General features: G+C 45.1%; 190 protein-coding genes and 2 pseudogenes (1 of these 192 running past the window's edge). 29 read left to right on the top strand and 163 right to left on the bottom strand.

All coding sequences use genetic code 11. From position 1 onward, the window contains the following. From AC787_RS02185 to AC787_RS02135, 11 genes are all read right to left on the bottom strand, one after another. Positions 1-1786, bottom strand: the 5' portion of a protein-coding gene (locus AC787_RS02185; protein WP_054023298.1) for a GxGYxYP domain-containing protein. 1337 nt of this gene lie to the left of the window's left edge; 1786 of the gene's 3123 nt are visible here — the first part of the coding sequence; it begins with the start codon at positions 1784-1786; its stop codon lies beyond the left edge, outside the window. An 81-nt stretch (positions 1787-1867) separates the two neighbouring features. After that, on the bottom strand, positions 1868-4054 hold the full coding sequence (locus AC787_RS02180) for a hypothetical protein (RefSeq protein ID WP_054023297.1): 2187 nt from the start codon (positions 4052-4054) through the stop codon (positions 1868-1870). A 15-nt stretch (positions 4055-4069) separates the two neighbouring features. After that, on the bottom strand, positions 4070-5749 hold the full coding sequence (locus AC787_RS02175; protein ID WP_235560881.1) for an extracellular solute-binding protein: 1680 nt from the start codon (positions 5747-5749) through the stop codon (positions 4070-4072). 59 nt (positions 5750-5808) lie between these two features. Further along, positions 5809-6705, bottom strand: a complete 897-nt coding sequence (locus tag AC787_RS02170) for a carbohydrate ABC transporter permease (protein WP_054023296.1) — start codon at positions 6703-6705, stop codon at positions 5809-5811. Between the two features lie 13 nt (positions 6706-6718). Then, positions 6719-7630 carry an ABC transporter permease gene (locus tag AC787_RS02165; protein ID WP_054023295.1) on the bottom strand — a complete coding sequence of 304 codons (912 nt, stop codon included), beginning with the start codon at positions 7628-7630 and terminating at the stop codon, positions 6719-6721. A gap of 5 nt (positions 7631-7635) precedes the next feature. After that, positions 7636-10725, bottom strand: coding sequence for an alpha-mannosidase (locus tag AC787_RS02160; RefSeq protein WP_054023294.1), 3090 nt, complete (start codon positions 10723-10725; stop codon positions 7636-7638). 255 nt (positions 10726-10980) lie between these two features. Continuing rightward, positions 10981-12138, bottom strand: coding sequence for a LacI family DNA-binding transcriptional regulator (locus AC787_RS02155; RefSeq protein WP_054023293.1), 1158 nt, complete (start codon positions 12136-12138; stop codon positions 10981-10983). A gap of 305 nt (positions 12139-12443) precedes the next feature. Further along, the gene (locus tag AC787_RS02150) at positions 12444-13517 is read right to left on the bottom strand and encodes a LacI family DNA-binding transcriptional regulator (RefSeq protein ID WP_054023292.1); all 1074 of its coding nucleotides are present in this window, start codon (positions 13515-13517) and stop codon (positions 12444-12446) included. Positions 13518-13529: 12 nt separating this feature from the next. Continuing rightward, positions 13530-14819: an ABC transporter substrate-binding protein gene (locus tag AC787_RS02145; protein ID WP_054023291.1), complete on the bottom strand. Its 1290-nt coding sequence runs from the start codon at positions 14817-14819 to the stop codon at positions 13530-13532. A gap of 17 nt (positions 14820-14836) precedes the next feature. Further along, positions 14837-16681, bottom strand: a complete 1845-nt coding sequence (locus AC787_RS02140) for a sensor histidine kinase (RefSeq protein ID WP_235560880.1) — start codon at positions 16679-16681, stop codon at positions 14837-14839. Between the two features lie 34 nt (positions 16682-16715). Beyond that, positions 16716-17477 carry an SDR family NAD(P)-dependent oxidoreductase gene (locus AC787_RS02135; RefSeq protein ID WP_054023289.1) on the bottom strand — a complete coding sequence of 254 codons (762 nt, stop codon included), beginning with the start codon at positions 17475-17477 and terminating at the stop codon, positions 16716-16718. Positions 17478-17768: 291 nt separating this feature from the next. On the opposite strand from AC787_RS02135, the gene AC787_RS02130 reads away from it, so the two are divergent. Further along, positions 17769-18701, top strand: a complete 933-nt coding sequence (locus AC787_RS02130; RefSeq protein WP_054023288.1) for an ArsR/SmtB family transcription factor — start codon at positions 17769-17771, stop codon at positions 18699-18701. Between the two features lie 93 nt (positions 18702-18794). Here AC787_RS02130 and AC787_RS02125 read toward each other — a convergent pair whose 3' ends face one another. From AC787_RS02125 to AC787_RS02095, 7 genes and pseudogenes are all read right to left on the bottom strand, one after another. Then, positions 18795-23489, bottom strand: coding sequence for a DUF4855 domain-containing protein (locus AC787_RS02125; protein ID WP_054023287.1), 4695 nt, complete (start codon positions 23487-23489; stop codon positions 18795-18797). Between the two features lie 318 nt (positions 23490-23807). After that, positions 23808-25081: pseudogene (locus tag AC787_RS02120) on the bottom strand (Gfo/Idh/MocA family protein). Positions 25082-25173: 92 nt separating this feature from the next. Further along, positions 25174-26856, bottom strand: a complete 1683-nt coding sequence (locus tag AC787_RS02115) for a response regulator transcription factor (protein WP_054023286.1) — start codon at positions 26854-26856, stop codon at positions 25174-25176. Positions 26857-26869: 13 nt separating this feature from the next. After that, a complete protein-coding gene (locus tag AC787_RS02110) occupies positions 26870-28603 on the bottom strand; it encodes a sensor histidine kinase (RefSeq protein ID WP_054023285.1) in 1734 nt (577 codons plus the stop codon). 39 nt (positions 28604-28642) lie between these two features. Continuing rightward, the gene (locus AC787_RS02105; protein ID WP_054023284.1) at positions 28643-29527 is read right to left on the bottom strand and encodes a carbohydrate ABC transporter permease; all 885 of its coding nucleotides are present in this window, start codon (positions 29525-29527) and stop codon (positions 28643-28645) included. A gap of 33 nt (positions 29528-29560) precedes the next feature. Continuing rightward, positions 29561-30466, bottom strand: coding sequence for an ABC transporter permease (locus AC787_RS02100; RefSeq protein WP_200930691.1), 906 nt, complete (start codon positions 30464-30466; stop codon positions 29561-29563). A gap of 76 nt (positions 30467-30542) precedes the next feature. Continuing rightward, entirely contained in the window at positions 30543-32186 is a 1644-nt protein-coding gene (locus tag AC787_RS02095; protein ID WP_082360596.1) for an extracellular solute-binding protein, read from the bottom strand. A gap of 342 nt (positions 32187-32528) precedes the next feature. On the opposite strand from AC787_RS02095, the gene argH reads away from it, so the two are divergent. The 7 genes from argH to AC787_RS02060 all read left to right on the top strand — a co-directional run bounded on the left by argH (position 32529) and on the right by AC787_RS02060 (position 40511). After that, entirely contained in the window at positions 32529-34049 is a 1521-nt protein-coding gene (argH, locus tag AC787_RS02090; RefSeq protein WP_054023283.1) for an argininosuccinate lyase, read from the top strand. A 4-nt stretch (positions 34050-34053) separates the two neighbouring features. Next, entirely contained in the window at positions 34054-35022 is a 969-nt protein-coding gene (locus AC787_RS02085) for an amidohydrolase family protein (protein ID WP_054023282.1), read from the top strand. Positions 35023-35060: 38 nt separating this feature from the next. Continuing rightward, positions 35061-36410, top strand: a complete 1350-nt coding sequence (locus tag AC787_RS02080) for an extracellular solute-binding protein (RefSeq protein WP_054023281.1) — start codon at positions 35061-35063, stop codon at positions 36408-36410. Between the two features lie 70 nt (positions 36411-36480). Further along, a complete protein-coding gene (locus AC787_RS02075) occupies positions 36481-37413 on the top strand; it encodes a carbohydrate ABC transporter permease (RefSeq protein ID WP_054023280.1) in 933 nt (310 codons plus the stop codon). Between the two features lie 15 nt (positions 37414-37428). After that, positions 37429-38292, top strand: coding sequence for a carbohydrate ABC transporter permease (locus AC787_RS02070; RefSeq protein ID WP_054023279.1), 864 nt, complete (start codon positions 37429-37431; stop codon positions 38290-38292). Between the two features lie 15 nt (positions 38293-38307). Beyond that, a complete protein-coding gene (locus AC787_RS02065) occupies positions 38308-39618 on the top strand; it encodes an LLM class flavin-dependent oxidoreductase (protein ID WP_054023278.1) in 1311 nt (436 codons plus the stop codon). A gap of 26 nt (positions 39619-39644) precedes the next feature. Next, complete coding sequence (locus AC787_RS02060) at positions 39645-40511, top strand: sulfurtransferase (RefSeq protein WP_054023277.1); 867 nt, start codon at positions 39645-39647, stop codon at positions 40509-40511. 75 nt (positions 40512-40586) lie between these two features. Here the strand turns inward: AC787_RS02060 and AC787_RS02055 are convergent, their stop codons facing one another. The 13 genes from AC787_RS02055 to nfsA form a co-directional block, all read right to left on the bottom strand. Continuing rightward, on the bottom strand, positions 40587-41468 hold the full coding sequence (locus AC787_RS02055; protein WP_054023276.1) for an ABC transporter ATP-binding protein: 882 nt from the start codon (positions 41466-41468) through the stop codon (positions 40587-40589). Between the two features lie 3 nt (positions 41469-41471). After that, the gene (locus AC787_RS02050) at positions 41472-44357 is read right to left on the bottom strand and encodes an ABC transporter permease (protein ID WP_054023275.1); all 2886 of its coding nucleotides are present in this window, start codon (positions 44355-44357) and stop codon (positions 41472-41474) included. An 89-nt stretch (positions 44358-44446) separates the two neighbouring features. Beyond that, on the bottom strand, positions 44447-45472 hold the full coding sequence (locus AC787_RS02045) for an efflux RND transporter periplasmic adaptor subunit (RefSeq protein ID WP_054023274.1): 1026 nt from the start codon (positions 45470-45472) through the stop codon (positions 44447-44449). Next, positions 45456-46148: an ABC transporter ATP-binding protein gene (locus AC787_RS02040; RefSeq protein WP_054023273.1), complete on the bottom strand. Its 693-nt coding sequence runs from the start codon at positions 46146-46148 to the stop codon at positions 45456-45458. Before AC787_RS02040 ends, AC787_RS02045 begins: the two co-directional genes overlap by 17 nt. A 135-nt stretch (positions 46149-46283) precedes the next feature. Next, positions 46284-47216, bottom strand: a complete 933-nt coding sequence (locus tag AC787_RS02035) for an AEC family transporter (RefSeq protein WP_054023272.1) — start codon at positions 47214-47216, stop codon at positions 46284-46286. A 213-nt stretch (positions 47217-47429) separates the two neighbouring features. Next, positions 47430-48374, bottom strand: a complete 945-nt coding sequence (gene cysK / locus AC787_RS02030; RefSeq protein ID WP_054023271.1) for a cysteine synthase A — start codon at positions 48372-48374, stop codon at positions 47430-47432. A gap of 73 nt (positions 48375-48447) precedes the next feature. Next, complete coding sequence (locus AC787_RS02025) at positions 48448-50331, bottom strand: ABC transporter ATP-binding protein (RefSeq protein WP_054023270.1); 1884 nt, start codon at positions 50329-50331, stop codon at positions 48448-48450. Then, positions 50306-52069: an ABC transporter ATP-binding protein gene (locus AC787_RS02020; protein WP_054023269.1), complete on the bottom strand. Its 1764-nt coding sequence runs from the start codon at positions 52067-52069 to the stop codon at positions 50306-50308. The genes AC787_RS02025 and AC787_RS02020 overlap by 26 nt, the downstream gene beginning before the upstream one ends. 27 nt (positions 52070-52096) lie before the next feature. Next, positions 52097-53938: an ABC transporter ATP-binding protein gene (locus tag AC787_RS02015; RefSeq protein WP_082360595.1), complete on the bottom strand. Its 1842-nt coding sequence runs from the start codon at positions 53936-53938 to the stop codon at positions 52097-52099. Next, a complete protein-coding gene (locus tag AC787_RS02010) occupies positions 53935-54525 on the bottom strand; it encodes a PadR family transcriptional regulator (protein WP_054023268.1) in 591 nt (196 codons plus the stop codon). Before AC787_RS02010 ends, AC787_RS02015 begins: the two co-directional genes overlap by 4 nt. A gap of 149 nt (positions 54526-54674) precedes the next feature. Then, positions 54675-55649: an aldo/keto reductase family protein gene (locus AC787_RS02005; RefSeq protein ID WP_054023267.1), complete on the bottom strand. Its 975-nt coding sequence runs from the start codon at positions 55647-55649 to the stop codon at positions 54675-54677. Positions 55650-55731: 82 nt separating this feature from the next. After that, positions 55732-57090 carry an LLM class flavin-dependent oxidoreductase gene (locus tag AC787_RS02000; RefSeq protein WP_054023266.1) on the bottom strand — a complete coding sequence of 453 codons (1359 nt, stop codon included), beginning with the start codon at positions 57088-57090 and terminating at the stop codon, positions 55732-55734. Between the two features lie 404 nt (positions 57091-57494). Then, on the bottom strand, positions 57495-58235 hold the full coding sequence (nfsA, locus tag AC787_RS01995; protein ID WP_054023265.1) for an oxygen-insensitive NADPH nitroreductase: 741 nt from the start codon (positions 58233-58235) through the stop codon (positions 57495-57497). 310 nt (positions 58236-58545) lie between these two features. Here nfsA and AC787_RS01990 point away from each other — a divergent pair, with 310 nt between their 5' ends. After that, on the top strand, positions 58546-59670 hold the full coding sequence (locus tag AC787_RS01990; RefSeq protein ID WP_054023264.1) for an NAD(P)-binding domain-containing protein: 1125 nt from the start codon (positions 58546-58548) through the stop codon (positions 59668-59670). A 137-nt stretch (positions 59671-59807) separates the two neighbouring features. Here AC787_RS01990 and AC787_RS01985 read toward each other — a convergent pair whose 3' ends face one another. From AC787_RS01985 to AC787_RS01875, 23 genes are all read right to left on the bottom strand, one after another. Next, positions 59808-61196: an ABC transporter substrate-binding protein gene (locus AC787_RS01985; protein WP_054023263.1), complete on the bottom strand. Its 1389-nt coding sequence runs from the start codon at positions 61194-61196 to the stop codon at positions 59808-59810. A 70-nt stretch (positions 61197-61266) separates the two neighbouring features. Then, positions 61267-62589 carry an LLM class flavin-dependent oxidoreductase gene (locus AC787_RS01980; protein ID WP_054023262.1) on the bottom strand — a complete coding sequence of 441 codons (1323 nt, stop codon included), beginning with the start codon at positions 62587-62589 and terminating at the stop codon, positions 61267-61269. A 23-nt stretch (positions 62590-62612) separates the two neighbouring features. After that, positions 62613-63983, bottom strand: a complete 1371-nt coding sequence (locus AC787_RS01975) for an ABC transporter substrate-binding protein (RefSeq protein ID WP_054023261.1) — start codon at positions 63981-63983, stop codon at positions 62613-62615. A 28-nt stretch (positions 63984-64011) separates the two neighbouring features. Beyond that, positions 64012-65328, bottom strand: coding sequence for an LLM class flavin-dependent oxidoreductase (locus AC787_RS01970; RefSeq protein WP_054023260.1), 1317 nt, complete (start codon positions 65326-65328; stop codon positions 64012-64014). Beyond that, the gene (locus AC787_RS01965) at positions 65328-66662 is read right to left on the bottom strand and encodes an LLM class flavin-dependent oxidoreductase (protein ID WP_054023259.1); all 1335 of its coding nucleotides are present in this window, start codon (positions 66660-66662) and stop codon (positions 65328-65330) included. Before AC787_RS01965 ends, AC787_RS01970 begins: the two co-directional genes overlap by 1 nt. Before the next feature lie 193 nt (positions 66663-66855). Continuing rightward, positions 66856-67830 (bottom strand): carbohydrate ABC transporter permease, encoded by a 975-nt coding sequence (locus AC787_RS01960; protein WP_054023258.1) that lies wholly within the window; start codon positions 67828-67830, stop codon positions 66856-66858. 23 nt (positions 67831-67853) lie between these two features. Continuing rightward, positions 67854-68720 carry a carbohydrate ABC transporter permease gene (locus AC787_RS01955; RefSeq protein ID WP_054023257.1) on the bottom strand — a complete coding sequence of 289 codons (867 nt, stop codon included), beginning with the start codon at positions 68718-68720 and terminating at the stop codon, positions 67854-67856. Next, positions 68717-70987 carry a DUF5696 domain-containing protein gene (locus AC787_RS01950; RefSeq protein ID WP_054023256.1) on the bottom strand — a complete coding sequence of 757 codons (2271 nt, stop codon included), beginning with the start codon at positions 70985-70987 and terminating at the stop codon, positions 68717-68719. The genes AC787_RS01955 and AC787_RS01950 overlap by 4 nt, the downstream gene beginning before the upstream one ends. Continuing rightward, positions 70984-73137, bottom strand: coding sequence for a YIP1 family protein (locus tag AC787_RS01945; protein WP_152970564.1), 2154 nt, complete (start codon positions 73135-73137; stop codon positions 70984-70986). The genes AC787_RS01950 and AC787_RS01945 overlap by 4 nt, the downstream gene beginning before the upstream one ends. 12 nt (positions 73138-73149) lie before the next feature. Continuing rightward, the gene (locus AC787_RS01940) at positions 73150-73953 is read right to left on the bottom strand and encodes a carbohydrate ABC transporter permease (RefSeq protein WP_082360593.1); all 804 of its coding nucleotides are present in this window, start codon (positions 73951-73953) and stop codon (positions 73150-73152) included. 48 nt (positions 73954-74001) lie between these two features. Next, positions 74002-74898 (bottom strand): carbohydrate ABC transporter permease, encoded by an 897-nt coding sequence (locus tag AC787_RS01935; RefSeq protein WP_082360592.1) that lies wholly within the window; start codon positions 74896-74898, stop codon positions 74002-74004. Beyond that, the gene (locus tag AC787_RS01930) at positions 74888-77842 is read right to left on the bottom strand and encodes an extracellular solute-binding protein (protein ID WP_082360918.1); all 2955 of its coding nucleotides are present in this window, start codon (positions 77840-77842) and stop codon (positions 74888-74890) included. Before AC787_RS01930 ends, AC787_RS01935 begins: the two co-directional genes overlap by 11 nt. 37 nt (positions 77843-77879) lie before the next feature. Continuing rightward, complete coding sequence (locus AC787_RS01925) at positions 77880-78989, bottom strand: ABC transporter ATP-binding protein (protein WP_054023252.1); 1110 nt, start codon at positions 78987-78989, stop codon at positions 77880-77882. A gap of 98 nt (positions 78990-79087) precedes the next feature. Further along, positions 79088-80056 carry an aldo/keto reductase gene (locus AC787_RS01920; protein ID WP_054023251.1) on the bottom strand — a complete coding sequence of 323 codons (969 nt, stop codon included), beginning with the start codon at positions 80054-80056 and terminating at the stop codon, positions 79088-79090. A gap of 100 nt (positions 80057-80156) precedes the next feature. Further along, the gene (locus tag AC787_RS01915) at positions 80157-80465 is read right to left on the bottom strand and encodes a hypothetical protein (RefSeq protein ID WP_054023250.1); all 309 of its coding nucleotides are present in this window, start codon (positions 80463-80465) and stop codon (positions 80157-80159) included. 25 nt (positions 80466-80490) lie between these two features. Further along, positions 80491-80673 (bottom strand): YezD family protein, encoded by a 183-nt coding sequence (locus AC787_RS01910; RefSeq protein WP_054023249.1) that lies wholly within the window; start codon positions 80671-80673, stop codon positions 80491-80493. A gap of 103 nt (positions 80674-80776) precedes the next feature. Further along, on the bottom strand, positions 80777-81406 hold the full coding sequence (locus AC787_RS01905) for a nitroreductase family protein (protein ID WP_235560879.1): 630 nt from the start codon (positions 81404-81406) through the stop codon (positions 80777-80779). A 608-nt stretch (positions 81407-82014) separates the two neighbouring features. Then, positions 82015-82542, bottom strand: coding sequence for a nucleoside-triphosphatase (locus tag AC787_RS01900; RefSeq protein ID WP_054023248.1), 528 nt, complete (start codon positions 82540-82542; stop codon positions 82015-82017). Between the two features lies 1 nt (position 82543). Then, positions 82544-82963 (bottom strand): hypothetical protein, encoded by a 420-nt coding sequence (locus AC787_RS01895; protein WP_054023247.1) that lies wholly within the window; start codon positions 82961-82963, stop codon positions 82544-82546. A 126-nt stretch (positions 82964-83089) separates the two neighbouring features. Then, on the bottom strand, positions 83090-83461 hold the full coding sequence (locus AC787_RS01890; protein WP_054023246.1) for a DUF4440 domain-containing protein: 372 nt from the start codon (positions 83459-83461) through the stop codon (positions 83090-83092). Beyond that, positions 83451-84506, bottom strand: a complete 1056-nt coding sequence (locus AC787_RS01885) for a phosphotransferase enzyme family protein (RefSeq protein ID WP_054023245.1) — start codon at positions 84504-84506, stop codon at positions 83451-83453. Before AC787_RS01885 ends, AC787_RS01890 begins: the two co-directional genes overlap by 11 nt. A gap of 203 nt (positions 84507-84709) precedes the next feature. Next, complete coding sequence (locus AC787_RS35260; protein WP_414730962.1) at positions 84710-85354, bottom strand: methyl-accepting chemotaxis protein; 645 nt, start codon at positions 85352-85354, stop codon at positions 84710-84712. Positions 85355-86233: 879 nt separating this feature from the next. Beyond that, positions 86234-86815, bottom strand: coding sequence for a hypothetical protein (locus AC787_RS01875; RefSeq protein WP_054023243.1), 582 nt, complete (start codon positions 86813-86815; stop codon positions 86234-86236). A gap of 420 nt (positions 86816-87235) precedes the next feature. Here AC787_RS01875 and AC787_RS01870 point away from each other — a divergent pair, with 420 nt between their 5' ends. Together AC787_RS01870 and AC787_RS34020 are read left to right on the top strand one after the other, a co-directional pair. Further along, positions 87236-87592: a YtxH domain-containing protein gene (locus AC787_RS01870; RefSeq protein ID WP_054023242.1), complete on the top strand. Its 357-nt coding sequence runs from the start codon at positions 87236-87238 to the stop codon at positions 87590-87592. 4 nt (positions 87593-87596) lie between these two features. Beyond that, complete coding sequence (locus tag AC787_RS34020; protein ID WP_161807506.1) at positions 87597-87737, top strand: hypothetical protein; 141 nt, start codon at positions 87597-87599, stop codon at positions 87735-87737. A 97-nt stretch (positions 87738-87834) separates the two neighbouring features. Here AC787_RS34020 and AC787_RS01865 read toward each other — a convergent pair whose 3' ends face one another. The 3 genes from AC787_RS01865 to AC787_RS01855 are packed head-to-tail and all read right to left on the bottom strand — an operon-like array spanning position 87835 to position 89521. Continuing rightward, positions 87835-88617 (bottom strand): sigma-70 family RNA polymerase sigma factor, encoded by a 783-nt coding sequence (locus AC787_RS01865; RefSeq protein ID WP_054023241.1) that lies wholly within the window; start codon positions 88615-88617, stop codon positions 87835-87837. Beyond that, positions 88614-89054 carry an anti-sigma B factor RsbW gene (rsbW, locus tag AC787_RS01860; protein WP_054023240.1) on the bottom strand — a complete coding sequence of 147 codons (441 nt, stop codon included), beginning with the start codon at positions 89052-89054 and terminating at the stop codon, positions 88614-88616. Before rsbW ends, AC787_RS01865 begins: the two co-directional genes overlap by 4 nt. A 38-nt stretch (positions 89055-89092) precedes the next feature. Continuing rightward, positions 89093-89521, bottom strand: a complete 429-nt coding sequence (locus AC787_RS01855) for a DUF948 domain-containing protein (protein ID WP_054023239.1) — start codon at positions 89519-89521, stop codon at positions 89093-89095. A gap of 167 nt (positions 89522-89688) precedes the next feature. On the opposite strand from AC787_RS01855, the gene AC787_RS01850 reads away from it, so the two are divergent. Together AC787_RS01850 and AC787_RS01845 are read left to right on the top strand one after the other, a co-directional pair. Further along, positions 89689-92442, top strand: coding sequence for a response regulator (locus AC787_RS01850; protein WP_054023238.1), 2754 nt, complete (start codon positions 89689-89691; stop codon positions 92440-92442). Then, on the top strand, positions 92439-93305 hold the full coding sequence (locus AC787_RS01845) for a CheR family methyltransferase (RefSeq protein ID WP_414730928.1): 867 nt from the start codon (positions 92439-92441) through the stop codon (positions 93303-93305). The genes AC787_RS01850 and AC787_RS01845 overlap by 4 nt, the downstream gene beginning before the upstream one ends. 95 nt (positions 93306-93400) lie before the next feature. Here AC787_RS01845 and AC787_RS01840 read toward each other — a convergent pair whose 3' ends face one another. The 11 genes from AC787_RS01840 to AC787_RS33025 form a co-directional block, all read right to left on the bottom strand. Further along, a complete protein-coding gene (locus AC787_RS01840; RefSeq protein ID WP_054023236.1) occupies positions 93401-93652 on the bottom strand; it encodes a hypothetical protein in 252 nt (83 codons plus the stop codon). A gap of 21 nt (positions 93653-93673) precedes the next feature. Then, complete coding sequence (locus tag AC787_RS01835; RefSeq protein WP_152970563.1) at positions 93674-94951, bottom strand: hypothetical protein; 1278 nt, start codon at positions 94949-94951, stop codon at positions 93674-93676. Positions 94952-94962: 11 nt separating this feature from the next. Beyond that, positions 94963-95805 (bottom strand): hypothetical protein, encoded by an 843-nt coding sequence (locus tag AC787_RS01830; RefSeq protein ID WP_054023234.1) that lies wholly within the window; start codon positions 95803-95805, stop codon positions 94963-94965. Continuing rightward, positions 95802-96491, bottom strand: coding sequence for an ABC transporter ATP-binding protein (locus tag AC787_RS01825; protein WP_054023233.1), 690 nt, complete (start codon positions 96489-96491; stop codon positions 95802-95804). The genes AC787_RS01830 and AC787_RS01825 overlap by 4 nt, the downstream gene beginning before the upstream one ends. Further along, positions 96484-96885 carry a GntR family transcriptional regulator gene (locus tag AC787_RS01820; RefSeq protein ID WP_054023232.1) on the bottom strand — a complete coding sequence of 134 codons (402 nt, stop codon included), beginning with the start codon at positions 96883-96885 and terminating at the stop codon, positions 96484-96486. Before AC787_RS01820 ends, AC787_RS01825 begins: the two co-directional genes overlap by 8 nt. Before the next feature lie 171 nt (positions 96886-97056). Next, the gene (locus AC787_RS01815; protein WP_054023231.1) at positions 97057-97494 is read right to left on the bottom strand and encodes an ATP-binding protein; all 438 of its coding nucleotides are present in this window, start codon (positions 97492-97494) and stop codon (positions 97057-97059) included. Then, the gene (locus AC787_RS01810) at positions 97491-97823 is read right to left on the bottom strand and encodes an STAS domain-containing protein (protein WP_152970562.1); all 333 of its coding nucleotides are present in this window, start codon (positions 97821-97823) and stop codon (positions 97491-97493) included. The genes AC787_RS01815 and AC787_RS01810 overlap by 4 nt, the downstream gene beginning before the upstream one ends. Before the next feature lie 77 nt (positions 97824-97900). Continuing rightward, on the bottom strand, positions 97901-98515 hold the full coding sequence (locus tag AC787_RS01805; protein ID WP_054023230.1) for a hypothetical protein: 615 nt from the start codon (positions 98513-98515) through the stop codon (positions 97901-97903). A 137-nt stretch (positions 98516-98652) separates the two neighbouring features. Further along, entirely contained in the window at positions 98653-99789 is a 1137-nt protein-coding gene (locus tag AC787_RS01800; protein WP_054023229.1) for a SpoIIE family protein phosphatase, read from the bottom strand. Positions 99790-99994: 205 nt separating this feature from the next. Further along, entirely contained in the window at positions 99995-100390 is a 396-nt protein-coding gene (locus tag AC787_RS01795; RefSeq protein WP_054023228.1) for a general stress protein, read from the bottom strand. A 57-nt stretch (positions 100391-100447) separates the two neighbouring features. Continuing rightward, a complete protein-coding gene (locus AC787_RS33025) occupies positions 100448-100612 on the bottom strand; it encodes a DUF1328 domain-containing protein (RefSeq protein ID WP_065385664.1) in 165 nt (54 codons plus the stop codon). A 231-nt stretch (positions 100613-100843) separates the two neighbouring features. Here AC787_RS33025 and AC787_RS01790 point away from each other — a divergent pair, with 231 nt between their 5' ends. The 5 genes from AC787_RS01790 to AC787_RS01775 all read left to right on the top strand — a co-directional run bounded on the left by AC787_RS01790 (position 100844) and on the right by AC787_RS01775 (position 104790). Further along, positions 100844-101725, top strand: coding sequence for an alpha/beta fold hydrolase (locus tag AC787_RS01790; RefSeq protein ID WP_054023227.1), 882 nt, complete (start codon positions 100844-100846; stop codon positions 101723-101725). A gap of 111 nt (positions 101726-101836) precedes the next feature. Continuing rightward, a complete protein-coding gene (locus AC787_RS34015) occupies positions 101837-101995 on the top strand; it encodes a hypothetical protein (RefSeq protein WP_161807505.1) in 159 nt (52 codons plus the stop codon). Between the two features lie 155 nt (positions 101996-102150). Further along, positions 102151-102828 carry a GntR family transcriptional regulator gene (locus tag AC787_RS01785; protein WP_054026840.1) on the top strand — a complete coding sequence of 226 codons (678 nt, stop codon included), beginning with the start codon at positions 102151-102153 and terminating at the stop codon, positions 102826-102828. A gap of 19 nt (positions 102829-102847) precedes the next feature. Then, the gene (gene uxuA / locus AC787_RS01780) at positions 102848-103939 is read left to right on the top strand and encodes a mannonate dehydratase (protein WP_054023226.1); all 1092 of its coding nucleotides are present in this window, start codon (positions 102848-102850) and stop codon (positions 103937-103939) included. Further along, on the top strand, positions 103936-104790 hold the full coding sequence (locus AC787_RS01775; RefSeq protein ID WP_054023225.1) for an SDR family oxidoreductase: 855 nt from the start codon (positions 103936-103938) through the stop codon (positions 104788-104790). Before uxuA ends, AC787_RS01775 begins: the two co-directional genes overlap by 4 nt. Before the next feature lie 111 nt (positions 104791-104901). Here the strand turns inward: AC787_RS01775 and AC787_RS01770 are convergent, their stop codons facing one another. Then, positions 104902-105189 (bottom strand): 4a-hydroxytetrahydrobiopterin dehydratase, encoded by a 288-nt coding sequence (locus AC787_RS01770; RefSeq protein ID WP_054023224.1) that lies wholly within the window; start codon positions 105187-105189, stop codon positions 104902-104904. Between the two features lie 119 nt (positions 105190-105308). Between AC787_RS01770 and AC787_RS01765 the strand changes: the two genes are divergently transcribed. Continuing rightward, positions 105309-105794, top strand: coding sequence for a YfbM family protein (locus AC787_RS01765; protein ID WP_054023223.1), 486 nt, complete (start codon positions 105309-105311; stop codon positions 105792-105794). A 78-nt stretch (positions 105795-105872) separates the two neighbouring features. Here the strand turns inward: AC787_RS01765 and AC787_RS01760 are convergent, their stop codons facing one another. The 15 genes from AC787_RS01760 to AC787_RS01690 form a co-directional block, all read right to left on the bottom strand. Next, entirely contained in the window at positions 105873-106088 is a 216-nt protein-coding gene (locus AC787_RS01760; RefSeq protein ID WP_054023222.1) for a helix-turn-helix domain-containing protein, read from the bottom strand. Between the two features lie 123 nt (positions 106089-106211). Continuing rightward, positions 106212-107540: an LLM class flavin-dependent oxidoreductase gene (locus AC787_RS01755; protein WP_054023221.1), complete on the bottom strand. Its 1329-nt coding sequence runs from the start codon at positions 107538-107540 to the stop codon at positions 106212-106214. Positions 107541-107882: 342 nt separating this feature from the next. Next, positions 107883-108419, bottom strand: coding sequence for a GNAT family N-acetyltransferase (locus AC787_RS01750; RefSeq protein WP_054023220.1), 537 nt, complete (start codon positions 108417-108419; stop codon positions 107883-107885). Between the two features lie 46 nt (positions 108420-108465). Next, complete coding sequence (locus AC787_RS01745; protein WP_054023219.1) at positions 108466-108960, bottom strand: DinB family protein; 495 nt, start codon at positions 108958-108960, stop codon at positions 108466-108468. Between the two features lie 37 nt (positions 108961-108997). Continuing rightward, positions 108998-110134 (bottom strand): N-methyl-L-tryptophan oxidase, encoded by a 1137-nt coding sequence (solA, locus tag AC787_RS01740; RefSeq protein WP_152970561.1) that lies wholly within the window; start codon positions 110132-110134, stop codon positions 108998-109000. Then, positions 110118-111308: an amidohydrolase gene (locus AC787_RS01735; protein WP_054023218.1), complete on the bottom strand. Its 1191-nt coding sequence runs from the start codon at positions 111306-111308 to the stop codon at positions 110118-110120. The genes solA and AC787_RS01735 overlap by 17 nt, the downstream gene beginning before the upstream one ends. Then, complete coding sequence (locus tag AC787_RS01730) at positions 111305-112315, bottom strand: LLM class flavin-dependent oxidoreductase (RefSeq protein WP_054023217.1); 1011 nt, start codon at positions 112313-112315, stop codon at positions 111305-111307. Before AC787_RS01730 ends, AC787_RS01735 begins: the two co-directional genes overlap by 4 nt. 21 nt (positions 112316-112336) lie before the next feature. Beyond that, positions 112337-113089, bottom strand: a complete 753-nt coding sequence (locus AC787_RS01725; RefSeq protein ID WP_054023216.1) for an amino acid ABC transporter ATP-binding protein — start codon at positions 113087-113089, stop codon at positions 112337-112339. Next, a complete protein-coding gene (locus AC787_RS01720; RefSeq protein WP_054023215.1) occupies positions 113086-113796 on the bottom strand; it encodes an amino acid ABC transporter permease in 711 nt (236 codons plus the stop codon). Before AC787_RS01720 ends, AC787_RS01725 begins: the two co-directional genes overlap by 4 nt. Next, positions 113786-114574, bottom strand: coding sequence for an amino acid ABC transporter permease (locus AC787_RS01715; RefSeq protein WP_054023214.1), 789 nt, complete (start codon positions 114572-114574; stop codon positions 113786-113788). The genes AC787_RS01720 and AC787_RS01715 overlap by 11 nt, the downstream gene beginning before the upstream one ends. Positions 114575-114601: 27 nt before the next feature. After that, complete coding sequence (locus AC787_RS01710) at positions 114602-115432, bottom strand: transporter substrate-binding domain-containing protein (protein WP_054023213.1); 831 nt, start codon at positions 115430-115432, stop codon at positions 114602-114604. A 293-nt stretch (positions 115433-115725) separates the two neighbouring features. Further along, positions 115726-116637 carry a LysR family transcriptional regulator gene (locus tag AC787_RS01705; protein ID WP_054026838.1) on the bottom strand — a complete coding sequence of 304 codons (912 nt, stop codon included), beginning with the start codon at positions 116635-116637 and terminating at the stop codon, positions 115726-115728. Between the two features lie 217 nt (positions 116638-116854). Further along, on the bottom strand, positions 116855-117388 hold the full coding sequence (locus AC787_RS01700) for a DoxX family protein (protein ID WP_054023212.1): 534 nt from the start codon (positions 117386-117388) through the stop codon (positions 116855-116857). Between the two features lie 25 nt (positions 117389-117413). Then, positions 117414-118328, bottom strand: coding sequence for an L-lactate dehydrogenase (locus tag AC787_RS01695; protein ID WP_054023211.1), 915 nt, complete (start codon positions 118326-118328; stop codon positions 117414-117416). A 2-nt stretch (positions 118329-118330) separates the two neighbouring features. Continuing rightward, the gene (locus AC787_RS01690) at positions 118331-119113 is read right to left on the bottom strand and encodes a formate/nitrite transporter family protein (RefSeq protein WP_054023210.1); all 783 of its coding nucleotides are present in this window, start codon (positions 119111-119113) and stop codon (positions 118331-118333) included. Between the two features lie 233 nt (positions 119114-119346). Between AC787_RS01690 and AC787_RS34010 the strand changes: the two genes are divergently transcribed. Further along, complete coding sequence (locus AC787_RS34010; RefSeq protein ID WP_161807504.1) at positions 119347-119523, top strand: hypothetical protein; 177 nt, start codon at positions 119347-119349, stop codon at positions 119521-119523. Between the two features lie 106 nt (positions 119524-119629). Here the strand turns inward: AC787_RS34010 and AC787_RS01685 are convergent, their stop codons facing one another. From AC787_RS01685 to AC787_RS01675, 3 genes are all read right to left on the bottom strand, one after another. Next, positions 119630-119917, bottom strand: a complete 288-nt coding sequence (locus tag AC787_RS01685; RefSeq protein ID WP_054023209.1) for a HesB/YadR/YfhF family protein — start codon at positions 119915-119917, stop codon at positions 119630-119632. A gap of 121 nt (positions 119918-120038) precedes the next feature. Next, a complete protein-coding gene (locus tag AC787_RS01680; RefSeq protein WP_054023208.1) occupies positions 120039-120812 on the bottom strand; it encodes a Cof-type HAD-IIB family hydrolase in 774 nt (257 codons plus the stop codon). 102 nt (positions 120813-120914) lie between these two features. Further along, complete coding sequence (locus AC787_RS01675; protein WP_054023207.1) at positions 120915-121865, bottom strand: VanW family protein; 951 nt, start codon at positions 121863-121865, stop codon at positions 120915-120917. Between the two features lie 141 nt (positions 121866-122006). Here AC787_RS01675 and AC787_RS01670 point away from each other — a divergent pair, with 141 nt between their 5' ends. Both AC787_RS01670 and AC787_RS01665 read left to right on the top strand, forming a co-directional pair. Next, positions 122007-123179: a hypothetical protein gene (locus AC787_RS01670; protein WP_054023206.1), complete on the top strand. Its 1173-nt coding sequence runs from the start codon at positions 122007-122009 to the stop codon at positions 123177-123179. Between the two features lie 1192 nt (positions 123180-124371). After that, positions 124372-124731 carry a helix-turn-helix domain-containing protein gene (locus tag AC787_RS01665; protein WP_235560878.1) on the top strand — a complete coding sequence of 120 codons (360 nt, stop codon included), beginning with the start codon at positions 124372-124374 and terminating at the stop codon, positions 124729-124731. Between the two features lie 33 nt (positions 124732-124764). Here AC787_RS01665 and AC787_RS01660 read toward each other — a convergent pair whose 3' ends face one another. The 20 genes from AC787_RS01660 to AC787_RS01565 form a co-directional block, all read right to left on the bottom strand. Then, positions 124765-125607, bottom strand: a complete 843-nt coding sequence (locus tag AC787_RS01660) for a hypothetical protein (protein WP_054023204.1) — start codon at positions 125605-125607, stop codon at positions 124765-124767. A gap of 85 nt (positions 125608-125692) precedes the next feature. Beyond that, the gene (locus AC787_RS01655) at positions 125693-128935 is read right to left on the bottom strand and encodes a hypothetical protein (RefSeq protein WP_054023203.1); all 3243 of its coding nucleotides are present in this window, start codon (positions 128933-128935) and stop codon (positions 125693-125695) included. A gap of 28 nt (positions 128936-128963) precedes the next feature. Further along, complete coding sequence (locus tag AC787_RS01650; RefSeq protein WP_054026837.1) at positions 128964-130304, bottom strand: UDP-glucose dehydrogenase family protein; 1341 nt, start codon at positions 130302-130304, stop codon at positions 128964-128966. 29 nt (positions 130305-130333) lie between these two features. Continuing rightward, the gene (locus tag AC787_RS01645) at positions 130334-131701 is read right to left on the bottom strand and encodes a sugar phosphate nucleotidyltransferase (protein ID WP_054023202.1); all 1368 of its coding nucleotides are present in this window, start codon (positions 131699-131701) and stop codon (positions 130334-130336) included. Positions 131702-131747: 46 nt separating this feature from the next. Next, positions 131748-132701, bottom strand: coding sequence for a polysaccharide pyruvyl transferase family protein (locus AC787_RS01640; protein WP_054023201.1), 954 nt, complete (start codon positions 132699-132701; stop codon positions 131748-131750). A gap of 1 nt (position 132702) precedes the next feature. Continuing rightward, a complete protein-coding gene (locus AC787_RS01635) occupies positions 132703-134055 on the bottom strand; it encodes a lipopolysaccharide biosynthesis protein (protein ID WP_054023200.1) in 1353 nt (450 codons plus the stop codon). Between the two features lie 9 nt (positions 134056-134064). Next, positions 134065-134964 carry a glycosyltransferase gene (locus AC787_RS01630; protein WP_054023199.1) on the bottom strand — a complete coding sequence of 300 codons (900 nt, stop codon included), beginning with the start codon at positions 134962-134964 and terminating at the stop codon, positions 134065-134067. Between the two features lie 10 nt (positions 134965-134974). Next, positions 134975-136000 (bottom strand): glycosyltransferase family 4 protein, encoded by a 1026-nt coding sequence (locus AC787_RS01625; RefSeq protein ID WP_054023198.1) that lies wholly within the window; start codon positions 135998-136000, stop codon positions 134975-134977. A 15-nt stretch (positions 136001-136015) separates the two neighbouring features. Beyond that, complete coding sequence (locus AC787_RS01620) at positions 136016-136585, bottom strand: DapH/DapD/GlmU-related protein (protein WP_054023197.1); 570 nt, start codon at positions 136583-136585, stop codon at positions 136016-136018. After that, complete coding sequence (locus tag AC787_RS01615) at positions 136582-137715, bottom strand: glycosyltransferase (RefSeq protein WP_054023196.1); 1134 nt, start codon at positions 137713-137715, stop codon at positions 136582-136584. The genes AC787_RS01620 and AC787_RS01615 overlap by 4 nt, the downstream gene beginning before the upstream one ends. Before the next feature lies 1 nt (position 137716). Further along, positions 137717-138886 carry a glycosyltransferase family 4 protein gene (locus AC787_RS01610; RefSeq protein WP_054023195.1) on the bottom strand — a complete coding sequence of 390 codons (1170 nt, stop codon included), beginning with the start codon at positions 138884-138886 and terminating at the stop codon, positions 137717-137719. Further along, the gene (locus AC787_RS01605) at positions 138883-140268 is read right to left on the bottom strand and encodes a hypothetical protein (protein WP_054023194.1); all 1386 of its coding nucleotides are present in this window, start codon (positions 140266-140268) and stop codon (positions 138883-138885) included. Before AC787_RS01605 ends, AC787_RS01610 begins: the two co-directional genes overlap by 4 nt. Before the next feature lie 21 nt (positions 140269-140289). Beyond that, the gene (locus AC787_RS01600) at positions 140290-141405 is read right to left on the bottom strand and encodes a glycosyltransferase (RefSeq protein WP_054023193.1); all 1116 of its coding nucleotides are present in this window, start codon (positions 141403-141405) and stop codon (positions 140290-140292) included. Between the two features lie 95 nt (positions 141406-141500). Next, positions 141501-142190 (bottom strand): sugar transferase, encoded by a 690-nt coding sequence (locus AC787_RS01595; protein ID WP_082360589.1) that lies wholly within the window; start codon positions 142188-142190, stop codon positions 141501-141503. Beyond that, positions 142187-143095, bottom strand: a complete 909-nt coding sequence (galU, locus tag AC787_RS01590; RefSeq protein ID WP_054023192.1) for a UTP--glucose-1-phosphate uridylyltransferase GalU — start codon at positions 143093-143095, stop codon at positions 142187-142189. Before galU ends, AC787_RS01595 begins: the two co-directional genes overlap by 4 nt. Positions 143096-143281: 186 nt before the next feature. Next, positions 143282-143974: a CpsD/CapB family tyrosine-protein kinase gene (locus AC787_RS01585; protein ID WP_054023191.1), complete on the bottom strand. Its 693-nt coding sequence runs from the start codon at positions 143972-143974 to the stop codon at positions 143282-143284. After that, the gene (locus AC787_RS01580) at positions 143955-144710 is read right to left on the bottom strand and encodes a YveK family protein (RefSeq protein WP_054023190.1); all 756 of its coding nucleotides are present in this window, start codon (positions 144708-144710) and stop codon (positions 143955-143957) included. The genes AC787_RS01585 and AC787_RS01580 overlap by 20 nt, the downstream gene beginning before the upstream one ends. Positions 144711-144874: 164 nt before the next feature. Then, positions 144875-145159 carry a hypothetical protein gene (locus AC787_RS01575; protein WP_054023189.1) on the bottom strand — a complete coding sequence of 95 codons (285 nt, stop codon included), beginning with the start codon at positions 145157-145159 and terminating at the stop codon, positions 144875-144877. 903 nt (positions 145160-146062) lie between these two features. Beyond that, the gene (locus tag AC787_RS01570) at positions 146063-147112 is read right to left on the bottom strand and encodes a M42 family metallopeptidase (protein ID WP_054023188.1); all 1050 of its coding nucleotides are present in this window, start codon (positions 147110-147112) and stop codon (positions 146063-146065) included. A gap of 18 nt (positions 147113-147130) precedes the next feature. Then, positions 147131-147607: a GyrI-like domain-containing protein gene (locus AC787_RS01565; protein ID WP_054023187.1), complete on the bottom strand. Its 477-nt coding sequence runs from the start codon at positions 147605-147607 to the stop codon at positions 147131-147133. A gap of 164 nt (positions 147608-147771) precedes the next feature. On the opposite strand from AC787_RS01565, the gene AC787_RS01560 reads away from it, so the two are divergent. From AC787_RS01560 to AC787_RS01550, 3 genes are read left to right on the top strand one after another with little or no spacing between them, the layout of a single operon-like run. Next, positions 147772-148374 (top strand): bifunctional transcriptional activator/DNA repair enzyme AdaA, encoded by a 603-nt coding sequence (locus AC787_RS01560; protein WP_054023186.1) that lies wholly within the window; start codon positions 147772-147774, stop codon positions 148372-148374. Continuing rightward, on the top strand, positions 148358-148873 hold the full coding sequence (locus AC787_RS01555; RefSeq protein WP_054023185.1) for a methylated-DNA--[protein]-cysteine S-methyltransferase: 516 nt from the start codon (positions 148358-148360) through the stop codon (positions 148871-148873). The genes AC787_RS01560 and AC787_RS01555 overlap by 17 nt, the downstream gene beginning before the upstream one ends. 1 nt (position 148874) lies before the next feature. Then, positions 148875-149693, top strand: a complete 819-nt coding sequence (locus AC787_RS01550; RefSeq protein WP_054023184.1) for an SPL family radical SAM protein — start codon at positions 148875-148877, stop codon at positions 149691-149693. Here AC787_RS01550 and AC787_RS01545 read toward each other — a convergent pair. The 3 genes from AC787_RS01545 to pgsA form a co-directional block, all read right to left on the bottom strand. Further along, entirely contained in the window at positions 149690-150385 is a 696-nt protein-coding gene (locus AC787_RS01545) for a DNA alkylation repair protein (protein ID WP_054023183.1), read from the bottom strand. The genes AC787_RS01550 and AC787_RS01545 overlap by 4 nt on opposite strands. 18 nt (positions 150386-150403) lie before the next feature. Beyond that, complete coding sequence (locus tag AC787_RS01540) at positions 150404-151021, bottom strand: DNA-3-methyladenine glycosylase family protein (protein ID WP_054023182.1); 618 nt, start codon at positions 151019-151021, stop codon at positions 150404-150406. Positions 151022-151161: 140 nt separating this feature from the next. Then, entirely contained in the window at positions 151162-151749 is a 588-nt protein-coding gene (pgsA, locus tag AC787_RS01535) for a CDP-diacylglycerol--glycerol-3-phosphate 3-phosphatidyltransferase (protein WP_054023181.1), read from the bottom strand. 170 nt (positions 151750-151919) lie between these two features. Between pgsA and AC787_RS01530 the strand changes: the two genes are divergently transcribed. After that, a complete protein-coding gene (locus AC787_RS01530) occupies positions 151920-153179 on the top strand; it encodes a phospholipid carrier-dependent glycosyltransferase (protein WP_054023180.1) in 1260 nt (419 codons plus the stop codon). Between the two features lie 118 nt (positions 153180-153297). Here AC787_RS01530 and AC787_RS01525 read toward each other — a convergent pair whose 3' ends face one another. The 20 genes from AC787_RS01525 to AC787_RS01430 all read right to left on the bottom strand — a co-directional run bounded on the left by AC787_RS01525 (position 153298) and on the right by AC787_RS01430 (position 175493). Continuing rightward, positions 153298-154281: a LacI family DNA-binding transcriptional regulator gene (locus AC787_RS01525; protein WP_054023179.1), complete on the bottom strand. Its 984-nt coding sequence runs from the start codon at positions 154279-154281 to the stop codon at positions 153298-153300. A gap of 125 nt (positions 154282-154406) precedes the next feature. Continuing rightward, positions 154407-155360, bottom strand: a complete 954-nt coding sequence (rbsB, locus tag AC787_RS01520; protein ID WP_054023178.1) for a ribose ABC transporter substrate-binding protein RbsB — start codon at positions 155358-155360, stop codon at positions 154407-154409. A 36-nt stretch (positions 155361-155396) separates the two neighbouring features. After that, on the bottom strand, positions 155397-156344 hold the full coding sequence (locus tag AC787_RS01515) for an ABC transporter permease subunit (RefSeq protein WP_054023177.1): 948 nt from the start codon (positions 156342-156344) through the stop codon (positions 155397-155399). After that, positions 156334-157836, bottom strand: a complete 1503-nt coding sequence (locus AC787_RS01510; protein WP_054023176.1) for a sugar ABC transporter ATP-binding protein — start codon at positions 157834-157836, stop codon at positions 156334-156336. Before AC787_RS01510 ends, AC787_RS01515 begins: the two co-directional genes overlap by 11 nt. 31 nt (positions 157837-157867) lie before the next feature. Next, a complete protein-coding gene (gene rbsD / locus AC787_RS01505) occupies positions 157868-158266 on the bottom strand; it encodes a D-ribose pyranase (protein WP_054023175.1) in 399 nt (132 codons plus the stop codon). 30 nt (positions 158267-158296) lie between these two features. Beyond that, positions 158297-159205: a ribokinase gene (gene rbsK, locus AC787_RS01500; RefSeq protein ID WP_054023174.1), complete on the bottom strand. Its 909-nt coding sequence runs from the start codon at positions 159203-159205 to the stop codon at positions 158297-158299. Between the two features lie 194 nt (positions 159206-159399). After that, positions 159400-159768 carry a DMT family transporter gene (locus AC787_RS01495; protein WP_054023173.1) on the bottom strand — a complete coding sequence of 123 codons (369 nt, stop codon included), beginning with the start codon at positions 159766-159768 and terminating at the stop codon, positions 159400-159402. Beyond that, positions 159768-160325: a TetR/AcrR family transcriptional regulator gene (locus AC787_RS01490; RefSeq protein WP_054023172.1), complete on the bottom strand. Its 558-nt coding sequence runs from the start codon at positions 160323-160325 to the stop codon at positions 159768-159770. Before AC787_RS01490 ends, AC787_RS01495 begins: the two co-directional genes overlap by 1 nt. Before the next feature lie 190 nt (positions 160326-160515). After that, a complete protein-coding gene (locus tag AC787_RS01485; protein ID WP_054023171.1) occupies positions 160516-162063 on the bottom strand; it encodes an ABC transporter substrate-binding protein in 1548 nt (515 codons plus the stop codon). A gap of 85 nt (positions 162064-162148) precedes the next feature. Then, positions 162149-163039 carry a carbohydrate ABC transporter permease gene (locus AC787_RS01480; protein ID WP_054023170.1) on the bottom strand — a complete coding sequence of 297 codons (891 nt, stop codon included), beginning with the start codon at positions 163037-163039 and terminating at the stop codon, positions 162149-162151. A 15-nt stretch (positions 163040-163054) separates the two neighbouring features. After that, the gene (locus AC787_RS01475) at positions 163055-163990 is read right to left on the bottom strand and encodes an ABC transporter permease (protein WP_152970668.1); all 936 of its coding nucleotides are present in this window, start codon (positions 163988-163990) and stop codon (positions 163055-163057) included. A 222-nt stretch (positions 163991-164212) separates the two neighbouring features. Then, complete coding sequence (locus AC787_RS01470) at positions 164213-165784, bottom strand: response regulator (RefSeq protein WP_054023169.1); 1572 nt, start codon at positions 165782-165784, stop codon at positions 164213-164215. Between the two features lie 5 nt (positions 165785-165789). Then, on the bottom strand, positions 165790-167532 hold the full coding sequence (locus tag AC787_RS01465; protein WP_235560877.1) for a sensor histidine kinase: 1743 nt from the start codon (positions 167530-167532) through the stop codon (positions 165790-165792). A 91-nt stretch (positions 167533-167623) separates the two neighbouring features. Next, positions 167624-169924: a glycoside hydrolase family 3 N-terminal domain-containing protein gene (locus AC787_RS01460; RefSeq protein WP_082360588.1), complete on the bottom strand. Its 2301-nt coding sequence runs from the start codon at positions 169922-169924 to the stop codon at positions 167624-167626. Positions 169925-170023: 99 nt separating this feature from the next. After that, the gene (locus AC787_RS01455; RefSeq protein WP_054023167.1) at positions 170024-171127 is read right to left on the bottom strand and encodes a Gfo/Idh/MocA family protein; all 1104 of its coding nucleotides are present in this window, start codon (positions 171125-171127) and stop codon (positions 170024-170026) included. A 21-nt stretch (positions 171128-171148) separates the two neighbouring features. Continuing rightward, positions 171149-172018 (bottom strand): sugar phosphate isomerase/epimerase family protein, encoded by an 870-nt coding sequence (locus tag AC787_RS01450; RefSeq protein WP_054023166.1) that lies wholly within the window; start codon positions 172016-172018, stop codon positions 171149-171151. Between the two features lie 200 nt (positions 172019-172218). After that, the gene (locus tag AC787_RS01445) at positions 172219-173127 is read right to left on the bottom strand and encodes a fumarylacetoacetate hydrolase family protein (RefSeq protein ID WP_054023165.1); all 909 of its coding nucleotides are present in this window, start codon (positions 173125-173127) and stop codon (positions 172219-172221) included. 44 nt (positions 173128-173171) lie between these two features. Then, entirely contained in the window at positions 173172-173945 is a 774-nt protein-coding gene (locus AC787_RS01440) for an SDR family NAD(P)-dependent oxidoreductase (RefSeq protein ID WP_054023164.1), read from the bottom strand. A gap of 67 nt (positions 173946-174012) precedes the next feature. Beyond that, positions 174013-175173: a UxaA family hydrolase gene (locus AC787_RS01435; protein WP_054023163.1), complete on the bottom strand. Its 1161-nt coding sequence runs from the start codon at positions 175171-175173 to the stop codon at positions 174013-174015. Next, positions 175170-175493: a UxaA family hydrolase gene (locus AC787_RS01430; protein ID WP_054023162.1), complete on the bottom strand. Its 324-nt coding sequence runs from the start codon at positions 175491-175493 to the stop codon at positions 175170-175172. Before AC787_RS01430 ends, AC787_RS01435 begins: the two co-directional genes overlap by 4 nt. Positions 175494-175704: 211 nt before the next feature. Between AC787_RS01430 and AC787_RS01425 the strand changes: the two genes are divergently transcribed. Together AC787_RS01425 and AC787_RS01420 are read left to right on the top strand one after the other, a co-directional pair. Further along, positions 175705-176583 (top strand): AraC family transcriptional regulator, encoded by an 879-nt coding sequence (locus AC787_RS01425; protein WP_054023161.1) that lies wholly within the window; start codon positions 175705-175707, stop codon positions 176581-176583. Positions 176584-176722: 139 nt separating this feature from the next. Continuing rightward, positions 176723-177589, top strand: a complete 867-nt coding sequence (locus AC787_RS01420; RefSeq protein WP_054023160.1) for a phytanoyl-CoA dioxygenase family protein — start codon at positions 176723-176725, stop codon at positions 177587-177589. A 119-nt stretch (positions 177590-177708) separates the two neighbouring features. Here AC787_RS01420 and AC787_RS01415 read toward each other — a convergent pair whose 3' ends face one another. The 24 genes and pseudogenes from AC787_RS01415 to AC787_RS01305 all read right to left on the bottom strand — a co-directional run bounded on the left by AC787_RS01415 (position 177709) and on the right by AC787_RS01305 (position 215137). Then, positions 177709-178506: a polysaccharide deacetylase family protein gene (locus tag AC787_RS01415; protein ID WP_054023159.1), complete on the bottom strand. Its 798-nt coding sequence runs from the start codon at positions 178504-178506 to the stop codon at positions 177709-177711. A 90-nt stretch (positions 178507-178596) separates the two neighbouring features. Further along, positions 178597-180303, bottom strand: a complete 1707-nt coding sequence (locus tag AC787_RS01410) for a hypothetical protein (protein WP_054023158.1) — start codon at positions 180301-180303, stop codon at positions 178597-178599. A 25-nt stretch (positions 180304-180328) separates the two neighbouring features. Further along, positions 180329-181393 carry a glycoside hydrolase family 105 protein gene (locus tag AC787_RS01405; RefSeq protein ID WP_235560876.1) on the bottom strand — a complete coding sequence of 355 codons (1065 nt, stop codon included), beginning with the start codon at positions 181391-181393 and terminating at the stop codon, positions 180329-180331. 1 nt (position 181394) lies between these two features. Further along, the gene (locus AC787_RS01400; RefSeq protein WP_054023157.1) at positions 181395-182465 is read right to left on the bottom strand and encodes a TolB family protein; all 1071 of its coding nucleotides are present in this window, start codon (positions 182463-182465) and stop codon (positions 181395-181397) included. A gap of 19 nt (positions 182466-182484) precedes the next feature. Continuing rightward, positions 182485-184839 carry a helix-turn-helix domain-containing protein gene (locus AC787_RS01395; RefSeq protein WP_054023156.1) on the bottom strand — a complete coding sequence of 785 codons (2355 nt, stop codon included), beginning with the start codon at positions 184837-184839 and terminating at the stop codon, positions 182485-182487. A 45-nt stretch (positions 184840-184884) separates the two neighbouring features. Next, positions 184885-186498 (bottom strand): extracellular solute-binding protein, encoded by a 1614-nt coding sequence (locus AC787_RS01390; RefSeq protein WP_054023155.1) that lies wholly within the window; start codon positions 186496-186498, stop codon positions 184885-184887. A gap of 87 nt (positions 186499-186585) precedes the next feature. Beyond that, a complete protein-coding gene (locus AC787_RS01385) occupies positions 186586-187413 on the bottom strand; it encodes a carbohydrate ABC transporter permease (RefSeq protein ID WP_235560875.1) in 828 nt (275 codons plus the stop codon). A 79-nt stretch (positions 187414-187492) separates the two neighbouring features. After that, positions 187493-188473: an ABC transporter permease gene (locus AC787_RS01380; RefSeq protein ID WP_235560874.1), complete on the bottom strand. Its 981-nt coding sequence runs from the start codon at positions 188471-188473 to the stop codon at positions 187493-187495. Positions 188474-189051: 578 nt separating this feature from the next. Continuing rightward, positions 189052-194025, bottom strand: a complete 4974-nt coding sequence (locus AC787_RS01375; RefSeq protein ID WP_054023153.1) for an FN3 associated domain-containing protein — start codon at positions 194023-194025, stop codon at positions 189052-189054. A 5-nt stretch (positions 194026-194030) separates the two neighbouring features. Then, complete coding sequence (locus tag AC787_RS01370) at positions 194031-196295, bottom strand: helix-turn-helix domain-containing protein (protein WP_054023152.1); 2265 nt, start codon at positions 196293-196295, stop codon at positions 194031-194033. 114 nt (positions 196296-196409) lie between these two features. Next, complete coding sequence (locus tag AC787_RS01365) at positions 196410-197966, bottom strand: extracellular solute-binding protein (RefSeq protein ID WP_054023151.1); 1557 nt, start codon at positions 197964-197966, stop codon at positions 196410-196412. A 56-nt stretch (positions 197967-198022) separates the two neighbouring features. Beyond that, positions 198023-198898, bottom strand: coding sequence for a carbohydrate ABC transporter permease (locus AC787_RS01360; RefSeq protein ID WP_054023150.1), 876 nt, complete (start codon positions 198896-198898; stop codon positions 198023-198025). A 19-nt stretch (positions 198899-198917) separates the two neighbouring features. Then, the gene (locus tag AC787_RS01355) at positions 198918-199811 is read right to left on the bottom strand and encodes an ABC transporter permease (RefSeq protein WP_082360585.1); all 894 of its coding nucleotides are present in this window, start codon (positions 199809-199811) and stop codon (positions 198918-198920) included. Continuing rightward, positions 199808-200869, bottom strand: coding sequence for an alpha/beta hydrolase family protein (locus tag AC787_RS01350; RefSeq protein ID WP_054023148.1), 1062 nt, complete (start codon positions 200867-200869; stop codon positions 199808-199810). The genes AC787_RS01355 and AC787_RS01350 overlap by 4 nt, the downstream gene beginning before the upstream one ends. A 314-nt stretch (positions 200870-201183) precedes the next feature. After that, positions 201184-201336 (bottom strand): annotated as a pseudogene (locus AC787_RS34005) (hypothetical protein); the annotation flags it as partial. A gap of 108 nt (positions 201337-201444) precedes the next feature. After that, positions 201445-202329, bottom strand: a complete 885-nt coding sequence (locus tag AC787_RS01345; protein WP_054023147.1) for a carbohydrate ABC transporter permease — start codon at positions 202327-202329, stop codon at positions 201445-201447. 22 nt (positions 202330-202351) lie between these two features. Then, positions 202352-203254: an ABC transporter permease gene (locus AC787_RS01340; RefSeq protein ID WP_054023146.1), complete on the bottom strand. Its 903-nt coding sequence runs from the start codon at positions 203252-203254 to the stop codon at positions 202352-202354. Positions 203255-203347: 93 nt separating this feature from the next. Further along, positions 203348-205054: an extracellular solute-binding protein gene (locus AC787_RS01335; protein WP_054023145.1), complete on the bottom strand. Its 1707-nt coding sequence runs from the start codon at positions 205052-205054 to the stop codon at positions 203348-203350. 308 nt (positions 205055-205362) lie between these two features. Continuing rightward, the gene (locus AC787_RS01330; protein WP_054023144.1) at positions 205363-207018 is read right to left on the bottom strand and encodes a response regulator; all 1656 of its coding nucleotides are present in this window, start codon (positions 207016-207018) and stop codon (positions 205363-205365) included. Continuing rightward, complete coding sequence (locus tag AC787_RS01325; RefSeq protein WP_054023143.1) at positions 206987-208807, bottom strand: sensor histidine kinase; 1821 nt, start codon at positions 208805-208807, stop codon at positions 206987-206989. Before AC787_RS01325 ends, AC787_RS01330 begins: the two co-directional genes overlap by 32 nt. 411 nt (positions 208808-209218) lie before the next feature. Further along, positions 209219-211498, bottom strand: coding sequence for a glycosyl hydrolase family 95 catalytic domain-containing protein (locus AC787_RS01320; RefSeq protein ID WP_054023142.1), 2280 nt, complete (start codon positions 211496-211498; stop codon positions 209219-209221). A 49-nt stretch (positions 211499-211547) separates the two neighbouring features. Next, a complete protein-coding gene (fdhA, locus tag AC787_RS01315) occupies positions 211548-212762 on the bottom strand; it encodes a formaldehyde dehydrogenase, glutathione-independent (protein ID WP_054023141.1) in 1215 nt (404 codons plus the stop codon). A gap of 92 nt (positions 212763-212854) precedes the next feature. Then, the gene (locus tag AC787_RS01310; RefSeq protein ID WP_054023140.1) at positions 212855-213787 is read right to left on the bottom strand and encodes a hypothetical protein; all 933 of its coding nucleotides are present in this window, start codon (positions 213785-213787) and stop codon (positions 212855-212857) included. Positions 213788-214102: 315 nt separating this feature from the next. Continuing rightward, positions 214103-215137 carry an S-layer homology domain-containing protein gene (locus AC787_RS01305; RefSeq protein WP_054023139.1) on the bottom strand — a complete coding sequence of 345 codons (1035 nt, stop codon included), beginning with the start codon at positions 215135-215137 and terminating at the stop codon, positions 214103-214105. A 181-nt stretch (positions 215138-215318) separates the two neighbouring features. Here AC787_RS01305 and AC787_RS35255 point away from each other — a divergent pair, with 181 nt between their 5' ends. Further along, the gene (locus tag AC787_RS35255; protein ID WP_082360581.1) at positions 215319-215417 is read left to right on the top strand and encodes an IS3 family transposase; all 99 of its coding nucleotides are present in this window, start codon (positions 215319-215321) and stop codon (positions 215415-215417) included. A 103-nt stretch (positions 215418-215520) separates the two neighbouring features. Here AC787_RS35255 and AC787_RS01300 read toward each other — a convergent pair whose 3' ends face one another. The 9 genes from AC787_RS01300 to AC787_RS01250 form a co-directional block, all read right to left on the bottom strand. Next, the gene (locus AC787_RS01300) at positions 215521-216708 is read right to left on the bottom strand and encodes a Gfo/Idh/MocA family protein (protein ID WP_054023138.1); all 1188 of its coding nucleotides are present in this window, start codon (positions 216706-216708) and stop codon (positions 215521-215523) included. 13 nt (positions 216709-216721) lie between these two features. Beyond that, positions 216722-219106 (bottom strand): glycosyl hydrolase family 95 catalytic domain-containing protein, encoded by a 2385-nt coding sequence (locus tag AC787_RS01295; protein ID WP_054023137.1) that lies wholly within the window; start codon positions 219104-219106, stop codon positions 216722-216724. After that, positions 219103-220977 (bottom strand): right-handed parallel beta-helix repeat-containing protein, encoded by a 1875-nt coding sequence (locus tag AC787_RS01290; protein WP_054023136.1) that lies wholly within the window; start codon positions 220975-220977, stop codon positions 219103-219105. The genes AC787_RS01295 and AC787_RS01290 overlap by 4 nt, the downstream gene beginning before the upstream one ends. Positions 220978-221064: 87 nt before the next feature. Next, positions 221065-222591, bottom strand: coding sequence for an extracellular solute-binding protein (locus AC787_RS01285; protein WP_161807502.1), 1527 nt, complete (start codon positions 222589-222591; stop codon positions 221065-221067). Positions 222592-222761: 170 nt separating this feature from the next. Beyond that, positions 222762-223676: a carbohydrate ABC transporter permease gene (locus tag AC787_RS01280; RefSeq protein ID WP_054023134.1), complete on the bottom strand. Its 915-nt coding sequence runs from the start codon at positions 223674-223676 to the stop codon at positions 222762-222764. Positions 223677-223696: 20 nt separating this feature from the next. Continuing rightward, on the bottom strand, positions 223697-224668 hold the full coding sequence (locus AC787_RS01275) for an ABC transporter permease (RefSeq protein ID WP_054023133.1): 972 nt from the start codon (positions 224666-224668) through the stop codon (positions 223697-223699). A 320-nt stretch (positions 224669-224988) separates the two neighbouring features. Beyond that, positions 224989-227295 carry a helix-turn-helix domain-containing protein gene (locus AC787_RS01265; RefSeq protein ID WP_054023131.1) on the bottom strand — a complete coding sequence of 769 codons (2307 nt, stop codon included), beginning with the start codon at positions 227293-227295 and terminating at the stop codon, positions 224989-224991. 779 nt (positions 227296-228074) lie between these two features. Beyond that, positions 228075-228881, bottom strand: a complete 807-nt coding sequence (locus tag AC787_RS01255) for an acyltransferase domain-containing protein (RefSeq protein ID WP_054023129.1) — start codon at positions 228879-228881, stop codon at positions 228075-228077. 419 nt (positions 228882-229300) lie between these two features. Then, a partial coding sequence (locus AC787_RS01250) for an Ig-like domain-containing protein (RefSeq protein WP_200930689.1) occupies positions 229301-230686 on the bottom strand: 1386 nt, incomplete at its 5' end.

The following is a 230686-nucleotide window of genomic DNA, read 5'->3' as shown; positions in this document are numbered from 1 at the left end:
GATTATTGTCCGCATCACGGTTGTCGATCATCGCTTTGATCTTTACCTGATGGCGTCCGGTCTGAATATCCGCAGCGCCCGGGCCGAACAGCATATGTCCTGCCGTATGCTCCGCTCTATTAGCCAGCCAGCCGTCTCCGTCCTGCTTGCCGGTTTGATGCCCAAAATCAGTCTCCGCCTGATACACCTTGTTCGGCGTTTCAGCACTGGTCTGCGGTACTTGCTCCTTAATAAGCTCCGCCATCTCCACCGGTGTAACCACTCTAACATCGTCACCCAGTTGATCGATAACCTCCTTTACGTCGTCCATCGATTTAGACCAAGCATGTACGAGAACGAGCGAGTAGCCTGCTGCACTCTTCGGATTGCGAGGCGCTGCATTGATATGATTAACTACGGATGCATTATCGCTGCCTGCGTTGCCTTCCCACAACATTTCTCTTGGCGTAATAATTGGTTTGCCATTCGACCATTTAAGCGCGCCATTCAGCGCCTTATGATTGCTGTATTCCAAATAAACAACGCCGTCCACATTCGGTTGCGCTGTATATTTGTCCCAAAGCTCAGCATTGTTAAACGCGTTAAAATCGATAACCTCTACAAGTCCCAAATCCATCCTGCCCATATAATCGTTAAGACTGTTCAAATGCTGATCAAGCTCAGCCGCAGGATATCGACTCGGATACATATAACCACCGCCTGATGGTCCTACTACAAAGGCATCTCTTTCGGTCGCATCCTTGTAGTAACGTTCTGCGACGGTGGGAGCCAGATCGATCATGCTTGGCGATATCGCCCAGCCCATATCAAAGCTTCCTCGATTTGCATTGCCGAACCACGGCTTGTCCTTCTCAGCAAGATCGTTCAGCATCCATTGAATATTGTCACCGTCAGACATAACGAATGATACATAATGAACATTGTCCTCCACCGCTGGCAGTGTAGAAGCTTTCTGCTTGAGATCATTTAGCTTAAAGCCGCTGAGCACCGACAAGTTAAAGGCATGATCAGCTGGCAGTGTGAAGATCCCCGCTTCCGAGCTTGGCATAATAAAGCGTTCTTCCCCATTCGAGGCATCGCCCCAGCCGAGTACGACCGAGTCCGGATCAGCGTCAGCCATCACCGTTTTACGGAACTCGCTGTTGCCATCATAAAACGTAAATGCTCCTGTCATTGCAGCATAATCTCTAAGCTTTGGCCCCATTTCTTCCTTCTGCTCGATGAAGAGATTATGTTTGACCTTATCCCAATAATTGGACTTCACCCATGCTTCATCTTTGCCAGAGAGATCCATCACTCGCTTGTAGTCCTTCGCCTTCTTCACATCGCTCTGCTCAACCAGCACAGCGTCCTTGAAATGAGCAAGTGAGGAAGCTGCGTTAATGGAGCTGTCCCCCTTTTTCCAAAGCAAATAACCGTTGAACTCCTTTTTATATTTTTTCAAAAGCTTCCATGGATCATCAAATTCTTTTGTTTTAACGCCATAATGTTGTTTGAGATCCTTCAACCACAGCCCATAGTTTCCTGACTCCGGCAAAATATAGATTTGTTCATCCGTTTTATTTGCAATCAATCCTTGGAGTGTTGCGATCATTACACTTTCCGACTCCGTCATGTCAGCGAGCTTGATCACGTTTAGCTTTTTTGCCTTGTATGCCGCTTTCTCGTAATATGTATCCTTTGGACCCGTATCAGGACGGGGCTTGGCTGCTATAGAGGTTAGACCTGTCAGCATGGAGCCGATCAAGCAAAACGATAACGCTAAAGATAATATACTTTTTCTCATCGTGATCCTCCTTTAATAGGTTCAAAATATAGAAATGCCGGCAACAATTGTATGCTGCCGGCATTTCTTGAATAAGTCGTATTATAATTCCACGTTGACAGCAATTCCTTCAGGTACGCCTGGATAACGAATAAGTACCGTACCTGAATCCACGTCATACTCGAATGAAGCAGTACTCGAACCAGCTGTGACGCTGCGCGGCTCGCCCGGTACACGAAGGCGCGTACTGACGGTGATGTCGGACGGTGACTCTGATACGAACGAGATTTGATTTGCGTTCATCACCTCATCGCGAATACGAGATGAGCTAACGAGAATACTCGATTCCTCTTGCGCCTTGTTCGAGTAATTCAAATCAAACAGCAAGCTGTCCTCGCCCGCTTTGATTTCCACCGAATGCATCACCGGCAAGCTGGGTTCAAATAAATCAACGAACAAGCCCTGAAGGGTAACTGATCCCTCCGCATCCGTCTCGTCGAGCACATGAGTAATGACATAGGGTCCGCGTCTAATATGAAGAGAGGCGCTTTCCTTGTACTCAACCGATTCTCCGCGGATTTCAAGCGACCGTCTTACGGCACGCTTGACGAGTCCAGCCCCAGCATCGGTACGAGACAATACTGCTGGACTTTCTTTGAAGAATAACACAGCACCACTGCCTACCTGATATTCGCCTTCCTCCGGATTGCGGTTCAAGCCTAGTGCTTCAAATAAATGCTCTTCAGGACGAGCGTAGGAACGACGGCTATTCTCGCGGTTCCACCATTCTCGTACGGAGTGATATGGATCCATACCATCACCGACATAGATGAGAATGCCGCCCTCCCTCACCCATTGTCCGATCGCTTGATGAATGCCAGGATGCTCCGGCTTCATAAACTCATAGCTGAGCAGCAGCACCCTGTATCCATCCAAATACCCCGGAAAGGTTAAAATATTGTCGAGCTGCACCGGCCTAAGTGGAATGCCTGACTTGACGAGCGGAAGCGCTAATCCATAAAAAGCGGACCAATCAAGAAGCTCCTTTTGCTCATCACTCAACGCTTCGGTCGTGGTGGTTCCATCATATTTAACGACTTCGCCTTCTTGCTCTCCTTCACTAACAACGTCTCCTCGTTGATACATCGCAGAGTTGGATAAGCAAAGACCAATTCCAGAAGTATAGTCGTCTTCTCCAACAACTTCTTCATGATTGTGCATGTCACGCAGTACATTCATTACCGTCAGTAGCACGGTCGCGTAGTCACCCGGAATCATTTCTTTACCTTTCCCGTCCTCAGTTGGATAGCTGCCCTCAAATACACGGCGCGGCCATGGACATACCTCATACTGCTTAACCTCAGGATGCAGCAGGGAAGCAACCACGGTAGAACGATAGTTTTTGCGATAATCGCTCCAGCTGTATCTAGGGTTATCTTCAATCGGGTCGTGAAGAAACCACATTTCACGCCCTGTTCCCCTCGTAAGCTCCTGCATGATTCCGTATTCCAGATATGCGGTCTCGAAGGTTCGCTCTCGGCGCAGTCCCTTATACACGTTAGGTGTACGCGCTGTTCCCGTCCATATTTGGGCGATGAAGCCGTCACAGCCCGGCATAGAAACAAGCAGCGCCTCGGGACTGATAATTCTCCATTGCGTATAATTGATCAAGCTATGGGTCGGAACATAGAAACGTACAGTTCTGCCGTAGGTTACAAGTGAATACTCCTTCATTTGGCTGCAAAGTCGATCAAGCGCCCGGTAATACATGGCCGCCTTCAACTTAGAAGCCCGATACTGCGCGTCCGGCGAGGAGTGGGGAGGAATCCAATCCTCCCCGTAATAATTCAACCACTCGCGCTTGAACGCCTCCGAGTAACCGGATGCCGCCCAAAACTCTGGCTCCTCCAAATGAATTGCTTCTGCTCCGAAATCGATCGCTCGTTTAATGTGAGACGCCAAATACTCAGCGAAAGCAATGGTCGGAACCATATAAGGAACATCTTTACCATGAAGCAGATGATTGCCGCTGCGGTCCATCTGAGCTTCATCCCAGTGCTCTCGTCCGTCGAAGCGACCGTACAAGTAGTCCTGATACTCCCCCCAGGATACACCCGTCATCAGATGGATTGTATAACCGGCCTTTCTCCAGCCCTCAATTCGCTCAGGCAGATCATTAGAAATTCCGTATACCATGACGAAGTCGGTTCGCAGATCATACTTCGGGCCATATGGCCTCGATTCCTGGAAGCCGGTCCATTCCGACCTCCCTTGCAACTCCTTGCTCAAATCGAGAAACCTCCCTTAGTTAGGCATTCCAAATAGAACAACTTCCTTGCCTTTCAGGTTTTCATTTGTATACTTCATTGCTTCCTCATATCCTGTTTTATTCATCTGTCCGCGAAGATCATTAATGATCTTGAGTGCTGCTTCATCCGATTTCGCGTAGATTGCTTCCTTCCAAACGTCGCCGATTTTGTCCATAGACGGTTTCAGCATTTCCCATTGTGGAGACTTCATCAAGACATCGCCTGGGTTATAAGCTGAAATTACGCTTATGCCATTAGGGCGGAGAATTTTGCGGGCATTTTCCATAGCAGCCAGACGAGACTGATCTGCCCAAATGTCGCCGCCGCCATACGAATTGATACGGTCTTGGCCTGACATGCTTTCGAGGCCGATGCCCATGCCTTCTTTTTTCTTCAACTTGCCTGTTGTATCTTCTGTGAATTTATCAAACCATTCTTTCTTAGCTACTGGTTTGCCGTTTTCCATATCCCAATGAACGCCTTGAACGCCGTATCTTACCAGTAGGAATCCTTCATCAGAAGCAAGATAATCCAGCAAACGAAGCGCTGCGTCCACATTTTTCGATTTTTTCGGGATAACAGTTACGTTATTTCCTTGAATCGAAAGGTCAGCTGGACGGTCTGCAGCAGCACCCGCACGCTCCAATGGACCTAATGGTACATACTCAGAACCTGGATGTGCTTTCACATAATCCTTAGAGGCATCCAGAATTGCTGGATAATGAGCGGCTAGCACGGCAATGCGGCCTTGCTTAATTTTCTCATTTGCAATTGGATCCGTCTGTGTGAACGCTTCAAGATCCAGTAGACCATCAGCAATCAGATTACGATAATAGAGCGTGTAGTCCTCGTATGCTTTGTTAAAGAAGCTGTTCTCCAGCGTTCCGTCTTCTTTTTGCATATAACCGGAGCCATAAAACATCGTGTTGCCGATACCAACAGCCCAGCCGTTATGGAATCCTCCAAGCGGGATCATTGGCAAGCCGCTCTCCTTAAGGTCAGCGTCTTTGATTTTTTGCAGGAAGCTGCGCAGTTCTTCCTTCGTACGAACGGATTGCGGATCTACACCGATCTTCTCGGCAATATCCTTGCGGACGTAGAAGCCATAAAGCCAATCTGTTGCATCTTCAGGCGTTGCCGGGTGGTTCTGGTAAAGCAAAAATTTCTTGCCGTCGTAAGCATCAAAGGCTTTCTCGTAAAGCGCAGGAGGAACGTTGTCCTTCTCAATTGCTTTGGCAAGATTCGGATATTTGTCGAGCTTATCGGACAAATCGACCAATTGATCCTCTTTAGCAGCTTTTATGATGCCATCTAGCTCTCCGCCCCAAGCTGGGCCTGTATAAATATCCGGCAAATCCTGTGTCGCGAAGATAGTATTTAACTTCTCGACCTCGCTGCCTTTCGTATATTCCCATTTAACCGTAACTCCTGTTTTCTCTTTAATTACTTTCTCGATAGCCGTCGTATCTTGATCACTGCCGCTGGAGCCGTTCCAGTTGTGAAGAACTTTGAGTGTCACCTCTTTTTGTTCTTTACCGCTGTCTGGAGTTTCTGTGTTGTTCGACGGCTTATTGACGGCGCCGCCGTTGTTGTTACCGCTACAGCCAAACAGTGTAACCGCCATCAGAGTTACTGCGATCAATGTCGAAGCGCTTTTCCCTCTTTTGTTCTTCATAAAAACCCTCCCGTGAACTGTAATAAAATGAAATATGATAAAGTCCTGATTTCGGACGATTACCCTTTGACCGAGCCAATCATAACGCCTTTGACGAAATAACGCTGCAAAAACGGATAGATACATAAGATCGGAAATACCGTGATAACGAGCAGTGCCATTCGAAGTGATTCCGGCGTTGCCCCTGCCATGTTCATATTGACCGTCTGTCCGCCTTGCTCCGCCGCCCTTTGCATAGAGGAGGAAAGAGCTTCCGCTTCACTCAACAACTCTTGAAGCAGTGTTTGAACGGGAATCATATCTTTATCCGACACATAATAGGTGCCGGTGAACCAATCGTTCCAGTGTGAAACCCCGATAAACAACGAAATTGTAGCAAGAACCGGTCCCGATAACGGCAAAATGATTTTAATAAAAATTTGAAGGTCACCGTATCCGTCTATACGAGCTGATTCCTCCAGTTCCTCCGGAATACCTTGCAGGAACGTTCGTAGAATGACGATATGCATGAAGCTGAACAGCATTGGAATAACGTACACCCAAAAAGTATTTATTAGATGCAGCTTCTGCAACGTGATGAAATACGGAATGAACCCAGCGCTGAAGATCGTCGGTAAAAAAATGTAATACGTAAAAAATGTTCGACCAGGCAGCGATTTTTTGGAAAGCGCGTAAGCCATAAGCGTGCAAAGCAATACGTGCGCTAACGTACCGATTAAGGTGCGGAGCAGCGTAATTTTGTACGCCTGCCAAATCCGGGCATTTTCAAAAACCTCGACATAGTTTTCAAATGTAAATTTACGTGGAAAGAAATAAAGCGCACCCATCATCGAGTCTTTCCCATCGTTAAGCGAGTAGACCAGAATGTAAATAAACGGATAGATCATCGACAAGCCGAATAACGTCAAGAAGATATAATTGAAAAAATTAAATATAGAAAATTGGCGCTTCGCCATATCAAACCTCTCCTTAAAACAGGGATACGTCGCTAACTTTGCGAGCAATTCGGTTGACAGTTACGATAAGAATGAATGCAATAACACTTTGGAATAACCCTACTGCAGCCGCATAACTTAATCGGCCCTCGCCTATTCCGGCACTAATGACATGTACGTCGAGAACACTTCCGATTGCTGCGGTAGCCGGACCACTAAGCAAGAGCAGTTGCTCGTAGCCAGCGCTCATTAAGCTGCCTACCGAGAGTATGAACAAAATTACGGCGATGTTGCGGATACCAGGTAGCGTCACATGCCACATTTGCCGTCTACGTCCTGCGCCGTCGATCTTGGCCGCTTCATAAAGCTGCTGGTCAATACCGGCGATTGCGGCCATATAAATGATAGAGTTCCAACCAATGTTTTTCCAAATGTCAGAGCCTATAATAATTTGATAAAACCACGTCGTGTTATTCATGAACTGAATGGGCTCTACTCCGAAGACACCAAGCAATTCGTTGATTGGACCTCCAGATGGAGTCAGAAGCCGCTGCATCAGCGTGACAACGACGATCCACGAAACGAAATACGGTAAATACGAAAGCGTTTGCACTGTTTTCTTGAATTTTACGTTGCGAACCTCATTTAATAGGATAGCCAATAGGATTGGCATCATAAATCCAATAAGAAGCTTCGAGAGACTGATAATAATAGTATTGCGGATAATTTCGAATGACTGATAATAGGAGAAAAACTGCTCAAAGTATTTAAATCCTGCCCAGGGGCTTCCAGTGAAGCCCCCGGAGAACATGAAATCACGAAAAGCAACTTGTATACCAAAGAGAGGAACGTAGGAGAAAAGGAAAAACCAGATGATGCCCGGCAGCATGAACAAATAAAATACTTTGTGCCGCCATATTCGTTTCCACAATACTGATTCGGTCATATGTTTTACCTCCTTGCCAAACGGATCGTTTTTATTTCAAATGGAGTAAAGGCTAGGTGGAAAGCCCCTTCCTCCGCATAGATTCTATCGATGGGAACTTCCATCAAATCAGTAAGCCATGCTTCCGTTGGATTTATATCTGCAATGAGTCGTGCTTTTAGGTGAGTTCCTGCTGTCTCGTATAAACGGATAATTAGTTCGTCGCTGTCTTCAGCTTGTTTGACCGTTTCAACCATAACGTTTGAATGATCCACACTGAAAAATGATTTTGCTGCTGGCAGATTCCTTGCCGTGTCGTTTGTGGTCATGCGAACCGAACGCAGCGGAACGTTAAGCTCATATCCACGCTTATAAACCTCCGCCTGAACATGATCCCCTTTATGCGGATACAAGGAGTAAGTAAAGAGATGTTCTGCTAGGTCGGCTTCCGGATCTGGATAAGACGTACTGCGCAAAAGATTTAAATCCAGAACATTTTGCCAAGCACGATGTCCGTATTTGCAATCATTAAGCAGCGCGACCCCATAATCTGACTCCGAAAGATCAATCCATTGATGTGCGCATATTTCATCCTTCGCATAATCCCACAGCGTATTGCGATGTGTAGGCCGTTTCAAGTAGCCGAACTGAATTTCGCAGCTCGCGCTGTCCGTACGAATATTGACTGGGAAAGATGTGCGCAGCATTTTGGCAGATTCCTTCCAATCGACTACCGTAGCGAAATCAATGCGGCGGCTGCCATGAGTCAGGATGACCTTCTGTGTCATTGTTGACTGACCGAATTTATAAACGAGCAGCAATCCTACCGTTGGTCCATCTTGAAATGCTGATGATTCGGAAGGCTGAAGCGGCACTCCCCCCGAGAGGCGGTAATCTTGTTTAATATCCCATGCGTCGCCCTCATCATGATACAGGCTCATTTCATTCGCCTTCTGACCCTGCGGAATGATTTCCCTGCCAAGCTCCTTATCGATGATTGAAACAATGGTAAAGTCGTCCGCGAACGTAACAGATAACAAATCATTTTCCATTATCCGGTCGATAGCCGATGCCCTCATATCGGGAAAAAGGTTGTACGCTGCATCTAACTCTTGTGTCGCGATAACTTCTATTTCAACTTCCGCTTCAGCAGCTGCCGTCTCAGCAAGCACAAGTGCATGCGTATCAGCATTTGCCACAGCATATCCCATAGCAGGAACACGAACCAGCTGCCAACTGCCATTCTGCTGAGTCCATTCCTCACGCTCCCATGACAGGGAGTTAAAGATAACATCGGAGCCTTTCTCTCCCGGTACGGATTCCGCAACCGCTTCGTATGCCTCTGCAATTAATTGCTCGACACGACCTAGCAGTATAGCGTATCGCTCCAACGACTCGTCGTATACGCGCTTGATAGAGGAGCCCGGTAAAATATCATGGAATTGATAGAGCAGCACTTCTTTCCATATCGTTTCCAACTCCTGCGAAGGATAAGGTTTGCCCTTCGTCGTTTCTGCCAATATGGCCGCGTATTCGAGCTCGCGCAGTGCTTTCTCAAGCTTTCGGTTATATCGTTTGTTGCGCGCCTGACTCGTAAGCGTTCCTTGATGCCGCTCCAGATAAAGCTCTCCGGACCATACTTGGTAACGATCAGAGCCGACTGCGAGCTTCTCGAAAAACCGTGAAGAAGGCTCTTGAATGACTGGGCTAAGGCCGAGTAAATCTTTCTCTCGCTGCAATCTCTCGAGATGCTCCTCGCCAGGACCGCCTCCACCATCGCCGATTCCGAACAACATGAGACAATTCTCCGATACGTTTTTGTCCATATATTCATTCTCTGCTTTCACAATTGAACGAGGCGCGGCCGGACTGTTATAAGTATCCTCAGGCGGCATATGGGTCAGAACGCGCGAGCCATCGATTCCTTCCCAGTGGAAAGTATGATGAGGATGGCGGTTGTAAACGCTCCAAGACAGCTTCTGCGTCATCATGTAATCCACGCCTGATTTCTTCAAAATTTGAGGCAAGCTAGCTGTGTACCCAAATACGTCCGGCATCCATAGCGACTTCATCTCCTGACCGAACTCTGCTTGGAAATACCGTTTTCCGTAAAGGATTTGACGGATCAGCGCTTCTCCGCTTGGCACATTCGTATCCGATTCAACCCACATCGCGCCTTGCAGCTCCCAACGGCCTTCTTGCACACGCTCTTTGATGCTCGCATACAGCTTCGGATAATGAATTTTCATCCAATCATAAAGCTGAGGCTGACTTGCTCCGAAGATGTAGTCAGGGTAACGCTCCATCATCCGCAGCACCGTTGAAAAAGTGCGAGCTCCTTTGCGAATCGTTTCACGGATAGGCCACAGCCAAGCCAAATCCATATGCGCGTGGCCGACAGCGCTAATCGTAAGTACCGGATCGCCGCCGCGTTTATCGAGCTGCTCCCGCAGCAATTGTGATGCTTGGGCAACTCTTTCGTCGCTTAAAGATGTCAGTATGTGGGATGCCTCATACAAGGATTGAAATATGCGTGCTCTGCGCGCTGATCCTTCAGGCAAACGATCAGCCGTCTCCAGCAATACTTCAGCGTCATAATAAAGCTGATGAATATTTTCGCGGCAGATCGCGACTTGGGCTTCTTTTAACGTACCGCTTCGGAACCGGCCAAACAGGTCATTGCAGCCTGCGTCGCCCCACAAATCAATTTCTTCATCCCCTTGCGAGTTTTCACTGATGTGCACAACTCTCTTGCCAGGAAGGCCAAGACTATAATCAAACTCGGAATTGATATTCGTAAGCCCCTGAGTAGGGGTTCCCTCTTCATTTACCAGACAAAGCTCGCCATTTACATCGATAAGCAGCACGATCTTAGAACCCTTCGCCTCCGGCGGTACTTTCCCGCTAAAGTGAAACCAAGCACAGTCCCAAAGATTGCCCCAGCGGTCTCCCGCAGCTAGTTCGATTTTTCGGCCTGATTCCCTATTCTCGTAAGAAACTGGTTCCTCAGTGACCCAAGCGGTTACTTTCAATTCCGTGAGCGGCTTGTAGATTTGTTCCTTCAATCGGTCCAGCAAAGACTTCAATTGCTCCGTTCTCACTTTTTCGTATGGCATTTGTAGGTCTCCTTTTTCATCCAGTTCTATATTTCATACAGGTTTTCTCCCATACATGCCTACCGACTTCGCTATGTTAGCGTTTTCAAATCGTCCTTGTGAATCTATTCAAAACTTCGATATATGACCTTTGCAACCGAGCTTTGTAACGATCGGCTTACTCCTAATATAATATATAGATTGAATATATTCAATATATAAATAAAAAAATCTTTTCCTTTTCGGAAAAGATCCTCTATTTATACGTTTATTCGATTATTGGATCGGTTTCGGTCCCGTTGTTTGGCTGATAACCAACTCAGGGTTTAGCAGCGTTTTGCTATATCTGTTGTTTGGGTCCACTCCATTTTCAATAATGTTAATCAATGTGCTTGCCGCACGATAACCCATCTCATGCTCAAACTGATTAATATGGGTAAACATGCTGAACTCGTCTACGATGGACGTCGGATCATCAAAGCTTATAATCGATAAATCCTCAGGAACACGCAAACCTGCTTGCCGCGCCATTTGATAAATTCGAACGGCCAGCCTACCATTAAGTGTAATATACGCCGTAGCCATTCGATTGCGAATATAGCGGTATAACGGGTGCTTCTCCGCATCCTTTAGGCTGGTTACAAGAAAGTCAGTAATGATATGAGCAGGGTTAATGAGCGCACCTTTGTTTTTTAAGGCGTCCATATAGCCCTCAATTCGCTCCTGCACCGTGATCGTCTGCAAAGGAGAATCCGAACAAATCGCAATTTCCCGATGACCAAGATCCCACAAATATTCGACTGCAAGACTTGTTCCAAGCCTACCGTCCGCAGCGATATAATTGGTTTCTACACCTGGCAGAAAACGATCGATAAGTACAAAGGGGTATCCATTGAACTTCATATTTAATATTTCTTCGTTATAATTTTCTTCATCTACCGGAAACACAAGCAAGCCGTCCGTTCCCATTTCCTTAAGTGTTTTAAACGCTTCTTTTTCTTTATCGACATCGCCATCAGACAGCAAAATCATAGTTCGATAGCCTTTTTCTCGAAGTGCCTTTTGTACTCCCTCAACTAAACGAATGGCAAAATAATCATAAATAGATGGCATAACAAGACCGATAATGCGCGTCCTATTCTCGATTACCACCCTCTCTAAGCCGATAGCCTGCGCAGTCGGCGCCACTTCTTCTACTTCTATCGGTTCGTCGCTGCTGACGAAACTACCTTTGCCTGGCACTCGGGAAATAATTCCATCGTTCGCAAGTCCGACCATCGCATTCACAACAGTAATTTTACTGACGTTAAACAGCTTCATTAGATCTTTTTCGGTCGGAATGCGGTCCCCCGCTTTCAAACCCTCCGTAGCAATCAACTCGCGGATATAATCCTGAATTTTCTGGTAAAGCGGAGTACGGACTGTTGAATTCATTTGCTATCACCAAGCTCCATATTAATATTTGTAATATATAATATATGCTTGCATCTTTTTAGGCAATACCTACATCTTTGTCGAAATAAGCGAATTCCCCTTCTTTGGAACCAAAGAAAACGCCTATTTAATACTATATCCCTATAAATCAGACGAAATTAACCACTTTTCTTGTCGAATACCGCGAAATTTGTATATATAATATATACAATATATATTTTTAATTGTATTCAAAATCCCCGCTGATATGACGAATGGTACACAATTAATCAAGTTGAGCCTCATTCAGCAAAATATGCCCTACGTTATGCTTTTACTTGCGCTGTTGACTCTCGGTATAAGATCTCACCAGCTACAAGCAGCTTCTCCATTGGCTCTTGCTTATTCGTTATTCGGCTAATCAGTCTCTCTACTGCACGCTTACCAAGCGCTTCCTTAGGTACATGTACCGTCGATAAAGCAGGTGTCATGCGATAGGAATCTTCAATGTTGTCGTAGCCTGTAACTGACACTTCTTCCGGCACCGCGATACCAAGCTCCTTCAAAGCGTCAATCGCACCGATACCGATCATATCATTTGCGCAGAGTAGCGCCGTTGGCATCGTTTTTGCTTTAAGTCTTTTGACTGCCCACTGCTTTATCGGCTCTTGGAACTGCTCATGCTCAAAGCCTTCAACTGGAAGATAACAATCATTGTTCATTGAAAAGCGAGGCTCTACTAAAACTTGCTCCTCCAGTGCGCTGCGGAAGCCAAGAAAACGATCCTTAAAGCTTCGCGAATAGTTCATATCACCGATAAAGCACAGCTGTGTATGTCCCTTGCCAATCAAATGTTTGGTCAAGCGGTACATTGAATCATAATTGTTCGTAAACACCGTATCACTAGGAATCAGCATATCCTCATGATCTACGAGCACCATCGGCAATCCGATGCGATGCACCTCAAGCAGCAGCGGAGTCGAAATTTCTCCAACGCCGATGAGTCCCAATATACCGTTCGGGTTCAAGAAATGTAGAAAGTGATCGACGCTTTGCTCTGACACAATGACCATGCCATAACCATACTCTTCTAATCTCGAGGCAATCCCATCGAGGATTCTTCCCCAATACAGCGAATCCTTCGTTTGGAAGCGGATATTTGGCATTAGCACGAGCACCGATTGTTTGCCCGCGGCAGGCGTTTTGGGAAGCTGCTCGAGCTTCATCGTTTTCACATAGGCATTCTTTTGCGTAAAATAACCTAACTGCGATGCCGCTTGAATAACCCGCTCCTGTGTTGCCTCACTGACGCCGCCTTTGCCGGAGAGCGCCTTCGAGACAACAAACTTTGATACACTTAAATAATCAGCTATTTGCTGCATCGTAACCTTTTTTGACATGGGTAGTTCACCTTAGCTTTCGGTAATGGTTCGCGCTTCTTTCCAGCGCCTATTGTATTCGGTAAACACCTTCTGCAAATCAGGAGAGGCAATCCACTCTTGAATGTAATCGCCAGACCAAAATGCAATTTGAGCGGTATTCGCAATTTCAAGCAAGAGGTCGTTTGGCATCCTTCGTTCCAAAAACTCGATGTTGAACGATAAAAACTGTTGAAACTGCGGCAAGGAAGGCTGCTTATTCTCAATCACAGGCAAAAAGCCGGAATCATCAACATAACCAGACTCGTTTACAAAAAATTTGACCCACGCCTCGGCGAGTTCCTTGTTCTCGCTGAATTTGCTTACGCCAACAAACCAATCTGGACTTAGCGGCGCGAAACGCTTCTCACTGTTATCATAAGGGAATGGAAAAAAACCGATATCTTCCGATTTTGCGCCCGCAGCGATGACCTGATTGATTACCCAATTTCCCATTAAATACATGGCGGCTCTACCGTCGGCAAGCTCCTTTTTTGACGTTTCCCATTGATTTGTGAGCAGCTGATTTTCCACATAACCTTTTGAAATTAATGTTTTGACAATGGAAATCGCCTGTCCCCAAGCGTTGTCTATCGTCCATGGCTCGTCCATAATAACCATATTATTCAAATAATCAGCATTACCCGTCATATAGCTCACTAAATCCTCGCCCCAAGTCATGAGCGGCCACTGAGCACCATAGTTCAGGTAGACAGGCACGATACCCGCTTTCTTCAACTTCTCGCATGCTGCGTAAAACTGCTCCAAGGTCGTTGGAATTTGTGTAATTCCCGCCTTTTTGAAAGCTTGCTTATTGTATACAATCCCTGTCGTTGAAGCGCCGGTAGCAATGCCAAAGCGTTCACCACCATAAGCTTTAAAGTCTGCAAAATGAATATGCTCGAACAAATTGTCACTTAGCGGCTCAAAATAATCAGGCAGGTTTTCATTTTTAATATTGTTTGGCAGCAGCAGCACATCGCCTAAGCTGCGCGTCGATAGGCGCAGCATAATATCGCTGGCGTAATTCGATAAACCTTCGAATTTCACCGTTACGCCAGGATTAAGCTGTGCAAATTGATCGGCATATTTTTGAAATTCGCCATTCTCAATCAGATCGACGCGATTGGTCATCACATTAATAGTCACATTTTGGCCAACTTGCTCCTCTTTCTTAGCGGACGCCTTTTCCATAGTGCTGTTGCCTCGGCCCTTCTGACACCCCGTCAAGCTTATGCCGCACAAAAGAACAATGAGCAGTAGCACACACATGTATTTGTTCATTCAGCGTCTCTCCCTCTTTATAGTGGAAACTGTAAAATAACCTCGGTGCCTTTATCCCGTTCACTGGCCACCTTCAATCCATACGCGTTTCCGTAGGAGAGCTTGATACGCTCATTTACATTTTTCAAGCCAATTCCGCCTGATTTGCGCTTTACGATCGCTTCCTCCGATCCTGCGAGCGAACCGTTTAGACGATCTAATGTATCCTCATCCATGCCAAGCCCATCGTCTTTTATGCGAAGCAATACACCATGCGGCGTGCGCTCGCTGCTCATATCAATTCTCATCGAGGCCTTATTGTCATCCATGCCGTGATAAATCGCATTTTCGACAATTGGCTGCAGCACTAGCTTGATCATGGGATACTTCCACATGTCATCCGTTATACTAATTTCTAAATGGAATCGGTTCGGGTAACGATAATTAAGCATTTCCACATAGTTGCGCATATGCAGAACTTCGTTCTCAAGCGTTACTTCCTCATGCAAATCGCTTATGCTGTACCGCAGCAGCTTCCCGAGTATGGCGATCATATCCGCCGCGATCTGATCGTCGTTAAGCTCAGCAGCCATTCGTATAGACTCGAGCGTATTATACATGAAATGCGGATTAATCTGGCTTTGCAGCGCATGCAGCTCAGCTTCCTTCTTCTTCGTTTCCATCAAATAAATGTCCTGAATAAGGTGGTCGATTCGGACAATCATCCGGTTGAACTGATTGCCAAGCTGACCCACCTCATCTCGGTATTTAACTTGGAATTGAACGTTAAAGTCACCCTCCTGCACGTTTTTCATCAATCGCATCATTTTGCGGAGCGGATTCGTTAGGGCAAATGAAAAAACTACCGATATGAAAAGCGCGACTATAATCGTAATAATCGTAGCAATCCAGGTTACGTTGCGAATGACAACGGCATCCTTCGTTAACTCACTGTCCGGAATGGCGGTCATAACCTTCCATTTCGTATTTGGCGAGGTTGTATAAATATATAACCGATTAACGCCGTCACGTTCAAAATAAAAGCTTCCTTTGGTGCCCTTTGCTTGGGCTACCGTAGGATCATTCATAATGTTCGTCGCCATTCGCTGCTTGTCGCTGTCATAAACAACATTGCCAAGCTCATCGATGATCACCGATTTTCCATTTGTCACCTTATCCAGCTCACTCATTTGATCCTCGATGACGCTAATATTCGCATCCACCGCAATCATGCCGATAGGCTTAAGCGATTTATCAATTACCTTGCGAACGACTGTAAACGCATACTTAATACTCTGCAAATTGCTCGTGTATTTTTGCGTGCTAAACAGTCTTGCTTCACCGCCAGAAGTATTAATGAGCTCTCGCCATTTCTCATAGCTCTCCTTCACGTTAAGCCGAATGCCGCCGCCTGCCGTTGAATAATACCCATTGTCGAACTGATCAAAAATATAAACCGAGTTGGCGCCTCGTTTTATCGTATTGATGAACGAAATATTGCCCTCGATGCCTCGCTGGATTAAGAGCAGCAGATCAAAATCATCAGGTACTTGATTGCTGTTATCGATCGACGTTTGCTGCCTTTTCTCGTAATAGCTGTTCGAGAGAATCAAATTTTGTTTAATATCATTCTGGTACGCAGGAATGGAAGATATACGAATCATATCCTCGATGTAATCGTCTACTCGAATCATCATGTTTTCAAGCATTTTGGTCGAATAAACAATCGTTTTCTCCTCAATTGAACGCGAGTAATTGCTATATGAGATGTAGCCTATAAACGATAACGGCAGCGTGATTAGAAGCAGGAAAACGATAAACAGCTTTCCCTCCATTCTCATGCCGCCTAAAGCTGCCCATATGCGCCACAATCGTTTTCTCAAGCTCAAGCTCATCCTTCCTCATAACTCCCTAATCCTAAATGGCAGGCATGACATTTCCGCCGTTCACAGGAATATAGGCACCCGTAATGAAGCTAGCCAAGTCCGATGCCAGAAACGCGACCGTATTGGCAATTTCTTGATCCGTTCCTCTACGCTTAAGCGGCACGTTTTGTGCGTATGCAAGGTTTTCCTCAGTACCGCTTGCACGATCGCGATCACTGATGGTCCATCCCGGTGCAACCTGATTTACCGTAATTTGATGCTCCCCAGCTTCTTTGGCTAATACGCGATAGACGCCATCCATCCCGCGTTTGCCAGCTGTATAAGCAGATTGACCTGCAAAATTTTGCATCGAGCACTCGGTGTTGATGCCAATTACTCTACCGCTGCCCCGCTCGATCATTGACGGCACAAAAGCTTTGGCTAGAAAGACGCTTTGCAAAACGCAGGATTCAAATTGACTAACATAATCAGCAATAGGCTGTTCAAGAATACTTGTCCACTGATACTGGATGACCGCGTTAGCGACAACGATGTCTACGTGGCCAAGCTTTTCTGTCACCTTAGCCTTCATCTCATTAATATGCTGCTCATTTGTTACATCGGCCTGCACGATCATAGCTTTTCTTCCCATAGCCGTAATTTCCATCTGCAATTCTTTTGCCTTAGCCTCGTTATTATTGTAATGCAGCACGATGTTAGCGCCGCAGCTTGCGAGCGTACGTGCCATAACCCGTCCCAAATCGCCAGTAGCTCCTGTAATTAACGCCGTTTTATTAGAAAGATCAATTTGCATGAATAAGGTCACCTTTCTTTATCGAAACTGATTTGTTATATCATTTACTAATAATTATGCTACCAAAAAATAAACATTTTATAAAGCTTATCCCCAAAAAAATGAATTTGCACACACAAGTAAACGATACAGCGAATTAATTTACATTTTAGTTATCTTCTTCATAACATACATCGGCTATATTAAGCAATATTCCTTGTGATTTCGACTTTTTTCATGTATATTACAGTCTATAGCCTACACTAAACATTCACATATGTATTAATAATAACTCTAATTCGGAGGTAACCCTTGAAAATCGAGCTATCAGAGCAAAGCCTGCCTATATTTGAGGCTATATCAAGTAATGTACGTATCCAGATGATTCACCTACTCTCCAAAAAATCAATGAACATTCGTGAGCTTGCAGAGGCTTTGGGCTTAAGCAGCGCCATCATGACGATGCACGTGAAGAAGCTGGAGAAGGCCGGAATTATCAAATCGGAAATGACGCCTGGCAAAGGCGGTGCCGCTCAGAAGGTATGCTCGCTTAGCATGGATGGACTTGAAATCGCTTTTCCACGCAAGGACGTCGTTCAACGCGAATCAAGAAGAACTGAAGTTTCTATCGGACACTATACCGATCTCAACATCGTTCCTACTTGCGGCATTTGCACGACGGAAAAGGTTATCGGTATTTTCGATGATCCGCGCTATTTTCTTGATCCAGATCGCGTCAACGCCAAAATTTTATGGTTTTCGCAAGGCTATATCGAATACAAAATTCCTAACTTCCTTTTAACGAGCGAAAGTCCGGACGAGCTTGAAATTTCGATGGAAATTTCGTCGGAAGCCCCACTCACCAACATGAACTGGCCTTCGGATCTTACGTTCTTCTTTAATGGTGTAAAAGTTGGAATGTGGACGAGCCCTGCCGATTATGGCGGAAAAGGCAAGCTTAATCCACCGTGGTGGTTTGATGATGTCAACCAATTCGGTTTGTTGAAGCGACTGATTATTAAGAAGGATGGCACATACATGGATGGCATTAGGCTCTCAGACGTGAGTCTCGACCAGATTGATATTAGCAACAGTCACTGGACGTTCCGTATTGCAATTTTGGAGGATGCTGAGCATATCGGCGGCTTTACTTTATTCGGCTCTGGATTCGGAAACTATAATCAAGATCTCATTTTCAAACTGTACTATACGAAGCTCGCACAAGAAGATCGCGCACCTGTTTAACCCAGTATATAGGAAGAAGAGGAGCCCTAGCTTGGGGCTCCTCTTCTTTAACTCGATTGCGCTGATTTATTCCAGACATCCTTCATTCATAGACTATCCTTTGTCTGATAGAAAATTCAGAAGTCGGTATAGGAACACGGCAGTTTCCGCACGGGTAGTATGGTTGCGTGGTTTGATCATGCCTCCATCGCCTTGAATCAGCCCCTGCTCGATCATTCCCGCTATACTGCTGGCTGCATAATCAGTCACTTTATCTGCATCCTTAAAGCTATCAAGCGCTTTGATATCTCCCGTGATCTCTGCCGCTCCCGCTGCCTTCAGCGCCCGCGCTGCCATCACCATCATATCTTGCCTTGTGATCTTTGCTTTCGGCGCAAATCGCTCGCCTTCCATGCCGGTAACGATACCTAGTTTCTTAGCAATGGCTACAGCGTCGTAATAATAATCTTGCGGCTGAACATCTGTGAATGCACCGCTTGCCTCCGTTTTCAAACCTAGCGCTCTAACAAGCATTAAGATAAAGTCTGCTCTGCTTACCTGCTCAGCTGGGCTGAACGTTGTATTTGAGGTTCCCTTCACGATACCTAAAGCAGCTAACTTCTCAACAGCTTCCTGCGCCCATGAATACTTGCCGAGATCTGTAAATGGCACTGCTGGCTGTTTATAAAATACTGCATATGTGCCCGTTCGGTCTGTTTGGAATCTGATGTGCTTGTCAGAAGCGGAATAAGCTGCTCCTGCAATGACTGAAGCTGTGCCTTGATCGTTAATGAATAGCATACCGATTTTTGACGCTGTCTCATGATCTGCAAGCAAATACGGAACAGTAACGGTAATCGGTGCCTTTGCATTTGTCCAGGTATAAGGCTTGCCATCCATTAACACCGACAGCTCGACAATCGTTCTTTCACCTACTTGTGCCTGCACGTCTTGACTCAATGATTTCTTATCCCGCTCCCCCATTACAAAACGTATGTCCTTGCCAAGCTCCGCTGACTTCACGAGCATCTGTCCAGAGAGTAAGACAGTTGCTTTAGGAGAAATCACTTCAATAAGCAAATTAGGATACTCAGACAAGAAAGCTGTAGGAAGATCCACAGCATATTTCGCTGCCTCACCGCTTTTCTTAAGCACGATAGCAGCCTTTAGCTTCCCATCTTTATCTGCCTTCGCCCTAGCAATCGCCTTCTTCAGGTCTTGTTCACTGACTACACCAACAGCCATCGTTCCATTCGGATCAAGTTTTGCGTTGATTTCTGCTTTAACCGAACCATCCGATTGCAGCTGGAACAAGTCAGGAGTGGATATTACCGGACTTTCGCCCCCTCCTCCGCCAGTCGTTTCTTTCTTGTACTCGAAATTAATCTTTTTGGGCTCGCTCATATCGTCTAGTGATAGATACGCCTCATAGATTCCCTCTAATTCACCTGTAAGTGTAAATGCGAATTGGAAGTTTCCAGCATCTCCACTCGTCGTTTCCGCTGTGTAATGCACCTTGCCTTGTGGATCAAGCACCTTCAAACTCACTTTTGAATGGTCCCCATTCACCACTAGCCCATCAATCGTTACTTTTTTTGTTGCTGCATCTAGTCCGGCTTTAACACCTTCAATCGTCTTAATAACCTCAATTTCTTTCTTGTACTCAAAAGTAATCTTTTTTGGCTCGCCAATATCGTCTAATGATAGATACGCCTCATAGATTCCCTCTAATTCACCTGTCAGTGTAAATGCGAATTGGAAGTTTCCAGCATCTCCACTCGTCGTCTCCGCTGTATAATGAACCTTGCCTTGCGGATCAAGCACCTTCAAACTTACGTTTGCTTGGTCCCCATTCACTACTAACCCATCAATCGTTACTTTTTTTGTTGCTGTATCTAGTCCGGCTTTAACACCTTCAATCGTCTTAATAACCTCAATTTCTTTCTTGTACTCAAAAGTAATCTTTTCCGGTTCGCTCATATCGTCTAGTGATAGATACGCCTCATAGGTCCCCTCTAATTCACCTGTAAGCGTAAATGCGAATTGGAAGTTTCCAGCTTCTGTACCCGTCGTCTGAGCTTCGTTATGAACCTTGCCTTGTGGATCGATGACTTTCAAACTTACGTTTGCAAGATCGCCGTTCATCACCAGACCATCTAAAGTTACTTTTTTCGATGCCGCATCTACCGTTGTTTTAATGCCTTCAATGGACTTGACTGGCTCTGCTCCCGATAAGTGATATACACCAAATTCATAGAACGAATATCCGTAAAATGTCGCTCTGTCAATCCCTTCAAATTTAATGTATCTAGCCTTGATTGGATCAAAATGAACCGTTTCTTTGCCGTCTACCGCCGTAATCACACCGTTATTTTCCTTTACCGCATTGGTCCAATTTTGCTTATCATCAGAAACGAGTAATTTGTACGTTTTTGCGCGAGCATATTCCCAATCAATCCTTATCGTATCCATCTCCGTCACTTCACCGAGATCGATCTGGAACCACGTCTTATCTAGCAATTCACTTGCCCATCTTGTTGCTGGGAATCCGTCAACAGCTTTTCCAGCGGCATAATTAGGACTCGAAGCTTCCACCGTTGATGCTTCCGCAGCCTTATTCATCGCCAAATTTCCAAGCAGATAATAAACGTCCTCCTTCAGCGTGCTGTAAGCCCCATCAGTAATAATATGATCTTTTTTCAGAAGGTCCAGCTTCGCATTAAAGCCTTTTAAGTACTTAGTAAACTTCGCTTCATCGCTGCCTTCGAACCGGTTCATCATCTCTAAATAATTGTTCAGGGAACGAGCCGCTTCATCATTTGTAATTTGTTTGGTTTCCTTATAGCTCTCAATTAAAGTTTTCAAATCGGAAGCATTAGTTCCAGCTTCAATCACATAAGCTGTTTTCTCCGATTTGCCTGCTGATACGGTGATGACAAGCTCATGTTTTCCTGGCTTGCCAGCCAGATTAATGACGGTTCCTTCTGTGTAAGGCTTGCCGTTAAAGGTAGCCGTTACTTTATTAAGTCCGCTTCCATCATCATCGATTAATTTCCACGTAAAGGAAACGGGCTCTCTTTCAAGAACGACTGCTCCGCTTTGAAGGATTTGGCCATTCATTTGTACTTCTGCCTTTGGAGGGGCAGCGTTGTTCGTCTGATACGTTCCATTCACAAACTGATAGAGCCAATCGTACAAAATACGTGTTGCAGGATCAGAACTTACCGCAGTATCAAACACGGCATTATTACCTTGGTAGTAGGCTTTAAAACCTGCTTGCATAAAACCGGTTTGGACACCGCTGTTTAAATAATCAACAAACCGCTCCCTAAACACACCATCTGTCACCATACGATCATCAAATTCAAGCTCAACGCCCATCCCATACTGCTTAGCTATGTTCGTGGCGTCTTCCAGACGATCCTCATCCAATTCCTCGAAAAAATAGTTTGGTTGGAAGGTTACTGCATCTATCCCAACATCCTTCCACATATGGCTTTTATAAGCTAAGAAGTGCGGTATCCAGAAAAGCTTCAAGTTCTGATCATGCACTTTATTACTCGTCGAACGAATTAAATCCGGCCCTGTCGCACTTGTACTGATTTGTTCCTCCAGCCAGTACATGCCGGCAAGCTCAAGATGTGAGTAATTTTTCGATGCCCATTTTTGTTCCGCTTCATTCAACCACCACTGTATCGCTTTCTCTCTGTTTGCATACGCTTTCAATTCTCCGACCTCAGAAGCATTGAAGCTTTCAGATACACCATCACCGTCAATATCTCCGAAATCGTTCACATACTCACCTGGATCTGGAATCATTAAAACGACCTTCACCTTATGATCAGGCTGATTCAGCTTGCCTCCAACTTCCATGGCCGCTTCGTTTAGCTGCTGCATATCGCCTGTTTCCGCAAATGTTTTATCCAGATACCATTTCCAGTCCGCGAGTGTAGCTCCTCCGCCAAACGCATTTCCGGCCGGCGATGTAAGTCCAAGATAAAGAACTCCGTCAAAAAGCCAATCCACGGGTTCTCCGGCAAGGTCTACGTAACTGATATTAGGAATAATCCGATCCTTCGTCCAAGTTCCCTTGTCATTCGCATATTGTCCGTTATAGAGCAATCCAAGATGACGAATGCCGCCCGTTGCTTCTCCCGGCTCTAAGTAGCTCGGCTGCTCAGCGGCAACTTCTTCCGCTCCTTCCACTTTTCCATCTGCGCCCCAAATTTCGATTTCATCAATGAAAGTCCAAGCTCTCGTATGCATCGAAAAGGTTACTTTGACATAGCGGGCATAAGCAATCTCCGCATCAGAATTCCCGCTTTTGATGCCATCTCTGCTTCCATCCCAGTCATACACCTCATCTCTTGGCGGCCCGTCTCCCCAAAGCAGCTTGGTGGAATTATGTGAAAGCGTTCCCCAATTTTCTTTGTCGTCAGAGACGTACATCGAGACCGTCAATGGCACAAGCATGGTGTTAGTTGGCCAATCCTGCAAAAACCGCGCCTTAATGTTCGAGATAGACTTCTTCTCGCCTAAATCAAATACAACCTCTCGCGTCATCTTTCTCACATGCCCTACCCATGCTGGGTCCGACATATCCAATTTGCCATATATGCCATCTGTCAGCTTATTATGATCATCTGGGTACTTGGCTTCCGGCGCTTCCGACCATTCATAACCGAGCCCCGCAGCAAGATTCCGGAACGCCGACTGTCCCTGTCCCTCTTCTGCTTGCACTGCCGGAACTAGTGTCAACAACATGATAGCAACCAATGCGATAGCAATCCATCTTTTATTCGATCTCATAAATGATAGCTCCCTTTCTATTTTTGACTAAAGAAACAGCTAAACATGAAATAGGATGTGCTTCTCTTCAATCCTATTGCGAGATTCTTTCCTCCTTCCTAAGATTCCATCACAATCGATGTAGAAGCTTGTAACAATGTCCTTACTGTAACTTTAAGAAACTTCACCCTTGTTTCAAAGAGACAACTTATTACTTTGATATACATTTGTTTACCTGCCCCATTTCACAATGATTCCTTCCTGCATTGAATGAGCAAAAAAAGATCCCCAAAGCAGCCAGCATCTGCTTTGGGGACATTTCAACATGTTTCTTTACCTTTATGCGGGCAGCTCTTGCTTCTTATGCATATCCGAAATTTTTATTGCAAGACCCTCATGCAGTCTCGAATGCTCCGCTGCAAATGCCATCAGATGGCTTTGCAGAGACGCCGTTGCTGACGTCAAACCATGGGAAGGATTGCTGTCAAACTGGCAAACATTTCGCAAGAACGAGCTCACCATTCGTTCATCGCCGCCTCCGTGACCATCCCCTTGAACGCTGCAACGAATCTCAAGCTGCTCTCCAGTCGTATAACGATATAAAGTAAAAGCACCCTTCTCCATATCGCCAATAATTTCACCCTTTGTCCCCATAATTTGAACCCGCCGTGTACCACTCTGTGTCAGTCCAGACATAATGAACGATGCGTTCGCTCCATTCACGAATTCCATATTAACAACCTGATGGTCAACGACATTGTTATCGCAGCGATATACACAACGTCCAAACGGTCCTTCCTTCAGCGCTTTCAAGATACCCTCTTGTGACAAATCATTCGTCATATATCGCGCCCAAGCGTGATCCGGCGCCTGCAAATACATCTTTATCGCTGAGAAAGCACATTCCTTCTCGACTGCGCAGCCATCAATGCAGCGTTCCGCTGAGCCATCTGGAGCATTCTCCAATCTGAAATGAAGCAAAGAACCGTACGAGCTAACGCTTGTACAAGACTGATCCATAGCCAGGAGATGATATCCAGATCGTGACAGGATTTGGCCAAAATCATTGGACTCGTCTCCTCTGAATTACGCCAATTGCCGCGCACATAACTATGCGTCATATGGTGATAACCGACATTCTCGGTTAATTGAATCGTACCTACCGTGCCGAGCTCGCCATCCTCGATACATTTTTTGATCCCAGACCAGAATGGTGAATACCGAAGAACATGTGTAACAACAAGCTGCCTTTTATATCGTAGTGATGCTTGCTCGAGCTGGATGCATTCCTCCAAGGAAGGAGACATCGGCTTCTCAAGCATAACGTGATAACCGAGCTCCATCGCCTTCATCGCCGGTATATAATGCATCCGATCGAGTGTACAGATGATCATGACATCTGCTATACGCCCTTGCTCAAATACTTTCTCCCAACTATCATAAACATGCTCTTGGTCGATTTGATGAATCTCTGCAAACTTTCTTCTACGCTCTTCATTCGGTTCAGCTACGGCAACAATTTTTAATTCATTCGGAAATTTCTCTGCATATGGTCCATAAATGTATCTCCCTCTGCTGCCAGCGCCTAGTAATACGGCTGTTAATGTCCTCAAAACTTTTCCTCCTCTTGTAAACCTTCAATACCTCAATTGTAAGGGGAAGGTTTGGGAGGAAACAGAGATCGTTGTTTACTATTCGTATACACTTATTGACCTTGTATTTGCGACTGGCACCTTGCCATACGGAAATCCTGAGGCGTCGTTTCGTTCTGCTTTTTAAAAAAGCGAATAAAGGCAAGCGCTGAATTGTATCCTAGCGCAGTAGCAATTTCATTTACTTTCATTGACGTGTTCAAAAGCATGTCTTTGGCAACCAAATTCCTGTAGTCATTTACATATTTCGACAATCCTATGCCCGTCATTTGCTTATAAAGTCTGGACAAATACGATGGATTCAAGCTTACGTAATCTGCAAGAGCCGTTAAGGAAATATCGGTGGATAAATGCTCCTCGATATAGCGATGTACTTTGTTAACAACCTCTGTCGGCAATTGCGTGCCTCGCAGCGTATTCCATTCGAAAAAACAGTCGGCCATTTGTCTATAATACTGAATCAATTCCGTCCATGAAGTCGAATCGCCATACCGATATAACTTATCCAAATCGAGCTGAGTATTCATGTAATCCCGAATGTCACGGTTTTTATGAATATAGTACAGAAACACCGCTGAAAGGGAATGATACATTTCAATTTTTCGCTCATTGGGCGTTCCCGGAACATTCCATATCGCTGTAAGCTCAACATATAATTTATTGAATTGCTCCCGATGGTTATTTTCTAGACAGCTCATAAGCAATTGTACCCGAGCATGGTAAAAGCTATCATGAGTGCTGCCGGCTTTATCGTCTGTCTCTTCTTTCTGAATATCTTTATCAGTCAGGATGACCTCATTAAATAATCCATGTCCCTGCACCAAACCGTATTTGCTCGCATGAAAACGATCCGAAAGATTATTCCATGTGGTCACCTCACTTCCAAGAAGGAAAGAAACCGTGGTTCCCAGCAACCTCTTGCATGTTCCTTGAATCGTTTCCAATATACCGCTCGTATAACGATGGGCTCTAAGAAAGTCCATGCTGCTGGAATCAAAAGAAAACTCATCAGAGGTTTTTGGTTGAATCATCCAGACGACTTTGGACAGCTCAAATACAACGGAATAGCTTTTTACCTGTGCCGACAAATACTCGTCACAAATATTTTGCAGCGCATAGGTGAGCAATGCTTTATCCGGCGTGGTAAACATCTCTTTCCAGGCATCTATCCTTGCAATGAGTAAATAAACCGGCTTTGCAGCATCGAGCCGAATATCTAATTCTTTGAATGCCCGCTCTAACTGCTCCTCCGTTACTTGCTTGCCCTGAAGGAGTCCCCACATATACTCTTTTTGCAGCGAGGGCAATGCCAATCTCATACTGGTTTGCGCTCTCGTGATCATCTGTACTTGATCCTGTTCCTCTTCAATTTTTTCGATGGCTCGTTCTACAGACTGAACGATTTTCTCGTCGCTTTCTACTTTCAGAATATAATCAAAACCACCGTAAGTAATGGCGTTCCTTGCATATTGGAAATCGTTATAGCCGGTTAGAAAAATAACTTTGCAGGCAGGCCACTGCGCCCTTATTTCCTGCAATAGCTCGATCCCTTCTATTCCCGGCATCTTAATGTCGGAAACGACGATATCAATGCGATGCTCGGATAAAACCTCCAAAGCTTCTTCCCCTGAATAAGCTTTCATTACTTCGAGCTGCAAATGCTCTGTCTGCTCGAACAGCTCAAATAAACCATCGACAATAATTGGAAGATCATCAACAACAAGCAGTCTGTACATGGTGTTTCCCCCTCTAGCTTGCACTTATTTTAATTCTCACCTGTAATCCGCCTAAGTCAGATCGTGACAGCGAAATGCCGTATTCCTCTCCGTAACGCAGTTGAATTCTCCGATGCACATTGATAATGCCTGTCGTTTCCTCGATATGATTCGTTGAATGCCGCAGCTTCATCTGAAGAAGCTCAATCTCTTTATCCGTAATGCTTTGCCCATTATCTTCAACGTATATGACGAATACATTTTCCTTTTGGTCGCTATGAACCTTTAGCTCGCCGCGCTTCACCATATTGCCTAAAGCATGCTTATAGGCATTCTCGATAATGGGCTGCAGAATCAGCCTTGGAACGTGAATGGCTGGAACATCTCCTGCAAAAGAGACCTGTATCTTTTCCCCGTAACAGATCGATTGCATGTCAACATAAGTGCGAGAATGCTCCACCTCAAGCTCGAGCGGAATCTCATCCTCATCATTACGAGTAATGAACTGAAAGTATTGCCCAATGTATAAACAAAATTGATAGGCTTTCTCCTTCTGACTATCCGATTTAATCAATCGGCACAGCACAAAAAAACAATTATATAAAAAATGAGGATTAATTTGCGATTGCAGTCGTTTCAGCTCTGAGCGCTGATTCCGAATTTGCTGCTCGTAATTTTCCTTAATTAACGTATTGAGCGATCGCACTGTATCATTAAAAGCTTTGTATAAATAACCGAATTCATCAGCTCCTCGGTCATTCACGATCGGCTCCAGCCTGTTCTGCTGAACACGACGGAAGGCTTGCACCAGCTTCATCAGAGGTCTGTAAATAAAGCGCAATAGAAAATAAGTAAAAAACAAGATGATACAAACAGAAAGTGCGCAAGCCCACAAAAATAAAGTTCGATACATCTGCAATGAGCCAAGAACCATCTCTTCGGGTATACAAGTAATCGAATAAGAATTCCAAAGAGTAGAATATTTATACACCGTAAGAAAGCGCTTACTATTATAAACAATCGTTTCATAACCTTCATTCGACTTCAATTGCTGCTTTTCCAAAGCAAGAGCTTTCATTTGACCCAGCAAATCCGGGTCCACTCCACTTTCAATTTCCCAGCCGCGTTCCAAATTAAGCAGCACGCTGCGTCCGCCGCGTGTGCCGCCAATTTGCGATAATGTTTCCTTGATCTTGGTTGTAGACAGCTCAACCCCTACAATATATAACGGGTTTTTGACTGTGTTAATAGGATATTGCATCGTAATAAACAGTCGATTTTCCCAGTAAATGAACGGTTCGTCATACAATTTCACATTAACCTGCATCGCTTTATACTCCGATTCATTCAAAGAGGTCTCAAAATCATTGCTCAGAATCGTGCGCTCAATCAATGGGATATAGGCTTTTGCTTCTTTAATAAACGGGCTTGAATTTTTCATAAGCTCGAGCCGCCGCTGAATATCCAATATTTTGCGTGAACGCTCATAAGAGCTCATATCCTTACCGGTTGTTGCAATTTCCATCAAATCTTTGTCCATCACATAATTGGGCAAATAACGGCTAATTCGATCCGCTTCCTTGTCGAGCGAGTCCATATAAAATCTTGTCGTATTCAGAATCGATTCTGAGATTTCGCTGCGAATATTGTCCGAGCCTTTCTCAATAATCATCCAAGTAATCGCCATCAGCGGCAACAAGGCCGCCAGAAAGGCAGCCATTATTTTTTTGAATATAGAGGAATCTTGCAAAAAGAATAGGTTTTTCATCATTTTTTCTCCTGCATGCAGTAGTAGAGCATCCCCGTACTATTCTTTTACGCTCCCCATTACGATTCCTTTAATGAAAAATCTTTGTAAAAAAGGATACACAATAAGAATCGGAAATGCTGCAACAAAAATTTGTGCCGCTCGGCTTGTGCGATCAGACAGCTTGAGCATCAATTCGGCATTCTCAGCTTTAATAAAGCGGAAATCCATCTTGATAATGACTGTCTGCAGAAACGTCTGCAGCGGATAATTCTCAGTATGATTCATATACAGCATGCCGTCAAACCAACTATTCCAATGTCCCACCATCGTAAGCAGTCCCGTCGTTGCCAAAGCTGGCAAGGATAGCGGTACATATATTTTCCATAATGTAGTGAAATGACCTGCACCATCTATACGCGAGGATTCCTCGAGTTCTTTAGGCAAATTACGATAGAAGTTAAGCAGTAGAATGACATTAAACACCGGAATAGCTGTTGGCAATACAAGCGCCCACATCGTATCAATTAAGCCAAGCGATTTGACAGTTAGATAGGATGGGATAAGACCGCCGCTGAACAAAATCGTAAATACGAATAACCATGCATAAAAGGTTCTGAGCCGAAATTGACGTGGATCTTTGGATAACGGATAGGCCGTTATAATCATCAAAAACATACTAATGGATGTTCCTAGAATAACACGCTGAATGGATACCCAGAAAGCACGCAAATATTCCGGTTTTCCAAATACGTTATCATAAGCAGCAGTCGTGAATTCAACCGGCCATAAGAAAACCTTGCCCGCTGCCGCCGCAGCTCCAGAGCTGAATGAGATCGCCAATATATGAATGATAGGCATGAGACATAAGAAGGAGGTAAGCAATAGAAAAATAAAGTTGCACGCTACAAATAGTTGTCTGCTGAATGATCGGTTTGTAACCACGTAATGACTCCCTTCTGAATTACGAACGCATCGTTAGAAAATGCGGTAATTCGCTACACGATAGGCTAATAGATAAGAAAGAGAAATGAATATAAAAGAGACGATAGATTTCAATAGGCCAACCGCTGTGGCGAATCCGAATTGCGCTTGCTGCACTCCCATGCGATAGACAAAGGTATCGATAATATCCGCGCTTTCATAGACCGGGGGACTATACAGATTAAAGATTTGTTCAAATCCTGCATTGAGTACATTCCCGATATTAAGCGTAAACATAAGCACGATAATCGGCATCATGCCAGGCAGCGTTACATGAAAGGTCTGTTTAATACGTCCTGCGCCGTCAATTTCTGCTGCCTCATAAAGCGATGGATTAATGCCCGTTAGCGCAGCCAGATAAACGATTGTACCAAATCCAAACTCCTTCCATACATCCGATGCGACCATTACATAGGGAAACCAATCATTGCTCCCTAAGAAAAAAATAGGCTTTATACCGAATAAGCCAAGCATTTGATTGAAAACGCCTGAGGATGGAGAGAAAACATCAACGATAATCCCGCTTAGCAGAACCCACGATAGAAAGTGCGGCAAGTAAACGAGCGTCTGGAACGTTCGTTTAATCCATTCTCTCCGCAGCTCATTAAGCAATATCGCAATCGTGATTGGCACAATCAGACCTGCTACGATTTTCATCACGGCAATATAGACGGTATTGAAGAAAATTCGCCCGATATCAGGATAATCGAGCAATAATTTAAAGTTTTTCAGTCCAATAAAGGGTGAGCCGAACAAGCCTTTGTTCGGTATATATTTCTGAAAAGCCATGATGATGCCTACCATTGGGACATAGCTAAAAATCAAAACCAAAACGATTCCCGGTATCAGCATCAGATGAAGAGGCCATTCCCGCTTCCACATCCGAGTTAATACATTCATGCCATTCACCTCGTTGTTTAAGGTTAATAAAAAGAGGGATTGTTTCGACCAATCCCTCCATTCATCCGCTTTGCGATTATTTCAGAGCCGCGTAAAATTCGTTCACTTCTTTAGTGATTTCATCGCCGCCAAGCTTTTTCCATTCTTCTACGAATTTATCAAATTCATCAACCGAAACTTGATTCATTATAATTTTGAAATAGACTTCGTCCCGCTTCTTGAGTAGAATTTCTTGTCTGTCTACCATGGTCGGAGTTGGCGCACCGTAAAATTTATTTTGCAAATATTGCTTATTTTTCTGGATGGTCGGCACATGTGAGAACGCGCCACCCGGACCTGAAATCAAATATTCCCACCACATGCTCGTGTCACCGTCAACATATTTCATTGCCCGCTCATACCGTGTTTTATGATCCTTCGTTACCAAAATGCTAGTATCTTTATTTGCAATCGCTTTTGGCAGTATTTCGCCGTTGTTATCCAATTGTTTACCTACGCGAAGCGGACTAAGCAGCCAGTAATTGTTGCCTTTCTCTTTCAAGTCTTTACCGAATTCATAAACCTTTTGCTCAGCAGTTGGATGATTGTCGACGGCAATCCAATGGTTCAACAATTTGATGACGCCTTCTGGATGCTTCGCTTTCTTCGAGATCACATAATATTCATCAACACCCAGACCGATTTGCGATAATGCCGGGTTGCTATCCACTGTAGGAATCGGGAATGCACCCCACTCCTGTACCACTTTTCCGTCCTTCACAGCACCTTTTACAAGCTGAGCTGGTGTCCATGATGCGCCATATACCATACCGATGCTATTGTTATAAATGAGTTCAGCAGCTTTCTCGACATCTTTCACAGCGAATTCTGGATCAAGCAGTCCTTTTTTGAACATATCCTGAAGAGCAGCGAGCGCTTCCTTTACTTGCGGCTGAATATCGCTATTAACCAAGCCGCCTTTGCCATCTTCGATCCAAATATTTTCATACGCATGATAGCCATTAAGGAATGCACGTAATCCGGTTACCCCTGTATCCAAAGTGAATGGATTTTTGCTCACGGCAAGACCATACGATGTACCTGTACCGCCAGGATCTTTGGCTTTAAAAGCCTCAGCTATAGCCATAAAATCTGCCATCGTCTTCGGTTCAGGCAAATTCAGCTCCTTCAACCAGTCCGTACGCACATACAAAAACTGATATTGGTACGGATTGTATGAGCTAGGAATACCCATCAGCTTATTGTCGAACATCGCTGTTTTCATCTGCATGCCGCCATCCATCGTCAAAAACTTCTTCGTTTCATCTGTGGCATGCTCGTCGTACACTTCCGTCAGATCCATGATCATATCCGCTTCGGTCAGCTCTTTCAATTGTGTTGCATTAACCAAAAGGAAATCGGGCAGGTCATTAGATGCGATCGTAATTTTTACCTTTTCCTTGAATTGACTCGTATCCGCTATCCACTTGTTCGTAATCTTAACGCCAATATCTTTCTCATATGCATCATAAACAGCGTTTTTCTCGAAGCTCTCGCCTTCATCAAACTTCAAATATTGATCGCTTGGCGAAACCGTTGAAACTTCAATCACTTCATTTCCTTTTTCAACGGCGGGTGTGTCTGTCGGTTTTTCTGGTTCATTCGTGTTTTTACCGCAACCGGTAACGGCCAAGCTAAGAACCAATGCGATGCTCAAGAGCGCCTTTCTTTTCTTCTTCATACTACCCCTCCACATGATCTTCATATTGATATTGCGGCTGCTTTCATGCAGCTTTCCTTCCTATTTCCAGTATAGAAAGATGAACAATCTTCATCCATATACTAGTCTTTACTTTCGTATACACCTCTTGACTCGAGCGAGCTCCAGCTTGTACCAAGCGATGCTGCGTCAATGATCTACTATAGAATAAAAAGGGTTGCGCTCCAAATAAAACCGTGATACTATTCTAATCATACAATTCCACTAGGAATAATATGGAAAACGACCGGACAGCCGGAGACATCGCTTAGCGATAGCTCCGGCTGTTTTTTTATACTCATTCAAGAAAGGAGAGCATCAACGATGGCAATTACAAGGAACACCCCCTCTGAAGGCGACACTTTCCCTGGCAGAACCTATGCTGAGGCGGTACTTGCGCCTGCCTATGAACAAGCCAAGAAAGAGCTTTTGCAACCGATGATTACGGTGCATAAAGCACATCTCATCATGCTGCTTGAGCAAGGTCTGCTCTCGAAAGAAGATGGCCATAAAATTGCAAAATCATTATTTACGATTGATTTGGAGCAGCTAAGCAGCGGAACCTATACCGGTCAATTTGAAGATTTGTTTTTTGAGGTGGAACACCAGCTGCTGGAATTATCAGGCGAAGCGTCAGGCAGCCTGCATCTGGCTCGCAGTCGCAATGACATGGGCATCGCCATATACCGGATAACTTTGCGAGAAAAACTGCTAAAAACGATCTCGTCTGCACTGGAGCTGCACGCTGACCTGCTCGCTTTTGCCAATAAACACACAGAAACGATTTTTATTGCCCATACGCATACCCAGCAAGCACAGCCGACGACAATCGCCCACTACATTGCGGCGGTAACGGACTCACTCGCAAGGGATATACGCAGACTACAGGCCGCGTATGCAAATTGTAATTTAAGCAGCATGGGAGCTGCCGCTCTGACAACGTCGGGTTTTGCTATCAGTCGCGAGCGCGTTGCGGAGCTGCTCGCTTTCGATGGACTGATTGAAAACTCTTATGACGCTGTAAGCGGCGCAGACTATGTAGGTGAGATCGCCGCTGTCATTTCGCTAGCCGCCATTAATCTCGGACGGTTTGCACAGGAGCTGCTGTTATGGTGCACACAGGAATTTGCGGTTGTCCAAATAGCTGCCCCATACGTCCAAATAAGTTCCATTATGCCGCAAAAAAGAAATCCCGTCTCTGTTGAACATATTCGTTCTCTCTTATCCAGCATTGCGGGTAACGCTCAGACTGTCATTACGATGATCCACAATACGCCTTTTGGCGATATTGTCGACACGGAGGACGATATGCAGCCCTACGCCTGGAAAAGCTTAGATACGCTTGAAGTCGTATATCGATTGTTGTCCAAGGTCATCTCAACCTTGCAATTAAACAAAGATGTCCTGCGGCAGCGCGCTGCTGCGAGCTTCGCAACCGTTACCGAGCTTGCGGACACAATCGTCAGAGATGAGGGATTATCCTTTCGCAAAGCGCATTCGATTGTAAGCAGACTCGTCACGCACGCCGCTGGGCAAGGAAATAAAGTAGGCGATCTGAACCTGCAAGCGCTAAACGAAGCTGCGATTCAAACCATTGGCATCCCTCTTGAGCTAAGTGACGAGCAGTTGAAGCAAGCACTGGATCCTGCCCATTTTGTAAACATTCGCAGTCTGCGCGGCGGGCCTAGTCCGGCTGAGATGCATCGGGCGCTTAATGTTCAGCAGAATAGGCTGTCTGAGCTAGAGCTATGGCTGGAGGAACGACAGTCTCGATTGGAAGCTGCTGCTAAGGACATTGATTTATTATTGACCGATTGGATTATCAAAGAATTAGGAATGGAGTGAGGTTATGTTTCGCAACCAATTTAAAGTGTTTGATGTTCACGGACATCTTCCTTACCGACTGCTGCTTGGCAATAACAAGCGACATGAATCCGTTTCTCGCTATGGTGCAGAAAGAAGTGAGCGAATGCGGCTCACTTGGGATTTTCCTGATGCAACGACTGCTGACAATACTAGTGAGGATGAAAACACTCCGTTAATTGACCGATGGGTGAAGGAGCTTGATAAGTACGGGATTGGGGGTCTCAACTTTCTCACCGCGCTTGATAATGACAATTTGGCCGATCATCTCGCCAGTCATCCGGATCGCTTTACCGGCTTTGCCCATCACTCCATCGAGGATGCCCAAGCGGAGGAAGAACTCCGAAGAGCAATCAATGAGCTTGGACTGAAGGGATATAAACTATTCGGACCGCTGACTTCTATCCCCTTTGATGATCCGTCCCTCACTCCCATATGGACTTTTCTCGCAGAGAAGAAGCTTCCTGTATTGATTCACTTCGGCTTGCTTGGCCATGCGGGAGGTATCGCACATCATCCGAATATAAGTCCGCTATCCATCTTCAATACCGCAAGAGAATATCCTGATATTCCGTTCATCATTCCTCACTTTGGAGCAGGTTATTTCCAGGAGCTGCTTCATCTGTGCTGGAGCTGTCCGAATGTATATGTCGATACTTCCGGCTCCAATCAGTGGATGCGCTGGATGCCCTATGAGCTAACCTTGGAATTCGCGCTGCGCAAAACCTATGAGCTGATCGGACCAGAACGAATTATTTTTGGAACGGATGCCAGCGGGTTCCCTCGAGGTTACCCTTATCGCTACCTGCAGGATCAGGTTCGCGCATGTCGCGAACTGCGATTCGGAGAGGACGATATCGAGAATATATTCGGCAATAATGCAAGGCGCCTGCTGGGCCTGGAGCTTCCTCTAAGCACAATATCGAAGAAGTCGGACATAGCGAGCCAAACATAAGCAGCACTTTTTTATAAAAAAAGGAGTGGATATGATTGATGAAAAAAAGTTGGATTTTTACAGTTACAGGCTCACTCATTCTCGCGCTTGCTGTTTCCGGCTGCGGCAGCAACAATCAAACGTCTGGCAACAAAGTAGCAAACAAAGAAACAGACAAAGCAACTGAAAAAGCAACAGATAACGAAACGGATAAAAAGGTAACGATTGAATATTGGCAATATGAATTCCCAGCCAAGGTTGAGCTGATCAATGAGCTGATAACGGAATTCCAAACGCTGCATCCGAACATTACCGTAAAACAAACCAACTTCCCTTATGACCAATACAATCAGAAGGTAGCAACGCTAGTGCCAGCTGGCAAAGGTCCAGATGTTATAAACCTTTATTATGGCTGGCTGCCTAAGTACGTCTCATCCGGTTATTTGCAGCCGCTGCCTGAGGATCATTTTCCAACCGCGGAAATTGAAAGCAACTTTTATCCGTTAGTTAGCGCCGCAAAAATCAACGGCTCCTATTACGCGATTCCTACCGCCGTACGCACACTCGCCTTGTTCTACAATAAAGATCTATTGTCCAAAGCCCAAATTACTGAGCTTCCTACAACGTGGGAGCAGCTCGTCGACGTATCCAAGAAGCTGACAGAAACAGATGCCAAAGGGCAGTTTGTCACTGAAGGGCTCGCATGGGAGCCTGGCGCGCAGCTGCACCACTGGTACCGAGATGGTCTGCTGCATCAAGCGGGTGGTCAGGACTTAAGCGATGATCGCCGTAAAATATTGTGGGCAGAAACACCGGCAGGTTTGGAGGCATTCCAATATTTAATCGATTTTGCAGTTAAGCATAAGGTTGGGATTAACGGATTTTATGAGAATGACAGCAATGCCTTCATGACCGGTCATGCGGCGATTAATATCGACGGTTCATTCCGACTCGGCTCCATTAAGAAAGACTTTCCAGATTTAAACTATGGTGTTGCACCTCTTCCATCCTACAAAACCAAGTCAGCGCCATCCTCCTTCTGGGCGAACGCGATTCCCAAAAATGTAGAAGGCGACAAGCTGAAGGCTGCTTCCGAATTTTTGGAGTTTCTAACGAGCAAAGAGGTTCAAGAAAAATGGGTTGAACAGATTGGTGAGCTTCCTGCGCAGAAAGCGGTTGCGACACAGGATAAATACGTAAACGATGAGAAGCTCGGACCTTTTATATCCCAATTGAACGATAGCCGGGCGCATTTCTTCATTGACGAAACACAGGAAAAAACATTGTTTGTTGATGCGACAAATGAAGTGCTGCTGAATAAAGTTCCTGTCGAGAAAGCCTTTCAAGACCTCGTAGCGAAAACGCAAAAGCTTTACGACGAATATTGGGCAGCTGTAGATAAAAAGTAATAGGGTAAGTACGGGTGCTCGACCTAGAGAGCGAGCACCCTTCTTGGATGAAATGGAGGTGAATTCCATTATGATCGCACATGCATTTAAGTTAACCGTACGCAAAAGCCGCGAGCTGCTTCTCACACGTTTATCCTACCGCACGCAGCGTAATTTGTTTATTTATATCACCCTCGGAATTCCTCTGCTTTATTTTTTGAGCACACGTTTGCTGCCAATCCTGTATGCCTTCAACGTGAGTTTGCGTGAATGGGATTTATTGTCCTCTAGCAAACCTTACGTTGGACTGGCGAATTTCAAAGCGCTATTTGTGGATCAAATCTTCCTCAAGTCGATCGTCAATACGTTCAAATTTGTTCTTATTGGTGTGCCGGGACAGCTGATCGTCGGGCTAATCGTCGCATTACTGCTCCACAATATACAACGTTTGCGCGGCCTGTTCCGCACCGTATACTTCATCCCTTACGTAACCAGCATCATCGCTGTCAGCTGGGTATTTCGCTGGATTCTTATGCGCAATGGCTGGCTAAACGAGATGCTTTTAAATCTAGGATTAGAACCGCAATTGTTTCTTCAATCGCCGCGCCAGGCGCTTTTTCTAATTACTTTAACGATGATTTGGCAAAGCACCGGCTTTCAAATGCTCATCTTTATGACAGGACTTGAAGCGATACCACGCATGTACTATGAGGCGGCAGCTATCGATGGCGCCAGTGCGTGGCGGAAATTTCGTCATATTACTCTTCCGCTGCTTAATCCGGTAATCGTATTTTCCGCAGTCATTGGAGTCATTTCTTATTTGCAATCGTTCGGACAGGTGCTGAGCATGACGAATGGAGGACCGTTAAACGCTACAACGACGATGGTGCTCCATATTTATAATTTGGCATTTCAGCAGTTTAAGATGGGCAGCGCCGCTGCTGCTACCGTTGTTTTATTCGTCGTCATTTTGGCGCTTACTCTGCTGCAATTAAAAGTGCTGAACAAAAAAGTAGAATATTGATGGGAGGACGAATAGATGAGCATACAAAACATTTACAAGAAACACAAAAACGCGAAGTCCCCCGCAGAGAGGCTGCGCTCACTTGTCATTTACTTGCTGCTAGCGCTCGGCGTCGGCATCATGTTGTTTCCGTTTTTATGGATGGTCGCTACATCCTTCAAGCTTCCTCAAGACGTCTACAATCTCCGCTTAATTCCTGAGACGATAACGTTTGACAACTACGCTTCTATTTTCAAGAAGGCACCCTTCGCAGAATGGATCAAAAATACGCTCATCATCTCTCTTATTGCAACATCCACTGTTCTAATCTTCGATACGGCGGCGGGCTACGTGCTCGCCAAATTTTCGTTCGCTGGCAAACAGCTTATCTTCCTGCTTATTATAAGCACCTTGATGGTTCCAACGGAAATGCTCATCATCCCATGGTATTTAATTGCGAATGATTTGGGTTGGTCCGACACTTATTGGGGCGTGCTTTTTCCCGGTATTATTACAGCCTTCGGCATCTTTCTCATGCGGCAATTTATGGACTCGATTCCTTCGGATTTACTGGATGCGGCTCGAATCGATGGACTTAATGAATGGCGTATTCTACTGCACATAGCGATTCCGCTAGTGAAGCCAGCTATTATAACCTTGATCATCCTTACGTTTATCGGGAACTGGAACCAGTTCATCTGGCCGCTCATCGTGCTGCAAACGGAGGAGAAATTTACGCTTCCAGTCGGGATCGTCTATTTTTCAAGCGAGCTGAAGGATACGAGCAATTGGATCTTAATTATGGCAGGAACAACGATCTCGATTGCACCGCTTATCATTATATTTCTTATTTTCCAGAAGCAAATCATCCGTGGCATAGCACTTAGCGGCATGAAATAAAGGGAGGTGATTCATATGGGCGAACCTAATCGCAGAATGATTTTAAACTTGTTTTTGCACAATGCGGGCGCTCACAAAGGGGCATGGCGCCATTCGAGTACGAAGCTGGATGAGATTCATGACGTCAGTCATTTCCTGCGGATGGCCAAAAAAGCAGAAGCCGCCCGAATTGACTCCCTATTTATCGCGGATGGTCTGTCTATTGAGGCAAAGGCCGTGCAGCATGGCCCGATCTTCGGCTTTGAGCCGCTGACTTTGTTATCTGCAATTGCGACCGTAACCGAGCGAATCGGCCTCATTGCTACCGTTTCTACGAGCTTCAACGAGCCCTATAACACAGCCAGAATATTCGCTTCTCTTGATCATATTAGCGGCGGTCGAGCTGGCTGGAACATTGTAACCACTGGAGTAGAACGCACTGCCTTCAACTTTGGACTGCAGCAATTGCCAGCTCATGCAGAACGTTATGAGCGAGCGCGGGAATTCACGGAAGTCGTCCTCAAATTATGGAGCAGCTGGGAAGAAGATGCGCTCGTTCAAGACAAAGCTTCAGGCGTGTATGCCGATGTCAACAAGGTTCATGATATACAGCACCAAGGGAATTATTATTCAGTTCGCGGCGCCCTCAACATTATGCGTCCCCCGCAAGGAAGGCCTCTGCTTATTCAAGCCGGAGCTTCAGAGGATGGCAGAAATTTAGCTGCTCAATATGCCGAGCTTATATTCACCGTCCAGAACTCCTTTGAAGATGCGCAGCTGTTTTATCAAGACATCAAAGCAAGAACAGCCGAAGCTGGACGATCCCCGCATGATATTAAAGTATTGCCGGGCATTCATGTTATTGTTGCTGAAACGGAGGCTGAAGCTCGTGAAATTGCGAGAGAACTCCAGCAGCTCGGCTCAATTGAACGTGCCGTCATGTCTCTTTCCAATCTGCTTGGCATCGATTTTTCGAGTTATGCACTGGATGATCCCTTCCCAAAGCTGCCTGATCCGGGTCAAATCAATGCGTATCAAACCTTCTATCAGATGGTGAAAAAGATTGTCGATAATGAACAGCTTACGCTCCGAGAGCTGCTCGAAAAATATTGGGTAGGCAACGGTCAGCTAAGCATTGCTGGTACACCTAACCAAGTAGCTGATATCATGGAGCATTGGTTCATAAACGGCGCTGCGGATGGCTTTAGCGTCATGCCCCAGCTCGCCTTCGGCGGCGTCGACGCCTTTCTTGATCTTGTCGTCCCCGAGCTTCAGCGCAGAGGTTTGTTTCCTACTCGCTATGCTGGTCAAAATCTGCGTGAAAACCTAGGGTTCAGCCCTTTATAACAAAAAGCGATTTGGAGGCTTCGCGCATGACGGAAACCATAGAATTACAATACCCCAATGAGCATCTACTGGTAGATGCTCATTGGCTTGAAATGCATCGACAAGAGCCGCACATCGTCCTATTAGATGTCAGAGCCACAGGCTATGAGATCGGTCACATTTCAGGCGCTTACTGGCTGGACGCCAAAGCATTAAAGGATAGTTCGCGTTACACTTTTGCTTCCGTGGATGCTCTTGAATACTTGCTTAAAAATGCTGGTGTAAGCAATGGTTCAACAATCGTTGTCTATGATGATGGAAGCGGTGTGTTAGCGACGCGCGTCTTTTATGTGCTGGAGTATTATGGTCTTAAGGATCGAGTGAAAATATTGAATGGCGGTTATGCAGCATGGGCTGCAGCCAGCCATGAGACAACAATTGAAGTGCCTCTTGCGGCAAAAGGAACGCTCACCCTATCTGCTGATGCTAAGCTGGTTGTTACGAAGGAAGCCATTCAAGCAGGGCTGGACAACTGCATTCTTGTCGATACGCGTTCAGCCTTGGAGTATTCCGGAGCAGAACAGCGCTCGAATCGTAAGGGCGGACATATATCTGGCGCGATTCATAAAGAATGGAATGATTCCCTTGGAAGGGCAGATCAAGAGGGTGTTGTGCGATTCAAGGCTTATCCAGACTTAAAGCAGCAATTTGAAACTCTTGGCATTGACCCTGCAAAAACAATCATGCCTTATTGCCAGACGAATCAACGCGGTGCGCATACTTATTTCACTTTACGATTAATGGGATATCATCATATTCGCCCCTATGAAGGCTCTTGGGATGAATGGGGAAACGATGAGCATACAGTAGTTATCCAATCGAGCTCCTCATTGCCTAGCCTATCTAACTCGTAAGCTTGCCTAAATAGAATGAAAGGGCTGTGCCTAAGTCATCACTGACCATGCACAGCCCTTTTTGGTTTGAATAGCTTACTCCGCTTTCTCCTCAGGAGGCAGCAGGATGATCTTGCCTTCTCCAAGCTCTACGCGCAGCTTATTGGAGTTTTTTACGCCTATTGATTCCAAATAGTTGGAAGGCACCTGCAATCGACCCGCTTTATCGAGCACCGCATACTCTACATGCGTGCCATCCTCATCCTCCTGCTCAAGCTCCGCCAGCTCTTCGGCATATGAGCGTTTGCGCAGCATTTCGGATGAAATTTTGCCGTCTCGGATTGCCGCTACACGATCAACCTTCTTGGCAAGCTCTGGATCATGCGTAACGATAACAACAGTAATGCCGATCGTTCGATTCAGTTCACGGAATAAGTCCAAAATCTGATTGGCCATTCGTGAGTCTACCGAACCCGTCGGCTCATCGGCAAGAAGCAGCTTAGGATGATTTGCAAGGGCAATAGCGATTGCTACGCGCTGCTGTTCTCCCCCTGACAATTCGTAAAGCTTATTTGAAGCACGGTGGCTTAAGCCAACTGCATCCAGCAGCTCCTTCGCTCTCCAGCGCTTGCGACTGCCTGTTAGCAAAATCGGAAGCTCCACATTTTCAAGAGCTGTTAAATAAGGAATCAAGTTTCTCGCATTATTTTGCCAGACGAAGCCTACGCTCTCGCGCTTGTAACGAACGAAGTCACGCTCCTTAAACTTCAGCATATCTCTTCCGTCAACGGTCAGCTTGCCTGCTGTTGGACGGTCCAAGCCGCCAAGCATATTCAGCAGCGTTGATTTGCCGCTACCGCTGTTGCCAATGATGGCCATCAGCTCGCCGCTTTCAATTTGAAGATCGAGGCCTTGCAGGGCGAATACCTCTAGGTCGGCTGTTTTGTATATTTTGACAAGCCCTTCGCAATGAATCATCCGTCAATCCTCCCCTAGCTTGATCGCTTGATGAATACGCAGTCGCGACAGCATGTAGGCTAATATGCCAAGTCCAACGACTAACATGAAGCCGACTAGCACGTAGATGCGTACCAAATCCGTCGCATCAAACATGACTTTGAATGGCGGTACAAGGCTGCTTGGATTAAAAGCAATTTGGAAGTTAGGCACATATAATCGACTTGCGATATTGCCGACACCTATTCCGATTAGAACAGCAACACCTGATGTCAGCAGCTGTTCAACCCCAAGCATTCCAATGAGCTGCCTTAGCGATAAGCCAATGGCACGCAAAATACCATTTTGCAAGGTTCGGCCTCGCAATGATAATACCCAATACAATAGAAACCCGATAAAGCTAACAAGAATCGACAATACAAAACCTAACGTCAAAATACCGTTTAAAGCCATAAGGAACGGATCATTTTTGGCATTCACCAGTTCCTCTCTCGTATTGACGATATTCGTAATCGGAAGCTTCGATTCCTTAAGCGCTTCGTAAAACTCAGAAGTACTGACCTCCGGCTTCAGTTTAAGCCAGACATCGTACGGCTCAAGCGCAAGCTGAACCTGAATGCGCGGCAAATGGCCGACGATCAGCATTGGAGCTCTGCCCCCTGAAGATTCTTCACTGACATCCACGCTGCCTACGGCAGGATTCGGATTGAAGGTTGGGAAATAATCAATGATGCCATACACCTTGAACGGCTGCTGCGGCACGTCGCTCCAGCCTACCCAAATCGTGTCGCCTGGTTTTACTTTATTCTGATCCGCTAACGTTCTTGAGATGAGAACCGCCTGCGGATCACCTGCGAGCAGGTTTAAATAATCATTAAGCGGATAGTTAAGCAAGCTGTCACGGAACCAGGTTGTTTCACCGAATTCATCCGAATCAATACCAATTAAAGTTGCAGGACCATTACTTTCATTTACGCTAAAGGATACTTCTTTCTTGAATACTTTAGCCGCTTGCTCTACACCTTTAATCGCTTTGAAGGGCTCGAATGCCGGCTCCAAGTAATGGACAGGCGCCAACATAGCTAAATCCTGTGTCGGAGAAGTCGGCGCTCCCGGAGGCGGAGGCGGCGGTGCATCGTTCATCCACTCTGTGGTCAATACAACCTCTGCGCCATTGCTATACCTGATTCGATCCTCTGTGTTATTGTTGATCGTTCTTGCTGCTGATGCACTAAATACGCCAGTAGCTATCGTCATAATAAGAAAAATCATCAAAAATTGATACTGCGAGCTGGAACGTCCAACCTGTATTAATGTTGCATATATGGAAGGCGGCCACCATTTCTTGCCGATCCAATATACGAGTCTAAGAATCCATGGATACAAACGAAGCAAGAGCAGACCCGCACCCATAATAAACAAAGCAGGTACAACAAACTGCAACGGATCAATGTTTAGATCATCGGCATTTAGTCCCAAGCTTTGCAAATCAGCCAGCCTTTTTCGGAACGTGTATAAACCATAGATAGCTAGCGCTAATGCAATCACATCAAGAAACATTTTGTGCCATAACGGTGATTTCAAAAGTCTTGCCAACTGCTGCTTATGACCTACAATGGAGACGCGAGTAGCCATAATGATAGGAATCATCATAATGACAAAACAGACGCCAGAAGCAATCGCTCCATAACGATAGGACTCTTCCGTAAGTCTGACTGGCAACCGAACGCGCTGTACAAATTCAAGGAAACCATTTGATGCACCAAGCATCTCGGTCAGTATGACGCCAAGCAAGGGGCCAACACCAAATGCGATGCCGCATAAAATAATGCCTTCTACCGCATAAGAGCTGATGACCTGCCAACGCGCAGCTCCTCTGCTTCGCAGGACAGCAATCTCATTTTTTTGCCGATCTGCGATAAGATTCGATACCATGAACATGTAAAAACCGAGCATAATCAATACAGGAACATTAAGCGACCACATGAGCGTCTTCAGCTGTTCTGCCCGTACTAAATATTTCGAAATCGTTTCAAGAGCAGGTGTCTCTGACACCGCCTGATACATCGTTACACTATTCAACATGACGTTGCGAATTTTATTGGTTGTCTGAATGAAGTCATCCACCAAGCTCAGTTCAAGCTTAGAATAGTCCAATACAAAAAACCAACCTACGGACGCAACCGGAATTCGGCTTTCCTGCATGAGCTGCTGTTTAGCGATTTTCTCACTAATGATAAAGCTTGTGCTTAGCTCGCTCAGATCCGTATCTCTGAAATAAGGATCATCGTCCTGCTTTTTCTTGAACACACCTACTGGCTTAAACGTTATTTCCCCGGCAATTTTATCGTCGTTGACAAAAAACTTCGTGTCCAGAACCGTTTTGAACTGTACAAGACTTCGTTCTGTAACAAGTACTTCATAAACGCCATCCACCGGCTGCTCCTCTGCCGGCATTCTGCCGTCCGTCAGCGTAATATGCTCTTCAAGATCAGAGAAGGAGCGCAGTGACATCGTCTTGAGATTTTTTTTGGTATCTGGCTCTGGATCATTCTCCGGCCTGATCTTCATCGATTTGGATTGCAAATCAACGATAAGCTCCTGAACCGGTATGCCAAAGTTTATTTGTGCTTGCTCACGTATATAGCGGTCCACTTTTGTATAAATCTTATTTATTTGCTCCGGCGTTTCTTTCGTGTAAAAAAGTTTATTGTATTGATTGCCCGGATATATACCCCGCTCGCTCTGCATGGTCTCTAAATCTTTGACCAGCATCCTCGATAAAATGGCCTCCGAATAAATCGGCATGCTGCTTACTAAGGCTACGGACATGACCAAGCCAATAAATAAGCTCCCGACCAACCATTTGTTTTGCACCATTTTGCGAATAATCATAATAAACAAAGCCACTTCAAAACCTCCCAAGCGTAAACGATTGATAACCTTCCTAATGGAACTAGATGATGTCATCATTCGTTCTATACAGGCTCATACCTTAATTATTGAAGTACAACAATCGCGCCTTCTTCCAAGCCCTTCGTAATTTCAATTTCCGTCGAGCCTTTAATTCCGGTTTCAATATCGATCTCACGAATTTTATTGCCGTCCTCAAGCGTTCTTACAAATGTTCTGCCTAGGAAGCTGCGCACGCCGCTGCGTGGAATCTTGAGTATGTCATCACGCTGCTGCAAAATAATTTTGACATCAGCAAACGCTCCGATTGTTGCGTCTCCAGGCACTTTCGGTACTTCAATGAACAAAGTCTTTGAGTAACGCTCTTGAAGCTGTTGGTTCAAAGTAGCAGGAGCGGATGATGGTGTCTGAACAACTTTACCTTTTATTTCTTCGGATCCAAAGGTAACCATCGCCGGAAAGCCAACGTCAACGCTGCTAATTTCCGCACCTGATTCAACCCGGAGCGCCAAACGCAGCTTTGATGGATCGGATATAACAACAAGTGTCTGGTAGGGCTCGACAAAATCGCCTTCATCCAGATCCTCAACGAAAGTCACTTGGCCGTTCATTTCGGCAACAAGCTGCTTGCTGTTGAATGTCGCCGTCAAACGATCCAGTTTTAATTGCTCAATCTCCATTTGGAGCTTTGCTATATCAATAACATCATTGTCACCGCCTAGTTTGGCTTGTTTAAATGCAAGCTTAGCTTTGGCAAATGCAAGCTGCTGTTCCTTTAATTGAACGTCCAGTCCATCTACATTAAGCTGAACTAAGACATCACCTTTTTTCACTTGCGCTCCTGAAGCAACCATCATCTTCGCAATGCGGCCGCCTTGACCTTTAAACTGTGCGATCTCCGACTGCGTTGACTCCAGGCTTCCGCTTCCTTTGATTTCTTGTGTGATTGTCCCCTTCTCGACCGTTACCGTCCGGTAATTTTCTTGCGCCGGCTTAACAAGAGGCGGCTTTAAGGCGGCCTCCTCAGCAGGAAGCAAGGAGCACCCTGTTAGTGAAGCGCTAAGAAGCAGCGCGAATGACCAGCCGAGTATCGGCTTAAGCTTTTGCGACAATTTGTCCATCCTCCAATTCATAAACATGGTCAACAATTTCCATTATTGCAGGATCATGTGTCGTCATGATGATCGTCATTCCTGCCATTTCTACTAGATCGCGAAACACTTTCATGATTTGCAATCCTGTCCGGCTATCCAGTTCAGCAGTAGGCTCATCTGCCAGCAGCAGCTTCGGCTTATGGGCTATTGCCCGCGCAATTGCCGTTCGCTGCTGCTCCCCGCCCGATAGCTCGAACGGCCGATGATGCATGCGGCTTTTTAAACCGACCTGCTCCAAAGCGTCAACAGCTGCTTCCTTGCGGCCGTTAGCTGGCATACCAGAAACTCTTAATATAAACTCCACGTTCTCATAGGCAGACATAAGTGGAATGAGTGCAAATGATTGAAAAATAAGTCCCATTTCCTTGCGGCGTACCATATCTCTCTCCTGATTCGACATCGCCGTCAAATCGCGTCCAGCAAAAGTAATATTCCCTTCGGTTGGACGGTCCAGTGCGCTTAGCAAGTTAATAAGCGTCGTTTTACCAGAACCCGATCTTCCTTTAAAAGCAATAAGCTTGCCGGACGGTATCGACAAATCAACACCCTTTAATACGTTAACTGCACCGCTTCCACGTCCAAAAGTCCTTTTTAAAGCGCTTGCATGAATAATATCATTTGTGATTGGCAGCATCTAGTAGTAGACCTCCATTTCCAATAAATCAATTACCCTTGTATCTTTTTCCATTTTAACCTTGTCCATCTTGTTGCACAAGAAATAAAAAACCTAACAAACTCTAATGTAAGAGTTTGATAGGTTTACTTGTTTCTATATATCAAGTTTTAAGAAAAAAATGACTGCGGTAACCGTGACTATACTTAAAATGGTAGAAATAAAAACAGATTGCGAGGCAAACTCTGGCTCGTTGTCGAACTCTACAGCCAGCAGCACACTGCTGAGCGAGGTGGGGACAGACGATGACACGATTAGTGCTGCTGCCGTCAGCTTGTCGAGTCCCATTAGCCAGACGATCAGCCACGCGAGCAAAGGACCGGCGATTAGTCGGAGTATGCCCGATATACTTACATCTATGAGGAGTGATCGCTTTATTTTCCATTCCATATTGCCAAGCTGTACACCAAGCGTAATAAGCGCAGTTCCGATAAACGCTGCCGATAAATAACCGATCGGCGTAGCTATCGGCTGCGGGATGGTAACATCCAGCCCCCTAAGTAGGAAGGCAAGCGGAATGACATAAATAATCGGCATAGAAATGATTGTCCGCCAAATCGCCCGCATATCGGCTTTGTGTGCATTGACGTTATAAATGCCATAGGTATTTGGTATAAGCGATTGCATCATCATAATCAGTACTTGAATCGCGAGCGTTTTCTCGTTGCCGGCAAAAGCAAGCTGATTGAGCGGTATGCCGTAATTTGCGCTGTTATAGAACAAGACGCTGTTGCGCATCGCACTTTTCATGCTTGGTTGATACCCTCTAATTCTGATAACCATTTCAACGATTAAATATTGAGTAACCATAAACAGCACAAAAAACAATAAAATTCTCCCGACTACTTGGGCAGAGATATCCGTTTTATATAGAAGGTCGAACATAACAGCAGGAGAAAATAAATAAAAATTCAGCTTGGACAACGTTTTAATATCCAGCTTGAATGCTCTTTGAATCATAATGCCAAGCCCAATCATGATGGCCATCGGAAGCACGTTTGTCATTAAAATGTGAAAGAAAATACTCATTACTGCATCTGCTTCTTTCTATTATATAGTGTGAGATATGGCCATGACTGCGACTAGGATCGCTTCACTCATTTTAATAGGTTCCTGCAAGATTAGGCAAGCATTCATATGGAGCTCGTTGTTGCAATCATTCGCTGCGCGTCTACACATAAACAAGAGAGGACAGCTACTGGCTGCTAAGCCATTAGTTGTCCTCTCTAAACGCTCACGTTTCTAAAGCTGCTGCTCCTGTTGATACAGCACCGTTGACAAGTACCGCTCCCCGTTGCTTGGAATGACCGCAACCACTCGCTTGCCGGTGCCTAACTTCTGAGCCAGCTGAATAGCCGCATAAATAGCCGCACCTGAGGAAATACCGCCTAAAATGCCTTCCTCCTTAGCTACTCTCCTCGCAGTCTCGAATGCATCATCATTGCTCACTTGAATAATTTCGTTATAAATATTGGAGTCCAAAATCGAAGGGACAAAACCTGCGCCAATCCCTTGGATTTTGTGCAAACCCGGAGAGCCGCCAGATAGAACCGGCGATGAGGACGGCTCTACAGCCACAATCTGAATTTGAGGGAAACGTTCTCGCAATACTTCGCCAGCGCCCGTAATCGTACCTCCCGTCCCTACTCCCGCCACGAAGCCGTCCAGCTTGCCATCAAGCGACTCCACGGCTCTGACAATTTCAGGGCCAGTCGTTTCCCGATGAATTTTCACATTTGCTGGATTATCGAACTGTAGCGCCGGAAAATAATTGGGGTGTTTCTCTTGCAGCTCCTTCGCTGTACGAATCGCTCCCTTCATGCCCTCAGCTCCGGGTGTAAGCACCAATTCCGCACCGTATGCCCGCAGCAAGGTCCGTCGCTCCAAGCTCATCGTCTCCGGCATAACAAGAACCGCTTTATAGCCTCTAGCCGCTGCTACCAATGCGATTCCAATGCCCGTATTGCCGCTTGTCGCTTCAATGATCGTATCGCCCGGCTTCAGCTTCCCTTCACGCTCCGCCTCTTCAATGATGCTGATTGCAATTCGATCCTTTACACTGCTGCCCGGATTAAAAAATTCCAGCTTCAAGTAAATTTCCGCACTTCCAGCCGGCACGACTCTGTTCAATCGAACCAGAGGCGTATTTCCTATCAAATCCGTAATATGATTGACGACGTGACTCATTTTATCAACCTCCTATATGATGAATGGCCTAGCGGCTTGTGCCGAAATGAGTAAGGGTGACACGAAAAAGGATTTATACTGCAATATTGCCCTGCGAATGCTCATACAACTCTTTATAATGTCCATCATGCTCGAGCAGCTCTTGATGATTGCCCTGCTCTACGATTTCACCATGGCTCATAACAATGATCCGATCAGCCTGCATGATAGTCGACAGTCGATGCGCGATAACAATTGTCGTCCTATCCTGCGATACGATCTGAAGTGCATTTTGGATCAATTGTTCCGTATGAGAATCCAAATTCGCACTCGCCTCATCCAAAATAAGCACCTTAGGCTTGAATACAATAATTCTCGCAAAAGAAATCAGCTGCCGCTCGCCTGCCGATAAACCGCTGCCACGTTCTGACAACTTTGTATCGTACCCGTCCTTCAGCTTATGAATAATCGTATCCGCACCTACAAATTCGCAGGCGCGAATAACCTCCTCGCGAGAAATCGTCTCATCAAACATTCTTATATTTTCGATGATGCTTCCCGAATAAAGATAAGGCTCCTGCTGTACCAGACCGACTAGGCGATGAAGGATCGCTTGCGGTATATCTCTTACGTCTGTCTCATCGATCCTTATGTTGCCTTCCTTCACATCATAGAATCTGCATAATAAGCTGATCAGCGAGCTTTTGCCCGCTCCCGTCGTACCCACGACGCCAATCATCTCGCCCGAATGGATATGCAAATCCAAATCTTTGATGATCGGTATTCCTTCCTCATAAGAGAAGGAGATCCGATTAAAATCGATCTGCCCCTTCACCTGCTCTAAGCTCAAAGTAGATAGGGACGCCTGACGTTCATCTGCCTCTTCATCACTATCCGCCTTTAACATTTCAAGCGAATCATGCTCACGATCTGTAATGTCCGGCTTATTCGCAAATACGCTCCAAATCCTCGTAACTGCGACAGTCGCAGACTGCAATGTATTCCATTGCTGTGTGATCGTATTAATGGGCTGAAAAAACTGGCGGATATACGTAATAAACGCATACAAAACGCCGAATTCCAGCTGCTGACCAAGCACCGCATTTCCGCCGATCCATGTAACAAATGCAATCGATAAATTGCTCAAAATATCAAAGGTTCGGCCAAATACGACATTCGTCCGAATTTCTCGAAGATTCGCCCGGAAATATAAGCTGTTTCGTTCATTGAACTGCTTCTCTTGCTCCTTCTGCTGATGAAACACTTGTACAAGGTTCATGCCCGACAGGTTCTCAGCAACAAACGCCACGAGCCGTGATAATCTCGTTCTGGCAAGTTGATAGGTCGTGCGCATAAAAGAACGGAAAGCAATCGCAATCGCCCATATAATCGGCAGTAAAATCAAACAATAAAGTGCTAACGTCGTGTCTAGCTGAAACATCATCACCATAATAAAAATGAGCGTAAGTCCATCCCTGAACAGGCTGAGCAGCACCTGATTAAAAAACTGGTTCAGCGCCTCCGTATCGCTTGAGACATGAGTGATTAAGCTGCCGCTCGACATCCGGTCGAAATACCGCATAGACTGCTTCAAAATATGACCAAACAGCTGTTTGCGAATGCGCGATACGATGCTTTGCCCAATATTTTGAAGCAGATTGTTTTGCAAATAAGTAAACAGCAGGCTGGATAGGGATAAACCCAAGTAAATGAAACAAATGGTAAGTAAACCTTTGTAATCATTTTTGCCGGATAATAAATTGTCATCGATCGCTATTTTCATTAAGAAGGGCTGGAGCAAGTCAGATAAAATCGCGATTAACGTACAACAAAACACACCAATAAATGCCCATATATGAGGTCTCGCATAACCGGATAATGTGCGAAAGGCCGAGACATATTCCGGCTTCTGCTCCGGCTGATTCGGATCACCCTTCTGATCTGCCTGCCAATTATGAATGGCTTGTGCCGGTCGCATGTTGACTCCCCTCCTCCTGTATCGCATGAAGCGTCGCATAGAGTCCTTGCTGCGCGAGCAGCTCCACATGAGTGCCCCGCTGCACAATCAAGCCGTCATCGAGCACTATAATTTCATCCGCATGCTTGATTGCACTAATTCGGTGCGCAATAATGATTGTCGTTTTGTTATGTCTTTCGGTTTGGATCGCTTCTATAATATCTTTCTCTGTCACAGCATCTACTGCACTAACACTATCGTCTAAAATCATAATCGGAGCACTCTTTATCATTCCGCGAGCAAGGCTTGTGCGCTGACGCTGGCCGCCGGATAAGGTTAAACCGCGCTCGCCAAGTCTCGTTTCAAACTGATCAGGCAGCTCAGCGATATTATTGTAAATTTGAGCATGTTTCGCAGCTTGCACAACCGTTTCAAGCTCATGCTCTCGATTAGAGAAAGCAATGTTCTCTCTGATCGTTGTGCTGAACAAAAATCCGTCCTGCGGCACGTAGGCAACTTGGGTTCGCAAGCTTTCAAGCGTCATGCCTCGTACGTCTGTATCCCCATACATGATGGTCTCAGGAGGTGGGTCGTAGGTGCGAAGCAGAAGCTTCATTAATGTTGTTTTGCCGCTTCCGGTCCGACCGATTATGCCAAGCGTCGTGCCTGGTTTAACGTTCAGGTTGATGTTTTTCAGAACTGGATTGGACAATGGGTCGTAAGAAAAGGATAGATTACGAATCGTAATGCCTGCGTTCATCAGATTTATTTCCTTAGCGCCCGGAAGCTCCATAATTTCGGTTTGCTGCGACAATAAGCCGTTTAATCGCTCAAGTGAAGCGCGGGAACGCTGAATGGAATTAATGACATTGCCGATCTGCTGGAGCGGATTCATCAGCATTCTAATGTAGAGCGTTAAGGCAACGAAGTTGCCGAGTGTAATTTGCTTCATAATCGTCATGTAACCACCAAATGCAAGCGCCACGATTAAGGCAATTGCTCCTAGAAACGGAATCAAAGCTTGGAAAAAAGATGAAACGCGCACCAATCGCAATTGGTTGAACCTAATTTGATCCACCGTTTTGCCGAAGCGCTCATTCATGATATCTTCGACCGCAAATTTTTTCGTTACACGAATGCCGCCGAATTGCTCCTCCGCCGTCTCTGTCATCTGGCCGAGTGCTTCTTGCACCTCAAGCGACCTTTTTCTAATAATAGGCCCAAGATATACAACGATAATAGGGATAAGCAGCAGCGGAAATATCGAAGCCAGAATCAAATAATAAGGGATATGGCTAATGAGCATCATCGTTACGGCCGCTATAAACAGCATCGACGCATTTGCTGTTGCATTGACCCCCATCGAAATGGATTCCCGTACCGCTGTGACGTCATTCATAAAGTAGCTGAGCAGCTTGCCTACACCATTTTTGGAATAAAACCGTTCACCCATCTGTGTAAAATGCTTGAACAGTCCTCTCCGAACGAGAAATTCAAACTTTCTTCCCACATACATAACCAAATACATCGCAATGCCGTTAAACAGCACATGACCAACACCAATAAGAAGCAGCAATAAACTGTAATCTACAATCAACTCACTTGTTAAGCCGCCGATTTGCAGTTTATCCGTGAATTGTCCCAGTACCTTTGGAAAAAAAACGTTGATCAAGTTAGAAATCAAATGGAAAAAGAGTGAGAACAGGTAAATATACCACGTTTTCCGAAAAAAATCGGTCAATAACCTTTTTGATTTCAAGTAGCGACCACTTCCTATTTTGCAAAATTATTGTTCTGAAACATCCTTTTGCGGAAATTGCAGCTCATAGAGCTGACTATAACGGCCTTGATGATCCAACAGCTCATCATGGGTTCCATGCTCAACGATCTCTCCTTGCTCCAGCACATAAATCCGATCCGCCTTCTGAATCGTAGAGAGACGATGCGCGATGACGAGACAAGTACGCCCTTCCAGCAATTGCGCTAGCGCATCTTGAATGTGCTGCTCTGATTCCGTATCAAGTGAAGCTGTAGCCTCATCCAAAATAATGATGCGCGGGTTTTTCAAAATCGCCCGTGCAATGGAAAGACGCTGCTTTTGTCCGCCTGACAGCTTGACGCCGCGCTCGCCAATTTGCGTCTCATAGCCTTGCGGAAACGATTCAATAAAACCAGCAGCATTCGCCGCTGTAGCCGCAGCGAAAACCTCCTTATCCGTCGCATGTAGATTGCCATACCGGATGTTCTCTTCTATAGAGCCGTTGAACAACACGATATCCTGTGATACGATGCCGATTTGTTCCCTAAGAGAAGCAATCGTTATATCCTTTAAGGAATAACCGTCAATCGTTATTTCGCCAGACTGAGGTTCATAAAATCTAGCGATGAGATGAGCGATTGTTGTTTTGCCAGAGCCCGAAGATCCGACAAGCGCAGTCACCTTGCCCGCCTCGAGCTCCAATTGAAAATCGTTTAACACGGTCGAATCCGTCGAATAAGCAAAATCAATGTGATCAAAAACAATATGCCCGCTCACCGGCGGAAGCTTCACTGCTCCTTTCTTCTCAATGATTTCGGCCTCCGTGTTCATAACCTCCATAATGCGTTCATAAGCAGCAGCCGATTGCTGAATCGTATTAATAATGCGGCTGAAGTGACGAACTGGGTTTTGCAGCAGTCTGAGGTAAGCTATAAAAGCAACGATTGTACCCACTGTCATTTGTTCCTTCATCGCAAGCCATGCTCCAAAAACAAGGACGATTGCAAGGCCAAGGAAATTAAGAAAATCAATAATAGGTTCATAAGCGGCTCGCAGGCGAGTCACCTGAATATTCGCATCCATATTTTTCTGCGTTCGCTCAGAGAATCGTTCGGACTCGTAGGTCTCGGCAGTAAACGCTTTAATAAGACGGATGCCGGTTAGTGTATTTTGTAAATGATCGCTAACATCAGCCACCGATTCCTGCACCGTTCGGAACGAGGAGCGCATTCTTTTGCTGAAAAATCTAGTCGTCAGAATCATAAACGGGAAGGTCGCAAGCAGCATTAGCGTCAGCTTCCAATCGATCCACAGCATATAAACTGCAATCGCCGTGAAGGTGAAAAAATCAGTAAACAGCTGCATCATGCTGGAGGAAATCATTTGCTGAAGGATGCTTACGTCGTTCGTGACCCGAGACATCAAATCACCAGTCCGGTTACGGTCAAAAAAAGCAACGTCCAAACTTTGCATATGGCGGTACAAATCGTTTCGCAAATTGTAAAGCACCTTTTGACCGATAGACGCCATAAGGGAAGTACTACAATAACGCAGAGCCCCTAGCGCCACCGCTGCTCCCATGACACCGCCGCCTATAAGCAGCAGTTTATTAAAGAGCTTATTCGGAATAATGTGGTCAATCGTCAGTCTCGTAAGCTGCGGAACGATAAATTCAAGCAGCGATATAGCGATAACACAGGCAACTGCTGCAATCAAAGCGGGCAATTGCGTCCGCGCATGCGCATATATTCTTATAAACATGCTGTAAATACTGGCTGGCTTTACCTTCTCACCTGTCCCGAATTTTCTCATGCCGCCCATTCCTGCCCCGCCTCGAAATGCCGGTGCTGAATTGTGCTGCTCTCTCATATCGCGCCGCCTTCTCTGCAGTCACTTTCGGGTTCCGTTGTGATTTGGCGAAGCGATACTCGAAGGCCATCTAAGATGGTGCGCAGCTGCGCAGCTTTGCTCGCATCAGTGACAGCCGCTCGTTCTGCAGCCTTCAGCAAATGCAGCAATTCCTTGCCAGCAGGCGTTAATCGCCGGTTCGGCTTTCTTCTCTCAAAGGGAGCACCTTCCTCATCCGCGTCACCCTGCTCAGGACGTTCCATTCCCGTTGCAGCATTATCGTTCTCCTCCAGCAAATAAGCTCTGCCTTCATCTGTAATCTCAAATACTTTTTTGCCATCCTGCTTGGAGGACTCAACAAATCCTTGATCCCGCAGCATTTGCAACGTTGGATAGATGGAGCCTGCGCTCGGTTTATATGTGCCTCCTGATTGCTCCTCAAGCGCCTTCATCATTTGATAGCCGTGCATGCCTTCCTGTTCGAGCAGCGCAAGCAACGCATATTTAACTCCGCCGCGGCTGAAAAAACGTCTGCCCGAGCCGTTTCCCTCTCTTTCATTCGCATGATGCAAAAACAATTGTTCCTCTGGCTGCCAATCTTTCGTCATAGTGTAATCTCCTTCGTTAACGATATATCGTATTAATTTACATATTATACGATATATCGTTAACTGGCAATTACTTCTTGCGATTTCATGACAAAGTCCAGTAACGAGATGCTCTTTACTGGACTTTGCTCATTTTTGGCCAGGGAGGATTAGAATGAACCTCGTGTAGATACAGGGCCGTTATCGATAACCGCTGCAATACGCTCAATTGTCTGATTATCAAGCACCACTCCAGATGCCTTCACGTTCTCTTCAACTTGTTCCGGGCGGCTGGCGCCAATCAAAGCACTGGACACATTCGGCTGGCGCAATATCCAAGCGAGCGACAGCTGACCCACCGTCAGATCAAGCTCGGATGCGATTTCCTTCAGCAGCTCAACCTTTGCCAGCTTCTCCTCCGTTATGCGGTTTTTAAAGTTTTCTTGCTTTGCAGCACGCGACTCATCAGGTACTTGATGATTGGATGTATATTTCCCTGTGAGCAGCCCTTGCGCAAGCGGCGAGAATACGACCTGACCGAAGCCTTTTTTGGAGCCGTGTGGAATAATTTCCTTCTCAATGTAGCGTTCAAACAAATGATAGATCGGCTGGTTCACGACAATTCGATCAAGTAAATATTTGTCTGCTATCGCAAGCGCCTCCGTAATTTGAGCAGCTGTCCATTCACTTACACCTACATAATGAACCTTGCCCTGGCGAATCAAATCTTCAAAGGCGCGCAGCGTTTCCTCAAGCGGCGTCTCATGGTCAAAGCGATGGCTGTAAAACACATCCACGTACTCGAGTCCAAGTCTCTTCAAGCTTGCATTTGCCGACTCGATGACATGTTTGCGAGAGAGCCCGCGGTCATTTGGTCCATCGCCAATTTTTCCATAGACCTTGGTCGCCAGCACGTAGGATTCACGGGGGTACTCACGCAGCGTTTCTCCGACGAGCTTCTCAGCCTCACCCTTCGCATAGACATTCGCTGTATCAAAAAAATTAATGCCGAGGTCATACGCCGTTTGAATCGACTTTACCGCGTTTTCACGCTCTACATAACCGCCGTATGTCAGCCAGCTTCCGAGACTAATTTCACTAACCTTTAAACCGCTTGCACCTAAGTTTCGATATTGGACCGACATATTAACTACCTCCTCATTTTTTACAAAACATATTTTGGCTAATACTGAAGTTTTCCCGTTGAAAAGTGGAAGAGTTGAACCGTTATCCTTTGATCTTTTGCGCTTCTCTGTTCAATGCCCATATGGCTTTATGCTTGTTTTCAGGTTTTGCCAGTCCTAGATTGTCTCTGAGTGTCTTGCCCTCATAGGCCGTACGATAGAGTCCACGGTTTTGCAGCTCAGGAATAACCTTATCGACAAACGTTTCAAAACCGCTGTAATAAATATGCGGCAAAATATTAAAGCCGTCCGCGCCGTTATTTCTAATCCAGCTTTCAATGAAATCAGCCGTTTGCAGTACAGAACCAGTAAACGACACATGACCATGACCGGCTGCGCTTCGAGCTAGAAACTGCCGAATCGTCATTTTGTCTCGTACCGCGGCATCCACTACCACCTCCTGACGGCTTGTAATGCCTGTCGTTATCGTTCCGTATGGTTTTGCTTTGTCGACGGGAACAAGACTATCGAGCGGATACTCCGACAAATCAACCGTAAAATAGTTCGAGAGCCGCTTTAGCGCTTGCTTCGTATTCAGCAGCCCATTAAATTCCGCTTCGATATCATGGGCTTCCGCTTCCGTATCGGCCACGATGGGACAGAGTCCCGGCATAATGAGCAGCTGTTCCGGAGTCCTTCCATGCTTGTGCAATCTTGCTTTCACATCCGTATAAAAGGATTGCGCCGCACCTAAAGTCTGCTGCGCAGTAAAAATGACATCCGCCGTTTTGGCTGCAAGCTCTTTGCCGCTTTCCGAGGAACCTGCTTGCACGAGAACGGGATACCCTTGTGGCGGGCGAGGTATGTTGAGCGGCCCTTTTACGGTGTGGTATTTGCCTTTGAAGTTAATTTCGTACACCTTGCTCGTATCCAGCGCAACTTCCGCCATTCGGTCATAAATAAGTGCATCCTCTTCCCAGCTGTCCCAAAGCTGCTTCGTCACCTCGACGAATTCATCACCAATCTCATATCGCTTCTGCACGTCGGGATGCTCGGGTTTATTGAAGTTGTCTGCATCGGCTTGCGAATGCCCTGTTACAATATTCCACGCCGCCCTACCCTTGCTGATATGATCAAGCGAAGCGAACTTTCGCGCTACATGGTACGGATCGTTATAGGTTGTGCTGACTGTCGCGATAAGTCCAACATGCTTAGTCAGCGCGGCCAGACCGGAGAGAAGCGTGAACGGCTCCAATCTTCTGCCAAGACCGGAATAGTTGTCTGCGGTGAATAAGGAATCAAACAGTCCTCTCTCCGCTATGCGTGCAATGTTCGCATAATATTCCAAATCCAAATCTTCCTTTGGACTGGAGTCCGGGTGCTTCCATGCTGCCGAATGATGGCCTGCTCCTCGCATAAACACGTTAAAATGTGCCTTCTTGTCCCGCTTCGTTTCGCTCATTTGTCATCCCCCATTTTCAGTTCATTATGAAAACACTTTAAGTTCAATGTTGATTGTCAGGCTTCGTTTCTTCACCACGCTATTCGGTGCCACTTGAGTACTTATCAGGAATTTCTCCTGTTAATTCAGCGGAATTCGAAGAGAAAATGGATTTAACAGGAATTTCTCCTGTTAATTTAGGCATTTGCTGATAAAACCGCTTATATCTGCCCACTTAACAGGAACTTTTCCTTTTAATTGAGTCCTATTTGAATAATTCGAAAAATTAGCTAGAGTTTTTCCCGTTAGATAAATAAAAAAGATAAGATTCCAAATAAAATGAGTCTAACTAACAAAAAAGAGACTTAGCTTATCGTCAGCTAAATCTCCGGTGGTCCGGTCGGATTATATTTTATTAAATTGGTTCATTTTAGCTTGAATCCTTGACCTACAAGGAAATCATGCAAATGATCGCGCAGCCGGTCTGACTTGAACCTTCTAAGCATTTCACGCGACCATCTCGTCTCCTGCTCCCCGCCTTTGCGCGAAGCGTAATATTCCCGAGTGATTGAATCGTAAGCAATGATTTCATCCTCCAACCCGCTCTGCTTATATGTTTCTTGATGATAGACAGCTGCGAGCGGCAATCTTGGACGAATATCAGGTTCTTGATCAGGAACGCCTACACACATGCCAAACACCGGATAGACAAGCTCAGGCAGTTCAAGCAATTCAGTTATTTCTTTAGGATTATTGCGAATCCCTCCGATATAGACGATCCCATAGCCGAGCGACTCCGCAGCGATTGCCGCATTTTGGGCAGCCAACGTTACGTCTATTGTTCCAAGCAGAAACAGCTCGGCATTCTGACGCAGCTCCACATCTTCATGCAGCCTTGCAGCCAATCTGATTTTATTTAGATCTGCGCACCAGATGAGAAACACCGGACTTTCAACGATTTGCTGCTGATTGCCGGCAAGCTCCGCAAATTTCCGCTTCCGCTCGGGGTCCTTAACAGCGATCACGCTGTACGCTTGGATATTGGATGAGGTGGAGGCTGCTTGCGCGGCCAACAAAATTTGTTCCAAATCACGCTCGGGTATAGCCGTATCTTTATATTTACGGATGGAGCGATGTTTTTTTAACAATGCAATAACTTCATTCATTATTTTGCCTCCTCTTCATGAATTCGTTCATTTTAATCATTTTTACATAAAAAAACCGGAGACACAGATACACTGTTGTCTCCGGTTATCCGGTAGAACTATAATCCCGATAATTCAAACTGTTTTAGTATGAAAAATGTACTGAAAATTTATCACGTAATGATTTATTTGTCAATCCTCATCGTTAGACGCCAAACGACTAAGCAAAACTCTAAATATCATTTTTGAAAAAAAGAGTATTGCATTACCGACTATTCTTAGTATAATGCTCGGTATAAATACACAAACAAATCCATAGGAGGTGAAATCCGTGGTTGATCTTATTATCATTGGCGCAGGCCCCTACGGAATCTCACTTGCCGCTCATGCAGCAGCAAGGGGGATGTCATACGTTATTTTGGGCAAGCCTATGTTTTTCTGGAAGGAGCAAATGCCTCAAAATATGTTCATACGTACCCACCCCCGGTATATCAGCCTCTCCGATAAGGATGACGTTTTTACCATCGAACGTTTTGGCCGCGAAACGGGAGTCGAATTGCAAATCCCTTTCCCTCGTCCGTATTTTGTCGATTACGCCTTATGGTTCGCTAAACAAACAGGGGTATCCTTCACGCCTGAGCTTGTTTCGCAGCTTCATTATTCATCCACAGGCTTTAGCGCAGCAACACATGACGGCAAGCTGTATCAAGCGAAAAATATCGTCATCGCAACCGGATTACAGCATTATAGCTACATTCCGCCCGTATTGCGTGCTCTTCCCCCGCAGCTCCTCTCTCATACCTTTGCGCTTCGCGATTTTAAACCCTACGCAGGCAAGAAGGTCGCAGTTATCGGCAGCGGACAAAGCGCTTGGGAAGCTGCAGCTCTGCTGCATATGGCCGGAAGCGAGGTAGAGCTGTTGTTCCGGCGTGATGCCGTCCACTATTCCAGCGACGATAATGTGGTATCGGGCCAGAAGCTGATCGACTCCGCTGAACAGTTCTATCAGTTGCCTGCCGAGCTCAAGCAAGAACGGCGAAATGCACCGCGCCAGGGCAGCGTCGCCCCCTTCCTAAAGCCCTACGTTGAAGGAAAACTCCCCCTCACTGGAGGCGCAGCTATTAATCATGCAGAAGCAACAAGCGATGGCCAAGTGCTGCTCACGCTGGGAAGCAGACAAACTCGCCTCGTCGATCATGTCATTGCCGCTACCGGATACCAGATCAATCTCGATCAAGTGCCATTTTTGCCATCCTATCTACTGCAGCTTATCGAGAGGGAACCGGATTCCTTCGCTAACTTTCCTCTGCTTAGCGCTCAATTTGAAAGCAGCATACCTGGACTCTACTTTGCCGGCCCACTAGCCGCCTATACACATGGACCCGCTTTCGGCTTCGTAGCAGGCTTGCGCCAAGCATGCCGATCCATTATTCCTCATATCCAGCAGCATACCTAATAAAAGCAGGAGCAAGTGATTTTAACATTCGCTTGCTCCGTCGCTTGCCTCTTTTACCACATGTAAGTCAGCTAAGAAAAACAGCACAAAACAAAGGGGCCGCATTTTTCGCTGCACCTTTGCTCTGGCTCTCTAAGCTACTTGTCTCCTATCGTCGTTCTAAGCGTTTCAACATCTTTGTTAATTGCCTCGGTCGCTTTTCGAATCGCAGAATTCACATCTAACCCATTGATAGCTAGATCCTCAGCCGCCTCAGTCAATCTTGTCGTTATTTCCAGCTCATAAGGATGGACGTAATGCTCCTGCAGCGGCTCCCCGATAAATACGTTTTGCACAGCCTTCCCCTGCAGCACCGGGATGTCCAGCCCATATTCCTTCTCTAGCTCTGGATTTATAACAGCCGGTACCCTGCCATTCCGAGCCAAAATTCGCTGACCCTCATCCGATAAAATTTCAGCAATGACCTGGAAGGCTTCGTCTTTATGCTTGCTCTGGCTGTTCACAGATAACGAATGGATTTGAGCTTCTCTAGTTTTGCCTAGCTGGTCGCTAAAGTTTGGAGCCGGTGCGAAGTCCCAGTTAAACTCTACACCCTGCTGGCGCAACTCCTCTAACGGGCCAATCATGTTAGCCAGCCAAGTCACCCGCATGCCGATAACCTGATCCTTCATAAATTGATCGCGTCCCCAGTTCCATGTATGGTCTGGCGTTACGTAACCAGGAATTTCAAAGATGCGCTTGTTAAGCTCAAACACGCGCAGCCAATCAGGCGTATCTAAAGCCGCGTTTCCTGTATCATGATCGACGTATGGCAGACCTAACCCTTTCGCTAAACCTGTCAGGTTGTCAACCGAGAGGCCGATATATTGTACCCCATTCTCCGTGCGGGTCAGCTTCGCTGCAATGTCCAGCACCTCATCCCAGGTCAGCTGTTTTTCTGTAGGATACGGAACACCAAACTTATCAAAAATATCTTTATTATAGTAGAGGATATGCTGATTGGAGTTAAACGGAATCGCATAGATTTCGCCTCCCTTGTCTTTCGTTATATCTTTGATATAGTCATACAAAATCGGTTTGATCCGGCTCTCATCGAATTGATGGCGTTTAATGAGCTCTCTCAAATCCTCATAGGCGCCCGTTCGGATAATACGCTGATGGGAGGACGATGAGGAATAGATGATATCCGGAACATGCGTAGAAAGTACTTCTTCATTCGTTGTTGTAGCCGCCGGCGTTATTCGTTCAATGGTTACATTCGGATATTTCTTCTTAATCGGGTCAGCGATGAGCGTATTAAACTCCACATCGGGAAAAGTGCCGCTCGTACTGAAAAAAGTTAATGTGAGCGGCTCATCGCCAAGCTTTTTGAAATCCGCTTTTTCCGTTTCGGCTGCGTTCGTTTCTTGCTGCTTGTTTGCTTTGCTCTCATCCTTATTAGCCGGTGTATTATCCTTACTGGCACAAGCCGCCAATACAGCAAATAACATTAAAATAATCATGCCTATCGTAAGCTTTTTCTTCATTACATTTTCTCTCCTCGATTATGAGGTGCAGCTGTGTCGTTTCACATTCAACAAGCTCTCGCTCAGTCTTTTAATGTATAGCTCTACTCGCATGGCGAGCATTGGCTGGCCGTCTTAATCCAAGATGCTCCCGCAAGCTCGTTCCATCGTATTCCGTCCGAAACAATCCGCGATTTTGCAGCTCTGGAATCACCTTATCTACAAATTGCGTAAGGCCGCTCGGGAAAATCTGAGGCATGACGTTGAACCCATCGGCAGCGCCGTTAACGAACCAGTCTTCGATGATGTCTGCAAGCTGAAGAGGTGTACCCGTAAACGTAAAATGCCCTCTCGCTCCTGCAAGACGATTAATCAATTGTTTCAGCGTTAACTGCTCGTGGCGGACGAGATCCAATATGAGCTGATGCCTGCTCTTATTGCCATTCACCTCATCCGTTTCACGGACACCCTCCAAAGAAAGCGGCTTATCGAGCGGATGCTCGGATAAATCAATGCCTAATCGCTCCGATAGCTGTCTAACTACGCCGTCTTTATTTACATAATCGAATAATTCGCTCTCGATTTCTCTCGCTTCCTCCACCGTGTCTGCCAAAATCGGGCTAATGCCCGGCAAGATCTTCAGCTGGTCAGCCTCTCTCCCATACTTCGGCAGTCTTGATTTCACATCCTTATAAAACTGCTGAGCACTTTCAATGCTTTGATGCGCGGTAAAAATAACTTCCGCTGCCTTTGCTGCAAATTCCTTGCCGCTCTCCGAGGACCCCGCTTGCACCAATACAGGATAACCCTGCGGCGGCCTTGCGATATTAAGAGGTCCCTTCACCGAATAATATTTCCCCTTAAAATCAATCGTATGGACTTTGTCTTTATGAATACGGGTTCCCACCGTTTTATCATTAATAACCGCCTCGTCCTCCCAGCTATCCCACAGCTGCTTGACAATCTCTACAAATTCATCCGCTTCCTCATAGCGCAGCGAATGATCTGGGTGCTCTTCTCTCCCGAAATTGTGCGCGGCGGACCCAGCACCCGTAACGATGTTCCAGCCTGCTCTTCCTCTGCTTATATGATCCAAGGATGCAAATTTCCGCGCTACATGGAAAGGTTCGTTATAGGTGGTGCCAACGGTAGCAATTAAGCCGATATGTTTCGTTCTGCTTGCCAGTGCAGCAAGCTCCGTGAACGGCTCCAGCTTGTTGGAGCGGCCGGAATAGCCGTCTGCCAGAAACACCGAATCCATAAAGCCGCGTTCAGCTGTCTGAACCATTTGCAGCACATGCTCGAAATCAAGGTTGCGGCTCGGCTCCGCCTCCGGGAGCCGCCATGAGGCTTCATGGTGGCCGGTTCCGAACAAAAAGGCGTTGAGATTTAATTTACGCGTGGATTCCCCCATAGTTAATTCCTCCCATTGTCTGCTTATTGGCCGATCGTCGTTTTTAAGGTCTCCACATCTTTATTAATCGCGTCCGTTGCTTTGCGTATAGCCGAATTGACGTCTAGACCATGAATCGCGAGGTCTTCAGCTGCTTCCGTAAGCCGTATCGTAATACTCGACTCATAAGGATGAATGAAATGCTCTTGAATGGGCTTCCCAATAAAAACATTCTGAACGGTTTTGCCTTGCAGAACTGGTATTTCTAAGCCGTAATCCTTCTCCAATTCCGGATTGATAATAGCTGGAACACGCCCATTCTTAGCAACAATCCGCTGCCCCTCATCCGATAAAATTTCCGCAATCACTTGAAATGCTTCATCTTGATGTGGGCTTTGGCTATTGATAGCTATCGAGTGGATTTGCGCTTCTCTTGTATTGCCAAGCTGATCGCTGAAGTTTGGCGCCGGCGCGATATCCCAGTTGAACTCCACACCCTGTTGGCGCAGCTCCTCAAGCGGACCAACCATATTGGCCAGCCAGGATACCCGTATCGCAATGTTTTGATCCTTCATGAAATGATCGCGGGTCCAGTTCCAAGTGCCGTCTTGCGCCACATAACCTGGAATTTCAAAAATCTTTTTCTGCAGCTCGAATACGCGAAGCCATTCCGGCGTATCTAGCGCAGCCTGCCCCGTCTCCCGGTTCAAATAAGGAATGCCAAGCGATTTACCCAAACCAGTTAAATTGTCTACAACAAGCCCGATATATTGAATGCCGTTTTCTGTTCTGGTCAGCTTCGTGCCAAGCTCGACCGCTTCATCCCATGTCAACTGCTTCTCCGTTGGATAGGGAACGCCGAATTTATCAAAAATATCTTTGTTATAATACAAAACATGCTGATTGATATTGAATGGGAGCGCGAGAACCGCATCGCCATTGCCCTTCGTTATGTCCTTGATATAGTCGTAGCCAATCGGTTTGAGACGGCTCTCGTCAAAATGATGTTTTTTTATGAGCTCTCTCAAATCCTGATATACACCCGTCCGAATAACCCGCTGCTGCACACTGCCAAATATAATGTCCGGCACATGTGTGGACAGCACCTCCTCCGGAGTCGTCGTCGCGGCTGGCGTAATTCGTTCAATGGTTACGTTCGGATACTTCGCATGAATAGGACCTGCGATCATCGCTTCGAATTCCACGTCCGTAAAAGTAGCGCCAGTGGAATAAAACGATAATTTTAGCGGCTCATCCCCAAGCTTCTTGAAATCAGCGGTTTCGGTCGCACTGTTCGTTGCATCCTTCTTACCCGATGCAGCATTCTGCTTTGCAGGTGCATTATTGTCTCCCCCACATGCGGAGATCGATGCTGCAAGAATAAATATCGCGATAACAGCCCCTAGTTTCTTCATCCTATACCCTCTCCTTTCTATCATTTAATTATATTTGTTGAAAATAGCGCGTATTGGCGGGACGCTGGAGCCCTAAACTCTCACGAAGCGTCTTGCCTTCATATTCGGTACGGAACAGTCCTCGGTTTTGCAGTTCTGGAATGACCTTGTCTACAAAGGTCTCAAGTCCCGTAGGAAAGAGCTGCGGCAGCACATTGAAGCCATCAGCCGCATGGTTTCTAAACCATTTTTCAATAAAATCTGCGGTTTGAAGAACAGACCCGGTAAACGTGATATGCCCATGTCCTCCATTGCTGCGATAGAGAAGCTGGCGAATCGTAAAATTTTCTCTGCGCGCCGCATCGATGATAACTTCCTGCCTGCTGCGAATGCCGTTGAATTCCTCAGCAGGTTTTGCTTTATCGAGCGGCACCGGCGCATCCAGCGGATAATCATTCAAATTCACCGTGAACCGCTCCGATAAGCTATCGAGCGCACGCCTTGTATCCACAAAAGCATGCAGCTCCTCCTCAATCTCGCGCGCTTCCGCTTCCGTATCAGCCACAATTGGAGCCAGCCCTGGCAAAATAACAAGTTCGTCAACGGTTCTCCCATACTTCGCTAAGCGTGATTTCACATCGTAGTAGAAGACACGGCCTGCATCGAACGTTTGCTGCGCGGTAAAAATAACCTCCGCCGTTTTGGCTGCCAGCTCCTTGCCTTGCTCGGAGGAGCCTGCCTGCACCAGCACCGGATAACCTTGCGGCGGACGCGGGATATTGAGCGGTCCCTTCACCGAATAGGTATGTCCTTTGAAGTTGATCTCGTGCACCTTATTTGCATCCAGCAATTTACCCGCCTTTTTATCGAAGATAAGGGCGTCGTCCTCCCAGCTGTCCCACAGCTGCTTCACCACCTCGACGAACTCCTCGCCCGTCTCGTAGCGCTGCGCATGCTCTGGATGTTCGTCTCTGCTAAAATTATGAGCAGCTGAGCCCGCTCCCGTAACGATATTCCAGCCAGCCCTGCCGCCGCTTATATGATCCAGCGATGCGAATTGCCTTGCGACATGGAACGGATCGTTATATACGGTCCCCACTGTGGCAATCAAGCCGATATGCTCGGTTACAGAGGCAAGTGCTGCGAGCAGCGTGAACGGCTCCAGCTTGCTGCCGCCGCCTGCATATCCATCCGCTAAAAATACGGAATCCAGCTTGCCTCGCTCAGCAATTCGAGCAAGCTGTCCTAAGTAATCAATGTCCAGCTCCAAATCCGGTCGCGCTTCAGGATGCCGCCATGCTCCCGCATGATGGCCTGTCGCTCTTAAAAAAACGTTCAAATGAACCTTACGATTAGATTCGCTCATTAGGAATACACCTCTTCTTCCGTTTTTTTGGCATGCCTGCTATTTGCCGGTCTCACTAAACCTAGATTTCCGCGCAGCGTTTGCTCCTCGTAAGAGGTGCGGAACAATCCTCGATTTTGCAACTCAGGTATGACTTTATCGACAAAGCGCCCCAACCCGCTTGGATACAGCTGCGGCATGACATTAAAGCCATCGGCCGCTCCATTCTTGAACCACTTTTCAATGACATCTGCCAGCTGCAACGGTGTACCCGTAAAAGTAAAATGTCCCCTTGCCCCCGCCAAACGATTAATTAACTGTCTAAGTGTAGGCCGCTCACGCTCTACTAAATCCAAAATAAGCTGGTGACGGCTCTTCATGCCGCTTACCTGATCTGTCGTTTGTACGCCATCCAGATTGACAAGGTTATCAAGTGAATGATTGGATAAATCAACACCTAAGCGAGCGGATAACCGCTTAATCGCTCCTTCATGATCGATAAGCTCATACAGCTCATTCTCCAGATCCTGTGCCTCTGCTTCTGTATCCGCCAATATAGGACTGAGTCCGGGCAATATTTTCAGCTGATCCGTTGTCCGCCCGAACCTCGCCAAACGTGACTTCACGTCCCTATAGAAAGCAGCCGCCTCCTCGAAGGTCAGTTGAGCAGTAAAGATCACCTCCGCCAGCTTAGCGGCAAATTCCTTGCCCGTCTCAGAGGAGCCAGCCTGAACGAGTACGGGATATCCTTGCGGCGGTCGCGCGATGTTCAGCGGTCCCTTTACTTTGAAATGCTTCCCAGCATAATCAATCGTATGAACCTTGGCCTCATCGATAAGAACGCCGCTTATCTTGTCATTTTGCAGCGCGTCGTCCTCCCAGCTGTCCCACAGCTGCTTGACAATCTCTACAAACTCCTCCGCTGATTCATAACGATCATGATGCTCCGGATGTTGTTCCCTGCTGAACTGCTCCGCAGCCGGTCCCGCTCCCGTCACGATATTCCAGCCTGCGCGCCCCTTGCTGATATGGTCTAAGGAAGCAAACTTCCGGGCGATATGAAAGGGTTGATTGTAAGTGGTTTCCACCGTTGCAATTAAACCGATATGTTTCGTCGCTGCTGCTAATGCTGCCAGCATGGTGAATGGCTCGAGCGATCCTGCTCCAGCCCAGTAGCCATCCGCTAGAAATACAGAATCAAGCAAACCTCGTTCGGCAATTTGAGTCAGCTTCAAGTAGTGCTTAATATCAACGCCTCGCTCCGGCTGCGTATCCGCATGCCGCCACGATGCTTCATGATGGCCTGATGCTGCCAGAAACGCATTAAGATTTAGTTTTCTTTCCGATCCACTCATCGCACGACTCCCCTTAAGTCATTTTCAAATCAAATGCAATTGTTCTAAAAAAAAATAGCCAGAGCTGCCCTAAGGCAATCTCCGGCTATCCGGTCGATCATTTCCAATTAAGTCAATTGGTTTTATAAGGATTATAGTAAGTGCTAAGAATTTATCATCTCAATCGCATAATGTCAACGGTTTTTTCGTTTCACTATTCTACTAATCCCGTCCGTTCAACCCCTTCAATAAACCATCGCTGAGCGAACAAATACACGACAAGCAGCGGCATAATAATTAGGAAAGAGGCCGCCATCTTGATCGCTTCGGCATAAACCGTAATCTCTCCCGCTCCTTCAGCCAGCTTCATCTCGCCAGCCATTCTTGCCAGCGTAATGGAGAGAGGTACGTTTTCCGCAGTAAACATAAAGAGTGACGGAAAGTAAAAATCATTCCAGTTCCAGACGAAAGAAAATAGTACGACCACAACGGTAGCCGACCTCGATATCGGAAACATGACGCGAAAGAACAAGCGAAAAGGGCCTGCTCCGTCCATTCGTGCTGCCTCGTCCAGCTCTTTGGGCAGTGTGGAGTAGAAGGATCGATAAATAATAACGAACATCGCTCCTTTCAAGCCATGGCCAAATAAAGCGGGGACAACCATCGGCAAAAACGTGTTCAGCCAGCCAAACTCTTTAAAGAGCATGATCGATGGTAGAATCGTAATTTGGGGCGGCATAATAAATGTAAACAACAGCAGAGCTCCCCATACTTTTTTGAAGGGGAACTCCAGCCTTGCGAACGCATAACCGGCAATTGCACAGGAGAATACCTGCAGCACCGCTACGGAAGAGGCGAGCGAGACGCTGATGAGGAAGCTCTTCGTGTAATTCAGCATTTCGCTCGCTTGCTGCAGATGCCCCAAAAATATTGACCGCGGCACCCAAATAACGGTTGGGTCAAGAATGTTTCTTGCATCCTTCACCATCGTCGTCACCATGTATAGAATCGGCTTCATATAGATGAAGGCAACGTTGATCAGAATAATATAAACAAATAGCTTGAAGAGAATGCCCTTATCAATTTCTGCTCCAAGCAGCCGGTATTTGAGACCAATTAAACTTCTTCGAAGCTTCTCATCGCTATATAGGTTAGCCGCAATCTCATTTCCTTTTTTTACAATTTTCACGAACACTCACCTCTCTTTCACACTTATCGTTTTCCTGAAAGCGACTTATCCACTCGGCTGTATAGCAATAAGGTCAAGAGTACGAAGGTTAGGATGATCAAAAAATAAATCCATGCCAAAGCGCTGGAGCTGCCATAATTGCTCGTGTTCACTCGGCTGACAATCGGATTGGACGGGAAGGTGAATAAATCGACTACCGTGTACATTAAGTTCAAGAAAATATAAGGGACAAGTCCGGGCAGCGTTATTTTCCAAAACGTATTCCATGGTCCTGAGCCGTCAATACGGGAAGCCTCGTACACAGATGCCGGCAGCGTCTGGCGTCCCGCGAGAAAAATGAGGATTTGCACGCCTGAATACCAGAGAACAAGCACAAATGAGCTCATGACCTTTTGAATCGGAGCCGCCCATGATCCCGGAACATATTCACGTAAATAATAGTCGATACGCAGCGTCTCCATAATGCTAAGGGAACCTTCACCCTGCGCAATAAATTCCTGCACAATCTGGCCGGAGGAGAAAATAACAGGCAAAAAGAAGATGACCCGAAACAGCGTTCTGCCTGGAAAACGCAAGTTGAGCAAGATGGCAACAAACAGCGAAAAGACAAGAATGATGGGGATCATCATGGCTGACTCCCTTAGAAACGGGAACAGCTCCTCATATAGCAAGCTTCCATTCGCAATCAATATTTCCCGGTAATGGCTGAGACCAATAAACGTATAGTTGACGCTGCTCACCGTAATTTTCACCTGATGAAAGCTCATATACAGCGAATAGCCGAGCGGGAACGCCACAAAAACGAGGAAGCCAAACACCCAAGGTGCGATAAATAGGGAGCCTTCGAGCTTCCTAACCGTCGTATGATCCAGCTTGCGACTCCATCTCATGGCTTCGTTCCTCCTTTTATGACGACAAAGTCTTTTGCTGGAACGATGACCCCATCCTTGCTGTAATCGGTCTGATTATAGTTGACGATGATCCGATAATCGCTGCCGTACTCTGTTTCCTTCACGTTTGGAGCAAGCGTACGATGTCCCGTAATAAACTGCTCCTGCACGGCTGCAAGCGCCTCATTTGTTTTGGCATATTCAGCACTTAGATCGTCTATCCATTCTTTATAGTTCAAGCTGTAATACCAGTAGGAATAGGAATTCTTCAAATCTGCTGCCTTGTCTCCGCTAAGCACATACGCAGGGTATGCTCCATATTCAATGCTGCGGAGCAGCTCATCATCGAACTCATCACGCAAATTAGACCATTCCAGCGAATACGTACGCAAGCCGTGGAGAACGATTTGGGCAAAAGGAATGGCTTCACTGATGAAGACGTCATACGAATAATCTGCGGTTAGGCGGTGGACATGGTCGATTTGGGCTAGCGCATAGAAATTCACATTATTCGCCACAAGCGACCCGAGTGCTTCCTTGCTTTTGATCAAAATGCTGCGCTGTATATCGACAACCTCTGCTCTGCTCGCCAGGTATCGGCTATTGAAATCCGTATTGACCTGCTTGCCGATGCCATCCTCGAAATAGATGCCGTCTGCTCCCAAGCTCTTATAGCTGTTCAAATCAGCCGAGACCACCTTCTCATAAAACCTCGGGCTCACAAACTTCGCAGCGTCCTGATCCTCGTTTTCCTTTTCCTCCAGCACCGTTCCTGCCAAATTGCGCAAGCCGTCGCGTCTCCACCAGAACCGATCATCGCCATTCGTATTGAGCGTATAATTAGCGGTCAAATAAACAGGAATATCCAAGGTATGAGCGAAGGAGATAAAGCTTTTCATCCCTTTGTTTCCACCTAATCGCTTATCTACAGGAAAGTAGCCGCCATGTGTGCTGTAACCGTCCTGCTGCCACCCTGAGAATTGAATTTGCAGATGCTGAATACCGCTATTATAAATAGAACGAACAAGCTCGGTTGCCTCTTCTGTCGTAGTCGCTTTTAAATAAGAATCTGCAAAAAGCCCCTTCTCGATGTCTGCGCCTACAATATCCACAAACAACGGAATGTCTTTTTTGTTTGTTTCAAGCGGTTTTACACCTTGCTCTTGAATCAAATAATTGCGATAAACCTCCGCCATGCCAACATAATCACTTTTCTTAGGGGACAGTGGATAATAACGCGTTGAGCGAGCATTCATAATAAACTTATCGCCGCTATACGTATAAAAACCTTCCCCGGTGCTCTTGCTTACACTTTGGAAAAACCGTTTGCGATACTGCCATTCGGTCGTCACCCAGTTCGAGCGGCCCACCGCGCCTGACGGCGCTGCATAAACATTCGCGAACGCCTCCCCTTCGGAAATGATCGCAACAAAAGCCTGATCCCCTGACTTTAAGCCGAATACAGGCATCGTGATCCCCTGTCTGCCCGTATTTTCGTTGTAATAGGAAAGATCCTGTCCATAGATACTCTCATTGTAGGTCAACTGCTGCATCAAACGATCTGCCTTAAAATTGATCAACGAACCGGAACCGTCCGGCAGCAAAAGGTAACCCTCTTGGCCAGCAGACGGTTGTGCCCCAAACAAAGGGTAAAGCTTAATATTCAATAAACTTAAAGCGCCCTCGACGATTCCCTCATCCAAGATTCTCGTCTCTACATAGTCCTTGTGCAGACGTACCTCAATTGGAATTTTCAATTGCACCTTCGGCAGCGCGAAGGTGACCGAGAATCCGTTCTCCGTAGCCTGGAAGTTTTCCAAGTAGCCTTGGCTATCGATTAAACCGCCAGTTACAGAGGAGGATTTGTAGTTTTTTGCATTTACGTATTCAATGATGACCGGAGAAGTTAAATTATTTTTCCACGTATTCGGTACCGTTTCTTCTTCCCAATACCTGGGCTCTGGATAAGAACGCCATATCTTCCCTGTTGCTTTATTGATCACTTGGAAGTGAGCAGATGTCTTATCTACAAGCAGCTTTAATTGGTCTGATTCTGCGATTTGCTCGAAATTTGCTTCAACTGGCAAACCTGCCTTATAGGGAACGGCGCCTTTCGTTTCAAACTGGTTTGAAACATTTACTGCCAAGGCAGCAGGCTTCCCCCATAACCCAACCGCCACAAGAGCAAACCATCCTATCCCGGTCAGCAAAACAGCAAAGAGCAGCAGCTTCATAACGAGCTTTAGGTTTATTTTGCGTACAGTCATCGGATGATCACCTCCTGATATAAGGAATTAATAAAGTTGACCAATTCTATGCTTAGGCTAATTAAGATGAAAATTAGAATGACAATAATCGCGAGCGCAAGCAACGATAAGAGGATGATAAAAATAGCTTCGATGAAGGTATAGTTGTGTATGCCTTGCACCATCCATATGAACAGGAACACTACCCATAAAACGATGAACAGCTTCAAAAAATTGAAGATCGCCAGCTCGTTTAAGGTCAGCACATTGGAAAGCAAAGTTACAGGTATACCAATGAGAATAATCGGAAATAAGGCGTAGCAACTACCATAAAATACGTCTCGGAACCGTCCCTCACCTCTAAGAAGCGAGCTGATTAAATAGTTCGAGACAACAAAGCCCAACCATATCAAGGTAAATTGAATCGTAATGGGAAATAGATCAATACCGACATGCACGGCCGGATTGAAGACAAAGCCTGTGCCTGCCTGTATATACCCGTACGATGCTAGTGCAAATATGAATATCATTGTGCTGCTTAACCATCCTGCCTTGTATTCGTACCGAATGGCATAGAAGCCGTCTACAGGATGCTTTATTAAATAGAACATATGCTGCAGCTGTTCAAGAATCGGATGCCTAGCACTGCGTTTAGCTGTCCCTTTGCCTTTGAAGCGAAGCTTTTTGGATAGAACTTTCCATAGAAGATACACGATGCCGAGCACAAGCGCCACATTCATGAGGACGCCAAAGTGCTTCTGGAACCACGTCAACCGATTTTGCCAAAAGGATTCTGAATAGCCGCCTACTACGCCCGCCTGATAAAACAGCTGCTCCGATCTTGCGTACTCCTCTTTTTTGTAGGCAGCCTTCGCCAAACCAATCAGTGCCGGTGTATATTGTGCATGTAGCCGATGAACCTCGCTCCAGAGTGGCTCGCTCTGCTCGTATCTGCCTTCTTGCGTTAATTGATTCGCTTCATGGACGAGTTGGCCGAACTCAGACAACCGCAGCACTTGGATAAAATTATTAACGCTGTCCAGCACGAGCAGCTCACCCTTTGAATTGCTCGCAATGGCTGCTGGCGCTTTGACGATTCCTGTCTTGGATGTAGCGGTAATGACATCCCCGCCCCAGAAAAACAACAGATTGCCATTCGAATCATATTGGCTAATCATATTGCCTACAGAGTCGATCACCGTAAAGTTGCCGGCAGCATCCACCGTAATATCATTGAGCTGAGGACTTACGCTCTGCTTGGATCTGTGAAATACCTCTCCGTAAGAACGCACCGGCTGCAGGGCTGTGAATTCCCCTTTGCCTACCAGCTGGTCGAGACCTGCGATGTTGAGCTTCTTCACCTGATCCGCGCTAATTTCTTTCGTTACCGTATAAATAAATCCGTTCTTGTCTATCGTTGAATTGGCGATAGCTCCAGGCAGCTTCTTCAGCTCCCTTTGATACATTTCCCGCGTATATACAAATCGCTTAAATGCGTCAAACAGGGAAAAGCTTACGCGATTCGGCCCAAAAAAACTAATGAAATTGCCCTCTGGATCAAGCTGCACCAAACCTTGGTAAGCGCCAAGCGTCGTCACATAAATAAAGCCGCGCTTATCCACAATGAGATTAACCGGATCATACTTGAACGCCTGCGGCAAATAACTGGACTCCGGACGGCCAAATGCTTTCAGCAGCTTGCCTTGTTGATCAAGCTTTACGACCCGGTTGTTGCCCGTATCCGCAACGTAAATCTCTCCAGCTTCATCGACATATATGCCGCTTGGCTTCTTGAGCGGGCTCTCTGTTACTTTGATTTCACGAATATATTGGCCTTGCTCATCCAAGTGAACAATCCGATTATTGCCCGTGTCTGCAATGTAAATATGATCCTTCTCATCAACAAATAAATCCTTGGGCTGATTAAGCTGCAGCTTTGTTTTCCCTTCGGCGCCCGCAGCTTGGTTTGCTTCCGTAATCTCTACATCCGTGCCGATAATGCCAGCAGGAATGTAAGCCGCTTGCGTCTTCACCAGTTGTCCGAATCCATCCTTATAGTAGGTTTCGTACGGTAACTGCGAGGCTGTGGCCGGTAAGACGGGCCAAGCTATGTAAATCGCCGTAATCAGGATTATAATGATCGGACGAATCCGCAGCCTCCTGTTCTTCAAACGATTTCCCCCTTATTTAATGCCGGAATGCGCCATTGTCGAAATGACCTTGCTTTGCAAAATAATAAAGAAAATTAAATTCGGAACGAGCATAATAAGCGCTGCTACAGCAGCAGCGCCTTGACGCGCCACATTGTTCGCCAAGTTATTGGTCAATGTCGAGAGGAAAAACGGAAAGTTTTTCATTTCGTCATCCTGCATGAACAGCATCGATGTCTCAACGTTGCCCCAAGAGTTCTGAAAGGCGAGTATCGCAACGGTCGCGATGGCCGGCATACACATGGGAATGACGATTCGAGCAAATACGATAAACTCATTTGCTCCATCAATTCTCGCAGCTTCCAGCAGTGAATCAGGAATCTGATCCACGAATTGTTTGAGTAGGAACACGCCTACCGGCAAAGCAAGAACGGGCAGCAAATGCCCCCAGTACGTATTCATAATGCCTAGGTGGCTGACGACCAAATATCTCGGAATTTGAATAACCTCCGGCGTAAACATCAGCATAAGAATAATCGTAGCAAAGATGAATGCGCGGCCCGGAAAAGGATGCTTCGACAGCGGATAAGCGCAAAGCGCGCTGACAGTCGTAACGCCAACGACACTCGCAGCCGAAATGAACAAGCTATTGAACAAATAGCGGGATACCGGAACGATTGAATTGGACGTTACCCAAAAGAGTTCAACAAAGTTCTGAATGTTCGGCTCCTTCACAAAAAAGCTCGGCGGATAAACGAACAATTCATGATAAGGCTTGAAGGCATGATTAAAAATATAAATAATCGGCAGGACCATGATGACGGATAATATCAGCATGAACAGGTTAAAGCTTATTTTTATACCAAGGCTTGATTGTTTCAGCTGTTACTCCTCCTTCGTACCGAACAATCCCCAGCTGAGCTTGTTCGCGAAATACATGAATATAAGAAGAAACACCGAAACCGTCGCCGCATAACCCATCTCAAAACGGATGAGACCATAATCGTTAATATGGTTTACGATCAAATGCCCGGCATATTCGGGCGTCGGGTTTTGACCGGAAAGCTCAACACCTATTGATCCGGTCTTAAAGGTCGTAACAATCGCCATTACGGCACCGAACAGCATTTGCGGCTTCATGGACGGAATCGTAATATACCATAGCTCCTGTATGTTGTTTCTAATGCCGTCGATTCTCCCAGCCTCGTACAGAACCGTATCCACATTAAGAATACCCGCCAGCATCGCTAGAAAGCCTACTCCCATGCTCGACCACAACGTGACGACGATCATCGAGTTCATTAGAAACTCCGGACTGGTCACCCATAACTTCGGAACGTCGATAAGGCCGGCTTTTAATAGAAAGCTGTTCAAATAGCCAATGCGATCGCCCGACAGCAAGGGAAGCCAGATAATCGTCATCGCAATCCCAACGGTAAGCGATGGCGTATACATTGCAAGCGCCACCCACTTGCGAACCCCGCCGCGCAGCCGTGAAATAAGCCATGCAAGCAGGAAGGCGGCAGCATAACCGCCAGGACCAACAATGACAGCAAACTTAAATGTATTGGGCAGCGCATATTTTAGGAAAAGCAGATCCTGCGCGATCAAATACTGAAAGTTGCTCCAGCCAATAAAGCGAGGAGGCTCAATCCCGTTATAATAGGTAAAGCTTAAGCCTACCGCGGCAAAAATCGGAATAACGATAAACAGAGTGAAACATAGTAGAAATGGCGCGATAAACAAATACGATATACGATACGACCACAGCCTACTCCACATAACGATCAATCCCTTCCCAAGGCCGATCGACAATAGGAATGTCCAGCTTATTCACCTGTTCGCCTCGCTCATTGATGTAGCCAAATTCCTGCTGCTTCCTTAGAAGCTCGCGATTAATGTCCCTAACGGCTTGCTCCAATGAGGACATATAATTCGCCGTTCCAACAACGGATCGATTCCATGCATTATGAATCTCGCGTTCCAAGAAATAACCGCCGGGCACATTCGGAATATCCTTATACCATTTCCACTGGTTCAAAATAATCTCGGCATCCTCCTTTTTCCACGGCAGATGCGTGAATGCTTCCACATTGGACGTATTCCAGCGGAAAGCGACGCCATTCACCGCTTCCAAGTCAGAGCCGTATTGCTCCTGAACCTCGGCTGACAACCACCATTTCAGGAACTGCCATGCCTCTGCTTTTTTATTGGACTTGCCAAAAATGACACCCGTGCGTTGCCCCCCGCCAGCCCAGCGGCTTATCGATCCGTCCGCTTGCTTCGTACCGGGAATAAGCGCGATGCCCCATCGGCCATTCAGCTCAGGCGCAGCAGCCGAAAGCTGCACATACATGTTGTAATCCGAAATGCCGATAGGCATTGTTCCGCTGCGGAAATGCTGGTAGAAGCTCGGCACCTCCCGCTCCACGGCGTAAGTATTAAATAAATCCGTCCACTGCTTGAAGGCACGGTACGCCTCCGGTCCATCGAGTCCTGATTTCACACCGCCCGGTTCATAAAACTCCACGCCGTTTTGATAGAAAAAATGCGTAAAATCCTTCGGATTTACGTAGAAGTTCATGAAGTTTTGCTGCAGTGTAGGCAATAGCTGATAAACCTCCTCCCATGTCTGGGGAATTTCGGCTCCTATGCGCTTTAATATATCCTTGCGGTAATAGAGTACTTGAAACGACTGCGTTTCCGGCACGCCATAATAACCGCCATCGTAGTGCAGCGGCAGCCATGATCCTGGACTGAACTTCGGATATAGCTGATTAAAGTCTTCGAATTCACTCAAATCCTGAAGCGTACCGCGGATCGCATAATCAACCGGCAAATCCTGCGTCAAGCCAAGGGCAATATCCGGTTGAACGCCAGCTGCATTAGACATAAGCAAAAGCTCAGCGTTTGGCAGCAGGTTCACCTTTACCTCAATGCCTGTTTCTGGCGTGAACGACTCATCAGCGAGTTGCTGCAGCTGATCCACATAATCCCTGCCTCGCTGTACCCAAATGTTCAGCTTCTTGTCATCCAAATCGTTAAGGCTATCCCGCGCATCGAACGAATAAATAAAGTTTTGGGCACTGCCCCATATCCGTCCAAAAAAACCAGCTTCCATTTTCGGAGCATCCGTCTTTTCGGGAATAATATATACCTCATCCAGCTGCAGCGATTGCTTGAGCAGCGTATCGATAAAGGTGCCGAATTTCTCTCTCATCGAAGAAATCTCTTCGACCTGGTAAGGAATTTCTTCAGGCTTCTTAAGCAATGCACGTAAATCCTTCGCTGATGTATCGAGTCCTTGACTGATCGAATCCTTGTTACCGTTCGCTTTAACCACTCGCTTAGACAGTGATTCCATAACATCCGCTGCCAGCGCCATCTTGTCAGTCATTCCTGGAAAGTCCTGCTCCATATTCCATGTACGATTGCGGTCAATGGTCTTCTTCGAACTCGAGCCTGTAATCGTACGCAAATCCCAGTCAATCGCATCCAGATGAGCAATCAGCTTCTCTACATCCACAACGATTGACTTAATAGGCGATTGTGTGACGGCTAACGACAACGTATGTTGGCCCTTCTCAAGCTTAAGCAAATACGGATTCTTTTTTTCGTCCTGCAAAATCATTCCGTTCCAACCCGTAGAATACGGAAAGCCATACGCTAGAAATTCCTTAAATGGAACTTCTCCATCCACTCGAACGACTCGGTAGGAGGTTTTCTGGGCTATTGTATTTTGCAGGGCGCGAAAGCCTATTTTGTACAACCCGCTCTCCGGCACTTCAAACGACCATGAGATTTCCTGATTTTGCTCGAGCCAGCGCGGACCGCCGACCGTATTGTAAATGATTCTTCCTGTATACCGCGGCAGCGTGCGTGAGTTTTTATCCGAAAACAGCTTAATTGCCGTATCATTTTTGCTCGTAAAATCCTCCGCTTGAATCGTCAATACTTCGCCTGCAAGCGGAGGCGTATCGGCATTCACAGCCTTAACCTCGGCATACTCAGGTATTTGCTTGCTCGGAAGCAGCTTGATTCTCTCTAGCGCAACCGGGTCAAACCCTTGCAAACGAATGGTATGTGTTCCTTGTTCGAAATGCCATTGCAAAGGCTGCGCATATGCCCCTCCTGAATCCGTTAACGGCTTCTCGCTCCAGCCCGACGCATCAATCGAACGCGGGCGGATTTCATCGCCGTCTGAGTTTTTCAGAATAGGACGCACATCCTCCCATGTCCGATATAAGGATATCGAAGCGGCTTCCCTAAACGGCCTTTGGCCATCTATCGTTACCTCCCACCCGATCGGCCCCTTTCTTCCATCTTTCAGAGGGTTATAAGAAACGTGGATCTCATACAGCGCACTCTCTGCAACGTCAACTTTATATTCAACCCATCCGGTGTTCCTTGTATTCCAAATCAGTATGTTTGATTTACCGTCGTAATCGCCTGATTTGATCTCCTCTTCATTCGATACACGAGATGGCTTCGCTGCATCCAGCTGAATCGAAGTTGTTGCATTTTTCAGCCCCTTCTCCTGCCATGCTGCCAGCGCTTCGCTAAAATAAGGATCAACCTCATAATTAAATGTAGTTACGAGCTCGTCATAATGGACCGTATCGGTTTTCTCGCCAGATTCAGAGTTTACTGCCGCTCCAGCATTAAGCAGCCATGCTGCAATGACAATATTGGCACCATAGACTAGCCATTTTCGTTTCTTATTCATAAAGGTTAAGCCGCCTCCCTCCTCCGCAAATACCCGATCAATCTGTAAATCTTTCACCCGTATCCTTATGAAAAAAATGCGCCTTCGATATATCAAGCTCAACTTTCACTTTCTCATTTTCAGCAAAACGATTATCTGGATCGACGCGCGAAATAAGCAGCTTCTCCTGTCCAATGTCCAAATAAAGAAAACGATCAGCGCCCATAAGTTCATTATCCTTATAGGTACCGGTAATGATCGTCTCAGAGAACAAACCTTCCAGCTTCACATTCTCCGGCCTTATACCTAATATTACCGATTTGTTTAGTTGGTTATTTTTGCGTAAAATATCCTCCATCGCTTCATTTATCTTCAGTTGAAAACGATTCGTATGAAACTCTAATCGCCCCTGCGGATTCTCCTGCACGCGCCCATGAATGAAATTGATTTGAGGAGAACCGATGAAGCTGGCAACAAACGTATTCGAAGGTTTGGAGTAGATTAGCTCCGGCGTATCACATTGTTGGATGACGCCGCCCTTCATCACGACAATCCGATCCGCCATCGTCATCGCTTCGACCTGATCATGTGTAACGAATATAAAGGTTGTGCCTAATTTTTTGTGCAGCTTCGTTATTTCCATTCGCATCGTAACTCTAAGCTTGGCATCTAAATTCGACAGCGGTTCATCCATCAAAAACAGCTTCGGGTCACGCACGATAGCTCTGCCAAGCGCCACCCGCTGGCGTTGACCGCCCGACAACTCCTTCGGCTTGCGATTCAAATACGGCTCAATCTCCAGAATTCGGCTAGCATTTTTTACCGCCAAATCGATCTCATGTTTCGGCAGCTTGCGCATCCTCAGTCCAAACGCAATATTCTCATATACACTTAGATTGGGATAGAGGGCATAGTTTTGGAAAACCATCGAAATATCACGGTCCTTCGGAGGAAGCTTATTGACGAGCTGTTCTCCAATATAAATCTCACCTTCGGAGATCTCTTCAAGCCCCGCAATCATTCTTAATGTCGTCGATTTACCGCAGCCGGAAGGACCAACGAATACGATAAATTCCTTATCTTTAATTTCAAGCTGGAAATCCTGCACAACCGCGTGTTTGTCTTTGCCATATCTTTTGTATAAATGGTTAATCGTTACTCCCGCCATGCTTACTGCCTCCCATCCGAACTTGATAAAAAAATGAGGATATCACACGATGCTCTGATATCCTCCATTGATACGGTAGAATGTATTCAATTATTGGATTAGCTCCGAACAGCTTCTTTGGCAAATTGTACGTTTGAAGTGACCTCGTCAACCCTCGCCAGTTCATCTTCGCTTAATTTTACATGCCAGCTTTTTGCAGCTTCCGTAATATGCTCAAGCTTCGAAGCGCCTAGAATAGCTGATGTAATGCCAGGACGGCTGAGCACCCAAGACAATGCGTATTGTGCCTGAGTTAGACCCTTTTCTTCCGCCAGCGGCTTGATCGCCTCTGCAAGCGGAATCGCGTTTTTCTGCAATAGCTCCTCCAGCCTTTGCTCGCCTGCCGCAAGCCGTGATCCTTCAGGAGGCGCTTCTCCAACACGATACTTGCCAGAGAGTATCCCTCTGCCAAGCGGACTATACACTATAACGCCTACTTGCTCCGATTGCACAAAAGGTATAATTTCCTTCTCAATTTCACGCGAGATGATGCTGTATTCCGGTTGGAGGCTTTCGAAGCGATGCAGACTATGCAGCGCACTTATACCGTGAGCCTTTGCAAGCTGCCATGCTGCAAAATTGGAAGCGCCTATGTATCTTACTTTCCCTTGACGCACGAGATCATCCAATGCCCGAAGCGTTTCATCAAGCGGCGTGTTAGGATCAAAACGATGAACCTGATACAAATCCAAGTAATCGGTTTTCAAACGTTTCAAGCTATCTTCCACTGCTTTAAAAATATGATAACGGCTTTGCCCGGAGTCATTCACGCCTTCACCTACACGGCCATGAACCTTCGTCGCCAGCACGATTTGTTGACGCCGTTCTTTTAACAAATTACCCAAAATGCGTTCGGACTCGCCAGCACCATATACATTTGCGGTATCAACGAGATTAATACCATAATCAAGCGCTGCATCCAAGATTGCTGCAGAAGCCTCTTCATCAATCCATCTTCCAAATGCCATCGTACCTAAGCTCACCTCAGATACTTGCAGTCCTGTTCTTCCTAATTTGCGATATTCCATAATCGTTATCCTCCTCAAATGATTCTCGTTTGTACACAAAAAACCGGAGACAGGTTTTGCATTTGCAAAATGTCTCCGGTTTTCCGGTCGAATATATTCACTAGTATGCGGCCAAAGCTCTTCTTACCGGAACTTCGTGTTCAGCAGCAAATTGGCTAAGCTCGATGACCAAATTTCCTTTGCCAAAGGATAAATACTTACGCCCTTCTTCCGCTTGCAGCTTGATCATGTGATCTAGAAACTGGACAATCATCTTTCGCCGGCTTTTGATCCCAACATAACCGTTGTCATACAACCACTGATCAATGGTATTGTAGACACCCCGGTTTAGCCGGTACATTTGCAAGCAGTAATGATGAAAGGCAAGATCGGGCCATTCATATAAACTGGATTTCAAATCGCTCTTCATAGGAATCCTCTCCACGACTAAACGGTTATCTCTGCTTGCGAGCAGCAGCTGGCAGCTTCTCCACCTCGTAGCGGCTGCGTTCCGTCCGATCAATTTGTACAATTTGACCATTATGAATCGTAATTTGAACGATGCCATATTGAACGCCTGCCAATTGATCCTGTATTCGCTTCAACCATTCATCAGCAACCTCAACCGTTCGGGACATAATCAACATCCTCTCCAAATTTATGAGTGTTATCAAACTAAAATATAAGTGCTATCAAACCAAATGCATGGTCACACGGGTTTCCAGTAATGCGATTAGCCGTTTAATTTACCTTAATCTCCAATAGACTCTCAGCTAAAGGACGACGCGCATTCGGAATTTCTTTATCACGAAACTTTTCATCGAGCGTATCAAGTCCTCCACGATGACCAAGTGCAATAACCGCATGAAGTGCAATATGTTCTGGTACTTCTAGAATCTTGCGAGCTTCCGCTCGGTCGAATCCTCCAACAGCACGAGTCGATAGACCAAGCAGCCTCGCTTGCAGCGCCAAGGTTGCCCAAGCTGCTCCCGTATCGAAAGCATGCGACACATTGGGATTACCATCTTCCTTAACCGCTTCAGAGGCAAGAAGCAGCAGCACCGGTGCGTGGTCTGTCCACAAACGGTTGCCAGGCACAATGAACTTGCGGAACTGCTCATGCTCAGCTTCTTCCCTCGCCACGTAGAATCTCCATGGCTGCAAATTACTCGATGATGGCGCCCACCTTGCAGCTTCCAAAACCGTATAAAGCTCCTCATCGCTCACAGGCTGCTCCGAATAGGAACGAGGCGACCATCGATTCAGAATTAGCGGGTGTACAGGATAATCAGGGCTTCTTGCTTCGGCAACCTCCGTACTGTATTGCTGCTCAAGTGACTGAGCATTAGCTACAAAACCAACATGACTCACTATTCCCATCTCCTCTTCCTTAGAATAAAAAGAAGGCGCACGACAACCGATTCGGCATTCGGTTGGCATGCGCCTCCAGTTTTCTAGCGAGCGCGACTTGCAATCAAATACAGCGAAACCATAGCCATGGATGATGTTGCAAGTTTCAATATTTATTTCCGACTAATTCAATAGGATAAATTTAATTTAACATGATGTTTTCCATTCGTCAACACTTATCTGACTAATTTATACGACTCTTTTTTTAAAAAATGGCACCGTGCTTTCGCTGCTGGCAAGGTCAAGCTTGCTTCAGCATTTGTAACTGAGCTCCCTACGCTAATTGGATTTTTCACATGGGATTTCCCTCAATTGACACGGAAATCCCTATACTAAATGGAATTTCTCCTGTTAATTCATCAAAAAGAGTCTACTTTAACTAATTACATGGAAATCCTCCCGTTAATTCTCCTCTTATTTCTGAAATAGAGCTAATTTGGCGAAATTAACGGGAGATTTTCCTGTTAGTTGAGCATTTGACGTATAAACAGAGAAATTAACAGGAGGTTTTCCTGCTAGTATATACAAGAAAGTAGAATAGGAAGCTTCTTTAACGTGCAAGGGACTACCTACAATAACCTAAAAAGATCACTCGCTAATGCCTCTATCGTTAATTCTCTGTTTTCTACATCCATAGCGTAAAGTTTGATGCCAGGCAGTTCTTTAATCTTGTTGATCACGGGGTGGCTATCCACACAAATCGTCCCTAGAAGGATATGCTGCGAATTTGAAACTATATCCTGAATCATTTTTTGAAAAGGTACCGATAACATTTGCAGGAATCCAATTTCATCAATCACCGTTATCTTCTTCGTATTCAACGATTGTCTAATGGCTGTTAGAGCAATATTCTCAAAAGCTTCTATATCAACGCCATATCTCCCTATTCTAACTGAGCTTTGACTATCCACACTCGCAATTCGTTTACTTTCTCCACGGAGAGTGACACAGTTAAATCCGATACGATTCGTCTCGTTGCGTACTTCTTCTGTATAAATTCCCCCAAAATGCTCTATACCTATTCGGTTAATAAGCTGAATGATCGCTGTTGATTTGCCCACTCGCGGTTTCCCGGTCAATAAAAAATTAGTATCCATATTATTCACTCATTCGACGATTCAGCACATTTTCTGTGAGGGCATAAATGAAACCAACCACCGCAAATATTAGAATAGAACTACTCATTTTCAAATCGTATTCCACGACAAAACTATCATTATATAAAAATTGAAACATAAATAATCCTCCAATTCCACCAAGGAGTGAATAAATGAAAAACGGGATGATCGGTGATATTACAACCTTGCGAATCGTCAAAGATATGGGCAGCAATGTAATCGGATAAAAAACTAATGCATAAAAAAACATCATAAAAACGAAAATCAGCTTTATATTACGGAGGCCATAATATTCGGTTGTCATGATTTTGTACCCTTCGAATAACTCCAAGACGACCGCCGCTGCAACAAATAAAATAATCATAGAAATCCAAAGAAAAAAATGTTTAACGATCTCCATATGAACACCGCCTATTTATGTTAGGTATATATTAAACGGCTTTGGAGTTTACAATGTTTCACAATAAAACCAAAAAAGCCTTCCCCCCACTATATAAGTGGATATGAAAGCTCCTTTGTGTGAAATCTATGTAGATTTCGTAGGTGTTCCTTGATGAAAGAACATTTGCCATCTTCCATCTCTATACTTCCAAATCGAACTACGCAAGGAATGCTGCTTTTTTACTTGATTGAAGATTCTGTACGTCGTTAATACCGTGTCGCTTGCTAAAGAGTGGATTTCAAAATGTTCTAGCGTCATTTCCACAATGCCAATTCCCTCTTCGCCAATGCCATCGCTTATACGCCAAACTTCTCCTGAACTTCCAAATTCAAAAAAATCGTCTGTAAGCAGCTTTGACAATGCTTCCCTTGAGGTGCGAATTTCCGGCTTTAACAACTCATGCTCCAATTCAAGCAAATGATCCTTGAGGGAAGCTTCAGAAGCTTCACTTTCCATTTTCCTTCCCCCCTGCAATAGCTGCTCTATCGATTTCAACAGGTTCAATAACTTGGAATAAAAACCGAATATCTTTTAAATAATCTCTTATATACGCCTGGGCATACGGCTGTTCTTCAATTAAACTGGCAGTTTCTCTTGGATCAGAGGCATGATGGCAGTAATTCTCAATCATGAACATAATGAAAAAGCTTTCCAAATGGTGAACATAATCCGTTTCCAGCTTTCTTATACTCTCGTAGCCTTGAATAAACATCCATCGATGCTTCGGATAAAGCTCTAATAGCGCACCTGCCATGTCGTATAGAAAATATCCGTAACCGCATCTGCCAAAATCGATGGGATAAGGAGCGCCCTCATGAAAAACAATGTTGCCGCTATGCAGATCACCATGAATAAGTCCGTAGTTATCTCCACTGCGTTCCATGACAGTGAGTTTCGTCACGATTTTCTCAGCCGCTGCTTGGTACGTTTCCCACGCCTCTTCCGATAAAAAACATTCATAATGCTGTTCAAGCTTAGCCATTTGACGACTAAAGCTTCCTGCTTCCCATATCGGCCTGACAAAATCAGAAGGCGGAACAAAACCCGCCGCTGCTTCGTGAAGTTTGCCCATCATTACACCCATTTGATGAACCGTACTATCCGAAAACTCCCCGCTTGCATGCTCGCCATCTACCCACCGCATCAGCGTAACATAGGGTTTACGGTATCCCTCTTCCGTATCGATCTCCAAAACATAAGAGCCATTACAGCTTGCCAGCGCTTCGGGCACATGCAGATCATCCGATTGATTTAATGCGTGAAGCAAAGCAAGCTCTGATCGAATTTCCGCTTCGCTCAATCGATCCGAATGAATACGAAGCAAATATCTTTCAGCGTAACTTGTCTCTAATTTATAAGTAATCGTGTCGGAGAGCTGAACATATTGAATATTAACCCATTCCAATTCATACTGTTGCAGTGCCAATAACGCAACCTTTCTCGCTCGAGCTAGCAAAGACAGCCTGTTCTCATCCGTATCATATTGAAAAAAATCATTCATATGTTGTCCCCTTCAACGGTTATAACCATCATCATTGTTGTACCTGTAATTATAATAGTAACGAGGCCGCGATCCTATGTAATAAACAATTAAAAATCATTTATTACACAAAAAAAGAGAGCCAGCTTACAAAGCAAGCTGCTCTCCTCCTATCGGCACTTTCGTTATAACCTATAAAGTTATCAATGCCATACCCAATCAACTCAATGCTTAGCAGCCATTTGCTTAAGCTCTGAAAGCAATTGATCGAGCTGAGCATATTCTTCCACCATCGTATGAATCTTCATATCCTGCGTTTCCATGCTGGCATGAACCTCTTCAACAGAAGCCATGTTCTGCTGCGTTGTTGCAGCGATATTCAGCATTTCACTCGACATACTCGCATAACGCTGGTGCAGTTCAGTGGCTGAGTTGCCAACCGCATCAGAATGCCTTTTGACAAGCTCCGTATTCTCGTTAATACGATCAATTAGCTGCTGCACCTGACGAGATACATCCCTGCTCGTTTTCACAGCTGCTTGTCCGGTTTCCACTTGTTCGTGAACTGCACTGATTTGTGAGCGAATACCCGTTAAAATTTCAGTGATTTCATTTGTCGCCGCTCTTGCATTATCTGCAAGCTTGCGAACCTCACCTGACACGACAGCAAAACCTCTGCCATGCTCGCCTGCGCGAGCCGCTTCAATAGCCGCATTAAGCGCCAGTAGGTTCGTCTGCTCCGCAATATCACTTATTGTGCTAACTATGGAGCTTACGCGATCATTCTGTTCATTAAGCTCCGTCATCATCTCAACCGTATGTGAAATAATGGAGCGAACGCTCTCAACCTCGGTTGATAAGGTAGACATTTGCTCCCTATTTTGAACGGTCAACATCGCATTATCAGAAGAATATTGCTGCAGCTGCTCTGTGCCGTCTAGAAGCAGTCTAACCGAAGTATCAATCACCTGTGATGATTCGCTAATGTTTATAATGGTCCCTGTCTGCTTCTCGATCGCAGCCGACATTTCGGAGAAGGTAGCCGTTACCTCTTTCGATATTTCTCCAGTGGAACGAACCGTCAACTGCTGGCTGCTGCTGAACTCCGTTAATACTATAATAGAAGAGTTTAGTTTAGCGAGCAGCGCCTCTGCCATATCCTTAGAAGCTAATGCTTCGCGCTGCTTGTCTGTTACCTGCCGCTGCAATCTGCCGCTGAAACCCGCAGAGAACGATAGCGCGACTGTTGCAAATATGAGATACAAAAACAAATAGACGAGCGATTCATTCGGAAATAACTTAGGTTGAAGCACTGGATCAAGAAATAAATAAGTGCTTAATGCCGCTCCCAAAATACCAGTAACAATAATCGGTCTATAATCTGCATACAACGTAATAATTGCAAGATTCACGTAAACTAAAAAGTACGTGCTCACTATAGGATTCGGATCAGATACGATCAATAAAGATACAAGAATTGTCAAAATAAATGGTACGACAAACTTAATGGATTCCGTAAAAATGCCACGGTATGTCATGAAAGTAGCTGCCCCGCACAAAAATATACCGACTCCCGCAAGAAGAATAATCATCTTCGCGTCAAGTCCAATAGCAAGATCTGTAACGATCCCGAGAGCAAGAAGGCTCCACAGGATTTTTATTAACAATCGATTTCGTTTGTCTAGTTCTGTCAATTCTCTTTTCATGACATTTCCGCCTTTTCTGAGTTAACTCATGTTCTCTTACGTTTAAACGGTACGTCCTGTCCCTCCCGCTCCGTTTGTAGCTAAAACCGCTTCGTGTGGATAGACGAGCCATTCATAGTTGTTCTTGTTGCGATACATTTGTTCCATATCGAACAATACAGGTACGACATCATCACCCTTATAGAACACCTTCTCTCCTACTTTCTCTAACGGTACCTGATAAGTAATACGAAGCGCTCGCAAAAATTTGGGTTCCAGCAAAGAGACAAAATATTTCATTTGCAGCTTCTCTGCTATGTAGACAGCCGACGAAAGCACATCTGAAATGTGTCGTCCTCTATACGATCTGAGCAGTGCAATTTTGTCGATCTCAGCCACAGCCCCGCCTGCTGCAATGACTTTCGGATGCGTTCGAAACGGGCCTGCATCGTTGATGGAGCTTGAAGTTAAGCAATAAGCCTTAATTTCAGCCGTCCCTACATAATGTCCTTCCGTTGTCACAATGACGAATCTCTCAAGAGCGTGTTCAGAAAATTCAAGTTCAAAACCTTTTTCCATCCAGACTGTCGTCCAAATGCCGTTAAACATAGCTAGCTCTAGCTCATTCTCCACTCGTTTAAACATGATTTCTCTCCTCTATCTCTCTATTTTTTGTGAGTTTCTACATAGGTGCAAAAGGTTGGCATTTTTTTATCGGAATAATTAACTCAATAATTAACCAATTTAAGAGAAAAAATATATTATTTTTATGAATTTTTTCTCTAGCTTCTTCCACTTATTGATCTAATAAAATGTAAAAGTCCTCCTTCTGAATCTTATTGTATAAATTATTCCATTCAAACGATTTACTCCACCTTTTTATATCAAATAATTCCCAGCAGAAAAGTGAGAAATCGAAACAAATGTAGCATCGTCCCCTTTAAATTGTCAATACTTTCCTTATTATTTTGTTTCAAAAAGGTAGTTAAGGTTTATATATAACTAAGAAATTCAAAAAACGTTGGTCAACCTGATCGACAAATACAAATCGAGGAGAGATGACAAATGTCACGAGAAAACTCTAGTAACGGCGTTTTGATTGGCGCAATTGTAGGAGGTGCTATCGGTGCTATTTCAGCTCTGCTGTTCGCACCAAAAACAGGTGCAAACCTGCGGGAGGATCTCTCCAACAAGTTCAAAACGATCAGTGAAAAAACAAAAGAAATGGCCACTGCCGTTGGAAATAATACAAAAGATTTCGCTACGACAGTCGGACAAAACACGAAGGATCTAGCCACCAATATCAAAGATGAAGCTAGTGATTTAGTAGATCACGCTAAAAAATCAAACCAGCATATTATGGATTCCATTTCCTCCACCAAGGAAGATGTCAAGGATGGACTTGCGACAACAGGGAGGTAAAACAATGAAAGCCGAACTTAAATCAACGGAAAATTCGATGGCACCAACAGAGGAAGATATGATTAAGCTTGGCGAGGATATGGAGAAGATGGAAACGAATGCACAAGTTATTGAGAACGGCATGGTACCTGATCCCGTTCAATAACAAATGAAGCTTAGAATAAAAACCCCCTTTCCATCGAGATGGAAAGGGGGTTTTAAATATTTCGAGTTATCATTTAAAAAAAGAAATAGAAATGCTTTTACGTTCCAAACTCCGCGCCATGATCTGCTAAAAGCACCTTCAGCTTCTCAATAGCCCGTTTCTGAATACGAGAAACGCTCATCTGGGATACGCCAAGCTGATCGGCTATATCACGCTGGGATTTGCCATTATGATAAGCGAGGATAAGCACCTTCTTCTCCTCTGCTTTCAATTGATCCAGCGCCTCCTCCAAATCCAGACGATTATCTACATTCAGATAATCGTCTTTATCAGAGCCAATCAGATCGCCTATCGTGGCTGCGCTTTCCCCTTCGCTCGATAACGGTGTGTCAAGCGATACATAATGGTAGGATTCTCGGCAAGAGAGTATCTCTATCGTTTCTTCCACTGAAAGTCCAAGATGACTTGCGATCTCTTCCATTTTGGGCGAGTGTCCTAGCTCTACCGTTAAGTGATCGATAGCCTGCTGGATAAGCAAGCCCTTCTCTTTGATTCGTCTTGGTACCTGGATATACCAAGACTTATCACGCAAATAGTTTTTTAAATGTCCAATAATGCTTTTCATCGCGTAGCCTTCAAACGGAATTTCCCGCGAGCTGTCATACTGTTTAAATAAACGAAGCATAGACAGCTGACCTACTTGGTACAAATCCTCATAGAGATCAGGTCTGCTTCGCGACATCTTCGCTGCTGCCATCTTCACAATAGGCTCAAAATGCTGCAGCAATACGGTTGCGACATCGTTACAATTCGACTCCTGATACAATTTTATTTTTTCAATCATATGTTTTGGATCCAGGAAGGATGAATTTGCGTTCATGCCATCTCCTCTTTCCTACCAAATAGCTTGGTCAAAATCACCTCTGTGCCTCTCTCAGAGAACACTTCAACTTTATCCATCAAGGCATGCATCATAAACAGCCCAAGTCCGCCAGCGGTTATTTCACTTAGCTCTTTGTCGTGTAAAGAATCGTTTTTGCTAGCAGTTGGCTCATATTTAAAACTCGTCCCCTCGTCCTTGATACGAATGGAAAGCCCTTCTTCCTCAAGCTCGAAGCTGATATCTACTATGCCAGGCTGGGCATTGCTGTATGCATGGAGTACGACGTTCGTGCAAGCTTCGGTTACCGCAACTTTCATATCTTCGATTTCCTCGTAGGAGAAACCTGCTTTATTTGCAACGCCAAATAATGTAAGTCTTACAATATCGATAAACTCTGCTCTCGCAGGAATCGATAAACGAATGGATGAGTTCATAGTCGCTTCTGTCCTCTCTAGTATGTTCCTATTATAACTTATATTTTTTTAACTTTATTCCAAATCCTTATCGTTGAAATCGCACCATCATAAATCGTACTGATTAAGCTAGGTTCACCCGCCGGCTTCTTGCCTTCACCTTTTATGGAGGCTACTACGCTCGCCGCCGATTCTTTCGCTGCTCCGGTAAATGAATGCAGGGCGTGACCAAGATCATTGACGGATGCGAACAAAACATCGAGCGAGCTAAGCTTCGTTCGCACATCAAGTGTCATTGCATTCGTATTATGAATGGCCTCTTTCACCTCTACGCTTATTTGGGTGACCTCAGTCCGCAGCGAACCAACGGTTTGCCGCATTTCATCAAGCGCGCCACGCAGTACTTTCAATGTTTGAATGAGTGAATATAAGAGAACAAGAAAAGCAATAGCTATAACTGCAATACTGATTTGCATTAACATATCCATCAACATCACTTCCTTTTTTTCATTACATACCCGCTATCACAATATTTGAAACAAATAGTAGACTCTCATCTTCAAATAAGGTGGAACAAATATTCCATAACTTCTTTCATGCTATAATAAAGAGTGCCAATTCATTGCAATCTGTAATATAAAGGAGTTTATTACACTTGGATAAATTACGATTCAAAATCCGATCAAAGATTTTACTAGGATATTTTCTTATCATATGCTGCTTAGGCGTTTCTATCGTGATCGTTAGCGAGAGGATATCGTCCCTGCAATCAGAAATAGAGACGATAGCAAGCCGAGACATCGAAGTGCATAATTTGATTAGCAGTATCCGCTATAATGTCATAAACATGGAGACCAGCCAGCGTGGTTATGTAATAACGGGCAATGAAATCTATTTAGAGCCTTATATCCGCGGCAAAGCAGAATGGGAAGCCAACTATAACGCGCTTTATCAATATTTATCCGACGATCCGACTACAATCAAAAATTTAGAAGAAATAAAGCTTACGATTCAAAGATGGATATCTACCGCTGGCGAGCCAACCATAGAAATGCGCAAAATTAACAATACCCAAGCCATTATCGACTATTTTAATGAAGACTTAGGAAAAAAAGATGTTGATTCTCTTCGGATACAATTGGAGAGTCTGCGCCAAAGTGAAATTACTGCAACCAAGAATCATATTTTGAAATTGGAAAATCGAAATGACATGCTGATAATCAGCTTGTATCTCATGCTGATTATCGTATCCATATTCGCCCTCATCATCGTTTCATTGGTATCAGGCGCAATAATCAAAACGATCAAGCAGGTCGTAAAAACGATAAACGATATCGCATCCGCGGGAGGGGATTTAACAACCCGAATTAAAGTGAACACGCGGGATGAAATCAAAGACCTTGCTGAGGCTACGAATGCTTTGCTTGACAATCTAAACGACCAAGATTGGATTAAAACAAAGGTTGCCGAGGTGGCGACTATGAATCAAGGCATTAATGATACAACAACATTAGCGGAATCATTTCTCACGAAGCTCGCTCCGATTCTGGATGCAGCATATGGCCTATTTTATATTCGCCAAGGTGCCGGCGAGCAGCAGCGGCTTATTAAACTGGCTTCCTATGCAGCGTATGGGGATGAAACAGGCCACGACAGCTTCCGATTAGGTGAAGGCCTTATCGGTCAAGCAGCGGTGGAGAAACGTACGTTTCTATTGAATTCGGCTCCAGAGCACCCGATTAGCTTAACCTCGGGTCTTGGGAAGGTACAGCCCAGGAGCATCCTGATCGTTCCTTTCGAGTATGAAGGCAAAGTAGTAGCTGTCGTTGAATTTGCTTCAGTCGATTCGTTCACTTCTCAGCACTTAAAGCTGCTTGAGCAAATCGATAATCACTTGGGAGTTGCGATTAATAGTGTTGTCGGCCGGATGGAAATTGAGAGGCTGCTTAGCGAATCCCAAGTGATGACGGAGGAGCTGCAGACGCAAACCGAGGAACTGCAAACACAATCGGAAGAACTTCAGATGCAGCAAGAAGAGATGCGAATGACTACCGAGCATCTCGAGGAACAGAATCTATTTGCCGAACAGAAAACGAAGGAATTGGAGAAAGCAAAAGAGGAGCTCGAAGCTTATTCGGAGAAGCTTAAGAAAAGCTCACAGTACAAATCCAATTTCTTAGCCAATATGTCGCATGAGCTTCGTACTCCACTAAACAGCATCTTAATTCTCTCGCAAATGCTTGCAGAAAATGAGAACCAAACGCTTAATTCCGACGAAGAAGGTTTTGCTAAAGTCATTAACACTTCCGGTAATGATCTATTAACATTAATCGATGACATTCTTGATTTGTCCAAGGTGGAAGCTGGAAAGATCATCCTGACGATGGATGAAGTAAACATTAGTGAAATTCCGGATCATATGCAGCTGCTATTCCAACCTGTCGCCGAGCAGAAGGAACTAGCTTTCCACATTAACGTTGCTGCTGACGTCCCTCCATTGCTTTACACGGATGGACAGAGGCTCCAGCAAATTTTAAAAAATCTATTATCCAATGCTTTTAAATTTACCGAAAAAGGATCTGTCACTCTCGACATCCAAAAAGCTGATTTGAATGATACAAAAAAATATATTCCTGCACATATAGATAAAGATGTTTTGGCCATATCTGTAACAGATACCGGCATAGGCATTCCGCACGATAAGCAGCAGCTCATATTTGAAGCCTTCCAACAGGTGGATGGTGAAACGAATCGTCAATATGGCGGTACAGGATTAGGATTATCCATTTGCAATGAATTTACAAAACTTCTGAATGGACGTATCGTCCTTGACAGCTCACCAAGGAAAGGGAGTACATTTACACTCTTCGTTCCGAGTCTTCCCGATATGGAGAAGGAGCAGCTTGTATCTTTTGACTTTGACCAAGAGGTGGCAGCAGCTGCAGAGCCTTTGGACATTGTTTCAGCACCTGATATTACCGAGCATACGGTAACCGACTTAACGGAAGATGAATGCACTCTTTTTAAAGGGAAAAAGGTTCTGCTCGTCGAGGATGATTCCCGAAATGTATTCGCGCTCGTCAAAGCGCTTGAGAACAAAGCTTTTAACGTGACCGTAGCGAGTAACGGCAGACAATGCTTGGATATTATAAGGGAAAAATCCGACTTCGATCTTGTGCTCATGGATATTATGATGCCGATTATGGATGGATTTGAAACGATGCAAGCCTTACGCCAGGAAACAGATATGAAGGATACGCCAATTATTGCGCTTACGGCTAAAGCGATGAAAAGCGACCGTGACAAATGCTTGGAGGCGGGCGCTTCTGACTACATTAGCAAGCCTCTAAATATGGATCAGCTCTTCTCGCTGATGCGGGTATGGTTGACGAAGCAGGTGGGCAATTGACGAATCAAGAAAATGAGGAAACTATAGATTACACTGAATTATCACACGATGATCTGGAAAATATAGAAATTGATTTGTTATTAGACGGCATTTACAGAGTCCATGGCTACGATTTCCGTCATTACTTGCGGTCATCGATTCGTAGACGCATTACGCATCGGATGAATCTTGAGGGTTTGCCGACGATCACCTCTCTACTTGAGAAGGTGCTGCATGAGCCTGGTTTTATCGATATATTGCTCAATGATTTCTCTATCAGAGTAACCGAAATGTTCCGTGATCCAAACTTTTTTGCTGCATTCCGCAAGGATGTTGTTCCGTTGCTTAAGAACCTCCCTGAAATACGAGTTTGGCATGCGGGATGTGCAACGGGAGAAGAGGTCTACTCCATGGCTATCTTGCTTCAAGAGGAGGGCCTGCTGGATAAGGCTAAGATTTATGCGACGGATATGAATGAGCATGTGATCGAAAGCGCAAAACAAGGGAAATTTCCGCTCAAACGGATGCAAGGTTTTACCAAAAACTATTTGCAGGCTGGCGGCACCAAAGAATTTTCCTCTTACTATACGACCGATTATGAGCATGCCTTATTCCATCCTTATATAAAAGAAAATCTAATGTTTGCCCAGCATAATTTGGCAACCGATCGTTCATTTAATGAGTTTCACGTTATCTTGTGTCGAAACGTTCTCATTTATTTCGACTCTGACCTGCAGAGCCGCGTTCATACTTTGTTTTTTGATAGCTTGGCTCTACAAGGTTTCTTAGCTTTAGGCAATATGGAATCGCTTATTACTGTGCATAAAAGCAAATATGAGGATTTTAATCAGTCGGAGCGAATTTTCCGCAAGGTGAACAATTAGCTTATGTGGTTTCATTGCACAACAAATCTAGAGCCAGATTCCTTTCATAAGGATTCTGGCTCTTTTCTTTACGTTTATGTGATTGTTTTGCATCTCTAAGCGGTTGGCAGAAGACGAGCAGCTACTTTGATCGATGCGCTGATCGTCAGCTTTTTGACAAGGCAGCGCAGCTCTTCTGTCGATCCCTTCATCAAAGGTTCCATCGAGCTAATTTCTAATAACGCCTCTTTTGCCGCCTCTTCTGCGAGACATTCATCTTGTAAAATATAGTGAGCAACCTGATAAGTGTATTGCTCAATCCCTCTTAATTGCTTCAGCTTTCTAGGGGATAGAATCGCTCTACTCATAACGTTTCCTCATCCATTTATTTAGTTATTTATGCTTTTGATAATGTTCATATTATTCAAGTGTAGATTTTCCTTCATTTCCTCCGGTGTTTCCTTGTCGTCGCCAACTTCAGCAACACGCCCTGTAAAGAGCAATTCCCCTGTTGAAAGATCCAGCACAGATGCTCCGGTAACTTCTGCTTGTTTGGTGAGAAGGTATACTCGATTTAATCTAATAAACGCAGCTTTGATCTCGTCTACATTCAACTGATCTACGGATATTTTTGCATAAGCTTGCTCAAATTTATTAGTCAATAAATGATACCGCGATAAAGTGACGTAGTCAGGTCCATTTTCCGCTAGATAATAATAATCGCCTTGCAGGCTTGTCCACGCTTCCTTGAAAAATAAATTAGTCAATTCAGTCATTAAGCCCGTACGGTATGAATAAGCAAAATACTTCTCGCTTAGCGTTTCTGGAACCTTATTCGCTTCTCTATCTTCTTTACTAATTTTCTCTTCCCGAACCGTAAAGAGTATCCTTTCGGAAGGAATGCTATACACCCCATCTGCATCTGACATGTGTCCAACTTGGATTTGAACGTCTTTTTTATCGCTAACGGTGTTAATGCCCAGTGACTCGATATTCGTATTACGCAGCAGCTTCCCGCTTTTCATATCGATGACAAATAGCTCGTACCTGCTGCTCTCGTAGTCGTAATCATATGCACTGACTAGCAAATGAATCTCTTCATCCACCCGCTGAACATCCATCAAATAAAAATGTTCATTTCTATTATCTACTATTTTTGTGAAAGTCGCAGTTTTCGGCAGCTCATAGGTCACTTCAAGTTTCGATACTTTGTCTGTAGACTCTTGGAGAAGCTGTAGCTGAAATACCGCATTGGCAGCTTCTGACCCTTTTTTTTCGGTTTTGACTTCTACGTAGATGATCCACTCCTCATCCCGATAAAAGCCATCAAGATTACGTTTACCCCGCATAAATGACTTATGATCGTTTATCATTTGCTGGATGTCAGAACGGCCGTAGAACCATGAGTCACCATAAAGCACATCTGTACGAATATTAGAATTCGAGTTTCCGTATTCGCTCCCATTTGTATTTATCTTCAAAGATTCGGAACGTCTTTCCAAATAATAAGGGCCTGATAATTCGATATCTGATCCTTCATTCGCATCACCTTGAATCGTTTCTAGCTTGTACTCAGGCAAATAGTCCAGCCTGCCATACGAATAATAAGTGCCTATTCCGCTTATTGCCAGCACAGCCATTAGGATGGATAAACAATAACGCCTCATGAACATTCTCCTTACACCGTAATCTTTTTGGCAATCAGCCGCATGCCAAGCCACACCGAGATGCAGACCACAAGAATGCACAGGGTTAGCCCAAGCGCAAATATTTCATAGGGATACAAATAACTGTAGTACTGATCTATATACAAAAATAAAAAGGGAGCTACCACAACGAACACGCATCCGGCCAAATAAAGCACGCCATACAAAATACCTAAACGACGATAGCTTCGCTCCAGCAAAATGGCAGTAAACACTGCTAATACAACAACCGCTCCAAAGCCGTATAAATAAACAAATTGTTCAAACTGCTGCGGAATAAGCCATATAAGTGCTTGATTGCTAATGATCGCTTCAACGATATGGGAATCTATCCGCTGATCAGTGGGAACGATGAGGTTGAATACGATATGTTGAATTGGGAGCAATAGTAATTGAAACGAAATAAACGCAAGGACGAACAAGAGAAATGCCGATATTTTCGCTAAATAAAGATTCCTTCTAGCCGTTGGCAGCATAAGCAATCGATAAACAAAAGTAGATCGTCCAAACCAATCACGGTACCATATAATAAAAACATACAAGGTAAGTACACCTATACAAAGGAACATCGGCAAAATATAACCCATCTGCGAGCTGAAAATAGCCCATTCAAACGATAAATATTGAGGAGAAAAACCACCCAGGAGACTCTTGTCTACGGTCTCTAACAACAGCTTTTCTCGAAACGATAATTCTTTTGTAGTCGCCCAAATGAGCGAAGCAAATTGGGTAATCGCAACAATCGCCATTAGAGTAGCCAGCACCCACCGAAAACGATGTACCTCCATATGGACAAGCTTCAAGTAACGGTTCATCCCCGGTACACCTCTCTCATGACATCAATAACTGATTTGCCCTGCTCACTGCGCATTTCCTCACAATAAAATGCCTTGCTTATTTTGCCGTTTTGCAGCAGCACAGCTTTATCGATGAGCTGCTCCATTTCTCCTATTTCATGCGTTGTGAGCAGTACACCTCGGCCCTCGATTAAATCACTTGTAAAGACATCCATAATCGATTCTCTACTGAATAAGTCTATTCCGGAAAATGGTTCGTCCATTAAAATATAGTCCGCATCCTGTCCAAGACCTAGCATAAGACTAAATTTGGCGGCTGTCCCCTTCGACAGATTGCCGATTTTATCCGAATGGTTAAGATTAAAAAACTGCATAAGCTCACTAGCTCGCTTCGGATTCCAACTATCATAGAAATCCTCCATAAAACGGATCGCCTCGGAAAGCTTCATGCTCAAAGGCATCGTCAAATGATCCGGGACAAAAACGATTTTCTCATATAAGCTTGGGGCTAAACTTAGTCCGTCAATGAGAATAGAGCCTGCGGAGATAGGTGTCAGCCCCATGATCGCCTTCAGAATGGTTGACTTCCCTGCTCCGTTCACACCGATAAGGCAAGTGATTTCACCCTTTTCCGCAGTAAAAGATACTCCGCTCAGCACATCACGGCGCCGATATCGCTTATGTATATCTTTTACTTCAATCATGCTCTGACGCTCCTTCCTCATATTTGCTCTTGACCAGCTGGAGCAGCTCATCGATCGGCACATCGATTTTGCGTACGGAAGCTACAAATGCGCCTACCGCCTCCCCAATCAATTCCGATCTTATTTGGCTTAGCAGCTCCGCATCGTTCGTAATCCTGCTAGGTGAATTTCCTTCCGTAATAATCAATTGCTGTTCCTCCATTTCCTTGTATGCTTTCTGAACCGTATTTGGATTAATTTTCATTAGCGTGCCAAGCTCCCTTCTGGAGGGAGTTTCCTGACCGGCGGCAAGTCTGCCTGTTGCGATTCGTTCTTTAAAATGGCGGACGACCTGCAAATAAACAGGGTCCCTACTATTGAATGTAACTTCCGTCCAGCCTTCGATGGTGTTCATAGCAATACCTCACATTCATAGCAAATGTGTATTAAGCAGTTAATACACTTTATAAGCGTATTATGCACATAATACACTTGGGAGTCAATGGAAAAATATCATTTAACAAAAAGAAGAGGAAATGACGTGGTGCGTCATTTCCTCTTCTTCAATCATTCAGCTGCAATCGTACTAATTCTCTGCTGATACATTCAAATATTTGGTTAGTACTACCTCAGTCCCATTCTCTAATGAATGGACCACAACCTCATCCATCAGCGCCTGCATCAAGTAGATGCCTAGTCCGCCCACCCGAAGTCCGCTTACGTCCGCATCAGGGAGAGGTGCTGCCTTATCAAATGCATCTTGCCCATGGAAGGCTAATCCACTGTTCTTTACCTTTATAGTAAGCCCTGTATCACTTGGTTCAAAGCAAATGTCGATACCATCTTGATCGGCGCCTTGAGCACCATGAATAACTGCGTTATTGCAGGCCTCAGAAACGGCTACCTTCATATCTTCCATTTCTTCGTAAGCATAGCTCATCTTCGAGGCAATTCCGAATAGACAGATTCTGACCAGATCGATATAGTCCGCATGGGCCGGTATTTGTAAGCGTATGGCATTCATGCTTGGGCCTCTGTCCCTTCTATTAAATATCTGGATATCCCTGTGATGTCGAACAGGCGTTTAACTGCGGAAGGAATATCCCGCACGTAAAACGGCGCTTTTAACTCATCACGAAGTTTTAGCACCGAAACGATAATGCCGATTCCGGTACTGTCGATATATTTTAAATGTTTAAGGTTTAGAATCAATGCTTTATCCTCACGGTTCATAACCGGTTCTAAAGCTGTGCGCAGCTGCGGCACTACAGATAAATCCAGCTCACCGCTTACATGAAGAATAATTTGGTTTTGTATCTCTTCTTGCCTGATTTCAAATTGCTCAGCTTTCATACCATTCACTCCGCTCACTTTTGTTTAATAAATAGTATCAAGATCCTTCTCCTTGTACAAGCTGTACAAGTGAATTGTTACATAGAGAAGCTGTGGAAGTAATGAATGGACGTTAGCTTCTGAGTATCCGCATCAATAAAAAGCTTTAACAAGGCTTCATCTCGCTCGAATACGATACCGTCCTCCGTCATATAATCAGGTTTTCCTAACGCATTCTTTACAGCATCTACTGTGGCTGCAACTTCAATTCCATCCATCAGAAGCGTTTTGGAGTCCTCCGCCATTTCAACGGATTGTATGAACTCACCGCTAAAGATGACATTCATATTCGGGTATTCATAAGTGACCAGTTCAGTTAAATCAGGGTCTGCCGTTATGTTTTTTGGCTTGCCCAGTTTTTTTACGACACTGCTTGGATCATCATAAAGTGAGATACCGTTAACCGTTTGAAGCTTAAAGCCTGGCTTTTTCGACTCTTTGACTTGTGCTGCTTCTGTTGCATAGGTAACTTCCGTTACAGTTGAAGGAGATCCCGAAGCGATTACAATGTCATGGGTAGCTTCCTTAGCCTCTACCGCCTTCGCTGAGCTTGAATTAGTCACTGGTGAATACGTCGCGGTGACAGGTCCAATCTCTCCCGTATAGGCGAATATGCCTCCGATTAAGCAACCAATAATAATAAAAGTCTTCATTATGATCTCCCTCCTATGCGGGATTGTTGGGTTTCCTTTTGCTTATATATACCTATAAACCGTTCGCAGTTCTTTGAAACAGGTCGTCATCATTTATTTTATAAAATAATGATAATTGCAAAAATATTTCAGAAAGGTTATTTCGATTCAATCATGACTAAGCAAATATCGTCCTTCTGGCTGACACTGGCATGCTCCGAAATAAACTCACTGACCATTTCCGCATGCTCACTTGCATCTTTTTTGATTAGCTGTTCAACAAGCAAATTGAGCTTAGTCTCCTCGTTATCTCCGATGGACTCACTTAACCCATCCGTATAGAGAACGATCTTCATATGATCATCGTAGGTAATACTGCCCTTTTGGATGTCGATATTTTCAAAGAGCCCAATCGCACAGCAGCCCTCAGTCAATAAGGTTGATTGGTCACCAATTAGCACTTTGCCAGGAGGATGTCCGGCATTTACATATTCAATGACCCGTTTATCCGTATCCAGCACTAAATAAATAGCGGTAAAATAATAATTAAGCAGCTCTTCCTTCTTATACAGCTGGCTCATATACCGATTCAGCTCTCGCATAACAAGACTCGGATCGGTAATACGTGTAATCGTATCCTTAAGAACCGAAGATATGTACATGCAAACCAGAGACGAAGAAATGCCATGTCCCATCATATCCAGCAAAATAACGCCGTATCGATGATCGTCAATCCGGTACCAAGCGTAGAAATCACCCGCAAGCTCCGAAGAAGGCTGATATACAGCGCTTATCGCTATATGATCATCATTTATAGGCTGGCTTAATACATTCCTTTGTACCTTCTTGGCAAGCTCCAGCTTTGCTTTGATCTGCCTGTCTCTTTCTTTATGCCAATCGATTTCTTGCTTCAACCTTAAAGCTGAGCGAATCCTTGCGAGCAGCTCCATCTTGTTGATCGGCTTCATCACATAATCACTGGCACCGGCATCGAGTGCTTCCGCCATTTTGCTAGAATCCCCGAGCGCAGTAACAAATATAATCGGAACATCCTTGTAGCGCTCCACCTGCAAAATTCGTTTGCATGCTTCCAAGCCATCAATTTCCGGCATCATCATATCCATCAAAATCAAATCTACGTTTGATTCGGTTGAAAACGTACAATCAATGTCCAGCATAGTGTAAAGCTCCATTGCAGAGGACGCGATTTTCAAATCCCTATAGCCTTCTTTATTTAAAATAGCTTTAATAATAATCTGATTAGTAGCATTATCATCCACAATTATAATACTCATATGCAGGCTCCTTTAGCTCCAATAACTACTACTTATATTCTGAGCGTAAGCGGTAGTAGAGTCAAATATTTATAAGTAAAATTACCTATGCACTATGCTGCCTTATAAGCTTACTTATAAAATTGAAACTTAACTTTTTAATAAAAGGCCTACCCTCGCGGATAGGCCTTTGCTTGCTTCTTGGTAGAAGTGGAGGCGGAAATTATCACATATAGTGAGGGTAGTAGTATACGGCAGGATCAAATTCATCACCCGAATACTCTTTGCCTCCCCATGCGATGACCAAGATTTTATCCTGATCCATCTCGCGCTCAAGACGCTGTGATTCTTGCTCCGAAATACCAAGTGATCTCATCTTAGCCCGCAGCTCATCTCCGTTCGAGCGGAAAATGTTAGCGATAGCCGATCCTAGGCCTTCCTCGGCAATACCGATTTTCTCTGCATCCGTATTGTCGACAATACGGTTTGTCCGGTCCTTATCATGCGTCAGTACGAAAATTTTGTCCTTCGCATAACCATCCGTTTGAAATTTATAAACCTGCTCTTGAACCTCGACAGCGTTGTTAACCGTGTGTACCTTCGTATTGGATAGTTGATTCATTATAAATTCCTCCTCTGATTTGATTGGATTAGTGTTTTTCTACCTCGCTAAACGAAGTTAACTGACTCGTCTTCTACCAACTATGAGAGATACAATAAAGAGAACAACGAATACGACGAATAATATTTTTGCTATCCCGGCTAATGCGGAGGCAATCCCTAGAAATCCGAAAATGCCTGCGACAATGGCAAAGATGAAAAATAATAATGCCCATCCTAACATCGGAATCATCCTTCCTTTGAAGCTGTTTTGTTATTTGGTTAATTTGTTAACTTGTCATATTATTAACCAGCCTCGTGCCCTTTGAAACAATCGATTAGCAGAATTTATTATCAAAATAAGGCTATTAATGAAGAAACAAATAACCTTGTTTTCTGATGTTTCAGAAGCTCTAGAATAGGTTAAGAGACTACACCAAAACAAATCGATAATAGAAAAGGCTGGTGATGATCGATGGAAAAGCAGCGTATTCACGTTAATGGCATCGATTTAGTCTATGAAGAATGTGGTAGTAGTAAAGGAAGCGTCATTGTATTGCTCCACGGCTTTTGCGGCTCATCTCAATACTGGCAAAAAATCTGTCCGGTTCTAGGTGATCAATATCGCGTCATCATCCCTGATCTCCGTGGTCACGGCGGTTCATCAGCTCCAGAAGGTCCGTATTCGATGGAGAGTATGGCCGAGGATATCGCAGCTCTCTTGGAAGCACTTCATATCGAGAAGGTCGTCATGTTCGGCCATTCCTTGGGCGGCTACGTAACGGCAGCGTTTGCGGAGAAATACCCGGACAAGCTCGCAGGTTTTGCACTTATCCATTCCACTGTGCTTCCCGACTCAGAGGTTACGAAGGAGAAAAGAACGGCTGATATTGAAGCGATTCGTGAAAAAGGAATATCAAAATATTTGTATAGTATCATCCCTAATTTGTTTACCGATGAGAAAGTTGGAGAAATGCGGGATGAGGTCAATCAACTTATCGGTGTCGGTCAAGAGATGGAGGCTCACGCAGCAATCGCTACATTAGAGGGCATGAAGATGCGTCCTGACCGAAGCCAAGTGCTGGCTGATGCCAAATACCCTATTTTGCTAGTAGCAGGCTCAGAAGACGGCGTTATTAAACCTAATGAGACCTTTACGGTTACAAGTCTGGAACAACCAGAAACGACGTTCAAATATCCTCATATTTTAGAAACCACCTTCGAGGATGTCGGTCATATGAGTCTTATGGAGGTATCCGATCAGCTTGCGAGGGTCATGTCTTTGTATTTGAAAACGCTATTAGAGCGTGAGCAAACGAGAACTGAAGGGAAAACGGAAAGAGCAGTCGGTAAGTAAACCATCTTTTTTCACAGGAAGCTGTTTCATTTCTAGTTCAACGGGGTAAATAAGAATAAGCAGGTAACCCCCTATCTATCTGCTATAAAATAACTGGAGGTGCTAGTTACTATGAGTAGTACGAATACTTCTTATCGCACGGGAGAAATTGTTAAGCATGATGGGAACTACATTTCAGAGTCAGGCAAGAAAGATAAGCTCCAAAAGGGAGAAAAATTCCCTGCTTGTCCTGTTAGCCGTAATGAAACAACTTGGAGTAATGCCGATTAGCGCAAAATAAACATTTGGATTCAAAAAGAAGGGCTGTCTCAGAAGTAGATTAACTACTTTTGGGGCAGCCCTTTTGGCGTTTTATTAAGTTCATGCTATCGCATGCTTTTACTTGTATGGTAGTATGGTAGTATGAAAGAGAAAGGAATATGCCTATGGATTTCCATGTACGTCCACAGCCCCTTTCCACAAGGGACTCTGTTTATATGCAGCTAAGAGAGCAGATTTTGAAGCTGGAACTGCCGCCTGGAACTGCTCTATCGGAGAACGAGACCTCACTGTTGTTCAAGGTCAGCCGTACACCCGTGAGGGAAAGCTTCCTCAGACTCGCACAAGAGGGCCTTGTTCAAGTGCTTCCGCAGCGGGGAACTCTCGTTTCATTAATTGATACTGTACTCGTAGAGGAAGCAAGATTTATGCGGGAGCATCTGGAGAGGGCAGTCATTCGGTTAGCATGTGTCCAGTTTCCCAAACCATTCCTTCTTGAGCTGCAAAATAACCTGCGTCTTCAACAGGAATGCGTTCACAACAAAGATAACCAAAGTATGTTTGCGCTTGATGAGGCTTTTCATCGTATTCTATTTGTTGGCTGCAGTAAGAGCAACACCTGGTCGAATATGCAGCAAATGAATGGGCATCTAAATCGAAGCCGTATGCTGCGGCTGGTTGATGACCACCACTGGGAAAATCTTTATGAGCAGCATCGCTTAATGGCTGAAGCTGTCGAAACACAAGATGCTGAAACCGCAGATCGGCTCATGACTGAGCATCTTACTCAGAACATATCCGATCAGGCTCTACTTAAGGAAAAGTATCCCCATTACTATAAATGAAACGGGAGGTTTATGACGGATGAAAATGACATTTAGGTGGTTTGGCGAGGGCAATGATACGGTTCCCCTTAGTTATATCAAGCAAATTCCCGGTACAGACGGGATCGTCTGGTCGCTTCATGATATTGCGGCAGGAGAAGAATGGCCGCTAGAGCGTATCTTGGAGGTAAAGCAGCAAGCGGAGCAAGCCGGTTTGCATATCGATGTCGTTGAAAGCGTTAACGTACACGAGGATATTAAGCTTGGTTTGCCGTCTCGTGATTTATACATCGATAATTATAAGAAAACAATTGAGAAGTTAGGAAGCGTAGGCGTTAAAGTCATTTGCTACAACTTTATGCCGATCTTCGACTGGCTGCGAACCGACTTGCACAAGCCAATGGGCAACGGAGCAACAGCTTTATTTTATGAGAATAGCCGAATTGCTGATGCCGATCCATTCCAGTTTGTTGAAGAGATCAATGCGAACTCTGCGCTCACGATGCCCGGCTGGGAACCTGAGCGGCTGCAGCATTTGACGAAGCTGTTTGAGGCTTATCAAGGCGTAACAGAAGAACATCTATGGGAAAATCTGCGATACTTCTTAAATGAAATTATTCCTGTCGCAGCACGGAGCGGAATTCGAATGGCTATTCATCCGGATGATCCGCCAAGGTCTGTATTCGGCTTGCCGCGTATCATGACAGGTCAGGAAAATTTCAGAACCTTTCTAAAGCTGTATGATAGTCCCTTTAACGGTATCACCCTGTGCAGCGGCTCACTAGGCGCGAATCCAAGTAATGATATCATTTCAATGATTCATGAGTTTGCGGATCGTATTCCCTTTGCCCATATCCGTAACGTTCGCGTGTATGAGAATGGCGACTTTATCGAAACGTCCCACCGCACACAAGATGGAACAGTCGATATCGCTGGAATTGTGAAAGCTTATCACGAGATTGGCTTCACAGGTTATGCAAGACCCGATCATGGGCGTCACATTTTTGATGAGCAGTGCAGACCGGGATATGGCCTATACGATCGCGCTCTAGGCATTATGTATTTATGGGGACTTTGGGATGCCTATCAGCTTTCAGCCGCTTCGACTGTAGATTTGGAGGGGAATTCATGACACAGCTGCCTAAGCATGAGTCGTTTGAAGGTAAGGTCGTCGTCATAACTGGAGGCGCCGGTGTGCTATGCCGGGTCATGGCGCTTGAGCTTGCACGGCAAGGAGCCAAAATTGCCATTCTCAATCGCACGGCTGAGAAAGGGACTGCCGTAGCTGAGGAAATTAAGGCTGCTGGCGGGATCGCCATGGCTGCTGCTTGTGACGTGACTAGCGCTGAGAGCACTAAAGCAGCAGCCGCTGCCGTACTAGAGAAGCTCGGTCCTTGCGATATATTAATTAATGGTGCGGGCGGCAATCATCCAAGCGCGAATACCACAAACGAAACCTTTAAGCCGGAGCATCTAAACGTGGAAAACATAACGACGCTGTTTAATTTGAGCACTGAAGGATTCCGCAGCGTTATGGATCTCAACTTCATCGGTACGCTTATCCCAACACAAATATTTACAGAGCAAATGCTAGGCCGTCAGGGCGCAGCGATCATAAATATTTCCTCCATGAGCGCTCCATCACCTATGACGAAGGTACCTGCCTATAGTGCAGCCAAAGCAGCCATCGTCAACTTCACCCAGTGGCTGGCCGTTCACCTTGCTGAATCGGGCATTCGCGTTAACGCTATCGCTCCCGGGTTCTTCCTGACTGAGCAGAACAGAAAGCTTCTAATGAACGATGATGGTACATTAACCGAGCGTTCTGGCAAAATCATCTCTCATACTCCCATGCGGCGTTTCGGCAAGCCTGAAGATTTATTAGGCACTTTATTATGGCTCGCCGACGAGACATCAGCCGGCTTTGTTACCGGAACGACGATACCCGTTGATGGCGGTTTCCTAGCGTATTCAGGCGTTTAGCTGTTTATAAAAAAACAAATGCAGGCTGCCTTATAGACTTATCGTCTTAGGCGGCCTGCTAGGCTTTTTCAATACATTTACCTGGAAATTTCAGCTCTAATCGAGGTATAGTTAAGTGCTGGCATAGGCACGGTCAAACGCTTCAGCTGCTGTAAAATCCAGCTCCGTAAGGCCGCCATCATGCCATGTCGTCATGCGGAGTGTTACCATTTTATAATCGATGGCGATGAATGGATGATGATTAAGCTGCTCAGATGCTTGCGCTACCTCATTTACGAAAGCGATAGCGCTCAGAAAAGTTTGAAATCGATATTTTTTGATCATCCATTTGCCATCCTCCCGCTTCCAACCCTCACATGCCGCCAAGCTTTTTTCGATTTCTGACTCCGTTAGCTTCATAAGTACCACTCCTTCGCTTCATTATGACGCCGCTCGTATATAGAGCCGATCCTATTTCATAATGTTATAATAAGGAAAAGGTTTGAACAAGCAAATGGATGAAGGCGAGGGCTCTAGTAATGGGAATGATCGGATATTTGCAGCAAGTACCAATGACTCAGCTTCAATTACTCATACATCGTATTGAAGAGCTGGACGGCGTTATTGTTCACGAGGTGTTTGAAACAGAAGCCTTGGACATTGATAAAGCTTGGCATGCCATTCATTTTATGCTTAATGGAAGCTCGTTCGCGGGTGATGAACCGCTTGTGCATACCATTCTCGGAGGAACGCCAATCGGCGCAGATGAGGGATACGGTCCGGCAAGATATTTGACGAATGCTCAGGTGAAAGCAGTGGCAGAAGAGCTCTCCAAGCAAGGCAGAGACGAATTGGCTAATCGTTTTGATCCAGCTGAGCTTAGTGAAGAGGATATTTACCCGTCCGGCACCGATTGGAATGGCGACGAGGATAAGGATTATGTTCTTAGTTACTACCAAGAGGTGGCTGCTTACTACATCGATGCGGCTAATAAAGATCATGGCATGATTTTATATATTATGTAAGGAAAATAGCCCCGTAGGTCATCGTAGACTTACGAGGCTATTTCTCTTATAGAACAACCAACATTAATGGGTACTTTCTTAAATGGATGTCCGCAACTCATAGAGGTCGGGTACATCACATTTAATAGTAGCAGCTATCGATATCGCTACCTTAAGCGGCATTATTCGTTTGTTGTCGATATAATCGCCGATCCTCTCAGGCCTGACCAACAATGCGTCTGCAAGCTGCGTCCTCGATAACCCGCGCTCGCTTAATCGCTGCTCAAGCAGGCATGAGCCMAGCTCAAATTTCATCGTATTGGACCCTCCATTTAGCGTAAACGAACAATACTAGTTTAACCAAGCTGCCATCTCTCAAAACTCGTCATACATCGTTCTTTACTTTAAATGTAGAGAGATACTTCGTTTTAAAATTAATTAGCTATTCACTTTCACTTTCGTATAACGATTAGTTGGAATCGGCAAGCCTAGATTGCCGCGTAGAGTATCCGATTCATAATCGGTACGATAAATACCTCGCTCTTGCAGAATTGGAACAACCAGCTCCACAAAATCATTCAAGCCGCTTGGAATCGAAGTGTGAATAATGAATCCATCCGCTGCACCTTCTTCATGCCACTCCCCAATAAGATCAGCAATCTTCTCAGGAGTACCAATGAACTGACTGCGCGGAGTCGCAGATTGAAGGGCAACCTGGCGAAGAGTAAGGTTTTTCTCTTTTGCTATTTTTTTAATTTTGTCCGTGCCGCTGCGGAAGCTATTTTGTCCGAGGTCACCTAGCTCTGGGAACTGCTCATCCAGCGGATATTGAGAGAAGTCATGATGCTCGAAAAAACGTCCTAAATAGTTTAAGGCATTCTCGATCGTCACTAACTCCGCCAGCTCTTGATACTTGCGCTCAGCTTCCTCTTCCGTGCGTCCAATAATGGGCCCAATACCGGGAAGAATAACGATATCGTCCACCGAACGGCCTTCAGCAACCGTACGATCCTTCACATCTTTGTAGAATGCCTTTGCATCTTCGATATTTTCATGGCCCGTGAACACTGCATCTGCTGCTTTGCCAGCCAGCTTCTTGCCGCTCTCGGACGAGCCCGCTTGAAAAATAACCGGATGTCCTTGCTTCGAGCGAGCGATATTAAGTGGACCTTGCACAGAGAAATAATCGCCTTTGTGATCCAGACGGTGCAGCTTAGACGGATCGAAGAACACACCTGACTCTTTGTCTCTGACGAAGGCATCGTCCTCCCAAGAATCCCACAATCCGCGTGTCACTTCCAAATACTCCTCAGCAATTTTGTAGCGCTCATCATGCGTAGGATGATCCGTTTTGCTGAAATTGCTAGCCGAGCCCTCAAGCGGAGACGTGACCACGTTCCAGCCTGCACGCCCGCCGCTAATATGATCTAGCGAACCAAATTGCCTCGCAACCGTAAACGGCTCACTGTAAGAGCTTGATAACGTTCCAACCAAGCCAATTTTAGAGGTAACAGCTGCCAGTGCGGACAATATCGTAATCGGCTCAAAACGATTTAAGAAATGAGGAATTGATTTTTCGTTTATATATAAACCGTCTGCGATAAATACAAGATCGAACTTACCCGCTTCAGCTGTCTGTGCCTGCTCCGTATAAAATTTAAAGTTCACGCTTGCATCAGCCGGCACTTCCGGATGCCGCCATGCCGACACATTGCCTCCCACACCATGAATCAATGCGCCAAACTTAATTTGCTTGCGATTTGCCATAATAAACAGCCTCCTAATTAACGATGAATGATAGACATTTTAATGGTTCTAACAACAGAGCCGCGGGATCAAATGAAAAGGTTCATTCGGATCCTACATTGCACTTTGTGCAGTAGAATCAACTCACAATCGCTCGCTGAGACCCTACACTGCACTTTGTGCAGCAGAACTCCTCACCGGCTCAAAATTTGGAGCAATACGCTGCTATTCTATTGCAAAAGTGCAGCGTAGCCATCCCATCCGTCCACCATGTAAGGTATCTATTGCAAAAAGTGCAGTAGTCACTGATGCTCTAAGCGGCAACAGTATGGATAATATCCAAGCAGAAGAAACATCTCTCCACTAAGTTACCTGTAATAAAGCCGCTTCCTTCAATTCGAGCCGGTAGCTCTTGACAAGCGTCTCCCCGTTCATCAGATCCTTATCGAAAGCGCGCTCGAAGCCGAGGCGCTCGTACAGTCTTACAGCAGAATCCATCATGTCTGATGTATGAAGATGCAGCGTTTCCGCTCCCCATTCCCGTGCAAGCTTGGCGCTGGCACGTATAAGCTCCGTCGCTACTCCGAAGCCGCGAGCTGTCCTCGATACGGCGAGCAGGCGAATAATCGGCGAATGAATTAGAAGCTCCGGCCGTCCATAGGCGGCTTCCGAGGAATCAAACAAGAACACACTTCCAACGATCTTCCCGCCAAGCACCGCGACTAAACGAGCCTTCGTTGCTGCACCTTCAACGGATGCCAGTATGCTTTCTTTATATTGATTCCATGACTCTTCCGGAAGCTCTTGTGCATATTGTCCATAAGCATCAATGAGTACTTCCCTTGTAGCCCCTAGATCCTCAAGCTCAGCATTACGAATGATTACTGCAGTATCGGACATGCTTCTTCACCTGCTCTCCCTTTATATGATAAAAAAGCGATATCGTTTAAACCGCGCTAATCGAGTTGCGAGAGTCTTGCTCCCCCTGCTTGATCCGACTAATTTGAGCTAAATGACCTTGTACGTGTTTCACAAATGCCGGGACGATAACGGCTATCGATACGGGCTCTCCTTTAAAGTTAATGCCCGTCTTACTCCATTCTTCTTCGGTCAGACGGTTAAACAAGAGGCTGTTATATTGAACGAGTGAGCGAGCCGCAAGCAAAATATCTTTGGCATCACCTTCATTTGCCCTTTGCCCAGACACCCAAGCATCCTGATTAAAAACAGGCAGCCTTACCTCGGAGCCAGACAATATTTCACGAATGCGAAAGGATACGATGATGCTGTGATCAACGAGATGAGCGAGAACCTCAGTCACACTCCATGACTCAGGTGCAGCCTTCCATTTCAGCTGATTATCCGAAAGTCCTTCCAATTCTTGCTCAATTTGATCATATACCTGCAAATATGCTTGAATATCGACAACGGGTTGGCTCATTTAAAATCCTCCTCATGAATAGCAAAAGTAATGATCTTTATACTTTCCTAAAACGGTCAAGCTCGAATAATTGAAGATCGTAACCCGTATTCTTTTTTTGTATTTTGTCAGCCAAAATCTCGCCAACCACGCTCGCGAATTTAAAGCCATGACCAGAAAAACCGCCGGCAAGGAGCACATTGTCGTGCTCCGGATGAGCATCAATGATGAAATCCTCATCTGGTGTAAACTCATATTTGCATACAGCGCCCCTCAGAAGCTTACCGGCTGCACCCGGAACAAATGCATGAAGTGCACGGCGAAGATCCTCTTCATCTTCTGGATAAGCGCCAAATGGAGCAATCGGCTCACCTGGCTTCCACTCCACGCCTGTATCATGTCTGCCAATCTTAATCCCCGCGCCTCCGATACTCGGAAACCCATAGTAACCGCCCGCCGCCCCGCCCCAAGTGAAACCGGGGAATACGCCTGCATCAAAAGCAGGTGAGCTCGTTTCAAACCAACCTACCACCTTGCGAACAGCCCGAATCGGGAGCTTAACATGATTCGAGAGCATGCTAAACCATGCACCTACGGTAATGATGATTTGCGGAGCCGTAAAAGCAGCCTCCTTCGTATAAACGGTGACACTTGAGGCATTGGCCTGAATATCAGTAACGAAGCTGTTTACTAGAAGCTCCGCTCCGGCTTCGACAGCCTGATGCTTGTAAGCTGCTACACATTTTTCGCTATATAAGTAACCTGCGTTCGGCTCATACATACCTTGGAACGAATCTGCCAATTGGACGCCCGGAAAACGCCGGTTAATTTCTTCCGCACGCAGCAATTCCACTTGTACACCATTCGCAACAGCATCGCCTAATCTGCCTTCATAATTGTAGAAGCTCGATTCTGCCATATTGAGTACGCCCGATCGCTCCAGCAGCTTTTGCCCGGTTGCTTTCTCGAGTGTCAGCCACCTCTCATCAGCTCGAAGCGCCATCTTCACATAAGTATCTCCGCCATGATAAGCATGCCGGATTAAACGCGGCTCGCCGTGATGGCTTCCCATGTTATGCGGCGGATCAAAAGCATCAATGAGCAGTGTCCTTGCCCCGCGAGCTGCGAGCTCATAACCTGCGCTCATGCCCATTGAGCCTGCACCAACGACGATCACATCATATGATTTTGGAATGTTGTCGTCCTCCCGGCACGCTCTCTGCTGCCAGCTTGCTCAGAGCATCCGCAGCTAGAGAAGCAAAAAACGAGGCTGCAATCGGCAAAGCCTTTTCGTCCAAATCGAAGGCTGGATGATGCCATTCCTGTGAACCGGCTGTGCCAAAAAATACGAACAGCCCTTCCGTTTCCTTCAAATAGAAGGCAAAATCCTCGCCTGCTGGAGAAGGAGTCGGCTTCACCACCGTAAGACCAAGAGCCTCAGCCGTTAATGAGGCTTGATCTGCCCATTTCTGATCATTTATAACTGCCGGCGGTCCTTCAAGCCACTTTACTTTCGCACTCGTTGCAAACGCCGAAGCTACACCATTCACAACCTGATCGAAGCGCTCGCGCACTCTCGTGCGGACATGCTCTTCAAACGTGCGCAGCGTTCCGTCAAATATCGCTTTGTCAGAAATAATATTCCAAGCGGTCCCTGCATGAAGCCTCGTCACACTAACGACCGCACTATCCAGCGCGCTTACGTTGCGGCTTACGATCGATTGCAGCGCCGTAATCATATGCGCCGCAGTTACGATCGGATCAAGACCTGCCTCAGGTACTGCTGCATGGCTGCCGCGTCCTTCCACCTCAACGACAAAACCATCAGCTGCCGCCATGATCGGCCCGCCCGTGATCCCAATCGTTCCAACCGGAAGATCCGGCTTATTATGCATGCCGAACACTGCATTCACGCCTTCCAGCGCTCCGCTTGCAATAAGCTTCTGAGCACCCTTTGCTTTTTCTTCCGCAGGCTGGAACAGGAAACGCACCGTTCCTTGCAGCTCCTGCTCCCGTTCCTTGAGCAAAAGAGCTGTCCCTACGATCGAGGCCGTATGGAAATCATGGCCGCAGGCATGCATTTTTCCCGGAATCTTTGAAGCAAACGGAAGTCCCGTCTCCTCCTGTATAGGCAGCGCATCTATATCAGCGCGAACCGCCACAATTGGACCGCCATACAAACCCCCAACCTCTGCAATTACCCCAGTTTGGAGTCCATAGTCGACGATTCGAATGCCCGCTTCTGTTAACCAGTCACTTATCGCAGCCGTCGTCTCGAATTCCTCATGAGAAAGCTCGGGATGCTGATGCAGCTGCCTTCGAATGGCTATTAACGTTTCCTCAATCGATCCAGTTGAGAATCTACTCATACCAATTCCCCTTCAAAGGCTTCCTTAAGAAGCTCAAAGGATCGAACACGCTTGGCGAAATCAGGAATAATCGTCGTGAAAATAAATTCATCCACACCATACTGCTCCCCAATTTCAAGCAATCGTTTGCGAACCGTCTCCTTGGTGCCTCTAGTTATATCCGCATCTCTTTCCTCAGCCGTGTAGTCCTCGCCTGCTTGCCTAGCAAACTCCTTCGCCTGCTCTAGCGATCCCACGTTGATTGTCTTTCCGCTTGCTAGCGTAACTCTCACATTTTTAAAATGACCCGCCAACTCATTCGCTTCTTCTTCCGAATCGGATGCGATAACGGATAATGCCAGTATTGCCTTCGGCTCGCCGCCAAGCGAACGATTAAAGTTATTTCGGTACGTATCAAGCGCCTCTCGAGCCGTATCTGGATCATTATTAATGAATAACGCAAAAGCATACGGATAACCCTTCTCCGCAGCAAGCTCCGCGCTCGATAGGCTTGTGCCGAGCAAATAAATGTCAGCAGGCTGCTTCGGCAGCGGACTTGCAACAAGTCCTGCTAGCGGATGCTCTTCACCAGCCTTGTCATGGAGCAGCTGCTCCAGCTCTGTAAGCTTCTCTGCCAAAGTAGCGGCTTCCGCTATGCCCTTCTGCAAAGCTTTCGTAGAACGCGGCAATCCGCCCGGTGCTCGCCCGATGCCAAGTTCAACCCTGCCTGGCGCTAATGATGCAAGCACATTAAAATTTTCTGCTACTTTATAGGGGCTATAATGCTGAAGCATTACACCGCCTGAACCAATGCGAATCGATTTTGTTTGAGCCAGCAAATAAGCAATAAGCACCTCTGGCGAGGACCCCGCCATCCCTGGGGAATCATGATGCTCGGATACCCAGAAGCGCTCGAAACCGAGCGTTTCTGCCAATTGCGCCAGCTTGACGGTATTCGCTAATGCTTCAGCAGCAGTTTGACCGGGGAAAATAATACTTTGATCCAGAATGCCAATTTTGAGTGACATATTGATTCGCTCCTCTATGTGTTAGATGGAATAGACACCCTCAGGTGTGATCCGTTTCAGAAATTGTTTGGTTCTTTCTTCTTTTGGATTCGTAAAAATATCATTAGGCCTGCCCTCTTCGACGATAACGCCGCCATCCATAAAAACGACATGGCTCGCAACATCCTGTGCAAAGCTCATTTCATGCGTCACGATTATCATCGTGATACCTTCCTTTGCAATTTTGCGAATGACGCTAAGCACCTCGCCAACAAGCTCTGGATCAAGCGCCGAGGTCGGCTCATCGAACAAAATAACTTCTGGATTGAGCGCTAGCGCACGAGCGATGCCTACGCGCTGTTGCTGTCCACCGGACAGCTCGCTCGGATAGGCATTCAGCTTATTGCCGAGCCCTACCTTCTCAAGCAGCTCTTCGCTTTTTTGGCGCGCCTCATCCTTCGGAAGCTTCTTAACGATTACGAGACCTTCCATCACATTTTCAATCGCTGTCTTATGCTTAAATAAATTATATTGTTGGAAAACCATTGCGCTTTTCTGCCTAAGTGTATGAATCCCTTTCTTATCCGGATGCTTGCAATTAACGGTAAAATCATCAATGGAGATGTGGCCGTCGCTTGGCTTCTCCAAATAATTTATGCAGCGCAGCAGCGTCGTTTTACCGGAACCGCTTGGCCCGAGTATGGCAACGACCTCGCCCTTTTTAACCGTAAGGTCTATTCCCTTCAGCACTTCATTACGTCCAAAGCTCTTTCTAATTTGCGTCAGCTTAATCATGAAACACCGCCTCTGTTGTAAAGGTTAAAGCGCTTCTCGGCTAAAGCGGTCAGACGCTCGATCAAAAAGGTTAATCCCCAGAAAATGAGGGCTGCTGCGAGGTAAGCCTCAAAAAATTTCCAGTTTGTTGAAGCAACGATTTGCGCTTTAGCGTTAATGTCGACGACGGACACCGTAAAAGCAAGCGTTGATCCGTGCAGCATGCCAATAACCGAGTTCGATAAGTTAGGCAGACTTGCTGCAAAGGCTTGTGGCAAAATAATTCTTCGCATCGCTTGCGCTGTCGTCATTCCAATCGAATAGGCTGCTTCCATTTGCCCGCGGTTAACGGCAAGCAAGCCTGATCTCACAACCTCCGACATATAAGCGCCAGCCGTAATCGAGAAAGATATATAAGCGAATCCAATCATTGGAATAGAGACCGAACGGAACGATAATCCTAACGCTTCAGCTATACCATCAACGATAATCGGCAATCCGAAATAAATAAGCAATAAATGGGTTAACATGGGAGTTCCGCGGATGATAGTTACATAGGAAACGGCGATAGGATAAAGGACTGGAATCTTATACAGTCGGATGACTGCAACAGAAGTCCCAATAAGGAAGCCGCAGAAAACAGAGACAAACGTGATTGCCAAAGCCGTTGGTACTGCGGTTAAGAGCTGAAGAAACGCTGTCCATATGAATGCCAAATCAAGCTTCATTTTCCCTTCCTCCTCTGCCAAAACCTACTCCTGCTGCAAACCGCCTTGATTTCGTTTTTTTCATGAGCGGTTCTTTGTCTTCTACCGTTATGCGGCGCTCATGCTTCAATAACCTGCGTTCAATAAAATGGAATAGCTTCTCAAGTCCAAAGCTCATCACAAAGTAGATAATCGCTAATGAAACGTAGGTTTCAAGGAAATGCCTGGACATAACGGCCAGCGTCTGTGATTTTCCTGTCAATTCCATAATGCCTAATGAAAAGGCTAGCGATGTATCCTTCAAATTAGCGATAACGAGATTAGAAAATACCGGTAATGAAATAGACATTGCTTGAGGAAGTACAATTCGGGTAAAGGCTTGAAAGCCAGTCATTCCTACCGCATAAGCCGCTTCAACCTGTCCACGGTCTACGGCCCCAACAGCCGCCCGAATCATCTCGGCTATATAGGCACCGCTGTGCAGCGCGTAAGTTAGAATGACAAAATATAAAGCTGGTACTTTAGCTACATCCAAATGAAAAATCTTCAATATTTCGGGTAGGCCGTAGTAAAACAAAAAAAGCTGAATGAGTATAGGAGTCCCTCTAAAAAAAGATAAATACACTTGCGAAAAACGTCTTAGAACCGGAATCTTATAAAGCTGGGGAAAGGCGACGATAAATCCGACGCCAACCCCGAGTACGATGGAACTCACCACGATGAGAAGAGTGACTTTCAAGGTAGGCAGCAGCTTTATTAGATACTCGAACACATAGCTGATATCGAATGATTCTCCCACCTTAGCCATCTCACCTTTCAATTGGGTTTATTTTTCTTTGGAAGTGAAGTCATCGCCTAGCCATTCAGAGCTAAGCTTCGCAAGCGTACCATCTGATTTCAGCTCTTTGATTACCTCATCAACAGCATCAGAAAGCTTTTGCTGCTCCGGATCGTCCTTGCGGAACATGAATAAGATGTCTGCTTCACTAAGAGCCGGTCCTACTGCTTTAAGCTCTTTTTTCGGATCAACTAGCGATAATGTAAAGTCAGCAGCGAGGAAAGCATCCACTCGACCAGAGGTTACTTGCGTTACATTATCGTTTGCACCGCCATTCTGATACACGAGTTCAAGGGCATTTCCGTTTTCCTTATTGTAATTTTCAAGTATGGTTGCTGCTGCGCTTGTTGCCGTTGTTAACACTTTTTTACCTTTTAGATCAGCCAGCGTTTGAACAGATTCATTGTCCTTGTCTACTATAATTTTGTTTCTCCAGTGTGCATAAGGCTCTTTATTAAACAAATACTTTTGCACGCGTTCCGGATTCTGCTCCATTTCGTGTGCAATCATGTCAATTTTTTTAGTCTCCAAGCTTAACAGCAAGTTCGTAAATTCAAGCGTTTGGATATCAAATTCGTAATCTGCAAGACGTTTATCAATTTCTCTTACAAGCTCTACATCGAAGCCTGTTAGCTTACCATTCTCATCTATAAAGCAAACTTGTGGGAATTGTGTTCCTGTACCAACAACGATTTTGGTTACTGCTTTGGAAGCTTCTCCGCTTCCTGCATCTGTACCGGCGTTGTTTTTATTGCCCCCGCAGCCTGCGAGTGTAAATGCAAGGACTAGTGCAATCGATAAAACGAATCGTTTTTTCATTTTCTTTTTCCCCCAAATCATCGAATGTTTAAATCCTTATAATTCCTACCTGTTAAGTAAGGATTTGCGTTGAATTCACTTTACCATCGGACTGCCAGCTTCGTCAATCCTCTAGCTTATAGAGATCTTCTATAAGAAAATCGAATAATTCAATGATGTTTTTGAGCAATAAAAAAGTCCGCTGCTTCAGAAGAAGCAGCGGACGAATGCGTTTAAACACACTATTCATATCGGCTTAACTGTAATTATAAATGTAGCATATCGACAGCTCTTCGGGTAATAGAGTTTTTCTATTACAGATTCACATTAGCCGATAAACTTAGCTCCGCAGCTGCTAATTGCTTGCCTATTTCCATGATGGCATGGACTAATTCCAGATGCTCTCCATGTTGCGAAATGAGGTTGGTCTGCAAAAAAATACCTTCCGTCTCTGGGACACGTATCGGATAAAGTTTCCCATCCTGTAATTCCTGCTGCGCGCATAAGCCTGGAAGAAACGCGATTCCAGCTTTCTGGATCACTAGCTTTTTGGCCATTTCAGAATTATCCGTCTGGATTTGAATATTAGGCGGCAGCTCTAGGTTCTCGAATATACGATGAATGCGAAGCCAATCCAATGAGCCGCATTCAAAAAATACGAGGGGCTGCTCAGCTATCGCCTCAACCGTCAATTTTTCCATCGTTAAGAACGGGTGCCCATGATATACATGTAACCGAATCGGATCTTCATAAAACTTGGTCGATTGCAAGCTTGGATGATTCACCTTGCGAACAAAGCCGATATCCACTTCCTTGCTTAACACCTTATTCAAAATATCATCCGTGGTACTTGTGACAATTTTATAGTGAGTATTCGGAAATCTCTGCTTCAAGCGAGGCAATAAGTCAGGAATGATATAATTGGAGACAGACACGGTACAGCCAATTCGGAACTCGTTAGGCAGCGACTTCTTCTGATTGATATGCTGCTTGCCCTTCTGATAAATGAGCAGTAGCTGCTGGGCATAAGGGAGAAATCGTTTACCGTCTTCCGTTATTTGAATCTGTTTGCCATTTCGATCAAAAAGCTTGCAGTCGAGCTCCTGCTCAAGTGACTTAATTCTTGCTGTTACAGAAGGCTGAGACAAATACAACGCGTCAGCTGCTTTATTAAAGCTTCCACAATGGATCACATAGACGAATGCTTCTATATTCTCAATGTTGATTTGACACACCTCCACTCCCTAAATACCAACTAAACCAGTATGAATATATATAATTAAGGTATCAAACTAAACAGAACATGTCAATCGAGCATTCGTGTGGAATGCTCAATTGGGTTAAACACCTTGTTATTCGATTAAAATTCGCAAAAAAAAGGTTGTTCCAAAAGTAGATAAACCTACTTGAGGAACAACCTTTATTCATTGTATTCGTTCCGCTCTAGCGAGGGACCGTCTTATTGTCTGTATACCCGCTATCGCCGCTTTTTCCGAATTTCTTAAACAGTTTGCGCAGATAAGGAAGTGCAAAGAAATCAATACCGAATTTACCTGCGTTCGTTCCAGCGACGAATACGATAATTCCGATCAGCAGCATCCAAGGGTTAGTCGATACCGTACCTGCAAACATAAACATGAAGTTCATTAATAGTCCAAAGAATGCTGCAGCTGTCGTAAGTGCGCCAACGATTAGCCCAAGTCCTACCAAACACTCACCAACGGGAATGAGGAAATTAATGATGCCTGCATTCGGGAGAGCCACATGTTCTAGAAATGCAGTGAACGTCGGGTATACTAATTCGTTTGTACCTTTATCAATCACAGGATTATTAATAGCTCCTTTTAAAAATCCGCTGGCATCAAATCCTCCAAGCTTATGCCATCCTGCGCTCAACCATTGCCATCCCAAGTATACGCGCAGCAGAAGCATTAAACCCGCTGCATATTTGTTTTCGCTTAGCCATTTGGTAACCATGACGATCAGCTCCTTTTTGTTTTGTCTAAACCGAGATCGTTTCGATAAGTTCCTTCAGCTTGTTCGCCGAACGGTGCAGCAGCGCTTTTTCTTCCTCTGTAATCGGAATGTCCAGCACCTCTCTTACCCCATGGCGATCAACAACACACGGAACACCCATGTATACATCCGATATGCCGTGGTAGTTATCTACTAACGTGGATACATTGAGTACAGCCGACTCATTGGACAGTATTGCAGTTACAATGCGATCTAGTGCTAACGCAATGGCGTAATAGGTTGCACCTTTCGCTTCTATGATTTCGTAGGCTGCGTCTCTCGTATGCGTAAATATGTCTGACTTTTCTTCCTCGCTAAGCGAGATGGAAGAACCGGCTACGTTTGCTAGACTCCATAATGGAAGCTCGGAATCACCATGCTCCCCAATGATATGGGCATGTACGCTGCGCGGGTCAAGCTGCAATCGCTCACCGATAAGGTAGCGGAACCTTGCACTGTCGAGCAATGTGCCTGAACCGATGACACGGTTGGTTGGCCAGCCCGACTTTTTCTGGCAGAAGTAACTCATAATATCTACCGGATTCGTCGCAATTAACAAAATACCGTCATCATTGTATTTTAATACTTCCGAAACGATACTCTCATAGATTGCAATGTTGCGCTTTAATAGATTCAGCCTTGGCTCGCCAGGCTTCTGCGCCGCTCCCGCTGTAATGATGACGATATCCGCATCCTTGCAGTCCTCGTAGGTGCCTGCCCATACTTTAGTCTGTCCGAGGAATGGCATCCCGTGATTCATATCGAGCGCATCCCCTACTGCTTTTCCTGCATTCGCATCTATTAGCACAAGCTCATCCATTCGGCTGCGAAGCAGCAGTGTATAGGCTGTTGTAGATCCTACTGCTCCTACACCAATAACGACAACTTTAGATTTTTTCATTGTTATTCCACCTCTTCAAATGGTTTATTTACGAAATAATACATAACGCCCATAAGGACGGAGCCACCAATTAAATTACCGAGCGTCACCGGCACCAGATTATGAATCATGCCCTCGAGTGAAATCGTTCCTGGATGATTCAGAACAAGCGCGATGGCGAAGGTACAAAGATTGGCGATGCTGTGTTCGTAGCCGGATATAAAGAAACAAAATACGAACAGCATCATAGCGAACAACTTTGGTCCATCTCCGCGCAGTGACATCGGAACAAAAAATGCTAAGCAAACGAGCCAGTTACATAACACACCTCGGAAAAATAATTCCCATACCGGAGCGTGAAGCTTCTTCTCTACCACACTGAGCAAGAAACCATTAACCGAAGCATCGTTGAACAATCCGGTTGCCCATATCAGCAGTGCGAAGGCGACTGCTCCTAGAAAGTTGCCTGCGTAACTCGCACACCATAGCTTCACTACATTAAGCCATCGCATTTTGCCCCTAAGAGCTGCGAAGGTGAAGTAAAAGGTGTTTCCGGTAAAAAGATCTCCTCCGCCATATGCGATTAGAATGATGGCTGCCCCAAACGTAATCGCCGCCATTGGATAGGTTAGCGGACTATGTGTCTCGTAGAAAAAACTGCCAGTCTTAAAAGCTACGATTACGCCAAACCCGATAAACATACTGGCTAACATGGCTCGCAATATATACCTCAACTTACTTGTCTGAAACACCTTTTGCTTCTTCAAAGCAAGCTGCTCAACCCTTCTCAAAGGAGCATGCTCCATCTGGTAATCCTCCTGAAATTTTCTGTTAAGTTATTGTGCTCTGATCGCTTGCGTTTGCTACACCTTTAGTTTAGGGGTTTATCTTACATTTGTATGTCGGGGAACTCCCTGAACTATAGCTCAGGGTTTCCATACAAAAGCTGCTCCACAAATAGGGAGGTTCCCCGATGTGGCCGCAATGATCCTTCTTTTATAATGGTAATAAGTGATCGGAAAATGAGAGGATGGCGGCAATGACAATGAACATAAAGGCAACTTTAAATGATGGGGACAACAAGGAGAGTCCGGTGATCGGTGTATCGCATGATGCGGACAAAGCTGCTGATCATCGTCATACCGGCAAATGCTGCAATTGCTCAAAAAGCTCATGCAAGGAGAAGTCGGAAGCAGACCCGCTTGCTGATCAATAACAAATAGGAGATAACACGAAAAAAAAAGGAGCAGTTCCTCAAGGTCTATGACCCATTGGAGCTGCTCCTATTTTGTTGTACTGCTATACAAGCTGTGAATAAGAGGTTATTCCACAACCATTTTAATTTCTTCATATTTCTCGTCAAAAGAAATCCGAAGCGTCTTGTTATCCAAATACCACAGATTGTCATCTTCTATAAAATAGGTTATACCTTCTACGACATCACGAAGTCCCACCGTTTTGGGCTCTTCCTTCATGATGCCAAGTGAAAGACCTGGATGAACGCTGCCACAGCCGCCCAGGCGAACGTAAATGCGAATCGCTTCACCATCGGAAAGACCCATCTCTTGTTTGTACCAGCGAGCAGCTGGTTGTTCCACTATTAATTTCATCTCGGTCAGCTCCTTCCGCTACATGCTCTACTCCATCATCACGAAATAGCTTAGCGGTGTCAACCCTTACGTGCCAAACAATCTTCCATAAGCTGTCCATCTTAATGTCAGAAGGCAATGATTATAAAACCCCAAACTTTTTCAACGCAAACTCGATTCCGTCCTCACTTGATTTTTTAGTTACGAAATCAGCTGCTCCTTTTAACCGTTCATTCCCATTGCCCATCGCAATACCTAGCCCTACTAATTCCAACATGTCTATGTCGTTCTCACCATCACCAAATGCAATAGCTTCTGATTTATCCACGTTAAAATATTGCAAAACCTTCATGATCGCAAGCGACTTGGACACCTCTTCCTGCAATACGTTTAGGACAAAAGGATGCCATCTTTTTAAGGTTAGATGCGGAAACCGCTCCCTATATTTCTGGGCTGTTGCATCATCAGCAAACAAGCACATTAAGTAAACCTCTTGTTCATAAATCAATGGATTTGCCGCTGGATAATGAAGCAAAGACAGTGTTTCCTTCAATGCTTTTGCTATCTCAATATTTTCAACACCGTTCATGCAGTAATCTTCCGTATAAAATGAAAGGCCGTGATTGCAGGTGTATGCAAAATCATATACTTCTTTAATCATATTTTTGTCCAGCGGCAATTTATGTAAGACCTCTTGATTATGCTTAACATACGCTCCATTTGCGGTAATGAACGTATCTATTCCTAATTCTTTTATTTCTTCACACATGGATAGCGGTCTTCCTGTTGCTGCAACCACCTTGAGTCCTTTGTCTTTAAGCGCCTTTATCGCTTCTTTGGTATTATTCGAAATGCTGCCATCCTCATGGTGCGTAATCGTTCCATCCACATCGAAAAAAACAATTTTGTAATCCAAAAGCATCTCCCCCCGCTTTACTTTAACCTTGGATATTATTACAAGCAATATTTCAACTTGTGATTATTCGCAAAAAAAAGGACTGCCCTATGCGGCAGCCCCTTAATCTATGATGTCTATAATCGACTCAGAGCCGCCTGCATCCATCTCTAATTTAATTTCCTCAGGCAATTTTTTCGAGGCGCTCGGCACTTGTCTGGTTTTTGCATTAATGTCTTCAGTAGAGCAAATGACGATACTTACCTGACCACCCTGCGCATACGCACGAATTAGAATGGGCTGATCATATTTATTTTGAAACACAAAATCCGGTCCATACCAGCTGACGGTCGCATCGCGGCCAGCGGGCACATATTTGACATGTCGGCTGTGTGAATAGCGCTCAACAATTTTGAGTCCAGCTCGATCCACAGCATTAAAGAGTGTCGATGAAATTTGACAAATGCCACCGCCGACGTCCTCAGAAACTTCTCCCCTTACAATTACCGGAGCACGCAAATACCCTTTCTCCCTCGTCCGCTTGCCGACAACCTCATTAAATGAGAACCGCTCATCAGGAAAGACGACATGATTATTGATTGCTTTCGCAGCTAATTCAACGTTATGAGAACGGTTTTTGTTGCGTGAGTTGTAATATGTAGCATAGAGTCCAATTTTCTTTGTTTTGATGACGGATAGCAGCTCACTGTCTACTTTCGGATAAGTGGTTAACATAGGAATCTCAAGTCGAGACAATTCCCCTTCAAAAATAAAGCTGTAAACCTGTTCCTCAAACGCTTTCCGATTAAGCTTACTTCCCGTATGCTCAGGCATGATTCTCCCCGCTCCGTCAAGCACTGCATTAATGGGCGGCTTCTGCACTCGTTTTTCAAGATCATCCATAAATTTATGAAGCTTGTCTTGGTCAACGAGCGGAATGCCTGTCAGTGAATCGCTATACTGTGCTCGTTTCATTTCTGATATTACACGGCCATCATGCTCAATCACTAAAGGATCGGAATATTGTCCTTGTTGAAACATAAACAATATGGCCAATATCCATGGCAGTCCCATTGTCGTTAGTCACCCCCATACGGTAGTATCCGTGCTAGTATGAATCATTTCAGACCGAAGCATGCATGAGGGCGACTACATAATTAATAAGCTATTGGCTGAAAATAACGATAATGAGTGTGATTGGAGGAAGATAACAAAATGAAACGTACCGTGAGACAAGCTTCAGCTGTTATCTTATTGGTTTTCATCTCGCTGCTAGCCTTACAGCCGAACGATGCTGCAGCACAGACGATGTTTCTGAAGCCAAAAAAATCAGATGAGCTGCGTCACCAGAATATATTGATTATGACTGTCCGTTCTGGCCAGCATGCCTTATTCATGAGCGAGCTTCAAATTGAAAGTCGAGAAATCAATGCCGCTTTACGCCAATCCAAGCATGTTCCTGCAACTGAGATAGACTTTTACCCCGATATAGACATCACGATGCAGTCGACTGAAGCGATACATTTCCGCTTGGAGCGTTCCGGTCAGCTTTGGAATGAAGCGAAGGCTGAAAAAACGATTTTGCCAGACAAGTTAGCTAAGAAGCTAGTCGGGTTAGCCGAAGGTCTGCGGACACAGCATTACGGAAAACTGCTATCGTGGCAGCAAGCAACGGGACTTTTGCCTAAAAAAAGCATGTTTTCCGTGACGGAGCTGGAGACAGGATTAACATTTAATGTACAGCGGCGGGCAGGAAGTGATCACGCTGATGTGCAGCCGTTAATGAAAGAGGATTCCCGTATTATGAAGCAAATTTATAACGGCAAGTGGAGCTGGAAAAGAAAGGCTGTACTTATCCACTCCGGTGACACTTGGATCGCAGCCTCCATGAATGGCATGCCGCATGGCGGAGACGGCATTCCGGAGAATGGCTTCTCTGGTCATTTTTGCATTCATTTTCTGGGCAGCTCCACCCATAAGTCCGATAGTCCAGACCCCGCACACCAAATGATGGTACATAAGGCTGCTGGTCAAATTAAGCCTTATTTTGAATCTGCTCAGCCAAACGTCCTAGCTAGAAGTTTCGTTGAAGCGATGTATCATCAAGATCATGAACTATTGCTTCCGCTCGCAGAACAAATGCCAAAGGAAAAGCTTGCTTCCTTCTTAAATGTAATGGAGTCGCTCGTTTCCATACGAGAGCAAATTCCGCCAAAGTCCAAAGGCATGGCCCGCTCCGATGAGCTGGGAGATGCTTTAACAACTGAAATAAGACTACCTGTATCCATTCATCAGCTGAATAAGCCTCGTCAAAACGTTGTCTATACCTTTATGTTCAAACGAGAATCCGTTCAGTCGCCATGGCATATTCTAGATATAATAAAATGAAAAAATCCCTATAGCTGCGGAAGCCGAATTAATCGGCTTTCCTTTGCTATAGGGATTTATTCATCTAATTACCTTATTCCAGCATACTCATCATCGAATAGATAGCGGCTGTAAGTACATATATGTGCTTATAGAGTTCATTCGGCGGCGGTGAGGGGCTTTTAAGTAGCTGTTAGCACGTATGTGTTCTTACAGCTCTGCTATGGAGTAATGTGAGTTTGGCGGCTGTTAGCACATATATGTGCTTATTGTGCCCATTCGGCGGCGGAGCGGCACTAAAGTAGCTGTTAGCACGTATATGTTCTTACAGCTATGAAATATCGTTAGTTTGGGCGTTGTAAGCACAAATATGTGCTTATAGAGTCCTTTCGGCGGCGGGGCGGAGCTCTAAAGTATCTTTTAGCACGTATGTGTTCTTACAGCTATGGAGTAATGTGAGATTGGCGGCTGTAAGCACATATATGTGCTTATAGAGTCCATTCGGCGGTTGCGCAGGGCTTTTAAGTCGCTGTTAGCACGTATGTGTTCTTACAGCTACGGAGTAATGTGAGTTACGCGGTTGTAAGCACATATATGTGCTTATTGCTTCCATTCGGCGGCGGCGTGGAGCTTTTAAGTCGCTGTAAGTACGTATGTGCTCTTTCAGCTATGAAATAACGTTAGTTTGGGCGTTGTAAGCACATATATGTGCTTATAGAGTCCATTCGACGGTGGAGTAGGGCTTTTAAATCACTGTAAGCACCTATGTGTTCTTACAGCTATGGAGTAATGTGAGTTTGGCGGCTGTTAGCACATATATGTGCTTATAGAGTCCATTCGACGGCGGAGCGGGACTAAAGTAGCTGTTAGCACGTATATGTTCTTACAGCTATGAAATAACTTTAGTTTAGGCGTTGTAAGCACATATATGTGCTTATAGAGTCCATTCGGCGGAGGAGCGGGGCTCTAAAGTAGCTGTTAGCACCTATGTGTTCATACAGCTATGAAGTAGCATTAGTTGGGCGGCTGTTAGCACATATATGTGCTTATAGAGTCAAATCGGCGGCGGCACGGGGACCATTCAAAGGTTTACATCTAGCTAGCATTCTGACTTGTACATACATTTGGAAAACATGATATAATTATGTGTGCATTTCCTTGCAAGCAATATGATCATTTCAAATAGACATTTGAGACGTTGGAGAGGGGGATAATGATGTTTGCGAAGCGCCTTAAACAGCTGCGTAAATCGAGGAAATTAACTATGCAGGAAGTAGCTGATTTCTTAGGGGTTGCAAAAAGCACCTATGCAGGTTATGAATCGGGATACCGACAGCCGACTCTTGAATCCATTCAGACCATTTCGCGTAAGCTGCGCACTTCCGCTGATTATCTTCTAGGGCTTACCGATTATCCTGAATCGCCATCCGAGCTCAACCATAATGCGAAGGAATTTTTGAAATATGAACAACTTCATTGGGATGGGGTTCCTTTGGAAAAGGACGATCTGGATTTGATTCGCAACTTGCTCGAACGTGTCCTCCGTGACCGCACTTTGCCAAAGAATGAATAATTTATCTATCGAACCGCCTATAGGATGAGGAACTCAACCGCCCATCAATTGCAGCAGCTTCGCTTCAAATTGTCCTTGAAGCTGCAGCATGAGATCGCTGAACGTTTGCTCCCACTTCTCCGTAATTTCCGCTTCTACATTATCTTTTTCTGCTTGTCCAATAATCCCCTGCATCTTCGTACTGCATGTCGCTTCTGCCTTCGTAAGCCCGTCCATCCATTTTTGACTCAACTCCTGAAAAGCGTAAGGGTCTGACATATCCATTTGCTCGACACTTTTTTCCGCTCCAGCCAGAACGTCATTCATATCCTGCGTACACTTTGCTTGAAGCTGAATAATCTTTTGCTCGTATTTTTCCGTTGCTGAAATTGGAGTTTCGGTTTCCGGCACACTAGGCAGCTCAGGCGTTGGTTTTGGTTTTGGCGCTGAACCATCATTCGGCTTAGTGACCGTATCTTTATTCGGCTTGCTTGTGCTTGATGGCTTCGTTGTCTGTACAGGCTGAGAATTATCCGATTCGGTCGGTTTCTCCGTCTCTTTCTCCGGCAGTACAGCTTCTTCTCCGCTTCCACCAGGTTTACCCGCAACCTGCTCCGCTGGTTTACCCGTTTTGTCAGTCGTTGAAGGTACTCCGTCTACCGCTGGGCTTGTTTTCTCAGGTACTACCCCGTACAGTTCATCCTCATCCAGCTCTGCTTGCTCTTTCAATGCTGCGCCATTCGCATTCACAATATGTGATTGCTGTGAAGATTCATTCCAATAGAGCCCGCCCCACACGAATAACAGAATAAGGGTTAACGAGCCTAGTATTATATTAATGGTATCCGGCTTCTGAAGCCGTGGCCGCCTTTTCTTCCTTGCTTGCTGCTTGCTCATAGTATGCTCATACCACCTTCCGCTTTGAATAGAAAGAAGCCAGTCTCCTTTCTCTTAGGTGAGAAGGAAGACTGGCCGCTTTTTCTTAAGATCGCATGATTTCCATTATAATAGTAGTAAGCAATTTGTTGACCTTGCTTTTCGTTTCGTTTATCGCCTTATTTTTCAGCGCGTTCGTTGTCTTTACTTCGTTAATTTCATTGACTGCTACATTTCTAGCCAGTACAACATCCATAATCAATTGCGCCTTTTGCTCATCGTTTGTTGCTGCTTTCAGCTTTTTCTTAATATCGTTTAGCTTAGTATCTAATTCTTCAGCGATTCTTTTAAACTCTGCTTTTGGATCAATTTCGACGTCGTCATTAACGAGTGTCACCTCTTGCTGGAAAATCACTTTAGCTGAGCCGCCATACGGATTAACTAAAGTCGCTTGAATGACAGCCGTCCCTTTAGCGACTTTTTTCGGAATCGTTACTTTTCCTCTCGAGTCAACCGTGACATCTTTGCTTCCCGATACTTTTTTCCATTTCAAGAACGAAGAAGGAAGAGCTGTTCCAAGCAACTTCAAGCTGTATTCATGCTGTCTTCCGCTTGCTGTAATCTTCACTGTCGAAATGACTTCTGAACGGATATATGCGACAGTTAATGCGTTAATAGCACGCTCATCATACTTCAGCTTCAATTGGAATTTAAGAACAGTTGAACGCAAGTCCGTCGATTTAACACCAAGATTGTAAAGCGCCTCGCTTAATGCATAATCATCCTTCTCAGATAAAATCTCACTCATCGCTTTCAAAATAACTTCATTTATTTTTGCTTTATTGCCAAGCAGCTGTGCGATTTCCTGCGGCTTCATATCCGAAATAATATCGCGAACAGTCCCTTCAATGCCCGGACGGTCATCACCATCTCCGAACAGTAGAACAAGGAAGTCATCCATGCTCAAGTTTGTTACTCCGCCGGCAGCTGCAATCGTCTTCAGCGTAGCGCGGAACTCTGGATTCGTACGAATCGCTTCAAGCCCTTTCCCCTCTGGGTCATATTGAATGGAGCCGACCGCTTGAATGATTTGGAACAAGCTCTTCTTCAGTTCCGTTTTATTAACCGATCCCGGAAGATTAGGCGCGATTTTGTTCCAGATTGGATCGATAAGCGATTGATCCTTGCCAAAATCAAGCTTGGTGATCTCATTGCGCAGATTGCGAACATCCTGAACATCTGCAGGATCTCCAGCAAGCAGCGCCGCGTGAAGCTTATTCATTCGTGCTAGGAATTCCTCTGCCGGAAAATGGTCTCCCTCTCCACTGGTTGCCGTTAACGTAACCTCTTTCTCAAAAATAACCTTTGCTGATCCGCCATATGGATTAACGAATGTGGCTTGAATAATCGCCGAACCGCTAGCAACGCCTCGTGGAAGCGTAACTGTACCGTTAGCTGCTACTTTTACATCTTTGCTTCCAGACACTTTGCTCCACCGCAGCGCAAGTGTCGGAACATCCACACCAAACACTTTCAAGCTGTATTTTTGCTCGCGACCGTCTTCACTGACTTTAACGCTCTCGACCGCTTCGGCGCGCATTTGAGCAATGATCAACGCTTGAATTGCCGGCTCATCCTTCTTCAATCTCGACTGGAAGTTAAGTATTGTCGCAGCAGATTCCTTCGCTGTTACCCCTAACTGGCTTAAAACGGAGCTCACTTTATAATTACCTGTTTCACTTAAGAGCTCCTCTGTCTTCTGAAGCAACAGTGTTGATATAGCTTTCTTGTCTCCAATCAATTGCAGCAGCTGCGTCGGTGACAGGCTTGCCAGCCGTTGCCGAATAGCACCATCTACACCCGGGATAACCTCGCCATCACCAAATAAAAACATCAGAAGATCGTCGATGACAAAGCTGGATTCACCGCCCCCGGCAGCTCCAAGTTCCATTAATGCCGCTCGATATTCGGGATTATTGCGAATTTCCTCCAAGCCCGAAGCTTGCGGGTTATACGGAATCAAGCTGATTGCTTTAATAATATCGAATAAAGTAGCCTTTAGCTTCGCTTGGTCTGCTGATGCCGGCAGATTAGCAGCTACCTTCTTCCAAATCGGGTCGATTAAACTCTGATCCTTCGCAAAATCCAGCTCGGCAATTTCGTTACGCAAATTAACAACCGCTTGTATATCCGCTGGATCTCCTGCTGCTAGAGCAGAATGCAACTTATTCATCCGCTTAAGAAAGGACTCCACAGGAAACACAGTCTCATTCGAAACCGCACCATTTAACGTAACCTCTTGCTCAAATATAACTTTCGCCGAGCCGCCGTATGGATTAATCAGCTTAGCCTGAATAACGGCTGTGCCGGTTTTCGCAGAATCCGGTATAGTAACGACACCCGTAGGCAATACCTTTACATTAGAATCGCCGGATACCTTTGACCACTGCAGCACTTGTGGGAAAAGATATACGCCAAACACATTTAAGCTATACGAATGCACACGACCGGTGTAGTCTATTTTCACGCTTGAATTCACTGCTGAACGAATGTAGGCCACAGTCATAGCGCTGATCGCAGGCTCATCCTTTTGCAGCTTCAGCTGAAAATTCTGCACGGTTGCTCTTACATCCTGTGGCTTTACGCCTAAGTTTTTCAAAATAGAGCTGAACTTGTACGCTTTCGTTTCACCGAGCAGCTTCTCCGTTGCTTGAAGCAGGACAGCTGTAATGCCTTGCTTATTGCCAAGCAGCAAAATCAGTTCCTCCGGAGACTTCTCCGCGATCAGGCTGGCAATCGTTCCTTCGACACCTTTTCGACTGCTGCCATCACCAAACATAAAGACGAGAAAGTCTTCCAATCTAATGTTCTCGTCGCCGCCTGCAGCCGCAATCGTCTTCAAGGTTGCTCGAAATTCAGGATTCGTACGAATAGCCTCTAGGTCAGTGGCTTCGGGGTCATATCGGAAGGAGCCGACAGCCTTGATCAACCGGAACAGGCTTGCCTTTAGTTCCGCCTTATCGGCAGACTCAGGAAGCTTAGCGCTAATTTTTGTCCAAATGGGATCAATCAGCTGCAGGTTTGTCGCTTCATCAAGTCCGGCAATTTCATCTCGCAAATTTTTAACCTCTTGTATGTCAGTCTTGTCCCCAGCCGCAAGAGCAGCATGTAGAGCCTTCATTCGCTCCAAAAACACGCTTGAAGGCAGCCCAGCTTCTGCGGCACTCGCCGCTTGAACAAATCCCAGCTTCTCCGTCAGCCCTTTCTGGCTGAGCGGCAACCCACCTAGCGATGCAGTAAGCATCGAGATTGCTAGCGCGGATAAAGTTACTTTTTTTCGAAATGTCATTTCATTCACCTCTGGTCATAAGTTTGGTTTAAAATTGTAATACAGGTATTTGCTGCTTTACGCCTTGATTAAGGCTAGGGCGGCCTACAGAGTAATAAACAAATTCAGTACCAACCAAATGCTCCTCTTCGAAAACATTACGGCCGTCAATCAAAATTGGACTTTTTAAAACCTTTTGGAGCAGTCCAAGGTCAACCCGCGAGAACTCCTCCCACTCGGTCAGCAAGCAAAGCGCATCCGCATCTTTTGCCGCTTCCATCGCTTCCTCGCACCATTCAACACCGGTAATTTCATACAAAGTACGGAAGTTGTCAGTCGCGATAGGGTCATATGCCTTGACCTTTACACCGTTATCAACCAAATGTTGAATAATTTCCGATGCTGGAGAATCACGCACATCATCCGTATTTGGCTTAAATGCGAGTCCCCAGACTGCAATCGTCTTGCCCGATAGATCGCCTTGGAAAATCGTCTCCAGCTTGCGAATGACGTTGAATCGCTGATCCTGATTGACTTCTACTACCGATCGGAGCAGCTTGAATTCATAATCAACATGACCGGCGATTTGAATCAAGGCGCTGGTATCCTTAGGAAAACAAGAGCCCCCATAGCCGATCCCAGCTTTTAGAAACGATGGGCCAATTCGCTTGTCATAACCCATTCCCTCAGCTACCTTCGTAACATCCGCGCCCACTTTCTCGCAAATATTAGCGATCTCGTTGATAAATGATATTTTTGTAGCTAGAAACGCATTGGACGCATATTTAATCATTTCAGCGCTGCGAATATCCGTGATGACAATTTGCTCGGTTAAAGGAATATGCAATAGCTTCATGATGTCTGCTGCATTTGGTGAGCTCGCTCCGATAATAATGCGATCCGGGTGGAGTGTGTCCTGAATGGCCGAGCCCTCGCGCAAAAACTCTGGCAGCGATATACTGTCAAACAATTCACTTGTGTGAGAGCTAATGACGTTTGCTAGACGTTCATTCGTTCCAACCGGCACTGTGCTTTTTACCGCAATAATTTTATAACCATTCATCGCCTTTGCGATCTCTACGGCTGCTTGGTCAATGTAAGATAGATTGGCTTCGCCATTTGGCAGCGGTGGTGTTCCGACCGCCAAAATAATAATGTCCGATTGTTGAACCGCGCTTTGCAAATCGGTCGTGAATGTCAGCATCCCCGCCGCTCGGTTCGACGCTGCGAGCTCCTTCAAACCTGGCTCATAAATCGGAATGCCGCCGGCGTTTAGTATCTCAATTTTGCGCGGGTCATTGTCTACACAAATCACGCGATTGCCAAGCTCCGCATAACAGATGCCCGATACGAGCCCAACGTAGCCAGTTCCAATAACCGTGATGTTCATGCTAATCGCTCCTTCATCGAATGATTTATTTATACGGTGCATATTTGCATAATCTCATTCCAATCGAAGGCAAGCCGGACAATGTCCTCTTCAATAAGCTCTGTCCCTGTCTGAATTTCGATAATGTCCATCTCTGTTTCCGCACGCAGGCTATGAAGGCACTCTTTCGAAATCGTTAAAACATCGCCTGATTTCACCTCGAAGCTTCGACCATTCAAGACCATGACCCCATGCCCGGAAACAATAGTCCATACCTCGTTTCTCAGCAGATGGTATTGATAGCTTAAATTCCGTCCTGGTGCAACACATAGTCGTTTGGTCAGCACTTCCTTGCCATCTGGATATTTCAAATAATCGAGTACCCGATAGCGTCCCCAGCGCCGCTCCTCATACATCGGACGTTGGTCAGAATGCTTCATAACCTCCTTGATCATAGGACTAGCAGCTTTATCCGATACCAAAATTCCGTCCGGACTCGCCGCTACGATGACATTGGAGACATTCAGCAGCGTAATCGGGATGTCTAGTTCATTAATGACATGCGTATTGCTCGAATCTCCCGAAATAATCCCTTTCCCAATAAGCGGCGTTTCGATTTCCTCCGTCAATGTGTTCCAAGTACCAAGATCCTTCCAATCTCCCTCGTAAGGCAGTGCTACGATATGAGTGGATTTTTCTACAATTTCATAGTCAAAGCTGTTTTTAGGCAGCTTTCCATATTGCTTCAACATCTCGTCGTACTGAATAGGGAATTCACCCGCGATTAGAATGTTAATGAGAAAATCAAGCTTGAATGCAAAAACCCCACAGTTCCAAAGCGCAGCCTGCTCAATCATGGCTGCCGCTTCTTCTTCGCGGGGTTTTTCTCTAAAGCTGTTTACATTGACATATTTATTCGCCTCAGCTGCATACTCTGGAACGATATAGCCATATTTTTCCGAAGGATACGTCGGCTTAACGCCCATGAGCGCCAAATCCGCTCCCGATTCATTCAGAACCAGCTCAAGCTCCTTCGTCTTATGGAAAAATGATTGCTCTACGTATGGATCAACGGGCATGACAACCACGGTCTCATTCAAGCTTACACCTTGCACTGAATATAAATAGGTTGCTGCGAGCGCGATAGCAGGGAAGGTATCTCTTCTTTCCGGCTCGACGATCACTTCGATCTCGCTTCCGAGCTGACTATGAATCATATCTACCTGCGGCTTGCTTGTTGCGATGTAGGAATGCTCACGTAAACCTGCTTTCGTGATTTGTCCCCATACGCGCTGAACCATCGATTCGCGTTCGCCACTCTCATCTCTCAGCACCTTCAAAAACTGCTTGGATCTCGATTCGTTCGACAACGGCCAAAGCCGCTTCCCCGAGCCTCCTGATAGAAGAACAATCTTCATCTTGATTCCTCCTAAAAGTTTTTATGAATCCATACTTCATGTCCCGCTAAGCTTCGTTCTTCACCACTAATTGCGCTGACTTGATGGCACTGGTCCATGTGTTGTAGTAATTCGAGTTTTTACCGTATGAGTTATCGAGCAGTGTATTAGGCTTGTCCATCAGACAGGATAATATATGCCCGTGCAGCCTAGAGGTTTGCACGACGCGATAGCCGCTGAAGCGCTTGACTGCTTTGTCTACCAGATAGTCGGAATACTTGCCCCATATCGCCTGCATCGGAAGAGGCACTCCGCTTTTCGTCATCATTTGTCCGATCATCTTAATTGATTTTTTCTCCACACGATTGTAAAGGGAAGCCCAGTCCAAATAATCGCCTCTGCCAGCTGACTCAAAGCTCGCCTGCTCGCTCGTCTTCTCAATATCGGTACGGAAGAAGCAGAGCAGCTCCTTGCCTGGGCTACTTTTCGGTAAAATCGGCCATAGCTGATGTGCCATGTCAGGCGATAAGTATACGCAGCATTTATCGAACTTTTGAGCCGCCACACCATAAGACAACGTATCCCGTACAAATAGATGAACATCCTTATGTCCATTGAAGATACGCGCCGTACGATCATATTCTGCTTCCTTCTCAAAGAAAATCGTCTGCGGCAGCAATACGATGCGGTGATTAGGGTAGCTGGCGACGATTTTCTCCCGCAGCTTCTGATGGACCGGATACAAATCACCGAAGTTGCCACCGCCCTGCAGGACGATAATTTGATCATTTGGAATGATCAGATTATTAGGAAAATCAAGAACGCTGTAACGCGCAGCAACGCGGATTTGATTGTCCTTGAAGAAAGCCTCTGCACCTTTCATAATCAGTAAATCTCCGCCATTGTTGTATACAGGGTAATCGATATAATAAATGCTTGAGCCCGGTGGAATCACCTTCGTTATACGGAGAAGCATCTTCTTTAAGCCCTCCATCGGATGTACCTGTGATTCAACTTGCATATCAACGCGCTCCTTTACGTCGTTTTTTGTCCTTCAAACGCTCGATTAGAAATCGGAAATCATTTTTATCAAACAACATGCCTGATAACTCTACTTGGAAAATAATTTTCATCGATGCCAATGTCACCGCCAAGCGGATAACCGCGCCGATTAATAAGGCGAGGGCGATTCCATTCAGCCCATACATGGGCGTAAATAGGAAAAACAATCCGATCGTTACCGTTAAGGCAATAAGCTGGCGGACAAGCACTAGTCCTGGACGGCCCATCGCATTAAACGAGGATGCCAAAATCCATGCGCCGCCCCCGAGAATACATTCAAACGACAGCAGATAAAAAGCTCCGCTTGCTTCGAGGAACGGTGCTCCGAACAGAATGCCCATCAGATAACGGCCGATGAACATGCTCGGGATGACGACGATCGTCATCAGCAGCATCGATAGTCGAAACGCCCTGCCAACCGTTGCAATAATGGCTGACTTCTCCATGCCGGTAACCTTCGGAAACACAACGTTTGTAATCGCCATCTGTACGACATTGAATACACGAGACAGCGCATAAACGACCGTGTACAGCCCTAGATCTCTAGCAGTCAGCATCGATAGAATAACGAGTTTATCAAACTGCGTGTACAGTGTGCCGAGCAGCTCTACTCCGAACACTTTGCTGCCATAACCGAATAACGCCTTAGCTGCGAGCCGATTGCCAAGTCCCTTCAACCAGTTCATCTGAAGCGTTTCTCTTAAACTATATAATGACCATGAAACGACAAGCACGCTGGTCACGAGAAATACAAGTGAAGTGTTATGCAGGCTTAAATCACCAACCGCCCAAAGTGCCAACAGCCCAACCAAATTGCACAGCGGAACCGATAAGCGTACACCATTGTAAATGTTGAACTTTCCTGTACTCTGTGCCAGAGCCGATATTAAATTTATAGCGAGCAGGATCGGCAGCATGAGTACCGTATACCATCTCGTAATTTGAATGACGTCAGCCGGGTAGTTGCCAAGCCAAACCGGCAGCCATATCCACGCAACTACGCCAACAATTATGCTGATCGGAATTTGAAATAAAAAGCCCGCTCTAACAAAATCGCTCCCGCTGCCTTTATTTTGTTTCATATTGTAAATAAGTGAGGTTGGCAGGCCGAAGCCTACTAGCCCCGCAAGAAGCGTCGGCCAAAACAAAATGGCTGAAAATTCTCCCTTTCCAACGACGCCGAACATACGCGCAGTTACGATCGAGGTCAGTGTGCTGATGACCATAACGAGGAGATTCGTTGCACTGGTGCGCATAATCGTTTGAACGAGACCGTTGCCCCTCCAAACTTTTGAAATAGCGAGCTGCGCCATAGCTTTCCGTCAACCCCTACCGTTATAACGCAGAATGCCGACAAGTGACCCGTTGCGATAACATATTTTCACGACTTGGCTGATAAATTTCTTGAAATGAAAAATCGACAGCAAGGACGTTCCAATCGCCTGAATCATTCGGATCACATGTTTGACGATTGCAACGAGGCTTCTGTCCTGCCGCTTGACCGCATCGCTCACTCCTTGCCAGAAGATCCGCTTCAAAAACCATTTTTTTGTCGTTCTTTCCTTGGCGATTTTGTGCTGAACAGCCGCATAAGGCGTGTAAAACACTTTGTAGTTTTCGCGAAGCCGTGCGATTAATTCGCTTTCCTCACTCGAGAGCAGGTTCGTGCCTACCCGTCCAAGATCCTCTCGAAATGGCTTAATTGTCCGAAAAACGCTTGTTCGAAAAGCAACGTTTGCGCCATAAGGAATGGACGGTGCAGGCATTTCCTTCACAACGCTTGAATAATCAAGAATCGTGAATACCGAACGATGCTCCTCCGGAATCCAGTCCGGCTCAGCCGCTTCCCAGATCGGATCAATTTTGCCGCCTACGCAGCCAATCGCCGCATCGCTCTCAAACACCTCCACGATATGCCGTACCCAGTCGCGAGAGGCAAGTGCATCATCATCTAGGAACAGAATGTATTCGCCGTTAGCCTCCTTAATCGCACGATTGCGGGCTACCGACAAGCCAAGCCTATTCTCAAAAATATACCGAATGTTAGAACCAAAACGATGCGCAAGCTTACCAACTACTTCTGCTGTATTGTCTGTCGATCGATTGTCGACAACGACAATTTCGATTTGCTCCCGCTCAAAGCTTTGATCAAGCACGCTCTCTATTGCCTCTCCCGTATCCTTTGCCCGGTTATGGGTACAGATGGCCACCGTTACCTTCATCCTTTATCCCCTATCCTTGGTAAACATTTTTTATCCTTTGTGCGATCGAGCCCCAATCGAGTTCCTTAAGCACCTCTTCATACTTTGGCGTCTTATGTTCTCTCTTCACATTTAACGCAGCTTTCATCGCATTCTCGAGGCCGTTATAGTCGTTTGGATTGTAGCTCACGACCATATCCTCCATAAAGTACTCATCAATAAAATCATTATCCGGCATGACGATGAGCTTCCTGAACGAGAGGCCAAGTATCGCTGAGCCCGAGGTCGTGATTTCCTTGTACGGCATCACCATCACATCGACGGCGCTAATCAAGTCAGCAACGGCTTCATTCGGAATGAATCGTAAATCCAAAATAATATTTTCCTTATCCTCTACACGCTTCAAATACGATTCCATCTGCTTGTCCGCTTTGCCGGCAATGATCAGATAGGTATTTCTAGTCTTGCATGCATTAAAGGCTTCAATTAAATCCTCGACACCCTTATAAGCTTTGATCGCGCCTAAAAACAAATAAACATCAGCTTCCTTGCTGATGCCATAAGACTCTCTAAAATTGAAGCCTGCCGGCTTGTACACGCCAAGATAATGACCGTGCTTCACGACAAAGAGCTTGCTTGCTGGAACTCCGAATTCCATCATGACCTTACGTTTGATCGACTCAGAGGCAACCAGCAGCTTGCTGCAAAATTTACAAATGAGCGTTCGCATGAACCGCTCCAGCCGCTTATACTTCACCTGATGCGGATATAGATTATGTATCGTCCATACCAGCTGCACGTTCCGCAGTTTCAAATAAAGCATCGTCATGACAAAAATGATCGATTTCACAATGAACAGCAGCGGATTGTTATTCTGATAGGCATGATGCATCCAGTGAATATGGACAATATCACCCGCCTTCGCTTGTCCGACCTGAAGCATAAGCTTGCCATGCTTCAAATCCTTGACTTCCATGCCTGCACTGCTGAGTGAATCAGTCAACAAATCATTATAAAAGTTCAACTCGCTTGATTTTGGCCACATCCATACTTTCATGGCATTACGCTCCCTTCAGTTATATCTGCGAACCCATTCCTTCGTGATCTGGAGCTCGCGAATAATCTTTGCGGGAGCACCGCCTGCCAGCACATTTTCCGGAATATTCCTTGTTACGATACTGCCAGCCGCAATGACCGAGCCACGGCCAATCGTTACGCCAGGCAAAATAACAACACCGCGTCCAATCCACACATTATCCGAAATGATGATGTCTTTGCTGCCTGCACCATCCTCCATATCAACGGGGTGAAAGTTCGTATCAATAATGTTCACCATCGGACCGATAATCGTATTGCTGCCGATTCGGATCGACTTGGTGCAGCCGATATCGAGGCCATAATTAAAAAACACATTATCCCCGACCCAAAGCTCCGCTTGCTTCTCAACGGAAATCGATGAAGGCAACGGCTTCGAGTGGAAGGAAACATTTTTGCCAACAATGAACCGACCTTTGTTTCTCAAGGTAAGTTTCCCGGAAATCCGTCCAAGCCTGCCAACTGCACTCGTCTTGATCGGAAGAATAGCTGCCCCCTTCAGTACGGCCAGCAGCTTGCCGAAACTTATTTGATTGAAGGTACTCATCTGACCATCCCGCCTGCCGCTTCCGATTTTAGGTTTGGCGCGAGCAGCTCACGATACGTCGACTCCACCTTCTTCGCAATGGAGCACATATTAAAGTCATTCATCACGCTCGTATAACCTTGACTCGATAATTCCTCATAATCAACCTGTTGGTCGTACACGCTCCGAATCGTCTGATACAGCTCTTCCACATCGCCATCCTTCACGATGAAGCCGCCTCTCGTCTGATGTATGATCTCTGGCGCTCCGCCAGAATCCGCAACGATAACTGGCGTTTGTACGAGCATCGATTCAATAATGACTCTCCCAAACGGCTCGTTAAGCGAGAAGTTTATCGTTAAATCACATTCCTTCATCACATCAAGCGGTTTTTTACTGTAGCCATAGAAGATAACATGATGCTCCAAGCCGTATGACAGCACCTTCTTGATCATGTCATTGTAATAGTCATCCGACCCGTCAACTGAAGCGTCACCCACGATGAGCAGCTTCCAATTGTTCCGATTGCTGTCCGAAAGCTTCTTCACCGCCTCAATCATGAGATGGTATCTTTTCCATTCCACGATACGCCCGAACGTGCCGATCACTAGCGTATCATCCTCCATAAAGTCCCTGCTCTTCCTCGTCAAAGCAAGCTCTGGATCAACACCGTTATAAATAATCGTCTTGTTGTTGCCCTTAATCGAATTCGCTACAAATTGCGAGATACAAATAACCCGATCAAAAAACCGCGGCAGCACTTGGTTGAACATACGCAAATGGGTATAGTCACGGTGATGCCAGATCAGCTTGCTCTTCGTCATAAACTTCAGTGGAGCTGTATACCAAGGTGCTCGCCAGCCATTTGCATGAACGATGTCGATACGATTTTTACGCACAAATGATTGGATCTTAAGAACCGTTTCTATATAACCTAAGCCTAATTTTTTCTTAATGCTGCCCAGCTGCAGCGGGAAATGAACATATTCCGATCTAATTTCATTTAGATACGTCGCATCGCGCGGACTTAACAAGAAAATCCGATATTTCGACGTATCCAAGTAATTAATTAAATGAATCAGGCTTTGCTCAGCTCCGCCCTTTTTATCCGCATGGGTAACAAACAAAACATTCGTTTTACTTCGACTCATTCTAGAGCACCTGCTTTACTGGATAACTGACGTTCAAGGATTGAATATACGTGTTAAGCACTTCTTTATGGTTGTAATGCGTGCGCAAGAAGTTTTGCGACGACTCCAGCAACGATTTGGCCGTTTCCGGATTATCGAATAGCTGCTTGATTTTCCCATAAAATTGCTCCGGTCGATCAGCGACCATAATATGCTCATTATCCACAAGACCTGTCCCCTCGTAGCCGATGGAGGTCGAGATAACCGGCAAGCCATTCTGGATAGCTTCAATCGTTTTCAGCTTGACGCCCGCTCCGTTCTGCATCGGATTAACAAATAAATAGCCGCTCCGATAAATCTCATCCAAACTCTTCGGCGTGTCATGTACAATGACGTTCGTTAGGTTGTAGCTATCGAGCCAGCTGAGGCTCTGTTTTCTGCTGTTCCCTGCCACGATAAACTTATAATTCGGCTCCTTCAGCATCAGCGGGTGTATATGCTCCAGATACCACTGAATCGCTTCTCTGTTATTTGGCATAAACAAGGATCCGATGAATACGACATGCTTGCTGCGGAAATCACTTGCCTCGAAGCTGCCCTTCGTTACCGGAGGAGGCAGGAATAAGCTTTTTGCAGCAGGATGCTGCTTTCGGAAGCTTTCAAACTCCTTGCTCGATATAAACAAGTATTTATCCACCTTCTGCAGCATTTTTTTCTGCAAAACCGTGAATTTACTGCTTTCCATGTGGTAATACATTTTGTGGACGACATTTTTAGTGCTTTTGGCAAGCGCCTTGAAATATACCGCTTCATCGTTATGCACCCGCAGGATGACTGTGTCATGCTTGATCTTCGGGTTCTGCAAAACCGGATACACGTAGTCGCCTTCAAGCAGAACATAATCGTAATCCCCTGCCAGCTCTACGTTCCTGAGCTCACTTCGCGACTGCACCTGCATCGGAATAACATGCAGTAAATCAGCTAGCTTGCGTCTTCGATCACAAAGTGTAATCTTTTCCACGTATTCATATACCGTGTCCATTTCTTCCTTGGATGGCATCTGCTTGCCGCAGACGAGCAAATGCAGCTTCCAGCCAAGCTCAGCCAAAACCTTGATTCTCCCCCATGTGTCTACCCTACCGCCATGATCGGCGGGATAGGGAAAATCACTGCATACCACAAGCATTTTCATTTGGATATCCCCGACCTTTTTGGTTGTTGTATTTCGTTTTTGCCTAAATAAAGACTAATAAAAGCAAAGAGCAGCCAAATCTCATATTTAATCTCCAAGGAAACGAGGAGCATTGAAAATAAGATAAAGACTAAGGCAAGAAATAGAATAGAGCTGGATTTCACTTTGACGATCAGGTTTTTGGCAAGCAGATAGAAGAACAAGACCGCGAAAAGCCCGCCAAACATAATCCATTGGAAAAAGCCTGATTTGACGCCTAAGTTTTTATCCGAACCCGAATATTGCAACAGCTCCCCCGCATTAATTTGGCTGATGCCAAATGTATTGTAATAGAAATGGGACATCATGCTGATCGAATCATTCACATACTTATCGAAATACATGAGATATGCTCCTGTGCCAACCCCGAGCGGATTGTGAAACACCGTAATCAGCGAGATAATGATCGTTCCCATACGCGTGTAGGAAGATGTGTAGTTTTCGATGTCATTACTGAACGAGCTGACCAGCCCCGCAGAAAAATTAGTGATGAACATATACATGGCCAGAACGACTGAGATGAGCAAAATAAAATTTTTCTTTTTCCGAAAATCCAAAAACTTGATCATGGTCACGACTAGCGTGAATAAGCTGATAATCATAAACCCTTTGGAACCTGTAATAAATAAGTAAAATAGAAAAAAACCTGAAGCATAGACGATCGTTAGCGTCCTGCCAAAGCGATTTAAATACTTCGTTAAATACACCAGAATGGATGCATACACCACAACGATAGAGCCCGTCGTGCTGCTCTCCGAGGTTAGCATCCTGACCCTCCAATAGGGATTGTTCCCTGCATGCAAATACGTGAATGCGTTCGGCATACTCATAAGCTCCAAAATCATGATGGCCGTCAGCAGCGTAACGATCGCAAGGAAACAGCCATACAGCGTTTTAAAGCTTGTGATTTTGGAAAAAACGAGCTGCATATGCCTGATGTAAAGCAGAATGAGCACAAAATAAATGAGCACCTTTATCGCTTTGCCGAGCAGCCCCTCTGAGCCGAAGCTATAGCTGCCTTGAATAAATTGAATAAGCAAATACACAATGCTGATAAAGCTCAAATACAAAATAAACCCGAATATATACTTCTGCAGCATGGTGCCATGCATCACCCGCTTATGCTTCGCCAGCAGCCCAATTTCACAAAACACAAAAAACGGAACTAGCAAAATAATGGGTGACCTGCCGATCTCGCCGATCATATTAACTAACGGGAAATCCTGGTAGACGGTCAGCACCAGCAAAAAGCACAAATAAATCGCCAAAAAGATCTGTTCCTTCTCTTCTTTTTTGGCTAATTTAGCTTTAATCACTAGATTGCTTTGCAAGCTTTGGCTCATCTTCTCTTCATCCCCGTAAATCTAGACGTATTTTTTGACGGCGGAGGAGAACGATTTGCTTTGTTTTTGCAAGGCTTCCTCGTATAGCCGCTCGATTTGGTTATTCATTTTATCTGAATGGAATTTCTCTTGGAAAATGTCCCATCCGGCTAGTCCCAGCTCTTTCAGTTTCGACTTGTCCAGTTCATGAATGATATCCGCCAGCTCTTGCTTATTGTCGAAGTCAAATACATACCCGTTAACGCCATCGCTAATAATTTCCGGAAGCGCGCCTCGATTGCTTGCAATGACCGGCTTCTTATTCCGCAGTGCTTCAATGGCGACGATGCCAAAGCCTTCCCAGCGTGATGGAATGATTACCGCGTCACAGGATTGCATATAACGGTCAATCTGAGAATTATCTACCCAGCCGATCTTAATCGTGTTCTCAGGAAAGATATATTCAACTTCCTCCAGCACGGTATCGCCAACCAAATATAGACGAACGTTCGTGAACCGATGCTCGCTGAACACCTCTAGCAGCAGATCAAAACCCTTCTGACGATCGAAGCGCCCTACATAAAGTAAATGAATCATGCCAGGATCAGTCTCAAAAGGAGGTTTGCTCAATGCTGACGTATCTGAAACACCGTTATAGACGACTCCCGATTTGGCCGCTGGCAGTCCGTAATGCATTGCCTTCTCATATTCATGCTTGGAAATGTTAATAATGAAATCGGTCCTAAGTGCCATCGTCTTCTCAACTAAGGCGAATACCCGCTGCTTCCACGGCTTAATATCCATCAGAAATGCCCAGCCATGTGCGTTATAGATGACGATCGGACGCTGACTCTTGAAAAAAAACAACGTCCGCAGGAAAACACCTGCGAACGTTCCATGTACATGTACAATATCAGGTTTAAATTCCTTTACCTTACGATGAATAGCTTTTATGGCTTTCACAAAATAAGCAGGCTTTCTCTTGTAAGGGTACAAGCACAATCGATCTTGGCTAATTTGAAGCGATTCAGGGCTGGAATTCTGCTCAGAAGCCATAAGATAAATATCATGTCTGCTCGCTTGGTAGCTCAGCACCTCGTTCAAGTGCGTCTCGATGCCGCCCTTAGTAAACTCCGAAATATGCAGGATCCTTGCCATTTTTATCAACTCCTCAAAGTTTTGCGGAGCAAAACTATCTTCGTAAGCATTAGCTTGTTTTGCGGAGCAAAACTATCTTCGTAAGCATTAGCTCTTTAAAAAGCATCCTGAGAACCGACTATGGTTTTCACCGTTCTCAGCATAATTTTAAAATCAAACCAAATGCATCGCTTCTGAATATAGGTCAGGTCTAGCTCAACCATTTGCTTGAAGCATAGATTGTTTCTGCCGCTTACCTGCCATAGCCCCGTGCAGCCTGGCGTTACGGACAAGCGCTGCTTGTCGTACTCCGTATATTCCGCTACCTCCCGCGAAAGAGGCGGCCTTGGACCAACCAAAGACATTTCGCCTCTTAGCACGTTCAGCAGTTGAGGCAACTCATCGATGCTCGTTTTACGAATCACCTTGCCGATTTTCGTAATGCGCGGATCATCCTTCATCTTGAACATAGCACCGCTGATTTCGTTCTTATCAAGCAGCTCCTTTAGCTTATCTTCGGCACCAGTTAGCATCGAGCGGAATTTATACATGCGAAACGGCTTCTCATCCTTGCCGATCCTCGTCTGATAGAAGAAGACAGAACCTTTAGGGTCCTCCCACTTAATAAGGATAGCGATGATGATAAACAGCGGGCTTAACAGGAATAAACCAACTAGCGAACCAACAATGTCAATCGTACGTTTGAGAATCGAATACATGCTTATCGTTTTCTCAACGTTACGCCTATTCGAATAGTAATCAGAAACGCCGATTGCCGCTTCATCCTGATATTGTGGAGGTGTCATCTTCTTTCGCTCCTTCCAGCTATTAACTGCTTGCTAAGCTCCCGTTCCATTAATTCCTCAAGCTCAGTCATAAGCTGATACTTAAGTTCATTATTTCTTAATGCAAAATCCAGCGTTGTCATAATGAAGCCAAGCTTTTCTCCAACGTCATAGCGAATGCCTTGGAAATCAAAAGCGTAGACTCCTTTATCTACGTTGAGCTTTTGTATGGCATCCGTAAGCTGAATTTCTCCTCCAGCTCCGCGCTCATGCTGGCCTAAATACTCGAATATATCGGGAGTGAGCACGTAACGACCCATAATCGCTAGATTGGAAGGAGCTTGTCCTTGCGGCGGCTTCTCCACAAAACGGTTGACCTCATAAAGATTATCTACCCGCTGTCCTGGATCAACGATTCCGTATCGATGCGTCTGATCCACGCCAACCGTCTGAACGCCAATGACGGAGCGGCCGGTTTTCTCATATTGTTCAATGAGCTGCCTCGTGCAAGGAGTCTCCGCTTCCACGATATCATCCCCGAGAAGCACGGCAAATGGCTCGTCCCCAATAAAGTTGCGAGCGCACCATACCGCATGCCCAAGTCCCTTTGCTTCTTTTTGCCTTATGTAGTGAAGATTCACATTTGATGATTTCCTTACTTTTTCCAATATGTCGAACTTACCTTTTTGTTCTAATATATGCTCAAGCTCAAATGCGATATCGAAGTGATCCTCAATTGCACGCTTCCCTTTACCAGTTACGACGATGATATCCTCAACGCCTGACTCAATCGCTTCCTCTACAATGTACTGAATAGTAGGCTTATCGACGATTGGAAGCATTTCTTTAGGCATCGCTTTGGTTGCCGGTAAGAACCGGGTACCGAGTCCTGCGGCGGGGATAATGGCTTTTCTCACTTTTTTCATTTGATTTCACCCTATCCTATTATTTTTTTTGTTCTTAAGGGGCATTTAACCCCTCCTCACGTCACACCCTTGACGATTAACGTCTAAGGTCGGCTGACCCACAGCATGACCGAGTGCCTCCGGTGATAGAGGTGCAGGAGACATTACCTATCTATTCCTTGCTTCTAGCTGCGGGAGCAAGGATGCTTAAGCATCCGTCTTTTCCCCGTAGTAGTAAGAGTAGATATCTGAATGATTTCGATTGATCTTATTCAGCACGACGCCGATAAGATTTGCTTTTACATGCTCAAGTGACGCCTTTGCTTTAAGTGCAATATCCTTTTTCACTTTACCCGAGTCGATAACGAGAACGACGCCATCACTTTGTGTTGCCACAATCTGAGCATCTGTCACTGACATAATTGGCGGCGTATCGATGATGACCATATCGTATCGCTCTCTAGCTGTCTTAAGCAGATCCGCCATTTGCAAAGACGAGAGCAGCTCTGAAGGATTGGGAGGCGTAGGCCCCGCTTGTATAATGGACAGGTTGTCCGTATTCGTGAACTGGATAATGTCCTCGAGTTTCAGTTGGTTCAATAAAGCCGTCGTTAGACCGCTCCGGTTGGACTTTCCAAAGATATGATGCTGAGAAGGCTTGCGAAGATCCGCATCAATCAGCAGTACCTTTTTGTTTGCTTGAGCAAAAGCGACAGCCATATTGGCGCAAGTCGTGCTTTTGCCCTCGCTTGGTTTAGAAGAGGTGACCATAATAATTTGCAGCTTTTGATTTATCGTCGAGAACTCGATGTTCGTCCGCAGCATTCGGTACCCTTCAGAAATGGGCGATTTGGGATTAAGCTCGGTAATTAAGTTCCACTTAGGAATCAAATGAGACATTTTTTCCCCTCCCTGAATTCGGCATTAACGTAGTGCTGCTGCTGTTGTCCATCGAATCACGCTCTTCAAACTTTGGAATCGACGTCAATACCGGTACCTCCAGCAGTGCCTCGATGTCTTCCTCGGTCTTAATCGTGTCATCCAAGTAATCCAGCAGGAAGGATATGCCTACACCCGCCATCAATGCCAGCATGAACGTGACCGCAATGTTCATCTTTGGATTCGGTGCAACCGGACCGTGTTGTTCATGTGGATCAGCTTGGTCAAGCACTGAAACATTATCTACCTTCATCAGCTCTGGAACTGATTTTTGAAAAACGATGGCAACCGCATTCGCAATTTTTGCGGCTTGCTCATAAGAGTCATCCCGTACCGAGATGGACATGACCTGTGTTTCATTCACTGAACTTACGCTTACCTTGCCGATTAGCTCGCCATACGTCACACCAAGATCCGGGTATTGCTTTACAACCCGCTTCATCATTCGTGGCGTTCTCAAAATTTCTTTATAGGTTTTGATAAGTCCAATCGTGGTGTTTATCGATCCAAGGTCTATGCTCGGTATGAGCGAACTGCTCTCCTTAACTTGGTTGACGATTAACTTAGCGGATGCTTCATACTGTGGTTTGATAAAGTAGTTGGAGTATATGCCGATGGTCAGACAGCTTACTGAAATAATCAAGGCTATCATCAATAACCTTCTTCTGACGATGATCCAATACTGTTTTAATTCCAAATCATTTCCTCCATTACTAATAAAATCATCCGTTCATGCGCTTCACGAAAGTTGTTCTTAATGAATATTAAAATTTTCTCATTATTCAAAACGCGAACTTTTGGACGTCATTCGTTTACAGGATTATTCTTTATTATGAATACCTGCTAAAAAAGTTAAATCTATTATCTCGTGTTCTTTATGAACTCATCGACGGTCCCGCCATTCATCACATGCTCCATCATATCGGCAGAGCAAGCTTGCAGGCCGATCTTACCGAGCAGCTGTGACACCAGCTTTGCCATGTCGATCGGTTCATTGTGAATAGGGAAGCCGGTTGCCATAAGCAGCTCAGGCAACGACCTTGCTTCCGATTGCTCGTCTTTCTGTAATAGAGAAGGGTCCTCGGATAGTATTTTCAAAAACTGCTTCAGCTTCATCCGCTTCTGCTCCTGATTTGAAACGTTCATCTCTGAAACCTCCATTCATCAGCTCACTCGTACATTTTGAATTTTGGATAGCTTCTTGTCTCTCTTTGCACTCTAGTATGACACAGATGATAATAATTCTTGAGGGAATAAAGACATGGTGTCACTTAGACAATCTTGCTCATTTTCATTATGGTTTTCATAAGTACGGACTCCTAATTGATGCGAATAGTGGGATATAACATGGCATGCTTTTTACGTTGAAATTGATAATTCTGACTTTTGAAAGCGCTTTACAGTAGTTTGGCGAAAGTCCCACTTCAGACTCATACATCCATGCTTATTTTTTTCTCTTTAACCCATATATTATAAAGGATTTTGTCTTTTTACCACTTTTATCCAGTCAACTATTCCTTTCAAAATTTCACTCATTTAACGAAAAAATAAGGGACTATTGGCCAGCATCCTACCTAAGCAGCAGTAAAACATCATTCGACATATTTTGCATTTCTCTTTTTCCAGTACGTTTTAACACCTAAAAACCCAATATTTACACTTAAAAAACAAAAGAAAGATGAGTTTCAACTAAAAAAAGGGCCGAAGTAAGCCCAAAAAGCGGATATTCCATAGCTCTCGGTTAAACATTCATGCTTTTCAGTGATCTATATTTTGCACCTATCAGGATTATCGAACATCATTCGGGATAAATATAAAGCTTCGAAAGCACTGAAATCAACGAGCATATCCTATCATTTTGTTCCAATATAACTATTAGTGCACTTCTACTAACGTCCTACTCCATTATCTATTTTGACAAAATTAATCATCAAAAAGAAGAGCACCGACATCCCCGATGCTCTTCTATTCGCTCTTAACACCATAGCACACAACTATACCTTCACAGCCGGTATATCAGCTTTTGTCATGCGAAACCACGTCCGCTTATTACTCCATCACATAAGCCAGCAGCAAGGCCGACGTGTTGACAATCGCATCCGCGTGAGTTCGTTCCATGCCGTGGGAAGCATGAACGCCCGGTCCGATTAATGCCGCACGAATATTGCTTCCGCCACGCAGCGCCGCCGACGCATCGGAGCCATAATGCGGGTAAATATCAACTGCATATGCTAGTTTTTCACGTTTGGCTAGCTCAATCAACCTGGTCGTCATATTATAATCATAGGGTCCAGTCGAATCCTTGGCGCAAATGGATATATCCTGCTCTGTCGCAGAAAGATCATCTCCAAGCGCCCCCATGTCCACCGCGATCATTTCCGTTATATCCTCAGGTATATAGGAGCTTCCGTGTCCAACCTCTTCGTAGGTAGAGAAGATAAGCTTCAACGTATGTGCAGGCGTATTCCCCTCACGCTTGAACCATTCCATTAATCCGAGCAGTGCAGCTACGCTTGCTTTATCGTCCAAATGCCGTGATTTCACCCAGCCATTCGGAAAAATGCGTACTCGCGGCTCCCACGAAATAATATCGCCTACAGAAATGCCCAGCCCCTCAGTATCCGCTTTTGTTTTCACTAGCTCATCAATACGAATTTCCATATTCGCTTCTTCACGCTTCCACTCCCGCGAATCAGAGTACACATGCACGGAGGCTTTCGTAGACAAAACCGTTCCCTCATATTTTCGGCCATCGCGTGTGTGAATAACGCAATACTCCCCTTCGACCGTTTGCATATTGTAGCCCCCGATCGACGTGAAGCGAAGTTTCCCATCAGACTTGATAGAACGAACCATCGCTCCAAGCGTATCCAGATGCGCGGTTATACCGATCACCTTCTCGGAACTAACGCCTGGAATTGTAATCATTCCATTGCCTTTTGGCGTTATTTCTAAAGCATAGCCAAGCTTCTCCGCTTCCTCCCCTAAATACTTCACAATGTCCATACAGTACCCGCTAGGGCTTGGTATGTTCAGTAAAGCCTCAAGTTGGCTGACCATATAATCTCGATTAAGCTGTTTCGAAAGTGGTAATGACATCATTTCGTGCTCCTTTCATTATTTCAATGCGATATACAAATCAATCTCATTGTCTGGACTTTCTGGTTGATATCTCTCATCCCAAATTTCAAAATCATAATTTTTTGGTTCATTTCCAGTTTTACTCATCCAATCGCCATATACATAGCCGTACGAATGACTAAGCTCGGATTCAAGTCCCTTGTGCTTGTATGTAACATACTTACTTTCAGTGACCGTATGATTTATCATATTTAATGAAGCATCGCCTTGTTTACTTACTTCGTAACCGATTATATTCGTAAACTTATCCACCAGAGGATCAAAATCCATTTTCATAGGATAAACTTGTATTAAAATAACATTTTCATTTTTCCTATTTTGAATTTCTTCTTTTCTTTCAACTAACGAACGATAAATGTCCTTGCCAAGACCCGACTCAAACTCTTTTACATTAGCTTCAATACTGTAACCTACGACATGAAATTGGGGTAATGTTATCACTTTAGCTTCCATGAGATCTCCTCCCTTAAAACCGTTGCTCTTCCTATTTTACGCGATTGCACATCAGGATCAAAGTCTCACCTCTAAGTATCTCACTTTCGTTATCTTGCTTTTACATTCCTAAATGCGTACATACGTTCACTTTCGAGGTTATACTAATGATAGAGGTGAGCAAAATGGAGGAACAAAGTTCAGAAACATTGACGGATGTAAGGTGGCATGCCATCTTAAGCAACAATGCTTCTTATGACGGGGTCTTTTTTTACGCGGTGAAAACGACAGGCATATTTTGCCGGCCATCCTGCAAATCCAAACCGCCCAATAAAGAAAATATTGCAATTTACCGTACGGCCGAGCAAGCTTTATCTGCCCATTTTCGCCCATGCAAACGGTGCAAGCCTACCGGGAAGCGCCTGCCTGATGATGAATGGATCCATTTAGCTGCCGAGTATATCGATAGAAACTATATGAACAACTTAACTTTACAAGTCGTTGCAGATCATTGTCACGGCAGCCCCTACCACTTGCATCGGACCTTCAAAAAAATCAAACACATAACACCTGTTGAATATATACAGCAAATACGAGTCAATAAGGCCAAGGAACAGCTGATTTCATCCGATTTGACTATTTCAGAGATTGGCTCAAGTGTTGGCCTGCGCAACACACCGTATTTTGTCACGTTATTTAGAAAGAAGACTGGCTGCACGCCGGCAACCTATCGGCAATTACAGAAAACGAAGATGGAGGAGGCTCATTCGAATGACCAACCACACTAAACCGCCTATTTATTGGACATTGTTCACTCACGAGGTCTGGAGCATACACATTGCAGCTACAACGGAAGGACTTTGTTTTATTGGCTCTCAGAATGAACCGGTAGATGAGCTTATTCGCTGGGCAAATACCCGCTTTCCGGGCAGTACCTTACTGGAGAATGAAGAGCTGCTCCGACCCTATACGATAGAACTGGCTGAATACTTTCAAGGTTCGCGCAAGCAATTTAGTATCCCCTTCGACTATCAAGGAACAGCCTTTCAACAAGATGTATGGAAGGCGCTTTGCGAGATTCCTTATGGTGAAACGAAGTCCTACTCCGATATTGCCCATCAAATTCGGCGACCATCGGCCTCTCGTGCAGTGGGCACTGCGATTGGCGAAAATCCGATCTTAATTACTATCCCCTGCCATCGCGTCATCGGAAAAAACGGATCGCTAACGGGCTATCGCGGCGGCATAGAAATGAAAACAAAGCTGCTCCAGCTGGAGAAGCACTAATATGCAAATCGAATATTTATATACGCAGCCCAAAACATTATTGAATAAAGGAACGGGGTTTCTTACTGGCTACAGTCATTCCTTGAACCCATATACGGGGTGTACCTTTGGCTGTTCCTACTGCTATGTGCGGAAAATGCCTGTTTCTTTATTTCGGGGCGCCGAGTGGGGCACTTGGGTTGATATTAAGAAGGACGCCGCTGAAGTTTTTCGCAAACAATTTTTAAAAGCGAAGGCCAAAGGCCCGGTTACCATCTTTATGTCATCCAGCACTGATCCTTATCAGCCTATTGAATATAAGGAACAAATCACCCGCTCCTTGCTGGAGGCGATGGTTGATGATCCTCCCGATTTTTTGTTTGTGCAGACCCGAAGCCCGCTAGTTCAGCGAGATATTGATCTATTTTTGCGACTTGGAGAAAAGGTTCGCATCAGTATGACCGTGGAAACGGATCGCGAGGACATTCGCAAGCATTTCTCACCGAATGCGCCTCCAATTAAAGCTAGGCTAAAGACGCTTCAGCTCCTCGCTGATGCAGGCGTTAAAACCCAAGCGACGATTGCCCCCATGCTGCCGAGCAGTGAGCAATTCGCCGAAATACTAAAGCCGCTCGTTGATCGCATATGCATTGATGACTATTTTATGGGAGACGGAAGCAGTGGAAAAAGAACCCGCCAACTAGGAATCCATGCCTTATATGAACAGCTAGGCCTTGAGGAATGGTATCATCCGGCTGCTTATCGCATCGTATACGAGCGGTTCAAGCAAGTTTTTTCCGAGGACCATATTTATGTAAGCCAGGAAGGCTTTGAGCCTTAACTGTTTTTTCGTTTCATACCGCGAATCCTTGTTTTTGTTTCTTGATCCACGCGGTATGATTCTGTTATTTTTTGCAGAGCTTTGTTGTAGGTGAAATCATCTAACGAGTTAGCACCTCTCTCCAAATATTTCGTAGTAGGCTCAGGCAGCTTTATATAACAAATCGATAACGCCCATGCTACCGCCATCTTGACGTAGTAGCTCTCTCGCTTGGTCTGGTCTAGCCGTTGCAATACACGATCAATGTATTCTACTTCGATATAGAAATCCAGCAGCATAACGACGCCAAAACGGATCTCATACTCCTTATCTGAGGCCAAATACGGCTGTAAAAAATCCCACACGGCCGACTTATTCGCCTTCGTAAATTTCAGTCCAATGCAAAAGCTGTCGCAAACCGACCAATTGTCTATTTTCGGAACAAATTCAGCGACATAGTGCAATAAGTCTGCGATATCCGCTTTTGCATATCCGATGACCATTCCTTGCAGCATAACCTCTTCAAAATAATCACTTTCCGCATCCTTTAAATAGTTACGCCAGTCTCCCCTTGCTATCGTCTGGGCCAGCTTGCGCAGGGTTGGCAGCCGGACGCCTATTACATTATTAATAGTAGGGATAAGCGCAGCAGAAAACTTCTGGTAATCGACCTCCGCCCATTCTAACAGCTGTTCTTTGATTGCTTTTTCCATGTTTTTACTCCTTTGAACTTATTCCATCGACAGCGTCCATAAATAAATAGAAGCCACTGAGCCAAAGGGAGAATAGCTTAACCGATAACTATCGAATTGCTCTTTGGACAGCGCTTCAAGACCATACAGCTTCATCATCCCGCGGCGAATAGCGATATCTCCCCAACTGACGACATCAGGGCGCTCCATGGCATGAATAAGCAGCATTTCTGCCGTCCATTTGCCCACTCCCTTTAAGGTCATCAGCTTCTTGATCACCTCTTCATCCGATAAGCTATGCAGCTCATCCAGTTGAATCTCGCCCTGAATAATCGACTCGGCAATGCTTTTTATACAAATGGCCTTCTTCATCGTTATCCCACAGCTTTTAATCTGTTCGGCAGTCTGCTTAGCCATATTGGAGGGCGATATTTCTCCGAGCCGCTCCTGCATTCTTACCCAAATGGTATTGGCAGCCTTAGCCGAGATAAGCTGACCTACAATCGCATTAACGAGCGCAGCGAACAGATTCGGCATAATAATTCGCTCTACTTTTCCTAGCCGAGTTATGGCCGCACCGAGCGTTTCATCAACGCTTGTCAAATATTCAATCTCTGCTTGCCCATAGTCAAAAAGCTTTGTTTGTAAGGTTTGCAGCCGGCTCTCCTCCTATAAATTGAAATAAAAGCTTTTGTATCCTTACTATACCTCACCAAGCTCTATATGTTCCTATTCTCGAATAGAATAGCAAGATAACGTAATATTATCGATGCAAAAAAAGCAGCCAATCCCTAAAGTTAGGAATTAAGCTGCAACAAGCGATAGTTGTTTTTGATGTAATTCACCCCGGACAATATGGTCAAAACTAATGCAACGTACATTAGAATTTGATCAACAGGAATCGTTGTGATCAAGCTGAATGGACGATTATTTAACAAAACCGCTGAAATCGCGATGACTTGGAAGACCATCTTTATTTTGCCGAATTGATCTGCTTGCAAAGCGATTTTCTGAGAGGATGCCACGATCCTAATTCCCGTTATAATAATTTCTCTTCCAATAATAACAAATGCAATCCAGCTGTAGATCAAGTGCTCGCTTACCATTAAGATCAACGCGGCGGATATAAGCAGCTTGTCTGCCAATGGATCGAGCAGCTTCCCAAGATTCGTAATTTGATTATATTTTCTTGCGATGTGTCCATCTAATTTATCCGTTGCTGAAGCGAGTATAAACAACGCTGCGGCATAATAAATGCCATAGGTGTCTATATGACGAAACAATTCTGATTTCTCGATTAACCATTCAGGGTATATCGGGAAAAATAAAATAAAGACGGGAATTAATAAAATACGAGCAATCGTTATTTTATTCGCTAGATTCATATTGTTCCTCCTTCATTATATCCCGATTATTATACCATATTTTGGTCATTCGTAGTTTAAGGAGGAGTTAAGAAAATGTTAAGGGAATCCGAACAATCTTATTAAGAAGAGCCCTCTATACTTGCCTTATTAAATAGGCAGGATCAGAAGCATGAGGAGGATTCAATAACGTGGAATGGATTAGAGCAAACAAAGTGAGGACAATAGCGATTATTTTTATATTTTTTCTTGCCTTTTGGCTAAGGGCTGACTTTCTTACTTCGGTAAAACATAACATTCCACATGATACAAAGTATTATAGTGAAACGGTGAATCGGTTGCTCGATAAAGGAATCTATGCTTACAAGGAAGAGGTTCCTAATGCAAGGGTAACGCCAGGATATCCTTTGTTTATGACCAGTATGTACGTAGTGGCTAAAGGGCTCGGCGTAGAGCCATTCCCGCTTATCCGATGGGTGCAGCTGTTTATCAGCCTGGCAACCTTAATTCTAATCCACTTGATAGCGATGCAGACTACAAAAAATAAGTGGGTTGCACTTATATCGATATTTATCGCAGCGATTTATCATCCTTTTATTTGGACAACTGGGGCAGTGCTTACCGAAACACTTGCATTATTTTTTTTAATGGCTTATTTATCCATGCAGCTTCATGTTTTCCGTACACAGCGGAAGAGCGATGCTGCGCTTGCCGGTATTTTATTAGGAATTACCGTGCTAATCAGAGCCGAGTTTCTACCGTTGTATGTTCCGCTATATGGGGTATTTTTGCTTCAACAATGGTTTAAACCCAAATCTCGACAGATGCCGGCGCCAGTCTCCAAGCTGGCTGCATTCAAAAAAACAGCAATGCTGGGCGTTATTACGGGACTGTGCCTATCGGCGACGATGCTTCCCTGGTGGATTCGCAACGTCGTATCGCTAAATGAGTTTGTATTAACTGCTTCACAGTCCAATCCGTTCAGTGCTGGTACATACCCGAACAAAGATTACAGCGATAAAATCGTTGAACAAAATGGAATGTCACAGAAAGAATATGCCTGGGCGCGCATTAAAGCGGGCTTCACTCAGCAAACATCGACATACGTAAAATGGTATACGGTCGGGAAGCTTAAATATACCTATGAGCGCATGTTCTTCGGCTCCGGCCATTCACCCATTTATTATGCCTATTCGAATGCAGCAAATTTGCACAAGCTGCTCATCTACAGCGCGATCATTCCGCTGCTTGCGCTTATGTGGAGATGGAGACATCCTTCCGTTATGCTGGCGGTGGTCATCATTATTATGTCGCTGATCAGACTCGTATTCGTGCCGGAGTATCGCTACAATTTTACCGTAATGCCGCTGTTTATTATTTTGTCGACTTGGCTTGGCGTATACATTCTGGAGAAAATGTGGGGATATATTTCACGTAAAAAAATAACGTAGAAGCTTTAAATGCATCTGAAAATCTATATGTATTACCAGGATGAGCAGATTTCTTATAGCATTGGAGTGTGAGCTGCTAATGTTCACACTCCATTTTGCATTCGCTTTTGATAATGTGCTAAGAAGTTCCCTTGCGCAGCAGCTCTACCTCAAACTCGTAATTTTTACGCTCGATTGGTTCATTGTTGATTAAACGGATCAAATAATCCATTGCTGTTTTGCCGATCGAGTAAATTCGTTGTGAGATGGTCGTAATTTCAGGGTAAACCATGTCCATTCGAATGCCGTCAAAGCCGATTAGCTTCACTTGCTCCGGGACCTTAACTCCAAGCTCTATTAACGCCTTTAACGCGCCTGCCGCCATCAAATCATTGCCAGCAAATACACCATCCACATCAGGATGCTGCTTATAAATTTCCTTCATTGCTTGATAGCCCCCTGCAACATTGAAGTTGCCATAACCAATCAGACTTGGCATAAACCAAGGCAAATCTCTGCACATTTCTTCAAAGGCAAGCGTCCTCTCCCTCGATGAATGCACATGCGTGGGGCCAGAAATATGAGCAATCTTGCGACAACCGCCAGATAGTAGATGCTCAACCGCCATTTCACCGCCATGACGGTTTGCAGCAGTTACCGAAAGGATCGGATAGTTAGAAAAAGATTTATCGATAGCTACAATCGGAATGGAGCGGTCCTGCAAAGCAATGATTTGCTCTGGTAGAACAGTATAGGATGAAATAATAATGCCGTCTATTTGCTTGTTGATTAATGTTTCGATATACTTCTTTTCTTTGTCCGGATTATTGTCCGTATTGCACAGCACAAGCGTGTAGCCGTGAGCCGCTGCCGCATCCTCGGCTGCGCGGGCTATTTCGGGGAAAAAGGGATTTAAAATATCTGGCACCATTAAAGCAACGGCAGCTGTTTTTTTGCCTGCCAAGCTTCTTGCAATATTGTTAGGCTTATAATTCAGTTTTTGGATCGCTGCCATAACTGCGATTTCGGCTTCCTTGCTGACATAGCCACTTTGATTAAGCAAGCGGGATATGGTGGCGACGGACACGCCAGCCAGTTTGCTAACATCTCTAATTGTAGTCATAAATAACAAAATCCTTTCACGAATCAGCCTGGCCTTGGTTAAAGTATACGGAATTATCGATTAAAAAAACAAGTGTGTTTACGCTCGCGAGAACGTAAACACACTTGTTTGGCTTAAAGCTTACGTTACTTTTTAGCAGAATCTTTCGTAATGAGATCAAGCTCAACTGGAATGGAAGCTTCAACCGTTTCGCCTTTTGCAATCTTTATTGCGGTTTGTACAGCCAAAATACCCATCATATCAGGCTTTTGCGCTACAGTCGCGCTCAATTTCCCCGCGAATACTTCCTTCACGGCATCATCGGTCGCATCGAAGCCAACAACTAGAATATCGGATTTGCCTGCTGCTTCAATTGCCTTTAGTGCGCCAAGCGCCATCTCGTCATTATGAGCGAAGATTGCTTTGATATCCTTGTTTCCTTGCAAAATGTTTTCCGTGACAGTCAGACCTTTAGCGCGGTCAAAATCGGCAGGCTGCTTAGCCGCTATTTGGATACCGCTTGATTTGGCGATTTCTTCATTAAAGCCCGCTCCACGCTCGCGTGCTGCAGAAGAACCCGGAATACCTTCAAGCTCGACAACCTTGCCTGTTCCGCCAAGCTGCTCAGCAATAAACTTCGCAGCCAGCACGCCGCCTGCTTTGTTGTCGGAAGCGATATGCGTCGTTACTTTGCCGCCATCGGACGTCCGATCTACCGTAATAACCGGAATGCCTGCTGCATTAGCAGATTCCACTGCTGGAACGATAGCTGCTGAATCTGTAGGGTTAATAATGATGACATCGACCTTTTGTTGGATCAAATCCTCGATTGAGGAAGCTTGCTTAGCTGCATCATCTTGCGCGTCAACCGTAATCAATTCTGCCGATCCAGCCGTAGCCGCTGTCTGTGCGCCTTCTTTTAATGTTACGAAAAATGGATTGCTTTGCGTCGATACGGCAAGTCCAATCTTAATGCCTTCTGTTTTGGCAGCACCTTTTTCAGCTTCTTTGTTTCCTGAACCGGGAGCCGTTGTTGAACATCCTGCAAGGAGCAGCGCTGTAATCATACCGATGCTTACTAGTTTCGTAATCTTTTTCATGTTGTAACCACCTTTTGTTTGTTTGAATTATATGATTTAGCTATTGGCTTTCTTGCGATCCAGCAATACCGCCAACAGAATGACCATCCCTTTAACAACCTGCTGATAAAATGAGGAGACACCTAGCAGATTCAAACCGTTATTCAAAACACCAATGATGAGCGCCCCTACTAGCGTACCCACAATCCATCCTTTACCGCCGGACAAGCTGGTTCCACCTAGCACGACAGCTGCAATGGCATCCAGCTCATAGCCTGTTCCGGCATTTGCCTGCGCGGAGTTCAGTCGAGACGTAAGAATGATTCCTGCAAGCGACGACAGCAGACCAGTCAACGCATACACATAAATCTTAAAGCGTCCGGTCTTGATGCCCGAAAGCAGCGAAGCCTCTTCATTTCCTCCGATTGCGTATATATTTCTGCCAAAAGTTGTTTTACGCAGCATGAAATATAATACGGCGAAAATGATGATCGTAATAATAACCGGAACAGGTACCCCAAAAAAGTAACCTCCGCCAACTAATGTGAATAATTCGCTTTCAAATCCAGTTATCGGCCTGCCATCCGTATAGACGAGCGCTAAGCCCCGATAGATAGTCATCGTCGCTAAGGTGGCGATAAACGGCGCAATCTTGGCTTTCGTAACGAGAAGACCATTAATCGTTCCCATTACTCCGCCGGCAGCTAGTCCAATGATAATAGCCGTTATTGGATCCATGCCGCCATTCAGCATACCTGCGGTTAACGCTCCAGACAGTGCAAGCGTTGCGCCTACCGATAGATCAATGCCCCCAGTCAATATGACGAAGGTCATTCCAAAAGCGATTAAAGCATTAATGGAAACTTGGCGGAACACGTTCAATATATTGTTTATGGTCAAAAAATTCGGACTTGCGAAAATTAGAATGACGATGATAATTAGGAGTCCGATGAGCGGACCCAGCTTTTGCAAAGTGGTTGATAGTTGTTTTTTGTCAATGGCCATTGCTGCTTCCCCCTGTCGCCGCATGCATGATTGTTTCCTGATTCATTTGCGCTTTGTCCAATATTGAAGAGATGCGTCCCTCATGAACGACAATAACGCGGTCGCTGACACCTAATACCTCGGGCAAATCCGATGAAACCATAATAATGGTGACGCCTTGCTCGCTCAGCTCGTTCATCATGGTGTAAATTTCTTTTTTCGCCCCGACGTCTACCCCTCTTGTCGGCTCATCCATAATAAACACTTTAGGCAGCTCTCCCAGCCATTTGCCGATGGCAACCTTCTGCTGATTGCCGCCGCTTAACGATTTTACGGTCTGTTCGGGATCACGCGTTCTAATGTTGAATCGCTTGATCATTTTATCCGACAGCTCGTTGTCCTTCTTCGCTGAAATAACGCCGGAGCTTGATATTCGCTTATAATTGGTTAACGATAGATTCTCACGGACAGACATGCCGAGCACCAATCCCTGATGCTTGCGGTCTTCTGTTACGAATACGATCCCCGCTTCGATAGCTCTTGACGGGCTGGTTATCGCAACCTCTCGCCCATCAATAAAGATTTTACCCTGCCTTTTCTTGTCGGCTCCGAACAGCATGCGTACAATTTCTGTTCGTCCGGCTCCCATAAGCCCGGCTATGCCAACGATTTCTCCTGCCGCCGCGGAGAAGCTGATCCCGCTTAGCTTCCTGCCGTCACTTAAATTCTCGACGCGAAGCCGCTCCGCTCCGATCTTGCTGCTGCGCTCCGGGTAACGCTCACCAATCTCACGGCCTACCATCAAACGAACAATATGCTCAACCGTCGTTTCTGCTATTTTCTCTGTTCCGAGGAACGCACCGTCACGCAAAACAGAAATGCGATCACACATCTTAAAGATTTCTTCCATCCGATGTGAAATGTAGACAATGCCCACACCTTCACGACGCAGCTGATTCATAATTTTAAACAGCGCTTCGATTTCACGATCCGTCAATGCCGCAGTCGGCTCGTCCATAATAAGAACCTCGGCATTTTTAGATAGCGCTTTCGCAATCTCGATCATTTGCTGCTGCCCGATAGACAATGTATCCGCCGCAGCGTCTGGATCAAGCTCGACGCCTAACCGCTGCAAATATTCACGCGTCTTGCGCTTCATCTCTTTGTCACGTACAATTCCGGTTTTGCCATAAGTAAGCTGTCTCCCGATAAACATGTTTTCGGATACGGACAGCTTCGGAATAATGTTCAGTTCCTGATGAATGATCGCAACGCCCCTATTCTCAGCTTGCGTCGGATCCGTGAACATGACCTCTTGCCCCTTGACCTTAACCGAGCCTGAGTCAGCTTTGTACACGCCCGTCAAAATCTTCATCAAGGTCGATTTGCCTGCGCCATTCTCACCCATCAGAGCGTGTATTTCGCCCGCCTTGAGCTGAAATGCGGCGTCCTTCAATACTTGTACGGAAGAAAAAGATTTATGAATGCCAGTCATTTCAATTAGATACTCCATCTATGCCACCCCTTTTGCTGAACAGCAGCCCTTATTTGAAAAAAACACCCGATTGAAGAATAATGTTGGCGTATGGCGTTGCTTCGCCTGTACGGATTACCGCTTTCGCTTGCAAGGTAATTTTTTTAAGTTCCTCATGCGACACCTGCTTAATCGGAATGTCACCCAGCTGCAGCCTTGTGCCGTCATGAATCACAGCATTTTGCTCCGCCATTTCACTGGCGATAATTGCGGATTCAACCTCCATATCGGCGAGCACTGCTTCTAATGTATCTAGGTAAGACGGGAGTCCGGGCTTCACAGCCAGATCGATTCGTTTAACCGTGTCAGGAATAGGCAGTCCGCAATCACCGATTACGATACAGTCGGTATGGCCCATTCTGGCAATCACTGCTGCTATATCACTGTTTAATATGCCTGTTTTTTTCATCTGCAAGTCCTCTCGAAGTAAATAGTACGACTAATTTTGTATAAAACGTTCGACATCGGATCGTGTAGGCATTCCGCTCTGAGCGCCAAGTTTAGTAACTGACAGTGCACTGGCAGCGACTGCGAACCTTACTGCCTCTTCTAGCGTCGAGCCTTCGCTCAACCTCACGGCTAATGCGCCGTTAAAGGTGTCGCCCGCTCCGGTTGTATCGACTGCTTCTACCTTCTTGCCCGGTTCATGTTTAATCTCACCGTCAAGCGATTTATAAAATGCGCCGTTGCTTCCGCCAGTCATTACTATGCGATGCGGGTACAACTCAATAAGCTGCTTGAAGGTTCGTTCCTGTTTGTCACCCTGGCCTAACAAAATGGCAAGCTCATATTCATTTGGTGTAATGATATGAACCTGCTCCAGCAGCTCTCTTGGCAACTCAATCGCAGGAGCAGGATTCAAAATAACTGGAACGTTCAACTCATTCGCCAGCTTAATTGCTGCTTGGACAGTAGCGAACGGAATTTCCTGCTGCAGCAGGAGCATATCCGAATTTGCAATAACTTCCTTCAAGGACATCAAATCTTCTGGATGCAGGCTATGGTTGGCGCCAGGGATTACAATAATCCGGTTATCGTTGTCGCATAGGGTAATCGATGCGATGCCCGTCGATTGATGAGTAACCGTTTTCACATCTTCCGTATTGATACCTTCCTTTTCTAATGCCTCCAAAAGCTGCTTTGCAAAATGATCTTCGCCAACGCAACCAATCATCGTTACCTGTGCACCAAGACGTGCGCAAGCTACTGCTTGATTAGCGCCTTTCCCGCCTGTAAAGCTAGAGAAAACGCTGCCAAAAATCGTCTCGCCTTGATTCGGCATGATCTCTGTTTCAGTAACCATATCTATATTCATGCTTCCAATAACCGTAATTTTTGGTTTAGTCATCTTTGCACCTCTTTGTCCATATCTGATGTAATCCTATGATGTGTAATCGGTTACACATTGTTTTTTTATTTTATAGCTCGATTATAAGATTGTCAACAGCAAATAAAAAAGCTAGAAAACGAACAACAGAAAAACCCCGATAGATCAATGTTCTTGATCACATCAGGGCTTGTCTTTGTCCGCACGATTATAAATTACACCATATGTTGGTGGGTGTCTGAAGAAGCCGCCGACTCGTTCCCATGACCTGGCCCTAGTACATTCAGCACGACAACACCTATTAGAATCAATAAAATGCCAACAACACTCCATAGATTCAATTTCTCTTTCCAAATGAGCACCGATATGACAACGGTCGCCACTCCGCCAAGACCAGACCAAATCGCATATGCAGTATTCAAAGGTATGGTCTTCAGCGTCAAGGATAAAAAGTAGAAGGAGCATACTAAGCTGATAACCGTAATTATCGTAGGGAATACTCGAGTGAATCCTTGAGAGGCTTTCAGCATGGAGGTGCCGATTAACTCAAATACAATCGAAAACAATAAAAATAAATATCCCATTATACCGTCTCCTCCTCTGTCCATTTTATCAATTGTTCAAAAACACGTGTTCTCAGCTGCTCGTCTAACGGACGCATTCCGAAGATTTCGGAGAACCATAGTCCATCAGCCGCAAGCCTCGCTATCGTGGCATGAACGGGATCTATGCCATCGTTCTCGATATTTTTTTGCCAAGCGGCAAATAACGTTTGAATTTTTAGTAGCATATCCGGGTTTGCATACAGCGCAGCTGAAAAAACAGTACCTATTTCCAGCCCGCTCTCTTCACTTTCAAATGTCGACTTTACGTAGGATCTCACCCATTTACCAGGCGTATCGCCTTCAGTTTGGACTCTTTCCTCAATATCTTCCTCGAACTCTTGGGTCAGCTCGTTAACGAGCCCTTCAACTAGAGACTCTTTATTAGGAAAATAATGCAATAACCCTCCCTTACTAACACCAGCTTCCTTGGAAACCGCCTCAAGCGTTAATTTGGCCATTCCTTGCTTTAGAACGATGTTTGAGGCTGCTAGTAATAATCGTTTACGTGTAGGCAATTTGTTCTCGTTATTTGTCATTTCTTTCTCCTCCTCTATTACGCAAAAAACCGTCTGGACGGTATGTTTTCCATATCATTTGTATTATATCGTTTGAAAGAAGCTTAATCAACACGTTTTAATGCTCGTATCATCAGCGCCGCTGATGAACCAGAACATAAATAAAGCCTCTGCAATGACTTTCGTCATAACAGAGGCTTATAGCTCATTACTATTTTTTAGCTGCTGCCCATGCGTCTAGCTGCTTTTGTTTCTCAGCAATGATTTTGTCAATTCCCGCTGCTTTCAGCTGTTTATTGAATTCAGGCAGCTTCGATACAGGATCAACTGTCCCGGTCTCCAAAGCAATTTTATATTGATTTTGCACATTCGTAACTGCCGCTATTTCTGTTTTCACGGCATCCGCATTAAAGGTAAAGCCCAGCGCCTTCGATTTCACAGCGTTTTTATTAAATTCAGCAAGCTGATTCCAAAGCTCTGGATCATCGCCGTTCCAAATATGAGAAAGCGACTGATTTCCAAACATCCAGCCCATTTGCAGATTGTAACCTGAATTCGTTGCATCGACGCCTTGCGGGTAATCAATCACATTGTCGGAAACCTTCACGTAATGTTTGTTCTCAATTCCGTAATCCAGCAGGTTGATGAAGTCTTTATCGGTATACATCATATTAAGCAGCATCATCGCTCTCTCTGGGTCCTTCGAGTTTCTCGCAATGCTCCACATGACGGATGTAATATTATACGTCGCTGTTGCTGCAGGGCGGAAATGTACCGATACCATTTCTTTGCCTGTTGATCTCGATTCTTGCGTCTCAATCCCCGGCTTCATATGGGATATGAACGAGAATGCCTTGCCGGATTTAACTAAGTTGTATTGCGTTTCAGTGCTTGTAGCCGCATCCTTGGCAATAAAACCAGCTTGATTCCATCTCCTTACTGTATTCAGCATCTCTGCATACTCCGGCGTCTCATACATGTTCACGACCTTAAGGTCATTGTCATAGCCTGGAAGCACGCCAAATCCTTCGCCCAAGTTATCAAAGTAGCTAAGTACAAAAATGTCGAGAATAGATGTTCCGTACTTAACTGTCGGAATCACGCCCGGTTCATTATCCTTAATGGTTTGGAATACAGCATCCAAATCATCCAGTGATTTAATCGCGGCAGTATCAATGTTGTATTTCTCAACTAAATCCTTACGCATCGTAATGCCATAATCTGCAGCCAAATCCCTGATGCTCGGTACAGCATATATTTTCCCATCGATTCTCGTCGCATTCAAGAAAGCTGGATCAAGGGAATCAAGCGCTTCCGTTACCCCTTGTCCTTTATCAGCCAAATATTCGTCAAGCTCAAGCAGCTGCCCTTTGGCCACATCCTGGCTGTACGTTCCAAGACCACTTACGATCAAATCCACCTGCTCATTACCAGACATCATCAATGTTTTTTGCTGAGCCCATGCGCCAAATCCGATTGGAACCAGCTTTACCGTCGCATTGATTTTTTCCTTTGTCATTTTGTTGATTTCATCCTGTATCAGCTTCAGATCCTTCGGCTCGCCGCCTACAGGAAATACCATGACTAGCTCAACTGGCTTAAGCGCTCCGTTATCGTTGCCGCTTTTTTCTTCTGCGGCTTTTCCATCGTTACCTGAATTAGTGCCTTTGTTGTCTCCGTTACCGCATGCACTGATCACCATTGTGAATGCAAGTACGAATAAGAGGAACGTTCTTGCTGCAAACTTATTTTTTCTCATTGCTGTGACCTCCCTATTTTTTTATTTATAATCCGATTCTATCTATAAATGCATGATCCATGCCGTTATAGCGACTATGAAAACTTTATCCTTTAACAGCACCAATCGTGAGACCCTTCACGAAATACTTTTGGAAAAATGGGTATGCTATCAACAGCGGAATGACACCAATAGCGGCCATTGCCATCCGCATCGGCGCAAGCGGAATATTCGCTCCAATATCAGCGTTCCGGCTGCCTGCCTGCGTTGAAGATTGTAAAAACTGCACGTCCAACAATATCCGATTGAGAAGGTTCTGAAGGCTATAATAGTGACTATCTGTAAGATAAATTAATCCGTTAAACCAGTCATTCCAGTACAAGATCGTGTAAAACAATCCTACTGTGGCAAGCACTGGCGTCGAGAGCGGCAATACGATCCGATAAAATATTTTCCATTCCCTTGCCCCGTCGATATAGGCAGATTCAATAATAGCTGTCGGAATCGAGCTTGCAAAAAAGGTGCGCATCAGTATGATAAAGAATCCGTTCATTAGAAGGCCCGGTATAATTAAGGCCAGCATCGTATTTTTTAAATCAAAATAGTTGGTGTAAAGCAAGTACGTCGGTACAAGACCTCCATTAAACAGCATCGTAAAAAATACATAAAATGCGAGCGTATTGCGAAACGGCATCTCCAGTCGCGAAAGCGGATAAGCTACCATCGCAGTAAGCGTAAGTCCAAGCGTCGTACCTATTATAGTCGTTAAAACCGTAATGCTGTATGCCCTTATAATGTCTGAAGAGCTATTCCACAAATAGTTGTATGCGGAGAAGCTTATTTTTTCAGGAAAAAACGCATAACCGCTGCGAACAAGCTCCATATCATCGGTAAGGGAGGCGGAGAACAGCAGCCAGAACGGCATGATGCAGAAAAAAGTGAACACTAGCATAACGATGTTAATGATCCATTGATAGAGCTTCCCTGATGCTAACATGATCCATCCCCCTTTCTAAAACAACGCGTTGTCTTTGTTGTATTTGCGTACCACCGCATTCGATAAAATGACCAAAATGAATCCGACAAGCGCTTGGTACAAACCTGCAGCGGAGGACATCCCGATGTCACCGAGGTTAATTAATGCACGATATACATAGGTATCAATCGTATTCGTAACCGGCATCAGCGCCCCCGTGTTAAGCGGAACTTGGAAGAATAAGCCGAAATCCGAGTAGAATATACGTCCAATGGCGAGCAAGGTCATAATCGTGATAACCGGCGATACGAGCGGAAGCGTAATTTTCGTAATTTGCTGCCACCGGTTTGCCCCGTCTATCGTCGCCGCCTCGTAATATTCACTATCGATGCCGATGATAGCTGCTAAATAAATGATGCACAAATTGCCTACGCCCTTCCATACGCTCACAATCGTCAGAATCCAGGGCCAATACTTGGTTTCACTGTACCAAGAGATAGAATCGAGTCCCATCATCGGAAGCAAGGTTTTATTCATGAATCCGTTTTCAACATCGAGGAAGCCAAGCACTAGATAACCGACAATAACCATCGAGATTAAAAAAGGAAGCAGGATCAGCGTCTGATAAAGCCTTGATAAGAAACGTTTGCGGATTTCATTAAGCATGATCGCAAGCGCTAAAGCAATTCCCGTATTGAGCAAAATAAAGGTAATATTATAAAGCAGTGTATTTCTTGTAATGATATAAGCATCCGTCGTTTTAAACAAATACTCAAAGTTTTTAAAACCGATCCAGTCACTGCCCATAATTCCTTTGGCGAAATTGATGTCCTTAAACGCAATAACGATTCCGAACATTGGCAAATAGTTGTTAATAAGCAGGTACAAAAGGCCGGGTAGCGCCATCAGCACGAGAGCGCGGTATTTCTTTACCTTTCTCATCTCCAATGCGAATGCTGTCTTCTTCTTCATCTTCAATGAGACCTGCTTCATATTGGAGGGTGACGTCTCAGATTTTGCTTGCACGGGTCTCAACCACCTTTGGCTTCATTTATTATCTTGCTTAACTAATAGTAGCGCAAACGAAATGCACCCACTACTAAGAATCCGACATTCGACTTTCGAGTTTCCGACATCATAATAAGGATAAGAAAAATGCCGTCAGAGAGGTTCATAACCCTCTAACGGCATCGTTTATTTCGACGGACAACCTTTGCGATAATACTGGGGTGTCATCGATACTTCTTTTTTAAACAACGTGGAAAAATACGAAAAGTTCGAGAAACCAACCGCTAACGCAACGTTGCTGATCGTGGTATCGGTTTTGGATAACAGCTCCTTTGCTAGATTGATTCTTTCTTTTAAAATATAATCGGATATCGAGAGACCCGTTTCTTTCTTAAATAGTTTGACGATATAATCCGGACTTAACCCAATATAATCAGCGATATATTGTCTTGAGAGCTCCTCGTCGATGTGAAGCGCGATATAACGCTTGATCTTCTCGACCACCGTCTCCGTCGAATCCAGCTCTTCCATATGCACAAGTGCTTTCTCAAGCACATCCCTCACCCAATCCTGAAGATCCTTCACACTTCGTGTAGCTGACAAAATACGCTCTGGCGTCAAATGATCTGAAAAGATTTCATCTGCACGCAGCCCCTGCTCATGAAGCGTATGCAGAACCATTTGCAAAAAGCTTTGATAAAATTGCTGCAGCCCTTTGGCACCCAAACACTCGATTCGTTTCCAGGAATCCAAAAACTGCTGCGACTCATCGAGCATTTTTTTCTTGTCCCCTTGCTTGATGAGCTCCGACCATACATTCATAGGCGGCAATGGAATTTGCGATTCTTTCTTTATTTCATCATTGATGAAAATAACTCTATCTACCATATTAACTTGATTCTTTTTAAAAGCGATCAAGCCCTCAACCATATCCCGCACTTCATGCACTTGTACGGATTTGCCGATATAGCAGGACAAGTGGCAATACAAATAATGATTGCACATCTCAATAAAAGCCTGACAGCGGCTTTTGATTTCTTTGCAGAAAAGCTCGCCGCCTTCTGTTTGCGTTGCTTCTTGCGCGAAAATAATTAGCATGTAATCTATATTCATTCGCACGATTTGTGCGCTAGCAGCACGCTGAATAACAACCTCCTCAAGGGCGTTGCGCAGCGCATACTCCATGATTTGCTGGTCACGCGCGCTTAATGGCTTCTCCCAATGCTGGATGCTTATAACGATTGGTAGAAATGTCATGGATCTGGTGTATGGAAGCTTCTGCTTGTCGATAACCTCCATCATTTTAAAGCTATTAGACGGAATCGCTTGTTTGAGCACATCCTGCCAAAAATGCTCGGTAACCATCGTTGCCGATTCCCGCTCCTTCCTAATTTTCTCGATTAGCTTCGTCATGACAAGCTTCAATTCATCATGCGGAACCGGCTTCAACAAATACTCGAAGCTGCCAAGCTGCAGAGCCTTCTTCGCATACTGAAAATCAGCATGACAGGTTAGAAACACACACTCGGTTTGGGGATATTGTTCACGCACCCATTCGAAGAGCTCCAGTCCGCTGCCCTGTGGCATTTCAATATCACAAATCATCATGTCAAAAGGCTGATTATTAAATTCCTCCTTCGCTTGCCGAAGGTTATGTGCGATGGTGACGCTGATGATGCCGAGCTCTCTCCAGTTCACACTCGATTTAATGCCATTTGCGATAAAGATTTCATCATCAACGATTAATAATCGGTACATGTTCACTACCTCATTTCTTTCGATAAAGGCATCATTATTTCGACTGTAGCTCCGTCTTCGTTATAAAAAGCCATGCTCGCCTTATCTCCGTATAACAATCGCAATCTGCGTCTTACATTCCAGATGCCAATATGCTCACCATCTTCATTCATTAGATTAATTTCCTGATGCAGCTTTTGCAATATCTCATCGGAGAACCCTCGACCTGTATCATGAATTTGGATTCGCAGCCTCTCTTCAGGCATCGATTCGCATCTTTCAATCGTTATTGCAATATGGGTCGGCTCATCCGTGTTGATCGCGTGCTTGATCGTATTTTCGGCAAAGCTTTGGATAATTAACGGAGGAATATAACATTCCCTCAGCTCGTCTTCAGCTGCGATGTCGTACGTAAAGCTTCCGGGAAATCGGAATTTCTGGATTTTCAAATAGTTTTCACTGTGATTTAGTTCATCCTGCAGAAGCACGTAGTCCGTCTGGCTGCGAAACATAAACCGGAAATATCGGATCAAGGAGAAGGACAGCTCCTGTATCAATTCGTATTTCTTCTCTTGAGCCAAGTAATAGACGACGTTCAAGCTGTTCAAAAAAAAGTGAGGGTTAATCTGCAGCTGCAGCTGCTTTAGCTCCGCCTTTTGGTTAATCAATTGTTCCTCATAAACGTCGATTTTCAATTGTTGGATATCGCAGACCATACTGTTGAACGTCTCGTTCATCATCTCAAATTCATTCGAGGTCGGTTTGTTTGGTATTCTTGCCTCAAAATAACCCTCTTTGATTTTACGCATGGCTACAATAATTCGATTGATCGGCAGCAGGACGACTTTACGCAGGAAATACAGCGCAATCAATAGGATTAGAATTGATCCTGTCGCAATGAGCACAATAATTCTTTGCAGGTAAGGAAGCTTCTCCAATATATTTTGGTCTGGCACAACAGCTACTAATCCGAATTCACCTTTGCCTGACTTTTCGCCCATGACGAGGTAATCGTTGTCTGCGCCGGAGAGCCGGTACGTCTTAGAGGTATAGGATAAGTCGATTTTTTGTTTTTCAAAAAAATCCTCATCCTGCAGCGGCCTATTGCTCTCATCTACAAGCAACGACCTCCCTTCGGATCCAAGGTCTAGAAAGTCCAGAGGATCCATAACACCGTCCACATTAACCCCTGCACCAATGTACAGATTGCCAGCCTTGATCGTATGGAGAAGATAATTTTGCTCCTTCAAATTCAGTACAGTCCATTTATCGTACTGATAATCCTTCATCGCTTGTTCGTCGTTCAGAAGCCCCACAATTCCCTCTTTGATGAAATCATTATTCGTATAAGCGGAGCCTGTCAGCTTAGGCGCGAACAACAAATCCTTATTCAATGGCGAATAAATAAAAAAATAGTCCAATGCTTTATAATAAGTCGCATTATCTCTTAGCTCTGTAAATAGCCATATTCGCTGCAGATTGTATAGATCAACATCTGCCTCTGGGAGACTATCGAGTACATTCAAACCGGATTCTTCCGCAGTAAATTTGAGCATGTAGCTATCTATATCCTCAAGCGTCACGTCGATTAATCCCATGTAAAGATTGAGCATATTGCTGTTGGACTGCGCCACTTGATTACGAACGACATCAATCGAATACAAATTATTATAAATAAGAAAGGAAACCATCGGGAGCATAATAAGCATAAGTCCTGTTACAAGTTTGAATCGAAGCGAATTAAAGAGAGATCGATTAAATAATTTCAAGTTGTGCTCCCCCCGTTTGCCTCTCAGATAAAAAAATAGAGCTATATACAACTAGTAGCCGGGGATTAATCCCCGGCCGCTCTTTATCAAACTATTTTTTCTTGCCGTAACGTTTAGTTCTGTGATCCATAATGACCCCGCTCCAGTTTAAACCATATGCAAAATCATAGGCGTTCCCCTCAGAGTCAACATGTACTTCCATATCATGCGCAACGTCCTCCAGCTGCTCTTCGACGGTCTTCATATTAGCAGGCATCTGCATCGGCAGCAGTCCTGAAGGCTCCGCTTCACCTGTTACTAGAGCTAGAATCGCTTGATCCTGTACGCCAAATGCAGTAATAATGGCATCGGCCTCCGCTTCAAATTCTGCAACGATTGAAGGTTTCGATAATTGAAGCGATACAATAACAGGTTTGCCGTTCATGGCTTCCTTTGTACTCAGAACCGCCTCCAAGTCTGAAGCATTGGTTGTCGATACCGTTTTACCTTTATAGGAGCGGTTTAATACATCTCTTTCATCACCGGCAATGCTGATCTCCCTAGCATGCTCTGCGGTATAAGGAGCGTATTGCAGGCTAATCGGAACATAACCGCTTCCACCAGCTTCTACATCTGCCTTACTGTATCCACTGCCGGAATCTGCCCCTGTAATGAACACCATTGCGAAATCTGCAGCCTCGGGATCATCGGTAACCTTAAAGTATTTCTGAATGACATCCATATTGACGGGATATCCGTCAAATGCAGCAGTCGGGAAACCAATCCAATTCGTACCCGCTGGTCTATGGCGTTTCGGAATATAGACCGTCTTCATTTTCTGTATCGGAAGAACATTTCCTTTGTTTTTCAACAACACGAGTGATTTGAGCTGCGCTTCGTATCCCGTTGTCATAAATTCGGCATTGCCGACAATGCGAGAGGTTTCTTCCGCTTCACAATAAGGGTTCTCGAATAAGCCGACGCGGAACATGTTCTTCAAGAGCCGTACCGCCGATAGCTCAAACCGCGCTCGCATGTAGGCTTCACCGTGCTCAGCCACGCCTATATGATAAGCTTCAATGACTGGACCTGCATCATTATTTCCACCGAATTGATCTACTCCGGCCATAAGCGCTTTATAATGACGCTCAGTGGCAGTGTAACCTTCCTCAACGCCCCATGAACGCCCGCCCGGAAACAACCGACTAATATCAGCGCCTTCATCGTCCGTTATTCCCCAGTCCGTACACACGACACCGTCGTAACCGTATTTATCACGAAGCAGGTTCCCAATAATATGTGCGTTGTAGGCGTTGCCTACATTCTCCCCATTCACCTGATCTTGATGATAAGAAATTGTATAATACGGCATAATTGCCGAAGCCTTCTCCGTGCCCCCCTTTAGCTGGAAAGCGCCGTCTAGGAAAGGGATCAGATGCTCCTCGAAGTTGTTGCCTGGATATACCGCATATTTGCCGTATCCAAAATGAGCATCCCTGCCGCCTTCGCCAGAACCGCCGCCCGGCCAATGCTTAACCATCGCATTTACGCTTCCTGATCCCCAGCCGTTCGACTCAGGCGCCTCTTCAAACGAGGTCTGAAAGCCGTCAACATAAGCTCTGGCCAAATCCGCTGACAGTCTCGAATCTTCTCCGAACGTGCCATCGAAGCGTGACCACCTTGGATCGGTCGCGATATCGATTTGAGGAGAAAGTGCGGTTGCAATGCCTAGTGCTCTGTATTCCTTAGCCGCGATCTTCCCAAACTGATGTACAAGCTCAGGATCAAACGCAGCTGCAAGCCCCAGCGTTTCCGGCCACATGGAGATCGCGCCACCCGCGCCTGCATTATATTCCTTGCTCGCATCGGAGCCATGGCGCGGATCACTGCTGTTATTCGCCGGGATGCCAAGACCTGTACTCTCGGCCAAGGCTTGTACTTTATTGTTCCAATGAGCGGCAATTTCCGGACTTTCAACAAACGTAAGGAGCACATGCCGCAGATGGTCTTTTATCAGAAATTTAATTTGTTCATCGGATAAATCATACGGCTTTGCACCGCTCTCCGAATAGGGCTTACCATTATATGAAGCGGTGAAAAATCCTTGCGAAGCTGGAACGGCTTGATGCGCGCTATATAACATCAGACCCGCGATTTGCTCGATGGACATTTTAGATGCAAGGTCCTTTGCTCGCTCTTCTGCCGGTAAGCGCCAATCCTCGTACTTGTCCAGCTTCCCGTCCTTATTAAGGTCTTTAAATGCAAATCCATCATCCATTATTATATTTACGCCTGAAGCAGCTGAATACCCGAGTGTAGGGCCACCTTCATTGGTTACATATGTAATCGTTTCCAATTTTGTTTCAGTCCATTTTTCATTCACGTGATTACGGCCTCCTTGGACGATCCTCATACTCAGACATTAACGTATTCCCTCTCTCTAGCCGAAAAACCTTCCCAATGATGGAAAGGCCTTTTTTTCGCTTCTCTCACGGCTAATTAAACGAGAAGTTTATTCGAATTCTACGACTTTACCCGTTTCAGCTGATGTATAGATTGCCTCTAATATTTGTGTAACCACATAAGCTTGCTCTGGTTTTACGAGAGGCTCTGTATCATTAATAATGCTTTCCAGCCATTGTCTCGCCTCTTTCACACCATCTTCTTCAGCTCCTGGACCAAAATAAGCAATGCCTCCACTAAAGGATGGTTTTGTCTCCACAAGTTGTCCGTGTTTGGCGCTATTAAAGATGACATCGCTTTTCCCAAACGTTGAACTAGCTTTCATTTCTGCTCCGCCTTCTGTCCCGCAAAGCGTAGTCATCGCTTCTTTAGCATCTGTTGTGTTTAATACCCACGACGCTTCCAAGAAAATTGTAGCGCCGTTCTCCATCTTAATAAATCCGAAAGCCGAGTCTTCTACATCATATCTTTGCGGATCCCATGGGCCCATCATATTGCCCTCAAACTTATCCGCCATTTTATGATAGACAGAACCGGTCACAGATTTTGGCTTATAGTTGTCCATGAACCATAATGCCAAATCCAGTGCATGAGTACCCAAATCGATTAATGGCCCGCCGCCCTGCTGCTCTTTATCCAGAAAGACACCCCATGTCGGTACTCCACGTCTGCGAACCGCATGAGCTTTAGACATATAAATATCTCCTAAATCACCCTCGCGGCATGCTTTATGCAAGATTTGAGAATCATTTCTAAACCTATTCTGATAACCTATCGTCAGTTTTTTACCCGTCCGCTTAGCTGCATCTACCATTTTTTTGGCCTCGATCGAGTTGATCGCCATCGGTTTCTCACACATGACATGTTTACCTGCTTCAAGCGCATCAACCGTTATATAAGAATGCTGCAGATTCGGGGTTAATACATGGACAACATCGATCGATTCATCTTCCAGCAACTTTTTGTAATCCACATAGACCTTAGCATTTTCACTTCCAAAATCCTGAGCCGCCTTCTTGGCTTTCTCTTCAATAACATCACAGAAGGCAACCATTTCACCCATATTGGTGAGCTTGGCTAATGAAGGCATATGCTTCTGGTTTGCGATACCGCCACAGCCAATTATTCCGATTTTAAGTTTTCCTTTGTTCATTGAATACCCTCCTCCTATACGCTATACATATTGTTGAAGCACGGCTAGATCTTTGCGAATGCTGCCAAACTTGTCTTCCGACTCGCCCTCGTTCTCGACAAGCGCATAACGGACATGCCCCATTGCGCGGATTTGCTCATATACTGCTGCAAAATCAAACACACCCGTGCCAAGATCAACGAAGTCACCAGGGCCAATATGTTTCTGATAAATCTGAAATGGTTCAAGCCCCTCATCACTGCCTAGTTGCATAGCCTCCATAATATTAAGCTGACCGGATAGGTTTTTGCTTATATCCTTCTGATGGACGATATCACAACGATCGCCCAGCTTCTCTAACACATGAATCGGATCTATACCTGCGCGTATGACCCATGCCATGTCAATTTCAAATTTCACAAAGGATGGATCCGTATTTTCCAAAATCAAGTCGAACAGCGTTTGATCACCGACCGTTTTAAACTCATGAGCGTGATTATGCAGGTAGAATTGAAAACCGCCATCCTTCAGTTTTTTGCCGACGCTGTTCATCTGCTCCGCAGCTCTCAGCGTATCCTCACGATCTTTGATCCACACAGATGGGAGCACGATCCGCTTGCACTCGATACCAGCGTAATACTTCATGAGGGAATCCCAATCATGCGAAATCAGCTCTTGACCGGGCATCGTACCTTCATGAACCGCTACCGCATGTAGACCAAGCTCGCGAAACTTATCTCTCACCGCTTCCATAGGAATTTCATCGATATATCTTGTAAAGGACTTCATATTAAATCCGATAAGCTCAATATTTACATACCCCGCAGCAGCAACCTTTTCCAGTGTTCCAAAGTAATCCTCACCAAGCTCCCTGTATACGGAAAAAATATTAATACCTGCTTCAATAGTCATTCGGCGAAATACCCCCATCTCGATTGGTTGATTATGTTCTTATTTATTATGATAGAATACTGAACACTTTCTTTCTTTCACGTATCCGTCATTCTATTATTGAATTTCCGCACTATGGCAAAAAAAAAAAGAAAGCCTCTATTACATAGGCTTTCTCGACATGCCGAAACGCCTCGGGAACTCAAAGCGCTTCTTTCTATTTAATGGACTTCCTCCACAAACCGGTTCGTAAGTGAACCAAGCTTCTCGATTTCGATAGTAACCGTATCGCCGGGCTTCAGCCATACCCGCTTGTCCTCTGGGTATCCGAGTACAACACCTTCGGGGGTTCCGGTAAGAATGATGTCGCCTGGCGACAACGTCATATGTTGTGAGACATAGCTCACGATTTCATCACAGCTGAAAACCATATCCGATGTATTGGATTGCTGGCGCACTTCGCCGTTGACAGTGCAGCCGATGGATAGATTGTTAGGATTATCAATTTCATCCGCAGTGACCAAGTAAGGGCCGAGCGGGCTGAACTTGTCCAGCGACTTGCCTAGCAGCCACTGCTGCGTGCGCATTTGCAGGTCCCTGGCGGATAAGTCATTGACGCAGCAATATCCGAATACATGCTCAAGCGCCTGCTCCTTCTCCACGTACTTTGTTTTCTTACCTATGACGATCACCAATTCAGCCTCGTAATCGACTTGGCACGTCACCTTTGCCGGGAGAGGAATATCCTCTCCATGAGCGGCTATCGTGTTATCGAATTTGTTGAACAAAATGGGATACGCTGGAATAGGAGCGTTCGTCTCGAACGCATGCTTGCGGTAGTTTAGTCCGATGCAAATGATTTTGCGCGGCGCGGTTACGCATGGACCGAATGTAATCTCTTCTTCGTGATATAGGGCAGCAGCAAACGTTTCTGGCGCGGCTGAAGCCTTCTCCACGAACCGAGTTAACGACAACAGCGCATCCGATCCGCCCTCGATGACCTCCATAACCTCTGTCGGTACATTTTGCTCATCATTGATTTTCACTGCCTCAACGATGTCGAGTACGCCCGCAGCCAATTTCACGCCTAAATGAGCGCCTTCTTCTTTTTGAATCATAAGCAATTTCATATCTATCTTCCTCTCGTATGTGGATGATTCACTCTATTGCTGGGTCAGGCATTCTTCCCGAACACAACGCCTCCATCGATATAAAGCGGTGAGCCCATCATGAAGCTCGATTCATCAGATGCAAGAAAAAGTGCCGCCTTCGCTACGTCTTCAGGACGACCTAGTTCATTGCTGAGTTGCCTTGTTTTTAGCGATGCGATTGCAGCCTCTGGGTCTTCGTAAGAGGTGCGAAGATAATTTTCAACAAACGGTGTCATAATCGTTCCCGGGAGAAGTGCATTAATTCGGATGTTGTACTGCGCATAATCAACCTGCATCGATTTGGTGAGCGCCAGCACCGCCCCCTTAGTCGCTGCATAGGAAGCACGATTCGCAAGACCTATCTCTGCAATACAGGAAGACATATTAATAATCGTTCCACCCGCGCGTTCCATCATATGCGGCAGAACATATTTGGAAGGCAGGTATACCCCGCGAATATTGACCCGAATCACGCGATCCCAGTCGTCCGGCTCCACCTCATGAAGCGCTCCTACGCCGCTAATGCCAGCATTATTGAATAACACGTCGATACGTCCGTGGGCTGCAAGCGTTTCGTTCACCATCGAGCGGACAGAATCCGGATCAGTAACGTCTGCATGTACAAAGGAAGCTTGCCCCCCTTGGGATTTAATCTCTTCCACTGTTTCCTTGCCTTTATCCGCATCCAGATCATTGACAATAACGATCGCACCTTCTCTTGCGAAAAGCAGTGCCGTGCTTTTGCCGATGCCCGATCCTGAACCGGTAATGAGGACAACCTTGTCCGCTAATCTCATATCCTAATCTCCCTTCTACGTTCGAATTCATGACCCAAAAGCTAAAGCGTAGTCGAACAAAACGTTCCTATAGGCTGGGTCCGATACGGTTAATACTGAATTCCTGATGACCCAGCGTTTCCGCTTTCGTCCATTTTCCATCCGCTACCTCTATGATTTCTTGCCAAATTCGTTCGCCAGCAGCTTCCAAACTCGTCATGCCATCCAACATACCGCTGACGTCGACATCCATGTTATCTTCCATCCGCTCGAACATCCTTTTGTTGCCTGTAATTTTGATGACGGGTACGACGGCCGCACCAGTAGGCGTTCCTCTGCCTGTCGTAAAGCAAACGATATGAACGCCTCCCGCTGCCATGCCCGATACACATTCGATATCGTTGCCCGGCGAGTCCATGAAATAAAGTCCTCCCTCCGGTATCCGTTCAGCGTATTCGATAACTCCTTTAATTGGGGCTTTCCCGCATTTGCTAATGCATCCCAGCGATTTCTCCTCAATGGTGGAGAGTCCCCCCTCGATGTTGCCAGGACTCGGATTACCGCCCCGCATGTCAGCGCCCATTCTCTCCACTTCTCTCTCGAAACGGCCGACAATATGATAGAGCATATCTGCCGTATCTGGTGTGGCACAGCGCTGTGCCAGCACATGCTCGGCACCGATGATCTCTGTCGTCTCGCCGATGACAATGGTTCCGCCAGCTGCGATTAATGAGTCCGCAGCTTCACCGAGCGCCGGATTCGATGACAATCCGGAAGTCGCGTCAGATCCGCCGCATTTCACGGCAACCTTCAATTTTGAGAACGGAACAGGTACTTTGGGCTGACGCTCAAGCTCCGCCATCATTCGTTTTGCCATGTCCGTTCCATGCTGAATCGCTTTGACCGAGCCGCCAACCGATTGAATATCAATCACTTCCACAGGTTTTCCAGTCTTCCGAATATCCTCTGCAAGCGCGTAAGGATCAACGACTTCGCAACCCAGACTGATGACGATAACCCCGCCTACATTTGGATTTTTACCGGTCCCCGCGAGCACCTCGAAAGTACGTTCTTTGTCTGCCCCGATCTGGCTGCAGCCATGCTGATGCGGAATGGCTACAGTACCAGGCACCAGCTGCATGATCCGGTTGCAAACCTGATTGGAACAGATGACCGTAGGAATGATAAGCAGATGATTGCGAATACCAATATCTCCATTCGGTCTTTCATACCCCATAAATGTACTCATGTTGCCACCTTTCCGGCTTTATCGCCTCTGCCGCGTATTCCTTCAATATTATGAACATGAACATGCTGCCCCACCATGATTGCATGACTGGCAAGGCCGATCGTCTCCCCGTATTTCCGCACTTCCTGTCCTTCATTAAGCGCCTCAATCGCCAGCTTATGGCCGAACGGAATCGCATCAAGCGCTGTTATTTCATGAATCCCCTGACCATCTCTGTAGCGGACCATTTCTCCTGACTTAATATCACGCAGTGCCATCACAACATGATCACAGTCATCCATGATCAAAGCATCGACACCATCTGTAACTTGTTGTATCATTCAGCAGCTCCTCCACTTCGTGTTTGCTCATGACTAATCTGTTTACTACCAGGTTTTTCAACGGTTAATCTTCATAATAATCGAGCATTTAGGATATGAAAATTGCGAGATAACGCTTAAACATACCCTATTTTGACTATTATTCAACTAGCATTTACACTAGTACCAAACATCCTATTTTTCGTCATCCTGATTAAGGAGGTACCGACAAATGAAACCCATTCGTAAGCAATTTGATGCTGCCGCTTCTTTTCCGTTCGAATTCAGCTATCGTGCGGTAAAGGACTCGCATAACGAGCTGCCTAATCACCTTCATGATTGGCATGAAATCGTCTATGTCCATTCGGGAAAAGGCGTTTTTTTTATTGATGGCTCTTTCTATGCGATCGAGCCCGGCGATCTATTCCTTCTGCCTGGCAACACCGTCCATCGCGCATTACCGGATGAAGAAGCTCCTTTGACAGTGAGCGCCATTTATTTTCACGGACGTATCGTACAATGGGACTCTTTAGGCGATGACTTTACTTTCGTTCAATGCTTCGAGGAAACAAACAAGCGGAAAAGCCATAAGCTCTGTATGGATACTGAGGATCATAGCTTTATTGAGACTATGCTCGTTCATATCAACGATGAGCTAACCGTCGATAAACTGGGACGTCGTCATGCCGCCGTGCTTCACCTGCTCCAGCTGCTGCTTCTGCTGAATCGTCAAATACCCGCTCCGACAGCAGAGCGGAAAAACACCGGAGCTCCAGAGTGGATGAAGCTCACGCTGCGCACCATCGACGAGCATCCATTTGAGGACGTCAGCTTATCCGCGCTAACCGCCAAAGCGGCAGTGAATCCATCACATTTCACGCGTGTCTTTAAGCTTCTGACGGGAATGACACTAACCGAATATGTCACGGCCAAACGAATTAGCCATGCAAAGGAGCTTCTCCTATCATCAGATGCACCGATCCACGCGATAGCTAATGAGTGCGGCTTCGAGAGTCTGCCACATTTCCATCGTACATTCAAAAAATTAACTGGAACGACGCCAGCCGGCTACAAACGAAGCAGTCTTGCTCCAAGCACTCCTCACATTTGAGCAAACGTTATTTAATCTTTAAGTGAATGAAGATTGCCGGACGTACTGATAAATAATCGTACGGATATCTAAATACAGCTTCATCTCCTATTTGATACTATGAGTTCAAATAACGATAACGAATGGGGGGGCTTATGCTATGAACATCGACTGTAAAAGCGGAAGTCTGACGAGTGAACAGATCGATTTTTATAATGAGCAAGGATATATTGTGCTTCCAAATCTGCTAACAGAACAAGATTTGGAGCCTGCCAAAGAAGCGATGAATAACAAAGTATCCATGATAGCAGATGAATTATTGCAAGCAGGACTCATTAGCGATAAATTGGAACATCGCCCCTTTAAATACAGGCTGGCGGAGTTATTTGCAGATTTGACATCAGAGGAATTTCTGAACTACGGAAGAAGCTGGCGTGACAGGCTGCCTGGCTACTTCCATTTGATGAGCAATCCAAAAATTTTGAACGCTGTGGAATCCTTAATTGGAGGAGAGTTATTCTCAAATCCGGTGTACAACACAAGACCAAAAATTCCGAAGGTTGCCGCTGGTGCTGTGCCTTGGCACCAAGACAAATCCTATTGGCCCGATGCCAATTCTAATCCCGTCATTACCGTTTGGATTCCTCTTGTCGATGCCAACGAAGTTAACGGATGTTTGCATATTAAGCCCAAAACACATCGCACGAAGCTATTGGAATGGCATAACGAAAGTCAAACAGGTACAGGATATACGGCATTGCATGAAAGCCAGTTAGGAAAAACAAAAACTGTCGTCTTACCAGTTTCGTGTGGAAGCGCTATTCTTTTTAATGACCGCTGTCTGCATATGTCCACACCTAATGAATCGGATGAGGTTCGCTGGAGCGTAGATTTGCGATACCAACCAACGGATCAAGACCCCATGCCATCACATGGCGCAGGTTTCCTTGCAAGAAGCTATCTCCATCCTGAAAGAGTAGCAAATTTGGAAGATTGGCTTGCTGAAAAGCCAGAACACGAAAAATAAATAAAAAGAAAGATCAGCAGGCTATCATGATTCCAGCCAGAAGAGCAAGATATGCTCTTCTGGCTGTTTGTTGTAGAAAACATTATGTTTCGGCATTGTAGATACCGCTTGGCATCATTTTATAATCGAATAACTTGACCAGCACCGAGCTTAACAGGTTCGCCTTCAACACTTATCCAAGCATCCATGGCCGAAGGATTATGAACAATACTTCGATCAACTGAGAATCTCAGTCTCTCGAGCACTTGCTTATATGCTATAATCTCAGCGTTCGTAGCGTGCCAGATTGTATCATTTCCCTTTAAAATATCCCCTGCCTGATCAATAATCTCCCAGTTATCATCATTGTCAAACTCATAGCTATGACCCCAAACGTAAAGCAATGACATCCTTTTAAATCTGTCCTGGTAGTCTTTAAAAATTTCAACCTGCTCTAGCAGCTGTTTATGATGGCAGGTTGGATGCCATCGAAGAGGATCTGATGGCATCTCGAACCTGCCATGGCTGTTAACGGTTCTAGCATATTCAATACCAAGCGTGGGCAGCATAGCTACGACCTTATCATCATAAGTACCAAACGGGTAGCTCATACCATGTATTGGATAATGCACAAGACTTTCCAATACCCGCCGATCATCCAATATTTCTTGTGCCACTTGATCTGGAGGAGATATTTCTAGAAAAGGGTGATCAACGGTATGCGAAGATACTTCATGACCCTCATAAAGCGTTTGAACCTCTTCCGCAGTTACATATCCTTCTTTGCCTAAGAAACCAGAGTTAAGATGAAAGGTTCCCTTAAAGCCATACTGATTCAATTTCCCTACAAGTTGACGGTCCTGCGTACGCCCATCATCATAGCTGAAGGTCATAGCCTTCGTTCGTCCTTCAGGAAATAACGTATACTGGATTTTCAATGCGGTTTCTTCCTCTCTTTTTTGTTTTCATAGGTTGCAGCTATAAGAAAAACCCATCGGTAATTCGATGGGTTTTAGGATAGCGGATGATTACTGCACACCTGGCTTCAGCTGCAAAGATAGCCCTATTGGCTCATTATTCCAGCTTCCACTTACCGTTGCAAGCTCTTTTGTGCGTTCGATCTGCGGCTTAAAGCTCTCAAGCCCCTCCCCTATGCAAAGGGAGAAAAGAAATGCAGCTTCATTCACCTTTTGAAAATCAATGACCCTCTTCTCACCAGTATGAAGGACAAGATCGATGCCCAGCACGTTATCTACCTTAGTAACTTCCCAGCTCCAGTCCCTTGATGCAGGTCCTGCAGCTTGATCATCAAATGCCGCAAACCAGCTGCGCAGCAACACTAACGTCTCGCCAATTCGCAGGCTTACACTGTCCTTTTCCACAACCGGACTAACATGCTCCAAAGCACCGCCTATTTCCAGACGAAATCTGAAATCGGACGCCTCGATAGATCCATTAATCATATCCAAATTCGGGTGAGTATCACCGCCATTGACCACAAAATTCATACCAAATAGCAGATGGTTTGCCCGCTGCTCCCCATGAAAAATAGCCGAGCAGTAATCATAACCATCATGCAAAGCACGCAGATGCAAGTAAGTCGCCTTGCCGCCATTATCCACGTACGCAAGCAAAGTCCGTGTCTGATTCCACATGATCTCTTTTTTGAAGCTGCCGAGCGAATAGGTCGGCGTCATATAAGTCGTTGCCCATTTCTCTGTTCCGCTTCCGGTGGTTCCAAAGCATTCTCTTATCGTCTGCTGAACGGGGCTAAGAAACTGTTCGATATATTGCTCTGGACAGATGACACCGCACTTATACCAACCTTCATCATAGGGAAGCTCTTCCTCCTGATAGAAAGCCAGCTTTCCTCCTGTTGCAAGTTGCAGGAAAGCTTCACTTAGCGGTGTAAGCAACGTTTTGTAACAGCGGCTATGAGGGCCCGACCACTGCCTTGATCCCGCATGAAAATGATCTGCTACGCTTTTCCAGGCAATATTCAGCAGGTCGTTTCCGAGCTGCTTCGCTTGCGCATTATTCGTTTCCGTTACAATAGCGGACAGCTCCAAAATAGCAACTTGCGTGTACGTCGGACTATTATATTCTAGGAACGCTTGCCTAGGCAGCGTATAGTTGTGCAGCTTTTCCAGCCGTTCAAATCCGTATTTTGCATAATCCTCCCGCTCGAATAATTCACCAGCGATGAGTGTAACGAATGCGCCCATAATCGCAATATTCGTGTAATTGGGCCCTACATTCCGTATAATAATTGCATCACAGGCATTGTAGATTGCTTGCTGTACCGACTGCCTCAGCTTCTCTGGCAATCTAGCAGAATGCCTTGAAACGATCAGTACGAGAAGCTTGCCGCAAAAATCAGCCCAGTTCCAATCAGGAGGCGACATCTGATCGAGCGGCTCCTCATAAAACCAAGACCAAATACCAAACGTACTGCGGCTGCGATCCGTATCCTGTAGAGAAACAACCTGCTCAATAATATCGAAGGCGCGCTGCTCATAGTGTGCTTCCTCCGTATCTAGCAAACCAAGTGCATACACGAGAGAACTGCGAGTTGAGTGAATAAAATCAGCTTGTTTGATCGTTGTATGATAACCAGGACTGCTGAAAGGCGACTTCAAGAGGCGATTTTCTGAATTGTACTGTGAATCTCGAGAATCGATCTGTTTAATCAGCATTTGCCTGTTATTAAATGGATTATCGGAATAGTACGCCATGTTTATTTCATCCCTCGCTTGTATTCTATTTACCTTCCGTTGCTTGTTCACTTGCAGAACTGTACTTGAATTGTGTCAACAGCTGCAGAGTCAATCCTTGCCCATATAGCGTCGGATAGATCTTAATTTGATTATACGCATCCACGGATGGCATAATGGGTGTTCCGCCTGATACTCCAGCCACTTCACCAACCGGATTGATTAAGGAAAGCACACCGGTTAGTGTACGCTCAGCCGGCTCCATGAACGAGACATCGAGTAGTCCCGCATCGATTCCTCTAAGAAAGCCGCATGCGATTCCGGCACTTGCCGATGTTTCTTTATACGTATCGACGCGATCCAGCACTGTATGCCAAAGCCCGTCTGCTGCCTGACAAGAGCGAAGTGCTGCAGCAAGGGTGCGATAGCGTTCATAAAGCTCTGCTGGGATGACAGCTAATCCACTGATTTCCGTCATAATCTCAGGTACGCTCATAACAATCCAAGCATTTGCCCTTGCCCAATGAACCGCTGACAAATGGTTGCCTGCTTCACAGTTCCAGCCGTGGTATAACAATCCCGTATTTGTATCCTGCAGCAGCTGCAAGTGAAGCATCGTCTGCTCCAGCGCCTCTTCGGCCAGCTGCTTGTCACCCGTCAATTTGGCCAGACGTGCTAGAAAAAGCACCGCCATAAACACCGTATCCGCCCACACCTGTTCGCGGAATTCAACAGCTTCTGTAACGGTATGCTCGAAAGCCCGCTCGCGAGTCCGCGGCGCTTCATACAGCATCCACTGTGCAATTTCCTGCGATTTGGCCAGCAGCCACTTCTCCCCAGTACGGCGATACAAAGCTGGAAATACAGCATAAGGCGCCATGGCATTAATTACATTCAGAGCATCGGCTTTATGCTTATTCCGCTCTACCCATGTTTGAACGTAATGAATCGCTTCCGCTTGCCCTATCTTCTCTCCGTAGTCCAAAATTGAAATGACACCTACACCAGGAACCCAGTCCCAATGATTGATATCCATGCCCCAAATGCCCTGGTGATCACCGGTCATGCAGCTGTAGATTCTGCTCATCGCATCTGTCATCTGCCCTGTCATATCATTCCTCCTCAGAAATTTGATCAAGGTCAATTACACCAATCCATAAGTGCTGATCCTCATCTGCAAAAGTAAACGATACCCTATTGCTATTGGGACTGAACATCGGGTGAGGATGTCCGGGATGCTCTCTCCATAGAGGCAGCTCGCACAGCAGCTTAGAGGTTCGCGTCTCCAAATTGATCAAGACAATTTTGCTTACATGCATCCCCTCTTCAATCGTATCTGCAACTGCATAGCGTCCATCTGGGCTAGTTGCTACATGCCAATACCTGTAGTCGCCATTAATAAACTCCCGCTCTTTTCCCCATTTTTCAACCCGATATACTCCTGTCGGTTTAAGCGGGCTTTGCGGATACTTAATGAAATACAGGTGTTCTCCGTCTGCCGCCCACATCTCATGCCCGACATACTCTACATGCTCACTCGTATCCAGCCGCTGCTGGCGAAACACATTGCGTATCTCATTCGTCGTTGTATCTGCGACATAGATGCGATCAGCAATATGCTCCGTCTTGCCCTCATGAGCAAAAAATACAAGGTGATCATATTGAGGATTAATCATGGAATGATTCGCAATAGGGTATGGCTCTTGAAAGCCCGGTGCAGCTACCTCGGTGACCGAACCCGTGTCGACCTGAGCTGTCCCGATCACCCAATCGTCTCCGCGCTTCCAATAAATCCCGAGTTTTCTCCCGTCGTTGGTGATGGAGAGCGGACCATACAGCTGAGTCCCCGTCTCCATACTGCAGACGGTACGACACAACTGCGTATGCAAGTTATATTCATAAATGGCAGAACCAACGTAATAATAGAACAGATCATTTGCCGATACGATGCCGCATCCCCAGCTAAGGTCTATCAGCACCGTCTCTGTCGCTCCCGTCTCTGTATCAAAACGTACATAACGTCCCGTTTTGTTCTCATCAATATCTGTGCAAACAACTATATGACGGCTGTCTGCCATCCAGGTTTGTGCTGTAAAATAGTTCTGACCGGTATCCGCACCGGGATTCCCAACAGCCTGAATATCGATGTTCGTTAAAGGGTCCTTCAACTTGCGAATAAGCATGCTGTGCCCTTCCTCTCCTCTATAGGATTGAACTGACTTCCTCGTCTTGCTCTCCCCGTGACCGCTCTCTGAATTCCGTAGGTGTAAATCCCGTTATCTTCTTAAAAATTCGTACAAAGCTATTCACATTCGTATAGCCCACGCACTCCGCAATATCGCGAATTTTCTCTTCCGTATCCTTTAGCAGCTGCTTTGCCTTATTCATGCGCGTCTCCATCAAATAATCGATGAAATTGCATTCCTTCTGTTCTTTGAACAGCTTGCTGAGATGGGATACACTCAAATGGAACTCGCTTGCGAGCAAGTTGAGCGATAAGTCGCTGCGCATATAATGCTTTTGAATATAGACCATCACATTGTCAATGACATCATTTCGTTCCCTGTTATTTCGTTTTTCCTTAATCCGTTCGATGAAGCTCGTGAGTGATTGGATTGTAAATGCCTCAAGATGGTGCAGCTGCTCATACTGATTCAGCATCTCAACCATGTACTGCTCTGGAAAGATCCCTTCCGGATCGATGCCAATCTCTACAGCTGCGGTCGCCGCCTTCATTAGACATTGCACAATGAGCTGCATAATCATTTCCGGCGGCACAACATGCTCGGTGAAAGAGTCGAACCATCTGTGCACTTGCAGCTTCATTTTATCCGCATCTGACGCCTTGACCGAAGCAACGATCCCATCTGTCATAGCGAATAACCGATAAAATTGCGGGGATTGATCGCTGAAAACATCCTCTTTCGTAATAATCGAATTGCTGCCCATCACAAGCTTATAGCGCAAAGCCTCAAGCGATTGCTTATAGGAGCGATGAATATCGTTGACCGTTTCAACAATATCTCCAATACCAATCGTAATCGTTCGGTTAAAGTATTCCTGAACGAAATCTTTCATTAAATCCGCAACGGCCACCGCCCGCATCATAAGTCGCTCCGACTCATCGCCATCACCAAAGCTCATTATGACCGCGCACTTGCCGATGCTCAGCTCCACTGCGATTCCGCGGCTCTCTGCATTCATCAATTCCTCAGCCACATTGCAGAGCGCATAAGCATACAGCTGCAAATCCCGTGGCGAAGCAATTTCATGCTTATTGTCAAATTCAATGCTCATCACGATAAAATGATCCGGATACAAACTAATGCCAAGCATGTCCATATAAGGCTGTAACACCGCGAAATTTTTGCGTTTCTCAGACAACAATTCAGTCAGCAGCTGCCATTTGATGAGCGGCTTGCTTTCGATCACCTGCTTATGCAAATCTTCCCGATCTTGTAAAATATGCTGTACCGTCGACTCAAAATATTGGAATTCATCTGTATATTTACGTGTTGCCGTTTCCTTCGAATGAGTCGTCAAATGCCGTGTCATCACCTGAATAAAACGATTGACCGGCTTGAAAATCCAGCGTCCCACCATCGCTGCCGATGCTGTCGCCACCACAAACAATACGATTGCAAGGATAAGCAGTCCATTGCGAATGGCATACAGCGGCTTCATAAACTGTGCATCTGGCACAACTCGCACAATATTCCAGCCGGTATAATCTGATTTCACATAAAAAACAGAGCTTGCCGTCTGTTCAACCTCCTCAGAGAAATGACCGCTCGCTCCCTGAGCATTTAATATTTGATCGATGTACGCAAATTCGCTAATATCCTTGCCCAGCTTGCTCTGGTCAGCATGCAGCACCACGACGCCTTCATTATTCATAATGAAGGTCTGTCCTTTATCCATCGGTGCCGTATTTCGAATCAAGCCATACAGCAAATCCTCCTTAATATTGACAGCCATCGCGCCTTCGCGCGTACCTGGAGAATGAATAAGCGGGTAGGAGCGAACCAGCGTGACAACATTGCGGTATATCGGATATTGCGAATGATTAAGCTGTACCTTCCGAGTTGACATCCAGTTGAAATACCCCTCATACTGCTGAAACTCAGGAATCCATGAAAAATCCAGCTTATAATCCTGTTCAGTTAATACATTTCCAGAAACGAGCCGTTGCTTGTCGTACGCATATAGATCAATCGAAAATATATAATCGATACTGTTGATCGCATTCGTAATGAGAGTCGATACACGAAATGAATTGTTCTGAGTTTCCTGCTCGCTCAGCTCATTATTGAAGAATCGACCTACCTCGTATGCCTTCAGCAGTTGAATAGCCGTTTTATCAATATGCTTAAGCGACAGTTCCAGCTTATGGTCCATCTGTCCGAGCAGCTCCATGTTTGTACTGGTTAACTGCCCTTCCAATTGACGGTTGAATACGGAATACGTTAAAAAGGCAGAAGAAAACACGAGGAAGAACAGCAGCGTCGATAGGATTGCAACCGCTTTAGTAAGTCGCCGATGTTGTACGAGCTTCATTTCCGTTCCCCCTCAGTATCTTCTTCCAGAGCCAAAGCTTACAATTTAGAAGCTGGATTTATTTTCTTCATACCACTTCTGAGCAATCTCTTCTGCTTTTTCACCGCCCAAACGTTTCCATTCCTTGCGAATTTCATCTAGTGCCCACTGTCCTGTATATTTCGCTCCTTGTGTGACTGCATTAGCGCGTGTTTCCTTAATAAAGGTGTCCAACGTTGAACGAATTTCATTAATTTCATCAAAGCTTGGTTGATAAGGAATATCGCGTCGGAACTCATTTTTCAATACAATATCGAGTGATTCCATATCGAGCTTGGCAATGCGTTGTGAAACGTCATCACTGGCCGCTTGAACGAGCAAATTCTCAGCTTTGAAACCGCTCTCATCACGCAATACAGCATATTCACCTGCAAAAATCACTTCTTTTGTAAATTTATCAGGATCAAGACGCTTCGCAACGTCACCTACCATTTCATGATGGACGCCTGCCTCGCCATTCACGAGTGTGAACCAACCCTTTTCCAAAATCCAATCCAAATATTCCATGGCAGCTTTCGGATTTTTCATATCCTTATTGAAAGTGACATAAAATAGCGGCGAAGCCTCCTGATACGTACCATATTTGCCATGCGGTGTAGCAACCGCTTCAAGTGGCTCCGGCTTAGCGTCCGGCACATTAATGAGTAGATCTTTCGTTAAAATATCGGTATTTCCGAGTCCCCATTGCCCCATATAGATACCAGCCTTGCCTGTTGTCCACAGCTGCGTTGCACGCTGATTGTTGCTATCAGTTAAATATTCACGATCGACCAGTCCCAAATCGTACATTTGCTTCTCCAGTGCTATCGCTTCACCGAAACGATCAAGCGTCGCACCATATACCATCTTCCCATCTTCCACATACCATTGATTGTTCATTGCGGCATAGAGAGCAGAATAAATATCAAATGTTGTATGACCAACAATTGGCGTGCTGTCAGGATAACGCTCTTTCATCGCTTTTGCTACAGCAACTAGCTCCTCCACTGTCGTCGGCCTTTCAAGCTGCAATTCATCCAGCCAGTCCTGTCTTATCCACATACCATGATTAACAATGGCTGTAATCGCACGTTTCGTCACAGCTGCATAGACTTCGCCATCGAAAGTAATATAAGGCAGCAAATCTGGATTGTCTTCCAAATATTTTTTGTAAGTCGTGCTGTATTTCTCTATATATTCCCCAATCGGCTGGATAACCCCTTGGGTAACCAATTTGCCAATATAGGTTCTGTCATACTCCCATAGCAGGTCCGGCGCTTGTTTCGATGCAATCAATACGTTAAGCGTATCCTGCGCTTGGTTGCGCGGTACTGGAACGATCGACACATCAATACCCGATTGCTCGCGAATCCATTTCACCCAACGGTTGTCCTCATAGGTGCCCTCATCGCTGGATACTTGACCTCTATCAAATGTGGAAATACTAACTTTCTTAGGTAATCCGTCATAAGGGTCCTTTTCTCCGCTTGTAGACTCATTGGTCGGCTTGTTCGTAGCCTCGTTTGTCGGCTTCTCAGAGCCATTGCTTTCACCACTGTTCGAACACGCCGTTGCCAAGAACGCCATGATCATAACCAGCATAAATAACATTTTCCCTTTTTGTATTCTATTTCGCTTCATACTTGACCTCCTACAAAATTAATTTATATATCGAAACGCGCCTGTTAAGCGCACTTGATATTCAGCTCATTTCATACATTTCGGCAGCTATCCTTTAATGGAGCCTAGCAGCACGCCTTTAATAAAATGCTTTTGCAAAAATGGATACACACATAATATCGGCACAATAGCGAATACGACTGCTGCTGCCCGAATACCTTCCGGCGTAATCGAAATCTGCGAAACACCTTCCCCGCTTCCGCGCAGCAGTTCCGGACTTACCAAGTCAATCATCTGATACAATTTCACCATCAATGACACCTTATCTGTACTGCGAATATAGATTAGGACATTCATATAGGAATTCCACCAGCCTACTGCATAGAACAGCGTCAATGCGGCGATGACCGGTTTCGATAGCGGCAAAATAATTCGCCATAAAATAGTGAAATCACCAGCACCGTCAATCGCAGCGGATTCTTCCAGCTCATCAGGCAGCCCTTCCAGGAATGTTTTCATTACGAACATATTGTAAGCGCTTATAAGTGCTGGAAGCCAAAGTGACCAATACGTATTTGTGAGTCCAATGCTATTGATAAGCAGAAAATTAGGAATCAATCCGCCGCTGAACAGCATCGTAAATAGAATGGCCATCAGCATGAAATTTCTGCCCTTCAATCTTGCTTTAGAGAGCGGATATGCGGCAATGATCGTAAAAAACATATTCAACGCCGTTCCAATTACTGTAATCACAACGGTGTTCTTCATTGCTATTATTAATTGACCGTCTTTCAGTAACTTTACATATGCTTCCATATTGAATTCAACCGGCCACATGAAGATTTCCGCCGCATTAATTGCCCTGCTGCTGCTAAACGATACAGCAATGACGTTAATGAACGGGAATAATGCCATGTAGGCGAGCAATGCTAGCAAGATGTAATTAAACCAGCGAAATAGTATCGATGAAACGGTTTGTTTTCCAAGCTTCAGAATGCATCACTCCTTTCGTCCTTTACCATAATCCTCGTTCTCCCAGCGCTTTTATAATTCGATTCACTGACACAATGAGGATAAGCGCGATTAGTGATTGGAACAAACCTAATGCGGTAGTGTAGCTGTATTGCAAGTTTACAATCCCCCGGGTATACACGAAGGTACTGATAACCTCGGCCACGCTCGTTACCGCCGGATTCCGCAGTGCATATACTTGTTCGAAACCAACGTCCATCATTTTACCAACTTGCAGAATAAGAAGAATCGCGATTGTACTGCGAATGCCTGGCAGTGTAACATGCCAGATTTGTCTTATTTTATTGGCACCGTCAATTTTGACTGCTTCATACAACGTCGGATCAATCGATGCCATCGCTGCCAAATAAAGAATCGTCCCAAATCCTGCTTCTTTCCAAATACCGGACACAATGAACGTCACCGGCCACCAGAACTTGTCAGCCATAAAATAGATCGGATCAATCCCAAACGCTTGCAGTAAATAATTCACAATTCCTGTAGATGGCGATAGCAGTGCAATAATGATGCTGCCAAGGACGATCCACGAAATAAAATGAGGAATGTACAACAAGTTTTGCAAAGTCCGTTTATACCACTCCACCCTTACTTCATTAAGCATAATCGCGAGCAGAATCGGGGCAGGAAAAGCAAAAATTAAATGATACAGGTTGAGCAACAGTGTATTTTTTAATACGATATAAAATTCACGGCTTGCAAACAGCTTCTCAAACTGTTGAAATCCTACCCACGAGCTTCCCCAAATCCCCTCGGACAATCGATAATTTTTGAACGCAATGATTTCTCCAGCCATCGGTGCGTATTTGAACAGCAATAAATAAATGGCTACAGGCACTAAAAGCATATAAAGAAATCGATTCCGAGTTAATTCCTTCCGCATGGATGTTATCCAGCTTGAGCCTGTACCTGTCTTCGGCATGTCAGGCATAGGAGCACGAGCCGCCGACTGCGAATGCTGCTTCAATGTAATCCCCCTTTCTTATGCAAGTTTTAATTCGGTTCAGCAACGCCTTGCCAACCTAAAGTAACATGTAGGGTGCGTTTGCTGAAATCCCCACTTTTTGTGCTGCTACTCCTTCACTCTGAAAGTGACCCTTCTATTTTTGTGATGCTATCCCTTTTCGATTTAGGAACAGCTAAAACCCCTGTAATTACTTGGGGTTTCGGGTTTTCAGTATGTAAAGACAAAGTTATTGCGCCAAAATAAATAGGCTTATTCCGGATATTAGAGGGGGCAAGTGAGGCCTTAAACGGGAGAGGGGGAAGAGGAGAGTTATAGCAGATTTGATATTGTCGCTACCGCTCAATAGGAAGCGCTTATATAGATCGCCATGATGTGTGACTTCATACGGATGATGGCTGTAAGCACATATCTGTTCTTACAGCCACTCATCCTGTCCCTCGAACACCTCAACCCGAGATGTCCAGCTCGCTGGACTCTCCATGAGGGAGCAGAGGAATGTCGATCGCCTTCCAATGGAGCAAATCGTCAGAGTAAGCTACTGGTTCCCCTCATTCCCAGGAGGAATTTGCTGCTGACATTTAGCTATGAACAACCAGTGAGGTGATCGCGATATCCACCTCCGTATCTCCTTCTCCCACTGCCACTACATGAATTTCTCCATAACCGCTTACCGGTCTAACCGCAAATGATTTTACCGCTGAGCCTGACTCCGCTTGTATGAGCTCAACGTTTCCGACAGCCTCAATCCCCTGCAAAAACACCGTATATTCACCAGGAGACGAGAAACGGAGACGTAAGCTCATTTGATCCGACTGAACATCAAGCAGCTCAATATCCGCCAAAGCACTTATTCGAATATCGTGCGTTCCGATCCGCACCATCTTCGTTACCGGATTTGTACGTTCTCCCACAAGCAGGCTAAGCAGCTCAGCACCTTGGTAATTCGGGTATAGGTAGTCTGAGGTTTCCCATTTCAGCAAACTTGTTGCATCATACAAATGAGTAGGGTACCGGCTATCGGCGGCCGTCGTTTGCCTTGATCCGCTAACGGATAAACCCTCACTGATTTTGGAGTAGTCAATGCCTCCCGCATCCAAATAATCCTCCCATAAACCAGATGACATCATAGATTCATATAGCTCCATCAGTGCAATCCCGTAATCATGCCCGGACCACTGGACTGGCCGCCCGAACCAGGTAGAAGGAAGCGGCACACCGTTGCTCCGATAGATGGATTGCCCAAAGGAAGCGATAGCTGAATATTCCATAAATGTATGGCTGCCAAAAAATCCTCCCCTGCCGTCAGCTTTCTCTATGCCATAGCTTCCATCACTCCATAGATAAATGAAAGGTAGTCCTCTTCCCGCCCATAGCTTGGCATTTTCCAAATATTTGTCTTCGCTCGTCAGTGTGTATGCTTCCACATTGGCTCTTACTGCAAGTGCCGCCGTTCCCAGCTCAGGAATCATATTTCTCAGCTCCCATGACTGCGAGCCTCTAGGCATCGTAAAGTTGTCATTCATATAATTTAAGCCGGCAAGTCCGTAGGTTGTCGCATTTCCATTGCCAGTCAGCCGAGCATGTCTAAGCATTTTGAATAAAAATTCAGCATTTGATCCCGCCGTCACGTCTGATAATTGACCGATAAAAGGACTAGATGGAAATCCCTTTCGTTTAATGAAGGTTTCGTAATCCCAATAAACGCCCTCTGTTACATCAGCGGGATTTACGAGCTTCGCCGTTGAGATCAAGGCGTCTACATTGACGCCTTGCATAGTCTCCATCGTTTTTGCGGCTATTCCTTCCAGATAAAAAGGAAGAATGTAACCATAAGCAGAATAATTGCTGCCTAATCCAGCCATTGCTGTTTGAACTCGCTGCTCTGCAATGTCTTGATAAGAGGCGGCGGCGTATTTATTCAATAGAGTATAGGGTGTAACAAATGCAGATGTAATCATAGGCGTCGCCGCAGGCCCGATACGATTCATCCATTTATTGTCCGAGGGCGACCATAAATTTTCGAAACTGGTCAGAATAGCCTCGCTTTCCTGCTGCATCGTACCATGTGCGTATGGGAGCGGCTCTGCTAGCCCGTGCTCCTTCGTCCATTCTTCAATGGTCGCGGACATTTCCGTCCCTTCCTTAACAAACAACTCGGATTGGAGCTTTAGTGCTTGGTTAGCGCCTAACAGATAAGACTGCCGAACCGGATTTTCATTATTGGCGCTAGCTGTTGTTTTATCGTAAAAGGTCGGTATGCCGGTTGCAAATGTTGCATTTTCATTAACCCCTTTAAAAATCGAAGGAATAAATAAGCTTAGTTTGGTAGAAATCGTGTCCTCGCCTCGTTCAAGGCGATTGGGTACGCCAAAAAATGCGGACGGTTGATCATTTATACCGTCCCATTTCTGCCTGGCATCCCACATTAATCCGAACATCAGCTCACCTTTTCGAACGGCCATTAACGGCACCGTAATCTTGCGCGGATGAGGCACATAACGATAAGCGTCTACGTTATCGATGACAGCATCGGTATTCGAGGACTGATTGTTATTCGTCATATCGTCCAGCCACTCCAGACCAGGAAACAGCGCTTCATTAATATAATCGCCTTGCACATCCGTCATTGAACGAATGACCCGGTAGTTCGGATCGAGCGCTGGAACATCTGCTTCGCCAAGCAGCAGCGTGGGTCCGATAATCGCTGCAATATTCCTTGCCTGATTCGATTGCAGCGTGTGCTCCAATTCCAGATTCCCTGAGGCAGTCTCTTCAACTTGGATCGCTCCTGACCATAATGCTCCATCGGAAGCCTCGAAGGATATTGGGAAGCTGGAGCCCGAAGCCCCGCTTGTATAAAGCTCCTTTACCGTAAGCTCGTCATCTATTATTTCCTGAACGCTTCCTAGAGAGGGCATAACGGCGATTCTGCTCCATACGCCATCGCGTTTCGCCTCCAGCCAGCCGAAGCCGTAGCCCTCCAGTCCAGTATGGCTCGGAGCCGGGAAGACCAATCGCCTCTCTCCATTTCCGATAATGACGTCATCTTGTTGTCCGCTGCCGGGCAGCGTTGCTGGCACGCTGAATATACGAGATAAACCTCTAGTCGTTGCGATACCATTTCCTTTTGCCGAAAAAGCGATTGCACCAGCCCCTGTATCCAGCACATTGACATTATAGACAATTTCTGCGGTCTCTCCTGCTGATAGCGCAGTGATATCAAAACCTGATACTGGCGTTATTTCTAGAAAATCCGGAGCGCTTAGCTGCAAGTTAAGTCCCGTGACACTGGCGCCAATATTTTCGATTTCAGCTTTAATGACGAACTGATCGCCAGGCGATACGATTTCCTGAGCCGAGGTTTGAAAGGTAGTCAACCGAATTTCAGGCGGAAGATCCTGCTTGCGCAGCAGCTTGATTTCCTTGACTATAATCTCAATGCCGTCCTTCATACTCGGATAGGTGGCCATCGGATCGATCCGTAGCTTGGTGATGTTCCCCGTCCATCCTGCATGCTCGCCGATATCAATCAAATAATTCTGAAACTCCGGAATCTCTGCAGTGGTGTTGCGAAACGATATTTTTCTAGATTCGCTCAACCTGTCTGTACCTTCTCCCGCATCCGTCCCGAAATAAATAGCGGCATTGGCGGTGTGGTTCACCTTCATCGTTAAGCTGACATAACGGTATTCAGAAGGAATATTCGGATAACCTGCGCTGTTCGGCTCCAAATAAAAGGTTGGATTCGACGTAGAAGCCCCGATCGGCTCATCTGTTGTAAATAGATGAACACCCTCCGAATCCCGATAAACGTGATTTACATCAATATGATTCGCCCAAACGCCTGTATCCGAATTCACGTCCCAGCCGAGCAGATTCGACCAAGGGGCCGCCGGCTTGCCATACAGCTCATCCTGCTCCTCCGCATACTGCTGCACGCCGCTTGTAAAATCCCAATCGGTAACCTGATTTGCAAGCAGCGGAACTTTCGTATACTTTGCAGAAGCAGCAGCTCCGACTATTTCCCCCCTTACTGCCTTTACTTTCATATACGTTGATGCCGTTACGGTCAGCCCCGCTGTTGAAGCAGGAACAGCTATTCCATTTAACGCCGTATCCGTCGCCGGATCATAAAGCGGCTCCGTTCCATCCGTTGTGTAGATCAACGAATCTGCGAACGCCGATTGTATAGCAAGGGTCTGAGAATCATGAAATATAGCTGAATTCGTTAGCGAAACCGGATTTACTCCTGCTGTATACGTTACTTGCTTCTGGTCTTTGATCACTCCATTTAACAGTGCGATAGCTTTCAATGTGGTGGTAGCATTAATTACGATTGAATCATTAAAAATAGTATCGCCTTCGATCAATGTCCCGTGGGTAAGGCTTGGCTCGGAGCCATCCAGCGTATATCGGATTTGATCGGCTCCAATGACGGAAATCTCAACCTGCTTGGTTTGTCCGAAAAAAGTATCGCCGCTGGATACCATCAATTGGGTGTCTAGCGGAGCCCCGACAAAGACGGTCCCGCTTTTGAACATCGTAATATCCGTATCCACATTCGTTCTGCTGCTCGTATAGACGGGGGTTAGCACGACTCTGTAATCCTTCCCTGCATCTAAACCGTCAACAAAAACATATTGATCTCTCGGTCCCGTATATTCGATGGACTGCGGGCTTCCATTGTCGGTTATATTTTGATAAGTCACTCGAAACTTGGAAACGCTTTCATTTAAAGATGGAATAAAGAGATAAAAGCCGTTTGTATCGCCTGCCAGTCCTAAGCCATCACGCTCTGCTTCCGGCGTTAAGCGGTTAAATAGAAAATTATCCATGGTGAATCCGACATTGGCATTGGCAAATACGCCAACGAATCCTGGCAGAGCCTCGGAGGATCGAGTGACATCGACAATGGGTGTTGCTGAACCATTTAAATAAGTAAGGACACGGTCGCCATCAACAACCTGCTTCACACGAAACGTTTCCCATGGCAATACATCGCGGTTTAACGTCGGTACGCCATAATCCTTAATCGCCCGGAACTTCCCGCTACCCGTATTGGCAATAGAGGTGCTCCCTGCAAAAAAGTTCATTTTTGCATCATAGCTGATATGCGTCTTCAGCTGCGAGTCCCAGCCATCGCTCCAGGCCTGCTTTTGAAACTGGATACCGGCCTGTCTATTCAGCTCCCTATGCGTAACCGTCATATCAAAGGAAAGCTCAAAATCGTCGTATTTATGAGTGGGGTTGCCGTTGAAACCATAATCAAATACACCTACGGTTGAGGCTTCTACTGGCCCAACAGCAAGCTGCCCGCCACTCAAGGCTACATGTGCTGTATCGCCTGAGAACTTGAAGGCAGAGCTGCTTCCGTCATGATAAATTCCATTTTGCAAAGTGCCGGCTTGAAAATCCAGTAAAAAGGTGGAGCCCTCTCGAATAACGGCGTCATTCGAGCTTGCTTCCGCAGTTAAGGGCTTGCTTGCCAAGCCGGCTGGCAATAGCAGAATAACCGTCATAAGGACGGCAAAATACTTCTTAATCCTAATCATATCAATCACTCCTGTCTCTGATTTTTTTCTCGATATTGCCCTGGCGTTATGCCTTCTTGCTTGCGAAAATATCGAATAAAATTTTGCGAATTATTGTATCTCAGCCGTTCAGCAATCTCCAAAATTTTCAAATCGGTATCAACCAGCAGCTTCTTGGCTAACTGCAAACGGAAATTCGATAAATAATCGCTGAAATTGAGACCTACCTCCTTGCGAAATACACCACGGATATAATCCGGATGATAGCCGATTCGAGATGCGCATAATTCTAATGAAAGATCCGTTTCAGCTTCTTCATGGATCATAGCGAGCATTTGATCGGAAATTTTGGCATATTGATTTCTACGTTTCTTCTCGAGTACATTCATCATCGGATAAATAAGAATTTGGCTAAACCATTGCTCCATTTCCTTAATGGTCTTGAGCTGATACAACTGATCGATTAGTGACTTTTCTCCATCATAGAGAGAGTCTATCGGTTCACCTAGGCTTTGCGCCATTCGTACTAAATCCAGCAGGAAGGATGTCAACGGAACAAAATATTCTCTATGTCCTACCTTCTCATTGAAAATATCTTGAAGATACGTATGAAGCAGCTGGTCAGCCTGAGCATAATCGGCAAGCTTGATCGCATCCAGCAGCTCTTGTTTAATGCCATCCGGAATATGCGAGAGGATCGTTCCCTCCGGCTCGACATCCATAATATGAATAATACAGCTAGGTCCCATGCGTATCGTATATTTAAGCGCCTCGGTTGCATCCTGATAGGCCCATGGAGCTGATTCAACCGTTGGATAAAATCGGCTAATTCCTACACTTACTTTCAAGCCCAGAAACTGCTCAATCTTTTCTCTAGTCTCATCGGCATACGCATTGATTTTTAGCTTGAATATTTCCTCAGATGTATCATGGCTGCCGATCAATGTAACCTGTGTGCGCTGCATAACGACAGGCTTCAGCCTTTCGCTGTCATGCAAAATCTCGCCGGCAATATTGTTTAAAGCGAATAGCAACAGCTCTTCATCTCTATTCTCATACCGGGTCCCCTCAAGCGTATCAATCTGGATCGCCATGACGCCAATATAATGCCAATTGCGGTTTGACGTTATCGCATCCATTCGTTCCGTCATATCCTGGGCTCTCACTTCTCCCTGATAAAGCTTGATCATGAACAGCTCATCTACATAGCGCTGCTGGCCTTCGATAATGCCGGAGAGACGATGCTTCGCATACAGCATTTCATAGACCTGGCTGTCGATATATTGGAACTCATCACTGCCGTGCTTGACCGTTGATACTTCCTCCTTCTCCGCTAGAAAGCGGTAAAGACGGCCGATCGGGCTGTACATTTTTCTCGACCCCAGCAAGGCGACAAGCAGCGTACCTGCAAAAATCAGCAAACATGCGGTGTAGGTATACCATTTAATGACCTTGGAATCCTTCGTAATAAGATTCACCGAAGAAATGGATACATAGGTCCAGCTATTATAAGAGGATTTACGGAAATTGACGCCCATATCGGTATTCACCCCCGCATGGTTATCGCCAACCGTTTCTGCCGTGTCAAACATAAACTGCAGCTCTTTCTTATTGCGAAAATCCTGCCCGATTTGTGCTTCATTGCTATGCGCAATGACAATCCCGTCATGATCGAGAATCATCACCTCTCCTAGCTCATTATTATTAGTCAACAATTTAGTAATCTCTTTATTCATAAATTTGATAATGATTAATCCCGAGGGGCTTTGTGCATGCACCGGCAGCTTTTTGACCAAATGAACCTGCTTTCCCCCGTCAGCTGTCGTCCAAAAGCTTGATTTGTCGACCTTGGCGTAGCTATGAATCATTTCCTTTTGATTAAGTGCTTCCAGCCGCAAAACCTCCGTGCTGTTGTCGATCACCCATCCGTTATTGAAGCTGACGAGCCATATGTCATTGATACCGAGCTCGAAGCTTTGCAGCTTATGCAAGCCTTGAAGCAATTCATTCACGGTTTCGAATTGATTAGCAGTCAATGGCATATTTAAAGCTGAGCTCACAAGAGATGAGTTCATAAATTGAACAGCAGATAAATCCGCCATTTTCAACAGCTGCTCAACGCTTTGTTGTGTTTGTTCCAAATTCAGTCGATTAGCCTTGGTCACTTTATCTTGAATAATCTCGGAGGACTTGTAATAAGAAAGAACGCCAAGAACGATGACAGGAAGAGTTCCCAGCAGCATGTTGAATAGAAATAATCTCGTTAAAAATTTCGGCAGCCGGTTTCCCAAAATAAGTAAAACCCCCATATTTCAAATAACTTAAGGAATTCACCCTTTATGCAAAGGTGAATTCCTGTCTCGTTATTGTAGTTTAACTATTCAGGAATGGCTATAAGTGCACCGTTATTTCTGTACAGCGCTGTATTGCTCTGTCAATTCCTGAATAGCTTGATCTCCGCCGCTTTTCCGCCATAACTCTACTGCTTTTTGCCAAGCGCTCTCATCGATCTCGCCCATAATGAATTTCACCCTGGCATCGGTAAGTATTTTGGTTATTTCGGGTCCCTTCTCAGCCAAAGTCGCCGATTGGAAAGCCTCTACCGGATTCGGAACTACAATTTCAACATTGTCTTTAAACATTTGCTTGTATTTTTTTACGATTGGCGCATCCTCACCTGCTGTCACTAAAGCACCGTCATCGTAACGAATTTGGTTAATAGAATTGATATCTGTCTCATAGGCTTTGCCGTCGGTACGAACCGGTACTCCGTTATCTAGTTTGTAGTGCTTGCCCTCAATTCCCCATTCAAATAAATTTTGAATTTTCTCATCGGATAACTTATCTAGGAAAGCAAGAATGTTTTTAAGCTCTTCCTCGGTTTTTACGCTCGTTTTCGGGAACATATACAAACCGTTATATCCGCCGTTGAACAGCATCTGACGCTCGCCCGCTGGACCGTTGATTCTGCTAATTACATCAAGCTCGGCATTTGGATTTACTTTGATCAAATCATTAAAACCGCTGTTCACATCATCTAGTGCGCTAATAATCAACCCGGCATTGCCTTGGTTCATCGCTTCTACGCGCTTTGTACCCGGTGTAATCGCAAAGTCCTGATTGATCAGCTTCTCCTCATACAACCGTTTATAAAGCTTGAGCACATCCAAATATTCACTCTTGAAAAAATCAGGAACGACCTTGCCGTCTTCAATGCCATACATATTGTAACCGCCATGCCAAGCGAGCATCGCTTGGAAACCGTTCATGCCTCTGCCCTCGTACATCCCAAACGTATCGTTTTTGCCGTTCTTATCAGGATCTTTTGTGGCAAAAGCTTTGATCACATTGTAGAAATCATCGATTGTTTTTGGAGCTTCCAATCCTACCGCATCCAGCCAATCCTTGCGCAAAATGATGCCTTCGCGTGCCACGGGACGGCTGCGGAATACGCCGTATGTCTTGCCTTCAATGGCGATGTTGTCGAGCACAAGCGGATTCAGCTTGCTCAAATTCGGATAATCTTTGAGGTACGAACCAATTTCCCAGAACATGCCGGACTTTGCTGCATTAATGATGCTCGGACTTTTGTTGCCCGTTATCATCATAATTTGCGGCAGCTCGCCGCCCGCAATGGTCGCATTGATTTTATCCGTATAAGCGGAGTTAGGTACCCATGTTATATCAAGCTTCGTGCCGGTATATTCCTCAATATACTTTATCGCTTCATTATCCGTTTTTGGCGGCTCAACCGAATAATACTGATTAATCATAGACAGTTTAATTGGTTCAGCAGGCTTAACCGTTTCCTCTGGTGCCGATGTAGATGTCGGCGATGATGACTCCTTCGCTCCATTTGTACCTTTGCCTGTTCCCTGACTGCAACCAGCCAATAGGACCGCTGATAGAACGATAGCCCCGCCAAATTTCATAGCAGCTTGTAAACGATTCCAACCCTTCATTTAAAAATCCTCCCCTTGCTCTCATAGTTTTATATTAAATGACAACGTATAATACGTCATCCTTTAACCGAACCCAACAGAACGCCTTTGGCAAAATGCTTCTGTAAAAATGGATACACCATTAGGATCGGAAGCGTCGATACCGTTATCACAGCCATCTTGACGGACTGCGCCGGAATCGCAAGCGATTCGCTCATCTGGCTAGCGTCGCCAATGCCTCCTTCGGCCATAATAACGACCTGTCTTAACAGGACCTGAATCGGCCATTTAGCCGTATCATTAATGTAGAGAATGGCCGTGAAAAAGGAATTCCAATGCCCTACCGCGTAAAACAACGAGAAGGTAGCAATTGCCGGCAATGAAAGCGGAAGCACGATTTTAATTAATATTCCTACATCATTGCATCCATCGATTTTTGCCGCTTCCTCAATCCCGTCAGGCATCTGCTGAAAAAAGTTTTTTAGAATAATGAGATTGAATGCGCTAATCGCACCCGGAAGCAGCAAAGCCCACAGCGAGTTCATTAAGCCTAATGCTTTTACAACCAGAAAGGCGGGAATCATTCCTCCGCTAAACAGCATCGAGAAGATGATCATCAGCATAATCGGCCTTCTTCCATGCAATTCTCTTCGCGACAGCGGATAGGCCATTAAAGATGTAAATATAATGTTGATCGCCGTCCCCGCCAACGTAATGAAGATCGTATTCAACAGGCTGCGCACAATTGTATTGGTAGAGAAGATATACCTGTACGCATCTAATGAAAATTCCTTTGGAAAAAACACGACACCGCGCCTGGCAAATTCCTCTGACGACATGAAGGAATTAAAAACGATATATAAAAACGGCAGCATAGCGAGTACGGCAAACAAGATCAAAGCCGTAATATTGATAATATCAAATAACCGCCCGCCAACAGTTCGGTCTTTCATGCAAATTCACATCCTTCTTCTAGTAAATGCCTTCTTCCCCGGCTTTCTTAGCGAGTGCGTTTGTTCCAAGCACAAGAATCAATCCGATTACGGATTTAAACAATCCTACAGCCGTGCTGTAGCTGAATTGTCCCTGATTAATACCAGTCGTATAGACATAAGTATCGAATACCTCGCCAACCTCGCGATTCAAAGCATTAAGCATTAATATAATTTGTTCAAAGCCCGTATCCATAAAGTCCCCCAGCCGCAAAATCAACAAAATGATGATCGTGCCGCGTATAGCTGGCAACGTAATATGCCATAACTGACGGAGGCGTCCGGCTCCATCGATTTTCGCCGCTTCATACAATCCGGGATCAACGCCTGCCAGAGCGGCCAAAAATATGATTGTGCCCCAGCCCGTTTCTTTCCAGATAATCTCCGTCATAATCATCGAGCGGAACCACTCGGCGCTAAGCAGGAAATTAATTTTCTCTCCGCCCATTTTCACGATAAGCTCATTGACCGCGCCGCCCTCGACCGTAAATAAAATATAGAAAACACCGACTACAACTACCCACGAAAAAAAATGGGGAATATAAATCAAAGTCTGTACACACCGCTTGAAAAATTCCTTTCGAACCTCATTTAGCATGAGCGCAACAATAATTGGCAGCGGAAAGAAAAACAGCAAATTATACATAGCCAGCACGACTGTATTCCTAAATAACAGGCCAAAGGTTGGTTCGTTGAAAAATCGGATAAAATGCTTCAGCCCGACCCATTCACTTTTCCAAAAGCCTAGGTAAGGCTGGTAATCCTGAAAGGAGATCAACACGCCCCACATTGGAAAATATTTAAACAACATAAAATAAACTAGCCCCGGCAACAACATGAGATAAAGCCAGCGATCACGAATTAATATTTTCATGCCAATCCTCCCCAAAAATCCTTCTGGCGCTCAGCGTCATCCCGTTGATAGATCGAATAACCGGACTTTGCTCCCGCCACGTCGAACACCTTTCTATTCAAGTCATAATGCAAGACCGCCACCTCATCCAAATCATTTAGCACTACTGCGAATTTTTTCGTGACGAGATATCCCGCTACGATGAATGAACCCTTATCCGGTATCTCAATAGGGACAGCGTTACGTACACGGTTAACCTCGCTTTGCTCCTGCATTTGAGCAAACTGCTCGCTTGAAGCATTTCCCCAGTGCTCCCTTGTGCCTACTCCTGCCAGCTCCAAATACTGAACCTTCCTTGATAGTCCGAGCTCTTGAATCCGTTTCATATAAATCCGCGCATGCTCCACCGGCACACGGATATCCTTATCGCCATGAGCAATAAACAACGGGGTAAGCAAATTTTCGGCCAGCGCCAAGCCGCTGCGTGATTGATAAGCTTCCGGATTATGCTTGGGCGGGAAGCCTATCCAAACATCCAGCTCATCGCGGAATTCTCCAATCTCATCCTGCTCATACCAAAGCGCATAATCCGAAATACCGCACATTGCTGTAGCCGCTGCAAAAAAATCCGGAAACTTTGCGATTATGGCATAAGCGTTTCCACCTCCGCCGCTGCCAGCCTCGAAATAGACCAACTGAGGATTACTAATGTATTCTTGATACTGGTCTTGCACAAACCGGACTGCATCTATTACATCGAGCAACTCCCAACCATTGCAGTCGGGACGGCCATCTGAGAAAGCTCTTCCGCGCATATCTACCTCGACCACAAGATATTTGCCATCCCCGTATGGCTCTTCCCTATGTTCGAAGGGTGGGATGCTCATATGCCATCCATGTGTCGTTACTAAAATAGGCGAAGGCTCTATGGGTTTCAATATTCTCATCGCCAGGCGAAGACCGGGCTCTTTGGTTGACGGGTAATAAATAAGATCGCAATAAGGCGAATATCTATTAAAGCGTTCATCATGGCTTTGGCGTTGTTCTATAATCCGATCCTCATACCTCTCTAAGGTCATGCTGTTTGTGCTCCCTTCAAATGCGGTTTAATTACTCCAAGCTTATCGAGCTGTACAATTACCGTCTATAATCACCGCCGAGCTAGTTTGCTTGACCTTGCCCCCATAATCTTTAGCGAGTCACTATAATCATTGACGGAGATAGCCGGTAAAGCGCAGCCTCATCAGTCATTCCAGCATTTCCGAGCCCCCGCTTTGCGTGTAGAAATCAAAAAAAATAAGCCTCCGATCCCACTTTGATTGTGGTTTCTGAGGCTTATTTCATGATTCCAACCGCCCAGCAGGCTCCAAGATCACTCTCCGAGCCATTTCATTCATTGCGCTGAACTGTTTAGCTTTTGCAGCAGGTTATAGATGACCTGCGCCGTCTCAATTCTAATTGCCTTCGATCCAGGATCGATTCTATCCGATGATTTGCCTTGCATCAATCCAAGCTCAATCGCCTTGACCACTCCGTCTCTAGCCCATCCGGATACGGATTCCGCATAACGTCAGTTCTCTGGCCCTGATGCGAGTTACGGCTGGGATAGCTACCGTGAAAAGTACTATTATGGTTCTTCATCCCTTAGACCCTGCTATTCCTTGACACTGCCAAGCACGATACCTTTCATGAAGAATCGCTGCAGGAACGGGTACACGAGCAGAATCGGCAGAGCACCGAGGAAAATTTGCGCCGCTTTCGCTGTTCTGTCGTTCACTTCCGCCAATGATTTAATATCCGAAGAAGACATGAGACTGAGATCCCGGTTAATGACTACGGTCTGCAAATAACTCTGAAGCGGATAATGGTCGGGGGAATCCATGAAGATCAGTCCATCAAACCACGAATTCCAATGTCCAACCGCTGCAAACAGTGTTAGTGTTGCCAGCGCCGGAGCCGACAACGGCACGATGATCTGCCAGAGTGTTCTCCAATGTCCCGCACCGTCGATAAAAGCGGCTTCCTCCAGCTCTTTGGGCAGCCCGCGGAAAAAGTTAAGCAGGAGGACAACATTAAAGATCGGCACCGCGGATGGCAGTACTAACGCCCAGATCGTGTCCATAATCCCCGTATATTTGATAGTCATGTACAGCGGAATAAGACCGCCTTGAAACAAAATCGTGATCACGAAAATCCATACATAGACGGTACGGAATGGAAATTTGCTGACTTCCTTCGACAGCGGGTAAGCGATCATTATCGTAAGCACCATATTGAGCGTTAAGCCGATTGCAACCCTCTGCAGCGTAACACCGATCGAGGTTAAGAAGGCCGGCTTGGCCAGAACGAATTGATAGGAGCTGATTGTAAACTCCACTGGCCACAGCTTGACCAGACCAGCTGTGGCCGCCTGGCTCGAGCTGAACGAAACAGCCAACACATGAATCAAAGGTACAAGACAAAGAATGGATAGCAAGGCCAACACGACATAGTTCGTGCCAACAAACAATCTTCTTCCCAAGGTGAGCTGCTCGACCATGCTTCTCCCTCCTTCAACGTTACTAGAAAATGCGGTAGTTCGCGAGACGATAGGCCAAGTAATAGGAAACGGAAATAAAGGTTAAGGAGACGATCGACTTAAACAAACCAATCGCTGTCGCTACGCCATACTGCGCATCGACCAGTCCAATCCGGTAGACAAACGTATCGATGATATCTCCTGATTCATATACTTGAGGGCTGTATAAATTAAATATTTGATCGAAGCCGGCATTTAGAACATTGCCCATTGCAAGTGTCATCGTTAGCACGATAATCGGCAACATGCCTGGCAGCGTAATATGCAGCGTCTGCTTCCAGCGCCCCGCTCCATCGACAATTGCAGCTTCATATAAAGCTGGGTTGATGCTGGTCAGGGCAGCTAAATAAACAATCGTGTTAAAGCCAAACTCTTTCCATACATCCGTTATGACGAGCACCGGCCGGAACCAGGAATTGTCCCCTAGAAAATAAATAGGTTCGATACCAAAAAAGCTCAGGAATTGATTCAGAATTCCGCTGGAGGGCGATAGCACATCAATCATAATCCCCCCAAGAATAATCCAGGATAGAAAATGCGGTAAGTAGATTAAGGTTTGAACGCCCCGCTTAAATACCTCTTTGCGAACTTCATTCAATAGAAGCGATACGACAATCGGCACAATAAAACCGACAATGATCTTAAAAACTGCGATTATAATCGTATTCTTGAGAACCCTCATCGAGTCTGGCATATCAAGTACATATCGGAAATTGTCGAGCCCCGTCCAAGGTGAATCAAATAGGCCTCCCCTGGCTGGCATAAACTTTTGGAAAGCTATGACGATCCCAAGCATGGGCCCGTAACTGTAGATGATAACCAAAATTAAGCCCGGCAGCAGCATGAGATGCAGCGGCCAATAAGGCGATTTCAGTTTTTGAAGCATCCTGCCGCCTCCCTGCGATTCATTCGGATTATTCGACCTAGAACGCAAGAGAGGGAAGAGTATTCCTTCTTCCCTCTTCGTTGCCTAATTTCATTATTTGGCTGCGTACCACGCGTTTACTTCTTCTGTAATCGCATCGCCGCCGAGCTTTTTCCAGTCGGTTACGAACTTGTCGAAATTATCAATTGGATCACCCATAATGATCTTCGAGAAAACTTCCAGCTCCATCTTCTGGAGAGTAGCATCCTTCTGTATCATCGTTTCAGTCGGTGCCTCATAAAACTCACTCATTAGAATGCTGTTGTCTGTTACGTATTTGTTAATCGTTTTGAACGATCCGTCCGTGCCGAATACACGTTCGTATCCCCATCCGAGCTCGCTGCCTTCTTTGCCTTGCAGGTAAGTTTCGATTTGGCCGAGGTTGTCGGTTTCCTCTGGATTCAGCTTCGACTTATCCCCCGTTTCGATCGCTTTGCTGATATTCAAATGAATATCTAGATTTTTACGCGCCGGCCATGCTTGGAATGGAGGATATTTATGCCGTTCAATGCCGCCCTTTGTAAAATGCTCAGCGTAATTGTCTGCCGTCGTCGTCTCGCCCCAGCCCGTTTCGACAAACAGGTTAATCACTTTAAGCAGTGCTTCCGGATTCTGCGTGTCTTTCAATACGGCATAATACTGGCCTACAGCAAGACCAACCCGAGATTGTGCCGGCTTATCGTCCACCGATACGAGCGGATACGATTGCCATTGAGCGTTCTTATCATTCTTCTTGTTGTCTACGAGCGGCCAGAGAGGATTAGCCATGCCTCCAAAATGGAGCCCGACTCTTCCGGATGCAGCGAATTCTGCCGCCTTCCCGCCATCCTTAACACCGAACTCACGATCGATCTGACCTTTCTTGTAGAGCTCTTGCAGCTTCGCCAGCGCCTGCTTCATCTCCGGTTGAATGCTTCCGAAAACAATCTTGCCCGAGCTATCCTTCATCCATTGTCGCGGATAGGCATGATAACCGTTCAAGAAGCCATCAATACTTGCATATCCGCCATAAAGATCCTTGTTCAGGGAAATACCGATCGTATCCGGTTTTCCGTTACCGTCCGGATCCTGAGTCGTGAACGCTTCGGATATCGCAAGCACATCGTCCATCGTCTTTGGCTCTGGCAGGTTTAGCTTCTTCAGCCAATCGGTCCGGACCCAAATCATCATCGTATTGTCCATGGAAGAACCCGTGTTTGGAATCGCCATCAGCTTACCATCGAAGGTTGCCGATGCTAAGGCATTCGGTCCATCTTGATTCATGATTTCCTTCGTGAATGGAGAAGCATATTTCTCGTAAACATCGGTTAGATCCATGAGCAGATCCGCTTCAACTAGCTGCTTCAGCTGTTTTGCATTGACCGGAATGAAATCTGGCAGGTCACCGGAAGCGATGGAGACGTTCATCTTCTGCTCGCCTTGTCCGCCCGGTCCGTCTCCGCTTACGACCCATTTATTCTTCAAATTGATACCCAGCTTGTCTTGGAGCGTACGTGTCCAGACGTTGTTCTCAATACTTTCGCCTTCTGCATACTTGTACGTATCGTTCACGATACGGACGGTCGTAATTTCAATCGGCGGATCATACTTGCCCAGCGGATCGGCAGGAGTCGTATTACCCTTCTCCTCGTTAACTTGCTTTTCCGCGTTCTTGTTACCGCCCTCTTCCTTCTTAACACCGGAACTGGAGCAAGCGCTCACAACTACCATTAACATAACGAGCAATACCGTGACCCACGTCCTGTCTCTCATCTTTTTCATGGACATCCTCCTAAAAAAGTTTTGTGGAGCGCTGCTTCCCTGAGTCTCTTTTTGCAACAAGACTGCTTTGAAAGCATAGACCAAGTTTTGTGAAGCCAGCGTTGCTTCGAGCCTCTTCGCCAAGTGTGAAGCTTCGCTTCTAGGATGTAACCGCTACCATGATTATCAGAGTGTATACTTTGATTGGTGATCTTACTTGGTTTAGTATAGAACGATTCATTCGAGCATGAAATGTAACATCTTTTAGATTCGTTCTCTTTTGTTTTGTTTTTTCGAGATCGAGGTTTTCCGCGGTCATAAAGGTGATTTTACAGACTGGCTTGATCCCGGTATTCCTGCGGTCCGATTCCGGCATTCTTACGGAAGAAGCGGGTGAAGTAACCGGCGTTATCGAAGCCGATCGCTGCCGCCACCTCATGAATCTTGTATTGTGAGCCTTGAAGCAGATCCTTGGCATTCTCTAATCGAACGCTGATGATATACTCGGATATATTTTGACCTGTCGTCTGCTTATACAACACCGAGAGGTAGGCCGGATTTAAATAAACGACCTCTGCCAGAGCTGTCAGTGACAGATCTCCTCCGATTCGTTCGCGAATATACCGATTTATTTTCTCCACAATTCGCTGTGTACGCTCATCCTGCGCACCTTGCTTGATGGAGACTAGACGTTCAGCCACGAAGCGAAGATACTCGACCGCTTGCTCGCGGGAGGAATGGCCCCGTACATGCATCAGCTGCTCCAGCCGAATTTCACCACCCAGCTCCAGCTGATCCGCCCATCCCCACCGATTGATCAGACCGATCAATTGGTTGGCCACCGTATAATAAGCCTCTAAGTATCGGGCATATTCACACGTATTGGCGAAGCAAGCATTGATTGCAGCGCAGGCTTCTTCGGATCGCCCGCTCTCCAGTGCCACATCAAGCTGTTCCCTTAGACGGGAAGGCATCATAGTTGTCCCGCTGTCCACATTGTCCTCTGATACTCCTCCGGTTCCGGTGAGAAGCATCATATTTTCCCCCTTACCGACGCCGAGCACAAGCTTTTGACGCATCCGAAAGTATGTGTCTGCGATCTGGTCCCAACTGACAAAGGTACGACCGCATATAACCGACACCGGAAGCTGAAGCAGCTGCGTACACGTAGACTGCACCGTCTCCAGCATTCCCTGTACGAATCTAATCGCGCCAGCCTGATCGCCTTCTTCAGTATGGCTTCCTTCCTCCAAATGCTGCTGGGTCTGTACCATTAGCATCAGATAGGAGTCGTCAATAATAACGGACTGGGTGCTCACCTCGGCCAGCATTTCCAGGGCGATATTCTCAATCGCAAATAGAAGCAGCGGACGATCCGTACCCGTTATATGCTCCGGCCACCGATCTACCCTGGCAACCACGGGCAGCAGCGGGGCAACCGAATCAAGCGGACTCTCCATCTCGGTAAGTCTTGATTGCGACAGGCCCACATGGTCAATGCCATGCTGCAGCAGCTGCATGAACCAAGCGTTCCGCAGTCCTGGAAGCGCATGTTGAATTCGCGCCTTGGCATGCTGCAAATAACGGTCGTTCTTCAGCTCTTCTTCCAATGCTTCGATCGCGCTTCGAACGCTCCTCAGAATAGGCTCGTCGCCTTCAGTCTTCAGAATGTAATCGATACTGCCATCGCGCATCGCCTGCTGAACATAGGTCATCTCATTCATTCCGGTAAGAAAAATGACCCTGCAGCGCGGCCACGTTGCCTTAATCTGCCGCTGCAGCTGAAGTCCGTCCATACCTGGCATACGGATATCGCTGAGCACAATGTCGATTTTCACCCGATTCAACCACTCTATCGCTTCGTTAGCCGAGTAAGCCTTGTACAGGTCGAGCTCAAGCAAATCGGTCTCCTGCAGCAGCATTTCGTATAAGCCATCGACCGTATAAGGCTCATCATCCACGATCAACAATCGGTACATTCGCATTCCCATTCTCCTCCCGAAACAGCCGCAGCCGCAGCTCCGCTCTCAGTCCTCCGTCCTTACCCATAGATAAGGTTAGGCCGCTTCCTTGCCCATATTTGATTTGAACCCTTCGGTGAACATTGATAAGTCCCGTGCTTTCAGCGGATTCTTCTGCTGATAACAGCCGCATGCGCAGGGAGTGAAGCTTGCCCTCATCCAATTCATCACCGTTGTCTTCCACAGCAATCACTAGCGTGTCGCGCTGCAGCTCGAATGAAACGCGGATCCAGCCGTCCTTCAACTTATTTTCCAACCCATGATTATAAGCGTTTTCAATAAGCGGCTGCAAAATGAGGCGCGGTACAAAGAGCTGCTCCGTTCCTGCTGGAAGCTCGCCAAACTCCGTGTGTATTCGGCTGCCAAAGCGGAACGCCTGGATATCCGTATACGTACGCGCATACTTCACTTCCATTTCGAGAGCCATCTCATCCATTCCGTCACGGGTGATGAATTGAAAATAATCCCCTAAATATTTGGTGAATCGGATGATATTGTCGTTATCGTGCAGCTTCGCCATCCGGTGCAAAATAAAAAAGCTATTGTAAAGAAAGTGAGGATTGATCTGGGCTTGCAGCTGTCTCAATTCCGCTAACCGAACACGATATTTATGTTCATATACTTCATGAACGAGTACGTTCAGTTCCTTTACCATGGCGTTGAAGCGGTCGAACAAGAACCCGAATTCATCCTTCAAGGGATACTGTACAACCAGATTCAAATTGCCCTGCTCCACCTTGTTGAAGGAACGAATCAGCGTGTGCAAGGGCCGTTGAATAATGCGATAAATGCTTAATGCGAAGAAGATGATAATCATAACCGACGACAAGGTCAGCCAGAACATCCACATTCGGTAATGACTAAGTGAGCCGAATATCTCTTCCTCAGGCATAAAGATAGACAAGGTAGAATCCAGCATACTAGAGGACTTGGCAATGACAAGGTGTCGTTCTCCATTTATCGTTATCGATCTCTGTAATTGGCGATCAGGTGGTATCAGGCCTTGTCCACTCTCCTGCTCGGAACTAGGCGAAGCCACTAGCTTGGAAACCGCTAATTCCGCCTCATCCGAGCCGTTATCGTTCGTGATGAAATAGCGCAAACGGTTGCCGGAGAGTACGGCCATCTCCCCATTATTCGTAAATTGACGCATTGCGCTGCGAAGAGCAGGCTTCGATATCTCAACGGTAAGCAGAAATACGGGCTTACGTCCTCCCGATGTGGCAGGGTCGGGATACGGGACACTGATGAATAAACGGTCTTTCCACATCAAAAAAGGCGCCTCGTATCGGTTAGTCGTCTCTGAGAGCGCTTTAAACTGCGCTTCATCGAGAGAAGTGATGGCATCATCGTTGGATGTGACGCTCCGATCCAACTCAGGTATGAACGCCGTAACATTGTACACGAAGCTGCTGGACGTTTTGACCAAATTCAATTTATCCTTTAAAGCTAGAATAGCGTCCGTTCTATCGATGTTGGACATGATTGCAGTTGAGGTGCTTAATTTTATTAGATTGTCATCATTGACGTAGGTTTCAATCAGCTGAATGACCCGCTGTATATCGGATTCGATCAGATTGACATACAGCTCGACTTTGGTATTCATGGATTGAACGATTTCAGTCCGGACCGTCTCTTGTCCGGATTCGTTCATATACAAATTGAGAGCATAGAGCGGGGCAAGCACACCGAGAAAAGTTAGAACGATTTTCATAAAGATAGAGCTGCGAGGCGACTGCGTTAGTAACTTCAAATAAAACTCCCCCTCTCCTACAATAAGACTCTTCCGCCGATGGCGGACTTGATAGTACGAAATCCGATCTTCATTCTCCTCCTCCGACATCATGTTAGTCTTAATTACTTAACAAGTAAGTAATGTGCAATTTTATTCAACAAGATCTCTCATAATCCTTCAAAAACCAAGAAAAATCTTCAGTACGCTGCAAGAAAGTAGAGTAACTTCATGTCACCACGCCACTATTCTTGAGGACCATTACTTATACAACACGAAAAAGCCGCTCCATCGGAGTCAGCTTATAGTCAAATATGGTTACAAACCTTACCTCTCACTAAACTGGTACCCATACACTAGACACTTATAAAAAAGTGTTTAGCGTGTGGGTACCAGATTAGTCGTACCTATTCTGCTTTCATCTATCTCTTTCTAACTACTGTTCACTATGCGACAAACCTCATCTTTCTGGAGTGCCATTGTAATAACTGATCCTGCGGTACATATGATCTCTTTGCAGATTCCATCCGTTTCTAGCGTCAATCGCTCAGTTCCAAATTGGTTTTCCAGATGAAAAACACCTGTTAATTCTGCTTGAAGCTCTACGTATTCTAGCTTGCCTGCGAAGATTCTAGCAGAGACAAGAACACCCATTTCCCCACGAAACCTTTGAAATTCTGCCCCATTCTCCTGCCAAGAACTTGGTATTGCTGGGAAGAGTCGAATAACACCCAGGTTTGTTTGCAGCAGCATCTCTTGCAAAGCATCAGCAGCAGCCATATTTCCTTCCAATGTAAACGGACGATAGTGAAATTGTGTTAACCCTGTTTTTTTGTAATCTCCATTCAGATGGAAACCGTTCGGCGAACAAGTATGTTCCCAGAATTGTTGCAGGTGATAGCGGGCAGCTTCTCCGTTTCCTTGTCGTGTGTATAATGCTGCCATCCATGCAAAAGAGTAGCCTACCCAATACGCTTTCCCTAACGTTTCTAAATGGCTAATCGTGTTGTCAATAATTCGCTTTTCGATATCTGATCTATCGTAAATTAGAGTTTTCAGCGGATATATAGCCATAGCATGAGAGTGATGCCGATGACTTTCCAGTAAATTCTCATCGGGACTAATCATCAATCCTGACTCATTAATTGCCAATTCATCCAAAAGGTTCATTACGCCAGCCCACTTCATCTGCTCTGTTCCCTTTTCTAGGAGCTCTGCCATTTGCTCTAGACGAGTAAATAAATATCGGAGCAATGATAAATCATAATTACTATTGGGTGTTAGCCAGGCACTCAATCGACTATCATGAATCTCAGGTGAGCTAGAAATCGATAGACGCAGCTTTCCATCCTCTCCGGGATTAAGAAGTGACAACAAGCAATCTGCAGTTTCTTGGAAATAAACATAGGCTTTGTTCGCAAGAAAGTCTCGATTGCCGGTATAAAGCCAGTAATGATCAAATGCCTGACATAACCAAATTTGATTCGTTGGGCTAAGCGCATACATTGGCCATCCACCTAACGGCTTTCCATCAATCGTCATTACGGAAGGCAAGTTAATCCCCGGGGCTTCGAAATATGACTCAGCAAATTCGTGGGCTGCAGGACGTAGTTCCCATAGAAAATCGAGGAAGCTTTCTCCTTCCTCCAAATGATTCGCTTTAAGATAATGCCAGTAACTTAATTCGGTATTCAAGTCGTGATGATAGTCACCTTTCCATGGAGGTAACAGCCCTTCATCTGCGGTCCATACGCCCTGAAGCGGCATAGGCGGAGCACCTTTACGCGAACAAGATCCAAATAGGTAGTTCGTCCAATACCATTGTTTTTCAAACTCAAATTCAGATAATGTCGTTGAACTTTTTTGCCAATAGATCTCCCACCATGACGCATGAGATGAAAATGATTCAGTAAAGCCTATTTCTGTTGCTTCCCTTACTTTACGCCTAGCTTGTTCAAACCAATCCTTGCCATCCAGGTTAGCTGCTATCGTGTATACCCATTCCATCTCACGTTCACTTATCTGCTTTTTCTGGGCGACAATGGCATACTCCAAACCATGATTGGTTGCCTGACGAAACCAAACGCTATCTCCCTCGTTGCCAAACTCCGCTTTTGGATAACCAAGTGAAGCCAGCTGTAAATCAAAGGTAGAGCTTTGGTCTTCTCTTTCTTGAAAATCACCAGAATAATCTGGTGGAACAAGCTGCAGATTAACTAGATTTGCCGTATTTCCCGTTAATCGAATATAGCCTAATTCACTATTTGCATGTAAAAATGTTTCTAATTGATAGATTTCTCCATTTGCCATCCACTCTACATTAGCTGTTGCATCCTTAATGTTCAGGCTGCTTTTCATACTCTCAGCGGCAGAACCGCAGCATAATTCAATACGTCCTGCCGGCAATTTTGTAGGGTTTGGATATATGCTAAAAAAATCGCTGAATTTACTCATGATTTCAGCTTGATTTTTCTCACGAATAAGTTCATTCAGTTTCCTATACGTAAAATTGTTATCCAATACTTCAGGAGCTAATCTCGTATCCCATAAATCTGCACGATCCAAACTAAGACGGATTGGGTCGCCATTTCCCCAAACTAGACAACCCATTAAGCCATTCCCTAATGGGAGAGCCTCGTCCCAACGATCAATCGGTTTGTGAAACAACAGATTATGTTGTTCAGCAGGCATTTTTCGGCTATTATTCGTCATTATGCACCTCGAATGATAGTTTATGCTCCCAATCTGGATAAAAACATCATTATTTAACGACGCCATGGGGATCAATAACAAATTTCCGGGAAACGCCGCGATCAAAATCTTGATAAGCTTTTGGAGCGTCATTTAATGATATAAGTGTGGCATTCACGGCTTTAGCAATTTGTGCACGTCCGCTCATGATTGCCATCATTAATTCTCTGTTGTATTTCATAACTGGCGTTTGGCCAGTCACAAACGTGTGGGACTTAGCCCAACCGAGACCAAAACGAATTTTCAATGTTCCAATTTTCGAATCCTCATCCACAGCACCTGGATCCCCTGTTACATAAAGTCCTGGAATTCCTAAGCTGCCGCCTGCACGAGTAACTTCCATAATGGAGTTCAATACCGTTGCTGGCGCTTCGCCATGCCCCTTCCCATGCCCATGCGCTTCAAAACCAACACAATCTATCGCTGAATCTACTTCAGGAGATCCCAAAATTTGATCAATTTGTCCGGCTAAATCACCATTCTCACGAAGATTAATCGTCTCACAACCAAAGCTTTTCGCTTGGGCAAGACGCTCTGCATTTAAATCACCGACGATAACAACCGCTGCCCCTAGCAATTGAGCAGAGTGCGCTGCGGCAAGACCTACCGGACCTGCACCGGCAACATATACCGTTGATCCCGGGCGAACCCCAGCACTAACCGCACCATGATAACCAGTAGGGAAAATATCAGAGAGCATCGTCAAATCAAGAATTTTTTCCATTGCTTTCTCTTTGTCTGGGAACTTCAATAACTGAAAGTCTGCATATGGAACCATGACATATTCGGATTGTCCGCCAACCCATCCGCCCATATCCACATAACCATAAGCAGAACCAGGACGGTCTGGATTAACATTTAAACATATATTTGTATTACGTTCTTTACAACTGCGACAACGTCCGCAGGCAATATTAAAAGGAACGGAGACCAAGTCACCCTTTTTTATAAACTCGACATCACGACCCACTTCAATAACTTCACCTGTTATCTCATGACCTAAGATAAGACCGGATGGAGCCGTTGTCCTTCCTCTAACCATGTGCTGATCGCTTCCGCAAATATTCGTTGTAATCACTTTCAGAATAACCCCATGCTCACATTTACGTCCTACATTTAATGGATTTACACCCGGGCCATCTTTCAACACCAAGTCTGGATAAGCTGTGTCTCGTACCTCAACACTTCCTGGTTTACTATAAACAACTGCCTTATTTCCAGACATGCTATCATCTCCATTTACTAGTTTATTGAAACTAAAGTTTACCTACTTTATCAGCTTCTATGACTAGGTAATAATGATTGTTTACCAGTTAATTATGCAAGTGTAAGCTTAGTTATACGTCCATCGAAAATCCATTCAGCAACATAGACAGAACCTTTAGAATCAACACAAACACCATGTGGTGAGCTGAATTTATTATCCTTGTAGTAAGACTTAGGTAAATTCGGCCAGCCTTCTTGTTTATAAGCCTGCTGATCTTCACCTAGATGACAGATCAACCGATCATTTTTGTCGAAGATCGTAATCCGACTGTTTAAGTCTGGGAAGAAGAGATCGTCCCCGTGATAATAGAAGCTGCAGGGCATATCCATATCATCGACAATGACTCTTTTGAAATCGCCCTGTAAGGTGAAGACTTGTATCCGATGATTGCCACGGTCCGCTACATAAACTTCCTCTATACCACTGCGAACATCAATGGAAATACCATGTGGGCAGTTCAATTGTCCTAATTCCGTACCTTTTCCACCCCATGAACGGATATATTCCCCTGCTGCTGTATATTGATGAATCCAGCTTTGTCCATAACCATCAGATACATAAATATCGCCATTTGCCGAAACGGCTACATCTGTAGGGACATATTTATGCTCCTCGTTGTATATATCAGGACGATCAGGTGTTCCCAATGTCAATAAGTGCTTTCCGCTTAAATCCATTTTTACAACATTACCTCGAGAAGTGTCTGTGATAAAGAGGTATTCACTATTTTGCTCCTTATGAAGATAAAATCCGTGTGCCCCCCCCTCGAACTCTTCGCCCCAAGCCGCTTGAAATTCCCCGGTCTGATCAAATTTGAAAATGGAGGGCTTTCCTGTATGAAAGACATAAACGTTATCCTGTTGGTCTACGACGATTCCATGCGTATAGCCAAACTCCAAATCAGCAGGAATCTTTGCCCAACCTTGAACAAGATCGTAGCTGCGTGCCGTATTTCCTAATTGCGGTGTTTTGTTTGTGATCATATTTAATTCCTCTTTTCCTCAGTTGAGTGATTAATTTTTTGTTTGCAAACGCTATCAGAAATTAGAACATCATTCGATGTTAGATCAGCTTCTACCCGTCACGAATCAACAAATGATAGTGTTGTCTGATATGATATACTCCCAAACTATATTAGTCTTTGAACAAACGAGACTTAATTTTGCACTATGTGGACATTATGATGAAAAAATGGAGATTTTGATCATTGGCTTCTTCATTAAAAGAACAGGGGAAGGCTTTTCTGCCTCCCCCTCTTCTTAGTTAACCCCGTATCAATCTAGCAAGAGCTGAAAGATTTAATTCGTCTTTTCTTTATGTTCCAGCATCCCCAAAATCATGATCACTGCTTCCGCTCTCGTGGCATTCTCATTCGGTGCGAAGAGGTTCTTCCCGCGACCTTTAATGAGATTCGCTTCATACGCTGCGGCTACAGAGGGTCTCGCCCAATCAGCTACTTTGTCCGCATCGGCAAAAGATAACTTCGCATTCGGATCAACTTTGAGCTTTAGCGCACGAACGATCATTACCGTCATTTCAGCGCGGGTAATATTACGTGCCGGACGGAAGGTGTTATTGTCATAGCCGTTCAAAATCCCTGCAGCTATCGTTTGTGAGATGGAAGGTCTAGCCCAAGCCGGAATCTTATTAACATCCGTGAAAGGCAGTTCTTTTTCTACGCCTTCTAGTTTCAATGCACGGCTTAACATGACCGCAAATTCGCTGCGAGTTGTTTGTGCGTTCGGCCGGAATGTACCATCTGTAAAGCCTGCGATGAATCCAAGCTTCACCGCTTCTTCGATAGACAATTTCGCCCAGTGACTGGAAATGTCAGTAAATCCGTTGGTTCCCGTATCGCTTTTCACAACAGCTTTCACACTGGAACGACTTGAAACGACCGTGGATTCTATTTTGGAATTTACGACTTTAATGCTTGAAAGTGCAATATCGGCCGATCCCGCAGCAATCGCCCTAAAGGTTAGTGTGCCCAGGGTCACATTTCCTTTTTTGCCTGCCTTTTCTCCTATTTGTGTATGCGCTAATTGAATTGTATTCCCTTTCAAAATCGGTTTTACTGCGAATCCTTCTTTTCCAAGGTCCACGCTCACAAACTGTAGTCGTTTCGTATCGTAAGTTAAATTAATTTCGTAGGCGTACAAATCGATAACATTTGTTCCATTCACTTTGACCTGAAAGGTTTGATTAACCTTTGGACTGGCATTGGCGATGGATAGCGAATAGGCTTGCTCATTCGCTGCAAACGCAGCTTTTGGAGGTAAACTAGATATACACAGGAATAAAGCCAAGCTGAACAAAAGTAATTTACGGATCATTATTAAATCTTCCTTTCGATAGTAGAATGGCTATTCTCTCATTGTTTACGACCTCAGTATGTATGGTTACCCTTACCATATGCAACAATAAAAAGTGAATAAAACAACAAAATAGATAGAATCGGCACACCAAAAAATAATGAATTTCTAAAAAGTGATTACTATTTAGTGTTATTGAACTGTGACCGAAGAATTTATTCACTTTTATAACGAAGAACGGATTCAGATTAATTTGAAAAAGCTGACACCGAAGGAGTATCGGTGTCAGCTTTCATCCTAGGGCTTTTTTAATTGTCTACAGATCTGAGGTTTGACCACCAATCTAAGGAGGATCTTTTCAAAGGCAGAGAAGAGATCCGAATGAAATGGGAAGAGTTTATGGCTTATACGCTTACGTTGTCCTCAAAAGCGAATAAATTTCCACCAGCTTCTTTATGTTTTCCCTGATCAACAGCTACAACCTTACCGCCGGAGCGAATGGATTCTGTTGCTACACAACCGACCGCTACACTCATTCGTCCTGCAAATGGGGTGGTTAACGGTTGCTTATCATATAAAATCAGATTGACGAAGTCTTCACAGATACGCGGATCAGCCCCGCCATGTGTTCCAGGAAGCTGTTTCATATCATAGGTAATATCGCTCATTTCCTGCCATGAACCAGATTTTCGTGTTTTCACATGAATTTTATCATTCACATCATCGTTTTCAATTCGACCCTTTGTTCCGATAAACGTATAGTTACGGGAATAGTCTGGGGTAAAGTGACACTGCATATATGATGCTTTTATTCCACCCTCTAATTCCATAATAACCATGTTGTTGTCTTCCACATCAATTTCTTCTCGAAATGCGCATTGCGTCAGCCGTGACATACTTACATCCGGACAAGTATCTTTCACATCGCATTCAGGACAATGCAAGTCATTTGGCTTATTGCCTCCGTAATAATCAAGACTGCCAAAAGCTGATACTTTCGTTGTATAACGATCCGTCAACCAATGTATCACATCAAAATCGTGAGAAGCTTTTTGTAAAAGCAATGAAGTTGTATTTTGGGCTGTACCGTGCCAATCATGATAATAAAAATACCCGCCAAGTCCAACAAAGTGTCTTACCCAGACTGCTTTTATATCACCAATTACCCCTGATTTGATGATTTCCTTCATGGTTTGGTACATGCTCATGTAACGCATATTAAATCCAATCATTAAATGCTTTCCTGACCGTTTCCATTCATCGAGAATGCGATCGCATGCTTCAATTGTGATAGCTAGCGGCTTTTCACAATATACATGTTTGCCGGCTTGTAAAGCTGCTATTGCGTGTTCTTCATGCATGTAATCAGGAGTGAAGATGGCGATGGCATCAACGTCTTCCCTTGCAAGCATCTCTTTGTAATTAGTTGTCACAAATGCTTCCTGATTCACATTTTGTTGAAATTGCTCTAATGCTGTCAGCGATATATCGGCAGCTGCCACAACAACAGAATTGCCATTTGGCTTATGCCAATATTGGATAATAGAGCTCCTTCCACCTGCTCCTAAAATTCCAATTCTTAGTTGTTTCATATTCTCCACCCCTTTATCGTAAAAGCAACAGTTTATACGGCTTGTCTGAATTCATTGAAATCGTAACATATCCATCTACCGGGTCTACTCTTTGATCCTCTTTTCCCTCTTCACGAAGGAGTACCGGCTCTGAAGATTTATATACAAAGGGCTGACTCGATTTATGGCTTACCGTCATTTCCGTTACCCGCATCCTATCCCACTTTATACTTACTTCAAACCCGCCTTGAACACGCACACCGGAAAGAGAACCTGCGATCCAATTTGAAGGAAGCGCCGGCAACAATTCGATAAATCCTTTATGCGATTGGACAATCATCTCGACCACACCAGCGGTATAACTAAAATTCCCATCAATCTGGAAAGGTGGATGTGCGCCAAGTAGGTTCGGGTACAGTCCGCCGCCTTTCATAACTTCACCCGCTTCTTCGACAATCATAAATAGCTGTTGAAGTAACGAATGTACTCGTTCGCCATCCTTTAGCCTGGACCACAGACAAATTTTCCAGCCGAGGCTCCAACCTGTTCCTGCATCCCCTCTTCTATTTAGCGATTGCCGAATAGCTTCTATGATTGGACCATCTGTAATTTGGCATCCTGGATAAAGACCATATAAATGGGATACATGACGGTGATGCGGCTCACAATCTTCATAATCAATCAACCACTCTTGCAGTTGGCCATACTTACCGATTTGCAGCGGGTGCAAGCGTTCTTTTGCTGCTTTCACTTGGTTAATAAACTCATTGTCGATACCGAGCACAGCTCCAGCCGCAGCACAGTTTGAGAACAAATCCCATATGATTTGCAAATCCATCGTTGACGCTTTTGTAACGGAGCCCACCTCTCCATTCTCTGCAATAAAACGATGCTCTGGCGATGTGGAAGGCGATGTAATAAGATAGCCGTTCTCATCCTCTATTAACCAATCTAAACAAAACTCCGCTGCACCTGCTATAATAGGGAACACTTCCGCCAAATACACCTTGTCCTGTGAATAGGTGAAATGCTCCCATAAATGACGAGTTAACCAAGGCCCTGACATTGGCCAAAAAGCCCAACTCGGATCACCATGTCTATCACCGCCGACGGGATGAGCATGTCTCCAAATATCTGTATTATGATGGGCCGTCCCCCCCTTCAATCCATACCTTTCACTCACCATTTCCTTGCCGGTTACAGAGAGCTCACGGATAGCTTGTAACAGAGGACGATGACATTCAGCCAAATTCGTCACTTCTGCAGGCCAGTAGTTCATTTCCGTATTTATGTTTAATGTATAGTTGGATGACCAAGGCGCGCGCGTCAAATCATTCCATATTCCTTGCAAATTAGCAGGTTGTGATCCCTCTCGAGATGATGCGATCAACAAATATCGCCCATACTGAAATAGAAGCTCAATCATTCCAAGATCTTTCGGACCAGATAATCGTATCCTTTTATCCGTATCAAGCTCTTCTTCCGAATGTTCTTTATCTAATTGGAAGTCAACCCGGCGATATAGGTTTTGGTAATCCAGTATATGCGCTCTTCTCAGCTCTTCGTAAGATATACCCATTGCACCGGTTAATATAGCTTCATTTTTTTGAGACAGGTCATCGAAGTTCTTACCCGGTAATTGGTCATAACCATTGTAAGAAGTAGCAATTGATAAATAGATGATCGTTTCAGTCGCATTGGTTATGACGAGTCTTCCGTTCTCTGATTCAATTTGTCCGTCCTTCTGATCTACGCCCACTCTTCCTTCAAAATGAATAGCGTCTGTTTCGCCAAATTTTCCATAAATAATGGGGAGCGAGCAGTCTCCTTTGTAATAATTCGGAGCACAATATTCAGGACAAACCCCTTGAATAATTAATTTATGGTCAGTAGAATGAACAGCATTGTATTTCAACAGACTATCCAGGGATATAGCTACGTTTAACATTCCTCTAACTGAACTTGCTAACTTGATCACCAATACTTGATGTGGATGTGATATAAATGCTTCTCTCGTGAATTCTACTTTGCCGACTGCATATTTCACCTTGGATATGGCCTGTTCGATATTTAACTTTCTTTCGTAGTGACTGGTTACATTCCCATGCAGAAATTGCAGCTTCAAATTTCCGAACGGCATATATGCTTGTGTATAAGGACCAAACATATTTTTCGTTTCGCTTATAGCTTCCACGTATTTCTCTTCATCGATTAAATGTCTTACTTTTTTTAACGATTCTTTATCATCATATGACTTATTTTTACGCGGCGGACCGGACCATAATGTGTCCTCATTCAACTGGAATTGTTCGGTTTCAACGCCACCGAAATGCATTGCACCCATTCTTCCATTCCCTATCGGCAGAGCCTCCGTCCAAGTGTTAGCCGGTTTTCTGTATAACAATTCGCAAGCCCTCATCGTAACACCACCTGATCCTCATGAATTTGCAAATCACTTTCCTGCATCCCTTTTATAGCGGCATAGACCTGATGATACCCTTCATATGTATTTTTCGATAACACGACATATTTGCACGTATCAAATTCAAATATCGGATGGGGCAATATCTCAGGTTTCTTGTTTATGATTCTATTATGTCGGAAGATGAGATTTTCGACGTTTTCTGCGGATACAACAGATTCATGATCCATATAAAAGGTATTGCTCTCAATCGTAATATTTTTGTGAATCTGAACAGGAGAAGTCTTCCCTCCAAGTGGAATGGGGTGGATATATATAGCCGGTTTACGGTCATCCCAACCAGCTACAGGCGTCACATGAAACGTATTTCCGCGAATTAACATATCTCTAACGGGACCGGACTCATACCAATCGTTCGAATCATTCGAGATAAAAATAGTGCTCATCGTTATATTTTTGAAGTGATTATTTTCAATCAACACACTTCTCCGAGTCGTGCAAAGTATTCCTCTTGTCGGAATATGGGCAAAATGATTATTCGTAATGACAACTTCTGGTGTATACGTCACGTTCTCCATAACATAAAGATATTCTTTATATTCGCCTTGTACCGTATCGAACGGCAGCCTTTTATTCAGTGTGACTTGCATCGTTTGCAAATCATTGCCTTCCTGTCCGGGATGTACAACATGGGTAACCTCAAATTCTTCTTCGAATTCATCACCCATTGTTGCACGTCGAAAGAAGATAACCTTGTCCCCTACATGATATTGCGGGAAACCGGCCTGCTGGGGATGAGCATAGATGACTTCGATGGTCATTTCATTGATTATTTTTTGAACCCTCGTAAACGTGCCGTGTATATTAATAGGGTCATCATGCGGATGGGTAAACGTACATCCATTAATCACAATTTTCCCTTTTGCACCAGAAACATGAATGGAATCGGCAAAGCTCGACCCATGTTTCCCCATGTTAAGATTGGGAATGAAATCGGTCGAATCGAACGTCACGTCGCCGCTCATTTGTACTAGGAAGCCAAACCCATGCAAATAATGAATCGTTACATCCGACACCCGTATCTGTTCACTTTCCCATATGAAAGCGCCTGCCGTATTGCGATCTATAACCTTGCAACATTCAAATACTCTTCCTGGGATAACTGCTTTGGGAAGAGCATGTCGATAATAAATACGAATATTCCCATTGTTCCATTCATTGATCTTTACACGATTCGAAGAAAACGGCCCCTCATTAGCCTCAAATCTTCTTTTTGCTCCGCTCGCTTCATCAAATCCGACAACAAGCCAATCGTTTTTGGAGCCCTCTTCTCTCCAATAATATTCACCTGTGTAAGGGCTCTTCTCACTTAGCCAATAAAACAACGGCTCATTGTCAGCAATTTCATAGGGAACTTGTTCTTCGAGATGATAATCTGCATAATAAAGTCCTTGTTCTTCCCCAATGTGCTTTACCGTTAATTCTGAACATGTCGAAACTTCATAATCCCATGACAGATTTCGGATGTGGATATTTCTAGAATGAAAAATCCCAAGCGCCATCACATCTCCATGAAATATAAACATCGAGCCGTTTCCTTCAATGGTCACATTCTCAAGTTCCTCGATTAAAAAACATACGGTCTTGATAGGATGTCTGATCGTATCCGTATTCGATGTGTGGAAAGCTCTTTTCGGTGCAAAATCAGGATAGAAATGATAGATTCCTTTTGGAAAAGAGACCATCACCTCTTCCTTCGCTCCCCTGATATCTTGAAATAACTTATCAACAATAGGGGTATGATCCTTTTCTGAGTTTGCTTCTCCACCGTATGCTTCTACATCAATGAATCGCGTTTTTGGATTCATTTCAACAGCACTCCTTCCTAGTCAAAAGGAATAGGGCTTAATAGACACCGTTCCATATTAAGCCCTATTTATAGATTCTATAAGGTATTATTGGTTATATGTGTTTTGATAGATTTCCAGATAACGGTTGACATTCAGCTTTTCAAAACCGTTCAAGTAACTTTCCCATTCTTTTTCGATGTCTTTTGCGCCTGTAATAAATTGTACTGTGTTTTCATTAATATATTTATTGATATTAATCTGCAACAGCGAGACTTCTTCTGCCTCTGCAGGATCAATCCAAGCTCCTTTAGCGATGAATATATCTTCCGGCTCAAATCCATCATATTTTAAAGTTGCATTGAAAAGTCTTCTTTCATAGCCTTCAGGTGAAAACTCATCTTCTGGCGCTGCAATCGAATCTCTCAATTCTCTCGTTAACATATTCGGGCCTCTTTCTCCCCAAGAGTAATACCTTTTTTCTGCTTCCTCCTTCTCTTCTTCTTTTGGATCAGCTGGAATTATCGCATATTTTGCTTGTTTGCCGGTTAAGTCAATATCCCCTGATTCACCTTTTCTCCAGTTAACGCCTTCTTTTCCTCTGGCTGCGAACATCGTTCCTTCCTCGCTATATAAATAGTCTGCCAGTTTAATTAAAGCTACTGCCTTTTCACCTTTTGCTTTTTCAGTAATCGCAAATGTAAGTGTGTCTACAGCTCCGTAATTAGCAGTCGTTAATTGAACGCCATTCGGCCCTTTTAACGGTGGTACAACATCGAACGCTGCCGATTTTTCATGAGCCAAATCCATGAAGACAGCCAAATGAGTTGCTGCTGAAGCACCAAGGATGGAATCCCCCTCACGTGTCCCCATCTGCTTGAGAGCCTCCATATTTTGAGTGAAAGTACCTGTGTCTATTAATCCTTCTTCATATAAGGAGCGAATATACTTCAATCCTTCTTTCCATTCCGGTTTCATGGCCGCCAAAACCAGCTTCCCGTTTTCTACGTTAATAAAATCCTTTCCGTTATTGTGGATAAAGGCATTCATCAAGAAAATAGTCGGACTGTTTCCTATTTCGCTAGTTTCTCCGCTTAATGGAATCTCATCTTTTGCTCCATTTCCATTGGGATCATCATTTTTAAATGCGCGTAACACATTTTTAAACTCTTCTGTCGTTGTAGGCATCTCTAAACCTAGTTTTTCTAGCCACTCCGTATCCATCCACATTTTACCATACCTAGAACAGTGGTAGCATTCGTTGATAGATGCCAAGGCGTAAATATTTCCATCAGGCGCTGTTATCCCGCCTTCCAAATATTCGACTTCTTCCATTGCTTTTTTGATATTTGGCGCGTGTTCATCAATTAGGTCATTTAACGGGAGAAATACGCCTTCTTTTCCATACTTTTGTACATCTATTTTCGTAAACCCATCTAGCCATGTGACTGCAAAATATGCATCCGGATAGTCTCCGCTGGCGAGAGATAATTGTTGTTTTTCCTTCGCTACATCCTGGGGAGCATACTCCCATGTAATTTTAATATTGAATTTTTCCTCCACATGTTTTGTAAATTCATTGACGTCGGCTCCGAATTCACCATCCCATGACAGCTTGGGTGTGAAAATCGTCACCGGGATCGGACCGTCTGCACCAGTGTTTCCGTTTTCCTTACTTGAGGACGGTTCATCCTTCGAAGGCACACAAGCCGATAATAAAGCAATGATGAATAACATAATACTTAGCATCTTTAGTTTTTTCATATTTTTATCCCTTTCATTTATAAATTGTTGTTACCTGTTCGTTACCCCTTTAATGAGCCAATTAATACACCCTTCACAAAGTACTTCTGCACAAACGGATAGATGATAAGGACCGGTAAGCTGGAAATAACTATAAGAGAGTATTTCATTAGTTCCCTTAATCCTTGAGCTTTTAATAATTGCATAACATCTCCGTTTGGATCCGCGTTCAATATCAATACACTTCGCAGGATAAGCTGTAACGGATATAGTTGTTCGGACTTCAGATAAATCAATGCATCAAAATACATATTCCATTTTGCAACCGCATACATCAAAACTAAAACGGCAAGAATCGGTTTGGAAAGCGGTAATACGATGCTCCAAAAAAAGCGGAAATCACTGCAACCATCAATTTCACTCGCTTCAGCTAATTCATCCGGAATCGTTGTCTGGAAGAAGCTTCGAGCAATAATAACCTGAAACACCGCTAATGCCGAAGGCAGCAATAGTGCCCAAATCGTATCGATGAAATGAAGATTTTTTACGACGAGATAAGTTGGAATTAAGCCGCCATCAAATATCATGGTGAATACAAGCAAAAAGATGATGATGCCTCTGCCGTAAAAGGTTCGTCTTGAAAGCGGATAGGCGAGCATAACCGTAATGCTTACACTGATCAGCGTTCCGACAACCGCATAGAAAAGCGAGTTGGAAAACCCTTGAATAATTTGCGGGTTTTTAAACACGGTCGTATACCCTTCTAACGTAGGATTAACCGGAAACAGCCATACTTGACCGGAAGTTACCGCCGACGGGTCACTAAGGGAGGCGCTTACAATATAGATAAGTGGGTATAATACAGAAACTAAGATCAGACATAGAAAGAAATAAATACCTCCGAGAAACAATCGGTCAACCGCTGATTCTCTTATTCTCGTTTTATTCGTACCTTGTGTGAATGGCTTCCCGTTCATTGTCCTCCTCCTTACATTCCTTACCATAAACTTGAAGACGAAAATCGTTTTGAAATCGTATTAGCCGTTATGATCAAAATAAGGTTCACAGCGGAATTAAACAAACCAACAGCCGCTGCAAAACTATAATTTGCTCCTAGTAATCCGATTTTGTAAACGTATGTGGCTATCACTTCACTTGAACCTGTGTTTAAATCATTTTGCATCAAATAAATTTTCTCAAAACCTAGCGACATGATGTTGCCAATGCTTAACACAAGAAGTACCACAATAATCGGCGTAATCCCGGGAAGGTCTACATAAGTGATTTTCTGCAAACGACTGGCACCATCTATCTTTGCCGCTTCGTACAAGGTTGGATCAATTCCAGCTAATGCCGCTAAATAAATGATTGCAGCGTAACCAGTATTTTGCCACACGTCAGACCATACATAAATCGATTTAAAGTATGCCGGTATACCCATAAAATTAATCTGCCCGATGCCAAACAACTCGAGAATATTATTAACTAATCCTGCATTTGGAGACAGGAATAAGATAATAATCGATACCATAATGACCGTCGAGATAAAAAACGGTGCGTAGGTAACGGTTTGTATTAGCCTCTTGAATCGGGCATTACCTACTTCATTTAATGCTAGTGCCAAAATGATTGGACAGAGAAATCCAATGATCAGCCCATAAAGACTCAAACCAAGCGTATTTTTCATCAACAGGGAGAAGTTCGGGCTTTCAAAAAAGTAACTAAAGTAGCGCAAACCTACCCAATCACTTCCCATGATCCCCTTTGTGACGCTGTAGTCCTTAAAGGCAATGATGATTCCGGCCATTGGTACATACTTGAAGGTAATTAGAAATGCTAAAGGAACGATCGCTAATAAATAGAGTTGCCAATGCCTTTTGATTTTTTTTACAGCTGAATTGTCTTTCACACTCACCTTTTTTTTGCTTGTCTGTTGAATCCCAGGTTGTTTGACTCCTCTCAGTTCCATTTCATTCCCCTTTCATTATCATATTTCCGAACAAATTCTAGGGTGATATTCCGTGTTGATAGCGCTATCATATTATGATTGCGGAAATACGAAAAGGGACAATTCATTTGCAGGTTACACCAAGTAACTCCTTTATTATCAAGGGGTTTTATATGTCCAGCACCCATAACCGTACAATAAATCAGAAGGGTACATTTAATTAAACCTGCTGTAGAAGGGATAATAATAGCCTTTAGCTTGTTCAATGAATGTAAAAATCCCCCTACAAACGCAGGAGGATCCTAATCATGATGGTTCTTGGAATACCTTATAGATTCACTTCACGAGCACTCAATAACCGATCGATACTCTGAAGGGGATAAACCGGTAATCCGTTTAAACGCCCTTCTGAATGAATGACTGCTATTATATCCGGAAGCAGTAGCAATATCTTCAATCGAATCATTCGATTGCGTGAGTTTTAATTTTGCATAGTTCATTCGAATTTCCTCAATATAATCAGAAATGTTAATTCCGATATTATTTTTAAAAATGATCGGAATTCCTTTTTCCGGATAACCGACTGCATCAGATAATTGGTACAGGGTTAAATCCGGGTCATGAAAGTTCTGCTTGATATATTTTTTTATTTTAGATATCAGCACCTGGTTTCCGGCAAGCATTTGTTTTTGTATCCTTCGAGCAATATCGATCATCATCCACTTTATTTGGTCAACGTCTTGACTAAAGATGCTATTCTTACCCATCACTCTTTCCAACCTGGCTTGAATATCTTCCATGATGATTTGATTATTTCCGGTATTCTTTGATAAGATTCGAATCATTGTCTCATGTAATGCGCCAATTAGTTGGGTGCCATTTTGCTGGGTTAACCTTCTTTTTACAACATTTTCGTCATGCATTTTATCAAATAATTCTATAACCTCTGTTTCATCACCGTTCATAACAGAATTAATGAGTCTGATCTCTAATTCGATCGGATAATAATAAACATTCATTTGCTCTACCGGATTGTTCGTATATCTATACAAAGTGGCTTGCTGATCCATGGATAGAATAAACGGTAGACTGGATTTCGATTCTTCATATGCTTTCGAAATCCCCCTGATTCCTTGAAATTGTTGGCTCATTCCTATATTGACCTTTAAACTATACTTATCTATTAATAGACCTATGAATAAATTAAGCTCCTTCTCAATTTTCTCATCATGGATAAGGTCATTTTCGGAATAGGTTAGAAGAAAAATAATTTGATTCACATCATAATGAAAGAGATAAATATTTTCATGAAACTTTTTCTTCACTTCATTTTGGATCATCAGACGTGCAACATTGATTTCATCCAACATTTCTATGTCAAGTTCGTTGGAGAAATGAATAACTTGAATAATACCAACATATCCAATATCGCCTTTCAATCGGATATCAGCCTGCTCCAGCAGAACACCTGCATCCTTCATAGATGTTCTTTCTCCCATAACGACAGAGCGCAACACAGAATCTTGCAGGATCGGTTGTTGTTGCTGAATTTGATTTTTCAGATCGGTATTTTTGGAAATCATATCCTCAACATTACTATGTAAAAATTCATAAGGGTTTTTTATTTTTTTCGTTTCTGAAAGCGGGATAATACGTAATAGGCGACTTAATGGAATGCTGTTATTAAACGAGAAAACAAACGCAATACAAAGTCCTGCCAAAATAGAGATTAAAGCGGTTAGCATGCTAATCGTTTTGATATGATTAACATCTGCGAGCAGCTTATCCTTAGAAATTGCCGCTACATAGGTCCAATCATTATGTTCGGATTTTAATTCTATATACATAAATTTCCCATTTTCCACATCAACAAAAGGTTTTCCGGAGGAATCCTTACGTATAGAAGTATTTTCAGTTGAATCATCACTAAAGAGAATATCCCCTTCTTGATTATATACATACGTAAACCCGTTATATTGAGCCGAAATCGGGCTTAATAAGGATGTGAATTCGCTTTCATTAATCATTACGACAACATTTGCCTTTGACGATAATGTATTATTTAAAGGCAACGATTGTACATAGGTAATAACCGATTCTTTCACGGTATTGGTTCCCCGTTCCATAGTTACGTTTGCAGCGGGAATGTAAAAACTCGAGTAAAAATGCCGATTAATATTGGTATTCCATTCCTCAAAACTCATTTCATCATAAGTATAATTATTGAAAAAATCTTCCGGACGTACATAAGCAGATCTAGGAGTTACAATCGTATCAATTTGATTAAAATAAATATAAAATCTGCTGAGAAGCGTGTTTGTATGCACAAGCTGTTCAAGACTTTCACGAACCTTGTATATATCATAAGCAACAAGCGTATCGCTAGGAGATTTTCGATGCATTAATTGCCTAATATCCTGATTAAAATGCAGCTGATAAATGAACTGTTCGATTTCAATATTTTTCTGATCGATCGCGGATATCATTTCTTTCAACAATTTTGTACTGCTTGTCGTTGCATGATCTACGATTTTATTAAGACTCACTTGATATACGATAAAACTTGCGATTAAAGGGATCACGAGAATCAAAATATACGATAATAAAAACCGTCTGAAAATATGTATCTTTTGGAGATAATTAAGCATATCGTATTTTGCTCCTCCACCAGAACTTTTCTCAATTCTAACATGCTATCCGGACTAAATTATCAACGACGCAGGAGTTCTGATAGCTCAAGTGTTGACATCTTTCTATCAATAACACGATTTAGATTATTTTTGAGCATCTCAATTGCCTTCTCATCCCACAAGGATTCCAGTGTCCATATGAATCTCAGATTCTCTTGCAATACTCAGCACCAAACATCTGGGTTTCCCTCACCGTTATCTTTCATGCTATCATCTATTTATTGTGCATGACAATAGCCTCGTTTGATTGGAGTTGAATGTTTTGTCTACTAATCAAATGATTAAGAAGTAGTCTCTTCGATCAAAAATCATTTTATTTGATATTGCGTCAACTCTCATTCCGCTCATATTATGCACTTTTCTTTTAATTACCCTGATTTTCAATGTATTGACTGGCTACATTCGCAATGATACCGTTTTCTTTCTCAAGCAAACCAATACTAATTTTCAGAGTAAAACGGAGTTTTTGGAGGACACGCTGCTTCGCTTTAGGAACAATGCGGATATTACGGATTACTTAACCAATGTAGCGGACAAAGCCGGCGATTCGGTCACAATAGGTACGGCTAACAATGAAAGCATCCGGGGCTTTCGCCTAAGCAATATAAAGATACTCATTGACAGTAGAGTTGACCAAATATGGCTTGTGATGGACCCAGCTGTAAACGTCTCGTAATTCCTTGGATGAAAAGAGCCGCTGCCCGTATAGAAACGGTCAAACGGCTCGCTCTCTCTCACTATTGGAATCTTATTCCGTATCCGTTCCCCAGTTGATTACCTGCCATCAGATAGGCCTTTGCGCTTTGCTGCAATGACGTTCGCTCTTCATAAAGAGAAGGGTCTTCGCACACACGGTTGAATATCCGTTCCTCCGCTTGCTTTGCCTCACGGTCCACTTCATAGACGACGAAGTTCTTCTGGAACTTCAGGATGTTTGAAGTCGGCGGCAACACTTCGCTAAGCTGCGGATAGAGCAGCCAAGACTGGCATACGAAGATTGAAGGAATGCTCCGGAAGAACGCTTTCGCCACCCTGAACGATCGCTCCACGCTTTGCCCATCCAGCGGTCCGCCTTCCGGGATATGAACGTTGAGCGCCAGTTCTCCCTTGCGGAATTTTCTTCCTTCCGCCTTCACATCTTGATCCAGCGCTATAGGCTGGAATTGCAGCCGACCTAGCCGAAATAACCGTAGTTGAACGTGCTCCTGCAGCCACCCGTATTCTTCGATGCCATAGACGCCGAAATCCTGGTAACATTTCTTGCACCATATTTGCAGATCAGAGAATGTGTCGTAATAAATATCGTCCGATATGCCTCGGGCCCTATATTCTTCATAGGCATCCACCGCAAATCTTGCGAATAGGGCCAAGAACGTCTCGCGGTAAGACGGTGATTGCTTCACGCAGTCAAAGAAGGCTAGCCTATCGCTTATAAACTGCTGTTTTCGTTGATTATAGTTTTTATCATCAATATGAATCCGATTGATCGTCTGACGGGCGCCCTCATCCAACTGAATACCTTCGCACAATTGATCCAAGTTCATTTTGCCGATCTCCTTCTGGTGCTTGTAAGAATAGGGATATTATACCACATTCTTCACCCTACCAAGCTATAATCACATATTTAACCTAAGAATTGTAATTCTGAACTTAGTCCCAACCTTGTAATGCTACCCGCCTGTTTACGACCTCAGTATATATGGTTAACCTCACCATACTAAACAATAACAAATGAAAAAAAATCAAAATCAATAGAATCGGCACACCAAAAAATAACGAATCTCTAAAAAGAGATGCTCTGCATATGGATAAGGCACGGCTCAATCATCGGAATGATTGAGCCGTGCCTTTGGTGTTTTCACCGACCATGGCGGTCGATTTATTTAATCGTAAAGAAAATCAAAGTGACCGCTTCCGCCCTAGTTGCGAACTTAATAATCTTCCTTTCCCTAGTAAATAAAGATCATTCCAAAATCTTTCTAGCAATCGCCGCAAGGTCGACAATATCGATAACGCCATTGCCATCGAAGTCCGCCGACTTGAACTTGTTCCAATCTGGATGCTCATCTTTCATGCCATAATGAGCCGCCGCGATGGCAAGATCGGCGATCGAGTACTTGTTGTCGTTGTTCGAGTCGCCCGGCATAACCGGAGACGCCTTCACTTCGACTCGTATGGACGCCGGAATCGCTTGACTTTCGTTTCCTTGCGCGTCGCCTAAAGCGGCGCTTGCAACTGTTATCGACCCGTTTGCGTTCTGCGAGACTTGCTTAGCCATAAATTTCAGCTCTACTATTTCTGTATCACCCTTGATCGCATTGTCCATTCCAAGACTAGCGACAAGCAAGCGTATTTGTCCAGGAGTAGGCATCTCCTGTACATAGACACTAACTCCCTCAAGGATGGCAACCGCATCTTTGAATTCATAGAGACTGGAGTCATACTGGAGCAATACATCCTGGCCCAATAYCGGAGTTTTTACATCCTTCAGTCCATATTTCACGGAGAACGGCTCRCCTTTCAGGACCGTAGACGGACCGGAAAACTTCACGGCYGTTTGCWGCTCGCCRCGCTTWGTCACATGAACCTGCGCCGTCACCGTTTTTCCGCCATAAGTTGCGCTCACTGTCGTGCTGCCTTCCCCTACACCAGTCACCAATCCATTGTTATCTACAGAAGCAATTTTCAAGTCCTCTGCCTTGAATTCGGCTAGCGAAGTGACATCCTTCACCGCGCCCGATTCGCTGTATGTCGCGCTGACGACCGTTTGATGCGTTTCGCCAACGGTCAGGCTGATGGATGTTTGGTTTAGGCTGAGCGTAAACAATTGTTGAACCTCGGCCACTCTGACGGTAGCTTTGGGTTCCGCCGATGATCCTTCTACCGTTCCTTTAACGGTAAGCACACTAGCATGGGCTACCATTTCTGCCGTAATTGGGGCCCACACGACATCCGCGAGTCCTGTCGTTCCGTCGTTGTAGACGGCTTCAACCTGTGCGGGAAGTACGGGGATTACGCCTTGGTTCGTATCTACGGCAACCGATTTATAATCCACGATTTTCTTCTCGAACGCTCCTCTTGCCGCGAATACTTCAAACTCTGCCAGTCCGCATTCTGCACCGCTTGGATTGGTGTATTTATTTTCCGGATCGATGGTAAACTTTATCCAGCTTGTCTTTATCGGAGTATCGAATGTCACGATGTTATCCGGTTGATCTTGCCATTTAATACCCGTTACCTTTTGGCTTCCGCCCTCCCACTCAAGGAGTCCTTCAACAATTTGGTTAACATCGTGTCCTCTATCAACCAGATTAATATGGCTAATTTCCATAGGACCAGAGAATTGAAG

It is taken from the genome of Bacillus sp. FJAT-28004, from assembly GCF_001280845.1.
In the GTDB taxonomy this organism is placed as follows: Bacteria; Bacillota; Bacilli; order Paenibacillales; family Paenibacillaceae; genus Pristimantibacillus.
Note: the sequence above shows the minus strand (reverse complement) of the source record. Positions and strands in the feature narration are given on the sequence as shown.

What these genes read in the sequence shown, in the direction of transcription:
- AC787_RS02175 (WP_235560881.1), bottom strand. Translation starts at nt 5,749, where the DNA reads ATGAAGAACAAAAGAGGGAAAAGCGCTTCGACATTGATCGCAGTAACT.
- AC787_RS02170 (WP_054023296.1), bottom strand. Translation starts at nt 6,705, where the DNA reads ATGGCGAAGCGCCAATTTTCTATATTTAATTTTTTCAATTATATCTTC.
- AC787_RS02165 (WP_054023295.1), bottom strand. Translation starts at nt 7,630, where the DNA reads ATGACCGAATCAGTATTGTGGAAACGAATATGGCGGCACAAAGTATTT.
- AC787_RS02160 (WP_054023294.1), bottom strand. Translation starts at nt 10,725, where the DNA reads ATGCCATACGAAAAAGTGAGAACGGAGCAATTGAAGTCTTTGCTGGAC.
- AC787_RS02155 (WP_054023293.1), bottom strand. Translation starts at nt 12,138, where the DNA reads ATGAATTCAACAGTCCGTACTCCGCTTTACCAGAAAATTCAGGATTAT.
- AC787_RS02150 (WP_054023292.1), bottom strand. Translation starts at nt 13,517, where the DNA reads ATGTCAAAAAAGGTTACGATGCAGCAAATAGCTGATTATTTAAGTGTA.
- AC787_RS02145 (WP_054023291.1), bottom strand. Translation starts at nt 14,819, where the DNA reads ATGAACAAATACATGTGTGTGCTACTGCTCATTGTTCTTTTGTGCGGC.
- AC787_RS02135 (WP_054023289.1), bottom strand. Translation starts at nt 17,477, where the DNA reads ATGCAAATTGATCTTTCTAATAAAACGGCGTTAATTACAGGAGCTACT.
- AC787_RS02125 (WP_054023287.1), bottom strand. Translation starts at nt 23,489, where the DNA reads ATGAGATCGAATAAAAGATGGATTGCTATCGCATTGGTTGCTATCATG.
- AC787_RS02115 (WP_054023286.1), bottom strand. Translation starts at nt 26,856, where the DNA reads ATGTACAGACTGCTTGTTGTTGATGATCTTCCAATTATTGTCGATGGT.
- AC787_RS02110 (WP_054023285.1), bottom strand. Translation starts at nt 28,603, where the DNA reads ATGAAAAACCTATTCTTTTTGCAAGATTCCTCTATATTCAAAAAAATA.
- AC787_RS02100 (WP_200930691.1), bottom strand. Translation starts at nt 30,466, where the DNA reads ATGAATGTATTAACTCGGATGTGGAAGCGGGAATGGCCTCTTCATCTG.
- AC787_RS02095 (WP_082360596.1), bottom strand. Translation starts at nt 32,186, where the DNA reads ATGAAGAAGAAAAGAAAGGCGCTCTTGAGCATCGCATTGGTTCTTAGC.
- argH (WP_054023283.1), top strand. Translation starts at nt 32,529, where the DNA reads ATGGCAATTACAAGGAACACCCCCTCTGAAGGCGACACTTTCCCTGGC.
- AC787_RS02085 (WP_054023282.1), top strand. Translation starts at nt 34,054, where the DNA reads ATGTTTCGCAACCAATTTAAAGTGTTTGATGTTCACGGACATCTTCCT.
- AC787_RS02080 (WP_054023281.1), top strand. Translation starts at nt 35,061, where the DNA reads ATGAAAAAAAGTTGGATTTTTACAGTTACAGGCTCACTCATTCTCGCG.
- AC787_RS02075 (WP_054023280.1), top strand. Translation starts at nt 36,481, where the DNA reads ATGATCGCACATGCATTTAAGTTAACCGTACGCAAAAGCCGCGAGCTG.
- AC787_RS02070 (WP_054023279.1), top strand. Translation starts at nt 37,429, where the DNA reads ATGAGCATACAAAACATTTACAAGAAACACAAAAACGCGAAGTCCCCC.
- AC787_RS02065 (WP_054023278.1), top strand. Translation starts at nt 38,308, where the DNA reads ATGGGCGAACCTAATCGCAGAATGATTTTAAACTTGTTTTTGCACAAT.
- AC787_RS02060 (WP_054023277.1), top strand. Translation starts at nt 39,645, where the DNA reads ATGACGGAAACCATAGAATTACAATACCCCAATGAGCATCTACTGGTA.
- AC787_RS02055 (WP_054023276.1), bottom strand. Translation starts at nt 41,468, where the DNA reads ATGATTCATTGCGAAGGGCTTGTCAAAATATACAAAACAGCCGACCTA.
- AC787_RS02040 (WP_054023273.1), bottom strand. Translation starts at nt 46,148, where the DNA reads ATGCTGCCAATCACAAATGATATTATTCATGCAAGCGCTTTAAAAAGG.
- AC787_RS02035 (WP_054023272.1), bottom strand. Translation starts at nt 47,216, where the DNA reads ATGAGTATTTTCTTTCACATTTTAATGACAAACGTGCTTCCGATGGCC.
- cysK (WP_054023271.1), bottom strand. Translation starts at nt 48,374, where the DNA reads ATGAGTCACGTCGTCAATCATATTACGGATTTGATAGGAAATACGCCT.
- AC787_RS02025 (WP_054023270.1), bottom strand. Translation starts at nt 50,331, where the DNA reads ATGCGACCGGCACAAGCCATTCATAATTGGCAGGCAGATCAGAAGGGT.
- AC787_RS02015 (WP_082360595.1), bottom strand. Translation starts at nt 53,938, where the DNA reads ATGAGAGAGCAGCACAATTCAGCACCGGCATTTCGAGGCGGGGCAGGA.
- AC787_RS02010 (WP_054023268.1), bottom strand. Translation starts at nt 54,525, where the DNA reads ATGACGAAAGATTGGCAGCCAGAGGAACAATTGTTTTTGCATCATGCG.
- AC787_RS02005 (WP_054023267.1), bottom strand. Translation starts at nt 55,649, where the DNA reads ATGTCGGTCCAATATCGAAACTTAGGTGCAAGCGGTTTAAAGGTTAGT.
- AC787_RS02000 (WP_054023266.1), bottom strand. Translation starts at nt 57,090, where the DNA reads ATGAGCGAAACGAAGCGGGACAAGAAGGCACATTTTAACGTGTTTATG.
- nfsA (WP_054023265.1), bottom strand. Translation starts at nt 58,235, where the DNA reads ATGAATGAAGTTATTGCATTGTTAAAAAAACATCGCTCCATCCGTAAA.
- AC787_RS01985 (WP_054023263.1), bottom strand. Translation starts at nt 61,196, where the DNA reads ATGAAGAAAAAGCTTACGATAGGCATGATTATTTTAATGTTATTTGCT.
- AC787_RS01980 (WP_054023262.1), bottom strand. Translation starts at nt 62,589, where the DNA reads ATGGGGGAATCCACGCGTAAATTAAATCTCAACGCCTTTTTGTTCGGA.
- AC787_RS01975 (WP_054023261.1), bottom strand. Translation starts at nt 63,983, where the DNA reads ATGAAGAAACTAGGGGCTGTTATCGCGATATTTATTCTTGCAGCATCG.
- AC787_RS01970 (WP_054023260.1), bottom strand. Translation starts at nt 65,328, where the DNA reads ATGAGCGAATCTAATCGTAAGGTTCATTTGAACGTTTTTTTAAGAGCG.
- AC787_RS01965 (WP_054023259.1), bottom strand. Translation starts at nt 66,662, where the DNA reads ATGAGTGGATCGGAAAGAAAACTAAATCTTAATGCGTTTCTGGCAGCA.
- AC787_RS01955 (WP_054023257.1), bottom strand. Translation starts at nt 68,720, where the DNA reads ATGAGATGGAGTCGCAAGCTGGATCATACGACGGTTAGGAAGCTCGAA.
- AC787_RS01950 (WP_054023256.1), bottom strand. Translation starts at nt 70,987, where the DNA reads ATGACTGTACGCAAAATAAACCTAAAGCTCGTTATGAAGCTGCTGCTC.
- AC787_RS01940 (WP_082360593.1), bottom strand. Translation starts at nt 73,953, where the DNA reads ATGCTGATATTATCCGTCATCATGGTCCTGCCGATTATTTATATTTTT.
- AC787_RS01935 (WP_082360592.1), bottom strand. Translation starts at nt 74,898, where the DNA reads ATGTGGAGTAGGCTGTGGTCGTATCGTATATCGTATTTGTTTATCGCG.
- AC787_RS01930 (WP_082360918.1), bottom strand. Translation starts at nt 77,842, where the DNA reads ATGAATAAGAAACGAAAATGGCTAGTCTATGGTGCCAATATTGTCATT.
- AC787_RS01925 (WP_054023252.1), bottom strand. Translation starts at nt 78,989, where the DNA reads ATGGCGGGAGTAACGATTAACCATTTATACAAAAGATATGGCAAAGAC.
- AC787_RS01920 (WP_054023251.1), bottom strand. Translation starts at nt 80,056, where the DNA reads ATGGAATATCGCAAATTAGGAAGAACAGGACTGCAAGTATCTGAGGTG.
- AC787_RS01915 (WP_054023250.1), bottom strand. Translation starts at nt 80,465, where the DNA reads ATGAAGAGCGATTTGAAATCCAGTTTATATGAATGGCCCGATCTTGCC.
- AC787_RS01910 (WP_054023249.1), bottom strand. Translation starts at nt 80,673, where the DNA reads ATGTCCCGAACGGTTGAGGTTGCTGATGAATGGTTGAAGCGAATACAG.
- AC787_RS01900 (WP_054023248.1), bottom strand. Translation starts at nt 82,542, where the DNA reads ATGGATACTAATTTTTTATTGACCGGGAAACCGCGAGTGGGCAAATCA.
- AC787_RS01895 (WP_054023247.1), bottom strand. Translation starts at nt 82,963, where the DNA reads ATGGAGATCGTTAAACATTTTTTTCTTTGGATTTCTATGATTATTTTA.
- AC787_RS01890 (WP_054023246.1), bottom strand. Translation starts at nt 83,461, where the DNA reads ATGGAAAGTGAAGCTTCTGAAGCTTCCCTCAAGGATCATTTGCTTGAA.
- AC787_RS01885 (WP_054023245.1), bottom strand. Translation starts at nt 84,506, where the DNA reads ATGAATGATTTTTTTCAATATGATACGGATGAGAACAGGCTGTCTTTG.
- AC787_RS35260 (WP_414730962.1), bottom strand. Translation starts at nt 85,354, where the DNA reads ATGTCTACCTTATCAACCGAGGTTGAGAGCGTTCGCTCCATTATTTCA.
- AC787_RS01875 (WP_054023243.1), bottom strand. Translation starts at nt 86,815, where the DNA reads ATGTTTAAACGAGTGGAGAATGAGCTAGAGCTAGCTATGTTTAACGGC.
- AC787_RS01870 (WP_054023242.1), top strand. Translation starts at nt 87,236, where the DNA reads ATGTCACGAGAAAACTCTAGTAACGGCGTTTTGATTGGCGCAATTGTA.
- AC787_RS34020 (WP_161807506.1), top strand. Translation starts at nt 87,597, where the DNA reads ATGAAAGCCGAACTTAAATCAACGGAAAATTCGATGGCACCAACAGAG.
- AC787_RS01865 (WP_054023241.1), bottom strand. Translation starts at nt 88,617, where the DNA reads ATGAACGCAAATTCATCCTTCCTGGATCCAAAACATATGATTGAAAAA.
- rsbW (WP_054023240.1), bottom strand. Translation starts at nt 89,054, where the DNA reads ATGAACTCATCCATTCGTTTATCGATTCCTGCGAGAGCAGAGTTTATC.
- AC787_RS01855 (WP_054023239.1), bottom strand. Translation starts at nt 89,521, where the DNA reads ATGGATATGTTAATGCAAATCAGTATTGCAGTTATAGCTATTGCTTTT.
- AC787_RS01840 (WP_054023236.1), bottom strand. Translation starts at nt 93,652, where the DNA reads ATGAGTAGAGCGATTCTATCCCCTAGAAAGCTGAAGCAATTAAGAGGG.
- AC787_RS01835 (WP_152970563.1), bottom strand. Translation starts at nt 94,951, where the DNA reads ATGAGGCGTTATTGTTTATCCATCCTAATGGCTGTGCTGGCAATAAGC.
- AC787_RS01830 (WP_054023234.1), bottom strand. Translation starts at nt 95,805, where the DNA reads ATGAACCGTTACTTGAAGCTTGTCCATATGGAGGTACATCGTTTTCGG.
- AC787_RS01825 (WP_054023233.1), bottom strand. Translation starts at nt 96,491, where the DNA reads ATGATTGAAGTAAAAGATATACATAAGCGATATCGGCGCCGTGATGTG.
- AC787_RS01820 (WP_054023232.1), bottom strand. Translation starts at nt 96,885, where the DNA reads ATGAACACCATCGAAGGCTGGACGGAAGTTACATTCAATAGTAGGGAC.
- AC787_RS01815 (WP_054023231.1), bottom strand. Translation starts at nt 97,494, where the DNA reads ATGAATGCCATACGCTTACAAATACCGGCCCATGCGGACTATATCGAT.
- AC787_RS01810 (WP_152970562.1), bottom strand. Translation starts at nt 97,823, where the DNA reads ATGAAAGCTGAGCAATTTGAAATCAGGCAAGAAGAGATACAAAACCAA.
- AC787_RS01805 (WP_054023230.1), bottom strand. Translation starts at nt 98,515, where the DNA reads ATGAAGACTTTTATTATTATTGGTTGCTTAATCGGAGGCATATTCGCC.
- AC787_RS01800 (WP_054023229.1), bottom strand. Translation starts at nt 99,789, where the DNA reads ATGAGTATTATAATTGTGGATGATAATGCTACTAATCAGATTATTATT.
- AC787_RS01795 (WP_054023228.1), bottom strand. Translation starts at nt 100,390, where the DNA reads ATGAATCAACTATCCAATACGAAGGTACACACGGTTAACAACGCTGTC.
- AC787_RS33025 (WP_065385664.1), bottom strand. Translation starts at nt 100,612, where the DNA reads ATGTTAGGATGGGCATTATTATTTTTCATCTTTGCCATTGTCGCAGGC.
- AC787_RS01790 (WP_054023227.1), top strand. Translation starts at nt 100,844, where the DNA reads ATGGAAAAGCAGCGTATTCACGTTAATGGCATCGATTTAGTCTATGAA.
- AC787_RS34015 (WP_161807505.1), top strand. Translation starts at nt 101,837, where the DNA reads ATGAGTAGTACGAATACTTCTTATCGCACGGGAGAAATTGTTAAGCAT.
- AC787_RS01785 (WP_054026840.1), top strand. Translation starts at nt 102,151, where the DNA reads ATGGATTTCCATGTACGTCCACAGCCCCTTTCCACAAGGGACTCTGTT.
- uxuA (WP_054023226.1), top strand. Translation starts at nt 102,848, where the DNA reads ATGAAAATGACATTTAGGTGGTTTGGCGAGGGCAATGATACGGTTCCC.
- AC787_RS01775 (WP_054023225.1), top strand. Translation starts at nt 103,936, where the DNA reads ATGACACAGCTGCCTAAGCATGAGTCGTTTGAAGGTAAGGTCGTCGTC.
- AC787_RS01770 (WP_054023224.1), bottom strand. Translation starts at nt 105,189, where the DNA reads ATGAAGCTAACGGAGTCAGAAATCGAAAAAAGCTTGGCGGCATGTGAG.
- AC787_RS01765 (WP_054023223.1), top strand. Translation starts at nt 105,309, where the DNA reads ATGGGAATGATCGGATATTTGCAGCAAGTACCAATGACTCAGCTTCAA.
- AC787_RS01755 (WP_054023221.1), bottom strand. Translation starts at nt 107,540, where the DNA reads ATGGCAAATCGCAAGCAAATTAAGTTTGGCGCATTGATTCATGGTGTG.
- AC787_RS01750 (WP_054023220.1), bottom strand. Translation starts at nt 108,419, where the DNA reads ATGTCCGATACTGCAGTAATCATTCGTAATGCTGAGCTTGAGGATCTA.
- AC787_RS01745 (WP_054023219.1), bottom strand. Translation starts at nt 108,960, where the DNA reads ATGAGCCAACCCGTTGTCGATATTCAAGCATATTTGCAGGTATATGAT.
- AC787_RS01735 (WP_054023218.1), bottom strand. Translation starts at nt 111,308, where the DNA reads ATGAGTAGATTCTCAACTGGATCGATTGAGGAAACGTTAATAGCCATT.
- AC787_RS01730 (WP_054023217.1), bottom strand. Translation starts at nt 112,315, where the DNA reads ATGTCACTCAAAATTGGCATTCTGGATCAAAGTATTATTTTCCCCGGT.
- AC787_RS01725 (WP_054023216.1), bottom strand. Translation starts at nt 113,089, where the DNA reads ATGATTAAGCTGACGCAAATTAGAAAGAGCTTTGGACGTAATGAAGTG.
- AC787_RS01720 (WP_054023215.1), bottom strand. Translation starts at nt 113,796, where the DNA reads ATGAAGCTTGATTTGGCATTCATATGGACAGCGTTTCTTCAGCTCTTA.
- AC787_RS01710 (WP_054023213.1), bottom strand. Translation starts at nt 115,432, where the DNA reads ATGAAAAAACGATTCGTTTTATCGATTGCACTAGTCCTTGCATTTACA.
- AC787_RS01700 (WP_054023212.1), bottom strand. Translation starts at nt 117,388, where the DNA reads ATGGTTACCAAATGGCTAAGCGAAAACAAATATGCAGCGGGTTTAATG.
- AC787_RS01695 (WP_054023211.1), bottom strand. Translation starts at nt 118,328, where the DNA reads ATGAAAAAATCTAAAGTTGTCGTTATTGGTGTAGGAGCAGTAGGATCT.
- AC787_RS01690 (WP_054023210.1), bottom strand. Translation starts at nt 119,113, where the DNA reads ATGGAGCATGCTCCTTTGAGAAGGGTTGAGCAGCTTGCTTTGAAGAAG.
- AC787_RS34010 (WP_161807504.1), top strand. Translation starts at nt 119,347, where the DNA reads ATGACAATGAACATAAAGGCAACTTTAAATGATGGGGACAACAAGGAG.
- AC787_RS01685 (WP_054023209.1), bottom strand. Translation starts at nt 119,917, where the DNA reads ATGAAATTAATAGTGGAACAACCAGCTGCTCGCTGGTACAAACAAGAG.
- AC787_RS01675 (WP_054023207.1), bottom strand. Translation starts at nt 121,865, where the DNA reads ATGGGACTGCCATGGATATTGGCCATATTGTTTATGTTTCAACAAGGA.
- AC787_RS01670 (WP_054023206.1), top strand. Translation starts at nt 122,007, where the DNA reads ATGAAACGTACCGTGAGACAAGCTTCAGCTGTTATCTTATTGGTTTTC.
- AC787_RS01665 (WP_235560878.1), top strand. Translation starts at nt 124,372, where the DNA reads ATGATGTTTGCGAAGCGCCTTAAACAGCTGCGTAAATCGAGGAAATTA.
- AC787_RS01660 (WP_054023204.1), bottom strand. Translation starts at nt 125,607, where the DNA reads ATGAGCAAGCAGCAAGCAAGGAAGAAAAGGCGGCCACGGCTTCAGAAG.
- AC787_RS01655 (WP_054023203.1), bottom strand. Translation starts at nt 128,935, where the DNA reads ATGACATTTCGAAAAAAAGTAACTTTATCCGCGCTAGCAATCTCGATG.
- AC787_RS01650 (WP_054026837.1), bottom strand. Translation starts at nt 130,304, where the DNA reads ATGAACATCACGGTTATTGGAACTGGCTACGTTGGGCTCGTATCGGGC.
- AC787_RS01645 (WP_054023202.1), bottom strand. Translation starts at nt 131,701, where the DNA reads ATGAAGATTGTTCTTCTATCAGGAGGCTCGGGGAAGCGGCTTTGGCCG.
- AC787_RS01640 (WP_054023201.1), bottom strand. Translation starts at nt 132,701, where the DNA reads ATGCAAGTTGAATCACAGGTACATCCGATGGAGGGCTTAAAGAAGATG.
- AC787_RS01635 (WP_054023200.1), bottom strand. Translation starts at nt 134,055, where the DNA reads ATGGCGCAGCTCGCTATTTCAAAAGTTTGGAGGGGCAACGGTCTCGTT.
- AC787_RS01630 (WP_054023199.1), bottom strand. Translation starts at nt 134,964, where the DNA reads ATGAAGGTAACGGTGGCCATCTGTACCCATAACCGGGCAAAGGATACG.
- AC787_RS01625 (WP_054023198.1), bottom strand. Translation starts at nt 136,000, where the DNA reads ATGAAAGTATGGATGTGGCCAAAATCAAGCGAGTTGAACTTTTATAAT.
- AC787_RS01620 (WP_054023197.1), bottom strand. Translation starts at nt 136,585, where the DNA reads ATGAGTACCTTCAATCAAATAAGTTTCGGCAAGCTGCTGGCCGTACTG.
- AC787_RS01615 (WP_054023196.1), bottom strand. Translation starts at nt 137,715, where the DNA reads ATGAGTCGAAGTAAAACGAATGTTTTGTTTGTTACCCATGCGGATAAA.
- AC787_RS01610 (WP_054023195.1), bottom strand. Translation starts at nt 138,886, where the DNA reads ATGAAAATGCTTGTGGTATGCAGTGATTTTCCCTATCCCGCCGATCAT.
- AC787_RS01605 (WP_054023194.1), bottom strand. Translation starts at nt 140,268, where the DNA reads ATGAGCCAAAGCTTGCAAAGCAATCTAGTGATTAAAGCTAAATTAGCC.
- AC787_RS01600 (WP_054023193.1), bottom strand. Translation starts at nt 141,405, where the DNA reads ATGGCAAGGATCCTGCATATTTCGGAGTTTACTAAGGGCGGCATCGAG.
- AC787_RS01595 (WP_082360589.1), bottom strand. Translation starts at nt 142,190, where the DNA reads ATGACACCTCCACAATATCAGGATGAAGCGGCAATCGGCGTTTCTGAT.
- galU (WP_054023192.1), bottom strand. Translation starts at nt 143,095, where the DNA reads ATGAAAAAAGTGAGAAAAGCCATTATCCCCGCCGCAGGACTCGGTACC.
- AC787_RS01585 (WP_054023191.1), bottom strand. Translation starts at nt 143,974, where the DNA reads ATGTCTCATTTGATTCCTAAGTGGAACTTAATTACCGAGCTTAATCCC.
- AC787_RS01575 (WP_054023189.1), bottom strand. Translation starts at nt 145,159, where the DNA reads ATGAACGTTTCAAATCAGGAGCAGAAGCGGATGAAGCTGAAGCAGTTT.
- AC787_RS01570 (WP_054023188.1), bottom strand. Translation starts at nt 147,112, where the DNA reads ATGTCATTACCACTTTCGAAACAGCTTAATCGAGATTATATGGTCAGC.
- AC787_RS01565 (WP_054023187.1), bottom strand. Translation starts at nt 147,607, where the DNA reads ATGGAAGCTAAAGTGATAACATTACCCCAATTTCATGTCGTAGGTTAC.
- AC787_RS01560 (WP_054023186.1), top strand. Translation starts at nt 147,772, where the DNA reads ATGGAGGAACAAAGTTCAGAAACATTGACGGATGTAAGGTGGCATGCC.
- AC787_RS01555 (WP_054023185.1), top strand. Translation starts at nt 148,358, where the DNA reads ATGACCAACCACACTAAACCGCCTATTTATTGGACATTGTTCACTCAC.
- AC787_RS01550 (WP_054023184.1), top strand. Translation starts at nt 148,875, where the DNA reads ATGCAAATCGAATATTTATATACGCAGCCCAAAACATTATTGAATAAA.
- AC787_RS01545 (WP_054023183.1), bottom strand. Translation starts at nt 150,385, where the DNA reads ATGGAAAAAGCAATCAAAGAACAGCTGTTAGAATGGGCGGAGGTCGAT.
- pgsA (WP_054023181.1), bottom strand. Translation starts at nt 151,749, where the DNA reads ATGAATCTAGCGAATAAAATAACGATTGCTCGTATTTTATTAATTCCC.
- AC787_RS01525 (WP_054023179.1), bottom strand. Translation starts at nt 154,281, where the DNA reads ATGACTACAATTAGAGATGTTAGCAAACTGGCTGGCGTGTCCGTCGCC.
- rbsB (WP_054023178.1), bottom strand. Translation starts at nt 155,360, where the DNA reads ATGAAAAAGATTACGAAACTAGTAAGCATCGGTATGATTACAGCGCTG.
- AC787_RS01515 (WP_054023177.1), bottom strand. Translation starts at nt 156,344, where the DNA reads ATGGCCATTGACAAAAAACAACTATCAACCACTTTGCAAAAGCTGGGT.
- AC787_RS01510 (WP_054023176.1), bottom strand. Translation starts at nt 157,836, where the DNA reads ATGGAGTATCTAATTGAAATGACTGGCATTCATAAATCTTTTTCTTCC.
- rbsD (WP_054023175.1), bottom strand. Translation starts at nt 158,266, where the DNA reads ATGAAAAAAACAGGCATATTAAACAGTGATATAGCAGCAGTGATTGCC.
- rbsK (WP_054023174.1), bottom strand. Translation starts at nt 159,205, where the DNA reads ATGACTAAACCAAAAATTACGGTTATTGGAAGCATGAATATAGATATG.
- AC787_RS01495 (WP_054023173.1), bottom strand. Translation starts at nt 159,768, where the DNA reads ATGGGATATTTATTTTTATTGTTTTCGATTGTATTTGAGTTAATCGGC.
- AC787_RS01490 (WP_054023172.1), bottom strand. Translation starts at nt 160,325, where the DNA reads ATGACAAATAACGAGAACAAATTGCCTACACGTAAACGATTATTACTA.
- AC787_RS01485 (WP_054023171.1), bottom strand. Translation starts at nt 162,063, where the DNA reads ATGAGAAAAAATAAGTTTGCAGCAAGAACGTTCCTCTTATTCGTACTT.
- AC787_RS01480 (WP_054023170.1), bottom strand. Translation starts at nt 163,039, where the DNA reads ATGTTAGCATCAGGGAAGCTCTATCAATGGATCATTAACATCGTTATG.
- AC787_RS01475 (WP_152970668.1), bottom strand. Translation starts at nt 163,990, where the DNA reads ATGAAGAAGAAGACAGCATTCGCATTGGAGATGAGAAAGGTAAAGAAA.
- AC787_RS01470 (WP_054023169.1), bottom strand. Translation starts at nt 165,784, where the DNA reads ATGTACCGATTATTAATCGTTGATGATGAAATCTTTATCGCAAATGGC.
- AC787_RS01460 (WP_082360588.1), bottom strand. Translation starts at nt 169,924, where the DNA reads ATGAGGATCGTCCAAGGAGGCCGTAATCACGTGAATGAAAAATGGACT.
- AC787_RS01455 (WP_054023167.1), bottom strand. Translation starts at nt 171,127, where the DNA reads ATGAACAAAGGAAAACTTAAAATCGGAATAATTGGCTGTGGCGGTATC.
- AC787_RS01450 (WP_054023166.1), bottom strand. Translation starts at nt 172,018, where the DNA reads ATGACTATTGAAGCAGGTATTAATATTTTTTCCGTATACAGGGAGCTT.
- AC787_RS01445 (WP_054023165.1), bottom strand. Translation starts at nt 173,127, where the DNA reads ATGAAATTGCTTATGATTCAAAAAGAAGAAGGCGCTCATTTAGGCGTG.
- AC787_RS01440 (WP_054023164.1), bottom strand. Translation starts at nt 173,945, where the DNA reads ATGAGATTAGCGGACAAGGTTGTCCTCATTACCGGTTCAGGATCGGGC.
- AC787_RS01435 (WP_054023163.1), bottom strand. Translation starts at nt 175,173, where the DNA reads ATGAGTACATTTATGGGGTATGAAAGACCGAATGGAGATATTGGTATT.
- AC787_RS01430 (WP_054023162.1), bottom strand. Translation starts at nt 175,493, where the DNA reads ATGATACAACAAGTTACAGATGGTGTCGATGCTTTGATCATGGATGAC.
- AC787_RS01425 (WP_054023161.1), top strand. Translation starts at nt 175,705, where the DNA reads ATGAAACCCATTCGTAAGCAATTTGATGCTGCCGCTTCTTTTCCGTTC.
- AC787_RS01420 (WP_054023160.1), top strand. Translation starts at nt 176,723, where the DNA reads ATGAACATCGACTGTAAAAGCGGAAGTCTGACGAGTGAACAGATCGAT.
- AC787_RS01410 (WP_054023158.1), bottom strand. Translation starts at nt 180,303, where the DNA reads ATGGCGTACTATTCCGATAATCCATTTAATAACAGGCAAATGCTGATT.
- AC787_RS01405 (WP_235560876.1), bottom strand. Translation starts at nt 181,393, where the DNA reads ATGACAGGGCAGATGACAGATGCGATGAGCAGAATCTACAGCTGCATG.
- AC787_RS01400 (WP_054023157.1), bottom strand. Translation starts at nt 182,465, where the DNA reads ATGCTTATTCGCAAGTTGAAGGACCCTTTAACGAACATCGATATTCAG.
- AC787_RS01395 (WP_054023156.1), bottom strand. Translation starts at nt 184,839, where the DNA reads ATGAAGCTCGTACAACATCGGCGACTTACTAAAGCGGTTGCAATCCTA.
- AC787_RS01390 (WP_054023155.1), bottom strand. Translation starts at nt 186,498, where the DNA reads ATGAAGCGAAATAGAATACAAAAAGGGAAAATGTTATTTATGCTGGTT.
- AC787_RS01375 (WP_054023153.1), bottom strand. Translation starts at nt 194,025, where the DNA reads ATGATTAGGATTAAGAAGTATTTTGCCGTCCTTATGACGGTTATTCTG.
- AC787_RS01365 (WP_054023151.1), bottom strand. Translation starts at nt 197,966, where the DNA reads ATGAAGGGTTGGAATCGTTTACAAGCTGCTATGAAATTTGGCGGGGCT.
- AC787_RS01360 (WP_054023150.1), bottom strand. Translation starts at nt 198,898, where the DNA reads ATGAAAGACCGAACTGTTGGCGGGCGGTTATTTGATATTATCAATATT.
- AC787_RS01355 (WP_082360585.1), bottom strand. Translation starts at nt 199,811, where the DNA reads ATGAAAATATTAATTCGTGATCGCTGGCTTTATCTCATGTTGTTGCCG.
- AC787_RS01350 (WP_054023148.1), bottom strand. Translation starts at nt 200,869, where the DNA reads ATGACCTTAGAGAGGTATGAGGATCGGATTATAGAACAACGCCAAAGC.
- AC787_RS01345 (WP_054023147.1), bottom strand. Translation starts at nt 202,329, where the DNA reads ATGGTCGAGCAGCTCACCTTGGGAAGAAGATTGTTTGTTGGCACGAAC.
- AC787_RS01340 (WP_054023146.1), bottom strand. Translation starts at nt 203,254, where the DNA reads ATGCTTCAAAAACTGAAATCGCCTTATTGGCCGCTGCATCTCATGCTG.
- AC787_RS01335 (WP_054023145.1), bottom strand. Translation starts at nt 205,054, where the DNA reads ATGAAAAAGATGAGAGACAGGACGTGGGTCACGGTATTGCTCGTTATG.
- AC787_RS01330 (WP_054023144.1), bottom strand. Translation starts at nt 207,018, where the DNA reads ATGCGAATGTACCGATTGTTGATCGTGGATGATGAGCCTTATACGGTC.
- AC787_RS01320 (WP_054023142.1), bottom strand. Translation starts at nt 211,498, where the DNA reads ATGACGAATAATAGCCGAAAAATGCCTGCTGAACAACATAATCTGTTG.
- fdhA (WP_054023141.1), bottom strand. Translation starts at nt 212,762, where the DNA reads ATGTCTGGAAATAAGGCAGTTGTTTATAGTAAACCAGGAAGTGTTGAG.
- AC787_RS01310 (WP_054023140.1), bottom strand. Translation starts at nt 213,787, where the DNA reads ATGATCACAAACAAAACACCGCAATTAGGAAATACGGCACGCAGCTAC.
- AC787_RS01305 (WP_054023139.1), bottom strand. Translation starts at nt 215,137, where the DNA reads ATGATCCGTAAATTACTTTTGTTCAGCTTGGCTTTATTCCTGTGTATA.
- AC787_RS01300 (WP_054023138.1), bottom strand. Translation starts at nt 216,708, where the DNA reads ATGAAACAACTAAGAATTGGAATTTTAGGAGCAGGTGGAAGGAGCTCT.
- AC787_RS01295 (WP_054023137.1), bottom strand. Translation starts at nt 219,106, where the DNA reads ATGAGGGCTTGCGAATTGTTATACAGAAAACCGGCTAACACTTGGACG.
- AC787_RS01290 (WP_054023136.1), bottom strand. Translation starts at nt 220,977, where the DNA reads ATGAATCCAAAAACGCGATTCATTGATGTAGAAGCATACGGTGGAGAA.
- AC787_RS01280 (WP_054023134.1), bottom strand. Translation starts at nt 223,676, where the DNA reads ATGAACGGGAAGCCATTCACACAAGGTACGAATAAAACGAGAATAAGA.
- AC787_RS01275 (WP_054023133.1), bottom strand. Translation starts at nt 224,668, where the DNA reads ATGGAACTGAGAGGAGTCAAACAACCTGGGATTCAACAGACAAGCAAA.
- AC787_RS01265 (WP_054023131.1), bottom strand. Translation starts at nt 227,295, where the DNA reads ATGCTTAATTATCTCCAAAAGATACATATTTTCAGACGGTTTTTATTA.
- AC787_RS01255 (WP_054023129.1), bottom strand. Translation starts at nt 228,881, where the DNA reads ATGAACTTGGATCAATTGTGCGAAGGTATTCAGTTGGATGAGGGCGCC.